Raw genomic sequence first — 230,686 nt, 5'->3', positions numbered from 1 at the left:
GCTTGTCGTGCCTCCTGGACCTCCTGTAGGAGTATTACCTGTAGTATTTGCAAAGCCTCCGGCGCCTCCGGCTGCGAGAATTGAGCTTTCAAAACCTAAAATAGTAGAACTTCCTCCCGTGTTTCCATTACCAAGGGTTCCAGAAGTAGTTCCTGCAACTGAGACCGATAAAGTGTTACCTGCAACAACTGTAATATTAGCCGCTGCATAAGCTCCACCTCCGCCACCTGCAGCACCCCTTCCCAAAAGTACTCCAGCGCCAGCAGCTCCACCTCCGGCTCCGCCACCTCCCCAAGCCTGAACTGCCATACTTGTAACTCCCGCAGGGACTACTAATGAGCCATTGGCTGTGAATGTGTGTGGAGGCTGAGCCCATAAAGAAGCATAGATAATAGAAAATAATAAAGATAGTTTTAGCTTCATAATAGTGGTGTTTAAGAGTTTAACAAATTATTTACCTGTACTATCTTTAAGAAAAAAGGACATTGATTTCAGTAAATGATTATATATACTTTTTTCTTAAAAACGCACAGTACCTAAGTTACTGAATTAAAGATATTTATGTTAATAAAAGTAATATTTACTTACAAGAATTACATATTTAGAAATTTTCTATCTTTGTTTTCTTAAAAAATTAAGTGTTTAGTTGTAAATTCTTACTTTTAACTAAAAATATTTAATATTTTCACACTATCAATTTTGCTGTAACCCTATGACAATCAAAGAAGCAATACAAAAATTAGAACACTTTTGTGCCTATCAGGAGCGTTGTCATGCTGAAGTAACTTCCAAACTATATGATTTGAAAATGACTACCGAAGAGATGGATCAAATTATTGTTCACTTAATTCAGGAAAATTTTTTAAATGAAACCCGTTTTGCATGCAGTTTTGCCCGAGGAAAGCATCGTATTAAACATTGGGGTAAAATCAGAATTACAAATGAGTTGAAATTCAGGCAAATTTCTAATGCTAATATAACTTTGGCGTTAAAGGAAATTTCTGCTGAAGAATACCAAAACACATTTGATGAACTTTCTGAAAGATGTTGGCATAGTATAAGTGAAAAAAATACTTTAAAAAAGCGAAAGAAATTTTGTGATTATTTATTAAGAAGAGGTTATGAAAGTAATTTGGTTTATGATAAACTGAAAGATTTTGAACAAAATTTGTAGTGATTTTTCACTTTAAAATGCTTGTGAGGAAAATCTCTTTTGCATTTCAAATAACAATCGTAAAAAACCTATAAATTGAATGATTTTAAGGAATGTCAGAAAATCATTATTTTGAGGATAATTCACCATATCTGACGTTTTTTTGATAATTACTCCAAAAAAATACACTCATTTCCGTTTATATTAGCGATTTTTCTTATTTTTAACTTGACTGTTTTATAGGAAATAACACAAATTGTCATTTTTTTTAATGTATTTCATCGGTTTTTTAGACATTTCATCGATTATATAGCGCTTCCCAAAACCCCTTTTCAAACAAACACGTAGATGTATCTATCTTTGCTCGGTCAATTTATTATGCCAGCATAACAACCTGATAGAAAACATTTAACATGAAGAAAACTTTACTTTTATTTTTATTTTTACCTTTTTTTGGATTTAGTCAGGTTGACTTAGTAAAATGGGATGCAGCATCAAATAGTAATCAATTTACATCTACAAATATTGCAAGTACTGTAACTGGCCAAAATGTAACATCAAACGGTGCAAGTTTATCTTATATTTATGAAAATGATGATAGTGTGTTTTTTCAAACAGGAAGCTGGCCAACTCCGGCAGATAAAGGTGGCGAGTATGATCCTGCCAAATATGTACAATTTGCAATAAAACCAAATACAAATTATAAAGCCGACTTAAGCACTTTTACTTTTGAATGCCGATCTGGATCTGGAAAATTTAGAATTAAGTACTCTAAAGACGCTACTTTTGCAACTGGAGTTAAGGATTTAGTTACCGAAACAGCATCTCCAAGTTCCTGGACGACTTATAGCCCAAATTTTTCTACAGAAATAAATCCGGTTCTAAGTACCGAAACTGTTTACATCAGAATTTATTCTTATAGTACTTACAATACTTTTGAAATAAAAACAGGTACTAAAAACACGAATATTGTACCTCTTTTAAGAGGAACAATAACAAACTTTGACTCAACTAAAATTTTGGCTATAAATGATTATGTAGATACAAAAAAAGAATTAGCAGTCAACATCAATCCGTTAAATAACGACGTAAAAAAAGAAAATGTTACTTCACTTGTAATTTCTACTCCGCCATCAGCGTCAACAGGAACTGCAATTATTAACCCGGATAAAACAATAACTTTCAATCCCGCAGTAGGTTTTACGGGTTCTGCCACTTTCAGCTATACAATATCAAATGGGACTGAAACTTCAACAGCTACTGTAAAAGTAACAATTGCAGATAATACAGATAATACATTGTCTCTTTGGAACGGAGCTTCAAATAGTTTTAATCCGGTTACAAATGCCTATGTTGATTCAAACTCACCAATAACAGCTACCGGCGCATCATTAAATTATCAGTATCAAAATACAACTACAGCTTTTTTCAAACCGGAAGCTGGCCAAATCCATCGGAAAATGGCGGTAGTTACGATGCCAACAAATACATTCAATTTAAAATAAATCCTGACTCCAATCATCAATTAACCTTAAAGCAATTTAACTTTATTTACAGAGGAGCAGACGGTCAGAAATTCCAGGTTAGATATTCGAAAGATGTCAATTTTGCAACAGGAGTTAAAGTCTTGATTCCTGAAACAAATAGTGCTACGGATTGGACTAGTTTAAGCGGTGCTTTTTCTTCAGATACAAATCCGGTACTTACTACAGAAACTGTCTATGTAAGGTTTTATGTTTATAGCACGTATAATACTTTCGAAATAAAAAATGGAAATGGTAATAGTGAAGGTCCATATATAACCGGTACAGTAAAAGATGTTAACACCCTAACGGCAAACGATGATTTTATATCAACTCCAATTAATGCAGCTGTTGTAATTCCAATTTTAGCAAATGATGTTGTTGGTGGTTCTGCTTTACAAGCAATTACTGTTACACAACCTTCAAACGGAACTGTAACTGTAAACGGTACTACTAACATCACTTTTACACCGGCAATTAATTTTACCGGAACAGCTACATTTACATACACATTACGTAATGCAAATTCAAATTATTCTTCTGCAACTGTTTATGTAAACGGAACAGCGCCATTATGTACAGCTACGCCAACTCCAGGAATGAACTACTGGAAAGGGTTTGTTTATACTTATACAGGTAATGCACCGGACGCAACAACGTATGTAGGATCTATAGCCGAAAAATCAATTTTTGACAGAAATGTTGGAGAAAGCACAATTACCGGAGATGCAACTGTAGAAGCAAACAACTTTTGCGGTACTGCACCAAGCGACAAATTCTTTGTTCGTTATTTAATGCAAACTGACGTAGCAACAACTGAAACTTACAGTTTTAATATTGGAGGAGATGACGGTGTTCGATTGTATATTGATGGAAATTTAGTTGCAATGAGCCCTACAAATTCATGGGGCGATCATAGTTATATCAGATACGCTGCACAATATACCTTAACAGCCGGAACGCATAATTTTGTATTAGAATATTATGAAAATGCACAAGCTGCTAGAGTTTCATTTTCGTACGGTGCTATAAAAGGCGATACTACTTTTCCGTTTGGAGATTATAAATGGAACGTTTATGGTTTTACACTTCCGGACATTTCATTAGTTGCAGCAAGTTATGCAGGTACTTACGTAGATTCTAATTTAAGTATCAACACGCAGACATTCTGGAACAAAACAAAATCGCCTTCTTATTACTCAGGCTGGCAAGGAGCTCCAATAGATGTAGATCAATTTGCAATTACATATAAACGCCAGGGATTTGCTTGTGGTCGTTACCAAATACAATTAGCAAACTGTGATGATGTTGCTGAAATTTATATAGATGGCACAAAAATCTTTACTCAAAATGGGTATACTACTGCATCAACATTAATTAATAATGGGCAAACGTATCCTTTAAACGCTAGCTCAAAAGTTGAAGTGCGTTTAAGAGAAGATGGTGGAGATGCAAATGTTGCCATTAATTTTATTGATGCCCCTTCTGTGTATGACGGATCGACGAATATAATTCCAACAGGTTCTTCAATAATTGTAAATAATGATTTAACCTTAACGGGAAATCTGGAAGTTTGTTCTTGTACAGTAGCTGCAGGTAAAACTTTTACAATACCTGCTGATTTAACATTAACGGTTAACGAAAACATTGTTGTAAATACAAATGCTAAACTTGTTATAAAAAACAGCGGATCATTAGTACAAACAAATAATACCGCTACATATACAGGAAGCGCTGATTCATTTCAAATGGAACGTATCTCGACTCCTATGAAAAACTTCGATTATACTTATTGGTCATCTCCTGTTATAGGACAAAAATTAAAAGTATTATCTCCTAATACATTAGGTGACAAGTATATGTCATATAATGGAACTTCATGGGCAATTGAAAATGGTAATAATGTAATGAAAGCAGGAAAAGGATACATCATTCGTGTTCCTAAACCAAATAGCATTTATTCAAATGGTAAAGATTATTGGACAGGAACTACTTATGCTCAGCCGGTAAATTTTATTGGAATCCCAAATAACGGAATTATAACTGGTGAAGCACTTAAGGCTGATAGTCCTCAATTAATTGGTAATCCATATCCATCAGCAATAGATGCAGACGCTTTTTTATCAAACGTAAATAATTCATTTTTAGAAGGAACTATATATTTCTGGACCCACAATACAAAAATTACGAAAAACAAATATACTTCGGATGATTATGCTGCTTATAACAGACTTGGAGGAATAGCAACAAAAGCAGAAAGCTCAAAAACAGGAGGAACTAACACTGATACTCCACTAGGAGAAATTGCAGCAGGGCAATCATTCTTTGCTGTTACAAAAACAGCTGGTAATGCATACTTTAACAATAGTATGCGTGCTATTGGAAATAACTCTCAGTTCTTTAAAGCTGCAAGTTTAGAAAAACATCGTGTATGGCTTAATTTAACTAATGATGAAGGTGCTTTTAAGCAAACTTTAATTGGATATGTTGACGGAGCAACAAACGATTTTGATAACGATTTTGACGGAGCAGTTTTCAATCAGAATGCCTATGTGAATTTCTACAGCATTTATAATGAATCAACATTATTATCCATTCAGGGACGTGCTTTGCCACTAGACAATAGCGATGTTGTGCCATTAGGATATTCATCTACAATTGCTGGGGATTTTACAATTGCAATTGATAACGCAGATGGTGATTTAGCAAGCAAAAGTATTTTCATTGAAGATAAAACATTAGGAATCATTACTAATTTATCTCAAACCGATTACAAATTTACTACAGCTATAGGTACTTTTAATGACCGTTTTGTTCTACGTTATACAAATAAAACATTAGGAACAGGAGATTTTGAAAGTACAGCAGAAACTGTTGTGGTTGGAGTTCAAAATAAAACGATAACGATAAATTCATCAAAAGAAAATATTGATACAGTTTATATCTATGATATTTCAGGTAAATTATTATACAAGAAAAAACAAGTTGATGATAAACAATTAACTATAGGCAATCTGGGTATTGGTCAACAAATAATTCTTGTAAAAGTGATATTAGAAAATGAACATATAAATACAGTAAAATCAATGTTTAGATAATATCTCAAATTTAGTACTAAATCCGACAGCGAAAGTTGTTGGATTTTTTGGATAATGACAATTGCAATAAATAATCAAAATGCAGGTAGTCATGTTTTAAAAATAAAATCAAAAAACTAATAATTATAATTATCCCCAAAGAAACTATAACCAAACTTAAATTGTATGTCCCCAAAAATACTTTTAACCATTCGTTCTTTATTTTTAAAAAATATAGGAATACTTTTTTTCTGGTTTCCTTTAATATGTTAAGCCAAAGTACCATTATTCCTGTCTCAAGAATCCATACCGACTGGAAAGGATATTGGACATCAAATGCTGTAACAGGATCAGGAAACAGACCTGACAGAGAGAATAATTTACTGGCATTTTCATGGAACGGTGTAACTTATTCTACCGGAGTTAATGATAATGTGCTTACTACAAATGGAGTAACTTTTAATGCTCAAAAATTTAGAGCATTAAAAATTCAAACTTTAGGGTTAAACACAAATATGTATTATCTGCAGGGTTCAATGATAGATGAATCAGCAGGTAGTGCTTTTTTACGCCCCGCATTAACCGGAACAACTTCTACAGGTGCAGAACTTGCTTCCAGACTTACGGATGGCACGAATGGTTTGAGTCTTGGAACAGGTATTGCAAACATAAAAGCAGGGGTAGCCGAATTTAAAATTGGAACCAATAATATAAATACGAACGGTTTAAATGATAATATTCCGGATATAATAGTAACTCAGGTAGCTGAACCAGGGAATCAATATGATACTTTTAAATTTATAGATGCGGCAGGAAACACAGTAGGAACTGTTTTATCTATAAAATTTGATACCGTTACAGCAATTGGGACTTATAGCCTTGATTTATTTAGGGCTGATAATGGTGCCGTCGCTTTTACTCCTGCTGCAACAAGAGACATTAGAATGTTGGGAATTGAAGCAAGTGCGTTTGGCATTAATGCTTCTAATGCAGCATCGGTAGATCGTTTTGTGGTTACTTTTTCGGGGAGTTCAGATTGTGCTTTTATTGCTTTTAATAGTAATTCATTAAAAATTGCAGAACTAAGTCTTGTTAAAAAAGCCTCCATGTCATCTTGTGGAAAATTAGGCGATAAAATCAATTATACTTTTGAAGTTACCAACACTAGAGATGTGCCAATTACTGATATCACGGTTACTGATCCACTGGTACCAACTATTACAGGCAATCCAATTGCTTTATTAGCTCCAGGAGATAAAGTTACATTAACAGGCACTTATACAATTACGGCTGCTGATGTGGCCGCTGGCCGGGTTGTTAATTCAGCAAAAGTAACAGGAAAAGATCCTTCACTAAATATAATTGAAGATATTTCGGGAGATACAAATAATGATAACATTGCAACAACAACTATTTTATTAACACCACCTACAACAGGAACTCCAACACCCGTAACCTGTACTGCCCAAGGAACAGTGACATTAACTGATATGCCTTCTGGTAACTGGACATTAGAAAGAAATCCAGGCGCTGTTACAACATCTGGTTCGGGAACCAGTTATACAGTTACAGGTCTTGCGGTCGGAACCTATACTTTTAGAGTAACAAATAGTGTTGGTTGTAAATCACCATCTACTGGAAACGTTGTTATTACCAATCAATCTTCTACGACCTGGAGCGGCACAGCGTGGTCAAATGGCACCCCTGATGCCAGCAAAGCGGCCATTATTGCAGGAGCTTTTACCATATCTTCTGATTTGACTGCCTGCTCCCTTACCATAAATCCGGCAATAGCCATAACAGTACCTTCAAACTATACCCTAACGGTTGTAAACGGACTTACGGTTTCACCAACAGCATCCCTGACATTTGAGAACCATTCTAGCCTGGTTCAGGTAAACGACAATGCCGTGAACTCAGGAAACATAAAATACAAACGTATTGCCCCAAAAATCAGGCGAGGTGATTTTGTATATTGGTCAACACCGGTAAGCCCGCAAAAACTTATTGATGTTTCTCCTTTGACTTTAGGGGATAAATATTTCGGATACAGTGGCGATAATTGGGTAATTACCAATAAAAACACGGTTATGAAAGTGGGTAAAGGATATATCATCCGTGGGCCGCAAACCTATTCGCTGACAGTAAAAGCAGATTATCCTGCTGAATTTAACGGCGTGCCCAACAATGGTGTAATTTTAGGCGAAACACTAACGGCAGGCAAACCTTATTTAATCGGTAATCCATATCCTTCTGCCCTGAGCGCCAAAAAATTCCTGGACCAAAACACAGCTCTTTTAGAAGGAACCCTGTATTTCTGGACCCATAATACACCGGTTACCTTAACAGGTGCCTACACTTATACTTCAGATGATTATGCCAGTTATAATTTAACGGGAAGCACAGTGGTAAAAGAACGTGCCATTACCGGAGGAACACCCGGAAATAACAACGAGGAACCATCGGGATTCATAGGCGCCGGACAATCCTTCTTTGCAACGTCCAAAGCTGGCGGAACAGTGACCTTTAACAATGATATGCGACTTGGAGCTGCCGATAACACGCAGTTTTTCAAATCCGCATCAAAAGAAACTACTGATGCACACCACGTATGGCTGAATATGACCAATACAAAGGGAGTCTTCAAGCAAATGCTGGTAGGTTATGTACAAGGGGCAACCAATGAATACGAAGACCGATACGACGGGGTGAGTTTTAATGCCAATCCGTATGTTGATTTCTATAGTGTTGACAACGGAAACAATTATGTTATTCAGGGACGTGCCCTGCCTTTTACAGATACAGATCAGGTTCCTTTGGGATACAATACAACGATAACCGGAGATTTTACGATTTCTATTGATAAGACCGATGGTGATTTGAGCAGCCATGCCATTTATCTGGAAGACAAGAAAACCGGGGTAATACACGATTTAACAACAAGCGATTATACCTTTACTACCGAGAAAGGAACTTTTACCGATCGTTTGGTATTGCGTTACACCAACAAAACACTTGGAACGGGAGATTTTGAAAATATTGAAAACGGACTTCTGGTTTCTGTAAAAGACAAAACCATCAAGGTAACTTCTTCAACAGAAAACATCAAAGAGGTAACGGTTTTCGATATCTCGGGAAAACTGCTTTACAACAAAAAGAAAGCAGGCACAACAGAGCTGCAAATACAAAACCTGCAATCATCCAATCAGGTATTGCTGGTAAAAGTTACTCTTGAGAATGACTTTACTGCAACTAAAAAGATTATTTTTAATTAAAATTGGACAATCTTAAATAAAAAATCCATTCCGCAAAACGGAATGGATTTTTTTATGGCTAAAATTCAATTCAAATACTATGCTTTTTCAATCAAAATGCTAACAGCATTTCCACCAAAACCAACAGCATTAATTAAAACCTTTTTTATTGTTTTCGTGTGATTCTGTTTTGCTGAAAAAGGTACTTCTATAAAAGTATTATTTTTCATCATTAAAAGAGCTAACTCTAAACTCAATATTCCCGAAGCACCAAAAGTGTGTCCTATTTTCCATTTATTAGTTGTTAATAAAGGCAAATTCTCTCCAAATACTTTTTCTATCGCACGCAACTCAGTTAAATCTCCTTTTATTGTTCCCGGTGCATGCATTACAATTGCATCAATATCTTCTAAACTTTCATCTTTTAAAGCCATTTTCATAGACTTTTGAAAACAATCTGCTTCTGCAGAAATTGAAATATTATGCTCTAAAATCTCAGTTGCATAACCAACTCCGGTAATATAAGCAATTGCGTTTTCCTTTTCTCCCGCTTCTAAACAACAAACTGCTGCGCCTTCACCCAAAATCATAGTGTTTTGTGTTTTCTCAAAATCAAAAGCCAGATTTGGCCAAGGTTCTTTTTCCTGATCAATACGCGAATATATTTTTAGAGCACGCATCTGAGCAATCGTAAAATCAGTCAGCGGAGCTTCACTTCCTCCTACCAAAAATTTATCGGCCATGCCGGATTTCAGCCATGCAACTCCATTCAATACTGCATGAAGCGCTGTAGAACACGTAATAGAGTGTGAAATTTCCGGACCTACACTTTGTAAATCGTGAGCAATCCAGGATGAAATATTTCCTAAAGTAGTTGTTGGCGACGCTAAAGTTTGTGCTTTTCCGCTATCTAGATATTCTTTATAATGTTTCTCGAATAGATCTGTCGCTCCACGTGAAGAACCAATATTAATTCCAAAAACATCATTAGAACTCCAGCCTGCCTGTTCAACAGCTTTTCGTGAAGCCGTTAAAGCAAACAATACAGAATCATCCAGAAATTTATATTTAATATCTGATTCGCGGACTTCAGCAACAATTTGCTTTGACTCCTGATCGAGAGCAGCAACAGAAGTTTCTTGTTGATCTAAAAATTGTTTCGAAAAACAGTGTTGATTATCAAGATATTTTTTCCAAACAGCATCAGTATTATTTCCTAACGGAGAAATAGAAGAAAAAGCTGTTATGGAGATTTTTTGTGTATTCAAAATATTTTATTTAGTAAAAAAATAGACCACGGATTAAACTGATTTACGCTGGTAATTATTAAAACCGGTGAAACCTATTTAATCCGTGCCGTCTTTGGGCAAAATTACACCATTTCAATGGCTTCCTCAATTGTTTTGTAAACTTTTTGAAGCTGTTCGTCTGTCATAATATATGGTGGAAGAATGTATACTATATTTCCAACCGGACGTAAAATAACTCCTTTTTCAATAAAGAAATTATACAGTTTGTTACGCATTGAGCCGTAATAACTTTCTTCTGAATCTGATTTAATTTCAACTGCAAAAATAACCCCCAAAGTTCTGGCAGTTACAACTTTTGCGTGATTTTCAATTTTCTTTTGAAATCTCAAATGACTCGCATTTATTCTCTCAATATTAGATTGCATTTCTGTAGTTTGCAATAAATCAATACTTGCCAAAGCTGCGGCACAACCCGTTGGATTTGCCGTAAAAGTATGTCCGTGAAATAATGCCTTATTAATATCATCATCATAAAAAGCATCAAAAACTTCTTGAGTAAAAGTTGTAATAGCCATCGGGATTGTTCCTCCTGTCAAAGCTTTCGACAAACAAATCATGTCCGGATTTTCATCAACATAATCCATCGCAAAAGTTTTTCCGGTTTTACCAAAGCCTGTCATTACTTCATCGGCAATAGTCAAAACATTATTCTCTTTACAAATCTGAATTAATTTTGCTAATGCTTCCGGCTCATACATTACCATTCCTGCTGCTCCCTGCACCAAAGGTTCGAAGATAAATCCGGCACAATTATGATTTTCAATTACATTTATTAAAGTATCAAAACTAGCTTGCTCCTGCCCTTTTACCGGAACCGGAATTCTCACAACATCAATAAACATTCCTTGAAATGCCTGCGTATAAAATGAAATGCCGCTTGCCGCCATTGCCGCAAAAGTATCACCGTGAAAGGCATTTTCAAAAGCAATTATTGTAGTTCGCTTTTCGCTTTTATTAAAAAAATACTGCAAAGCTACTTTAATCGCAACCTCAACAGCAGTTGAACCATTATCTGAAAAGAATACTTTCTGTTGATTTTTAGGCAAAATCTCCATTAGTTTTTCTGCCACTTTTATCGCCGGTTCATGTGTAAAACCGCCAAATAAAACATGTTCCAAAGTAGTCAATTGTTTATAGATCGCATCTGCAATAAATTTATTACTATGCCCAAAAGGATTTACCCACCACGAAGCGATCGCATCAATATATTCTTTATTGTTTTCATCCCAAAGCAATGCTCCTTCGCCTCTTGAAATTGCGATTGGAGTTTGTGCTGTTTTGTGTTGTGTATAAGGATGCCAAAGATATTGGCTGTCTTTTTCTGTTAAAGTCATGGTATTTAGAAAATAGAGTAGAGAGTATAGAGAAAAGACTAGACTTCTATAATTTTGACAAAGATAGGAAAGTCTATTTTCTTTATTCTATATTCTTTGTTCTATAAATTTAGAAGATTGTCACGGAATAAATCGGCGTATTCGCGAATTACATTTTGGTCGAAATACGGTTCTTCATCAATTCTACCAATAAATTTTATCTTGGTTTTATTCAGAATTAAACTTTCTGTTGATTTATTTTCGCTTCCGCTAAAGATAATTCCTGCGACTTCAAATCCTCGATTTCGAATGGCTTCAATAGTTAATAATGTATGATTGATGCTTCCCAGATAATGTCTCGAAACTACAATCACTTTATAATCGGGCTGAATTAAATCAATAATTGAATCTTCTTCATTTAACGGAACAAAAATTCCTCCTGCTCCTTCAATAACCAAATGATTGTCTGTTTTTGGTTCCTGAATTTTTTTAAATCAATTGTAATTCCATCAATTTCTGCAGCCAAATGCGGACTTGCGGGCGTATTTAATTGATAAGAATTGGGATAGAATTGGGACTTGGTACTTCGACTTCGCTCAGTAGGACAACTTAGTAAACTTTTTACTTTGTGACTATCCGAATTATCTAAATCTCCTGCCTGAACAGGTTTCCAATAATCTGCTTCGAGGGCTTCAACAACAATTGCCGAAGTTATGGTTTTGCCAACATCGGTAGAAATACCTGTAATAAATATTTTCATAATTAATAGACCGCGGATGACACAGATTGAGCCGATTATCGCGGATTTATTTTTTAATTTGTACAAACCCAACTAGATAATTTGTATAAATCAGTTCGATCTGTTTTGTACTTGAGTTATTCCACAAAAATACCAATAAACAATAAACCCATCATTACGATGGGTTCTATTTTTTCTATTCTTCTTTTAATTCGTCTCAAATCTTTTTGATTTCCTTTTGCATTTTCGTTATCACAATTATTAAACTAAAAACATCAACTTCCTAAATGTTCATTCCGAGAGATTCTTCAAATTATGCTTTCTGTTATTTGTATAAACTAAGCGTTTAAAATCTGGGATTTCTCCAAAATTAAGCACTAATCCAACTTCAATTTTTGTGGATTTTAAGTAATTCATTAATTGAGCTACATGTGCATTTACTAAACACTCACAAGACTTGAGTTCAAGAATTATTGCGTCTTCAACCAATAAATCAGCATAAAACTCGCCAACTAATTTATTTTTGAAATAAACTTTTATTTGCTTTTGAGCTTCAACTTTATAACCTTCTTCAATTAGTTCAAAATACATTGCATTTTGATAAACTTTCTCGAGAAAGCCATAACCAAGTTGATTATAAACGTCGTAAAATATTTTTAAAATAGGTTTAGAAATTTCTTTATATAGTAAATCAGTCATAATCATCCGTGCAAACCTGCTTAATCCGTTTAATCGGCGGGCTAAAATACGAAATTTCCTAACAATTCTAAGATCTGATTAATTTCTTCTTCTGAATTATAGCTGTGAATGCAAAAACGCAAACGTTCCTGACCTTCTGGAACAGTTGGAGACAATATTGGCTTTACATCAAAACCTTTATCCTGAAGCTGTTGAGCCAATTGTTTTACATTTTGGTTACCCGGAACTATGGCCGATTGAATAGCTGATTTGCTTCGAACAAACATTGGCTTTAATCCTAATAAATTTTTCTGTTGATTAAAAAACACAATGTTCTGGCGCAATTTTTCAATATTTGCTTTTTCGATTTCCAGATATTGATAAGCAGTGAGAATTGTAATTACGGAATGTGGGGATAATCCGGTTGTATAAATAAAACTTCGGGCAAAATTGACCAGATATTCTTTAAGATCAGAACTTCCCAAAACTGCTGCCCCGTGACAGCCTAATCCTTTTCCGAAAGTCATTATTCTGGCAAAGATGCGATTGTGCAGATTCAAATACTGCATTAAACCTTCACCTTTATCTCCAAAAACGCCCAACGTATGCGCTTCATCAACAATTAAATAACAATTGTATTTTTCTGAAAGTAAAACCAATTCTTCCAGATTCGGACTATCACCATCCATCGAAAAAACGGTTTCTGTAACAATATAAATATTAGTTTCGGGAAACTTTTGTATCAATCGTTCTAAATCTTCAAAATCATTGTGATTGAATTTATACGATTTGGCATTCGACATTGTAATTCCGTCCCTGATTGAAGCGTGACTTAATTCATCGTACAATATAACATCATTTCTTTGCGGTATAGCGCCAAAAAAGCCAACATTGGCATCGTAACCCGAATTGAAAATTAGAGCCGATTCTGCGTCATGAAATTGCGCTATAAAAATTTCTGTGTTTTGGTATGCATCATGATTTCCAGAAATCAATCGAGAACCTGTTGCGCCATTTTGCAATATTTCATTTTCAATCAAATAATGATGCGTTTGTTTGAAAATGCTTTCTGATTTTGAAAAACCAATATAATCATTAGAAGAAAAATCGACAAGATTATTAAAGCTTGGCAACTTTCTTAGTGAGTTATTCTCCTTTCGGATTTCTAATTTCTGTATAAGGTTTTGAGGTAATTTCATAAAAGCAAAGTTATGAAAATGATATTAAACAGCGGGTTTGATATCACCCGCTGTTTATTTTAAAGCCTATTAATTGGTTATAAATGGTGATTTTCTAATGAATTCATCATCTGTAATTTGGCCAACCATAAAACTTGCAATATCTCCAGCATTGATTTTATCACCGGGACAATCTTCCAAATCAACTATTATGGTTGAATTAACATCTGTAAATTCAATAAACGGAACGCGAACTAATGTCCAGTCTACATTGCTATTCACCAAAAGGTCATACGTTTTTTGACGATCTTCCTGAATTACCGGAAAATTGGTTTTCATCCATTCTGTAGCCAAAATAGTTTTGGTACTTTTATTATCAAAAGGTGTATCAATATTAAGTCCTGCCAATAAAATGTAGCGTTTTATTCCAAAATCATTCATCGATTTCAAAACATTTATTGTAGCAGAACTTGCTACCAAAGGTTCGCCCTGACGCTGACCGATTGTACTAATAACGGCATCACAATCTTCAAGTAATAACTGAATACTTTTAGAATTAATCGCGTCGCCTTTAATAATTTCGATATTTGGATTTTGAATTGTAAAATCTTCAGGATGTCGCAGCAAAAGTTTTATGCTAAATCCTTCTTTTAATAACTGGTTTACAAGATATTTTCCAGTTCTGCCACCGCCTCCAAGAACGGCAACTTTTTTTATATTTTTCATATAGTTTCTTTATAAAATTTGACATAAATAAATCACGCTTTATCAACGCGATAAAACGAAATAATAAAAGCTTACTGAACTTTTATAATGATCAATATTTTATAAAGAGATTTTAATACTTCAAAAGTAAAAAATAAAAGCGATTCGTAATTGTCTGGCTTTTATTTATTTTAGATTTTCTTTTTCTATCCAGACGAAGTTTCCTTTTTCGGTAGCGTCAAGTAGATCGATATTTAATTTATTGGAAATGTCAAGTGCAAATTGATAAGCTGCTTCTTTGTTGTCAAAATCATACATTTTATAATGTTTGTTTTTGACATACCAAAGATTAGTTCCATAACAATCCAACTTATTTTTAAAGAAAGAAACATATTCAAATTCTGTTATTTTTGAATTAACATCGTATGAAAATGGCCCAACAACATATCTGGAAACTATTATGCTTGTATCCAAATCTATTAGCATGTTTTTTGTCATGGAAAATTTTAAGCCATAAGCAATACAAAAGCCTCCTATTATAATTAAACCTCGTAAACGTTTGGTAATTATAACAACAGAAGTATCAAAACAACAACTATATATCACATATATCAGTAAATAAATAAAAATGCTGAATAACACAGCTGCCAAAGCCAATTCGTACCAACTTCTTTTCTTTTCAAAAATCGAAACTTCGAAATCTATTTTTTCTTCCATTTGCTAAAAATAAAAAAAGCCATTCACCGCGGCGAATGGCTTTTTCATTTATTTTGAAACTGTTTTAGTCTGCTAAAACAATTACTTTATTGTCTTTCATCTCGATTGTACCTGAATTGATCTCTAATGTATAGGTCTGTTCGTTTACTTTCGTGAATTTACTCGCTACCTCTTTAGAAAAATTAAACTTTGGAGCTGCAATTTTTACAGTTCCTTTTTCCAGAATAGAAACAATAGGAGCGTGATTATTCAATATTTGAAAGCTTCCATCAACTCCAGGCAATGTAACTGAAGTTACTTCTCCTGAAAATAATTTTGCTTCTGGTGATACTATTTCTAAAATCATCTTTTTTTAGTTATGAGTTATAAATTATGAGTTATAAGTGAGTTGAAACTCATAATTTATAACTCATAAATCATAATTATATTAAGCTTCAGCTAACATTTTTTCTCCAGCTTCGATAGCATCCTGAATAGAACCTTTCAAGTTGAAAGCTGCTTCAGGTAAATGATCTAACTCACCGTCGATAATCATGTTAAATCCTTTGATAGTATCTTTAATGTCAACCAATACTCCAGGAATACCTGTAAATTGTTCCGCTACGTGGAAAGGCTGAGATAAGAAACGTTGAACACGACGTGCTCTTGATACTGATAATTTATCTTCTTCTGATAATTCTTCCATACCTAAGATCGCAATAATATCTTGCAATTGTTTGTATTTTTGAAGAATTTCTTTTACTCTTTGTGCACAGTCGTAGTGCTCATTTCCTAAAATTTGAGGAGTTAAAATTCTTGAAGTAGAATCTAACGGGTCAACCGCTGGATAAATACCTAGCTCAGCAATTTTACGAGACAATACTGTTGTAGCATCTAAGTGAGCAAACGTTGTTGCTGGTGCCGGGTCAGTTAAGTCATCCGCAGGAACGTAAACCGCCTGTACAGATGTAATAGATCCTTTATTTGTAGATGTAATACGCTCTTGCATAGCTCCCATCTCTGTTGCCAAAGTTGGTTGATATCCTACTGCAGAAGGCATACGACCTAAAAGTGCTGATACTTCAGAACCTGCTTGTGTAAAACGGAAGATGTTATCAACGAAAAACAATACGTCTTTACCTTGATCAGTTCCTGCTCCATCACGGAAGTACTCTGCGATAGATAATCCTGAAAGTGCCACACGTGCACGAGCTCCAGGTGGCTCATTCATTTGTCCGAAAACGAAAGTAGCTTTAGACTCTCTCATTCCTGGCATATCTACTTTAGATAAATCCCATCCTCCATTTTCCATAGAGTGCATGAAATCATCACCGTATTTAATAATTCCTGACTCTAACATCTCACGAAGCAAGTCATTTCCTTCACGTGTTCTTTCTCCTACTCCTGCGAATACTGAAAGTCCACCGTGACCTTTTGCAATATTGTTGATCAACTCCTGAATCAATACTGTTTTACCAACACCTGCACCACCAAACAATCCAATTTTACCTCCTTTTGCATAAGGCTCAATTAAATCGATTACTTTAATACCTGTGAATAAAACTTCTGATGAAGTTGATAGATCTTCGAATTTAGGAGCTGATCTGTGGATAGACAAACCATTTTCTCCTGTTTTTGGCAAGTTTCCTAAACCATCAATTGCATCTCCAATTACATTAAATAATCTTCCATATACATCTGGACCGATTGGCATTTGGATTGGATTTCCTGTTCCAACTACTTCATATCCTCTTGACAAACCGTCTGTAGAGTCCATAGAAATGGTACGAACAGTGTTTTCTCCAATGTGAGATTGCACTTCTAGAACTAACAATGTTCCGTCTTTTTTAGTGATTTCTAGTGAATCATAAATTTTTGGAAGTTCAACATCCTTACCGTTGAAAACTACGTCAACTACTGGTCCAATGATTTGAGCAACTTTTCCTATTACTTTTGACATTACTTATGTATTTATTAAATAGCTATTTAGGTTTATCGAAAATACCTCTTTTTTCAGAGCGCAAAGATAATTTTTTAAAATATAAAATCAATTTTTTTTCATAAAAAATACCATGATTTTGTTTGATTCCTAAAAGTGAGGCCTGAAATATCTAAAATGGCAATTTTTTTCACAATTAAAAAAAGCCACTACATTTTAAAAACGAGTGGCTTTTTAGAAAAAAATGGTTTTTTATAATGATTTAGGATATTGACTTGGATATGCGCTCAAATCTACATGGCGTAAAGTTGAACCGTATTTTGCATTAATGGCATCTACAAAAATATTAGAAATTAATGCATAACCCCTTGCGCTTGGGTGAATTCCGTCTAATGAAAAAGCACCGCCGGTAACATAGGCTGACGTTAAACTGAAATTTCCAAATTTGATTCCTGTACTTGCCAATTGCGTTAAAACCGCTCTTGTATCAACAAATGCCAAACCTTTTTCGGTTGCAACTGCAGAAATTGTGGTATTGTAAGCATCTGTTGCTTTCTTAATTTCAGCACTTTCTGTTGGAATAAGAACGTGTTTATCCTGTAATGGAAATGTGATTCCGAATTTATCTAATGGGGCAGGCGGAATCATACCAATTCCCGAGTCAGCAGCACTAGGCACTGTACCAATCACAGTTCGTACTGGCAGCACTACAAGATCTGCAGCTGTAGCTTGTCTCGCCTGTCCAAAAACAGCACCATAAAAACCCGCAGTTTGCGCTCCTAAAGTTGGCGCAAATGCCTGAGCTAATTGAGTTGCTAAATTTGGTAAGCTTTCATCTTTTATCAATACCGGATTTGAAGCAGTTTCAGATAATAAATTAATTCTGTCTCCGGCTCCCAATGCAGTAAGCACTTGTTTTAACGGACCGTATAATTGTGTATTAAGTGCTTTTATGGTAGCTTTCCCTACTTCTTCATTATTAAGTCCAATTGATTTAGCCGTAAGCGGATTGTAAGGAACTGTTGTAAAATAAGGCAAAGCCGTGATATAAGGTAAATTTGCCACTACTCCTTTTGCTCCATTTGCAGTTAAAGCAGTTGCCATAGAAGAATATACATTTGCAAAAACAGTAGGATCTGTAATATCATTGCTACCGTAAGTTGCCGGATTTGGATTTCCTGTCTGATCTTTTCCAACTCCGCCAGAAGTTGCATAACTCAGGACATCATTTCCTCCAATAAACAAAGAGAAAAATGTAGGTGTCTGAATTAATGCATCTGCCAAAACTGAAGTTGAAGGTGAACTTGCAAATCGAACAAAATAAGGATTCGCTGCCCCAATTGCCAAACCTGCCGGATTACCATAACCGTTTGCTACTAAGTGAAAGCTTTTAGCACCAGGAACTCCTAAATTATTAAAAGTACCTGTAAGATGTGTCATAACTTCGGTCGTTGGCACGCCAGATACAGGAAGTGGTGCGGTTCCGTTAAAGTACAAACGTGGTCCGAAAGCCGGATTTACCTGACCTCCAAACAATAATCCTCCAATATTATCATTTGCATACGGTATCGTAAAAGTACCACCGCCTGCTGCTGCAAATTGCTGAGATAATATATTGGCATATCCATTTTCCTGTCCTTTCTTGAACAATGAATTATCACTATATCCTGCAGCAAAAGAATCTCCAAGCGCTACATATTTTGTAAAAACTGCCGAACCGGGAGTTACAGGAACTTCTTCGGGAGTATTGTTATCATCGTCATTATTACAAGCTGCCATAAAGGTCAAAGAAACCAATAATAGCCATTTTATATTTTTTTCATGTTATTAACTTTTAAATTATTAGCTCTTTCTTATTTAGTAAGCCGTAAAAAGAAAGAAAATCTTTTTTGATCAAATAATCATTTTCGTTTTAAGGATTGATTATCCATGAAGCAAACCACATCTGACCAACCATACCTGCACCAACTACCTGAAGGTAATCTTTCCCAAAAAGATTTGTTGCTCCAACTTTAATAACAGATTTTAATTTTGGAATACCATAATTAACCTGAGCATCAAGCACTGTATTTTCCGGAATCATTCCATCTCCAAAAGAAGATTGCCACAAATATTCTGTATTCCATCTTACATTAACATTAAAACCTAAGTTCTTAGTCACTTTAGCATTTCCAAAAGAACCTTTAATTCTGTGTTTCGGAGTATTAAATCCTGCAACAAAACTTGGATCTTCTGTTTGATCAAAATCAAATTGAGCATAATTATAATTAACTCCTAATTCAAAGTCTTTATATACTTTTTTAGACAATCCAACTCCAAAACCTAATGATGTAATTTGAGCAGTAGTATTGGTGTATACCTGATAAACTCTTCTGTCACCAAAAGCCAAAGCAGCATAACTTAACTGAACATTAGGATCTGTAGGATCTGATCCTGCTGTTCCATAATAAGGAGTAATTACTCTCGAGGTATTCATAAAATCGTTGTAAATATTGTAGTATCCATTGATATCAATAGACAAGTCGTTTTGAACCACTGTACGATACCCTACTTCAAAAGCCTGTACTTCTTCTGGTTTTACTAATCTAGGATTTGCTACTTTAAGATCAGCTGGATTTGCAGATGCCGCGAATGCCTGAACAGAAGCTAACGTATAAGAGTTTTCATAAGCACTGCGACCTGATAAATCAACTGTTGCTCCATTACCTGGTAAAGCCTGACCGGCAAGACTTACAGGCTGAGTTTCCTGAAAACGATCTAAATTATCAGCTGCAGAACCAATTAATGCAAAAGGTCCTAAATCTAAACCAATATATTGATCCTGAGTAGTTGGGTTACGGAAACCTGTTTGATAGGATACTCTGAAATTATGTCTTTTTGATTCACCTGCAGAATATACAAATGAAATTCTTGGTGAAACATTACCGTCAAAATTCTGGCTTTTATCGTAACGTACAGATCCTGTAAATTTCAATCTGTCGTCCATCCATTTTTTTTGCAATTGTGCATATGCACCATATTCTTTATAATCGATCGGACCATCGTAATCTGTAAAGATTGTTCCTTCTGAATCCATTATATATTTTCTCCAAGAACCACCAACCTGAATTTCTGCAAATTTGATAAGATCTCTGAAATTATAATTTATATCTGAATGATATAATTTTGAATGATCAATAAATTTTGCTCCCTGAGTTAAATCAGGATTAGAAGTTACAGTAGTAAGCGCATTATTAAATTGTGCAGAACCCGGCTCAAATCTTGCTGATCTCGGAGCACTTGGATTAAGAGGATCAATATTTGGAGTTAATCCTAAACCTGGCGCAACATTGTAATCAGCAAAATTTCTTGCATAATTAGCAGCGTCATTTGCATTAAAACCAAGTACTGCTGATGATAATTGAAATGCTGTTCCGTAATCTGTAAACCAGTTTTTATCAGATTTTGCTAATCTGTTTACATTCCATCCGGCAAATCTCATATCATAAGAATCTCCTGCATCTTCACTTGTAAAATAAACCCTTCCAAAAAGTTCTTTCCTTTTATTTCAAATTTACCCTGTTGCATTAAGAAATCTTTCAAAGCATATCTGTTTGCTCCCTGATAAATTGTACTCCCTGTACCAATTTTATATTGCAATATAATTTCAGTATCATCTGCAAAAGGCTTGATGTGAGCGCTAAAATCGGCCTTCATACTTTTAACTTTGTTATCAGTTAAGTCCTGCTCACGATATCCGGTTCTACTTACCTGGCCAACATTTGGAATAAACGTTGTAACTTCATCTCCATATATATTTAATCCATCGTAATTTTGATTCATTGCATGTCCAACAGAACCGCCGGTCATACTTCTCGTATCTGCTGCGATCCACTCGGAAGCCTCCATGTACGTGAAATTCGCTTTCAAAGCAAAATGTTTGGTAAATGCTTTTGCCGCTCTGATTCCAAAATCATTATAATCATTTGTTCCGGCAGCGTCCTGACTTGTTTGTCCGTATTTATAATAAACACTTATTCCTTCATTAGCAAAAGGACTTTTACTAGTCATAAACATAATACCGTTAAAAGCATTGGCGCCGTATAATGCAGAAGACGCTCCCGGCAAAAGTTCTACACTTGCCACATCAATATCAGAAACACCAATTAAGTTTCCTAATACAAAGTTTAAGGCTGGTGACGAATTATCCATTCCGTCGACTAATTGCATAAAACGAGTATTTGCCACTGTAGCAAAACCTCGGGTATTTATTGATTTAAAAGAAATACTGCTTGTATTAAAATTTACTTCTTTTAAATTCTCTAAACCGTCATAAAAAGTAGCTGCCGTGGTGTTTTTAATTTCCTGAATTCCCATTCTTTCAATTGTAACAGGAGATTCGATTACACGTTCAGGAGTTCTTGAAGCAGAAACTACAATTTCGTCTAATTTCGTTTCTTCATCTTTTAAAACTACACTGACATTTTGATTTAATGATGTAATATTGATTGTTTTTGTTTCAAATCCTACTGCCGAAACTTTAATTACAAAAGGTGGTTTAGCAGAAGTATTCAATTTAAAGGAACCATCAAAATCGGTTGAAGCTCCACTCGAACTTCCCACTACATTAATATTGGCACCAGGAATAGATTGTTTGTTACTGTCGGTTACAGAACCGGTAACTGTATTCTGCGCAAAGGAAATTCCGCAGAAAAACAACATAATTAGCAAATACACTCTCATTGGTTTAGGTTTTTTGTTAGTTTATGTTACCAAAATACAAATAATTTTGATATTAATAAAAAAACGTTAAAAAAAATTAATATTACACATGTTTTTTGCCTGTATTTTAACTTTTCTGTATTCTGTTTTGTTAAACTAACGACAAGAAGAGCGCTTTCGCAATCTTAATTACTATGCATACATATAAAAATTAAGAGAAAAAATGAGGATTTAATAAAAATACAACGTTGTAGAAAAATATTTGACAAATAAAAAAAGCGAGATATAAAATCTCGCTTTTTAACATTATGTAGTTTTTTTTATTATTTTACTGAAGTTGATTCAACTTTTTCTAATCGGTTTTTTAAATCGATGATTTGCTTATTTTGTTCGATCATGTAGAGTGTCATTTCTTCCATTTTCTTAAGCAGGCTTAAATTCATTTCTGCCAGCATTAATCCGTTTTTCTCTATTTCTGTAGCCGATGGAATTTCAGGTAAATGACTATTTTGTTTGATGTAATCTTCGACTTCCTGTAATGATTTTAATTTATAATCATTAGCAAAAACATAATCAGGAACTGATCCTGCGTTAATTGTTACTTTTACTTCCCGTGCATGAATGTTTCCGGCAACGGTAAGTTTTGAATCTGGGTTTGTTGCGCCAATACCTACATTACCATTTTCAATTAACCTTATAAAAGCATTATTTGCATATTTACCTACAACATCTATTTCAGTAAAATCTCCAATTCCTGAAATCCAACTTGTATAAAGGATATTTTTACTTGCCCATGTTGTCCCACCCACTGATAATTTTACCCCATGAAATTCCCCCACTGTCAATGGAGAAGTTAACACCGATGTAGATATACCTAGCGACCCTGCTATATTTTGATTTCCTCTAAAGTTATTGTCTCCTAATATTGTTGGAATTTCATTCCAGGGGTTCCAAACGTTATAATCACCATTTCTGGTTCTGAAAGAGATACGGTTTAAACCATAATCAGAACTTATTTGACAATCGTAGGTATTTCCACCTCCTCCAAAGCTTATTAATGCACCATTCCATGGTGTGCCTGCAGCCACATATGAAAAGGTATAACCTCCTTTAAAAGTATCTGCTTCACCAGGTGTCGCTATATTGTAAGTCGGGTTTAAAGTTTGAGCTACCATGTTTATTGCATTAAACAATACAATTGCCAGTACTATAATTATTTTACTATTCTCATTTTTTTTATGCATCTGTTATTTTAATTTTTGTTCAATTTTAGATAGTCTTTCGAAAACAATTTTAAAAGATTCGTTTTCTTTCTTTATCTGTTCAATTTTCTTATTCTGTTCAATCATATAGAGTGTCATTTCTTCCATTTTCTTAAGAAGGCTTAAATTCATTTCTGCCAGCATTAACCCGTTCTTTTCTATTTCCGTTGCCGATGGAATTTCCGGCAAGTGACTATTTTGTTTGATGTAATCTTCGACTTCATGTAATGATTTTAGTTTATAATCATTCGCAAAAACATAATCAGGAACTGATCCTGCATTAATGGTTACTTTTACTTCCTGTGCATGAATGTTTCCGGCAACTGTAAGTTTAGAATCTGGATTTGGTGTACCGATGCCGACGTTGCCGTTTCCTTGAATTCGCAATTTTTCAGTTTGACCAGTTTGATGAGATTGCTGAGTAAAAAACTGCAGAGCATAAATATTTGCATCAGCACTTTCGGTAAAAGTTCTAACAGAAGTTCCAAATGTATCGTAGTCACCAATACTAATAGAATGCGCAATCATAATTGCTGATTCATTAAGCCTATTTTCAAAGTTTCTCACAATTATATTCCCATTCCTTACTTCAAGTTTTGCCAAAGGATTAGTGGTACCTATACCAAAATTTCCAGAAGCAATAAAAGAATTTCCTCTATCTTTAAAATACACATCATTACCAATTCTCGTTCCTCCACTAAAATCATTTTCAAAATTTAGAGCCAAAACATTGTAGTCTGCATGAACAAAAGCCCTTCCCCCTGACCCTCTATCTGTAAACCTAAAGATCACATCAGCGAGACCATTGTAACTAAAAATATTACTTCCATTTGGGGAGTTAATTTGAGAGAATGCATTGAAGGATGCAATAATGAAGATAAAGGTGACAATATTTTTCATAATTATTTTTTATCGCTTTTTAAAAGTTCAATTTCCTTTTTCATTTCAATCATATAAAGCGTCAACTCTTCAATCTTCTTAAGCAACGTCAAATTCATTTCTGCCAGCATTAATCCATTTTTCTCTATTTCCGTTGCAGATGGGATTTCGGGTAAATGACTATTTTGCTTAATATATTCTTCAACTTCCTGTAATGATTTTAATTTATAATCATTTGCAAAAACATAATCAGGAACTAATCCTGCATTAACAGTTACTTTTACTTCCTGTGCATGAATATTTCCGGCCACAGTAAGTCTCGAATCCGGTTTTGTTGTGCCGATACCGACATTGCCATTTTGCAAAATACGAACAATTCCACTACTTGACCCATAACTTGCAACTTTAAGATCTGTAAAATCACCAGTCTGTTCAGTATACCCAGTTTCGATTATTAAAGGATTTGCCCACGCCAAATTTCCTATTGATAGTTTCACCCCATGATTATCTCCTATAGATAAAGGCGAGGTTGGTTGATAAGTTCCAATTCCTACTCTGCCGTTTCTTATATGCATGATATCATTATTTATACCATCTCCAAATCGTATACCTCCATACCAATGAATATCCAGACCGCTTGATCCCAAAACGGGAAAATGACCAATATAATAATTTGCTGCATCTCCATGACCAACTATTTTATTTACTAAAGCAATATCTTGTGAATAGAGATTTATTGAAAATAATGTTATAATAAACAATGCTAATATTTTCGCTTTTTTTAATTTCTTCATACTCTTCTTATTCTTTTGTTAGTTTCTAATTTTTAAATTGGTTTATCCTGATCAATAATATAAAGTGTCAATTCTTCAATTTTCTTAAGCAAATTCATCTCCTCCAACATTAAACCGATATTTTCAATTTCAAAAAGTGACGGTATTTCTGGCAAGCGATTATTTTCATTTATATAATTCTCAACTCCCAACAGCGATTTTAATTTATAATCATTTGCAAAAACATAATGAGCAACAACTCTGGCATCTATTTTTACTTTTACTTCTCATGCATGAATATTTCCGGCACCTGTAAGGGTTTGTCACGCCAATGCCTATGTTACCATTCTAATCAATACGTATACGTAAGACATTAGAAGTTCCAAAAACAATATTTCGATACATATCGGGAACTGTAAAACATCCTGATATATAAGTTTTAGCCTAAGGAGTCGTTTCTTCTCCAACAGCCAATCTTAAAAAAACATTATCCATATATTTCAGTGCATACTATCCTCTAATCTCTCATATTTTGAAGTTGCTTCTGAAATTGCAGTTTGGGACAAAATATTATATAAACCACTATATATTTGTTATACAACCTACACAGATAATTTACTTACCGAATTACCAATTCCTATATTAATTTCTCCGTTAGCGAAAGATTATTTTGACAAAAAAACAATATTACTAATTAATATTACAAGAATATATGGTTTTTTCATTTTATTTATTTTCAAGATTCTTTTTTCTAAATCAATTTGATTCTTTTAAATAAACCTGCTCCTGAAAGTCTATTGACTTTGCATTTATAACAACGAAAGACCCCATATGAGCATAGGTAACCTTGCACCAAACCAGGTACATCAATACAATATAAAAAACAGAAAAATTATGGAAGAATTATAATGTAAAAAGCCTTACTATTGTAAACCAATAGCAGGACTAAAATATGACTGTAAATCTATTTTAGGATTAAGTATAAATATGTAAACTTTTTCAGGACGAGACATCTTTACGTTCACGAGCAAGATACTCGCACCAGCATGAGCCAAACCAGCATATCCATTACTTCTCGTTCCGCCTTCATAAAATAATATTTGCGTTATATCATTAGTTTTATATCTTGAAATGTCTTTGCCATTTTTTTTAAGTATTTCATTACTACGTATTTCAAACACAAATCCGTTATTCATGTTTAAGTAATTGAAATGCAAAAACATAGTAGGCAAAAAAACATCAAAAAATAAGGAACAAGCAAAAAAACAATTAATTTGCAATCAAAAGTATTCCGACTAAAGTATAGAAATGAAAAATATAATATTGACGTAATAATCAAATCTTTAAGCATTTTTATTTGGTTCCAAAAATTTGTTTTAAGTATCATACAACTATTGTTTTACATTAAATTTATCTTCTAAACTGTGCATTATAGGATGCTGGGTACAAACCATTAACAAAGCTATTATAACTGGATTGTATTTGTGGCGCAACAATATTATAAGAATATTCAAGTCCTTGAAAACCACCGCCTATTAAAATCCCTGCCAAAACTCCGTAAGGTCCAGCATAAGCACCTCCAGCAGTCAACTCCATCGGGGGAATACATTACTCAATAATTTTTATAGGTATTCTATTTATTGACTCAATTATCCCATGATAAATCTTAACATTATTTGTTTCAATCGTTTTAAGGATATCTCCTGGCAATTCTTCTTTGTAAGCAGTTGAATCACTTGGTATATAAAAATTAGAATAATATTTTATATTTCTTTTTAAATGCGCATAATTAATTCTAGTATCTTCATACCTCATAGAGTCTGTTAAATTGATATACTGTTTAAAAAATAATTTTTCTTTTGGATGTATAAAAAAATAGTGTCTTTTATCCTTGGTATTATAGTAACCTCCTTTGATGGATTCTTTTAATCTTTCAGCGTCTTTAACTAATCTAATTGACTGTAAAAAATTACAATGCGAATCACAATTAGATTTATTTTGAGACTCAAAAGGTAATTCATCAGAATAAGCAACTTCTTTGTTAGCAGTATCATACAGGCTTACAAAAATTCCATTTTTATAAACCTTTTTTGATAATGAATCATTCCCCGAGCCTTGCTTAAAATAATAAATATGATTTGAGTTATTTTGAATTGAATAATTTAACACATTTATTGTGTCTTTTTTTATATCAAATGGAAAAGCGACCAAGGTATCATTCAAAATTTCCAATTCTAAATCATTTTTATTTTCTTTTTATTGACACAGCATACAAAAAGCAAAATAAAAAAAGATGATATTATTTTATTCATGTTGTTATTTTTTATAAGTTATATTCTTTGTTAAACTTCTATATTCTGCGTATCGACTATCTCCCGCTATGCGAAGTCTCCTGACTTTGCATTTTTAATTTACCAGTTCTCATAAAAACTTAAACCTCTATAAGTCTCCGACTTTTTACAAAATTGTCTTTAGAATAATAATAATAATCGCTTTCCATACACAACTCAATCATTTTGCTGGTGCGAAGTCAGAGACATTCGCACAGCTACTATAATGAAAACTTCGTAGAGCGCGGCATATTAATTCATGTAACCTAGCTTACAAAACTTAAAATAAGAAAAACAACCGCCATTAATATTATGACACCTCCTATAAACATTAATCCTAAACTATAATGATAAGCAAAAATTTTAGCTGCATCTGATAAATACCCTAATAAATTTTCTCTCTTAACTCCGTAAACTGGTTTAATATTCTTTTTTCTATATGAAAAATAAAAAAATAAGCCTAAAAAAAACATTCCCAAACCTATTGGTAAACCATAAATTACTCTTTCTAAATAAACTTCTGAACTCATATTTTTAAATTTTAGTTGGAATATTTACATATCTAGTTAAAATCCCCTTATTAACTGCTCAAAATTTTTAGCTTTTCTAATGTTTTCCATCCACTGAAATTTATATTCATTTACTTCAAGAGTATTTACTTTATTGAACATAAAATCTTTGAAATCATCTAAATTAATTGTTTCATCTAATAACTCAAATATCATTTCTTGTTTCGGTTTTACAAAAAAATTGATCCAACTTGTCCTTCTTTTTTGAAGTCTAACAATCTTAAAAATATTTCCCTTACTATCTATAACTTTGTGATTTAATCTTAATTCTTCAAATAATTCATAAGATTTATTGCGAAAATAAATATCATAAAATATTATTTCGCTTAAATTTTCCTTACCCCACTCATCTATCGAGATATCCAAAACTGGAAAATCGATTTTATTAATATAATCCTTCATACATTTTTATTGTTGTTTGTTGTCCAAAACTACTTTCATCAATCATGTCACCCAGTCCTTTAGCCTCACCATTAATTAAAAAATTTACTCCCATTGTTCCAAAATCAGCAACAAACCACGCTCCTGCAACTATTGATCCCACACCTGTTGTCGATGCTCCTAACATTATTCCATTTATTACATGAGATGGTTTTATATCACCTGAAAGCGCTATATCAGCTACTAACAAAGCCCCACCAACCTTTGTGAGCTTTGTAGAAAGATTTCTAGCCTTTTGAACTTTCGCAATTTGATTAGCTCTGTGATACATTGCCCCCGGATTTTTCCATCTAGCTTGCCAAAAAAACTCGTTCCAGCAGTTTTAGTTACGTGCCATACTTCATTCATTTTGTAAAACTGAGCACTCTCAACCATATAGGTGGAAATTCCTCCGATGGCAGAGTTAATTCCCCATAATCCTGTTGATATTGAACTTGCAACAAAATTATTATTACTGACTCCCAATTGTGTACTCAAATAATTACTGCTGTTCAAATTCGCATAACTACTCATATTAGGTGGTGGTCCAGAACTTCTATGTCCACCTCCAAAAAATGACCTGATATTTCTACCAATAAAATTTCCCACATCTCTGGCAGCTTTTCCTATCGCAGTACCAGCTTCATCAATATTTCTGGCACTGGCCCATCCGCCTACCCATCTATGAAGACCATCAGCAAGAGGTTTATTATCTTGCATCTTGTCAGGATTATAAACCGGATAATTTACACCGCAATTTACACAATCTTTACCATCGCTAAAAGCATTTCCACTAGGGTCAGTGTACAACAATGGGTTGTTTAATACATAACCATACTGGTTGTAATTTTGCGTATTAGTAGGATCTTGTATATAATTGTCTACCTGCAAAAATCTATGAAGCATTGGGTCGTATAACCTTGCATTCATGTTTATCAAACCTACACTTTGCAAATGTTCATGACCGGTATAACCCCTGTCTAAAAATGTTAATCCTGCAAGTGTATTACCGTTTTTATCTTCTACTTTTATTAAACTGCCCCAGGCGTCAAACAATCGTCTTTCCATAACAACTGCGCTGGCATCGGTTATAGCTAGAATTGTTCCTTGATAATCACGATGTAAATATGAAATATTTGGAGCTGTATATATACCGTCATTTTTAGCTATTATAGGAGCAGTATAACCGTCGCCTCCTACATAAATAACAAACTCAGTGCTTCCGGTTTTTATATTCTCTTTGATCTCCATAGTCCCATCTGCAGCATAATGTTTACGCAAAGGCCTTAGTACTTCATCCTCCAGACTTCCGTAATACATGGTACTACGCTGGTTGTTGTCGTTATACGAAAAACTTATTTTGTCTATCGTTGTTTCTGTAATTTGCAGCGGAGATTTAAAAGCGTTATAGGTAATATCTAATTTTCTTTCTGTTGTGCCTTGATTAAAAGCACCTTCTCTGTTAGCATAATATTCGTAGGCTTCCGGCGTCAGTGTAATAGACGTGTTTTGGTAGGGTTTGTCTTTACTGTAATTATAAGTTCCTAAATTATTGTTTTTTATTTTTCCGGATGCCTCATAGTTTTGAATCTCTACAATGCCATCTTTGTTGGTAAATTCATTAAGCCTGTCTAATTCATCATACTTAAAATTTTCGGTATAATTATTAAATGCACTATTTGTACGGTTTTCTAAATTATCTGTTTTAAAATCAAATTTTGTATTTAAGGTCAAAACATTTTCGGTTTGTCCATTTGTTTTATCATATTGTATTTTTGACAAATAGCCATTGGTATCATACTCATTGGTAGTTTTTATACCATTACCTACAATGCTTTCCTTTATTTGGCCTTTTGCGTTTAACTCGTTAATTTGCCATAATACTTTTTTAGCATTATTCTCAAGAATTTGATACAAATTACCATTTTTATATTTTCTTTGTGTAGTCAGACCAATCTTTCTTGAGCCTAATTCTGCCTGTTTGGTTTCTGTATCAATTCTTCCTAATCCATCATAAGTAAATGTGTTGATAAATTTAGCTCCCCCTGTTTTATCTTCAACTATTTTTAATAGTCTTTTAAAAGCATCATCATACGTATAGGTTGTAATAATTTGATTTTTTCCTGTTGGCTCTTTTCTATCATTAAAAATACTTTTAATAAGCTGCTGGGTTAATGTATCGTACTGATAAATAGTTTCAGTATCTGTTCCTGATCCTAACACTGTTTTTTTAATTGGTTTCCCTGTATTATCACGCGTAATTGTGGTTACAACTTCGCCGTTTTTACTGGTTTCAATTTCAAGCTCTCCTAAATCATTGTTTTTATAAGTAAAAGTACCAGCAGACGGATCTTTTAAAACCGTTTTTCGTCCCCAGCCGTCTTGCTCAATATCTATTTTAACACCGTTATAATCGGTTTGTTTTAGATTTCCGTTGGCAAAATAGTTGTACTTAATGGTACCACCGGTAGTTTCGGTAGAAGATATAATATTGCCAATAGCATTTTTTGTTATACTTTTTGTTTTCTGTCCATCAACAATAGTCGATGTTAACATATCATATCTGGCCGTTGTACTTCTGGTAGTAAACAATAGGCTTTCTGTAGGTCTGTGGTAAATATCAAATTTAGTTTCATTCCATTGCGATGGATCTGAGCCAAAATAAGGTTCGCTTGTTTTATAGTTTCGATCAAAAACGTCGTACATGAAAGATACGTATCTAAAGTTTCCATTTAAATCTTTTTGTCCTGATTTTATTTTTCTTCCAAGATCGTCAAATATTTCTTCGGTGGCACTTCCGTCTAATACATCAGTTGTTGTTGTTACAATTGTTTTTTCGGCATTTCTGGTATAGGCATAACTGATTGTTTTATTTAATTTCTCATCTTTTGCCGTTAACTTTTTAAACCAGGCATCATAAGTATATGATGTGGTAAGGTTATAAGGGTTTGTTTCTGATTTTAATGTACCGTTTGGATTATAAATAAACGATGTTGAAAGCTTTTCATGGTCTGTAACTTGTGTCAAAAATCTACCCGAAGAATCGTATTGATAACTTGTTTCTCTTGGTGTCAGTCCAACAGCTGTTATTTTTTTGTTTTTAATATTGCCGAAACCATCATAATCATTATCTTCTGTAATGTAATTAGTATTGGTTCCTTTTCTTCTAATTTGTTTAACAAGTCCGCTCGCATTATAATCATAATTTTCTTCAGAATTCATTGTACTACCAGTTATAGAAACGCTTTGGGAATTGCTCAATGGTCTTCCAATAATATAAGTTGATCCTAAAGCATCGTTATAATAGGCAACATCTGAAACGGTAGTTTGAACTGTTGAAAATCCTTCTTTTATAATAGTGGTAGATTTTACAGGATTGTCATAGGTATCATATTCTGTATACGCTTCATTATTGGTATTAGTTAGTGTGTTAAATTCCTTAGTAGCCGTGTTTTTTAGCCTGAAAACTTTATTTGACATAAGATTACTTTCATAAGTCGAAATAGCTTTTGTTATAAAATCAACAGGAGTATTAGGCGAATCATTCGCTCCTTCGTTTATTTTTGCCAAAAATGTACTTCCACTAGCGGGTTTAATCCAGGTACCGGGTTTTAGTGTAATACTTTCCGTAGCTACCAAATTTTCTGATTGCGTTACGGTATAGTCTACACTTCCCCCTTTAACAATTGCGCTTGGTGTTTTAGTATCAAGAGTTGAAACCAAAGGTTCTCTAAATCCACGAGCATAATAATTCTCAATATTGGCACCTCTTAAGTCAATATTATTTTTGGTGATATTCGAAAACATAGCTGTATTATCATTGTACCAGTCTGTTTGACTTACAGATCTAAAACCCAAAAATCCCAGACCATCTACATTTGAGACAGCTCCATAATAGGCAAATAATCTTTTTTTGTAATCGTCTTTGCTTTGTTTTTCTATTTTAGAAACCACGTATAAATTAGGGTCAATCGTAATATCAAAATCCGGATAACTCGCAATTCCGCTACTTGGCTTATAAATAGTAGTATTTTGATAAGTATTCGCAAACTGTGAGTCTAACGGGATATAAGTAATGGCTTCCTGTACACCGTTGCCAGTTGTTATGCTGGTTAATAAGTTATACTTTCTGTAATCACCTCCAGAGTTAAAAAAATGGATTCTATTTTGATTAAAAAAGGCAATTTCAAGTGTTGAATTTGCTTTATTAGGTGCGCTATTATAACTATTCAAAGATTGAGGCAAAAATACAGGAAGCGCATAAATATTAATGTCGGGTTTTAGTCCCGTAGCAGTTGTTTGTACGGGATTGATAAAATCACCATTTATACTCTCATAACACGAAAGAATAATATTACCATTATTATTTTCAACCTTATTACAAACTTTTATTAAATCTGTTTTGCCATCATTATTAAAGTCTGTGGCAATATAATTATAAGTGTTATACGAATCATTAGGGCTAAAAACCGCCGTATATGTTTTCTCTTCTTTTATTATGGTATTTCCCGTAGAAGTATATTTGTACCATTGTGATGAACCGTTTGCTTTTGGAATCATGATATCAGACTTTCCGTCTCCATTATAATCACCAATTAAAATTGGCATATCAGTTGTTCTGCTAATATTACCAATAGTGTTGTCTGAAGAGTTGTTTCTATACAACGCAATAAGTTTATTATCTTCGCTAAGTGAATAAATAGTCAAAAAACCAGTGTCAAAGATAAATAGATCAGATTTTCTGTCGCCATTAAAATCCGCCACCTCAAGCCTAGCTGTTCCTGATAAAAAAGTAGTTAGCTCTCCCGGCAATGTTAAAAAATTAATTGTGGTATCTCTTTTTAAGTCAATAAAGTAAACTTTTTTACCAAATGTCATTTGGCCACTAGTAGACTGGCCATCAATAATTAAAACATCTGTTAGGCCATCCCCATTAAAATCACCTGAAACCATTTTTTTTGGATAAATAGTTTTCGGAATAGTAACAACCCGATCATAATACTTCATTATATTAGTAGTACCTAGTATGGTTATCATTCCATAAACTGAAAAAGTATAATCTGAGTCTGTTTTTTTTGCAACCACCCAGCCTTGCGGTAAAATTTTATTATCAGAACTTAAAAACGTTGCCGGAAAAATAGCCTCAAAAGCACCTACTTTATGTTCTAAGCCCATATTGACATTATTTCCTGATTCAATATCAGCATATAACCAATACTTTGCTTTAGTATCATCACCAAGTATTGGATAAACCAAACAGTCCATTTTTCCATCTGCATCAAAATCTCCTGAAACAGCAGCGATATTTAAGGAAGTCATATTTCCTAAATTTAATTTAGTCTCTATATTTTGATATTTTTTTTGCTCGGAAGTCATTCCATAATCAAAAACCGTAGGATTATAACTTTTTGTGCCATCACCACTTGTTTCAGTTACATTTTTGATACGATCACTTTCCATATAAGAGAAACTATAATTCCTATAGCCAATACCACTTGTAGTGATTTTTATCGCTTTTATTCTTTTACTTCTTATAATATTTTGTCCTCCAACATAACTGTTTTCAGGGAAAATTCTCTCTTCATAACCAAATTTTATTTCGTTCATAGGAGCATTATCATATGAATTTCCGTATTTAATAGTGTCAATATATAACGTATTATTTATTGAAATATAATCGTAAGTAATTCTAACTCCCTGAGCATTTTGCCAATATAAAATGGACCATTCCATAATTGATCTGGAATTTGTTGAATTGCCATAATAAGCTTTTGATCCATCTGGATATTCAACTAAAAAGTAAGCCGGACCATAATTTGAGCCAAAAGGAGAAACTCCATAAGAAGTAATTTTAGTATTTGAAAAATATTCAGTTTCATAAACTGTTTTATCTGCCCCATAAACTCCTGTTGTTCCACTTTTTACTATTAGTCTTTGTCCGTCTAATGCAAATCTGTCTAATGCATTAAAATCTACGGGATCTATTACTCCATCATGAAATTTAGTAGCAGGAATTCTGGTTATGGAGGAAACTCCTGAAATATCCCAACCACGTGCAGCAGTACCACTTAGCCCGTTTTGGCTATTGTAAGTTATACTAATTTGAGGTTCAACATTATTTATACCTTTTGGTACCGCAATAGGAATTGTATAATTTGCATTTCCGTTTAACGAAACTGATAATTCACCTTCTGTAATACCTACTTCTGCAGAAGTGCCTGTTGGAGCATTTGTAGCGGCCATTACCCCAGATAAAAGTGTTTTATTGGTTGTAGTGTTGATTGGGTCATCACTAGGAATCCTTTTTATAATGGTTGTTTCACTAACGATTTCTCCTTCGGTAGTCTGCGCCGAAACCAAAAAACCAAAAACTAAAAAAATAAGAGTAAAGTAAAGTTTTTTCATGGCGTTTATTGTTTGATGATTTTAACCGATTTTTCTCCTCCGTCTTTGTATGACATCAATACAATATAAATTCCCGAAGGATACTGCTGAAAAGGTATCGTAAGATTATTTTCCTGAAGGTTTTGCTGATAAGTCCTTAAAACCTGACCTGTCACAGAATACAAGTTGATGGAGGTAGCGTAATTTTCTTTCGTTAACTGCCATTGCAGATACAACTCCTCTTTTACGGGATTGGGATAATAGGAGATAACATCTTTTTCTGAAAATTGTACTAAATCATCTTGCGTAATAGCTTCGATTTCTTTTACTTCTTTAACTGATTTTGAGACACAGTTAATACAAAGAATTCTGTTAATTTGATTTCCTGCCACATCATAACTAAAAGTTAGTTTGGGCTGCGCATTCATTACAGAAAAGAAAAGTAAAAAAACAATAGTGTAAAGTTTATTCATAAGGCGTGTATTTAGTACATTTCCTACAAATATATTGTTATAATTTAAATCCTACAAATTTATGTTAAATAAAAACTAAAAGCCATAAAAAAAGCGAGACCTAAGTCTCGCTTTTTATAGCATTATAAATATTTTATAAACTTTATTCTACAGTAACTGATTTTGCCAAATTTCGAGGCTGATCAACATTGCAGCCTCTCATTACAGCGATGTAATAAGAAAGTAATTGCAACGGAATCGTAGTAATAAGTGGTGATAACGCATCTGAAGTTTCAGGAATCTCGATTACATAATCGGCTAACTCACGAACTTGTGTGTCACCTTTTGTAACTACAGCAATAATTTTACCGCTTCTTGATTTTATTTCCTGAATATTACTTACAATTTTGTCATAATGACCTTGTTTCGGTGCAATTACAATAACCGGCATATGCTCATCAATTAATGCAATTGGACCATGTTTCATTTCTGCCGCAGGGTAACCTTCAGCATGAATGTAAGAGATCTCTTTTAATTTTAAAGCCCCTTCTAATGCAACCGGGAAGTTATAACCACGACCTAAATACAAACAGTTTGGAGCATCTTTAAAAGCTGCTGCAATTTCTTTTGCTCTGTCATTTGTTTCTAATGCTTCTGCTACTTTTTCAGGAATAATTTCAAGTTCCTGAAGATAAGTGTGGAAATCAGTGTTTGACAAAGTACCTTTAGCTTTACCTAATCGCAAAGCGATCATAGTTAAAACCGTAATTTGAGTTGTAAATGCCTTTGTTGAAGCTACTCCAATTTCAGGACCTGCGTGTGTATAAGCTCCAGCATGACTTTCTCTTGAAATAGAAGAACCAACAACATTACAAACACCAAATACGAAAGCACCATTTTCTTTTGCCAATTTAATAGCCGCCATTGTATCTGCAGTTTCTCCTGATTGAGAAATCGCGATAACAACGTCATCTTTATTAATAATTGGGTTACGGTATCTAAATTCAGAAGCATATTCAACTTCAACCGGAATACGCGTAAACTCTTCAAAAATATATTCTGCTACTAAACCTGCGTGCCATGAAGTACCACAAGCTACAATTAGAATACGTTTTGCGTTTAAGAATTTCTCTAAATTATCTTCAACACCTGCCATTTGAACAATTCCTTCATTGGCATGAAGTCTTCCTCTGTAAGTATCTTTGATAACGCTTGGCTGTTCGTATATTTCTTTTAACATGAAATGATCGTAGCCGCCTTTTTCAATTTGCTCCAAATTCATCTGAAGCTCCTGAATATAAGGATCAACTAAAGAGTCATCTTTAATTTTTCTAACTTTAAGAGGTTTATGCAATCTAATGTTTGCCATTTCTCCATCTTCCAGATAAATAGCATTAGAGGTATATTCAATGAAAGGCGAAGCATCTGAGGCAATGAAGAACTCTCCTTCTCCAACCCCAATCGCTAACGGACTTCCTAATCTTGCTGCCACGATTTCGTTTGGATTTTTTTATCAAAAACCGCAATCGCATAAGCACCTACAACTTGGTTTAAAGCAATTTGAACTGCTTTACCCAATTTTATATTTTCTTTTTCTGAACTTCTTCAATCAAATTCACCAATACTTCCGTATCTGTATCAGATTTAAAAGTATATCCTCTCTTTTTTAATTCTTCTTTAAGAGGCGCATAATTTTCAATAATTCCGTTGTGAATGATTACTAATTCACCAGAATTTGAAAGATGCGGATGTGAGTTTACGTCGTTTGGAACCCCGTGAGTAGCCCAACGAGTGTGTCCAATTCCTATAGTTCCGTTTGTAGTAAAATTATCTTTTGCTTTCTCTTCAAGATCTGAAACCTTACCTTTTGTTTTACAAAGTTTTATACCTGAGTTATCATATAACATAACCCCGGCACTGTCATATCCTCTGTACTCAAGACGCTTTAATCCTTTTATAATAATAGGATAAGCCTCTCTATGACCGATATATCCAACAATTCCACACATATATATTTATTAATTTGGTTTCGTGTAGTAAATCTCAAGTTGTAATTTTTTACCAGTTGGGATTGTTGAACTTGATGCACCTCCGTACAATACTGTTCCTACCGGCGTTATAACTGTCGATCGTGGCGCTTCTGAAATAACGCTGTTTTTTAATTTCAACTTATTCGAAGCTGTAATGCTAATATCATCAATAGCAACTAAACCTAACCTAACATTTTTAGCACTTGCATCTTTTATGATATTTCTAATATGATTAGTTAATCTTATTTTATAATATGACCCTCTTTTTGTAGTCGAATTTACATTGACTATACCACCGTAAATAACTTTTGTCATTCGAGGATCAGTTGTTATACTTGTACTACCATCTGTTGCATAATCTACAATTGGCAAATTATTATCCAGGTCATACAAGTAAACTCTTTTCGGCTCTTTAGCCATTTTTTTGATATCAGTACTACCATCAGCAGTTTTAGCCATTTGTAAAGTATCGATATAAAAAACCAAATTCGCTTCGTTAACCAGCCATTTATTGGCTCTAATTTCTTCTAGTTTTGAAGCAAGACCATTAAGTTCTAATACAGCAAGTGATCCCTGACCTCCTTTTAAGAAAAGTCTTTCATCTCCTGCCGGATTCGGATTTTGTATTGCAGTTGCATAGTCAGAACTTTTGGCATCCTTAAGTAAACTAGCTGTACTTCCTGTTAAATTAATAACCAATGTTCTGTCTTCTACAGTTTCCCCATCAGTCGTAATATCAGTTTTAGCCTTGTATTTAATAGTAATTTTACCTTTTGTAAAATCCATCAAAGCCATATTACTTGGATCACTCCCTGATCTTTCTACTTGAAAATATAATCCTCTGAAATATTCCTGAAAAACATCAGCAGTAGCAAGTTTTGCAGCCGGAGCACTCAATATTTTACTTTGAAAAAAGGCATTATCTAAATTCAAACGCATTTCGGGAGCAACTTTTGTGGTAACTTCTTTACCATCAGTAGTTGTTACATCAGTGATTTGTTTTGCGTCAAAAAAGAATTGATCATTTTCTAATACACCTCCTGTATTTAATCGACTACCAACTTTTTTTGTATCAAAATTTATATATTCTGGAACACCAGTATCGGTATCCATATCGGTATTATACAATTGTGCAAATTGATTACCATCATCAAAATAAGAAGCACGCATTTGAACACCAGACTCGTAAACACTTAATTTTAACTTTCCTTCCGGCGCTCCATAAATAGAGTCTAATGCATAAGTACTACTCCCATCAAGGTTAGTGGCTGTTATATGACTAAAATAAGGCACGCTAAGTACAACACTTTGTATTACCGGCGATTCTCCAATAGAAGGAGCATAAGCAGCAAGTGCAACCTGCGTGGTATAATTTGCTGTTGTTGTTCCTAAAACCGGATTATCATAAATACCTAAAGCATTTACTGTCAAAGAATTTGACTGAATTGGTGTTACTTCCTGATTGTAAGCCAAAACATCATATTTTTCAGATTCAAGACCAAAATGATCGTCTCCAATCAAATCATCTCCAATGGCATTAAAATCTTTGTCGCAAGAATATAAAAGAACTACAGTACTTATTAATAGAATTTTCTTAAAGAAAGAAGTATTATACATGTTTAAAAATAAAATTAAAATTTAAAGACCCATCGTTTTGTAGAAATTTGTATACGCTTCTGCGAATGCATCTTTCGTGGCGAAAGGTAAAAAAGGTTTTCCTGAAGATTCTATAAATTTTGTTAAACTTGGCGATACATTTTCAGATGCAATGATAACAGCATCAGAATGTAATATACTCGCCTTTAGAACATTCTCATAATTTGGAGTTTCCAAATCAGCAATTGCTTCGTGAGGAACACCGTCAAATTTCACCTTATTAATCATTTCTAAATCTAAATTTTCATCAAAAGATTGCCCGTAAACAGATGTTACGATTTTTGTTTCAGAAAATAAAGCTTCGTTTTTATAGTAATGTTTCATGTAAATTGGCAACATAGCAGCCAGCCAGCCATGAACGTGAATAATATCCGGAACCCAATTTAGTTTTTTTACTGTTTCAACAACTCCTTTTGCAAAAAATATTGCTCTTTCGTCATTATCAGGGTACAGTGCTCCCTCTTCGTCAGCAAAAGTTGCTTTACGTTTGAAATATTCATCATTATCAATAAAATAAACCTGAATTCTTTCTTTAGGAATTGAAGCTACCTTAATAATCAATGGCATATCTAAGTCGTTCACTACCAAATTCATTCCTGAAAGTCTAATAACTTCATGCAACTGGTGTCTTCTTTCGTTGATATTTCCATATCTTGGCATGAAAATTCTTATCTGACCTCCCTGATCATTAATCATTTTGGGAACGTCATAAGACATTAAAGAAACTTCATTTTCAGCCAAATAAGGCACGACTTCAGATGATACATATAATATCCTCTTATCTTTCATAATAGTATTTTACTTAATTTTTGGTAATAAAAACGTTGCAAAATTACAAAAATTTATGCAGTTTATAACTAATATATTATGTTTGCACTAAATTTTAATATTACCAACATGCATATTTTCTACGGTAAAGTAGCTTTGATAGCCTATTTAAAAACTATCAAAACGGCAAATTCGACCATCGGGTTTGTTCCTACAATGGGTGCTTTACACCAAGGGCATCTGGCTTTAATGCAAAGATCCCTTAAAGAAAACGACGATACTGTAGTAAGTATTTTCGTAAACCCAACTCAATTTAACAATCCCGAAGATCTGGAAAAATACCCCAGGACTTTAGAAGAAGATGTAAAAAAAATGCGTGGTTTGAGCGATAAAATGATTCTCTATGCTCCTTCTGTAGAAGACATATACGAAGGAAATACGGTTTCGCAGGATTTTGATTTTGACGGATTGGAAAATCAAATGGAAGGAAAATTCAGACCCGGACACTTTAATGGTGTTGGCACGATCGTAAAAAGACTATTTGAAATCGTAACTCCTACAAATGCTTATTTTGGCGAAAAAGATTTTCAGCAATTGCAGATCGTTAAAAAAATGGTCGAAAAAAATCATTTGCCGGTAAATGTTGTAGGCTGCCCTATTTTTAGAGAAGAAAACCAATTGGCAATGAGTTCCAGAAATGAACGCTTAACTCCCGAAGAAAGAAAAGAAGCTGCGATTATCTATAAAACTTTAACCGAAGCAAAAGAAATATTCAAAACAAAAAGTCCGGAAGAAACAATTGAATTTGTAGAAAATTCTTTCAAAGAAAATGAAAAGTTTGAATTGGAATATTTCGTAATTGCTGATGAATCTACATTATTACCTATCGATCTTAAAAGAGAAGGCAAAAATTACCGCGCATTTATAGCAGTATTTGTTAATTCTATTAGGTTGATTGACACCATTTCATTAAATTAATTTACCTTTGCAACATGCAAATTCAAGTTATAAAATCTAAAATTCATCGAGTAAAAGTAACCGGCGCCGATTTAAATTATATTGGCAGCATTACTATTGATGAAACTTTACTAGAAGCTTCAAACATAATTGAAGGCGAAAAAGTATCTATTGTAAATATCAATAATGGTGAACGTTTTGAAACTTACGCTATTAAAGGAGAAAAAAATTCAGGTGAAATTACACTGAATGGTCCTGCAGCCAGAAAAGTTCAAAAAGACGATATTATCATTATTATATCCTATGCAACCCTGGAATTTGAAGAAGCTAAAACCTTCAAACCATGGATCATTTTTCCAAATGAAAATGATAATTCGCTAACGTAAGCTTTCCTTTTACACCTAAATCTACTTTTAGTTTGTTCCAATTTTGATGGTACAAACAGTATTTTATTGGCTTAAATTCAAAATTGATTTTAAAGGATCGATTCAAAAGTTGCTGAGTGATAAAAAAATTAACCACAAAGCTCGCAAAATTTTTATTCAGTTTTTGTTGAGCAAACACAAAGTTCGCAAAGCTTTATCTTTAACTTTGCGTAAATCTTTGCGTTCTTTGGGGTTAAATGATTATACATTACAGACCAAAATCTTCTTTTCTGTTTTTAAAATTCCTACAATAATAAAAAAGCAAATAAAATGTTATATTGCTACACTATTTCAATACTTTTTAATCCACTGAAATACCCCAAATCATGAGAAAAGTTTACTTACTATTTGCTTTAATTTCCATCTCGGCTTTTGCCCAGAAGAAATTCGATAACATTAAATCTGAAAAACTTGGAGAAGAACGAAGAATTACAATCGGACTTCCGGAATCTTACGAAGCCAATCCTGAAAAAAATATCCTGTTTTATATTTATTAGACGGCGATTATTTATTTGATCCTTTTTCTGGCGCTGTAAGTTATGGTACTTATTGGGGTGATTTGCCCGAAATGATTATCATTGGTATTCATCAAAATAAAAACGACGAAAGAGAAGACGACACCACTATTGACCAAAATGAAGGACTTCCTTTTGAAAAAGGCGCAGAGTTTTTCGAATTTGTTGGTGCAGAATTAGTTCCCTATATCGAAAAAAATACCGCACTTCGCCTTTTAGAATTATTGCCGGTCATGATCTTACAGCAAGTTTTGTCAACTTTTATTTGTACAAAGAACAACCGTTGTTTAACGCTTATATTTGTTTTAGTCCAGAATTGGCTCCTAAAATGGAAGTTCGAATTCCGGAGAAATTTGCAAAAGTAACAGAACCTGTATTTTACTATTTATCTGCTGCAGATGGTGACAATAAAAAAATCAAAGAACCAATAGAAAAATTAGACAGCAATATTAAACTTGCCAATAATCCTCTGGTAAACTACAAATACGATTTATTTAAAGGCACTACACATTACACTCAGGTTTTACATGCAATTCCGAGTGCTTTGTACCAAATTTTTGAAGTATACAAACCTATTAATTCAGCAGAATACAATGATAAAATTGCTGTTCTTGAAACAGGATATGCTGATTATTTAGAAAATAAATACAACACGATGTCTAAAGTTTTAGGCGTTCAGATTCCGGTGAGAATGAGTGATTTCAAAATAATTGAAAACCTTATCCTTAAAAAAAATGCGTATGATGAATTAGGCAAAATGGCCGAAATTGGAAACGTAAATTATCCAAAAGCCATGTTGGGCGAATATGAATTAGGATTGATGTACGAAAAAATGGGAGATCCTAAAAGAGCTTCAAAAAAATATCAAAATGCATCGCAAATGGAACCAATTGGGGATTTGAATAAAGATGTGATGTACGAGAAAATCGACGAAATGAATACGCTTGCTAAAAAAACCAAATAATGTCTAAAGTTAAAACTTCCTTTTTTGCCAGAATTGCGGAACCCAATATGCCAAATGGCAAGGGCAATGCAATGCCTGCAAGGAATGGAATACTATTGCCGAAGAAATTATTCAGAAGCAGGAAAAAGTTGCCTGGAAAAGCGAACCAACTTCTACAAGTAAAGCACCGCGACCTTTAAAAATTAATGAAATTGATTCGGCTCAGGAAATTCGAATGGATACAACTGATGGCGAATTGAATCGTGTTTTAGGCGGCGGAATTGTTCCTGGCTCTCTGACACTTTTAGGAGGTGAACCGGGAATTGGAAAAAGTACGCTTTTGCTGCAAATTTCTTTAAAACTGCCTTATAAAACTTTATATGTTTCCGGAGAAGAAAGTCAGAAACAAATAAAAATGCGTGCCGAAAGAATAACGCCAAATAGCGACAACTGCTATATTTTGACGGAAACAAAAACGCAAAATATATTCAAACAAATTGAAGCCATCCAGCCAGAGATTGTAATTATAGATTCAATCCAGACTTTACATACAGATTATATTGAATCGACAGCCGGAAGTATTTCTCAAATTAGAGAAACAACTGCCGAACTGATCAAGTTTGCCAAAGAAACCAATATTCCAGTTATATTGATTGGACATATTACAAAAGACGGAAATATCGCAGGACCAAAAATCCTGGAACATATGGTTGATACGGTTTTGCAGTTTGAAGGCGACAGAAATCATGTTTACCGAATTCTGCGTTCGCTAAAAAACCGTTTTGGTTCTACTGCCGAACTGGGAATTTATGAAATGCTGGGAAGCGGTTTACGAGAAGTAAGCAATCCGTCAGAAATATTAATTTCGCACAAAGACGAAGAAATGTCGGGAACTGCGATTGCTACAACCATGGAAGGCATGCGCCCGTTAATGATCGAAATTCAATCTTTGGTAAGCACCGCAGTTTACGGAACGCCGCAGCGCAGTACTACTGGTTACAACGCCAAAAGGCTAAATATGATTTTGGCTGTTTTAGAAAAAAGAGCCGGATTTCGTTTAGGTGCAAAAGATGTTTTCCTGAATGTTACCGGAGGAATTTCTGTTGATGATCCGGCAATTGACTTAGCGGTTGTTGCGGCTATTTTATCATCAAATGAAGATATTCCGATTACGAAAGGCTTTTGTTTTGCCGGCGAAGTTGGTTTATCCGGAGAAATCCGACCTGTAAATCGCGTAGATCAACGTATTCAGGAAGCCGAAAAACTAGGATTCAATACTATCTTTGTTTCAAAATACAATAAAATTGCCTTAAAAAACACAGGAATCAAAATTGAACTTGTTGCCAAGATTGAAGATGTTGCCAGTTTTCTTTTTGGTTAAATTTTTGTTTGCCACGAATTTCACAAATTAAATTAGCGAAATTCGTAGCAAAAGCATTCCTTTAAATTTTTATAAACCTACTTTATGAAATTTCCAAAACAAAAAATATTAAAAGCACTTCTAATACTTGCCCTGGTATTGGTAGTGCTTTTTTTAGGTCTTTACTTTTTTCGCGATTCACTTTTAAAACAAGCCATTGCAAAAGTTACCTTGAAAATGAATACAGAATATGACAGTAAATTTTCTGTAAAATCAGCTTCATTTGAAGGATTATCCGGAATCAAATTAACTGATGTTATTTTAGTTCCTAATAATGCGGACACGCTTTGCCACATTCAAAAAATAGAAACTAGTATTAGTTTATCCAATTTATTAATTGGAGATGTTCAGGTTGGAACCTTAAAAATCAACGATGGTTATATTCAATTGGTTAAAAAAGGAAAGGTTCGCAATTTTGATGCTTTTCTAAAAAGAGATAAATCAGATTCTGATACAAACGAAAAACGCAAATACGCCACTTTTGCTTACCGAATCATTTCAAAGCTATTAAATTTAGTTCCAACAGACATGAAGCTGGAAAACCTGAATTTTAAAATTGATGATAATGGTAAAAAAGCCTCTATTGAGATCAATAAACTCGTTTTAGACAATAAACAGCTGGAAACGAATCTTCATGTTCAAAGCAAAAATTTTGATCAAAAATGGAATATTAAAGGATTTGCTGACCCAAGAAATAAAAAAGCAGACATCCGGTTTTTTAATCTTGATACCGGAGCCATTCGCGTTCCGTATCTTGACGAACGTTACAATTTCAAGGCAAGCTTTGATTCTATTCGATTAAACGTTGCCAATATTGATAAGGACGGAAGTGAATTGCATATTGATGGTTATACTTCTATTACCAATTTAAAAATCAATCATCCCAAAATAGCCAGTAAAGATGTTGTAATTAAAAATGCCCGTTTTGATTATCGTTTTTTACTTGGTGATGATTTTATTTCGATCGACAGCACTTCTACAATGCAATTGAACAAAATAAAAGTGAAACCTTACGTTTCGTATAATACGGAAAAAGACACGGTTTATACTTTACAAGTTGAGATTCCGAAGATGCAGGCACAGGATTTTATTGTTTCCTTGCCCGACGGATTGTTTACCCATTTTCAGGGAATGGAAGCTACCGGAAATTTCGATTATAAATTGGATTTCAAATTCAATAAAAACAAACCTAATACTTTAGTTTTTGACAGTAAACTAAACAAACAAGATCTAAGAATCACGAAATATGGTGAAGCCGATCTTAATAAATTAAACAGAGAATTTGTTTATCGCGCTATCATTCAGAATGTGTTGCAGCGTCCGGTTTTGGTTGGAAGTGCAAATCCCAATTATACACCTTTAGACCAAATTTCGCCTTATTTACGAAAATCAGTATTGACGACAGAAGATCCTTCTTTCTTTTCGCATCGCGGATTTATTAATGAAGCCTTCAAACAATCTATTCTGAAAAATATCAGAACGAAAAAATTCTCTCGCGGCGCCAGTACAATCAGTATGCAATTGATTAAAAACGTATTTCTAACCCGTGAAAAAACACTTTCGCGAAAGCTTGAAGAAATTCTCTTGGTTTATATCCTAGAAAATAATCGTGTTGTAAGCAAAGAAAGAATGCTTGAAGTTTATTTCAACATTATCGAATGGGGACCAAATGTATATGGAATTGGTGAAGCAAGTCAATTTTATTTCCAAAAAAGCCCTTCAGCTTTAAATGTAGACGAATGTTTATTTCTGGCTACTATTATTCCGAAGCCAAGAAAATTTATGTATCAGTTTAATGATGAAGGAAATCTAAAAGATTATGCCGTAAAAAATCAAAAATTCTTAAGAAACTTAATGTTTCGTCGAGGTCTTTTAGTTCCTGAAGATACGATTGGCCAGTTTCCCGTTTATATTTCCGGAAATGCGCGTTCATTAATACGAATCAAAGCTCCGGATTCAACTGCAATTAAAAATGATTCTTTGGCGATGGAGGAAGAATTTGATTTGTAAACGATTTGCCACAAAGGCACTAAGGCACAAAGTTTCAGGTTAAACTTTAGTTTATAGACAAAGTATTGTCAATTTCGACCGAAGGGAGAAATCACACTCGTGAATCTACAAAGAGAATCTACAAAGAGAATCTACAAAGAGAATCTACAATCTTTGTCGAGCTTCTAGTGTGATTTCTCCCTCCGGTCGAAATGACACAAAATGCGAATAAATAATAAATCTTTGTGTCTTAGCGCCTTCGTGGCAATAACTTATGGAGCAGGATCAGGAATAATAGCCTGAACTTTATCAATTTCGGCTAAAATTTGTTTTGAAAGTACAACATCAATCGTATCAATATTTTCTTTTAATTGTTCCAATGTTGTAGCTCCGATAATGGCACTGGTTAAAAATGGCTGATGCAACACAAAAGCCATTGATAATTGCGTTAACGTTAATCCGTGTTTATGGGCGATTTCCTGATATAATTTTGTTGCTTGTGTACATTGTTCGCTTCCGTAACGCGTATATTGCGGAAAAAGTTTAACCCTGGCTTTTGGATGTTCTTCTCCGGTTAAAAATTTGCCAGTCAATGTTCCAAATCCTAAAGGTGAATATCCTAACAAACCAACATTCTCATGGATTGCAACTTCTGCTGAACCTACTTCAAAAAGACGGTTCAATAAATTATACGGATTTTGAACGGTTTTGATTCTTGGCAAATTTTGATATTTGCTTTCTTCCAGAAAACGCATCATTCCCCAGGCATTTTCATTTGATACGCCGATGTGCTTTATTTTTCCTTCTTTAATTAAACCGTCAAAAGTTTCCAGAACTTCTCTGAAGTTATCTTCCCACGCATCATCCTGAACTTTAAAAGCACGCTGACCAAAAGTATTGGTTTTACGTTCTGGCCAATGCATTTGATACAAGTCTATATAATCTGTTTGCAGACGTTTTAAACTATTATCTAAAGCATATTTAATACTTGCAGGAGAAAAATCCAGTTTTTCGCGCATATAGCCAAAATTCGCATTTGGCCCTGCAATTTTTGAAGCCAAAACTACTTTCTCGCGATTTCCTGATTTTTTAAACCATGTGCCGATAATTTTTTCTGTACTTCCGTAAGTTGCTTCACTTGCCGGAACCGAATACATTTCGGCAGTATCAAAAAAGTTAATTCCGCGTTCAAGAGCATAATCCATTTGGGCATGACCTTCTGCTTCTGTATTTTGTTGCCCGAAAGTCATGGTTCCGAGACAGATTTTACTAACTTTTATATCGGTGTTGGGTAAAGTTGTGTATTTCATTTTTTTATTTTTAAGGTTCAAAGGAACAGAGGCTCAAAGGTACAAAGGGAGCATCCAATGGAAAATAACACAAAAGTTAAAAAAGGTACAAAATTATTTTTAATAGAATTGAGTTTGCAAAGCTCTGGATGAACTCAAAAAAACTAAAAAGGCTCAAAGTTTAAAACTCTGAGCCTTTGTTCCTTTGAACCTTTGTAACTAAAAAACTTAGTTTATACTATTAAGCATTTCCGCGATTTCATCTAATCTTGGTGTTAAGATGATTTCGATTCTGCGGTTTTTCGCTTTTCCTTCCGGAGTGGCGTTGCTTGCCAATGGAGAGAATTCGCTACGACCTGCTGCTGTTAGTTTTTGTTTGTTGATTTTAGTGTTTTCACTCAAAATATTTACAATTGCTGTTGCTCTTTTTGTAGACAAATCCCAGTTGTTTGCAATTGGTCCTGAACCTGCATACGGATCATCATCTGTATGTCCTTCAATAAGAACCGAAAGATCAGGATTATCTCCAAGAACTTTTCCTAACTCTACAACTGCTTTTCTACCTTCGGTACCAACAGCCCAGCTTCCTGAATTAAAAAGCAATTTGTTTTCCATAGAAACATAAACTTTTCCGTTTTTCTGTTCTACTGTCAAACCTTTTCCTTCAAAACCGTTTAAGGCTTTCGATAAAGTTTCTTTTAGTTTTTTCATTGCCGCTTCTTTGGCCGCAATCATAGCTTCAAGTTCGTTTAAACGATTTGCCGTTTTATCAAGGCGAGCTTGTTCTTCGGCCAGTTTTTTAGATTTTGCTTCTAATTGTGCCAGCAATTCACGGTTTTTAGCCATATTGCTTTCTAATGCATCATTGCTGTTTTTCTCCAATGCATTGTAGGAATCCTGCAGCACTTTATTTTTTTGTTCAGCGGCAAGATCTGCTTTTTGTTTTGCAAGATCGTCTTTTGTGCCTGCCAAATCTTTTGTTAATTTATCACGATCTAATTCTAATTGATTTTTAGCTTTTTGCAAATCTGCATTTTGATCAGCAATGGAGCGATTTTCTTTTTTCAGATCTGAATATTTAGATTCAAGATCATTGTAAATTTTCTTAGAAACACACGAAGTCATGGATAAAGCTACTACTAGCAATCCAATGGAGGCTTTTTTAATCATCTTATTTTTTTGGTTTTTATTTGGGGCTTATTAATAATTCAAAATTTCTTGTTTTACGGAGTGCTATTAAAATTCCAAAAAATAAATTCCAAATTCCAAAACTCACCTTAAAACTGCTATTCTTTTAACAATAACAATACCAAACTTATTCGATTTCAACTAAAACCGGACAATGATCTGAATGCACTGCATCTGGTAAAATTACAGCACGCTTTAATCTGTGTCCTAATGAATCGCTTACTAAATTATAATCGATACGCCAGCCTTTGTTGTTTCCACGGGCTCCGGCACGATAACTCCACCATGAATAATGATGCGGATCTTTGTTGAAATGACGGAAACTATCTATAAAACCTGATTTTATAAACCCGTCAAGCCAGGCGCGCTCTGCAGGCAAAAATCCTGAAACAGTTTTATTACGAACCGGATCATGAATATCGATCGCTTCGTGGCAAATATTGTAATCACCACAAATAATCAGGTTTGGAATCGTGATTTTAAGTTCGTTGATGTAGTTTTGAAAATCATCCATAAACATAAATTTATGATCAAGTCTTTCAATATTAGTTCCCGATGGAAGGTATAAACTCATTACCGAACAATCATCAAAATCAGCACGAAGGTTGCGACCTTCAAAATCCATATGCTGAATTCCGGTTCCGAAAACGACATTATTAGGTTTTATTTTAGATAAGATAGCCACGCCACTATATCCTTTTTTGGTAGCCGGATAATAATATTGATATGGGTAACCGGCATCGGTAATTGCTTCAACGGGAATTTGCTCTTGTGTCGCTTTTATCTCCTGAAGACAAATAACATCAGGATTGGCTTGTTGCAGCCATTCTATAAATCCTTTTGTAATTGCCGCTCTGATTCCGTTTACATTATAAGAAATAATTTTCATTCAAGTTTTTTTAGGAACCCAAATGTAATAAAAAAGTGGAAAGTTTGCATTTGTATCAACGAAAAGTAGAGTTTTTTGTTATCTTTGTTCGCTGCTCTAATAAATTAAAAATAGTACATGGGTTTAGTTACCGCGAAAGAAGTTGCAAAGGCAATAAATGTTGAGAAGTACGGGGTTCTTGGTACTTTTTCAGGCTGGATTCTTATGAAGGTTCTTAAGATCTCTACCCTTAATAAAATTTACGATCATAACAAACATTTAGAGGATGTCGCGTTTTTAAACGGAATTTTGGATGAAATGGAAATCAAATTTGAAATTCCTGAAGAAGATTTAAAACGTTTACCTAAAGATGGCGCTTATATTACCATATCAAATCATCCGCTTGGAGGAATTGACGGTATTTTATTATTGAAATTAATGCTTGAAAGAGAGCCTAATTTCAAGATTATAGCCAACTTTTTATTACATAGAATTGTTCCGCTTAAAAAATATATCATGCCGGTTAATCCCTTTGAAAATCATAAGGATGCAAAATCGAGTGTGGTGGGAATTAAAGAAACTTTACGCCATTTAAGTGACGGAAAACCGTTGGGGATTTTCCCTGCCGGGGAAGTTTCAACCTATAAAGATGGTAAATTAGTAGTAGATAAGCCTTGGGAAGAAGGTGCTTTGAAATTGATTAGAAAAGCAAAAGTTCCGGTTGTACCCATTTATTTTCACGCTAAAAATAGCAGATTATTCTATTGGCTTTCTAAAATTGACGATACTTTACGTACTGCAAAATTACCATCGGAATTATTGACGCAGAGAGATCGTGTTATTAAAGTTCGTATTGGTAAGCCGATTTCGGTAAACGAGCAAAACGAAATTGAATCGTTTGAAGAGTATTCAGAATTTTTAAGAAAGAAAACCTATATGCTTGCCAATCCTTTTGAAAAGGACAGCAAACTGATTGATACAGCAAGTTTAAAAATTCCGAAAGCACCAAAAAAAATCGTTACTCCGGCAAACGAATCAAAAATGATTGACGAGGTAAATGCGTTAAGAAACAGCGATTGCCGTTTACTGCAAAGTAAAAACTACGAAGTGTTTTTTGCAACAGCGAAATCTGTTCCTAACATTTTACATGAAATTGGACGTTTGCGCGAAATCACTTTCCGTGAAGTTGGTGAGGGAACAAACGAATCTATTGATTTAGACAAATTTGACCAATATTATCACCATATGTTTTTGTGGGATGATGAAACCAAACGAATTGCAGGTGCATATCGTATGGGATTGGGATCTGAAATTTATCCGAAATATGGTCTTGAAGGTTTTTATTTAAATGACCTTTTTAGATTTGAACCGGAATTGCACGATATGATGCATAAATCTATCGAAATGGGACGCGCTTTTATCGTTAAAGAATATCAGCAAAAACCAATGCCTTTGTTTTTATTATGGAAAGGTATTATTCATACAACATTACGTTATCCTGAACATAAGTATTTATTGGGTGGAGTAAGTATCAGTAATCAATTCTCTGATTTCTCGAAATCATTGATGATCGAGTTTATGAAATCGAATTATTACGATCCTTATATCGCACAGTACATTCATCCTAAAAAAGCATACAAAGTAAAACTAAAAGACGCTGACAAAGACTTTATTTTTGATGAAGCCGAATCGGATCTTAATAAGTTTGACAAAATTATTGACGAATTAGAACCAGGAAATTTACGTTTGCCGGTTTTAATTAAAAAATACATCAAACAAAATGCCCGTGTAGTTGCTTTTAACGTTGATCCGTTGTTTAATAATGCGATCGACGGTTTAATGTACATTCGCATTGCAGATATTCCGGAAAGCACAATGAAACCGGTTATCGAAGAATTTCAAATAGAACTGGAACGTAAACTATCTGAAAAAGAAGACTAATACACTATTTAAATTATACGCTGATTTTTACAGTACTACCTAAACGCACAATAAAAGCCTAAATTATCTTATCTATTACCCTAAAGGTTTCCCTAAAAACCTTTAGAAGGTAATGCTATATGAAGAACATACCATTTTTTCGCCTATTATCTATTTTTTGAATATTGAATTTTTGTTGCCTCATTGCAGTTTAAAAATAAATACAAATCATTAATACTGAATAATATGAAAAACAAAACACTTTCTTCGGTTTTTATTATATGTTGTTATTGTTGTGTACATTCACAAACAAACAATAAAGTAGGTTTTACTACCACAACACCTACCGAAATAATTGATGTAAACGGAACAGCTCGTGTAAGAGACATTCCGGCAAACGGAAACCCGAATGCTATTTATACAAAACCAGATGGTACAGTATCGACTGCAAAAGACCAGACATTTAACGCCGTTAAGACTTTAGTAGTCGATGCAAATGGAGTTGTTGGATCTATTGACGGAATAGCCATTACGACAGCGCCAACTATTAAGACAATACAATATGCCCGTGTCGCAACACCAATAAATGCATCGACACCTGTAAATTCTGTCACTACAATTGGTATTTTATCAATACGCTTTAACAGTACAACTACCGGCAGCGGTAACTGGATTGAATTTAATACCTCAGTAGCAAATCAGGTTACGGCATTTGCTGAAGTCTCCGGTGCTGGTGGAAATTACTTTGCTAACTGGAGAACCACTGCTGCTGCTGCAAATACATGGTACCAGGCAACTGCACAAGGCGTCACCGCCGCTAACCGGGATACGTATAACTTAATGATAACATTGCATAATTCACAAGAAATCTATCGTGTATCATTAATTTGCAATGGTTCTATAGCTGCGAGCGGTGGAGTGCCATCAGTGCCAGCTCAGGTTATTATTTTTATTGAGAAACTACAATAACAAAAGCATGCATGATCACTACTATTAATGGAAATCTCGAGAAAAACTTCCAATACAAAGTAAATTATCCAGAATTTTAAAAGCCCCATTTGTTGGGGCTTTTTTATTTATGTATTTTGAATATCTTATTATCTATATAATTCCGACAGATACTTACAGAAACGCTCAGCAGGCCTAATATAGTTCAGGCTTTTTCTATAGAACTAAATTCATATCCTTTTTCGTTTATAATTTCATATTAAGATCTCCATTACAACAACTTAGTTATTTGCCTTATAGTACAACTCTAAAAGCTTTTAGAGGTGATATCGCACTGAAAACATAAGCTAATTTTGCCGTCTCAACTTTGATTAAGTCTTAATACTTAAAACATTAGACTTTTTAGTGTGGTTGACAACCTAAAAATTTGAAAAAAATTATTAATCAGTAAATTAAATTAATATGAAAAACAAAGTACTTTCTTCACTTTTTATCTTATGTTGTGCTTTTGGGTACTCTCAAACAAACAACAAACTAGGTGTTAATGTAAAAGCACCAACCGAGTCGCTAGACGTAAACGGAACAACCCGTTTAAGAAGTCTTCCATTAAATGGAGCAACAAATGCAATTACTACAAAAACTGACGGTACTGCATCTACTGCAAAAGATCAAACTTACAGCGCAGTTAAAACTGTAGTTGTCGACGCAAATGGTGTTGTAGGAACTATAGATGGTGTTGCAATCACTACATCACCTGATATTAAGACAATACAATATGCTCGTACTTCAACACCAATTAATGCGCAGACATCTCTAAATTCTATCACTACTATTGGTAATCTATCAATTCGATTTAACAGCGGTAGCACAGGTTCTGCTAACTCGATTGAATTTCAAACAAAAGTCCCAAATCAGGTTACTGCCTTTGGTGAAGTATCAGGTGCCGGTGGAAATTATTTTGCTAACTGGAGAACCACCTCAGCAGGAGCAAATACATGGTACGTGGCAACTGGACAAGGTGTCACCCCCGCTAACCGTGATACGTATAACTTAATGATTACCTTGCATAATTCACAAGAAATTTACCGTGTATCACTAATTTGTAATGCGCAAATTAATGCTAATACTGGGCTAAATATACCAATAGTTCCTGCTCAGGTTATTATCTTTATTGAGAAACTACAATAAAAATACGTTACAATAAAAAAGCGAACAAATTTGGTTGTTGTTGTTGATAATACAATCTTAAGGTACTACACCTAGCTTTTATAAGGCCAATCAAAAAATAAAAGAGCCAGAGAACATACAGTTTTCTGGCTCTTTTTTTACACTCTCTATACAGGCAAAATAAAAAATCCCATTTACGTTAGCAAATGGGATTTTTTTAATTACAATTTTTATTTAAAACTAATTTATGATGAGCAATCAGTTTTATAGTTTTAGAAAGCTTTATACGACCTTTTAAATCTGAAACAAAACTAGAGGCCTCAAGCATTAATTTTGTACCTAATAAGCCATTATTGTATTAAAAAAAGGCATACCAGAAAAAGAAAACCTATTATTTAGAAACATAAAAAAATCCCATTCTTGACTGAATGGGATTTTTTTATTTTTAAAACCAAATCGACTGATGCATTATATCATCAATTGAATTGTTTTTTACAAAAAGAATCAATCGTATAAAATGATAAATAGCTAAAAAATAAGCCAATCTATAGGCTAGTTTTTTATTGTATAATAATCCTGTAAAATATTCTTTTTTAGTAATAATTTCTGTTACTAACACAATAATAGTTACCCAGCAAAAAGCAATTACAAAAGGCCCTAAAATGTGGTAACTAATAGATTTGTATAAATCTCCCTGATAAAAATAAACCAGTGATTTTGTAATACCACAACCAGGACAGGGAAATCCCGTAACCATTTTAAAAGGACAAAAAGACTGATCTGACTCTAAATGGTCGTTATGATTATTGAGCATTAAAAAAAACGGAACTATCAGTGTAATTGCTGCACCGATAATTCCGTAAATTTTACGTTTTATTCTACTATTATTTGTATAATCTGTTGATGTCACCTTGTACAATCATTGCTGCTGCAATAGGAAAAAAGAATCCTAAAACAATTAATAAAGTAGACTGATCTTTTTGAAGTTCACCTGTTTGCTCATACACTTTTGGCAAAGCTTCTTTTCCTGCTAAATAATAAAAATAAATATTTACCGGCATACAACATCCTGCAAAAATTGCAATTGGCTGCGAAATAACTTCTTTTTTGGCTACAGCATTAAAAACCTCTGCAACTTTAATGTTCCAATAAATTAAATACAATCCACATGATAAAAATCCAAAAAGTAAAACCATAATAGGGTCCACTTTAAATACTGGGATTGGCTCATTAAAATTGTTTGATGTTTCTTGTAATTCCATTTTCTATTATTTATATTTAGTTATTATTATTGTAATTCAACTTTTCCAATTTCATTAATTTCTTCGATATTGTTTTTAGGATCTTGTCCATAATCATTTGGACCTGAATCACCTTCTGTAAACAACAAAATAAGCAACCAGATACTTCCAACAAGCGGAACCAGGCAGATAAAATAAAACCAGCCGCTTTTTCCAACGTCGTGCAATCTTCTCACTACAGCAGCCAGAGTTGGTATAATCGTTGCAAGGGTATAAAGACCAAAAAAGCATATCCAATTATTCCTCCTGTAACCGCATCGCCAAAAATTGCTCCAATGATGGCTCCAATAACAATTAATAAAATAGAAATTAATCCATTTGCTAGTGCAAAATACCAATATTCGCTTCTTCTGGCGCGACCTTTAAAGTTTGCATAGTTTTCAAAAACCACTTTTTTGTACCATTCAATCATAATTAATAAAATTAGTTAGTTTAATGCCTCGTCTTTTGGATTTTCGGCTTCTCCTTTTTAAAAATTTTGTTAAAATTCGAAACAATATTAACAAAAAATTATCTTAAAAACTAATTATAGAAATTACTTTTAAAAAGAAAAGGATTGTTATTACAACTTCAATCGAAATAACTGTAAATAGTGACTTTTCTGCAGAAATATTAAAATTTTCAATTTACTTATTCAATTTACTTAGAATAAACTTTTTTAATCTTATCTACAATAACCTGTGCCAGCCTTTCATGACTTTCGAATGTCCACCCTGCAATATGCGGAGTCAATAAAACATTCTTGGCTTGTAATAAATACTGAAAAGCTTCCGGCGTATTTTTATCCTGAAAAAGGGTTTCAAAAGATAATTTCTCATACTCCAGAACATCCAATCCTGCTCCCAGAACTTTTTTAACCTTCATAGCTTCGACCAAATCTGCCGTAACAATGTTTTTGCCACGCGAAGTATTTATTATCCAAAAGGGCTTAGAAAATGCATTAATAAAATTAGCATCAACCATTTTGTCTGTTTCAGGAGTCCACGGAAGATGTAAACTCAAAACATCCGTTTTTTGCTGTAATTCTTGTAATGAAACTTGTTTTGCATTTTCGTCGCCTACATTATCCAAAATATCATAACATAAAACCTCTACCTCAAAACCGCGAAGTTTTTTAGCAAAAGCCTTACCCATGTTTCCATAACCAATAATTCCAACTGTTTTACCGTCTAGTTCGTGACCGCGATTACTTTCGCGATTCCAGTGTCCCGCTTTTATTTCGGCGTCGGCCTGATTTAAATTATTAAATAATGACAAAATTACACCAAGTGAATGTTCTGCAACAGCGTTGCGATTACCTTCCGGAGCCGCTATTAAGTGTATTCCTTTTGCTTCGGCATAGTCACAATCGATACTTTCTAAACCCGCGCCAACTCTGGCAATAAACTGTAAATTGGTTGCTTTATCCAGAAACGTTTTATCGATTTTAAAACGGCTGCGAATTACGATTCCGTTATAATCCTGAATTTTTGCTTCGACTTCTTCTTTTGATGATTTAAAATCAGCTTGATTTTCAAAACCGGCTTCTTCTAATTGCGCCCAAAGTATGGGATGGTTGCTGTCGATATGTAGAATTTTAGTACTCATAAATTAAAAACTTTATTAGGAAAACAAAGTAACAAAAAATAGCCTTTATTATTTTAACAAAATGAATTTGGGAAGAAATGCGTAAATTCGCATAAAAGGGATTTATGAAAACAATTGGCTTAATTGGCGGAATGTCCTGGGAAAGTTCTTCGTTATATTATCAAATAATAAATCGAACGACGCAGGAGAAACTAGGTGGTGTACATTCTGCAAAATGCATATTATATTCTGTAGATTTTAATGAAATTGCCTTACTGCAAAAAGAAGGAAACTGGAAAAAACTAGGCGAATTAATGGTTGAAGCCGCTCAAAATCTTGAAAAAGGCGGTGCCGATTTTATCATATTATGTACAAACACGATGCATAAATTATCTGACGAAATAGAAGCCAGTGTTTCGATTCCATTAATTCATATTGGTGATGCTGCCGCTCAAAAAATTAAAGAAAAGAATTTTAAAAAAGTGGGCTTATTAGGAACATCATTTACTATGGAACAGGATTTTTTTAAAGGCCGTTTATTAAACAGGCATCAAATAGAAACCATAATTCCAAATGAAACCCAAAGAGCAGCAATACATGGAATTATATACGATGAACTGGTAAAAGGAATTGTAAATAGTGAATCAAGAAATATTGTTTTAGAAATAATATCTGATTTAATTGATAGAGGTGCAGAAGGAATTATATTAGGCTGTACAGAAATTGAACTCTTAATTACCAATGAATTTACTACTGCCGAATTGTTTAACACTGCAGAAATTCACGCCAAAAAAGCTGTTGAATTTGCATTAAAATAAAATATGAAACTAACGAAAACTTTTAAAGCTTTTTTTGAAAACGAAAAATCAGGAGGTCTTTTACTGCTTTTTGTCACTATACTTTCGCTGGGTCTTGCCAACTCTTCTTTACAGACAGAATATATTGCTTTGTGGGAAACAGATTTAGGCGGGCATTCGATCACACATTGGATCAACGATGGTTTAATGACGATTTTCTTTTTATTGATTGGTTTAGAATTAGAACGCGAAATTTATCATGGGGAATTATCAAGTATAAAAAATGCATCTTTACCTATTATGGCGGCCTTTGGAGGCATGCTGGTTCCTGCAGCCATATTTCTGGCTTTAAATTACGGAACAAATACTCAAAACGGAGCCGGAATTCCTATGGCTACAGATATTGCATTTGCGATTGGAATTTTATCGCTTTTAGGCGATAAAGTTCCGCCATCATTGAAGGTGTTTTTAACAGCACTTGCCGTAATTGATGATTTGGGCGCTATCATTGTAATTGCTATTTTTTACACCACTTCTATCGCTTTTGTAAACCTTGCAATTGCCTTAGGAATTTGGGCATTCTTGTTTGTGTTGAACAGAATGAAAATTCACAACCTAATTCCGTATTTAATTGGCGGAGTTGCAATGTGGTATTTTATGCTGAATTCAGGAGTTCATGCCACTATCACCGGCGTTATATTGGCATTTGTGATTCCGTTTGGAGATGGCGGCGAAAAATCAGTTTCATACAAATTACAACACTTTTTACATAAACCGGTTGCCTTTATTATTTTGCCCTTGTTTGCTGTTGCGAATACCTGCATCGCCATTGGATCTGACTGGCATCAGGGATTAAATCATCCTAATACTTTGGGTATTATTTTAGGGCTTGTTATTGGCAAGCCACTTGGTATTTTACTTTTCTCTTTTATCGGAGTGAGCGCGGGATATTGCGTGCTGCCAAAAAAACTAAAATGGACGCATATTTTAGGCGCAGGAATGTTGGGCGGAATAGGCTTTACAATGTCTATTTTTATTACAATATTGGCATTTAAAGATCCGGAAGTTATTGTTTTCTCAAAAATCGCGATTCTGATTGCGTCTCTTCTTTCGGGAATTTTCGGATTTGTTTATCTCAAATATATCTTGTCTAAGAAAAAAGCTTAATTACGATGAAACCAGTATTTACAATCGTTTATATCATTCTTTCTGTTTTTTTAATTTCAGCTTGTACGAATAAAAAAGTTGAGAATGTCGTTGAAAAAGATATTACTAAAACCGAAATTTCTGCTGAAATAAATAAAAATGAAGAATCAATTGAAGGGATTTATAAAACCGCCGAATGTGATATTTCTGTAGAAATAACAAAAAACAAAGACGGTTATCAATACTTTTTAAAAACAAATCTTCGTAAAGTAAAAGGCAAAGCGACTTTTTCTACAAATGAATCAGGCGAAAAATATTTGGTTCTGGAAGGAATAAAATGGGATGAATACGAAGGAGATATTAGCAATGAGGAAGAAAATGATTCTCTTGCCGATTCAAAACCTGAACCCGAATTAGAAATCCCTGTTGGAATTGATGCGAGTTATGTAAAAGACACGCTTACGATTCAGAATTATGGCAATGCGATGAATTCTTATACTAAGATTTCTGAATGTGGTTTGAAGTATATTCAGCTAGTGAAAAAGTAAAATTCCAATCTTTTAAATTGCTTCGCCTGTTCGCTAGTGCTCGAGTCCAAATTCCAATTTTACTTTAAATGAAAAGAATCAATCAAATACTTTTTTCTTCTATAACATTGATCATTTTGCTTGTTGGGATAATATTATATCTAATAACAACATTTAAAGACCCGCAGCCTGATTTGAATTGTCAAATTCCAGTCCCTTTTTGTGGAACATCAAGTCCTAAACTAACAGAAAACCAATCTGAAGGAAAAGAAATATTTAATTCTGTTTGTGCAGCTTGCCACAAACTAGACGCAAAAAGTACCGGACCGGCACTTCGCAACTTAGATTCACTGGTATTTGTAAAATGGATGATTGAGAAAAACCACAAAATCGACAGTACTAAAATTGATGAATTAGGATTAGATTATCACAGAACGATGTTTAAAGATTATTTAAATGAAGAAAATCTTCCTTTATTAATAGATTATTGTTCAAGAATACGTTATTAAATTCCAAAAACAACAAATTCCAAACTCCAATTATAAGCAATATTGTCATTTCGACGTAAAGAGAAATCACACTCGCAATTCTACAAACAGAATCGACAATCTTTGTCGAGTTTCTAGTGTGATTTCTCCTTACGTCGAAATGACAAACTGTGCGTTAAACAAAAATTCCAAAACCCAATTAGAATTGGAATTTGGAATTTTTATATTGGAATTTCTTTAAAAACCTATCCTTTAATCTGTTTCAAAGAAGTCTTGATTCCTTTTATCAAAGATGAACTGAAACCATTATGCTCCATTTCGTTCAACCCTACGATTGTGCATCCCTGAGGAGTCGTTACACGATCGATTAATTGTTCCGGGTGTACTTTCTCCTCTAATAACATTTTTGCAGCTCCTTTAACGGTTTGTGCTGCAATTGCCAAAGCCGTTTGAGAATCAAATCCAATTTCGATTCCGGCCTGCATTGAAGCTCTAATATATCTTAAAGCATAAGCTGTTCCACAAGCGCCAAGAACTGTTGCTGCATCCATTAATTTTTCGTCGATAACAGGAGCAGTTCCTAAATCCTGGAACAAATCAACAATTGGCAAGGCTTTTTCCCTATCCTTTTCAGGGAAAGAAATACAAGTTGCTGATTCTCCAAATTGTGCTGCGATATTCGGCATGATTCTAACAACCGGATATTCATTATTTGTTTTTGTCTGAAGCGCTTCAAGAGACAAGCCGCTTACTGCCGAAGCAATTGTTTTACCAGCAGTTACCGGTAAAATTTCTGCCAAAACAGTATCAACCTGATAGGGTTTTATGGTCAAAACCACAACATCGGCTTCCTGAATATTATGTTTGTTATCGTTAGAAACCGTGATTCCAAATTCAGTTAAATACTGAATACTGGCAATGTTTCTTCTCGTTACTGTAACCTGATTATTTTTAGAAAATTTTGCAATTCCCAAGGCAATAGAAACCCCAAGGTTCCCTCCTCCTATTATGTGTACTTTCATTTCTTATTTATTGGCTGGTTAATAGCTATTTTTCAGCCACAAATTACGCAGATTTTACAGATCTTAAATCACTGTAATCTATTAATTTGTTGCAAAAAACTTAGAATCCAAGAATCAGTTTTGCCACTCCAAAGTAGAGCATAATTCCAAAAACGTCATTGGTTGTTGTGATAAACGGACCGGTTGCAATAGCAGGGTCGATTTTATTTTTATGAAGAAAAAGCGGCACTAAAGTTCCTAAAGTCGCAGCAAATAAAATAACGACAATCATCGAAATTGAAATGGCAAATCCTACTAAATATTGTTGGTACATAATCGAATGATAGCCTAACAAAAGCAAGGAAATAATACTTCCGGAAATCATCGAAACGGTAATTTCCTTCGTAAAATAACCACGGCTAAATTCCTTTAAAGTTCCGTTTGCCAAACCCTGTACTACGATCGCCGAAGCCTGAACCCCAATATTTCCGGCTGTTGCCGAAAGCAAAGGCACAAAAATAATTAAAGTAGAATGGAGTTTAAAGATTTCTTCATTTCCTTTCAAAACAAAAGAAGCTACAATCTCGATTACCATTCCGATTAAAAGCCACGGTAAACGCGCTTTTGTCAGTTCCAGAACACTGTCATTAGATTCAACGTCTTGTGTAATACCCGCCGCCAATTGGTAATCTTTATCGGCTTCGTCCTTGATTACGTCTACGATATCATCAATCGTGATTCTACCAACTAAACGGCCCAATTCATCTACGACCGGAATGGCTTCCAAATCGTATTTTTGCATGATACGCGCTACCTCAACATCTTCGGTATCTACGTTTACGAAATTTAATTTTCGAATATAAATATCCCCAATTTGAGTTTTAGTTGATGTTGTCAATAAATCTTTAAGTGATAATCTTCCTTTTAAGCGGTTTTCGTCATCAACAACATAAATAGAATGTACTCTTGACACGTTTTCGGCCTGAATACGCATTTCTTTCACGCAAGTTAATACATTCCAATTTTCATTGACTTTTACTAACTCTTTTCCCATCAAACCACCGGCAGAATTTTCGTCGTAACGCAACAAATCGACAATGTCTTTTGCGTGCTCGACGTCAAGCATTTCAGAGATTACTTCTGCTTTGATTTCCTGCGAAAGTTCACCGATAATATCCGCTGCGTCATTGGTTTCAAGCTCATCTAGCTCTTCTGCAATTTCTTTAGGCGAAAGTCGGCTTAAGATATTTTCACGCAAATCATCTTCAAGTTCCAGAAGAATTTCTGCTGTTTTATCACTATCTAAAACCCTGAAAATATAGGTTGCTTCGTCGAAATCCAGTTCATCCAGAATTTCGGCAATATCGGCATGGTGCAGATCGTTCAATAAAACTTCAAGTTCCTTGTCGTTTTTCTGAACAATATGCTCTTCTAATTGATGTATTAATTCTTTGCTAACTTTGAACTCCATCGGCTTCTATTTTTTGAGTCAGTTCAATAAATTCTTCTACACTAAGTTGCTCGGGACGTTTATCAAAGATAGTGTCTAATCGCAAATCATCAGTTAAATTTAATGTTTTCAAACTGTTACGTAATGTTTTTCGTCTTTGCTGAAAAGCAGTTTTCACCACAGTAAAGAACAACTTTTCGCCACACGGAAGACTATAATCTTCCTTTCGGGTCATTTTCATCACACCCGATTTCACCTTGGGCGGAGGAATAAAAACATTTTCGTCAACAGTAAACAAATACTCGGTAATATAGAAAGCCTGTGCTAAAACGGATAAGATTCCGTAAGCTTTAGATCCTTTTTTCTCGCAAATACGTTCTGCTACTTCTTTTTGAAACATTCCGGAAAACTCCGGAATCTGATCTCTGAACTCTAAAGTCCTAAAAACGATCTGAGTCGAAATATTGTATGGAAAGTTCCCAATTATAGCAAATTGTTTGTCTTTGTAAACCTCATTGATATTGTATTTCAGGAAATCCTGAGAGATAATCTTATCTTTTAATTTTGGATAATTTTCACCTAAATACACGACAGATTCTCCATCAATTTCAATTACGTGTGTATTTATTGGTTTATCAAGCAAATACTTAGTCAGCACACCCATCCCTGGTCCTATTTCTAAAACCTCATCGTATCCTTTTAAGCTCAAAGTATCTGCAATTGCTTTTGCGATGCTTTCGTCTTTCAGGAAGTGTTGTCCTAAATGTTTTTTGGCTTTTACTTTTTCCATTTTATCTTTTATTTGCCGCGAAGGACTATGTTTTTTTGCCACGAAGGCACTAAGACGCAAAGTTTATTTTTTATTTTTTGCCACAACCGGAGCGATAGCGAACAGGCGAAGCAATTACACAAATTTTAAAATCTAAAAATCAGCGGAAATCTGTTTAATCCGTCAAATCAGCGGGCAATTTCTGCTACTGAAACTCAAAAATTAATGCTCCGAAATAACTTCTAACTCCGTTCGGAAAGAAAGCATTTTATCTGCAAATAATTCCAAAGCTTCTCTATCAAATTTTGGTTGTTCTTCCAGATAATACTTCTCTAAGGTTTCTTTGCTGTCTGTTGTATATTGAACCGAATACGTAATTCCACCCATTTCTTCTTCAATTAAAACCCTAACAATTCTTGCTGAAGAAAATTTTTCTGTTGCCAGAATTTCCGGTATGTGTTTTTCCTGCATCCATTTTAACCATTGGTCGTGAACGCTTTCGTGTATATTGGTGGTAACGTTGTAAATTATCATTTTTTTCTTGTTTAATCGTTTATTCGGTTAAACGTTTAACCGAATAAACGGTTTAACCAAACTATAAATTTTTGTCTCCTCTTAACTCGCGGTATTTTTTTCTGGCATCAACAAAGTAAATACTATCCTGATGATTAAAAATCACCTTCTCATATAATGGCTTTGCCTTTTCTACATCTTTTAGTTCATCGTTGTAAATTTCTGCCGAAAAGAACAACGCTTCATCTACGTAAATTCCATCGCTATGATTGTCAATGATTTGCTGGTACTGGCTTAAAGCCGAATTATAATCTTTGAGACTTTCATAGATTTTACCTAAACGCAACATTGTTACAGCTTCGATTTCCTGTCCTTTAAACGACTTTAGAATGTTCTGAAACTGCGCAATTGCTTCCGGTTTTTTATTCTGATAAATCAAAAAGTCACCTTTTGCAAATTGCTTTAATGCTGTTTGTGTCGAATCAGCAACCGTATTATCGTTTATCAGTAAAAAATATTCAAGAGCGTCATTGGCAATCAATTGTGTGCTTGCCGATTTCAATTCTTTAAATTGTTTTAAAGCCCATTCAAAATCGGTTTTAAAATAACTTGTTTTTGCAGCTTTCAAACTCGCTTCGTGCGACATTACATCATTCTTTAAATCCAATTGAATTTGGGAATAATAAATCAGCGCCTGATTGAACTTTTTCTTCTAAAAGCAAAATATCCGCCAATTCCATTTTGGCATCTGCTTTTTGATAATCATTTAAATTGAGATCTAAAGCTCTTTTTAAAATCGTCTTGCCTTCTTCAGGTTTTTTCAAATTAAAAGCCAGGAAATGCGCCTGAATTATTTGCAAAGATAAGGTAAAAGGAGTTATATCATAAGTTGCGAGCAATTGTTGCAATTCGGTATTAATTAACGGATAATCTTTTTCCTGTGCATTATCAATTTTAATTTGCATCAAATAAGCATTCGTCTGAATCAATAAATCTACATCTTTGGTATTTTGCAGAATAAAATTCAGGATTTCAGTTGCTGTTTCGTCGTCATCTTCATTCATCGCAAACTGACTTAAATTAACGATACTCATCAAAGATTCCGGTTCGCGTTTGTAAATCGCTTTTTCCTGAATAAAGGCTTTACCAAATTCTTTCTGCTGAACATAAAACCAACTCAAATAGTGATTCCAAAACACATCCTGATCTTTTTGTGTTCTCAGGATTAATGCTTTTCGCATGGCATCCTTAAAAGCAGTATTGTCTGTTTCACCCTGCATAAAGCGGGATAATTGCGTTTGAATCAAATTTGAATTCTGCGGATTTTTATAGGATTCTGTCAATAAAAGCTCAATCATCGTATCGGTTTTTCCTAACTGACCGTACAACATTCCTATTTGAAAATTAAAATTGTAGTTGGGCTGAACCTGCATTGCTGTTTCATACGCTTTCAAAGCATATTCCAGTAATACTTTTTTCTCAAACGAACTTCCAATTCCGTAAACATCGTTCGGACTTGTTTTGATTTTCTCGATTGCCTGTTCGTAATAACTTTTGGCTTTCGAGTCGTTTTTTTGAAGCTGGTAATTATAACCCAATTCCACTAAAAAAACACCTTGTTTGTAGCGATTGTATCTTTCCTGAATTACTTTTTGAGCAACATCAAATTGCTGTAATTGCTGGTACGACTCAACCGTTCTTAAAAAATATTGGGTATTGGATGGCGAACTGTTTAAAAGCTGTTCGTAAGCTATTTTGGCTTTTTCAAAATCGCCTTTATCGTAGTAATATTGAGCCAATTGCTCATTTTGGGATATTGCAAAAGTCGACCACAACAAAACGATATAGATAAAGATGTTTTTCATATTTCAGTTTTTTTAGTCTCCGTTTTTTCAAGTGCAGTCGCAATACTGTCGTCTTTATTATAAACTTTGTAATTAAATTACAACAATCTTATGACATTTCAATTTTTTCCTTTGATTTCCAAATAATCAGAGTTAAACCCATTAAAATAAAAGGAATACTTAATATTTGTCCCATATTAATTAGCATATTATTCTCGAAACTTTCCTGATTTTCTTTAAAGAACTCGATTATAAATCTGGCAACGAACATTAACGTTAGAAAGCTTCCAAAAATTAAACCATCCGTTTTTCTGATAGTTTCTGTTTTGTAAAGGTAAAGTACAATTCCAAAAATCAATAAATAGGCAAATGCTTCGTACAATTGTGTTGGATGTCTGGGAATCATGTCGTCTCTTTGAAAAACGATGCCCCAATTTCCATTAGTTGGTTTTCCGTAAATTTCAGAATTCATAAAATTTCCAAGCCTGATAAAAGCTGCCGTAACAGGCACTCCAATTGCCATTTTATCTAAAAGCCATAAGAACTTGACTTTGTATTTTCGACAATATAAAATCATTGCTATCAAAACACCAATAGATCCTCCGTGACTTGCTAAACCCTTATATCCAACAAATTTATAAACTCCGGCAACTTGCTCTATTGGTAAAAGAATTTCGATTGGATGTTTTAGAAAATAAGAAGGTTCGTAAAAAAAGCAATGTCCTAAACGAGCGCCTAAAATTGTTCCAACTATAACATATACCAGTAAACTATCCAGATTATCTAATGGAAGATTTTCTTTTTTGTAAATATTTCTAACAATGTAATAACCCAATAAAAGTCCGCACGCAAAAAGAGCCCCATAATATTTCAAAGGAAAACTATCTGTTATCATAATAATAACCGGATCAACATTCCAATTTAAAATTCCGTTCTCCATAGTCGCAGTTTTCAGTCGCAGTCGCAGTTTTCAGTACTGAGACTGTAAACTGAGACTGTAAACTGTAAAGTAAATTAGTTTATAATATCAAATCCGCAGTAAGGGCGTAAAACTTCTGGAATTACAATTCCTTCCGGTGTTTGGTAATTTTCTAAAATTCCGGCCAAAACTCTTGGCAAAGCCAATGAACTTCCGTTAAGTGTGTGCGCCAGTTGGTTTTTTCCGTCTTTGTCTTTGAAACGTAATTTCAAGCGATTGGCCTGGAAAGTTTCGAAGTTAGAAACTGAACTAATTTCTAACCAGCGATCCTGCGCTGTAGAAAACACTTCAAAATCATAAGTCAAAGCCGATGTGAAACCCATATCACCACCACATAAACGTAAAACGCGGTAAGGCAATTTTAATTCTTTTAAAATATCTTTTACGTGCTCCACCATTCCGTCTAATGCCGCATAAGAATTATCCGGGTGTTCAACGCGTACAATTTCTACTTTGTCAAATTGATGCAAACGGTTTAATCCGCGAACGTGCGCTCCGTAAGAACCTGCTTCACGACGGAAACATGGTGTGTAAGCCGTATATAAAACCGGCAATTCAGTTTCGCTTAATAAAACATCTCTAAATAAATTCGTTACCGGAACTTCAGCAGTTGGAATCAAATATAAATCATCAATTGTTGAATGATACATTTGCCCTTCTTTATCCGGCAATTGTCCTGTTCCATAACCAGAAGCTTCGTTTACCAAATGCGGAACCTGAACTTCATTATATCCTGCAGCCGTATTTTTATCTAAAAAATAATTGATCAAGGCACGTTGCAAACGAGCTCCTTTTCCTTTGTAAACCGGAAATCCTGCACCTGTAATTTTTACACCTAATTCAAAATCGATGATATCGTATTTTTTTACCAATTCCCAGTGAGGCTGTGCACCTTCATGCAAAACCGGAATATCTCCTTCCTGAAAAACATTCAAATTGTCGTCCGGAGTTTTTCCTTCGGGAACAATATCTGCCGGAAGATTTGGTAACGTATATAATTTATTGGTTAATTCGACAGCCAAAGCTTCTGCTTTTTCGCCCAATTCTTTGCTTTTTTCTTTTAATGAAACGGTTTTTTCTTTTAAAATTGCGGCTTTAGATTTCTCACCCGCTTTCATTAATTCGCCTATATCTTTGGACAATTTATTAGATTCGGCTAAAGTATTGTCTAATTCTACTTGTGTTGCGCGACGGGTTTCGTCTAGTTGCACCACTTCTTCAACAACGCTTTTAGCATCGATATTTCGTTTTGCTAAAGCATTGATTACTTTCTCCTGATTCTCTCTAATAAATGCGATTTGTAACATAGCTTGATTTTTATAACTATTGTATTTTTTTATAATGGAAGCAAATTTAATGAAATGTTTGCTAAGAATACGACAAAGTTTAGGAGGAAAAAGTTATTTTAAGTGTTATTACGCAAAGATTTGCGAAGGTTTCACAGAGATACACAAAGTTTTTAAAAAAATCACTTCGTGAACCTCCGTAAAATTCTTTGTATATCTCTGTGAAATTTATTTAAAACAAAAAGAATTAAGTAAATTGCAATTAAAAAATTACAATGATCCATATCGACGATTTTATAGAAAATTTCTCCAGTACTTTCAAAGATCTTCCTCAATCAGAACCCTGGACTATTACAAGCAATCTCAAAAATATAATTGAAAAAATGATTCCTGATCTTGGTGACGATTTTATTATTGAAAATAATATAGCAATTCATAAAACTGCCACAATCGAAAACAATGTAACTATAAAATCGCCGGCTATTATTGCCAAAAACTGTTACATTGGGGCGAATGCTTATTTTAGAGAAGGTGTTTATCTGGATGAATCTGTAAAAATTGGTCCTGGCTGTGAAATCAAAAGCAGTGTTGTTTTTTCTGAAACTGCCGTTGCACATTTTAATTATATCGGAAATAGTATTATTGGCAGAAACATCAATTTTGAAGCCGGTTCGATTGCAGCCAATCATTATAATGAGAGAGCTGTAAAGAAAATTTCTGTGCTTTATAATTCGAAAATCATTGAAACCAACTCGGACAAATTTGGATCGTTAATTGGCGATAATTCCAGAATTGGCGCTAACGCCGTATTGTCGCCGGGAACAATTTTAACTAAAAACTCAATTGTAAAAAGACTTGAACTCGTTGAGCAAGTCGTTTAAATTATTAATACATCAAAATTCAAAAAATGAGTCAAAATACCGCTTTACTTGTAATGGATATGCAGCCCGCAATATTGTCAAATCTTCCTGATGCTACTCAAATTGTAGAAAATGTAGCAAAAGCAATTGCGATTGCCCGATCTAAAAACATTCCGATTATTTATGCTACACTTGGTTTTAAAAACGGAGCAGCTGAAATTAGTACCAACAACAAAACTTTTGCATCAACAAGAGAGCACATAAACCATATTAATTTTGAAGAATTTACCAAAGTTCACCCGGCTTTAGCTCCACAAGAAAATGATATACATGTAATTAAGCGCAGAATAAGTGCCTTTACAGGAAGTGTGTTAGAAGTTATTTTAAGATCGAAAGACATTCAACATCTTGTACTTACAGGTTACGCCACAAGCGGAATTGTTTTATCGACCACAACCGAAGCCGCCGATAAAGATTACAAAATCACCGTTTTGTCTGATGGTTGTGCCGATCGCGATGAAGAAGTACATCGCGTATTAACAACAAAAGTTTTTCTTCGTTCTGCCGATGTTCTAACAATCGAAGAGTGGAAGAATTCGTAAATTACAATTAAGAATTCTTCTGTCAAACTGCTACTAATTTACTGTAATACTTCTGGTTGGCGATGATGTACAAGTTGAATTTCCGTTTTGAATAGATACATCAACTTTTACTGTATAAGTGCCTGCCGCTGCATATATGTGTGAAATAGAAGTTGTAGTTCCGCTTCCTACTGTAACTGTTTGTGCAGGAGTTCCGTCACCAAAATTCCACTTTACAGATTTTAAAGTATAAGTTCCGGAATATTCAATAGAATAATCCATTTTTTTAATATTTGTCTCGTCTGTTTTGTTATGAAGTTTCACATAAATAGATTCTGCAACGCAATCCAATCCCTTTTCGATATCGTCTTTTCCGCAAGAAAAACTTAGTAGTGATGCCACTACGAAAACTATAATTGTAAATTTATTTTTCATAATTTATTTGTTTTTAAGTTATAATCAGATTGTTATTCTTACAAATATATAAAATCAAAAATTATTTTTTCAATTATAAAATCAAATAATCGGTTACTCTACATTAAATAATCGCAAAATATAAGAAAGCTCATAAACTATAAAAAGCGCTACCAAAACAGTATGAAAGGTTTTATTGTGAACCTTTATGGCGACCAAACAAAGCAAAACATGACTTATAATACGCACATAATATTCCTCTTGATTGTACAGAAAATAGTCGCCGCCTTTTATTGCCGTATCAATCATATCGGCAATAAAACTTATGGCTAATATCAAGAAAAACCAATTTTTCCGCGAATAGAAATAATCTTCATATCCGTTATAATCAACCAAATCATCGGGATATAAAATCGCACACAACAAGTAATAAATGAGAATGTAACAGATGATGAAAAAGTAATCGACAAAATACCATTCCTGAATCAGTTTAAGATTAAACTCCCACCACCAAAAATGTATAATCAGCAAAAAAACATAAAACACCCAAAGCGAGTGTACAAAATAAATTTTCTTTCGTCCCGGATGCTGAATAAAAATCACAGATCCTTTTATGAGATGTGTTAAGCTCAATCCCAGAATAATGCCTATAATAGATTTGATGTGTGTTAGTTCTTCCATAAAATGATATCGATTTTATAAAGAACTAAAATTAAATCAATTAATTGAAAAACAATTATTTATGAAGGATAATTTGCCACAAAGTCAAGGAGTCACAAAGTTTTAAATTTCTTTGCGTCTTCGCGACTTTGTGGCAATTGCAGCAAAAAAAACTAAGCACGCTTTATCTCATGCCCAACAAATTCCTCCAAAGCTGCAAACATATCATCAACAGAAAGCACTTCAAAATCTGGGTGATTTTTCAGGAAATTAGCATTGAGCGTAACCAGGTTTTCTTCTAATTCATAAAAAGTATCGTTGTTCAATGAATCCCGAATTGGGTTTACACCTTCTAATTTGCCTTTTAAAAATTTAGCCAGCTTTACGCTGCTCATCAATTTGACTTTCTTGCTTTGTTGCTGAAACAATTCTAAATGTTTTTCGGCGCCAATTAAAGCCAAACCTTCTTCAATCAATTCGTTTAGTTCTTTATTCCAACCTGATTTATAGACAAATTGAGCAAAGTTTCCTTCGGCATATTGCGACCAATAGTAATCGAGATAATAACTCATCAAAGCATCTTCGTGAATAAATTCGTCATCGACACCTTCTTCGCGCATTAAATTGATCACCGAAATATTTGAGTGAATCACATCCTGAAGATTTTCACTGTTCATTGCCGTTTCAGAAACTATTATTCTACCGAATTCCTCCATTATGTTTTGTTTTGATATTTTGAATTGCAAATTTCGATTAAATAAAAACAGAAAAGAAATACAATCTGATTTTATATAGCATCACCATCCGAATTCTTCTTTTCATTCATTTTTGCCACTAGAGCCTTTAATCGCAAGGCGCGTTCCTTCTTTTCCTCCTGAAGTTTAGCTTTTTTCCTGTTGAGCAATTTGGTATGCAAAGCCTTATTTTTCGTGTTTTTTTCGGGTCCTTTTGCCATGATTTCCATTCTTTACTTTGTTTTGCAAATTTCGGGGAAATAATGATATAAACGATAATATTTTTTTGGCGTTCCCTTCGGTCGGGCTATTCGCTACAAGTCCTCGCACTTCCTTCGTCAGGCTGTGGGCTATCCGCTATTATCCCTAACGCATTCAGGTTTTGTGAGAAGTTTTGGTTTTGTGAGATTCTTATGAGGTAAAAAGAGTATTTTAGCTTAACCCAACACATCTTACTTATGATTAAAAACTACTTTTCTATTCTTATTATAGCAGTTATCTTTTTAAGTTGTCAAAAAAGAGATTCAAACATACCTCAAAAAATAGATGAAATTGAATTTTCGTATGTAAGTAGCAGAAGAATTCCTTTTAGTGAAGTAAAAATCAAAATTGCAAAAATGCCAACTAATGATAGCGCAACTGTATTTGTACAAACCAGACCAGCATCAAATGACCCTAAATGGGAATACAGCAAAATTGAAAAATTCATGAAAATTGACCTTAAAAATTTTGAGAAATTTGCTAATGCAGTCTCTTCCTTAGATAAAATAGACATAGACAAAGCCTACGCAGAAGGAAATGATGGTAGTACTTGGCAAATACAATTTGGCTCAAAAGGAAAAAATAAAAATTACTCTTTTTGGTCTCCAAATTATAATACAAAAGAAAGAGAACTGACTACATTCGTAAATTTATCAGAAAAAATTATCGAAGTTTCTAAGTTAAAAAAAGAAGAAATACTTGAAAATTAAGCAAACAAAATATCATGAAAATATATTTAAAAATTTTAATCTTTTTATTTTTCACTAACCTAAATATTTCTGCTCAAAATTCTGACTTCGAAAAACAGGCAATAAATATTGCTTGGCAAACAACTGATAGTTGGCACAAGTCAGATACAATAATTTTAAAAAAACACATTAAAACCGGTATATATTTTGATGGCTTCAAAGTTGCGTTTTATGACGATGGAATATTAGTAACTTCATATATGGAACCATTTATGTTGGATGGCGGATTTTTTGAAAAAAGACAGGTAGGAAAATGGGAAAAAGAAAATGATCTATTGTCTACATCTATAAAAATTGTACGAAATCGAAGTAAGTTTAAGATTTTAAAAGTAACTAAAGAGAATTTAGTTTTACTTATGCTGTAACATTTATATTAAACGCTACTAACGCAACCTTTCAAAAAAACAAACATCTGTTTACAAGTAGATTACTACGAGTATGAAACCAATTCTCATCACTTAAAAACTAAAAACAATGAAACAGATTATTACCTTTAAAAGTGAATAAAGTTCAGTTTTCTGTATTATTGTTTATCTTATTTTTGTGGATTATAAGAGCGGTTTTACACTTATAATAAAAATCAAAAATAAAGTAAATAATGGAAATTCTATTTTTAGCTATAAATTTTATATTATTAATCATCCTGATTGTTTGCCCTGTATTTATAATCAATAAATTATATAAAAGAAACTCAAAAAATACCTTTATCCCTTATTTAATTTTAGCTATAATAACAACTTTTCCTGTAATTTTAGTTCTCGCCTGGTGGTCACATTTTTCATGCGAACTTTTACTGTCTCATTTTGGTTATAATTTTGAAGCCTGGAATGATCTTGAAAGATTTAAAAATGTTGCAATTGAAAATTTAGCCAAAGTAAAAGAAATAGATAAAAGCAGAAAGGGAATTGGCTGGCCATTAAAAGCCTTTATATTTTATCCTATTTATTCTGCATATCTTTTTATTCTATATTTTGTTTTCTACTTTTATAAAAAGAGTAAGTAAAAAAGTAAATAACGATCAGATAATTTTTTTAAAAATTTAAAATATTACTAATCAATACATAGCAAATATTTAACAGTATTAGTTGTAACTTTGATTGGCAAAAAAGTACTAACTTGTTTTTCTAGAGTAGAAAGATCCAATCAAAAAAAGATAAATAATGGAAAACAGAACCACCTTACAATACTACGTTTTAGATGTATTCTCTAATAAAAGTTACAAGGGAAATCCGTTGTCGGTTGTTTTTACAAATGGTGATTTAGACTTAGAAGTTTATCAAAATATCTCAAAAGAATTTGGTTATTCTGAAACTTCTTTTATTTATTATTCTACAAAGAAAAAAGCGTTAAAGGTTCGCTCCTTTACGCCTACCGGAATCGAAATCGACGGCGCAGGACACAACTTATTGGGTGCTGTTTGTGGTGCTTTGCTAAAAAAAATGCCCATTTTTGAAGAACAAAATGAAAGTGATCCGTTTGTGATCATGAAAAATTCGCCAATACCTTTAACGGTAAGTTTTGATCCCGTTACACAATATCCGGTGGTGCAAATGCATCAAAAATCGGCAGTGATCAAGCAAGAAATTCCAACTTATAGAATTGCCGTAGCACTTGGTTTAAAAATCGAAGATCTAGATGTAAATGCTTTTGTACCCACAATTGTCAAAACAGAAGTAGCACACACAATGGTGCCTATAAAAAACAGTCAAATACTCAATAGCTGTATTCCGGATAACCAACTTTTAATAGAGATTTCAAAAGAATATAAATTTGAAGGATTTTATTGTTTCACTCCTGCTGATGAAAATCAGGAACATATCGTCGAAACGAGATTTTTTAACCCTATAATAGGAATAAATGAAGATCCTGCAACAGGAACGGCAGCCGGTCCTTTAATTGGTTTTTTAACTCAAAAGAAATTCACTAAATCAGACAAAGAATATAAAATTCTGCAAGGTGTAAAATTAAAACAGCCTTCGTTGATTGAAGTTATGAATCGTGAAGAAGATATTCTGGTTGGCGGTTCTTCGATTATTACGATGAAAGGTGAACTTTATATATAAAAAAAGCTGCATTAAATCAATATAACCAATTATGAATTACAAAGTATTAATGATAATTTTACTAATCATTGTTATAGCTTTTTACTCCTATAAACAATTTCAAAAAAGTGAAACCATAAAAACAGTTAATATAAATACAATAAAGCAAGGACCAATTGTTCATAATGAATTATCAAATGATCAACTTGAAAAAATAAAAAAGATTCAGACAACCTTTTCTGATGTCTATAAAATTTCTCTTGAAGAAACTATTACAAACTTTAAACGGGATATAAATCCAGATAATGAAATTGAAATTTGGCTGCATATGGTTAATGCATATGAAAAATTCATTTCAAAAGATTCTGAAATTACCTTAAACAAGAAATCGGAAGTATTTAAATTGATTTTAATGCGTTCTATGATGGATGAAAAAGAAGCAATAAAAGAAACGGATCCCAAAATATTAAATGAGAAGGAAGTTGCCGAAATCTTTAATTATTATAATTTCAAATCAAGTCCAATATTAATTATATAACAATTCTAAACGGTACATAAAAAAAGCGGCATTAAATGCCGCTTTTTTTATATCCTAAATTTATTTCTTAATCTCTTGTTCCAATACTTTTTGCATTGGTTGTTGCTGAGGCGGAATCCTTTTCTTCAAGAACAAAATTTGCCCTAAATGACTTGACTGATGTTCCATAACGTGAAACCAGCAATACTGATTGCTTACGTCGTATTTCATTTGAACTTCTGCAAACCAGGCATCATCTCTTTTCTTTAATTCCGAAATGGTTTTTGCTCTTACTTCATTATAAATATCAAGATAATATTGAATATCATGCCCTTTAAATTCATCGCGCGCACCCTGATCGAGATTCAAAGCAGTTTCCCATTTTTTCTTCTCTTCTTCATTAAATTCTCTGTTTTCAAAAGTAAAAACCTGATAGTATTTTTCGGCTGCAGCCAAATGCATTACAAGCGCTCCAATTCGGTTGGCTTTTTCATCATGCAAATAATCAATTTCGTACTGATCCATATTCTTAACGGTTCCTTCAACACGATCTTTAAGATCTTCAAGCATCGAAATCATGTCGGCAATTTTTGGTGAAGCACCCGGAACGTTTCCTATTTTTCCGGTTTCTTTTATTACAATACCTTTTCCTTCAAGTAGTAATGAAAGCTTACCGTCTACGCTTGATTTATTTGAAGAAATGGCATATTCCTTAACCTTAGCATTTTTTTGTTTTACTGTACCCAAAATCCATTTCGGAATATCAGTATTGGTTGCAGGAGTTTCAAAACTTGAATTTAAAATGGTTACAGGTTCAAAGACACCTTTTGTATTTTCTATAAATAATTGAAATTTATCAAAATAAAACTTTCCGTTAAAGGAAGCAACTCCTCCAAAAACTAATGTCTGACTGTTTTCATCAATGGTTCCTTCAACAGTGTACGATTGCCATTCTTTAGATTTTATGGGTCTTTCTGACATATTATCAAAAAAGCCGTCTTCATCATTTTTATTATAGACTCTTACGTAAACTCCTGACCATGCTTTTGGCTCATCTGACTCCACTTTTGCCGAAGCAATGACTCTGAATTTTTTCTTAACCGGAGTCTGAATATCTATTGTTTGACGAAATGCCATCCAGTCATTGGTAATAACTCTTTGTTGTGTTTGAGCTTGTACCGAAACAAAACCTAAAAACAGAAGCAATATTGCGAATCTTTTCATTTTTTATATTTTAACATTTTTTTGTAAATATATACTGTTTTTTTAAGAGTATAAATAATTATTTAATCGAAAATTCTTTCAAATGATTTTCACAATACCGCATAAAAAAAGCTGCATTAAATGCAGCTTTAGTATAATAACATTGAAATCGGAATTTCTTAATTTGTTTTCATTGGCGGTAAATCGAATGCGATTGAATCGTGCTCGAAGTTGTTACGGTGTCCTCCATCGCAGAAAGGTTTGTTTGCAGATAATCCACAACGACAAAGCCCTAATGCCGATCTTCCTTGTAGTCCGTAAACTGTTCCTTCTGAATCCATGATTTCGAATTCGCCTTCTATTTTTATAGATCCGTTTTTATTGATGATTAATTTTGTCTTGCTCATAAAATTGTCTTTGTTTTTTCAGGGCAAAGGTTGCAAAATAAATCCTGAAGATTTTAATTGAGATGCTAGTTTAAACTGGTTCTATTTTATGGAGGTTTTATCGCGGAGATTTTTATGGATTGGGCTGAAATAATCGCGCAAAGACGCTAAGTCGCAAAGGTTTATTTTTGAATAGATTAAAATCCATCCCTACAATGCCCAGAGCCGAAGGCTCTCTCGAAAAAGTTCCGAAGGAACGATTTATTTTGTAGGGCTGGACTTCAGTCCAGTCTAAATAACGCAAGAAATTCCGCAAAGAATGTCGTCAATCTTTGTCGAGCTGCTCGCGAAGATTTCTCGTTCCTCGAAATGACAAACTGTACGATTAATCATTAGCTTCAAATTAAACTCTGCGACTTTGCGAGATTAAAAATTCTCCGCGAATCTCAGCGCAATAACAAAATCTCAATTCTATTGCTTATTTTTGCACTCAATAAAATTGAGTTATGATACAGAATCCAAAGAGATATACTATTACGGCGGCATTGCCTTACACCAACGGACCTATTCACATTGGGCATTTGGCGGGGGTTTACGTGCCTGCAGATATATATTCGAGATACTTGCGTTTGCAGGGAAAAGACGTTGCGTTTATTTGCGGAAGCGATGAACATGGGGTTGCAATTTCGATGAAAGCCAAAAAAGAAGGAGTTACGCCACAAGAAGTTATTGATAAATATGACGGAATTATCAGAAAATCATTTGCTGATTTCGGAATTTCGTTTGATAATTATTCTCGTACTTCGGCTAAAATTCATCATGATACGGCTCAGGAATTCTTTAAAAAACTATATGATAACGGTGATTTTATTGAAGAAGTAACCGAACAATTGTACGATGCCAAAGCAAATCAGTTTTTGGCAGATCGTTTTGTTGTGGGAACTTGCCCTAGATGTGGTAACGATGGAGCTTACGGAGATCAGTGCGAAAATTGCGGATCGACTTTGAATGCTACGGATTTGATTAATCCAAAATCGACAATTACGGGAGAAACGCCAATTTTGAAAGCAACAAAACACTGGTTTTTACCTTTGGACAGATATACTGATTTCCTTACTGAATGGATTTTGGTTGGACATAAAAACGACTGGAAACCGAATGTTTACGGACAAGTAAAATCATGGGTTGATGGCGGATTGGAACCTCGTGCGGTAACACGTGACCTTGATTGGGGAATTGATGTTCCGGTTGAAGGTGCCGAAGGAAAAAAATTATATGTTTGGTTTGATGCGCCTATCGGGTATATTTCGTCTACGAAAGAATGGGCAGCGCGCGAAGGAAAAGACTGGGAACCATATTGGAAAGATGAAGACACGAAACTGGTTCACTTTATTGGGAAAGACAATATTGTTTTTCACTGTATCATTTTCCCTGCGATGCTTAAAGCCGAAGGAAGCTATATTTTGCCGGACAATGTGCCTGCAAATGAATTTTTGAATTTGGAAGGGAACAAACTTTCGACTTCTAAAAACTGGGCAGTTTGGTTGCATGAATATTTAGAAGAATTTCCGGAGAAACAAGACGTTTTGCGTTATGCATTAACTTCAAACGCTCCAGAAACTAAGGATAATGATTTTACATGGAAAGATTTCCAGGCGAGAAATAACAATGAATTGGTTGCTATTTTCGGGAATTTCATTAATCGTGTGGTTGTTTTAACTAACAAATATTACGATGGTTTTATTCCGACACCAAATGAATTTACAGAAGTTGACGAAGCCGCTTTAGCAGAATTAAAAGCATATCCAGCTGTGATTTCTAGTTCGGTTGAGCGTTACAGATTCCGTGAAGCTTTGGGCGAATTAATGAATGTTGCCCGTTTGGGAAATAAGTATCTTGCTGATGAAGAGCCTTGGAAAGTAATGAAAGACAATCCGGAGCGTGTAAAAACTCAAATGTATGTGGCGTTGCAAATTGCTGCCGCTTTGAGCATTTTGGCTGAACCGTTTTTACCTTTTACTGCGGCTAAATTGTCAAGAATTCTTAAAAATGAAGGCAAATTAAAATGGAATGACGTTACTGAAAATTCAGAATTGATTCCGGAAGGGCACCAAATTGGTGAAGCTGAATTATTATTCGCAAAAATCGAAGACGAAGAAATACAAAAACAAATAGATAAATTGGAAGCTACAAAAACTGCAAATCTTGCCGAAAACAAACAAGCGGAACCTCAAAAAGAATTGATTCAATATGAGGATTTTGCCAAAATGGATTTACGCGTAGGAACCATCATTGAAGCAGAAAAAATGCCGAAAGCCAACAAACTTTTGGTTCTAAAAATTGATACTGGAATCGATGTTCGTACGATAGTTTCCGGAATTGCCGAAAGCTTTTCGCCAGAAGAAATTATTGGTAAACGTGTTACGGTTTTAGCCAACTTAGCGCCAAGAGCTTTACGCGGTGTTGAAAGTCAGGGAATGATCTTAATGACAACAAACGCCGAAGGAAAATTAGTATTTGTAAATCCAGATACTGATGCACCTAATGGAGAAACGATAAATTAATCCTTTCATTATTTCTTGTATTCGTTGTCCTGCAAGGTTTTTTTCAACCTTGTAGGTCTTTAAATATATTGTCATACCTACAAGGTTGAAAAAAACCTTGCAGGATAAAATAAGTGTATTTTTCTTACATATTTAGTTTTTAATTGTACATTTGTTTTGCAAACATTATTACCAAGGGGAAATCCTAAACTTATTAAGTTAACATAAGCGTATACCACGTCATGGTGAAGGGAACGGGAAACCGCCTAAAATTATTCCTTGGAATGTTTGCACACCTTAAGCGTGGTATTCGTGTATCTAATATTTTCTAATATGCAAACAGAAAATGAAAAAACATCAAAACCTGATGTAATGCGTGCAATGGCAAAATTTCTATCAGACCTTTGGTTTGAAGATGATTTTAGGGATCAACCGGAACATTTGTCCGAAATTTTCGAGACAATTCTACTAACAGAAATGGGCGATCAACAGGATCTTCGAATCAAAATGATAAGTTCCATCAGAACAAGTAAATTGCTGGCCGAAACAATTGGTTCTTTTTCTGATTTGGAAATTAAAAATGCCTGCACCAGAATCATGAATGCATAATACCACTCAAAAACAAGTTTGATCCTAAAAGTATAATTATTATTACCAATCAAGAATTGAAAATTTTCAATTTGTGCCGTTAGGCACTAAATATTGGTAGAAAATATCATTTGAAGAGACAAAGCGTGCCGTAGGTACGCCACATTTATATCTATTTCGTACCTACGGCACTCCAACGAACTTCGAAACTGATTTTTTCTACCAATATTTAGTGCCTAACGGCACATTTTAAATCTTGATTGGAAGTAATAATTAAACAGAATCAGTTTTCTTTTTTGTAAAAGAAAAAAATAAGATCTTCGCCAAAAATTTAAGTGCTTTAACAATGTTTAAAAAAATACTTTTTACCTCTCTGTTTTTAACCTATTTAACTTCTTTTTCTCAAGAAGTAGTTCACTCTACTCCTGTTTTATTAAAGAATAATCGTGATGTTTTTCAAACCGTTGACAATGACAAAAAAGAAGTTACTTTATTTATTAGTGACAAAATAAAAGTTAAGGCATTTCTGTTAAACGATTTATTACAAATCACAGACAGTATTTCTACAGAAAGACCAGATAGAAAGAAATTTTCAAATATCATTGGTTACAATACCAATAATTCTAATGTTAGATTATTTTGGTCATCGAAAGATCGAAACTTGGTTTTTACACAATTATTTGATTTTAAAACCCGAAAAGTAACGACTGAACAAACTACATTGTTTGCTAATAATGAAGAAGTATTACAAAATTTTAGTTCAAAAAATAGATTTTATATTTTAAGTCTTGTAAAACAAAGTAACATTCTTAAACTTCATGTTTTTGATCAGGATGGCGACCATGAAACAAGAATAATTGATTTCAAAAATTATCGATTCTACAAACGTGATAATACCAAAACAGATCTTTATGGTATTTTCGAAGAAAGTTTACTGCCTTTTGAAAATTCATTTTCACTTCAAAATATCACTACCGAAAATCCAACCTCTATAACAGACGGAGCCAAAAAAAGAAAGTGTTATTTTGATGAAAACCAATTAACTATAACATTGGATTCAAATATCGATTTTACCCAAATCTATACAATCGATCTCAAAACTTATGCTGTAACAGAAAAAGTGATTCAAAAACCTCTTATTATGGGCGGTGTTTTGCGTACCAGTATGAATTCTAATTCTTTTCTAATCGATAATAAGCTTTATCAGATAAAAACCGCTCCTGATCAGTTTTATTTTACCATAAAAGACCTTGCCGGAAATGTATTAAAAGAATTCAACGTTACAACGGATACGCCTATTGATTTTAAAAACTCAGAAATTAGTGTAGTAGGCAGTGATTTTGGAGGAACACGAGTTTTAGAAACCAGCTCTCAATTTATTAGAAAAATAAGCAAGTTAAGTCCCGGGATTTCGTGCTACCATATTGGAGAAAATACTTTGATCACTCTTGGAAGCACTTCTGAAGTTAAGCAAGCAGCGTCTCCAATGTATCTAGGCGGCGGACTCATTGGAGTAGGACTTAGCGTGGCAGCGGGCGGCATAATGGGTTATTATAATTCGACTCTGAGTAATTTTAACTCTTATTCTAATAGAAAAGTGGTAAAAATAGATTGTCTTTTTGACAAGGATAATAATCATGTAAAATCTGAACTGCAGCCTTTAGCATTCGACAAAATCAGAACTTTCTTTGATACGTATACAGATGTTTCATCTCAAACTTTATTTAAAATGCAGAACAACTATTATTTAGGTTATTATGATAATAAAATAAAGGAATATGTTATTAGACGATATGCTGATTAAGCTTTAGAATAATTCAGAGTTGAAAGTGCAATTTTTCGTAAGACACATTTATCTCTCTCGATTTATATTTCTTTTTCAAATAAAAAAAATCAGGATATTTGCTATAATATGAAAATCACCAAACCAAGATTAGCCTTAATAGGCGGAATACTTTGTATTTCAATCTTCCCAATATTAGTAAAACTGAAACTAGCGCCAGGATTAATATCGGCTTTTTACAGAATGTTTTTTGCTGTTACTTTGCTTTTGCCTTATGTACTTTTAACGAAGAACTTTAAAATTCCGAATACAAAATTCCTGCTTTTAGCAGCACTTTGCGGTATTTTATTTGCCTCAGATGTTGCCGTTTGGAATATCGCCATTCAGGAATCAAGCGCGACTCAGGCTTCGTTGCTGACGAATTTATCTCCGCTTTGGGTTGGAATTGGTTCTTTCTTCTTTTTGAAAATAAGACCTGCAACTAATTTCTGGATCGGAACCGTAGTTTCTTTATTTGGAATGATCACTTTGGTAGGTTTTAGCTTTTTTATGGAACTGAATTTTGATCAGGCGTTTTTGTTCGCAGTTTTATCCGGAATTTTATATTCGATTTATCTTTTGGTGAGCAAAAATGTACTTTCGCAAGTTGATGTTTTATCGTTTATGACGATTAGTTTATTGGCTTCAAGCCTTTATTTAGGAATATTATGTCTTGCTTTGAACGAACCTTTTACAGGATTTTCAAACACGGGCTGGTTTGTTTTGCTGTTGCAGGCTGTAATTTGTCAATTGTGCGCCTGGCTTTCTATAAGTTACGCGACACAACACATGCGCGCGACGAGAGTCTCGTTGAGTTTATTGAGTCAGGCTGTAATTACTTCAATATTAGCTTGGTTGTTTTTGGAAGAACAAATAACTTTACAAATGGTTTTTGGCGGGATAATTTTGCTTTTCGGAATTAGAATTACGTTTTACGATAAAACAATTTCATTGAAAAGACTGTTTTCTAAGAATTAGGAATGAGAAATAGCACGTGGATGACACGGGTTTAACGGATTTACGCAGATTGATTTTAAAATAATTCGTGAATTTGAAGCAAAAATAGTTTCACGCAGATTGAGCAGATTATTTTTAATCTTTAAATCATTTAATCTGTGCTAAAAATTTGAGAAAATTCGTGAATTCGTGGCGAAAAAACCTGAAACAAAGAAAACCTGAAACTAAAAAAACAAACATCTTTATGTTACATAAAAACAAAATACCAAACTTAAAAGTAATCGCATTTGATGCTGATGATACTTTATTTGTAAACGAACCTTATTTTCAGGAAACTGAACACAAATTTTGCGCTTTGATGGAAGATTATCTTTCTCATCAGGGAATTTCGCAGGAATTATTTAAAATTGAAATCGCCAATTTGCCTTTATACGGTTACGGAATCAAAGGTTATATTTTGTCGATGATTGAAGCGGCGATGAATATTTCGAATAATACAATTCCGGTGGAAGTCATTGCAAAAATCATTCAATACGGAAAAGAACTATTAGAAAAACCTATTGAACTTCTGGATGGTATTGAAGAAACTTTACAGTCTTTGCACGGAAAATACAAGTTGGTTGTAGCTACAAAAGGCGACTTAAAAGACCAACACAGTAAATTACACCGTTCTGGTTTAGGACATTATTTTCACCACATCGAGGTAATGTCAGACAAGCAAACTGTAGATTACGAAAAATTACTTGGACGTTTAGAAATTCAGTCGAATGAATTTTTAATGATCGGAAATTCATTAAAATCAGATGTATTGCCTGTTTTAGAAATTGGCGGTTATGCGGTTCACATTCCTTTTCATACGACTTGGGAACATGAAAAAATCAATCACAAAGTAGAGCACGAACATTTTAGTTCATTCGAGAAAATTTCTGAAGTGCTCCATAATTTATTATAATGAAAACACTTTTAGATTTAGAAAATTGGAATAGAAAAGAACATTTTGCCCATTTTAGTAAAATGGAAGAACCTTTTTTGGCGCCACTGTACAAATTGATTGTACAAAAGCCTATCAAATGGCAAAAAGCCTAAACAGTTCTTTTTTTATTTATTATTTGCATAAAACACTAGTTGCTGTAAATACAATCGAAAATTTTAGATACCGAATTTCCGATGACAAAATTTACATTAATGATCGTATCGATGCATCAGCGACTATTGGTCGTGAAGATGGTACTTTTGGATTTTCACTGATCGAATATAATCCGGATTTTGAGGTTTTCAAACAAAATGCTTTGGCAGAAATCGAGCGTATTCAAAACACAACAGGGCTTTTTACAAGATCGTTTGATGACGATAATGCCATACATTTCTCGGCAATTCCGTGGTTGAATTTTACTTCACTTTCTCACGCAAGAAGTTATACTTATCCGGATAGCTGCCCTAAAATTTCTTTTGGAAAAATGATTACTTCAGAAACCGGAAAAAGAACAATTGCTATGTCTGTTCATGTCCATCACGGTTTAATGGATGGTTTGCACGTTGGACAATTTGTAGATTTATTTCAGGATTTGATGAATAATTAAACAGAAATGCTTCTGTGCCCTATTGTAGTGTAAAAATGACCTCTTAAGGATAATTTTTCCTACAAATAATTGTTGGTTTGCGAAAATTTTTAAATCACAAACAACAATGAAAAAAATTGTAACTATTGTTGCATTAACAATAGGTTTAATAAACCTACATGCACAAACGGAAACAAAAAGCAATGAAACTAACTATAACAAATGGTCTATAGAGGTAGCTGGCGGTCTTAACAAACCACAGCGTCCGTTTTCAGCGAAACAGTATTATACTAATATTCCGAGTCCTTTTGTAGTTGATCTGGGAGCGAGGTATATGTTCAACAACAAATTTGGTTTAAAAGCTGATATCGGATACGATAGTTTTACAGATGGTAAAAATTCAGCAAGCTTCAAGTCAAATTATTATAGAGCCGATTTGCAAGCTGTAGCCAATTTAGGCCGAATCATGAATTTTGAAACCTGGACCAAAACAATTGGTCTGTTAGGTCATACTGGTTTTGGGATGAGTGTGTTAGAAAACAAAAACATGCCTTTTAATGATAAAATGGTCAACTTCATCGCAGGTGTTACAGCACAGGTTAGATTAACGGACAGATTAGCGTTAACAGGTGATTTTTCTACCATTTTGAATGCTAGCCAGGATGCAACATTTGATGGAGTTTATCGTAATAATGAGGAAAGAGGATTCTCTGGAATTATTTTTAACGGAACTGTAGGTTTAAATATTTACTTAGGAAAACAAAATCAGCATGCTGACTGGGTTGTGGTTTCTGATAATGCAGATCTTACAGCATTGGAAAACAAAATAGCTGATCTTGAAGCTTTGGTAAATAAAATCCCGGAGCAAAAACCACAAGTTATTGTAGAAAAACCAATAACTACGACAATTGTAAGCGACAAAGATCCTATGAAAGAAATGATCAATGACAAATATTACAGCGTTTACTTTGACTTTAATAAATCTACTCCAATAGAAAATTCAACTGCTGCAATTGATGTTGTTTTAACTTATTTGAGAAAAAATCCTTCTACATCACTTGATATTATTGGATATGCTGATCAGGTTGGCAGTGTAGAGTACAATGAAAAATTATCAAGCTTAAGAGCTAATAATGTAAAAACCATTTTTGAAAAAGCAGGCATTTCATCTTCAAGATTAAATGTTGTTTCGGCAGGAGCTGACACATCTATTCAAAAAGATTATGAAGAAGCAAATAGATTAGCAAGAAGAGTTACTTTCAAAGTGAAATAATTTTTTAATAAAAATATTTAAGCCCTAAAGAAATTTTCTTTAGGGCTTTTTTTATGTTTAAAATTACCACAATTGATCTATCTTTATATATCGTTTTAAAACTTTATAGAGAGAAAATCCCGAAGCAACCAATTAAAATTGGAATGATTTTTGTCTCACAAAAATTTATGAAAAAACTTTTACTTCTATCGCTACTAATCTCAAAATCAGTTCTGTTTGGTCAAACAGTATTGGCTTCTTTTCCTTTAGACTTAAAAAAAACAACTGAAGAAAGTCAGGTTCTCAATGTAGAGAATACGCAAACACATGATGTTTTTGTTTTTGCAGCAACAACAGAAAATGTTACCATTTTAAAATACAATAGTGCCTTATTTTTAAATGAACAATTTACTTTTCCAAAAACAAATCTGGAAAACAGATCGTTAGTTGGCTATAGTTTTGGAGAAGATGGAAATCCAAATTTATATTGGGCGTTAGAAGATTTTAAAACTATAATCATCGTAAAGTATTATTTAGAAACTAAAACGCAGAAAATGCTTCAGTTTAGTTTTCCGTTTTCAACACATGATATTTTAAACCTTTTTCAGGAAAACAATGCCTTTTATATTCTTTCAAAAGAAAGAAATGTACAGGCTTTAACTCTTTACACCTTTAAAAACGGAACAGCAGAAGAAAAAGTATTTGATTTTTCTACTTATAAGTTTCAGAATAAAAACACTCAATTTGTCACTTTTAATAGAATTGTTGATGAAGATCCTATCGAAAAAATTGACGTAAAAGAATTTGTGCCTTTGGATAAAAGTTCAAAAAAGAGCAAAGCCTATTTATTTGGTGATCATCTGATTTTAACTTTCGATTATAATCCAAAAAAACACAGGTTTTTGATTTGGATATTGAAAAACATACAATCAGCGAAAAATCTTTTATACAACCAGGTATTGATAATGCAAACAAAAGCAATTCATTTCTTAACGATAATAAACTATATCAAATAAGTTTGAACAAGTATGGATTTGCAATTGATGTAAAAGATTTTAACTCTGGAAGTACATTAAAAGAAATTAAAGTGTTGAAGAATGACACGATTAAATTTAAAAATTCCCCATTATTTGTACAAACAGATGGGCGAACACCTTCAGAATTAAGGAAAACAAGTCAGTTTTTAAACCAATTGTATTTCTTAAATGTTGGATTATCTGCTTTTAAAAACCAAAGAAACACACTGCTTACAATAGGCGGATCTCCAAAAGAAGAAGATTATTCCAGTTTTTATTATAATGGTGATTTTCCACAAATCGATCACGCCAGAACGGTTTATTTTGAAAGTATACTGAATAATAGTCTTGAATTTATACAAGAACCTCAGCTGCCTTTGGCAATTGATAACATTTACTACTTTTTGAGCACTCAGAAAAGAATCGCTTTTCAAAATATATTTAAATTTAAAGATTATTCTATTTTAGGATATTACGACAATGCAACAAAACAGTATGTGATGCGCAAGTTTACGGATGGATTTATGGAGCCGGAAATCACAAATCCGATTATCAATAAGGCCATTTTTTCCAGGGATTTTCCTTTAGAAAAACCTTAAACTTATTGAGAATTAATCCAAATGCCTTTGGTTTGGCACTTTCAAAAAATCGTTTTGGATTATTTTTTTAACTTTACCAAAAAGACACATATTATGCTATCAAAAAATATTGAAACGGCTTTAAACAAGCAAATTCGCATAGAGGCAGAATCTTCGCAAACTTACCTTTCTATGGCTTGTTGGGCTGAAGTACACGGATTAGAGGGAATTGCTCAATTTATGTACACACAATCAGACGAAGAACGCGCACACATGTTAAAACTGGTAAAGTATGTTAACGAACGTGGCGGACATGCACAGATTACAGACCTAAAAGCACCTAAAACTTCTTATTCTACTTTTAAGGAGATGTTTGAGGCACTTTATAACCATGAAATTTTTGTTTCAGAATCTATCAACGAATTGGTACACATCACTTTTGAAGAAAAAGATTATGCAACTCACAATTTCTTACAATGGTACGTAGCAGAACAAATTGAGGAAGAAGCCACAGCTAAATCTATTTTAGATAAAATCAACTTAATTGGTGATGATAAAGGCGGACTTTACTTATTTGATCGTGATATTCAGCAATTAACGGTTACAAGCTCAATCGCTATTAACCCAAAATAAAAAAGTTAAAGTTTATTTAGAATACTTAAAAATAACTTTTATTCTTTTATATTTGTCACTGTTTAATAATACAGAGACAAATTGAGCAAGAAAGAAAAAGATAAGGACAAGAAAAAGGATAAAAAGAAAAAGAAGAAAAAAGATATCCTTGAAAAACTTAAAAAGTTAGAAAACTGTAAGTCATCTTGTTGTGAGAAATACAAAAAGAGCGAGAACAAACGCTGCTCACGCTGTCCTATGTTTGATTTATTAAAAAAGACTGCTTAAACTATATCATAAAAAACCCACCAATTGGTGGGTTTTTAGTTTTAAATTGCAGTCATCTTAAAGTCTCAAATTTTAATTATGGAAAACCCGATTACTATACCAAAATCCAGTCTTGATTTTTTAACTCAACTTAAAGAAAACAATAATAAGCCCTGGTTTGAAGCAAATAAACCCAATTACTTAAACGAATTAAACCATATTGAGAATTTTGCCGGAGCTTTGCTTCAGGAACTTTCTAAAACTGATGTATTAGAAACTGCTTCGGGCAAAAAAAGTGTGTACCGAATTTATCGTGATATTCGATTTGCCAAAGATAAAACGCCTTTTAAAACTTTTTGGGGAGGCAGCTTTACCCGTGCAACAAATGCCAGACGTGGCGGCTATTATTTTCATCTGGAAAAAGGAAACAGTTTTTTTGCCGGCGGATTCTGGGGGCCAAATGCCACAGACTTAAAACGTATAAGAAGCGAATTTGCCCACGATCCCGAACCATTTCGAAAAATATTAAAATCAAAAGCCTTTGTCAGCACTTTTGGGACTTTACAGGGCGAACAGCTTAAAACTTCTCCAAAAGGTTTTGATGCCGATCATGAAGCAATTGATTTATTGCGTTACAAACAGTTTTTGATCATAAAACGTTTTACAGATGATGAAGTTTTGAGTCCAAAATTTTTAGAGCAAGCTTTAGAAACATGTCAAAACATGAGACCTTTTTTCGATTATATGAGCGAAGTACTTACTACGGATATAAACGGCGGTTCTATTTTATAGTTTACAAACGGCAAACCCGACATGTTTCAAAACTGTCGGGTTAAATATCAAATCTGCTAAACTTTATTTACTAAGCAACAAAATCTCACTTACAACAACTTCGGTTACATATCTTTTTTCTCCGTTTTTGTCATAACTTCTGTGGGTCAATTTTCCCTCAATCGCAACTTCTTTGCCTTTTACAACATACTTTTCAATAATCTCGGCCGTTTTTCCCCAGGCGGTTACACGGTGCCATTCGGTTTGTTCTACTTTTTCACCTTTATCATTTGTGTATTTGTCGTTTGTGGCAATAGTTACATGAGCTAATTTTCTACCGTTTTCTAATGTTTTAATCTCCGGATCGTTTCCTACGTTACCAATTAATTGTACTCTGTTTTTCATTGCATTCATGGCGTATAATTTTTAAATGTTCATATAAGGAATTCGTTTATCAAATTCAACGATGCAAAGATGTGACAGCATGCAAAATTTATTCGGTTACAAAGTATTTACTTTCGGTTGTAACTATTTGTAAGCGTTTGTAAGTGGAAATATTTTTTTGTATATTTCACAGAAATCTTACTATATGCAGGCGCAAATCAATAAAGTTGAGTTAAGAAATTTAGAATTAGACGATTATAAACAATTGAAAAATTCAATGGTAGAATCGTATCCGGAAATGGCCAATTCCTACTGGAGATCTGATGATATAAAAAAATTACTCTCAATATTTCCTGAAGGTCAATTAGTTATTTTAGTTGACGGCATAGTTGTAGGCTCTGCCCTATCTTTAATTGTCGATGAAAAACTAGTTGACAAAAGACACAATTACAAACAAATTATTGGCGACTATACTTTTTCTACCCATAATCCGGATGGGGAAATTTTGTACGGTATAGACGTTTTTATCCACCCACATTATCGCGGTTTGCGTTTGGGGCGTCGTTTATATGATGCAAGAAAGGAACTTTGCGAACAATTAAACTTAAAAGCGATTGTTTTTGCAGGAAGAATTCCTAACTACAGTCAACACGCTAAAAAATTTACTCCAAAAGTTTATATTGATAAAGTAAAACACAAAGAATTACACGATCCTGTACTTTCTTTTCAGCTGAGTAATGATTTTCACGTTTTGCGAATCATCAAAAATTATCTGGAAGGAGATGAAGAATCAAAGGAATTTGCGGTTCTTTTAGAATGGAATAATGTTTATTATGACGAAAGTCCAAAATTGATTAATCTTGAAAAAAGTGTTATTCGTTTAGGATTAATCCAATGGCAAATGCGTCAGCTTAACAATGTTGAAGAGTTTTTCGAGCAATCAGAATTTTTCATTGATGTTGTTTCTGGCTATGGTGCCGATTTTGCTTTATTTCCTGAGCTTTTCATTGCCCCTTTAATGGCAGATTACAATCATTTGTCTGAAGCAGAAGCTATTCGGGAACTTGCCCGTTATTCTGACCCAATAAGAAAGCGTTTTCAGGAATTTGCGATTTCATACAACATCAATATTATCACGGGAAGCATGCCTTACCTCGACAACGGTAATTTATACAACGTTGGTTTTTTATGCAAAAGAGACGGAACTTCAGAAATGTATACCAAAATTCACGTTACGCCAAACGAAGTGCAACATTGGGGAATGAAAGGCGGATCGCACTTTCAGACCTTTGATACTGATTGTGGCAAAATTGGAATTTTAATTTGTTATGATGTTGAGTTTCCGGAGCTTTCAAGAATTATGGCCAATGAAGGAATGAATATTTTGTTTGTCCCATTTTTAACAGATACTCAAAACGCCTACACGCGAGTAAAACATTGTTCGCAAGCGCGTGCCATAGAAAATGAATGTTATGTTGCCATTGCCGGCTGTGTTGGTAATTTGCCAAAAGTAAATAATATGGATATTCAATATGCGCAGGCCTCTGTTTTTACGCCTTCAGATTTTGCTTTTCCAAGTAACGGAATCAAAGCCGAAGCAACTCCAAATACTGAAATGACCCTAATTGTTGACGTTGATTTAAATTTACTAAAACAGCTTCACGAGCACGGCAGCGTTCGAATTTTGAAAGACAGAAGGCATGATTTATACGAAATTAAAAAAATCGATCAATGAAAACCTGTCTTGAATGTTCAGAAAAAATTGTAGGCCGCGAAGACAAGAAATTTTGTTCAGACAATTGCCGAAATGCCTATAATAATAAAATAAATAAGGATAGTAATAATTTCATGCGGAATGTAAACAATAAGTTACGCAAAAATTACCGTATTTTGTCCGAGCTAAACACAGAAGGGAAATCAAAAGCAACAAGAGATAAAATGATTAATAAGGGTTTTGATTTTGATTTCTTTACCAATATTTTGCAGACTAAAACCGGAAATACCTATTATTTCCTGTATGACCAGGGATATCGCTCTCTGGAAAATGATTATTTTATGCTCGTTAAAAAAGAAATTTAGTATATATTCAATATGAGAAAAAACCCGACTTCAATACTTGCTTTTGTATGCGTTTTAGCAATTTTAGGTATTATATACGCCACAATGATGCCTCAATGGGTTTCTAAAAACGAAGAAGCCCTTGCTGAATTTTCTACAGAAAGAGCTTTCAATCAGGTTAAAATTATTGCTCAAAAACCACATTATGTTGGTTCAACAAATCATGAACTTGTTGCTAATTACCTAAAACTCGAACTCAACCGAATTGGTTTAGAAACTTCAATTCAGGAAGGATTTACACTAAATGATAAAGGGCTTTTGGTAAAATCTAAAAATATTCTGGCCCGCATAAAAGGGACCAACAACTCAAAAGCACTTTTATTACTTTCTCATTATGACAGTGCTCCGCATTCTTTTTCAAAAGGAGCGAGCGATGACGCATCTGGAGTTGCGACAATTCTGGAAGGAATCCGTGCTTTTTTATATTCTAAAAATCCACAGAAAAACGACATAATTATTCTTTTTTCAGATGCTGAGGAATTAGGTTTAAACGGTGCAGCGCTTTTTGTCAATCAGCATCCGTGGGCAAAAGATGTTGGTCTGGTTCTAAATTTTGAAGCCCGGGGTTCTTCAGGACCAAGTTATATGCTGATGGAAACCAACAAAGGAAATCAGGCTCTTGTACAAGAATTTTCAAATGCAAAAGCAAAATATCCCGTTTCAAATTCGCTGATGTATAGCATTTATAAAATGCTGCCAAACGATACTGATCTGACTGTTTTTAGAGAACAGGGAAACATTCAGGGTTTTAATTTTGCTTTTATCGACGGCCATTATAATTATCATACACAACAAGATGATATCCAACATTTAAACAAAACAACTTTATCTCATCAGGGGACTTATTTAATGCCCTTATTAAAATACTTCTCAAATATTGATTTAAACTCTACTCAAACTACAGAAGACAACGTATATTTTAGTGTTCCTTTCGGATTCATAAATTATCCATTTGCATGGGTATTTCCAATGTCCTTAATTGCTTTAGGATTACTAATTCTTTTTATTTTTATAGGAAAAGCAAAACGCGTTATTACTTTCAGAGAAATTTTCAGGGGTTTTGTTCCTTTAATTGGTTCTATAGTTATTGCCGGTTTGGTAACTTTTCTGGGCTGGAAAATAATATTAGAGGCTTATCCGCAATATTCAGATTTGCTAAACGGTTTTACTTATAACGGCCATGCTTACATTGGAGCTTTTGTAACACTTACTATTGCCATTTGTTTTGCTTTCTATAACCGTTTTTCGGAAGCAAAAATTACAATGAACCATTTTGTAGCGCCTTTATTGCTTTGGATCATTATCAATCTTTTTTTAGCCAACAGTTTAACCGGGGCAGGTTTCCTTATTATTCCAGTTTATTTTGGAATCCTTTTATTCGGAATATTTGTAATCACACAACATTATAGCTTAGGTCTAAACTTATTATTTAGTATTCCCGCATTGGCAATTGTGGCGCCTTTTATCATCATGTTCCCAATTGGCTTAGGTCTAAAAATACTTTTTGGAAGTGCCATACTAACCGTTTTACTTTTCGGTTTATTACTTCCCATATTTGGTTCTTTTTTAGAAAAGGTGTCTGGGCGATATTATTTTTTATTACCTCGATCGCTTTCTTCGTTTATGCCGGTTATAACTCAGGATATGAGTACGGAAAAGCAAAATCTAACAGTTTATTATATGTTTACAACGCCAATACAGATTCGGCAGTCTGGACAACTTATGATGTAAATCTTGATGAATGGACTAAAACTTATTTAGGAGAAAAAAATCAAAAAGCGGTAGGTTTAAACGGTTTGCCATTAGCCAGCAAATACAATTCTACTTTTACTTATAGCGCCATTGCGCCAAATATTGCCATTTCAAAACCAACTATTGAGTTCTTAAAAGACAGCGTAGTGGGCAATAACAGGTATTTAAAAATAAAAATAACGCCAAACAGAAAAGTCAATCGTTACGATATTTACGCCAATCCAAAAATGACTTTTTATAATTTTAAGGCAAATGGCGTTTCAACTTCCGGTCAAAAAGGAAATCGTTTAGAACGAGATGACATGAAAATTCTATGCTATTATGTTGTTGGCAATGAGCCTTTGGTTATGGATTTCTACATCAATAAATCATCTCTGTTTGATATGGATTTAATTGAGAGTTCTTTTGATTTAATGACCAATCCGCTGTTGAATGTAAAACCAAGAAGTGACTGGATGATGCCAACACCTTTTGTATTGAACGATGCTATTTTAATTCAGCAAAAAATTGAAAGATATACAGCGCCTCTAAACGTTCCTATTGAAACCGCACCGGTAAAAGACAGCACAATAATTGCAAAAGATACGCTAAAACAGGTTGTTAAGTCTGAATAAAGCAAAGTATAAATAACAATAAAAAGGCAAACTTAAATTTAAGTTTGCCTTTTTATTTAACAAGCACATTCAATTTTTAAACCTGCTGTTTTACCATTTGTACCTTCTGTTGCATAACCGTCAACCTTCCACCACTCTATTCCGCCAATTAATTCTTTTACTTTAAAACCAAGTTTTGCCATATTCAATGCGCCTTTTGTTGATGCATTACAGCCAATTCCGTCACAATAGGTTACATACAAAACTTCTTTATCGAGATGTTTTGTACTTTCGATTGTCATTTCGCGATGCGGAATATTAATCGCTGTCGGAATATGTTCTGCCTGATATCCAAAAGGCTTTCTGGTATCAATAACGACTACTTTTTCTCCATTATTTAAAGCATCAAACAAATCCGAAGGATCCATTTCAAAGGCCAGTTTATTTTCATAATGTTTAATTTGTGTTTCCATTTTTTTAGTTTTAATGATTAGTTTTTTCAAAAGTAGTCCAACATTATATTCCATAAAAACGAAAAGAATTCATCCATTTCATTACTTTTTTTCATACAAAAGCCAGATTAAAATTTTGTTACTTTGTATACTAATTCTCTAAAAATGGAAATACGTCATTTACGATTGATAAAAGCGATTGTTGAAGAAGGAAGTATCACCAAAGCAATTGAAAAACTTCATTTAACGCAATCGGCATTAAGTCACCAACTTAAAGAAGCCGAATACCAATTGGGTACGCCTATTTTTTTAGAATGAATAGAAAACTGGTTTTAACCAAAGCCGGTGAAAAAATGTACGGGATTGCCAATGAAATTCTCGATAAACTTTCGCAAACCGAATCTCAAATCAAACAAATGGTTTTTGGAGAGCACGGCGAAATCAGGATTAGTACCGAATGTTTTTCAAGTTATCACTGGCTGCCTTCGGTTTTAAAGCAATTTCATTTGCTGTATCCAAATGTTGAATTGAAGATTGTTACCGAAGCCACCCATATTCCGCTGCAAAAATTACTGGATAACACCATTGATATCGCCATTATAAGCGACCAGATCAATGATAACAACATCAAATATCTGGAACTTTTTCAGGATGAAGTTGTTATGGCAGTTTCTGAAAACCATGCCTGGGCAAATAAAAAATACGTTGTTGCCGAAGATTTTATCGACGAACATTTACTGATTCATTCCCTTCCGATGGAAACGGTTACAATTCATCAGTTTGTTTTGGCTCCAGCCAAAGTAACTCCCAAAAAAATTACAGCAATTCCATTAACCGAAGCTTCACTCGAAATGGTAAAAGCCGATATGGGCGTTATGTCGATGGCAAAATGGGCACTTCTTCCACATTTAAAAAACAATCCCATAAAAGCCATTAAAATTGGCAAAAACGGCCTAAAAAGAAAACACTTTATAGCAATCAGGCAAAATCAGATTTATCCTGACTATTTTCATCATTTTATTACCTTTTTACAAACCGAAATTAATATTCAATGAAATATTCCATAAGAAATTGCGAGCTTTCAGATTTACCAAAACTTGTTATTTTATGCCAAAAACATGCTGAATACGAAAAAGCCGATTATTCTTCTGAAGGAAAAGAAGACGGTTTAAAAAAGATTTTATTTGCTTCAGAACCAAATCACTTTTGTTTAGTAGTTGCCACAGAAAATGACATTGTAGGTTATGCAACTTATAATTTTATGCATTCAACCTGGGATGCTGCAGCTATTATACACATGGATTGTTTATTTTTAGAAGAAGAAGCCAGAAACTACGGTATTGGAGAGGTATTAATCAACAAACTAAAAGAAATTGGGAAAGCAAAAAACTGCATTAACATGCAATGGCGAACACCTCAATTTAACGAAAGAGCTATAAAATTCTACAACCGAATTGGCGCAAAAGGAAAAGAAAAAATCTGTTTCTTTTTAGATTTGTAATAAAAGTGCGCAAATTTTAATCTCGCAAAGTTGCAAAGATAAAAACTAATCAATTTCAATTTTAAGTTTTCAACTTTGAACCTTTGTACCTTTGCAACTCTGAACCTCCAAAAAAATGACTCAAATAAGTATTTTAGGCTGTGGCTGGCTGGGATTGCCTTTGGCAAAAAGCTTAATCGCAAAAAGGCGTTCTGTAAACGGATCAACAACATCTGAAAATAAACTACAGATTTTGAAGAATGCGGGTATAAATCCATTTTTAGTTATGCTTGAAAGCGAAAGTATTTCAGAGACCGTAATTCCGTTTTTAGCCAAAAGCGAAATTTTAATTATTGATATTCCGCCAAAGTTACGCGTAACAAATTCTGATACTTCAGATTCTCAACGAAAGGTTTTTGTGGAAAAAATCAAAACTTTGATTCCGTTTATAGAGCAATCAAACGTAAAAAAGGTACTTTTTGTAAGTTCGACTTCTGTTTATGGAGATGAAAATGATTTAATCACAGAAGAAACAACTCCAAATCCGGAAACAGAAAGTGGCAAACAATTGCTTTTAGCAGAAACTCTTTTGCAAAAAAATAAAAACTTCGAAACAACCATTTTACGTTTCGGCGGATTAATTGGCGAAGATCGTCATCCGGTAAAATTTTTAGCAGGAAAGGAAAATCTCGAAAACCCTGATGCGCCAGTAAATTTAATTCACCAAAACGACTGCATTAACATCATTGAAGAAATCATTCATCAGTCAAAGTGGAATGAAGTTTTCAACGCCGTCGCTCCTTTTCATCCCACAAGGGAGGAATATTATACACAGAAGGCAAAAGAACAGGATTTGGTGTTGCCAAAATTTAGCGTTGAAAAATCGAATATTACAAAGATTGTTTCTAGTGAAAAGATTGAGAATGTTTTAGGTTATAATTTTAAATTAGAAAATTATTGAGTTCTCAATGTCAGGCTGAGCGGAGTCGAAGTCCACGTTCCAATTGGCGCACCCTTCTCCCGAAGCTTCGGGATCGCTCAGCCTGACAATCACAAAAGCAAGAAGCACACAAAACTTAAATTACTTACATAACCTAATGGTTTAAAAACAAAATTCTTATTTTCACTTCGCAAAATAACTTATTTCATGATAAAACATTTCAGGTTTATATTCACTCTCGGCTTTTTCTTATTATCACTCTCTCAATGTTTCAGTCAAACTGATTCAACATTTATACAAGAACAAGAACGTACCGAAAGAATAAAACAGTTTCATGCTGATATTTTAATTAAGGAAAACGGAAATATCATTGTTACCGAAACCATTAAAATTTATGCTGCAGAACAACAAATAGACCACGGTATTTTTCGTGAACTTCCGATGAAAAATTATTCATCAAAGGTTTCCAGAAATAATTTCTATACTATTTTAAATGTTATTAAAAACGAACAAAAAGAACCTTATCATACTGATGTAGATAGCGAAAAATTATCCATTTATATTGGTGATAAAGATTTGTCTTTAAGCGAAGGAACTTATACGTACAAATTGACTTATGAGGTTGAAGCACAAATACATTCTTATAATGACTTTGACGAACTATATTGGAATGTTACAGGAAATTATTGGCAGTTTGACATCGAAAATGTATCGGCCAGAGTAATTTTACCAAAAGGGGCATCAGCCTTGCAAACTCATTGCTATACCGGAATTTTAGGATCAAAAGCAAGCGAATGTATTTCAAAAACTATTGGTAATTCTGTTTATTTTACTTCAAAAAATTTAAAGAAGGAAGAAGGTTTTACTGTAGCAGTAGGATTTCCAAAAGGGATTGTTCATCAGCCTTATTTTTCTCCGCATTATAAAATAGAGGAATTTGTTTCTGTAGAAAAATTACTTTTAGGACTTCTGGCAATTTCTATTTGTTTTGTTTTTTATTATTTTTCATGGAAAACATATGGTAAAGATCCCTTAATTTCTAATGAAAGTAATTCATTATTAGATTTAAAAGAACGTTATTCTGCAACTTCATTGCAATATATAAAAGATAGATACCTTGGTCCAAAAACACTATTGGTTACCATAATAAGTCTCTCAATTAAAGGTGCATTAGAAATTACGGGTAATGGATTGCAAACATGGAAAGATGGCTTTGAGTATTATCTGGTAAAAGGAACAAAACCTGCCAATTTATCAAAGGAAGAAGATGCCGCTTTAGAAGCTTTATTTAAAGGGAATACTACTTTTGCTATCAATTCTAAATCCCATACTGTTTTTAGCGAAGCAGAAACAGCACTGGAAAAATCGCTTAAGGTTCAGTACAATTTAAAAGATTACTTTTTGCACAATGTTAAGCAAATTTTAATTGCATTGGCTATTACAGTTTCAATAATTGCTGGTTACAGTTACTTCACAGCAGGAATCCCTTTAATATTCGTTGTTATTGGTTGTACATGTCTTATGCTTACAGTATTATTGATCATAGCGATTATAAGCTTTTTAAAAAAAGGTGAATTTTCCTTTGCATTCCCCACCATAATCATAACATTTTTTCCGGCGGTTTTTACTTATGCTTCTTTTTTTGCTATCAATATCGACAAAAACTATTCGGCTCTAAATGCAGCGGTTATTTTTTTAATAACTATTGGTTTTACACTCTATCTAAGCCTTATTGGTACTTATACCAAATTGGGCATTGGTATAAAAACTCAAATTGAAAAATTCAAACAACAATTAATAAGTTTTTCGGTAGAACAAAACGCCGATACAATTAGAGTTTACGAAGAAAATCTTCCTTATGCATTTGCATTGGGAATTGACGAAGAATGGAATCTAAAATTTGCTGATGCATTAAAAAATCTAAATTACACAAGCAATTGGATAAAAACCAGCGACGGATCACCCGGTTTTTCTTATCAAACAATAGTTCATTTTAACCATACTTATAATTCGACATCGACAAGTTCGAGCAGTGGAAGTTCCGGAGGTGGAAGTTCTGGCGGAGGTGGCGGTGGCGGTGGAGGCGGCGGCTGGTAAGATAATTTAAAACTTAATTTACTCTCGTCATTTATGGTTTAAAACAAAAACTTTGCGAACTTTGTCTAAAACCTTCCTGCGCCTTGCAGTTAAAAAACATGGAAACAGTTTACATCAATTCACCTTTAGGAATCACCAAAATAGTTGGAGATGAAGACGGTATTGCTGTAATTTCAGTTTCAGATGTGGGAACAAATGAGGTTTCTGAAGTCATTCCTGAAGCTTTAAAAGAAGCTGTTTCTCAATTACAAGAATACTTTGATAAAAAAAGAACTGATTTCGATTTCAAACTAAATCCAAAAGGAACAGAATTTCAGCAAAAAGTGTGGAAAGCCCTATTAGAAATTCCATACGGAAAAACCATAAGTTATATGGATCAAACCAAAAAACTGGGAGATGTAAAAGCAATTCGGGCAGTTGCATCGGCAAATGGTAAAAATCCGCTTTGGATTGTTGTGCCTTGTCATCGCGTTATTGGCACAAATGGATCTTTAACGGGTTACGCCGGAGGTTTGTCTCGCAAAAAATGGCTTTTGGAACACGAAAACCCAACTACACAGCAAAGTTTGTTTTAAAAACACAAATTTCACAGATTTACACAAATTAAAAATATAGGTTTATATTTACAAATAATAAATTTCGTGCAGTAGCTTTAACTAAATTAATATGTGTTAATTAGTACAATCTCTGTTTAAATTAAAAACATGATCGAAAAAATAAACCTCAACAACATCTTATTTCTGGATATAGAAACAGTTCCTGAAGAAGAAAACTTTAATTTACTTGACGCAGAAATGCAATCGCTTTGGGATTTAAAAACTCAATATCAAAGAAAAGAAGATTTTACTCCAGAAGAATTCTACGATCGCGCCGGAATTTGGGCAGAATTCGGAAAGATCATTTGCATTTCTGTCGGTTATTTTACTATTAAAGGTGATATTCGAAATTTTCGCGTAACATCGTTTTTTGGCGATGAAGAGAAGATTTTAAAGGATTTTAATAATTTGCTGAATAATCATTTCAATCAACCTCAACATTTATTGTGCGGACATAATGCGAAGGAATTCGATATTCCGTTTCTGGCGCGCAGAATGATTATCAACCAAATTGCAATTCCGGATAAACTAAATTTGTTCGGTAAAAAACCTTGGGAGATTCCGCATTTAGATACTTTAGAGTTATGGAAGTTTGGCGATTACAAACACTTTACTTCTTTAAAATTACTTACCAAGATTCTCGGCGTACCATCGCCAAAAGGAGATATTGACGGAAGTCAGGTCGCGCATGTGTTTTATGTAGAAAAAGATATTGACAGAATTGTAACCTATTGCGAGAAGGATACAATTGCCGTAGCACAGATTTTCCTTCGTTTACGTCGCGAAGATTTATTGATTGACGAAGAAATTATTCATGTTTGATTTTTAAGGCGCAAAGGTTCAGAGCGACAGAGGTACAAAGTTTAAGTGCGCTTATATAACTTATAGGGTTTAAATATTTACAAAATGACACATCAGGAAATATCGCATCACAGACTTGTTTCTCAAAAACTTTCAGAACCGAATTTAAGTTCTCCTCCGGAAATTGTACATCACTTGGGAGCTATGCAAGCTCAGGATTATGCGATGGCAAAATGGGCGATTGGTTCGCGTTGTAATGCTACTGAAAAAGAGATTGAAGAAGCTATTAATTCTGCAAAAATCATTCGAACTCATATTTTACGACCAACATGGCATTTCGTTGCCGCCGAAGATATTCATTGGATGCTGGATGTTTCCGGACCGCAAGTGAAAAAGATTGTAGTTTCATCTGCCAAAAAATACGATTATGATCTTCAAAAGCTGGATAAGATTAATTCCTCAATCGAAAAAATATTATCGGGAAACAATCATTTAACCCGGGAAGAAATTATGCAGGAACTCAACATTAAAAAAAGTTCCTCACAAGATTTTTTATATGCAGCCATCATGATGAATGCAGAATTGGATGGTTTGGTTTGTAACGGAAAAATGAAAGGCAAACAAATGACTTATGCTTTACTCGAAGAACGTGTCATAAAACCCAAAACCAAATTAACCCAGGAAGAAGGTTTGGCGAAATTAGCCAAACGATATTTTGAAAGTCACGGTCCGGCAACATTGCTTGATTTCTCCTGGTGGTCCGGTTTTCCGCCTACTATTTGCAAGAATATCATTAATGCAATACAATTGCAATTGAATTCTATTGTTATTGACAACCAAACTTATTGGTTTGTAAATCAAAACAATACAACATTAAACTTGAAGGAAAGCATACATTTTCTTCCTGCTTTTGACGAAATTTTGATTTCATATAAAACCAGAGAAGCTTCTATCTTATCAGATCATCAATCAAAAGTTTTTACCAATAATGGTATCTTCAAACCTATAATTTTGGAAAATAGCAAGGTCATCGGAACCTGGAAGAGAACCATTAAGAAAGATCACACCAAAATAGAAACTGAGTTTTTTAATGAAACCGAAAGTCATAAAAAAGCAATTCTGTTTGAAGGGATTAAAGCGTTTGGAAAGTATTTGGATACTAAAATTGTTATTGAATAATTTTATTAGAATGTTTTATGTCGCTCCGATGGAGCTATCAGCATTTACATATTTTGTTTCTATAAATATCACGCTCCAATGGAGCTTAATCAACTCCGTTAGGAGTGCTATATTTATAGAAAAAACTATAAATATCACGCTCCAATGGAGCTTAATCAACTCCGTTAGGAGTGCTATATTTATAGAAAAAACAGCATTTAGTTTTTTAGCCCCATCGGGGCGACATATCCAAAAAACTGTTTCGGCACTAAAATCTTTGTGCAGATTATCTCGAAATAATTACATTTACAAAAAAAACAGCGTTATGGTATTAAGTAGATTTTGGTTAACCATTTTTATTTCGTCGATTATCTTCATTATAGTAAGTTTGTTTACGGCCAACACTTATACTATTGATTCTGTTTTAAACGGGAAAAAAGACGATCCAATTCTTGTTTCAGAAAAATATGCTGAACAACTTCCTGCCTTTATCAAAGACAGCATCAAAAAAGCGCCGGATCAAACGATGATTATCAATCGTGATACGCTTAATGCCGATACAACGTATGTTTATAAAAACAAAACCGTAAAAATTTACAGCGGAATCCAAAAATCCGATGGTTTATTACCAACCTGTAAAAGTACTTTGCTTGATTTAATTTTACCGCTAATTGCATATTTAGCCTTTTTCTGCGGATTAATGGAACTTTTAATTATTTCCGGAGCTTCTGGAAAATTAGCTAAAGGACTAAGTCCGGTTTTTGTAAAAGTATTTCCAAGTATTCCAAAAAACCATCCTTCGATCTCCTACATGACTTTAAACTTTGCTGCTAATTTCTTGGGATTAGATTCGGCCGCAACTCCGTTTGGTCTAAAAGCGATGGAGAGTTTACAAGAAATAAATCCCGATAAAGACAGAGCAAGTGATGCACAAATTATGTTTATGTGTCTGCATGCTTCTGGTTTAACGTTAATTGCAACTTCAATTATTGGTTATCGCGCAGCAGCAGGCGCAAGTAATCCTGCTGATGTTATGCTTCCGTGTATCATTACTTCGTTTATTGGTACAATTGCGGCTTTTTTAATTGTGGGAATCAAACAAAAAATTAATTTCAAAAGTGCTTCTCTTGTAATTGGTTTAATGGTATTAATTGCTGCCATTATTGGATTGTTGATGTACGTAAACCATTTAGATTTGATAGGGAAAAACTTTTTCACAACAAATCTATCGGCACTAATTTTACTTGTTATAATAGGTTTTACATTGATTTTTTCTTTCATCCATGAAAAGAAATTTAAAGAAGCAGAAACCACCGTTTTTGATGCATTCGTAGTAGGAGCAAATAATGGTGTTAAAACGGGAGTTACTATTTTTCCTTATGTTTTAGGAATGTTAGTTGCCATTTCGTTATTTAGAAACAGCGGTTTATTTGAAATTATCAGCGACTGGATTGCCTTCATTTTTTCGAACATGGGTGTAAATAAACAAATTACCGATGCTTTGCCGGTAGCTATGCTTAGACCTTTTAGCTCTGCAGGATCCAGAGGATTTTTAATCGATTCGATGAATACTTTTGGAGCAGATTCCTTAACCGGAAGATTGAGTAGTATTTTTCAATGCAGTGCAGAAAGTACTTTTTATGTAATTGCGGTTTATTTTGGTTCTGTTAATATAAAAAATACCCGTTACGCTTTAAGCACAATGCTTTTGGTGGATGTGATTTGTGTAATTACTGCAATTTTTGTGGCTAGCTGGTTTTTTTAATCAAACTGGAATTTGCCGTTTAATCCATTAAATTCAATATTTATATTATTTATAAAACAGAATAATATTCTTAATTATTTGTAAGATATTTCATATTATTGTAACAAATTTGAACGTTGCAAATAAATATAAAATGTCAAACACATATCATCAGGTTTATATTCAGGCAGTTTTTGCTGTGAAAAACAGAGAAGCAGTTATAGAAAAGGAATGGAAATCGGAATTACTTAGCGTTATCGGTAATTTAATAAATGAAACAGGCTGTAAAACTATAATTGTAAATGGAACAGAAGACCATGTTCATTGTTTTTTAGGTTTAAAACCAACTGTTTCTATTTCTGAATTAATGAAAATTGTAAAAGGGAGATCATCAAAATATATTAATGATCACAACTTAACAAAATCAAGATTTGAATGGCAGGAAGGCTACGGTGTTTTTTCTTATAGTCAGTCACATATTGATGCGGTTTATAAATATATAGAAAACCAAGAGAAACATCATAAAACACAAAACTTCAAAGACGAATATTTATCATTTTTAGATAAATTTAAAATTACGTTTGAAGAAAAATATGTATTTAAAAATCTAATTTAATCTATAAAACCTGATCAAAATCTGGATCTATAATATTGATTTTATAAAAAACCGAATTAAAATTCGGCCCTACAATATTGGTCTTATTATAAACTGGACTAAAGTCCAGCCCTACAATATCGGTCGAGGCCTACGGCTCTTTTCTTAGAGTTCCGGAGAAATGGTTTGTTTTGTCGAGTTGGACTTCAATTCTACAATATTCGTCAATGCCTACATCTCTTTTGTTAAAGATTCGGAGAATTGGTTTATTTTACAGAGCCAAATTTCAGCCGACGACTCTTTTTCACGAAGGTTGTAAAATTCCGTAGGAATGATTTATTTTGTAGAGCTGGACTTCAGTCCAGTTTAAACACGATAAAACATCGAAGTTAATTCGTTAAAAAATAATTGACCAATCAAAAATACCATGAAACCACAATACCTTTTCCTTTTATCACTAATAATAAGCTGTCAGAAACCAAAACCAGTTTCGCAAATTCAAACAAAAAACAGCATTTCAGAAAATAAACCAGAAATTGTAATTACTTCTGCAGAAAAATTCATAAAAACAGATACAATTCCAATTTCTAACGGAGAAGAAAATGCATCAGGAAATTATGTTCTCGCAAATTTATTAGATCAAAAAGTAGATAAAGACAGTATTGTTATCGTAAAATACCGATTGGATTTTTATGAAAACAAAGAGAAAAAAGCATCTTCAAAAGTAACAATCGAAGGTTATCAAAAAGGATCAGAATGGGGAGCTGATTATGGCTTGGCAACAGCTACAAACAAAAACACTTCATTTATTCAGGTTTCTTTTGGATATCCTGCCTGCGGATATTCGCAAAACAATTATCTCTATCATTTAAAAAACAATGATTTACAATTGGTTTATCAATGGGATTCTATGACGGACAGTGGCTGGGGAAGCTGGGTCGAATTTGCAACTCCAAACGAAAAAGATTCCGAATCTTTTTACTGCAAAAGAGTTTCGTTTGAACCTGACGATAATGACGAAGACATGGGAATGGTTTCTTATTCTGACTCGATTGTTTTTCGCTTAAGTGGAAATAAATGGAAAAGCCAGTTACTTTCTGCAAAAGACAAATCTTATTTTGAGAAAAAAATGCCTTTTAATGAATTTCACAACATAAAATAAACTCTCAAAACGGCTCTTATTCAAATTCTTTCTTAGATAAATAATTTTTAACTTTGTCAAAAACAAAGAAATGATTGATTTTATATACCAAGACCCTTATCCTATTTTAAAGGATGATACGCAATACCGCAAAATCACTTCAGATTTTGTGAAAGTTGAAAAATTTGGAGAACGTGAAGTTCTTACTGTTGATCCGAAAGGATTAGAGTTATTGGCTGAAGAAGCCTTAACAGATGTTTCGTTTATGTTGAGAACGACGCATTTGCAAAAATTAAGAAAAATTCTTGACGATCCTGAAGCAACAGACAATGATCGTTTTGTGGCTTACAATTTACTTCAAAATGCTTCTGTAGCTGCCGAAGGACAATTGCCAAGCTGCCAGGATACGGGAACTGCAATTGTAATGGCCAAAAAAGGCGAAAGCATTTTTACCGGCGTTGATGATGCAGAATGGTTGAGCAGAGGAATTTTCAATACATACCAAAAACGTAATCTAAGATATTCTCAAATTGTTCCAATTTCGATGTTTGAAGAAAAAAATTCAGGATCGAATCTTCCGGCGCAAATTGACATTTATGCTAAAAAAGGAAATTCATACGAGTTTTTATTTATGGCAAAAGGCGGTGGATCTGCCAATAAAACGTATTTATATCAGCAAACAAAATCTTTATTGAATGATAAATCTATGGATGCTTTCATCCGTACAAAAATTAAAGATTTAGGAACTTCAGCTTGTCCACCTTATCATTTGGCTTTAGTAATTGGGGGAACTTCTGCGGAAGCAAATCTAAGTGCTGTTAAAAAAGCATCTGCAGGATACTATGATCATTTGCCAACGACAGGAAACATGGCTGGTCAGGCTTTTCGCGATTTAGAATGGGAAAACCGCGTACAGCAAATTTGCCAGGAAAGTGCTATTGGCGCTCAATTTGGAGGAAAATATTTTACGCATGATGTTCGTGTAATCCGTTTGCCACGCCACGCAGCTTCTTGTCCAGTTGGATTAGGTGTTTCTTGTTCTGCTGATAGAAATATCAAAGGTAAAATTACGAAAGACGGAATTTATGTTGAACAGTTAGAAGTAAATCCAAAACAATTTTTACCGGAAACAGCTCCACATTTAGAAGCGCCCGTAGAAATCGACCTGGATATGCCAATGGCTGATATTTTGGCTAAATTGAGTCAATATCCTATCAAAACCCGTTTAAAATTAAACGGAACTGTAATTGTTGCACGTGATATCGCACATGCAAAAATTATGGAACTTTTAGAATCAGGTCAACCAATGCCGGAATATTTTAAAAATCACCCTGTTTATTACGCCGGACCAGCAAAAACACCCGAAGGAATGGCTTCCGGAAGTTTTGGACCAACAACAGCCGGACGTATGGATGTTTATGTAGATGAATTCCAAAAACATGGCGGAAGTATGATTATGCTGGCTAAAGGAAACCGTACCAAACAAGTTACAGATGCCTGCAACAAATATGGCGGATTCTATCTGGGTTCAATTGGAGGCCCGGCGGCAATTTTAGCACAAGATAATATTCTAAAAGTTGAAGTTGTTGATTTTGAAGAATTAGGAATGGAAGCGGTTCGTAAAATTACCGTTAAAGATTTCCCTGCATTTATCATTACAGATGATAAAGGAAATGACTTTTTTGAAAATCTGTAGATGTTTGCCACAAAGGCACTAAGACACAAAGTTTTTTTAATATAAAACCGCCTTTGGGCGGTTTTTTTGTGTCTTTCAAATCTATAATTTTCTTTGTGTCTTAGTGCCTTTGTGGCAAAACTTTACGTAGCGAAATATTAAGCACTTTTATCTTCACTTTCAAAAGCAATGAAATGCGATATTTCTCCTTTTAGGTTAAAAATAGGAACTCCATTTATTTTGCATTTGTAACTATGACCGTTTTTTTTATAATTTTCAACTATTTTTTCAAATGGCATCTGAAGTTTTATAGCTTCTCTAATTTCTTTTAAAACGACATTGCATGTTTTCGGGCCCTGAAACATTTTTGGTGTTTTTCCCAAAATCTCTTCTTCTGTATAACCGGTCATTCTTTTAATTCCGGTTGAGGCAAAAACAATCTTCAGATTTATATCTGTAACCACAATTATCTCCTCTTTAATTCTTTCCTTAATTTTCAGGTTCTTTTCATTCCAATGAAATTCACTTGAAATCTTACCGACTTTCTTTAAATCAGTAAAAATAGCTTTCAGTTCATTTATATATTCATAATGAAAATCCCATGCTAAGATAGGAACTGAATGGCGGCTTGAAATTTCATCAGAATTATCTCTTTTCATCTCAAATGATTTATTCGTAAAGTAACTTTTCTATAAAGGTAAAATGAAAATCTTGATTCTAAATATGGAAAACCTCATTTCCTTCAATTTATAACTATTAAAAAGAAAATTTAAGCTGAACAACAACTGCCTTTTTCTCCTCGGTATTCAAATTACTTAATGAAATTCCGAGTAATCGAACAGAATCTTTCATTCGTTCCTGATACAATAATTCTTCTACCGTTTCGAGAATCAAACTTTTATCTGAAATAAAATAAGGCAAAGTTTTGCTTCGGGTTTGTTGGGTAAAATCGCTGTATTTTATTTTAAGTGTCACGGTTTTACCGGAAATATTATGTCTTTTCAATCTTTTTTCTAATGATGTGGCGATTCTTTCGAGTTGTTCCAACATAAAAATCTCAGAAGATAAATTGACATCAAAAGTATGTTCTGCTGCGACAGATTTGGTAATTCGTGAAGGTTTGACTTCACTATTATGAATTCCGCGCACAACATTATAATAAAAACCACCTGATTTGCCGAAGTGTTTCTCCAGAAATTCTACCGGTTTTGTTTTTAAATCAGCTCCGGTAAAAATTCCCAACTGATACATTTTTTCGGTGGTTACTTTTCCGACACCATAAAACTTACGGATTGGCAATTCTTCCAAAAAAGGTATAATCTCATCCGGATTTACTGTTTTTTGCCCGTTTGGTTTATTAATGTCGCTGGCAATTTTGGCTACGAACTTATTGACCGAAATTCCTGCCGAAGCTGTAAGTCCAACTTCACTGAGGATTCTTGACCGGATTTCCTGAGCTAATAAACTCGCACTTGGATTTCCTTTTTTATTTTGAGTTACATCAAGATAAGCTTCGTCAAGCGAAAGCGGCTCAACTAAATCTGTGTATTCATGAAAAATTTTATGAATTTTACCGGATATTTCCTTGTATCTATCAAAACGCGGACGCACAAAAATGATTTCAGGACAATATTTTTTGGCCAGAACTCCACTAATGGCGCTTCTAACACCAAATTTTCGGGCTTCGTAACTTGCCGCTGCCACTACTCCTCTATTTTCTGAACCTCCAACAGCAATGGCTTTTCCGCGTAAAGCAGGATTGTCCATTTGCTCCACAGAAGCATAAAAAGCATCCATATCAATATGGATAATTTTTCGATATGTAGGCATTTCAGACATGCTACAAATTTAAAAAGGAAAAGCAATAAAAAAGTGCTCAAAACAGTTATAAATAATATCAATTTTTAAAGAATATAAATTCGATGAGTTCAAACCAATTATTCTTTATATTTTTGTTCTTCCAGATGAAAAATTAAACAATGCGAACATTTGTTATAGGCGACATACACGGCGGATTACTCGCTCTTGAACAAGTGCTGATAAAAGCTCAGGTAACTACACAAGATACTCTTATATTTTTAGGTGATTATGTTGATGGCTGGAGTCAGTCTGCAGAAGTAATCGAATATTTGATTGCTCTTAAAAGCAAACAAAACTGTATTTGCATTAGAGGAAATCATGATCAACTGGCCTTAGACTGGCTGGAAAATCGCAATGAAGAATTTGATGAAGAAATGTGGTACAAACATGGCGGAAGAGCTACTGTTGAAGGATATTCTAAACTTTCTGAAGAAAAAAGAAAACACATATTGCTTTTTTTGAAGCATTGCAGGATTATTATCTTGATGATCAAAACCGATTATTTGTTCATGCTGGCTTTACGAACTTAAATGGTGTAGTCTGGGAGTACTTTCCTAAATTATTTTATTGGGACAGAACACTTTGGGAATCAGCTCTTTCATTAGACCCCAATTTAAAACCCGACGATTTATTTTATCCAAAACGTTTTACGATATACAAAGAGATTTATATTGGTCATACGCCCGTAACCAGAATTGGTCAAACGGTTCCAATAAACAAAGCCTGCGTTTGGAATGTTGATACTGGTGCTGCTTTTAAAGGCCCTCTAACTATTATGAACGTGGATACCAAGGAGTTCTGGCAAAGTGATCCATTAAATGAATTGTATTTTAATGAAAAAGGTAGGAATTGAAGTGTAAAAAACTAAATTTGCAATCCAAATAATTAATATTTAAGTTTATGAAAAAATTTATTACACTTTTGTTTTTAGCGTCATTCGGATTCACTAATGCCCAACAGGCTTTCTCTGGAAAAGGTGACATGAAAGTTAACGTTGGTGCTAATTTACAAGATGGTGGATCAGGAATTCAGGGATCTATTGATTTCGGTTTAGGAGAAAATTTCTCTTTCGGATTTGTTACAACTTATTTACTAGGAGTTGATAATTTCTCAGGAGTTTATCACAATAACCCAACTCCATATTATGATTACAAACCAGAATTTCAAGATCGTTTTGATGCAAAAGCAAGAATTAATGCAAATTTAAGCAGCGTAATTGGTGTTGAACAATTAGATGTTTACCCAGGTTTAAGTTTAGGATTACACAATTTTGGAGGACACGTTGGTGGTCGTTACTTTTTTACTGACGGATTTGGTGTTTTCACAGAAATCGGATTCCCAATTGCAAAATACGGTAATGATAATGACGTATTCGATCATTTAAACAATCAGGCAACTTTTAGTTTAGGAGCTTCTTTTAATTTATAAGATTCTTCCAAAGCAAATTATATTAGAAAGCGTTCATCATGAACGCTTTTTTTATTTCCGGCAAATTATTTGATTTTGCTTTCAATACCTTTTGACAAAAAAAGCCCCATTACGGGGCTTTCCTTTTTTAAATTACAATTTTTTATTTTTTTGCGAATTTCTTCACGATTTTTTTACTACCGTTATTTAATTCAATTAAGTAAATTCCGGTAGCCAATTTACTTACATCAATTGGATTTCCATAAAGTTCTCCTGAACTTAGCTGTTGTCCCAGTGTGTTTGTAATTCTATAAGTGTATCCATTACTTTCTGAAATTGAAATATTTAATTCGCTTTCAACCGGATTTGGATATAAAGCAAAACGTGCAGTTTCAACAGTTTCCGCTATTCCGGTAATGCTTTCTTCAACAATTGCTCCAGAAGCTGTAATGTTTATAGAGTAGTCTTCAACTTGTCCGTAAGAGAAAGCCTCACAAGAAGTTGGAATTGCATTGTATTTCATAGAAACTCTCAATCTTGTTGTTCCAAGAGTTGCTGTTGCAGGAATTGTAATTGATCCTGTAACCGGAGTCGTTTTTGAAGCTGCTTTTGTCCAAACCGTTTCACCAGAATCTGAGAAATCCCCATCCTGATTGTAATCTATAAATACTGCATACCCTTCATTGTAAGTCGTAGACGTCCAAACCGGTGTAATTGTAATTGTATAAGCTGTTCCTCTTGCTGCATTTGTAGAAATTGCAGTATAGTTTTCGTAGCCTGTTGTTCCTGTCGAAGTATTATTGATCGTACCAAAAACAACTTTACTAATTCTTTCATCTGCAGTACTATTTCCTTGAGATGTACAATATGTTATACCTGCAGCGGTAGTAGTAACATTTACTGTACTGCTTGAAGCTGAAACATTTCCGGCAGCATCTTTCGCTTTTACACTAAAAGTATAAGCCGTTGAAGCTGTTAATCCTGTTACTGTGTAAGATGTTGTTGCAGATGATCCTTTAAGAGTTGTTCCCTGATAAATATCGTAACCTGTTACTGCAACATTGTCTGTAGAAGCTGTCCAGGTTAAATTGGTTGTTGTACCTGTTGTTCCAGAAGCTGCCAAAGAAGTTGGAGCCGAAGGAGCTACAGTATCTGTTGAGCCAGAATATGCCGCACCAACACCAACAGCGTAAAACGCGTTTGTTGTTGCAATAACTTCGGCAGAACCTGCACCATATAATTCAATAGCTGATTGTATTCCAAAAGTTCTTGCATTAGCATAAGTCGAATTGGCTCCTAAATATTCGCTTTCTAAACGAAAAGCAATTTTCTCAGCTTTATCAAGAGTAATTCCTGTTACGTTGTAAGCGTTTCCAAGATCATTCGTTCCTGTTTTACCAACAGATAAAATGTAAAACCAGTGATTTAAAACACCCGAATTTGTATGTACCCCACATTGGTCATTGTTGTTTGTTGGAGTACAATTTACGTTTATCCAATACGTTCCACCGTAAGTATCCGGTTGTCCCTCAGCATTTGGATCGCTCATAGAACGCAAAGCAACATGCCCGCTTCTTCTTTCGATATCTTCACCAACCAACCAGATTGATTTTGTAGGTGCTGAATGATATTCAATACAAGCTGCCCAAATATCAGAGAATGCTTCATTCATTGCTCCAGATTCTTTTTGGTAGGCTAAGTTTGCTGTGTAAGTACATACAGCGTGACCAATTTCGTGTCCGGCAACATCCAGAGAAGTTAAAATATCAAATCCTCCTGTTCCTGTTCCGTCTCCGTAAGTCATTACGCTTCCGTTCCAAAACGCATTATTGTTGCTTGAATATCCTGCAGCAACTAAGTTATAGTGTACATAACTTTTAATTTTAGCACCGGCATCATCAAAACTGTTTCTACTGTGTACTGTTGACCAGTAATCATATGTTTTTTCTGCACCCCAATGTGCATCAAGAGCACCATTGTCTTTATTGGTGTTGTTATATTCTGCTGCTGTCCAGTTATTATCGGCATCAGAAAAATTTGTTGTTGGGTAAGTAGCTGTTCTTGCAGAATTATAAGTTTGAACGCCTAAACCACGAGATGTATCTGATAAAATATAAGATGATCCGCTTAAAGTAGTTTGTATTGTTTGCGTTCCGCTGTAACGAGTCGCGGCATTGGCAGCAACAATTGCCATTTTTGAAGCCGATAGATTTTTATCTGCATTTGCCGAAGAAGATTTCTTTGCATGCACATTATCGTTTAAATGTTTTATAGTTGCATTATAAAACAATGCTTTTCCGGTTTCAGCATCAATATAAAGATCTCCGCGGCTTAAAGGTTTTGTAGCATAAATGTCAAACTTGTAAGCCAAACGAACTTTATCAGTTGTACGTTTTTCACCCTGTTCTTCCATTGCAGGCAACAAAACAAGCTCTCCTTTTGGTTTTTCATAATCCATTGCTATAGCATCTTGTGGTTTTTCCCAAAGATATTCTGTTGCATGTGTGTAGCTAAGTGCTCTGTTGAAAGCTTCCTGAGAAGAAAGTTTGGGTGTAGTTTTAACATTTTCGATATCGTAGAATTCACCATTCATCGATACTAATTTTCCATCTTTTGAATGCAGGGTATAATTGGCAAATTCAACTTTGATTCCCTGTTCATACAATTGAAATTTTTCATGAGTGTAACCTTGTTTGTCAGATTGGGTTTTGATTTTTGCAAAAGATTGAGAGTCTTTTAAACCAAGTTGCTCCTTAAAGACTTTTTGAGCATCTGAGCCTTTGTAAGTTGATTTCTCATTAAAGGTAATTAAACTTGGTTGTCCGTTTTCAGAAACATTTTTCTGACTTATTTGCTTATCTGTCTGAGCAAATGAAGAGATTGTAAAAGTAAAAACAACGGCGGTCGCCATGATTCCTGGTAATTTTTTTCTCATAATTTAAGGGGTTTTTAAAGTTTGGTTAAATGATTACAAATAAAACATTTATCGTAAGTAAATACTTTAATTTAGGATAAAAGTATTTTAATTTTGTTAGATAGTCGATGAAATTTGCCGTTAATCGATAAAATGCAACACTTTTTACTTTAAATTCACTTTTATTTAACAAACTGTAAGAATTTCTCAAAATAGAAAGCCTAAAATCGATAATTCGTTGGTATTTAAATTTTTATATAAAAAAAGTAGTACAGAAACATCATTATATAAGAAATAAAACCTGACATAGCTTTGATTTTATTCAACAAAAAAAGGGCTGGCATAAACGCCAGCCCTTAAAGGGATATGTTTTAAAGAAAAAATTAAATGTTCATTTCCGGAATTTCGCCTTCTATAATTAATTCTGCTTCGGTTGATGCAATGATACGCTCAACAGAAACACCTGGCGCTCGTTCTAAGAGCTTAAAACCGTTTTTAGTCACTTCGAGAACTGCGAGCTCTGTTACAACCTTTTTAACGCATCCTACGCCTGTTAATGGCAAAGTGCATTTTTTAAGAATTTTAGATTCTCCAGCTTTATTAACGTGCATCATTGCAACAATGATATTTTCGGCAGAAGCCACCAAATCCATTGCGCCTCCCATTCCTTTCACCATTTTACCCGGAATTTTCCAGTTGGCAATATCTCCGTTTTCAGAAACTTCCATTGCGCCAAGAATAGTTAAATCAACTTTTTGACTTCGAATCATTCCGAAACTAAAGGCCGAATCAAAGAAACTTGCTCCCGGAAGCGTAGTAATCGTTTGTTTTCCAGCATTGATAATATCAGCATCTTCTTCTCCTGCAAAAGGAAAAGGCCCCATGCCAAGAACACCGTTTTCACTCTGAAACTCAACTGCTATATCTTCTCTCACATAATTTGCAACCAAAGTGGGAATCCCAATACCCAGATTAACAAAATATCTGTCTTTTACTTCTTTAGCAATTCGTTTTGCTATATCTTCTTTTGTTAACATAAACTCAATGTGTCAATTTGGAAATTAGATAATTAGATAATGCCTAAACATTGAACAATCTAATTAATTCTAATTATCACATTTTCTAATTATCTAATATTTTACTTTATGTAATTTAAGGTAATTTTATAAAAATCAATAACATATCAATTATCAAATTTATTTAACGCAACAATTTTGCGTTATCTAATTCATTATCTAATTGACAAATTATCTAATTATCTAATTCCTCTGTCTTACAGTAAGTTGCTCAATTCTTTTCTCAAATTTTTCTCCCTGAAAAATGCGTTGTACCATAATTCCCGGAATGTGAATTTGATTTGGATCTAAAGTTCCAACAGGAACCAGTTCTTCAACTTCGGCAATGGTAATTTTTCCGGCTCCGGCCATACACGCATTAAAGTTTCGGGCAGTTCCTTTAAAAATAAGATTTCCAGCTTCGTCACCTTTCCATGCTTTTACAATGGCAAAATCAGCTTTGAAAGCTTCTTCCATAATATGCATTTTTCCATTGAACTCACGAACTTCTTTACCTTCTGCTACTTCGGTTCCGTAACCTGCCGGTGTAAAGAAAGCTGGAATTCCCGCTTGGGCCGCACGACAACGTTCTGCAAGGGTTCCTTGTGGCGTTAACTCCACTTCTAATTCACCGGAAAGCATCTGACGTTCGAATTCTGCATTTTCACCCACGTACGAGGAAATCATTTTTTTGATTTGTTTCTTCTGCAAAAGCAATCCTAAACCAAAATCATCAACTCCTGCATTATTCGAAATACAAGTTAAATCTGAAATTGATGTGTTTACTAAAGCAGCAATAGTATTTTCAGGAATTCCGCATAAACCAAAACCACCAAACATAATGGTCATTCCGCTTTCAATTCCTTTTATAGCATCCTGCACGCTATCCACTTTTTTTGTTATCATAACAAACTGACTTTATTACTGTATAATTTTGATAAAAATACCATTTTTAGATTAAATTATAACGATTTCGTAAAAATAAATCTATAGCTAGTTTAACCGCAAAGCTCACAAAGACAAAAACGCAAAGTTCGCAAAGCTTTATAAAACCTTAGCGAACTTTGCGATAAAAAAATTTTATACTTATTTCAAAAAAATCCTTTTGTTTTCGACTGATTTCAGAAGATCACAAAAGGATAACTTTATTTACAACCGAACTTTAAACTATAATTCGAATTCGTCTGTATTTTGTTCTGTTGTAGTTGTATCTTTTACTTTTGGTGCGCTGTAACAATCTACTTTGATAGAAAGGTTTGCCGGACGCTCAAATTCTGATTTAGAAATTTGTAAATTCTTATCGGCATAACACAATTTCATGAAGTAAGCCCAAACCGGTAAAGCTGCTGTTGCACCTTGTCCGTAAGTCAAACTTTTAAAACGTGCCGAACGATCTTCGCATCCAACCCAAACACCTGTTACTAAGTTTGGAACCATTCCCATAAACCAACCATCTGATTGATTTTGTGTTGTTCCTGTTTTACCCGCAATCGGATTTTTGAACATGTATGGATATCCTGTCCAACGATTATCTCCGCTTCCACCGCCTTGCGTACGTAAACGTGCACCAGAACCGGTTTCTGTAACTCCCTGCAATAATTTGATTACTGCAAAAGCGATGTCTTTATTTAAAACGTCGTGTGATTCCGGAATTGGCTCATAAATAACCTCACCGCTTTTATTCTCGATACGACTTAAAAATTGTGGTTTTACATACACTCCCTGATTTGCAAATGTGCTGTAAGCCGCAACCATATCTTCAACCGTAATATCTACAGCTCCTAAAGCAATAGAAGGCTGAGCGGGAATTTCGGTTTTAACACCTAATTTATGTGTTAATTCCACAACGGCTTCTGGACCAACACGATCTATTAATTTAGCAGAAACGGTATTGATCGAATTTGCTAAACCTTGTTTTAAAGTTACCATTCCGCGGTATCTGTTGTCAGAGTTTCTTGGCTCCCAATCTTCTGTAACATGGTGGCGTCCTTTATGAATCATAAAAGGCCCATCTAAAATGGAATCACAAGGAGACATATTTAATTCTTCAATAGCAGTTGCATAAACGAAAGGTTTAAATGTAGAACCTACTTGTCTTGCTCCCTGCCCAACGTGATCGTATTGGAAATATTTGTAGTTGATTCCACCAACCCACGCTTTGATATTTCCGGTTTGTGGCTCCATCGCCATTAAACCAGATTGTAAAAAGTGTTTGTAATAACGAATAGAATCCAGCGGCGTCATAATAGTATCGCGTTCTCCTTTCCAGGTAAAAATGCGCATTTGTGTTTTTACTTTGAATGAAGCAATAATATCGTCTTCGCTTTTGTCCAGATCTTTCATGATCGCCCAACGCGTTGAGTTTTTCATGGCCTGCATCATCAATTTCTCCGTTTCTGCCTGAGTGATATTTACGAAAGGTGCATTTTTATTGTTTTTTTGCTCGATGAAAAATTGCTGCTGCAAATTTTTCATGTGCGCCGAAACTGCTTCTTCAGCATATTGCTGCATTCTTGAATCGATAGTGGTATAAATTTTTAAACCATCTTTGTAGATATCATAATCAGAACCGTCTGGTTTTTTGTTCTCCGCCATCCATTTTTTCATGTAATCACGAAGATATTCTCTGAAATAAGTTGCTGTACCTTCACGGTGGCTTTCTAATTTGAATTTCAAGGCAATTGGTAAAGCTTGTAATCTTTCTTTTTCTGCTGTAGAAATCATCTTCGCTTTCTCCATCTGCGCAAGAACAACATTACGACGGTTTTTTACACCTTGCGGATTACGAACCGGATTGTACAATCCTGAATTTTTGAACATTCCGACTAAAATAGCCGATTCGTCCATTGTTAAATCCTTTGGATCTTTCGAAAAATAGGTTTGTGCTGCAGAACTTACTCCAACAGAATAATTTCCGAAGTCGTAAACATTGCAATACATGGCCAAAATTTCGTTTTTCGTGTATTGTCTTTCAAGACGAATGGCAATAATCCATTCTTTTATTTTTTGTACAATTCTAAATGGCAAAAACTTAGAACCTTCACCATGAAATAATTGCTTTGCTAATTGCTGTGTTAGAGTACTCGCTCCACCATTTGTTCCTAAAGTAAAAACGGCTCTTAAAGTTCCGCGTCCGTCAATTCCGGAATGTTCGTAAAAACGAGCATCTTCGGTGGCAACTAACGCTTCAACTAAGCTTTTTGGCAAATCCGAATATTTAAGCTGCGATCTGTTGGTTTTAAAATACTTTCCAATTACAACTCCATCAGAAGAAATAATTTCGGTCGCTAAGTTAGAATCCGGGTTTTCTAAATCTTCAAAAGAAGGCATCGATCCGAAAAGTCCCCACGAAGCGAATAAAAAGAAAGCCAGAATGCCTAATAAAAAGTAGACAAAAAATCTCCAGAATTTCTTTTTATAGTAGTTAATATCTTTAGTACTATTAGGTTGATTGTTTTTTTTGGTGGCCATAACTATTTATCTAATCTTTTTGTTCTATTCTAAAACCTACGTCTGTAATACCTTCTAAAGCTTCAACACCAGGAATTTTTCCCGATTCACGAACAGCTTGTTTGATGTGTACTTTGTATTTTCCTCTAAACTTAACATCCTCTTTGTAATACAGTTTACTTTCTTTTATATCAGTAAAACCATTTCCTAACAAGGTTCCATCCGGTTTAGCCATTTCGTATTCTAAAGTATCGACTTTGGTAAAACCATTTGGCGTTTCAATAGCAACAATTAAAAACAAATTTTTGAAGGGATAATTGTTGTTATCTCTCAAATTTACAAATAAATTGTATTTTTTGGTAGAATCTAAAACAGGCAGATCAAAGGTTACAATACTGTCTTTATGCCAGGCGCTTCCAACAGATTTGTACTCATCAAATACTCTTTTTTTATCACAAGAAAAAGAAGTATTGCTGCCAAAAGAAGAATTCCGCTATTTTTTATTCTCATTTTTAGTAATAATTATAGGTTTTCTCGGCTCAGCTGGTTTGTTATCATTCGATTTGGGCTTATTCGAATTATTTGGTTTATTGTTATTATTCTGTTTGTTTTTGTTCGGATTTCCTCCTCCCGCAGGCTTATTGCTGTTATTGTTACTTTGTTGCGGTTTGGCAGGAGTAGCCACTACAGCACCTTCAGCGTTAGGTTTTCGTTTGCGATTTGGTTTTTTCTTTCTTTTTGGCTGATCAAAACGAGTCAAACTTTCCTGACCCATTGCGTTATTAAAATCTTTTTCAGGTTCTGAAACTACTTCTATCGCAAAATCTTCAAGCGATGAAACTTTGTTTTTCAGTTTATTTTCAGCAATAATTTCTTTTACCTGATCAATTTTCAAAACATGCCAGTTTGCAAAATTATTGGTGTAAGCAAACCACATTAAGCCTTTAAAAATATCTTGTTTTTGGCAAATGGCATCTCCTTTTTCGGTAACTAATTTAGTATCGTAATCCGGAAAATCCTTCAACGCATCCATGTACGTATCTAGTTCGTAGTTTAAACAACACTTTAATTTTCCGCATTGTCCCGCTAATTTTTGGGGATTTAGCGAAAGCTGTTGGTAACGCGCCGCAGAAGTATTGACACTTCTAAAATCTGTTAACCAGGTTGAACAACAAAGTTCACGTCCGCAAGAACCAATTCCTCCCAAACGAGCTGCTTCCTGACGGAAACCTACTTGTTTCATTTCAACTCTTGTACTAAATTCTTTAGCAAAATCTTTAATCAAAAGTCTAAAATCGACTCTGTCATTTGCTGTGTAGTAAAAAGTAGCTTTTGACCCATCTCCCTGAAATTCGATATCAGAAATCTTCATTTCCAATTTATGCTGAATTGCCAATTCACGCGCACGAACTTTCATGGGTTCTTCGCGATCACGGGCTACAGACCAAATGTCGATGTCTTTTTGAGAAGCTTTTCGGTATATTTTAGGTACTTCGTTACTTTCGTGATTAACACCTTTTTTCTTCATTTGAATTTTTACCAATTCTCCTGTCAAAGTAACAATCCCAATATCATGTCCTGGCGATGCAACAGTAGCTACAATATCACCAATACTTAAAGTTAATTTCTCTGAATTTCTAAAGAATTCCTTGCGTCCGTTTTTAAAACGAACCTCAACACAATCAAAAATCGCCTCTCCATTAGACGGACTCATGTTCGCAAGCCAGTCAAAAACAGTCAATTTATTGCAGCTATCGGTGCCGCAAGTCCCATTATTTTTACAACCCTTTGGTGCGCCACCATCTGAGGTTGAACAACTTGTACATGCCATAATTATATATGTAGTGCTGCAAAAACGCAGCTTAAGTTCATAAACGTTTGATCGGTAAAGATAGTATTTTTTTTAGTTTGCTTTTTATGGATTACTTCTAAAGGGTTGTTAAATAAAAAACCTGCCTTTTTTTGGTATCAAAATCATTTTAATTCTCTTCTCTATCTCCTCAATTTTAAAAAATATTCTTCAAAAAAAGCTCACTCCGTCAATTTTATTATATAAAAAAATCCTTTTTAATTTTTATCCTGAAATATATTTATCAATTTTATGTTTTTATCTTACAACATAATTCGGGAACGCCTAAATTATCAATTCTGATTTAAAATCAAACTTAATTCTTCATTTTAAATACCACTACAAATGCAAAACCAGATTGAAAGTTTCCTTTTTCAGGGAAAATTTGACGAGGCCAGAGAATGCCTAAATAACGGAGAAAAATTTAACGAACAATATCTTAAAAACAATTTTTCTCAAATCGCAGCCAAAATTATTGAAGCCAAAGAGATTGATTTCATCGAAAAATTAATAAATGCCGGATTTATTGAAACCGATATTTACGAACTGGACAGTTTTGACAAATCAATTTTTGCTCCTTTGACCAGATATTTAAAAGATGATGACGAATCGCTTTCATTTTTCGAAGCATTGATGTCAAAAATGGACAATCTTAATGATGAAATCAGCGATCAGACTTTGCTAAGATATTTTCTGGAAAAAAGTGCTCCTCCAAAAATCATAAAAACCCTTATTGATAATTTTGGAGCAAATACGCAGTATAAAAACAATGCCGAAGAAAACCTCATCTACTCTGTTATAAATACTTATGGTTTGGAAACAGAGAAAACAAAAGAATACATTTCTATACTTACAGACAACGGTGTTGACATTAACGAAAAAAATATTGTTGGAACAACTCCGCTAATGTGCGCTGTTAAAAGGGCCAGAAAAGATATTTTACCGTTCTTGCTTGAAAATGGTGCTGATCCTAACGAAACCGACAACCTCAACAATACTGCTTTTTATTATGCTGTGGCAGAACAGTTTTCGTATGAGATGTACGATGCTTTAGCAGCTGTTTCTTCACCTGATTTTAATATTGTAAATAAAGACGGACGAACTTTATTGACTAATTTTATCAGTTCTGTTTCTGGTTCGCCAACCGATATTACATTTCTTGAAAGACTGTTATCTGATGGTGCCGATGTGAATTTCTGTGCTCAACATTACGGACAACCAAAATCCGGAATTGATTTTATTGTGGAAAAGAAATCGGATATTCTGAAATCGGTTTTGGAAAATGTTTCTCTCGATATCAATGAGCAAGACAATCAGGGAAACACCATTTTGCATAAAGTTTGTGCCTATAATGTTAATTATGATGCCGAAATGGCAAAGGAAACCTATAGAAAAGTAAAATTATTACTAGATCAGGGCGCTGATATTACGATCACCAATGATAAAGATGAAACGGCCTTAATGCTGGCTTCTGGTGATAATTTGAAAATTAAAACGGTTGAACTTTTAATGAAACAATAAATAATCATTTACTAAAAAACATATACATGTCAATGTCATTTATAATTGCCTGTGAAAACGGCAACAGAAAAATAGCCGAATTACTTCTTCAAAATAAAGAAGTTGATGTAAAGTATACAGACGAACGAGGAAGAACCGCATTACACTATGCCGCGCACAGAGGATATTTGGATATTGTAAAAATATTGACCGAAGATGGCGCCGATATTAATTATGAAGACCATCAGGGAGAAACACCGTTATACTTTGCCTGTCTGCAAAAACAGAAACAAACTGCTTTGTATCTTTTAGAAAATGGTGCGGAAATTACCAAAAACGATAAATACGGAAATAGTCTTTTGCATTTAGTTGTTCAGACTGCTCAAATTGAAATTGCAACAAAGTTGCTTCAAACGGGAATTGATGTTAATTTACTGAATAACAATGGTGAAACTCCGCTTTTATTGGCATCTGCAAAATTAAACCGAGAAATTATTCAATTGCTTTTAGATAAAGGCGCCGATATAAATGTAACCGACAAACAAGGAAATACGCCTTTGCTTTATGCTTGTTATACAAAATCGATCCCGATGGTGACACTGCTTCTTGATAACGGTGCAGCTATTAATCATGCAAATCATGCTGGAGAAAACGCACTTTTAATTGCCTGTTACGAAACCAACAGAATGCTTGCTAAACTATTAGTAGAAAGAGGAGCCGATGTTTTTGTATCCAATAATAATGGATATTCGCCTATTTGGTACGCTTGCGCAAATAATCAAAAGGAAATAGTCTCTTTGTTTTTAGAAAATGGAGTTGATGTAAACTACAGTAAACCTTTGGCCAGCGATACATCTTCAATGAATGATTATCTGGATTGGATTGTTAGTGCTACCAATATTTCTAACGAATCTAGCTTTACATTAAACACAACTTACAATTATGGCGGAGAAAGTCTTTTGCATGTGGCTACCAAAAAAGGTAATTTGAGCATGGTAAAATTACTAATTGAAGCTGGAGCAAACATCAATATTCAGGATGAATCCGGGAACACGCCTTTGCATTACAGTGCAGCAAACGGAAAGAAAGATGTGGTGAAATATTTACTTGATAACAAAGCCGATGCCTCAATTGTAAACGTAAAAGAACAAAAAGCGATTGATTATTCGAATGTGAAAGGTTTTAATGAAATTACCGAAATGATTCTGAAATATGCTCCTTCAGGAACTGTTGTTACACCAATTCACCAACAAGAACCTCAAAAAACTGATGTTTCTAACGCTATGGAAGGAAAGAAAAAAGCATTGTTAGATTTGAAAGAACTTTTAGATGCCGGAATATTAACTGCAGAAGAATTTGATATTGAGAAAAGTAAAATTTTAAAAGGATAATAATCAAATAAAGTTTTAATAAAAAAGTAAAACCCTATTCTGTGATAACACAAAATAGGGTTTTACTTTTTTATTCCAGAAGTACTAAAATTTGTTAAGTTTACAATAATTTATGATTTAGCATAAAACCAAAACCATCCCAAACCAAACCTTAACCTAATGAACAATAAAATTGTATTAAACGAAGAAACAAACTACTTTAACCATTTTAATTTTTCAAAGTTTAAAAATATTCTATACCCTCTTGCTATTGTTGCCATTCTTTTTATCATCAGGCAGTTTATTACAAATAATTTTTACATTTCAAGACCAGGAGGTTATGGAATGCTTGAATTACTTGACCCTCTTAATAGTGCTAAGGAATTACCGATATGGGCAGAAATCCTTAATGGATTTATCAGCATATTAATTACAATAATAATGCTTTGCTGGGAAGCAATCTATGAAAAAAATATGATAAAATAAAGTTTGTTCTTTTAATCTGCTTACCATCTGTAGCTTTGAATGTGATGTATCTTTATTCCAATTTTTATGGATCAGGAACGCCAAAATCATTGTCTACTATTTATTTCATCATGAGTTTTTTCCCAACATATGCTTTATATGGTGCATTGAGAGGAAAAATACTTTATGGAAAAAAATTAAGTCTAATAGGATATTTGATTGGAATTATTGCCATAGTAAGCATCAGTCCAATATATCAAAAACTTGGATCATTAATTCTGAATAACGATTTACTTACACCTATTTATTCTTATGGAAATGCGGTTTCAAATGTTTTTATCCCACTATCCTTTTTCTATTTTATATTTTTATCAGATGCTGGATTCTCTTTTAAGAATTTTATAAAAATGCCTTCTGCTTCATTTATAACAAACAAGAAGTTCACGGCGCACTTTATAATTCTATTTACTTCTTTATTTGCTCTTCATTTGAACTTCACAGAAAACTTCTCCCAACATTGGTTTGGTGATATGAGTTCTAGATTTCAAATTATTTTCTATAGTATATTTGAGTTTTTTCGCATTATTTTTCAAGTTGCATTTGTATACTTACTGTTTTCACAGCTATTGCTTTTACAATTAACTGCATTACGAAGAAGACCTTTATGGATCTATTTTTTTAGTTTTATCCCGGTAATTAATTTAATTCCATTATTTCTTTTTTTCGCAAAAGCATCCCTTTAAGTAATGTTGAATATCTTGAAATGGAAGATAAAGAACAGCAAAATCGATCTTTTCTTCAGTTGTTCATTTTATTTTTTGCAACTGTATATGGCATCTACAAGTTTATTGCAATCGGATTAAGCCGCGAAAACTTAATTTATCTGATCTTAGCCGTTATTTTACTGTATATTTTTATATTATATTTTAAAATTGGTATTTGGATTGCTTTTGGACTGTTGGGCATAATGGCGATATACTTTTTATACCAAGATATGCCGACCGGTTTGTACTATACTTGTGCATTAATTTATGGCGCTATCGGCCTATACAATCTTCACATTGCCTTATTTTGGACAGCCGAAGAATGGGATAAAATCGAGGAGAGTATTACAACAGAAAGTATTGAAGAAGTTTAAACATAAAAAGAGCCGCAAATTGCGGCTCTTTTCTTTTCTATATAATGTCTAAGTCTCCTTAACCGTAATAATCTTAACTGGGCAAGCTTTCGCTGCCAATTCAAAACTTTCAACGATGGCATGATTATTAGATTTTAAAGTAAAAAATCCTTTTGCATTTACAGAATGAATCAAAACTGATTTCCCATCTTTTTTGGACATTTGAAAATGAACCGGATCCATTTCGACGCAATAGTTACAGCCAATGCATTTGTCTCTTTGTAAAGTTACGATAACCATTATGCTTCAACAATTTTATATAATTTATCAGACATTCTGATTCGGAACGGAAGTTTTAAAGTACAATCATCTCCTTTTGTTGCTTTTTCAGCAGTAATATCTCCAACATACATTTCATCAATAATCATTTCCTGAGCACCTGTACTTGGTCCTGTTACCAGGATTTTGTCTCCAATTTTTATATCATAAGCTTCAATTTTAAATTGTCCAACTTCTGCTTTTGGGAAATAATGTGTTCCTTTTCCAACATAAACCTTCTTTTGCGTTGCCGCAGATCCCGGAATATCGCTCCACTCGCCTAGTTCCTGACCCAAATAATATCCTGACCAGAATCCGCGATTGTAAACCGTATTCAAAGCTTCCATCCAAACTTCGATTTTTTCTTTAGAAAATGATTTGTCATAATAAGAATCAATTGCTTCACGATAGGTTTTGATAACCGTTGCTACATATTCCGGCGCACGGCCACGACCTTCGATTTTCAGTACCTGAATTCCGGAATCAATTACCTGATCCAGAAAATCAATTGTGCATAAATCTTTAGGCGACATCATATATTCGTTATCCAATTCAATCTCAAAACCAGTTTCCTGATCGATAACGGTATATTTTTTACGGCAATTTTGCTTACATGCCCCGCGATTTGCTGATGAATTATGCGAATGCAGACTCAAATAGCATTTTCCCGAAACCGCCATACACAAAGCGCCATGTCCGAAAATCTCGATTTCTACCAAATTCCCATTCGGTCCTTTTATCTGCTCTTTTTCAATTTGGTCCGTAATTTTCTTTACCTGACGTAAACTCAATTCGCGACTTAAAACCATTGTATCTGCAAATAAACTGTAGAATTTTATGGTTTCAATATTGGTCACATTCAGTTGTGTAGAAATATGAACTTCCATCGAAATACTTCTTGCCATGGCAATAACCGCTTGGTCAGATGCAATAACCGCAGTAATATTGGCTTCTTTGGCTTTGTTCAAAAGTGTTTTTACCACAGATAAATCGTGATCGTAAATGATGGTGTTTAAAGTTAGATAACTTCGAACATTTTTAACCTCACAACGTTTAGCGATTTCCTGCAAATCATCCATAGTGAAATTCACTGTCGAACGCGCACGCATATTAAGTTGTTCTACACCAAAATAAATTGAATCTGCACCATTGTCTAGCGCAGCCTGAAGTGAGTCAAAGCTACCCGCAGGAGCCATAAGTTCGATTTTGTTGTTTGTTGTCATTTTTATTTAGATTATGTTCCAACGGTTGAACCGTTGGTTATACTATTTCTTTCGCAATGTTTTTAAATATAGCCCGTGGATTCAACCACGGCAGACGTATCGATGTCGATCAACTTTCCAGGGTGTAATATCGTTGTAGATATACATTGGTTATCATAATTTTAATATAACCCGTGGTTTCAACCACGGGAAACGTATCGATGTCGATCAACCTTCCAGATTTAGTATCGTTGCAGATATACTTTGTGTCCCTGCGGTTAAAACCGCAGGCTATATTTTCCCTTTTGCGTGTGGTATTTCAATATAACCCGTGGTTTCAACCACGGGAAACGTATCGATGTCGATCAACCTTTCGGGATAATAATATCGTTGCAGATATTCTTTGCGTCCTGCGGTTAAAACCGCAGACTATGTTTTGTCTTTTGTGTGTGGTATTTCAATATAAACCGTGGTTTTAAACACGGGAGACGGATTGTTAAACATTCATTTATTCCCCAATCCATGCAATTTTACAAATTCATCAAATTCATCCTGACCATTTTTCTTTAGATGATGTTTCTTTTGATTTTTTATGTAATGGTAAACGATATCTAACTGAGATTCACTGACTGAAAAAGCCGCATAGCCTGTTTGCCAGGCAAATTTTTCAAGGATAAATTCTCCTCTATTTATAAAATGAGAAGAACTTCCTTTTATTTGCTTTACAATATCTGAGATTGTTTTTTGTGGATTTTGTAAAAATAAAACATGCACATGATCTGGCATTCCATTTATGATTCTAACAGGGCAACCTAGATGAATTAACTCTTCATGAATGAAATCGTACAATTTTTTGTCAATTGAATAATCAATTAATTCCTGACGATTTTTTGTTGCCCAAATTACATGAATCCATAATTTGGTAAAAGACTGTGACATAAATAAATTAGCATAAAATTTTTGCTAATTTACAATTTTATACAATTTATCTGACAAACGAATGCGAAATGGTATCTCAAAAGTAACTTTATCTCCAATTTTAGCAGTCGTAGTTTCTGCGCCGTCAACGATCATTTTTTCTAAAACCAATTCCTGATTACCTGTAGTGGGTCCGGAAATTAAGATTTTATCACCAATGTTTAGTTCTTGATTTTCGATAGTAAATTGTGCAACTTGCGCTTTTACATAATAATGTTCGGCTTTGCCAAGAAGTACTTTTTTGATTTTGATTTTTTGACGAATATCAGCCGGCTTTTCGGATGAAGCCAAGGCAGTATTTGGTAACTCGCCTGAATGTTTGAATTTTAGGTTCTCAGATTTTCCTTTTCTAAAAACTTTGTTTCCAACCTGTTTTCCGGTTCTCAAACGAACCTGATCTACCAAATGCATATGAATAATGTCCAGACATTCTGTAGAACAGCAGTTTTCCATTGCCGTTTTACATTCATCACATTGAATGAACAATAAATGGCATCCGTCGTTTTCGCAATTGGTATGATTATCACAAGGTTTTCCGCATTGGTGGCATTGTGAGATAATATCATCGGTAATTCTTTCGCCCAGACGATTATCGAATACAAAGTTTTTTCCGATGAATTTGCTTTCTAAACCTTCGGCCTCAATTTGTTTGGCGTAATTGATAATTCCACCTTCTAATTGATACACATTTTTAAATCCCTGATGTTTAAAATATGCACTTGCTTTTTCACAGCGAATTCCGCCTGTACAATACATTACAAGGTTTTTATCTTCTTTATGATTTTGAAGTTGTTCGTTGATTATTGGTAAACTCTCTCTAAAAGTTTCAACATCGGGAGTAATCGCGCCTTTAAAATGCCCCACTTCACTTTCATAGTGATTTCTAAAATCTACTACAATTGTGTTTGGATCATCAAGGATATCGTTGAATTCTTTGGCTTTCAGGTGAACGCCAATATCTGTGACATCAAAAGTTTCATCGTTTAAACCGTCAGCAACGATTTTATCGCGAACTTTAATCGTAAGTTTTAAAAAGGAATGATCATCATGTTCTACGGCTTCATTTAATCGTATGCCTTTCATGAAATCATAAACTTCAAGAGTTGCTCTAAAAGCTTCTAAATTTTCTTCAGGAATACTCATTTGAGCATTTATTCCTTCATTGGCAACATAAATTCGGCCTAAAGCATCGAGCTTATTCCAGGCTAAAAATAAATCGTCGCGAAATTTTTTGGGATCTTGAATTTTGGCATACGCATAGAAAGACAACGTTAGTCGTTGTTTACCGGCATCATCAATCATGATGGCTCTTTCTTCTGCGCTCAAAGTGTTGTACAGTTGCATGCTATAAACAGTTTTAAGTTTAGAAATTATTTTTTGAGGTGCAAAAGTAGGGAAAAAGGTTCAAAGTTGCAAAGGCTTTATTAGTTACAAAGGTACAGAGTTACAAAGGCTCAAGGTTTTAAAAAAGTCAATAAAAAGAAAAAGCACTATATTTCTATAGTGCCTTTCAAAATCTTTGTACCTCTGTACCTTTGCTTCTTTGAACCTAATTAACAATACTCGTTAAACGCATCTTGCAAATTCTCAGCGATTAATTCTGCCGGGCGACCTTCGATGTGGTGACGCTCTAACATGTGAACCAATTCTCCGTTTTTGAACAAAGCCATAGATGGCGAAGATGGAGGAAAAGGAAACATATGTTGTCTTGCAGCATCAACAGCTTCTTTATCTACACCTGCAAATACAGTAATTAAGTGATCTGGTTTTTTAGCTCCTTCTAAACTCATTTTTGCTCCCGGACGTGCGTTTCTTGCAGCACAACCACAAACAGAGTTTACAACAACTAAAGTGGTACCTTCAGCTTTGATAGCATTATCTACAGCGTCAGCACTATGTAAATCTTGAAAACCTGCAGCAGTAAGTTCAGCTTGCATTGGTTTTACCATTTCTTCTGGATACATATTTTTATCTTTTAAATTTTACTTTTGATCTTGCAAAGTTACAAAGATTACTCGCAACTAGTAAATTTGAAGTATAAAGTTTTGTTATAGTTCGATATGAGATTTAAATCAAACAAAATGATATAAATACATGCAGTGTTTTTTCAATAATTCTACTAGTAAAATCTAAATTGCCTCTTTTATCTTTTTATGAGCAAATTGATAATTGTGTTCTTTCAAATGGCTGTTTCTGCTTATTCTGTGTCGTGTAGTTAAAACAGTTGCTTTATTTTGTTCTGCAATTTCAATAGTTGAAAGGTAACTGGTCAAATATTTTTTAAGTATTTCTATATTGTCAACGTCGATAGAATAGATTGTTTTCTTCCCTTCATTTTTTATGCTTACCAAATTTGCTTTTTTTAATTCCAGTAAATGCTTCGAAATTGTTGATTGTGCTAATGGAATCAGTTCAACAATTTCACCACAAGTTCTATTGTTTCTTTTCCACAAAAGGGTCATAATTTGAATTCGCGTTGGATGTCCAAGTGCTTTGCAAATTTTTCCTATTGCCTTTGTTTCTATATCAAAATTTAAGTGTTTTGTAATTCCCATAAATTTGCCAATTAAATTCATTATCGTAAATGAGCGATTAAGCCAGATTTACATTGTTTTCATCGGCAAAATTAGATGTTGAGTGAGTCTTTAGTCGCCTGTAGAAGTTCTTAAAATAAAAGAATAGGGCATTTTTACAGAGGCAAAGAAATTACACGCAGATTTGGAAGATTTAAGCAGATCCGCACAGATTTATTTAAAGTTATTCCATAAAAAATCAAAACAAATCTGCGTGAAAAAAATTCTAAGCAAATATTACCCGAAACAAAGCCTTAATAAATGGCATTTTAGGACATTTTAAAATCACTTTAAAATCTTCTATTAAGTTTGTTTCTTCATCCAGAAACTTAAAAATCAAAGACGGATTACCTTTTCTAAATAAAGAAGAAAAAATAGCACTTCCCAATTCGTTATGACGATACAAAATATCCAAAAGCAATAAATCATAGAACCAAAAACGGTTTTTTTTATGAAATTTTGTCATTCTGAGCGGAGTCGAAGAATCACTTTGAAGAAACGCTACTAATTGGGTTGATTTTTTATCGGAGTTTTTAAAAGTATAACCCGTACTTGCTTTTGTCCAGCCGCCGGCCGTTCCAATATTCAGAACGCGTTTGGTGTTTTTCTCCCAAAAAGGATAACATGTCATTGGAATACTTCCCTGCTCCTTTTCTGAAATTTCATATTGTTGAGCCCCAAGTTTTTGTAGATAAAGCTGAATTTCTTTTTCATATTCTTCTTTTGAAAGCAGATTCTCTGAAAACAAAGTATATTCAACCAAAGCTTCTGTTTTAGAAGTTGGCAAAACGTACATAAAACGGGTATTGTCTTTTTGCTCTACCGAAAAATCCATGAAAGTCGCTTGTTCCCGATTGAAGATTTCAGCTTCAATTTTCACAAACCAACCTACAAAATGCTGTTGCAAAACCGGGTATTTGCTTTGAGTTAAAGCAAAAGCTTTGGTATAAATGCTATTGAAGAGATAATTACAAGTGTATCGGTTTTCTTCTGTTCCGATAAAAACGTGCGTTTCAAGTTCGTTGATATCGGTTACTTTTTCTTGTACAAAAACAATATTAGATTGGTTCGAAATTTCATCAAAAACAAAATTATAAAAATCTAAACCTCGAATTTGATTGTATTGATAAGGCTTCAACGCCAAATCACGTTTAAAATTCTCATTGGCAAATAACGCCAAATCCCATTTTTTTGAGATGATAGAATTCCAGACAGATTCTTCTTTTTCCCAAAAACACCAGGTCCTGTCATTGGTTTTCTTTTGATTTTCATCTAAAAGTAAAATAGACTTATCTGCAAAATTTCCGGACAAAACCATTTTATAAACGGTCATCAAAGCTGCTAAACCTGTTCCGGTAAAGATGTAATCGAAGTGTTTGATTTGTGAAGAATCCATTTTCAAAAATAAGGATTTTTATTCTTTCAATTTTTCTAAAAGCAGTTTAAAACTGGTAGAATTGAGATAATTATTGTATTGCAGAATGATTTCGTTTTTCTCATTCAAAACACATAAAACCGGATATACAATTTGGCCGTTGATGGTTCCTAATTGCAAAGCAAGTTCATGAACACCAACATTATTTCCTGTTGGCTGATATTTAAAAAGCTGGTTATTAAACGTAACTTCCTTTTTTTCTTCTGCATTAAAATCGATAAAGTAAAAATCTGAATTCAGTTTATCAATAATTTCCTGATTTTTGAAAGTCGTATTTTTCATTCTTTGGCAAAACTGGCACCAATCAGTATGAATAAAAACGACAATTTTTCTCTTTTGAAGTTGTTGTAAACTATCAATCGCCTCAAAAGTTCTGCTTTTTAATTGGCAAAATCCATTTGAAGTTATTCCAAAAAAGAAGATAATTAATGCTAGTTTTTTCATTTTGTTTTGCTTTTTGCCACTCCCGATTGCTATCGGGAGTGGTAGATTAAAAGGATTTTGAAAGAAAGTTTGCCACGAATTTCACCAATTTTCACTAATTAAATTCGGGATAATTCGTGTAATTCGTGGCGAAAAAAAATCCTTTTAATCTGTGAAATCTGTAGCATATCATTTTACCTCAAAGTATATCGCAATCCAAAAAAACCACGAATTGTCTGGTTTTGACCATAAACATAAGTTGTGTCAAAAGTTAAACCGTACGGATTATCGGGTGTAACCAGAACTTTTCCTGCCGAATCATATTGTACGTTTTTATCAAAAGGATCATTGGTTCTTGAAATCAAAAACGGATTATTTTGTTTTGGGGTAAAATTCAAGAGATTCTTGATTCCGCCGTAAATCTCAAAATTCTTCCATCCGGAATACGTAAACTGAATATTCTGAATACTGTACCAGGGAGATTCTGGACTTCTCGGATCATATTCGCTCAATAAAGGCAATTTCATCGGACTGTAAACATTTCCTGTATAATCCAACAATAAATTTAAGGATTCTATTTTATATGAAATGCTCCAGGTTCCGGTAAATTTTTCCGTTAAAAATGGTCTTTCAGAAATTCCGTTTTTTACATTTTTATTATCCAGAACTGTTGCGCCTAAAATTAATTTTAATCCCGTTGGAAAATTCACATCAACATTCGTGCTGATTCCCTGGCTTATCGCATAACCGTTGATATTGTCATAAATGATTTTGTTGGGGTCAGTTTCATAATCTGATATGATTTTATTACTGAATCGGGTATAAAAAGCCGTGGTTTCAATTCCTATAAAAGTTCCGTTGGTAAAGTTTATCTTTTGAATATAATTCAAATTTGCATTGATGGATTGTTCCGGTTTCAAATCACTTTTTATCACAACATCTCTCGAACCCGTAAGTGCTGCATGATCTTCTGTAAATAAATTGACAACCCTAAATCCGGTTCCGGCGTTGAATCTAAAAATGGTATTCTCATTCTTTTTCCATCTGTAAGCAAATCTCGGTGTAAAAATAGAACCGTGAATAGAGTTGTAATCGTAACGCATTCCCAACAAAACCTGACTTTTTGGTGAAAGGGTAATTTCATCCTGAACAAAAATTCCGGGCAGCCATGTACTTTCTGCTTCCTTTGTTGCTGTAGTATTATCGTCATAATACGAATATCGATTGGCGATTCCGGCAAGAAAATCATTTCGACCTATTTTTTTATCCCAGGTCAATTGCAAAAAACCAATTTTTTGATTCGCGATATACGATGTTGTTCCGTAACGACTATCCTGATAATGGACATTTCCGGAGAACGAAAGCATCAGTTTTTCTTCAAAAGGCAATTGATAGCTTCCTATTAATTCTCCTCTTTTGGTATAAATGCTTTCGCCATAAATTTCATCTCCGCCTCGGTATTTCTTTTCCCAGCGAACATCTCCGCCCCAGCGATCTTCATACATTCCGCGTGCTGCAATCGTAAAAAGACGATTGTTATTTCTTCGAAAATTCCATTTATTAAAAACCGAAATTCGTTCAGAAAGCGTTACATCGGTAAAATTATCCTTGTCTTTATCGATCACCTGATCGTAATTGAAGTAATTGACGCCTATAAGAGAAGTTGCTTTTCCAACGTTAAACTTCGTTCCCAAATCAAGATTACTTTCAAAATAAGTGGTGGTAAAATAATCCGCAGAAAACACCGGAGCAGTTGTTGGGTTTTTAGTAATAATATTAATCAAACCGCCAACAGCCTCGCTTCCGTACAATGACGAAGCGGGACCTTTTACAATTTCAATTCTTTCCACCAAAGAATTCGGAATTCCGGATAAACCATAAACCGTCGAAAGACTGCTTACGATAGGCATTCCATCAATCAAAACCAATGTATACGGACCTTCCAATCCGTTAATGTGAATATCGCCTGTATTACAAACACCGCAATTAAGCTGTGGCCGAACGCCATTAATATTTTGAAGCGCTTCATAAATACTAGCTGTTGGGTTTTTCTTGAAGAAAACCGGTGAATAAACCTCAACCGGAACGGCACTTTCTAATCGTTTCACCGCTTTTAAGGTTCCTGAAACAACAACCTCGTTTAGCTGATTTTGATTATCTGTTAATTCAAAATTGAATGTATTAATAGAATCTTTTGTGACTTCTATTTTCTTTTTTAAAGTTTGAAAACCTAAATAAGAAATCTGAATAGTATGATTTCCTATAGCAACATTTTCTAACGAATAATATCCCAAACTATCCGTAACTGTTTTTTGGTTGGTTCCCTGTAAATATACACTTGCGGCTTGTATCTTTCTTCCTTCGCCAGATACAAAACCAGATACAGAAGTGGTTTCCTGAGCAAACGAGAATTGTAAAGTAAACAAAATCAATACTAATATTGAGTTTTTCATTATTATAAAATTAAATTTAGACAAAACTAAAAATTAAATTTGACAAATAACAATTCTCGAGCTAAAAACTTTTAAAAGTGTTTTGATTCAGCTATTTGGAAGTGTTTTTCGCCACGAATTGCACGAATTGACACAAATTAAATTCGAGAAAATTAGTGCAATTCGTGGCGAAAAAATCAAATAAATGATTCTTCAATAAGTTCTCTATTAATAGAAGCTCCGGCGAAAGACCCCGAAGAAACTGCCATTGCCACAGATCGAGCCTGAATCACACAATCCCCACTTGCATATATGCCAAGAATATTGGTTTTCTGCATCATATCAACCTTTATTAAACCTTGTTCTGTTAATTCGCATCCTAAAGTTTCCGGTAAAGAACAATGCTGTTCAAAAGGTGGTCTGTGATAAATGGCTTTTACCTCAATTTTTGTTTGATTTTTGAAGACGACACTTTGAATATTCCCATTTTCATGTTCCAATGAATCAACCTCGTCTTCAATAATTTCAATTTGATGTTTCTTAAGAATCTTAGTTTGTTCTGATGTTAAAGTTGATTGTCCGTTGGTTAATAATCTTAATTCTTTTGTCCAGTTTGAGATTAACTTCGCATATTCAAATCCCATTTCGCCATTGGCAATAATTGCGGTTCTCTCTTTTTTCACTTCGTAACCGTGACAATACGGACAATGCAAAACGGAAATTCCCCAGCAATCTGCAAACCCTTCTATTTCCGGAAGCAAATCTTTAACTCCGGTTGCAAATAGTATTTTTTTGAAGCAAATGTTTTTCCATTTACCATTTTAATTTCAAAACCCTTTTCGGTTTTAATTGCATCTACGACAGTTCCGCTATAAAACTGAACTGTATTATAAAAGTCAACTTGTATTTTGGCTTTCGCCGAAATAACAGCAGGCTTTTCACCGTCGTGCGTAATAAAATTATGAGAATGCGGGGTTTGTCTGTTGCAAGGCAAACCACTGTCTATAACCAACACTTGTCGCAAAGAACGACCTAAACTCATAGCTGCTGAAAGTCCACTGTAACTTCCACCAACAATAATTATTTCAAAATCTTTTTGCTGTATCATACTTTCTTAATTTAATGATTGCTAATTTTATGTGATCTATAATTTAAAAGATGCCCTAGTATCATTCCCGTACCTCCAATAAATATCAGGTCAAGATGAATGTCCAGAATTATTTCGCTCAAAACACTAACCCAGATTAATACCATTGAAATAATAAGGATAGTTGCCACCAACAGATTGGATTTTTTGATAATTTTGAAAACTGCAATCGAACCAATTACAGCAAAAAATAAATCAATAAAAGGATTGTGACTTAACCCCAATGGCAGAATGGTCAGGATTGGAAAAACCAGGCAATGAACCAAACAAACAGTCGCGCTGGAAATTCCTAAAATATCGTAAAAGGATGTGGATGTTTTCTTCATTTCTTGTACATTTGTTTAATGCAATTTTGTTGCAAATATACACATTAAAATCAACTGCAACAATGTTGCGTTAAATATTTATTAATTCATATCACAATGAAAACAACACGTAACACCGCAGCAAAGACAGCCGTTTTAGAGGTTTTTGAGAAATCTAAAACTGCACTTTCTCATACAGAAATTCAAAAACAATTGAACGATATTTGTGATCGTGTTACGATTTACAGAATTTTGGATCGCTTAATGAATGATGATATTATTCATAAAATTTCTAATCTTGACGGTACGGTTAAGTATGCAAAATGCAACCATTCTCATCAGCGTGTACACATACATAATCATGCACATTTTAGCTGTGAAAACTGCCACGAGATTACTTGCCTCGAAAATGTTAAGCCGAGTTATATTATGCCGCATAATTATAAAGTTAAGGAGATAAATTTCACCTTATCAGGATTATGTCCAAATTGTTTAAATTCTAACATTTAAGATTTAGACTTGCCTAAAAATATTGTTGTGCGAATATAATTTATCCCTATATTTGTTTAAACAACATTTTTTACAATGACCAAATCTTTAGAAGAAGTTCACCAATCAGTTGCTACAGAACATAAAAAAACAGGATTCAGAAAAATATTAGCATTTTTAGGCCCCGCCTATTTAGTAAGTGTGGGTTATATGGATCCCGGAAACTGGGCAACGGATATCGCTGGCGGAAGTCAGTTTGGATATTCTTTACTTTGGGTTTTGCTAATGAGTAACCTAATGGCTTTACTTTTGCAAAGTTTGAGTGCAAGACTGGGAATCGTAACACAACGTGATTTGGCACAGGCTTCGAGAGAAACCTATTCTAAATTCATCAATTATATTTTATACTTTCTTGCCGAAATTGCCATAGCCGCCTGCGACTTAGCTGAAGTTTTGGGAATGGCAATTGGAATCAATTTATTATTTGGCATTCCGCTTATTGAAGGTGTACTGATTACCGTTTTAGATACTTTCATTTTATTATTCTTAATCAATAAAGGAATTCGAAAAATGGAAGCGTTTATTATCGCTTTAGTGGCCATTATTGGATTCTCTTTTATTTTTGAAATGATTTTTGCAGAACCGGAACTTGATAAGGTAATTATCGGATTAATCCCTTCGATTCCTAGTTCAGCTGCTTTATATATCGCTATCGGAATTATTGGTGCGACGGTAATGCCGCATAACTTATACCTGCACTCTTCATTGGTGCAAACCAGAAAATTCGACCGAACTCCGGCCGGAATCAAACAGGCTTTGAAATACAATTTTATCGATTCTACGATTGCTTTAAATCTGGCCTTTTTCGTAAATGCAGCTATTTTAATTTTGGCAGCAGCCACATTTTATAAAAACGGAATGTTTGAAGTGGCCGAAATTCAGGATGCGCACGAATTTCTGGAACCGTTATTGGGAACAAAATGGGCTCCTATTTTATTTGCCGTTGCCTTAATTGCCGCCGGACAAAGTTCGACCATAACTGGTACTTTAGCCGGACAAATCGTAATGGAAGGTTATTTAAATTTAAGAATTCAGCCTTGGGTGCGCCGAATCATAACGCGTTTAATTGCGATTGTTCCTGCCGTAATCGTGATTTTAATTTATGGTGAAAGCGTAACCGGAAAACTTTTAATCCTGAGTCAGGTTATTTTGAGTTTACAATTAGGGTTTGCGATTATTCCGCTGATACATTTTGTGAGCGACAAAACCAAAATGAAAGGGTTTCATATTTCTAAAATAACCCAAATTGCAGCCTGGATTATTGCTTTGATTATCGTAACGTTAAACGCAAAGTTAGTTTATGATGAGATTTCTTCATGGCTTGAAAGTTCAAATCATCCCATATTTCTATGGTTTACGGTTGTTCCGCTTGCTTTTGGATTTTTGACTTTGTTGCTTTACATCGTATTCAAACCATTTATTGCCAGAATAAAATCGAATATCGAAAATCATTCGCCTCATCATTTAAAACTGGAATATACGCCAAGAACCGTTTACAGCAAGAAAAACATCGCCATTTCAGTCGATTTCTCGAAAGCCGATGAAGCTGCACTAAACAATGCGTTTGAACTGGGCGGAATCGAAGCACAATACACCTTAATTCACATTGTTGAAACTGTTGGTGCATTAATGTACGGAGGTCATGTCGACGATCACGAAACGACAGTTGATGAAAAGTTATTATTAGAATATAAAGATATGCTTTCGCAGAAAGGTTTCAGAATCGAAACTGAACTTGGCTTTGGAAAACCTAACACCGTGATCCCGAAGATTATCAATCAGGGAAATTTCGATATTCTGGTAATGGGAACCCACGGCCACACTGGCTTAAAAGATATTTTATTTGGCACAACGGTAGACAAATTGAGACATAAAATTTCTATACCTTTGTTGATTGTTAAAAAATAGGGACAAAGTACTAAAGTTGCAAAGGGACAAAGGTTTGAAAACTCTGAACCTTTGTCCCTTTGCAGCTTTGAACCTCAAAAATAAAAGAAATGACTTTTTCAGAAGAAAACTACCTTAAAGCAATATATCATCTTACAGCTTCACTAGAAACGGAAGTCAGCACAAATGCGATTGCCGAAATGATGGAAACGAAAGCTTCATCGGTTACGGATATGCTTAAAAAACTGTCTGAGAAAGATCTTGTGAATTATAAAAAATATCAGGGCGTTTCTTTGACGGAAAACGGAAAATTAGCCGCCAAAATGATTGTTAGAAAACATCGTTTATGGGAAGTGTTTTTAGTCGAAAAACTCAACTTTTCCTGGGATGAGGTTCATGATATTGCTGAACAATTGGAACACATCAAATCTGAGCAATTGATTAACCGTCTGGATGATTTTTTGGGTAATCCAACGGAAGATCCACATGGCGACCCGATTCCGGATGCAAATGGTAGAATTGTTAAGATTGAAAAACAGTTGCTTTCTGAATTAACCGAAAATCAGGTTGGTGTTTGCGTAGGCGTGAAAGATACTTCATCTGAATTCCTGAAATATCTGGACAAACAAGAAATTGCATTAGGATCTAAAATTGAATTTTTGTCCAAAGAATCTTTCGATTTATCGGTCAAAATAAAAGTTGACGGTAGGGAATTATCAATTTCGAACAAGATTGCTTCGAATTTGTTTGTAAAGCTGGTTTAGGCTTTTTCGGTTACAAGAAAATCCAAATTAACGAATTTGCTTTCTAAATTTTGCATCAAATTATCAACTTTGCTTAAACTTAATACATTGATTGCAATTCGTTTTTTAGCGTTCGAATTTGTTTCAATATAAAGCATAAAATTACTTATTCCAAAACCTTTTATCTCACTAAAAATCAATTTACGCGTTTCAAATATATCCTTTGAAATTATAGCATCATTAGTGAAAATAACTTTTTTTCTAAAAGCATTTATTATTAAAAGAACCGCAAAAATGATCATGATAAAACTCAATACAGGAGTCAAATAAAACAAATAACCTGTCGATAAACTTTTGCCATATACTTGAAATGCCAATGAATCTGAAGGTAATGAAAGGAAAGGAACCATTAACAAACTCACAAATATGAGTATTAGTAAAATGGAAAAAACTACAATAAAAACTTTCAGCCTGTGTGACATTGTATAAACATTCATCTGAAAATAATTTAGCTATTAATTTTTCGGCAAAATTAGGAAGTTGTTTTACAATAAAAGAACGATAAAATTTTAATTCTCCTAAAATAAGACATATTTGTTCATCAGTATTTTTTATCGGTTTGAGAAACCCATTTCCCTGCAACATCTTCATTTTGTCTCAACAACAAATTTAACTGACCTACGTGATGCTGAACATGTCTCATGTTGTATAAGATCATTTCAATTCTATTGTAGTTTTTCTTTTTGGTAATGAATCTTTCTTTTGAAGTTTCTTCATTTAGTCCATCAATTAAAAAGAAGACTTTTTTACGGGAATAGTCCAGATATTCTAACAATTCTTGTTTCAAATAAATTCTTTCAGGTAATATTCCATTTGGATCTAATTCAGATAAACAAAAGGGTTTGGGCGGAGAAAATGTATCAGGTTCTGTGGACGAATAATAATCAATCCAAAAAAGGGTATGATAAGCAGAATACCAAAAATCTTTTTTATCCCAAAAACTATCGGGACAAACCAAAATGGAACTTTCGAGCATATCTAATACGGCCCCAAATTGCTTCCATAACATTGTTTTCAGTTCGTCCATAATAAAGATTAGACAATTCCTTTTTCGATCATTTCAAGCATTACCGGCGAAGCATTCTTGAATGTTGGTTCCTGTTCGATGATACTTCCGGCGTTCTTTTTGTTAACTTTAAAAGTTATATCATTATCGGTTGTAAACAAAAGTGCTGTCAAAAACGGATTTTTGATGTAAGTCCCTAATACCATTAAAGCTTCATCTAAGGTATGAATACTTTCAATTTCTTCTGTTTTGTAACGAGTCGTCAATGAAATTGAATACGTATTATCTTCATTAAGAACTAATCTAAAATAGATGTTCTTAATTTCAGTATCGCCCATTGTTTTGGCTAAGGTTAATTTTGCAAAAGTGCCGCTTTGAATGCTTTCTTTCACACGCTCACAAAAAAGAGCAAATATTGGTTCGTACATTTTTTTAAGTTGCTAAGGTTCTGAGATGCTAAGTTTCTAAGTTTTAAATCTCTGTGCTATATTTAACCGCAAAGTTCGCCAGGATTTACGCAAAGTTTCGCAAAGCTTATAAATCTTTGGGAAACTTCGTGAAATCTTTGTGTATCTCTGTGGTATAAATCTATTTCCCGGTAAATTCTGCTTTGCGTTTTTCTAAAAATGCAGTTGTTCCTTCTTTAAAATCCTGAGTTCCGAAACATTTTCCGAATGATTTGATTTCGGTATCAAAACCATTTTTACCGTCTGTATAATTGGCATTTATTGCTTTTATTGCTCTACTGATAGCAAACGGAGCATTTTTAATGATTTTTTGGGCGATTACGTTTGTAAAAGTCAAAAGTTCTGCCTGAGGAACTACGTGATTTACCAAACCGTATTCTTTGGCTTCTTCTGCAGAAATCATTGCTGCGGTCATAATCATTTCCATTGCACGACCTTTACCTACTAATTGTGGTAAACGCTGTGTTCCTCCGTAACCCGGAATTAATCCTAAAGTTACCTCTGGTAATCCCATTTTTGCATTGTCTGAAGCAACTCTAAAATGACAAGCCATTGCCAACTCTAATCCGCCACCAAGTGCAAAACCATTTACGGCTGCAATTACAGGTTTCTTTAAACCTTCAATAAAATCAAATAAGGTTTCTTGTCCTTCTGCCGCAAGTTGTGCACCTTCGACAATAGTATAATTTGCAAATTCTGAAATATCAGCTCCGGCTACAAATGCCTTTTCTCCACTTCCGGTAAGTATAATAACACGAACATCATCATTTTTAGCCAATAATTTTACCGCTTTACTCAAATCACTAATTGTTGCTTTATTTAAGGCATTCAATTTTGTAGGTCGGTTAATGGTTACCGTTGCAATTCTTTCTTCAATAGAAATTAAAAGATTTTCGTAGTTCATGACAGTGGTTTTATGAGTTTGTGATAGGCAAGGAAACTCTAAAAGTGGTTCCTTTTCCGTAAGTTGATTCAAAGGTAATTGTTCCTTTGTAATTTTCGATGATGTTTTTGATAATTCCGAGTCCAAGTCCCATTCCGCTTGTTTTGGTGGTAAACTTTGGTTCGAAGATTCTACTGATATCTTGTTTCTGAATCCCAATTCCGTTATCTCTTACTGCGATTTCGACATTGTTGTTTCTTCTTTTCACGGTAACCAAAATTGATTTATGAAACTGACTTTCCGGAATGGCCTGCGTTGCATTTTTAACCAAATTGGTAATAACGCGAATCAATTGTGTACGGTCCATTTTAGAGATAATTTCTTCTTCTTCACTTTCAAAAACAATATAATCTTCGTTGAAAATATCCAGTGAAAGCTCAACAACCTCAACCACATTCAAAGTTTCATTTTGCTGAGCCGGCATCGAAGCAAAATTCGAAAATGCCGAAGCCACCGCTGTCATGGTATCAATTTGCTGAATTAAGGTTTCAGAATAATCGTTTAGTTTCTGTTTTACATCTGGTGCTGTTGGATCAAACTTGCGTTGAAAACTCTGCACCGTTAAACGCATTGGCGTAAGCGGATTCTTAATTTCGTGTGCTACCTGTTTTGCCATTTCGCGCCACGCTTCTTCACGTTCACTTTGAGCCAGTTTTATAGCACTGGTTTCGAGTTTGTCGACCATTCCGTTGTAAGCTTTTATCAGGAAGTTGACTTCTTTGCTATTCGCTTCCAGAACGATTTTCTCGTTTTTCTGATCCAGATTGGTTTCTTCTAATCTGTCTGAAATGGTTTTTAATGATTTTGTGATATAAGTTGAAAGGAAATAGGCCAAAGCAAAAGCCACAATCAACATAAAGGAATACACCTGACTTAAACGAATCAGGAAAGTATTTAATTCGTTGTCATAATAACCATCATCTTCTAAATACGGAAGGTTTAAAATTCCGAGAGGTTTAAATTTTTCGTCTTTAATTAAACTATATGAGGATCTGTTTTTGACTCCGTCAATGGTTTTAATGTCAACAAAACGTTTTTCGATAGAAGACCGAACCAGTTTCAATATATAGTCTGGAACCGGAGGCGCTACTTTATCAACCGCAAAAGATTCTTTTGAGGATTTCAGCAGTTTTCCGTCAAGACTGTAAATATTGATTTCGATTTTGTGAATTTGGGCCAGTTCATGAATTTTATCTTTAAAAATCAAATCTAGATTGGCCGTTTTTAAAGGATAAGTTGTGGTTGCCAGAACGTAATTGATATGTTCTTTTACCGCATTTTCTTTTCGTTCTAAACGTTCCTGATGATATTCTTTAGCTTCATTTTTAAATTGAATAATCGAAATGGAAGCCAATAAAAAAGATGCCACAACAATCAATACAATCATCGACAGGAAAATCCTTGTTCGTAATGAAAGCATTGACATTTTTAGGTTGTTCAGCATTTGTTTTTGTTTGTTTTGTTTCAGGTTTCAGGTTCTGTTGCGGTTGGCAACTTGAAACCTGAAACTAAAAAAACTATTTTCTCTCTCGAATTCTCTTGTAGAACCTAAAGCCCAACATGATTAAAACCGAGAATAAAATAATCCCGATTACACCGAAAATCCAGTTGATGGCACTTTTTAAAACTACTAAAAATACAACGGCAAATAGTATAATTGTAGCGCCTTCATTCCATAAACGCATGAAGTTGTTAGTATATTTTACCTCATCGTTTTGAAGCTGTTTGAAAATCTGGTGACATTTTCCGTGATATAAATATAAAAGAAAAACGAAACATAATTTTACATGCATCCACGGCATTTTCATCCATACATGACCTGCATCTGTAAAGAACAGCATCCAAAAAGCAAAAACACTTGCCAAAACTGCCGATGGCCAAGTAATAATATACCACAAACGATAGGTCATTATTTTGTACTGTGCTTGTAAAATTTCCTTTTCAGGAGATGGTTTTTCGTTGGCTTCTATTTGGTACACGAATAAACGTACAATATAAAACAAACCCGCAAACCAAGTTATTACAAATATAAGATGCAGTGATTTTAAGTAGTTATAATATTCCATGCTTTTTGTTTAAGGTTTCAAGTTTTTTTAAAGTTGATTATGCTCAACAATCTTTACTCTTTACTCTTTATTCTATTTAGCCCAATCATTAATCCAGTTACTCACAGTCTGGCACCATTCATCATCATCATTCAAACACGGAATTGCCAAGAATTCTTTTCCTCCGTTTGCTTCAAAATCTTCTTTGGCACGCATGGCGATTTCTTCCAGGGTTTCTAAACAATCAGAAACGAAAGCCGGGGTTACTACCGCTAAATTTTTGATTCCTTTTCCCGGCATTTTATCAATTTCAACATCAGTATAAGGTTCTAACCATTTGTCTCCTGCTAAACGAGATTGAAAAGTAAGACTGTATTTATCTGCCGGAAGTCCTAATAATTTCACGACTTGTCTTGTAGTTTCATAACATTGGTGGCGATAACAAAAATCATGCGCGGGTGAAGGTGTGTTGCAACATGAACCATCGATTTTACAATGTGATTTTGTTACATCTGTTTTGCGAATATGACGCTCCGGAATTCCGTGATACGAAAACAATAAATGATCATAATCAAAGCCAGCTAAATGTTTCTGAATAGAATCGGCTAAATTCTGGATGTAATCTGGTTTGTTATAAAATGCAGGAACATCGGTAAAAGTCATTTGTGGAAATTTCTTTTTACGAATTTCTTCGGCTTTAACCAAAATAGTCAAAGTTGATGCCATTGCGTATTGCGGATATAACGGAAAAAGCATTACTTCTGTCACGCCTTTGTCATGCAGTTCCTGAAGTCCTTTTTCGATCGTCATGCTTCCGTAGCGCATTGCCAATGCAACAGGAACATTTACTAAAGGCTGTACTTTCTTTTGCATTCTTTCAGACAGCACTACTAACGGAGAACCTTCTTCCCACCAGATTTTAGCATATGCATGTGCTGATTCTTCCGGTCTTTTTCTTAGGATAATACCACGAACTAAAAAGGCTCTTAACAAATACGGAACATCGATCACGTATTTATCCATTAAAAATTCGTCTAAGTACGGTTTTACATCTTTTGTAGTTGGACTTTCTGGAGATCCTAAGTTTACTAATAATACGCCTTTCATTTATTCTTTGCTTTAGGCTTTAAGCTCTAGGCTTTAAGCATTTTATTTATTTTTAAAAATTTCGTCAAAAGTATTGCTTGCTACTTTTTAGAAATATGATAATTATTACTTTTTATTTATTGTTCAATATCGAAAATTGATTTCTGGATATTGGCGCACTGATTTAACGGGTTTAACAGGTTTTCGCAGATTTAAAATTCGTGCTAATTTGTGAATCCCGATAGCTATCGAGAGTGGCGGACAAAAACCTAAACATTCGTATTAATCGACATCAAATATTTTTTTGGAGTTGTCGCAAACTTCTTTTTGAAAGCCGCTATAAAGTGACTTCCGGTACTGTAGCCAATTTTTAAACCTACTTCGTTTACATTATAAGATCCGCTGTCGAGAAGTTTTCGGGCAAAATCCATTTTATAGTCAAAAAGGAAACCATAAACCGTATCTCCGTAAATTTGTTTGAAACCCATTTTAAGTTTTTTCAAATTCAAACCAATTTCATCTGCGAGTTCTTGTAATCCGGGCGGTTCAGCCATATTGGCGATGATAATTTCTTTTGCTTTTCGAATCTTCAAAACGTTATCTTCATCAATCAAAAACGGACATTGTTCTGCGTTTGGATCTTCGGTTCTGTTAAAATACAAACTCAACAATTCGTATCCTTTTCCTTTATAATAAAGGTTTTTTATGGATGGATGAAGGTTGTAATGAAACAGCTGGCTTAGCACAATAGCCATAGAAGGACTAATATTTCCTTCGTTATAATATTTTTTGTCCTTATTATCAGGACTTAAAAAAGTAATATAATCTGCTTCTGCAGAAAACAACGCGTGAAATTTCTTGATCGATACAATTACAGAAATGACCCATGAATTTGGAGCCAACTCTAAATTCAGCGGTAATTCTTTTTGTGGATTGTATAAAAGCAGCGATTTTTCTTCCTTTAAATCTAAAGCGTAAGTGCCTTGATTAAACAAGAATTTAGCATTGCCTTTTATCCCGAAGTGAAACTGTATCAGACCACTACCAACTTCATGCTGTCCAAAAAATGGTTCTGAACTATCGTTTTGAAAACGAATAAGCGTAAAGTCGTCTTCAATTTTTATAATTTCCTGAGAACTCATAGCGATATTTTTTTAAAACTAAAATCATAATAAATTGGAAATGTTATTTAGAATCACTCTAAACAAATCATTTCTAACAACTTGATTTTGCTACAAAAATACTTCTTTTTGCATAAAAACAGACGTTTAGAAACAAAAAAACATGCAGCGATACAAAAAGTACTTTTAGCGTTACTTTTATAAACACTATAATGATAATTTTGTTGCACTTTTATGAAAGTAGATTTATGGAAAACAATAACGCACCGAAACACCTATATTTTTATTCAGTTGGTCTGAGTTATAAAAAAGCTGATGCTGAGGTTAGAGGTCAATTTAGTTTGGATGCAGTTGCAAAAACGCGTTTGCTGGAACAGGCTAAAACAGAAGGAATAGAAAGTTTAATTGTCACTTCGACTTGCAACAGAACCGAAATCTACGGTTTTGCCGAACACCCTTTTCAATTAATAAAACTTATTTGCGATAATAGTAACGGATCTGTAGATGCTTTCCAAAAAGTGGGATTCGTTTATAAGAATCAGGAAGCTATAAATCATTTGTTTCGCGTAGGAACTGGTTTAGACAGTCAGATTTTGGGAGATTTTGAAATTATATCTCAAATCAAAACCAGTTTTACACATTCTAAATCAATGGGTTTAGCCAATACTTTTATGGAAAGATTGGTAAATGCCGTGATTCAGGCGAGCAAAAAAATCAAGAACGAAACAGAAATTAGTTCTGGAGCGACTTCAGTTTCTTTTGCATCGGTTCAATACATTATTAAAAATGTGGAAGATATCGGTAATAAAAACATTTTACTTTTCGGAACAGGAAAAATTGGAAGAAATACTTGTGAGAATCTGGTAAAACATACCAAAAACGAACACATTACTTTAATCAACAGAACGAAAGACAAAGCTGAGAAATTGGCCGGAAAACTAAATTTGATTGTTAAAGATTATTCAGAACTGCATTTAGAACTTCAAAAAGCTGATGTTGTGGTTGTCGCAACTGGCGCACAAAACCCAACGGTTGATAAAGCGATTTTAAATCTTAAAAAACCTTTATTGATTCTGGATTTATCGATTCCGAAAAACGTTCATGAAAATGTAGAGGAATTAGAAGGTGTAACTTTGATTCATATGGATTATTTGTCTCAATTGACAGATGAAACTTTGGAAAACAGAAAACTACATATTCCTGCTGCCGAAGCAATTATTGAAGAAATTAAAGAGGAATTTGTAACCTGGACAAAAGGACGAAAATTTGCTCCTACTATAAATGCTTTAAAAGAAAAACTGAATGCTATTAAAGTTTCAGAATTAGATTTTCAAAGCAGAAAAATTGCAGATTTTAATGAAGCCCAGGCTGAAATTATCAGCAACAGAATTATTCAAAAAATCACTACACATTTTGCCAATCACTTAAAAGACGACGACACCATGGTCGATGAAAGCATCGAATGGATCGAAAAAGTCTTTAAAATAAAAGCATCTTAAAAACATAATTTTCCACCATATAAGTTATATAAGTTCATTTAACTATAGTTATTTACGCATTGCTTAAATTTACTTATATAACTTATATGGTGGAGAAAAAGTAAAACATGGCTGAAAAAACAATCAGAATTGGAACCCGCGATAGCGAATTGGCACTTTGGCAAGCACATACTGTCGAGAAAAAATTAAACGATTTAGGTTATAAAACCTCAATTGTTGCGGTTAAATCTCAAGGTGATATTATTCTGGATAAACCTTTGTACGAACTTGGGATTACCGGAATTTTTACTAAAACTCTTGACATTGCTATGATTAACGGCGATTGTGACATTGCAGTTCATTCGATGAAAGATGTTCCAACGGCTTTACCAAAAGGTATTGTTCAGGCTGCGGTTTTAGAAAGAGCCAATGTTTTGGATATTTTAGTTCATAAAGGAAATCCTGATTTCGCAAATCCAAGTACTATTGCAACCGGAAGTTTACGTCGTCAGGCACAATGGTTCAATAAATACCCAAATCATACGGTGGTTGATTTACGTGGAAACGTAAACACGCGTATGCAAAAACTACAAGACAATAATTGGGACGGAGCTGTTTTTGCTGCTGCAGGTTTGGAGCGCATTAACCTAAAACCAGGAAATTATATCGATCTTGATTGGATGATTCCGGCGCCGGCACAAGGCGCAATGCTGGTTGTGGCGATGGAAAATGACAATTATACACTTGATGCACTTTCGCAATTGAACCATATCGAAACTGAGATTTGTACCTATATCGAACGTCAGTTTTTAAGAACGCTGGAAGGCGGTTGTACCGCGCCAATTGGGGCTTTGGTTCGATATAATGAAGATGAGGACACTTTGCATTTTCAAGGCATTTTACTTTCTGTTGATGGAAAGCAAAAATTGGAAATCGAAAAAACCGTTGATATTTCAGAATGGAAAAAATTAGGTTTTCATTCAGCACAGGAAATTTTAAACAATGGCGGAGCCGAATTGATGGCATCTATTAAAGAATCTTTAAAAAAATAAATGAGTAAATCAATTCAAATATTATCTACAAAAAAGCTATCGTGCGAACAAAAACAAGCATTGATAAAAGCCAATCTTGAAGTTATTGATACTGATTTCATTCAGACTCAAAATAAATCTTTCGAGTTAAAAGACCTCAACGACAATTTGATTTTTACGAGTCAAAATGCGGTTCATAGTGTTTTATCTGATCCAAAATCAGAACAGCTCAAAAGTAAAAACGTTTTTTGCGTTGGTTTAAAAACAAAAATCCTTTTATCTGAAAGTGGCTTTAATGTTGTCGCTTACACAGGTTATGCTTCAGATTTAGCCGAAATTATCACTTTGATTTATGGACGTGAAAGCTATACTTTTTTCAGCGGAAACCTTCGCAGAGAAACATTGCCTCAGGCTTTAAAAGAAGCCGATGTAAAATTCAACGAGATTAAGGTTTATGATACTTCATTAACGCCCCAGAAAATAAAAAGTGCTGTTGATGCAATTTTGTTTTTAGTCCTTCTGGCGTTGAAAGTTATTTGAAAGAGAATACGATCAAAAAAGAAACCTGCTTTTGCATTGGAGAAACCACCGCAGAAGCTTTACATAAAATCACAAAAAACATCATCATTGCAGATCAGCCAACAGTTGAAGATGTAATTGAGGATGTAATTGAAGAATATAAATAAGATAACAAACAAACCCGACAGGTTTTAAAAACCTGTCGGGTTTAAAATATAGAAACTCATGTTAAAAAACGACCTATTTTTAAAAGCACTTAAAGGAGAAACTGTTCAACGTCCGCCAGTATGGATGATGCGTCAAGCCGGAAGATATTTACCTGAATTTATCGCTTTGCGTGATAAATATGATTTCTTTACCCGTTGTCAAACTCCTGAATTAGCAGCAGAAATCACAGTTCAGCCAATTCGCAGAATCGCCCCGGATGCTGCTATTTTATTCTCGGATATTTTGGTTGTTCCGCAAGCAATGGGAATTGAAGTGTTGATGAAAGAAAATTTTGGTCCGTTTTTGCCAAATCCTATTCGTTCGTTGGCAGATGTTCATAGAGTTTACGTTCCGGATATTCAGGAAAGTTTAGGCTATGTAATGGATGCCATTAAATTGACTAAAGAAATGCTGAACGATGAAGTGCCATTAATTGGTTTCGCTGGTTCGCCTTGGACAATTTTCTGCTATGCTGTTGAAGGAAAAGGCTCTAAAAGTTTTGATACTGCAAAAGGTTTCTGTTTTTCAAACCCGGCTGCAGCACATACTTTATTACAAAAAATTACAGATACAACCATTTTATATTTAAAAGAAAAAGTAAAAGCAGGAGTTGATGCCGTTCAGATTTTTGATTCTTGGGGAGGAATGCTTTCTCCGGTTGATTATCAGGAATTTTCATGGAAATACATCAACCAAATCGTTGAAGCTTTGGCTGATCACGCTCCGGTTATCGTTTTCGGAAAAGGGTGTTGGTTTGCTCTTGGCGAAATGGGTAAAAGTAGAGCTTCAGCACTTGGAGTAGACTGGACATGTTCGGCTAGAAATGCACGCTACTTGTCTGGTGGAAATATTACTTTACAAGGAAACTTCGATCCATCAAGATTACTTTCTCCAATTCCAACCATTAAGAAAATGGTTCACGAAATGATCGACGAATTCGGAAAAGATAAATATGTTGTAAATTTAGGTCACGGAATTTTGCCAAATATTCCTGTAGATCACGCAAAAGCTTTTATTGACGCTGTTAAGGAATACGGAAATTAATATTCAGTTTTTCGATAACGTTTTGCTTTCCTGCAAGGTTTCCAAAACCTTGTAGGTCTGTTTAGGTAAATTACGAAATTTATACTAATGGAAACAAACTATACCTACAAGGTTTTGGAAACCTTGCAGGAAATGTAACAAAGAAAAAATGCTCAACAAAGGCCTAAGAGATAACGAAAGCATCAGAATTGACAATATCCTGAAGACATTGCGCTCGCTCGACTTTGTACCTCAGCCATTGACCAATGATACAAAATCAGATATCGAAAATCAATTAAAAGAATTCGGTTTAAACATTCAAACATTAATTGATTATCAAAATGAAGAACTGATTACATTATTAGTTCGCTGTCATTTAGATTTCAATCAATTAGAACTATTTGCTGATTTTTTGATGGACTTTTCTAAAGTCGAAAACTACAATTTTGAACATAAAGCTTTGGCTATTTATCAATATATTCAGCAGGAAAGCAAGGTTTTTTCTTTTGGGATAAATGCTAAAATCGCTTCGGCAAAAAACAAATAAACATGAGTTTTACAGATTGGAAAATAGAAACGATTAACAACATTCTTCCGGAAGAGTTTTACAGCCTTATCGAAAAGAATAAAAAACACATCGCTAAAACATTTCCGGTTACTTTAGAACACGCTGCAGATTTAGAAAAAACCAAACAATTTATTGCTTTAAACCAGGATAAAGAAAACCATAAAGAAGGATACTTTTTTTACCCAAGGGATATAAATACCAATGCTTTGATTGGCTATTTATGCATAAAAAGCATTGATAACCAAAAAGCAAAATGCGAATTGGGTTATTTTGTTGATGAAGATTATCAGGGAAAAGGAATTATCTCCAAATTGGTTTCAGAAACATTAGCTTTCTGTTTCAATACTTTAAAAATGAACAAGGTTTTTATCTGCACTTCAAAAATCAATACTGCAAGTCAGCAAATTGCTTTGAAACATCATTTTAAACAAGAAGGAATATTACGAGAGGAATTTAAAAGCAGCGACGGAACATTAGAAGATGTCGTTTATTTTGGATTGTTAAAATCAGAATACAATACTCATGAAAGATAAATTTTACGCATATATACAAAATCTACAAGACCAAATCTGTGCCGGATTAGAAGCTGTTGACGGAACTGCAAAATTCCGTGAAGATCTTTGGAAACGCCCGGAAGGTGGCGGTGGAAGAACACGCGTTATTGAAAACGGAGCTGTTTTCGAAAAAGGCGGTGTAAACATTTCAGCCGTTCATGGAAAATTGCCTGAAGCAATGCAGAAAATGTTTAGCGTTGGCGAAGCAGATTTTTTTGCCTGCGGATTAAGTTTAGTTATCCATCCTAAAAACCCTATGGTTCCTACCGTGCACGCCAATTGGCGATATTTTGAAATGTATGATGAACATGGAAAAGTAATCGAACAATGGTTTGGCGGCGGACAGGATTTAACGCCTTATTATTTGTTTGAAGAAGATGCAACTCACTTTCATCAAACGTGTAAAACCGCTTGTGACAAACATAATACTGAGTTTTATCCAAAATATAAAAAACAATGTGATGCTTATTTTTGGAATGCTCACAGAAATGAAGCCCGCGGAATTGGCGGTTTGTTTTTTGATTATTGCAAAGCAAATGAATCAATGACAATGGAAAACTGGTTCAATTTTGTATCTGAAGTTGGGAATAGTTTCTTAGAGGCTTATGTTCCTATTGTTGAGAAAAGAAAAGCATTAGCCTATACTCCAGAAAACAGAAATTGGCAGGAAATTCGTCGTGGCCGTTATGTTGAGTTTAATTTGGTTCATGACAAAGGCACGTTATTCGGTTTAAAAACCAACGGAAGAATTGAAAGTATTTTGATGAGTTTGCCTCCACATGTGCAATGGGTTTACGATCATCATGCTGAAGCGGGAAGTGAAGAAGAAAGATTAGTAAATGTGTTGGAAAATCCGCGTGAATGGGTTCATAATTTAACTAATATCCATTAACACAGAAACATATATTTAAATTGTAATTTAGAGATTCTCTTTCAAACAAATTTTGAGGCAAGGGAAAGTAACATCAAATTAATCTAAAATTTAAAATATTATGACAAAAATAAACCAGACACAATTAGAACGCATGCATTCCGGTAAAGGATTTATCGCTGCATTAGATCAAAGTGGTGGAAGCACGCCAAAAGCATTATCGCAATATGGCGTTGAAGAAAGCAGTTATGCAAATGATGAAGAAATGTACACACTTGTGCATGAAATGAGAACCCGAATTATTAAAAGTCCTGCTTTTGATAGCGAATATATCCTTGGTGCTATTTTATTTGAAAATACAATGGACCGTAAAATTGACGGACAATGGACCGCCGATTATTTATGGGACAACAAAAACATAGTTCCGTTTTTAAAAGTCGATAAAGGACTTGCTGATCTTGCAAATGGCGTGCAATTGATGAAACCTATTTCAAATTTAGATGAATTATTAACTCGTGCTGTAGAAAGAAATGTTTTTGGCACTAAGATGCGGTCTCTTATAAAAGAAGCAAATGTCGTTGGAATTCGTGAAGTAGTCGAACAGCAATTTGCCGTTGGTAAACAAATCTTCGAAAAAGGACTTGTACCAATCATTGAACCTGAAGTTGATATTTATAGTGCTGATAAAGAAAAATCAGAAGAAATTCTAAAAGAAGAAATCAAAAAACAACTTGACTTATTAGATAAAGATGTAAAAGTAATGTTGAAATTGTCTATTCCAACTGTAGATGACTTTTATAGTGAATTGATGTCTGACCCGCATGTTGTGCGTGTTGTGGCTTTGTCTGGCGGGTATGCTCAGGAAGAAGCCAATCAAAAACTGGCGCAAAACCACGGATTGATTGCAAGTTTTTCCCGCGCATTGTCTGAAGGGCTTTCTGCTGGTCAGTCTGATAATGATTTCAATAATATGCTTGGTAAAACAATTAAAGAAATTTACGCTGCTTCTATTACATAAAAAGTTACAATATAAAATAGGCTTGTAGATTTAGAAGTAGTATCTCAATCTAAAATCTACAGTCTAAAATCTTAAATTAAAATATTATGTTCCCATTACAAAGAAACCGCCGTTTAAGAACAAATGAATCAATTCGTTCATTAGTTCGCGAAACTAGTTTAAGTCCGCAGGATTTTATGCTTCCGATGTTTGTTGCAGAAGGAAAAGATGTAAAAGTTGCTATTCCCTCAATGCCTGGCATTTATCGTCATTCATTGGATAATACGATTAAAGAAGTAAAGGAAGCTTGGGATTTAGGCATTAAAGCGGTTAATATTTACGTAAAAGTAAGCGACAATCTTAAAGATAATAAAGGTGTTGAAGCGTGGAATAAGGATGGTTTAATGCAACAAACCATTCGTGCTATAAAAGATGCCGTTCCGGAGATGATTGTTATGCCGGATGTGGCTCTTGATCCTTATTCAATTTATGGTCATGACGGAATTATAGAAAACGGTCAATTGGTAAACGATGCTACTGTTGATGCATTAACCCGAATGAGTTTAAGCCACGCTGAAGCCGGAGCCGATTTTGTAGCGCCAAGCGACATGATGGATGGACGCGTTTTGGCGATTAGAAAAGCATTGGAAGAAAACGGACATCACAATGTGGGAATCATGAGTTACAGTGCAAAATATGCTTCGGCATTTTATGGTCCTTTTCGTGATGCCCTGGATTCTGCTCCGGTAGATTCTCAAAATATTCCTAAGGATAAAAAAACATACCAAATGGATTATGCTAATCGAATTGAAGGAATTCGTGAAGCTTTATTGGATGTTGAAGAAGGTGCTGATATTGTAATGGTAAAACCCGGAATCGCTTATTTGGATATTGTTCGAGAGGTAAAAAATGCCGTTCATGTACCGGTTGCGGTTTACCAGGTATCTGGTGAGTACGCTATGGTAAAGGCCGCAGCAGAAAGAGGATGGTTGGATCATGACAAAATTATGCTAGAGCAACTTTATTGCATTAAGCGTGCAGGAGCAAGTATTATATCAACTTATTTTGCAAAAGAAGCTGCAGTAATTTTAAATAAATAATAATGAAGAAAGAAGTATTATTCTTATCTGCTGTATTAGTTTTAGCATCCTGTAAAAAAGAAGTAGCCGAAAATACCGATCAAAATTCAACAGAATCTTATTCTGAAGGAGAATCGGCGAAAGCCAAAACACCTGAAGCTTTAGGAAAAGAAATTTTTGAAGGAAAAGGAAATTGTACTGCCTGCCATCAGGTTGATCAAAAAATAATTGGTCCGAGTATTCAGGAAATTGCCAAAATGTACAAGGATAAAAATGCAGATATTATTACGTTCCTGAAAGGAAACGCAGAACCAATTGTAGATCCAAGTCAATTTGATGTTATGAAAACCAATTTTCCGGTTACAAAAGCAATGTCTGACGAAGAATTAAAAGCTATTGAAACTTATATTTACAGTAATCTTAAGTAAATCAAATTTATAAATACAAAAAGGGCGCTAAATTAGCGCCCTTTTCTATATTATCATTTTACCAGATTTTAACTCGTTTCTCTGGTTCAATATACATTTTATCTCCTTTTTTGATTCCGAATGCCTGATAAAAAACATCCACATTCTGAATAGGAACAATTGCTCTGTACATTCCCGGCGAATGCGGATCTGTTTTTACCTGATTCTTAATAGCTTCGTCTCTTGATTTTGTTCTCCAAACCGTAGCCCATGAAATAAAGAAACGCTGTTCCGGAGTAAATCCGTCAATTAAACCCGGATTTCCATTTTCTTTCAGGTACAATTGCAAACCATCATAAGCAGCATTCACTCCTCCCAAATCACCAATGTTTTCGCCTAACGTAAATTTACCATCAACATGAATTCCCGGTAACGGTTCCAAGGCACTGTATTGATTAGCAAGAGCCGTTCCTAATTCTGTAAATTGTTTTAAATCATCAGCCGTCCACCAGTCAACAAGATTTCCATCTGCGTTGTAACGTGCACCCGAATCATCAAAACCATGTGAGATTTCATGCCCGATAACAGCACCAATTCCTCCATAATTTACTGCCTCATCAGCCTGGTAATTATAGAATGGCGGTTGTAAAATAGCTGCAGGAAACACAATCTCGTTGTATGATGGATTGTAATACGCATTTACGGTTTGTGGCGACATTCCCCACTCCGTTTTATCAACCGGTTTTCCTAATTTGGCAACACTTTCCTGATAACTCCATTTTGATACATTTTTTATATTTTCAAAATAGGTTCCTCCTTCACTAACATTTTTTATTTCTAATGCTGAATAATCTTTCCATTTATCAGGATAACCAATCTTAATCGTAATTTTATTTAATTTTTGAATTGCTTTTTCTTTGGTTTCCTTAGACATCCATGGCAATGCGTTGATACGATTTTGATAAGCCAAAATCACATTCTGAATCATTTTTTGTGCTTTCTCTTTTGCTTCAGCAGGAAACAATTTCTCAACATACAGTTTTCCTAAAGCTTCACCGGTAGTCTGATTGATTACTTGTAGCGCTAATTCTTCTCTCGGACGTTGCTTTAAGGCTCCTGTTAATGTTTTTCCGTAGAAATCAAAATTTGCATTTTCAATTTCTGTCGTTAAAGTTGATGTAGATTTATTTAATGCACACCATTTTAGATATTCTTTCCAGTCTGCTACTTTTTTTCTGTGAAAGTTTTTTCCAAAGCTGCCATATAACGTGGCTGCTGCACATTTACTGTATCTAGTTTTGCCATTCCAATTCCGGCAAAATATTTATCCCATTGAATCGAAGGTGTAGTTTTCTTTAAATCAGCAATAGCAGTTGGGTTGTATTGTTTTCTGCGGTCTCTGCGCTCCACACGATCCAGTCTTGGAGCAGACATTTCAGTTTCAAGAGCCAAAATTTGTTTTGCACTTTCTTTGGCCTTTGCAGGAGATTCTCCAATAAACTGCATCATTCGTGCAATATGAAGTTCGTATTTTTCACGTTTTTCTTTAGAGTCTTTATCATCAGAATTGTAATAATCCTTATCTGATAATCCCAAACGTCCCGGACTAATATTTACAGCATAAACATTACTGTTTTTTGCATTTGCTCCAATGTAAATACTAAAGAAGCCAATTCCTCCCTGAGGTTCCATTTCAATTAAGAAATTTTGCAGATCCGCAACGTTTTTAATTGCATCTATTTTCTTTAAATAAGGCGCAAGCGGTGTAACTCCTCTTTTATTTCTGCCAACTGTATCAAGAATTGTATTATATAACGCAACCGCTTTTCCCTGATCTGTATTCGATTTGTATTTAGGATTTTTGGAAGCTTCTTTTAAAATAGCCAATGAATTATCATCTGTTCGTTGACGCAATTCATTAAAACTCCCCAGGAAGTTCGATCACTTGGAATCTCGGTTTTATCTAACCAGGTTCCGTTTACGTAACGAAAAAAGTCTTCTCCCGGACTAATTTTAGTATTCATGTATGAAACATTAATTCCAGGTTCGGTGGTATTTGCCTTTTGAGCCTTAACTGCTGTTAATGATAACATTGCCGAAAAAGCACAAAATAATGGTTTGCTAAGTTGCTTATTCATTTTTGTGTATGTTTTTAGTCTATCTACAAACATATTGCTATTATTTCAAACTTTATGTTAAAATTACGCGATAATCTATCGTAAGTTTTTTAATGCAAATAATTCATCTGTTTCAGCAAATAAATTCATGAATAAATCTTTTCATTTTGAAGTTTAATTGAATTTGTTTTTGGAATATTTGTCTGAAGAATTAATCAAAATGAAAGCAAAAATTCAAAATGCATTTTCGGGAAAAATTGAAGCCATCGGACTTCCGATTCTGGCTGTATGCTGGGTGAGTTTCTTTTGGGGAACAACTTGGCTTGCCTCAAAAGAAGGCGTAAAACACATGCCGGGTTTGCAACTTGCTACTATTCGTCAGTTTTTAGGCGGGATTTTATACATCGTTTATTTTATCCTGAAAAAAGAACCATGGCCAAAAGGCAAACAATGGCGCACAATTCTGGTTTTGGCAATTTTGAATTTTGCTTTAAGCAATGGATTAAGTACCTGGGGTGTAAAATATATAAGCAGTGGATTAGGCGCCATTATAAGCGCAATATTCCCAATTTGGATTATCGTGATTAACTTTTTTCATGGTGAAAGAATTGCAAAATTGGCCATAACGGGAATTTTAATATGCTTTGGCGGAATTTGTATTATTTTTATCGATCATCTGGGAGACTTCTTTAAGGCAGATTTTCAATTCGGGATTATCTTAACTATTGTTTCGACAATAACATGGGCTTTCGGGATTTTACATACTAAGAAAAAAGCGGCAAGTTTTAATCCGTATTTTAGTTTGGGGTTGCAAATGTTTATTTCGAGTATTATACTTTTAGTTATTACAGAAGCTTCGGGAACTAATATTCCTTTGAGTGAAATTCCATCAGAATCCTGGTTTTCTATTGGCTATCTGGTTATTATCGGTTCAGTTTTAACTTTTATTGCTTTTATATATTCGCTGCAGCATCTTCCAACAGAAATTAGCAGTATTTATGTTTACATTAATCCAATTGTGGCGATGGTTTTAGGCGCTATTATTTTCGGCGAAAGCCTAACTTCTGCCATTGCTGTAGGCGTTGTTGTTACTTTGATTGGATTATATCTTGTAAATAAATCTATCAGAAAAACTAAAGTAAGATGAATCGCCACGAATTCACGAATTAAATTTATAATCTAAAATAGTATTCGTGAATTCGTGGCCAACTACACAGTTGTTAAAAAGAGTTATAATTACAGCTTTTAAAAAGTGCTTTTTGTATTTTTGCGGCAAATTATTTTTATGAAATCGTTTCTTTATAAATACCGCAAATTCTTTATTGTTTTAATTCTTTTTTCGGTTGTCACTATATCCCTATTTTATTCGGCTTTAAAGCCACAAAAAACTTTACCAATTTACAATCCGGCCGATGTAAACCCAGAATTGGTTGATAGCACTGTTCAGTACAAAAGCAAATATCATACAATTGCTGATTTTTCTTTTGTGAATCAAAACGGCGATACGATTACTCAGAAAAATTATGAGGGAAAAATTTATGTTGCTGATTTCTTCTTTACAACCTGCGGATCTATTTGTCCAAAAATGACAACCAATCTTGAAGAAGTTCAAAAAGCGGTTTTGAATAATCCAAAAGTAATGTTATTGTCCCATACCGTTTTCCCGGAAGTTGACAGTATTCCGGTTTTAAAAGAATATGCTATAAAGCATCATGTTGTAGACAGTAAGTGGAATTTGGTTACCGGCGATAAAAAAGATATTTATACGATGGCACGAAAATCGTATTTGGCTGTAAAATTGGGCAGACCAGATCAGCTTTATGATATGGTGCATACAGAGAATTTTGTTCTGGTAGATCAAAAACGTCGTGTTCGCGGATTTTATGACGGAACAAACAAAGAAGAAATGAAACGTCTTTTGGAAGACATTGATTTCTTGTCTAAAGAGTAAAATCCCTTATTTTTAGAAAGATTTAGCATATTCAAAAGTGTTAAATACCTTGCAATAAAGAATTATTGCCTACTTTTGTAATCTAAATTCAATCTAAATAAGCTTGCAAAATACAATACATACTCTGAAAAAAGGCGAGAAAGCCATTATCAAAGATTTTGATATCGATCTTATTCCTCTAAAATTATTAGAAATGGGTTGTTTGCCGGGCAACTTAGTCGAATTACTTCAAATTGCTCCTTTTGGAGATCCTTTATATCTTGACATTAATGGCTCGCATGTTGCGATTCGTGTTGAAACTGCTCGTGAAATTGAAGTTGAACTTATCAAAACCAATTTATAATGAGCATTCAAAATATTAATGTTGCCCTTATCGGAAATCCCAACACGGGAAAAACTTCTGTTTTCAATCAGCTTACCGGTTTAAATCAACAAGTTGGAAATTATCCCGGAATTACGGTTGAGAAAAAAATTGGTTTCTGTAAATTACCTCACAACATAAAAGCTAACATTCTGGATTTGCCCGGAACGTATAGTTTGAATGCCAGTTCAATGGATGAAAGTGTTGTAATTGAACTTTTGCTAAACAAAAATGATAAATTATATCCGGATGTAGCGGTTGTGGTGACAGATGTTGAAAATCTGAAACGAAACTTACTGATTTACACCCAAATTAAAGACCTTGAGATTCCGACGATTTTAGTCATTAATATGTCTGATCGAATGGAAAGAAAAGGGATTACACTTGATATTCCTTATTTAGAAGAAAAACTAAAAACTAAAATTGCTCTTGTAAGTTCGCGCAAAGGTTTAGGAATTGACAATTTAAAAGAATTAATTGTTTCCTATAAAACCATTCCGCACGAAGCTTGTTTAAATGCATCGGTTATTGATCCTGAATATTTTGAAAAATTACAGCATGCTTTTCCCAATCAGCTTATTTACAAATTATGGCTGGTTATTACGCAAGATGTAAATTTTTCGAATTTAGACAGAAATGAAATTCGAAGCACTTTTACCAAATCTAATTCTGAATTAAAACGCTTACAGCAAAAGGAAACCATCAAAAGATATCAGTTTATAAATGATGTTTTAAAAGAAGGTTTAAAAGTGGATGCTTCGATGGCAAAAGACTTTAGAGCAAAACTGGATCGTGTTCTGACCCATAAGTTTTGGGGTTACTTTATTTTCCTTGCTATTTTGTTTATCATATTTCAATCTATTTTTAGCTGGTCAACAATTCCTATGGATTTCATCGACAGCACTTTTGCTTCATTAAGCAGTTGGGTTGCCGCAGAATTACCAAGTGGTATTCTAACCGATTTACTTTCGCAGGGAATTATTCCTGGAATTGGCGGTGTTATTATTTTCATTCCGCAAATTGCGTTTTTGTTTCTGTTTATTTCAATTTTGGAAGAAAGCGGATATATGAGCCGTGTGGTTTTCCTGATGGATAAGATCATGCGTAAATTTGGACTTTCGGGAAAAAGTGTTGTTCCGCTAATTTCAGGAACTGCATGTGCGATTCCGGCAATTATGGCTACCAGAAATATTGAAAACTGGAAAGAACGCCTTATTACGATCTTGGTAACGCCATTCACGACTTGTTCTGCCAGATTACCTGTTTACGCGATTATTATTTCACTTGTAATTCCGAATGAACGTGTTTTCGGAATTTTGAATATGCAAGGATTATCGTTGATGTTATTGTACTTACTTGGATTTGGAACAGCAATTCTATCAGCTTATATTTTAAATAAAGTTTTAAAACTCGATAATAAAACATATTTCGTTGTCGAAATGCCTAGTTATAAATTACCTCTTTTCAAGAACGTTGGAATTAATGTTGTCGAAAAAACCAAAGCTTTTATTGTTGGTGCGGGTAAAATCATTCTTGCGATATCTGTTATTTTATGGTTTTTGGCTTCATACGGTCCCGGAAAAGATTTTAACGAGGCTGAAACTATCGTAAAAGAAAGATTTGTAAATAAGCCTTTAAATGAAGTTGAATTCGAAAATGAAGTTGCTTCTCAAAAATTAGAGAATTCCTATATCGGAATTATGGGTAAAGCGATCGAACCGGCAATTTCTCCTTTGGGTTACGATTGGAAAATCGGAATTGCAATTATCAGTTCGTTTGCGGCACGTGAAGTATTTGTGGGAACATTGGCTACGATTTATAGTGTTGGAGACAGTGATAATGAAACTACTATAAAAAGCAAAATGCAAAAAGAAGTCAACCCTCAAACAGGAGAAAAGATTTTCAATTTTGCTTCCGGAATTTCATTATTGCTATTTTATGCTTTTGCTATGCAATGTGCCAGTACGCTTGCGGTGACAAAAAAAGAAACCAATTCATGGAAATGGCCTGCAATGCAGCTTGTTTTAATGAGTGGTCTGGCTTACTTTGTCGCACTTTTGGCGTATCAACTTTTAAAATAAACTGCCATGATACAGGAAATTATCGCTTTTGTAATATTATTTATTGCCGTTGCTTTTTTAGTCAAAAAGTTCTTTTGGAAATCTAAAAAGAAAAAAGACTGTGGTGACGGAAATTGTGGATGTTCTTAGAAAAGGTTCTAAGCTTTCTTCTTATTCTAAAATTGCAAAAATAACTTGCCTTTTTTTGATACAATAAAGTCCTTAACTCACTTTTTATCAACTCAATATCTTTTAAATTTGATCCATTAATTCAAATTTTAAAGAAATGACAGATTTTGATAAAAGTGAGATTATTAGAGACAATAGAGTTACACGATTATTGTGGTTTTCAATAGGGTTTATTTGTGCAGTTGCGGTTTCGTATTTTATTATGAAACATCAATAACAACAAAAACTAAAACTCAATACCGGGATTGAATACTAAAAATTACTTCACTCCTTCCCACTCCGCATAAAATTGTGCCAGGAAAGATTCCATAAAACGATGTCTTTCTGCGGCAATTTGTTTTCCGGTTTCGGTATTCATTTTACTGGATAACAATAAAAGCTTTTCGTAAAAATGATTTATAGTTGGAGCATTATTCTTTTTGTACTCTTCTTTGGTCATATTGGTTACTGGCGCAATTTCAGGATCATATAAAGTCCTGTTCTTAAATCCTCCGTAATTGAAAGCTCTTGCAACACCAATTGCTCCAATTGCATCTAAACGATCTGCATCCTGAACAATATCTAATTCTATCGAAGAAAATTTCTTTTCGAAATTTCCGCCTTTATACGAGATGTTTTCAATGATGTTTACCACATGCCGGATAATCTCTTCAGGTACATTTTCAGATTCAAGAAACAAACGGGCCGTTCTTGGACCGATGGTTTCATCTCCATTGTGAAATTTACTATCTGCAATATCATGAAGTAAAGCTCCTAATTGAACTACCACCAAATCACAACTTGTACCTTTTGCAATTAAAAGTGCATTTTTATAGACGCGTTCGATATGAAACCAGTCGTGTCCGCCTTCGGCATCATTTAGTTTTTCTTTTACGAATGCAATTGTTTTGTTTATTAGATCGGGGTTATTCATAGTTGTTTTTGTATTGTGGAATGGCGCGCGGATGACGCTGATTTAAGCGGATTATCGCTGATTTATTCTAATTATATTTTTTAAATAAAAAATGTTGATTGTCAAAGCTTTCACACTTCAACAATCAACAATATTTTTAATGTCAATATCAAAAATCAATTTCAATATCAATTTTAATCTGAAATCAACAATCTAAAATCTAAAATTATAATCTTGCCGGTTCAACCCATTTAAAGATGTGTGATTCCTGTGGAATTACTAATCTTTCTGAGATTCTTGCCATACGAGCCGGTAATTTCATTAAGTAATCACGTGCTTTTTCTGCTTCATCTGTTAAACCGGTCATTTTATCAATTTCCCACTTATCCATTAATTTCTGCATGATATCTACATAATCGCTTGCGGTATACACCCCAATACGTTGTGCAGAATCAGAGAACTGTTCAAAAGCTGAACTTATTTTTTGGCCAGATTCTCTTAAAAAGTGAGCTGGCATAACGATTTTTTGTTTCATCATATATTGAAACGCCAACATCATTTCGCTAGGATCTACTGCGAAAATACGAGTTACAAATTCGCTATATGCATGATGATGACGCATTTCGTCACCAGCAATCATTTTACACATTTTAGACAATTTATTATCACCAAATTTCTTCGCCATTTGAGCTACTCTATTGTGTGATACATAAGTTGCTAATTCCTGGAAACTAGTGTATACAAAGTTTTTGTATGGGTCAGATCCAGTTCCAATATCAAAACCGTCGTTGATTAAATGCTGCGTTGTCATTTCGATTTCACGCATATTTACACGACCGGACAAATACAAGTATTTATTTAATAAATCACCGTGGCGGTTTTCTTCTCCGGTCCATTGTCTAATCCATTTAGACCAGCCGTTTCCACCGTTTTCCACCTGATTTATTCCCTCTACATCCATCAACCAGGATTCGTATGTAGGTAAAGCTTCTTCGGTAATGGTATCACCCACAAGCGTAACCCAGAAATCATATGGCAATTCTTTGGCAATTTCACGTAATTCTCTAACCTCCTCAAAGAAATTATCTCCTTCAGAATTAGGCAGAAAATCTGACGGCTGCCAAATTTTTTCTACTGGAATTAAATACTGTTCAACGAAGCTATCCACGTTTTTTTCCAAAAACTGCATAACTTCTAATCTAATGTTTTTTATAGACATTACTAATTTAAGATTGGGATTTAAGTTTTAGTTTTTACTAAAAACGAAAATCTATTTATACTCATTTACTCCTTCTACTACTGCTTTTTCGGTCAAAGCCATTAACTCGGCAAAATCATAATCTTTTACAGCCAATGCTTTATGAACCGTAAAGGTAAGATGATTTCCTAAACCTACCGGAAAAAGACCATATTTTACCATTTTCCATGAATTATTAATACTAACCGGAACTATATATGCTGATGGTGCGTATTTACATAATATTTTTAAACCATTTTGGGCAAATTCTTTAGGTTTTCCGGTTTTACTTCGGGTACCTTCGGGAAATATTACTGCAGATCTTTTATGTTTTTCAATATATTCAGACAAGCCTTTGATTACAGGAATCGCTTGTTTAGGGTCTTTACGGTCAATTAGCACAGATCCACCGTGGCGTAAATTATACGATACACTCGGAATTCCTTTACCTAACTCCTTCTTACTTACAAATTTACAATGAAAACGTCTAAAATACCAAATCATTGTAATAATATCATACATACTTTGATGATTTGAAACAAAAATCAAAGGTACTCCGGTTGGAATTGTTTCTCTGTTTTCAATTTTATAAGTTGTTCCTACCAAATTGGTGCATCTTAAAAGCCAGAAATTTAAGTAATCAACGCTTTTTTTGTGCGCCTGATACCCAAAAACATTTAAGCAGAACCATTGTATTGGATGAAAGACCAATAAAACCGAACTGAATAACAAATAGTAAATTACGGATATGGGATACGAAATTATTTTTTGCATGCTTTAAAAATTAATGCCCAAAAGTAATAAATAAATTTTTAGCGGTATAAAAATTGAAAACAATAAACAACTCTAAGAAAATCAAATGCTGTAAAACATTAGCATAAAAAGAAAATAATGTAAATTTGACAGATAATTACTTATCCTTCTTGTTATGAAAAGTAAAATTGCGCGATATATTCTAAAACATCATAAAGAACAAAAAGATTTTAATGAAACAGAAATTTTAATTAAATCTGCTTCAAAGGGGTCAAGTTTTGCCATTAGGGAATCAAAAGCATTAGGGTTATCAATAAAATATATCTCTGGAAGAAAAATTATTGAAAAACTTCCCAATGGAGAAATCAAAGTTATTAGAGAAATTCAAGACAAACCTTTAATTGAAAAAGGATTAAAAAAAGGAATGGTTCTATGCAGAAAATAAAAAAGACTTCGCGTATTTGCCGGTCCTAACGGATCGGGAAAAAGCACTCTTTTTGAAGAGTTTTCAAGAAACTACAATGCCGGTCATTTTATTAACGCAGACTATCTTGAAAAAATCCTTGCAACAAAAGGATTAATAGACTTAGAATCTTTTAATATAAGAGCTACAAACGAAGAATTAAATCACTTTTACTCAAAAGATAGTTCAATTAGTCTTATTCAGAAATCTGAAGAAAAAGGTTTTAAAATAAATTTAGAGATAAAAGAGAACTTTATTGTTTCACATTCTAAAAACTCAAACAGTTACGAAGGATCTTTAATTTCTTCTTTCTTAAGAGATAAACTTATTGAAAACAATCAAAGTTTTTGTTTTGAAACAGTAATGAGTCATCCTTCAAAACTCAACGATATTAAAGACGCAAAAACTTTGGGCTATACCACATATCTTTACTTTGTGTGCATTGACGATCCGGAAGTAAATATTTCACGGGTTGAAAACAGAGTTAAAAAAGGCGGTCACGACGTTGATAAAGAAACGATTAAAAACAGATATTCCAGAACTCTTACAAATTTATTTCCTGCAATTGAAATCTCTGACAAAACCTATCTATTCGATAATTCAGGAGAAAAACTCACATTAATTGCTGAAATCTACAATGCTAAGTCGCTAAAACTTTATGTTGATGAGGTTGATTTTCCAAATTGGTTTAAAGAAAATGTATTAAATCATTTTGTTTAGTACTGACTATTGTACCTTTGCACAAAAAATTGCACTTCTTTTCTGAATTAAATGAACTTTACTTACCCAAAAAACGAACGTTTAAAAAGCAAAACAACTATTGGATTGCTGTTTTCTGAAGGAAAATCAGTTTCTAAATATCCTTTGCGTTTGGTTTACCGTCAAGCGGAAGCTGGTTCTGAAGAAAAAATTAAAATTGGAGTTTCGGTTTCTAAGAAATATTTTAAAAAAGCCGTTGATCGCAATTACTTCAAACGTGTTTTGAGAGAAACCTACCGACTGAACAAACATTTGCTTTGGGATAATCTGGAAGAGCCTTATTCTTTCATGTTTTTCTATCAGACAAAAGACCGTTTATCTTACGAAGAAATCAATACCAAAACGATTCAGTTGTTTGAGAAATTTCTCTTACAGATCAACAAAACTCCTGATTCTGAAAACAAAACTGAAATCTAGATCTCAAATAGCAACTTTATTTATCGATTTCGACTAAAAATTATAAAAAAATTGTAGTTTTAGCTCTTAATTGAAGATTTATGAGATATATTTTCTGTTTATCATTATTTGTTTTAAGTTTTACAAGTTGTAGTAAAAACGAAGAACCAATTGCAGAAATGGCAGTTAGTGCTATAAAACTTCCGTCTAAAAGCGAAGGAAAATATAAAACATCCGAAGCTGATGCAATACCAAAAATTTCACAAAAGATCATCAAACAAGCTTCACTTCGATTTGAAACTAACAATTTAGATGATACTTTTGCTCAAATTCAAAAAGCAATTACAGCAAATAAAGGAACTGTTCAAAATGATTCCGAAGGAAAGGATTATAACAATATTTATCGAAATCTAACCGTTAGAATTCCCAGTCAGAATTTTGATACCTTTATAAAGTCCATATCTGAAGGTGTTTCTTATTTTGAAAGAAAAGAAATCTCTGCAGAAGATGTTACAGAACAATATATTGATCTTGAATCAAGATTAAAAACAAAAAAGAAACTCGAAAACAGATATCTTGAAATTTTACAAAAAGCCACTAAAATAAGTGAGATTTTAGAAATTGAAAAACAAATTTCGATTATCAGAGAAGAAATTGAAGCCAAAGAAGGACAGCTTAAATATTTAGAAAGCCGGGTTTCTGAAAGCACTATCAATATTGAATTTTACAAAACCATAGCTGAAAAAGAAGCCATTAAAACTTCGTACGGATCAAAAATATGGACAGCAATTAAGTCCGGGTTTTTTGGTTTATCGAGTTTCTTAATTTCGATTATTAGCGTTTGGCCATTTATTATCCTATTCGTTGTTCTGGTTTATTTTATCAGAAAACGATTTAAAAGAAAAAAGCATAAATCATGTATCCTTATCTTAAAAAGAAGTTCGTTATACCAGCCGTTGCCGCAGGATTTTTATTTATTGGAACTAGTTTCAAAGACGATTTTTTTGAAATAGCCAAACAAATAGAAATTTTTACCACTTTATTTAAAGCCGTAAACACTAATTATGTAGACGAGACTAATCCGGGTGATTTGATGGACAAAGCCATTAAAAGCATGTTGGGAAGTTTAGATCCGTACACGGTTTATTTTAATGAACAGGATGTGGTCAATTTCAAAATCAACAATACGGGAGAATATACCGGAATTGGTGCTATGATCGCCAGAAAGAAAGATCGTTTGATTGTTCGCGAACCTTATAAAAATTATCCGGCAGACAAAGCAGGATTAAAAGCCGGTGATGAAATTATTCAGATTGGTGATGTTTTAATTGCTGATTTTAAGGATGATGCTTCGCAATTATTGAAAGGAACCAAAAACACAAAGATTACGATAAAATACCTTCGTCAGGGAAAAACATTTACAACAGAGTTGGTTTTGGATGAAGTTGATATTAAGTCTGTTCCGTTTTACGGAAAAATAGATGATAAAACAGGTTATATCGTTTTGGCACATTTTAGCAGAAAAGCTGCTGTCGAAGTAAAAGACGCTCTTGAAAAGCTAAAAGCTGACGGAGCAAAACAAATAGTATTAGATTTAAGAGGAAATCCGGGTGGTTTACTAAACGAGGCTATTGATATCTGTAATTTATTTGTTCCGAAGAATGAAGTAATCGTAACGACGAAATCAAGAATTGAAAAGCATAACAATACGTATAAAACTCAAAATCAACCAATAGACACCGAAATTCCTTTGGCAATTTTGGTAAACGGCAGAAGTGCATCGGCATCAGAAATTGTTTCGGGAGCTTTGCAGGATTTAGATCGTGCCGTAATTTTAGGAAGCCGTAGTTTTGGTAAAGGTTTGGTGCAGCGTTCTGTAGATTTAACGTACGGAACACAGCTTAAAGTAACTATCTCGCGTTATTATACACCATCGGGCAGATGTATTCAGGCTTTGGATTATGCGCATAAGGATAAAAATGGCGTTGCCTTAAAAACGGATGCGAAAAACTTCAATGCTTTTAAAACCCGAAAAGGAAGAACTGTTTATGATGGCGGCGGTGTTTTGCCTGATATCGAATTGGATGAGGCAAAAATGAGCCCTATTACGACCGCTTTATTGAAGAATGACGGAATCTTTGATTACGCTACCAGTTATTACTATAAAAATCCAAATTTGGGCGATAAAATCCCTGTTCTTACTGATGCGGATTACGCCAGCTTTAAACAATACCTAAAAACCAACAAGATTACTTTTGATACTGAAACAGAAGTAGCTTTGAAAAATACTTTGGCCGCAGCCAAAAACGAAAAAATAGACGAAACGATCGCACCGGAATATCAGCAGTTATTAAACGCCTTAGAGAAAAGTGAAACTACCTTATTGGATAAAAACCAAAAAGAGATTAAAAACCTGATTCAGGAAGAGCTTATTAAAAGATACCAATATCAGGAAGGTTTATATCAATTTTACATTAAAAACAATTCAGAAATTAAGAAAGCGGTGACCGTTTTAAATAATCAAACTGAGTATAAAACCATTTTAAAAATGTAAAAAAATGAAAATTTGTAAAGTCTTATTTATATTCTTTACGCTCAATTTATCGGCACAGCAAAAACCAATCGAAACCATATTTTTTGATTTTGATAAATTTGATCTTACTGAACAACAAACAGGTGTTGTTGCGAATTTTATTAAAAAAATAGATACTTCAAAAGTGGAATCTATACAAATCTATGGTTATTGTGATGATCGTGGGGATGATGACTATAACTTTAGATTGTCTAAGAATCGCGTTAGTACAATTCAAAACCTGCTCGTATTGAAGGGTTTTAATCAAAGCAAAATAGTTATTCTTGAAGGTAAAGGCCGGGTAATTTTAAAACCGGATACTGTAGACAACCTAAATGAAATACGTTCTAAAAATCGGCGGGTTGATTTAATCGTTGTAAATAAAAACAGTTTCGGAAAAGAAGTTTATAGTTCTTTTAAAAACAAACTAAAAGTTGGCGATAAAATTTATCTCGACAACATTCTTTTTGATATTGGAAGTTCAAAACTTACACACAATTCTAAAAAAGAATTAGATAAAATAGCAACTATTTTACAGCACCAGAAAAATATTCAGTTTGAAATACGAGGTCACGTTTGCTGTACTCCGGAAATTTATAGTGACGGAATTGACAAGGAAACCAAAGAAAGAAGACTTTCCTGGAATCGTGCCAAAACCGTTTTTAAATATCTTATGTCAAAAAAAGTATCTTCAAGCAGAATGACTTTTCTGGGATGTGGCAATAAATATCCTTTGAGAAAAGGTGATAATTATGACCGAAGGGTTGAATTTTGCATTACGCAAATCTAATTTTATTTTTTCAGGCAAACCCAAAAAGCTACATTTTGCCTTAAAGTTAAGCTTTAAACGAAATTGGTAATCATTTGTTTATTAATAGTTTATTTTTTAAAAAAGAGCGATTTTATATTTTGAAACAATGTTGCATTAGTAAAAAAATAAAAACTTTATTAAGCTCGAATCATTTCTATATGCGGAATATCATCTTCAAGGTACATTTCACTTGATTGAACAAATCCGTGGCTTTCGTAAAATTTCTTTAAGTACAATTGCGCACCAATTGTAATTGCATCTTTACCAAAATTGGATTTAATTCCTGCTATTGCTTCACGCATTAAATCATGCCCCCATTTTTTATCCCTGTAATTGGCATCAACTATTACTCTTCCAATCGATGCATTATCAAAACTAATTCCGGCATCAAACAAACGTGCATAGGCTACAATTTTTCCGTCGTATTCTCCAATAAGATGTAAAGCTTTCTTGTCTTTACCGTCTATGTCTAAATAAACACAATTTTGCTCGACTACAAAGATCTCACTTCGCACTTTAAGCAAATCATATAACTCATGAACACTTAATGCCTCAAAAGGCTTTATTTTCCATTTTAATTCCATTGTTGTTTTTCATTTTTTCAAACAACTAAATTACTTGAAAAATCTTTATTACTATTATTTTAAAAAAGAAATCCCGATTACAACTTGTAATCGGGATTTTCATATTAATTATATCTACTTATTTCTTCTTCATTATAATTTCCATGCTTTTATACTCTTCGCCGTTTTTTACATCAAACATTTCCATTTTACGGGTTGATGCATCAACAATTGTATATATTTCACGATAAGGTGTTTTTTTCCCATTTACAGGATTTACCATATCGCCTTTTAATTCCATACTTTTTGTTTTCTCATCAAATTTTCCTACGGCCACCATCATCCCTGTTCCCATATTATCAATAAAAGTGGTAGTGTATTCTTTGCTGGCATTATTATAGGCCAATGTGCTTTTACCCTGAAACGGCTGTCCCATCATTGTGCCGCTATAATTTGCTTCCTGATATCGACCGCCAAGAATCATTTTAATATTTGCTGTTGAACTTGCTTTCTCTGGTTTACCATTTGGTTCTGACCAAAAAGTCATATCACAATTCCATGTTCCGGTTTCATCAGCCATTAATTTATGTGCGTTACCAGGTGTTGCATATTCTGCCCAGGCTTTCATTTGTGCAGCAGAATCTAAAGGCTGCTCAATAGCTTGTTCTTTGGTTTTGATAGTATCAGTAACCTTTTCATTTTCAGACTCTGTTTTTATTTCCTTTTTACAAGAAGTAAAACATGCTGCTAATATCAATAATGTCAGATAGAGATTTTTCATAAATAATTGATTTATTGGTTATTAAATCAAATGTACGAAAAATATAACAAATTATCTTTTATCTATTTTGACTGATTTTATAATGGCTTCGAGTTCCAGCATTAGGTCTCTTTCCTGATTAGAAGGCGAATAACAAAATCCTTCAATAACCAAGATTCTCCTTGAAGCTTCGTCAATAATAGCGTAGTTTATAAAAGGCCCAGTCATGAAATCATTCTTTAACTCCCAGGTTCCTTTGGTTTCATATGTTTTTTTCTGTCTAATATTGTTGTCGAAAAGTATGGTGCATATGCTTCGCCGGTAATCATTGGCGTGTCTGGCTCTCGTCCTTTTATATATCGGCCTACTGAATCTCTCATACGAACAATATTGCCCACAATATCTGAACCTTTGGTAAGTCTGCGAATTGGAATCTGATAAATCAGCAAACTTGTATTCCCGCTGATGATTTCTTTTTTCAGCCACATAAAATTCTTTTTATGCAACATATATTCGTAACCGGAGGGAATTTGTAAATCGATGTGAAACTTGTTTTTTATTACCGCCGGATTCAACAATGATTTGCTGTTGTCCTGCTGAATTTTTTGAATTTCGGCATCGCGAATCATCTTGATAATTTGTGCCGAATTTAATTCGATACTGCAAATAATATCTTCAACAGATTTACCGTAAATACGGAATGTATTGTGTGGTAATGTTTCGCTGTGTTTAATTTCGAATTTATCTGTTACAGCTTTTTTTACTACAATGATACTTCGGCTATCGGTAACAAATCCTTCTAATAATTTGGCCGGATATTGATTGATGGTAAACAGTGGTTCTTCCTGGGTAAGTCCCAAAACGGGAGAAGCAAATTTATTTCGAATGGTATCGCCTACTTCACCGTACCACAACTGATCGTCGATGATAACTGATATTGTGTTTGTTTTACCGGAAACAGGCTGAGGCTGTTTCTCGTTTTTAAAACAAGAAACGAACAAACACGAAAGTAAAAGGCATAAAAAATGGGTTTTATTCATTTTCTTAGTTTAATGAAATAAAACCCAAATTTAGTTAAGATTTTTTTATTATCCGTTTATTTTAAGTTTCATTCCGGGTTTAATATCTCCATCTTTAATATTATTCCATTTTTTAATATCTGAAATTGTTACTCCAGGATATTTTTTAGAAATACTATACAATGAATCTCCTTTTTTAACGTAATAATCTTCTGTTATATTTTTAGCCGAAGCTGTTTTTTTCTGAATGAATCTATAGAGCTTGAAGCTACAGCAGTATTTGTTGCTGGTGTTTCATCTTCAATAACTATTTCTTTGCCAACGATTAATGATTTTCCTAATCCAATATTATTAGAAGTCAGGTTATTCAATTCTTTTAAATCTGCAATTGATGTATTGAATTTTTTAGCAATACTTCCTAAATTATCTCCGGCAGCAACTACGTATTCAAGGTTTTTACCGCCTTTATCGTTATTGTCTGCAGACGCAAGTGCTTCTTCAGATTTTTTATCAACTTCAGGAATTACTTTTAACTCTTTTGGATTTTTTACAATCGAATCGTTGTTTGATTTGATTTTTAAAGTTTTACCTAGAGTTAGTGCATTGCCTTTAAGATTGTTCCATTTTTTTAACTCTAAAATCGAAACATCATACTTATCTGCAATCGAACCAAGGTTGTCCCCTTTTCTAACTTTATAATATTTTGTTTCTGTTGTGGCAACTGCATTATCCAGTTTAGCTTTTCCTTTTGGTGAAACTTTTAAAGCTAATTGCTTTGGAAGTCCTTTATGTTGTGACTGATAAGCTACGTAATCATAAATCTTATCTTCGTTGTTTACAAAAGTTGCAATTTTATCTTTCGGCAAACGTAAAAAGTGTTGTTCGTTTTGATAAAATGGGACAACGTTTAATTTATATGAAGGATTTAAAAGTTGTATTTGTGATTGTGGCATGTCTAACAAATCGGCAATTTGTTTGAATGACATTTGATTTTTAATTTGAACGGTATCAGTTTCAAAGTTTTTAACTACAGCTCTTTCCGGGTTGATTCCGTGTTCTTTATGAAATTCAAAAAGATACATTGTTGCTAAGAAAGCCGGAACATAACCTTGAGTTTCTTTTGGAAGATGATTACGAATGTCCCAGTATTTTGTTTTTCCGCCAGAGCGACGAATGGCTTTTGTTACATTTCCTGGTCCTGAATTATACGATGCAAGAACTAACTCCCAATCACCAAAAATTTTGAACATTTTAGTCATATATTCTGAACATGCAGCAGTTGATTTTAAAGGATCGCTGCGTTCATCTATATACGAATCGATTTTAAGATCGTATTGTTTTCCGGTTCCGTACATAAACTGCCAGATTCCGGTGGCGCCCATTTTAGAAACTGCTTTAGGGTTTAAAGCAGATTCTACAACGGCTAAATATTTAATTTCTAAAGGAACGTTTTGTTTTGCAAAGGCATCTTCAAAAATTGGAAAATAATATTCTGATAAAGCCATTAATCGTGAAAATGATTTTTTACGATTTTTAAGAAATGACTTTATGATGTTTTCTAATCCCTGATTATATTCGATCTCAAAAGGCGATTTCTCATTCATCACCTGAAGTCGCTGTTTAAGCAATTCAGTTGGTAATTCTTCATCAACAGAAATATCTGTATTGATGGTTTGAATGTCTTTCGTTAAATCATCATAGATATCTAAACTCACTAATTCGTTCATCCAAAGACTGTCTACACGAGTACACATTAGATCTTTTTTGAAAGAGTTTTTAACTGAATCTAAATAAGAGACTTTAACATCCGGCTTAATTTCTAAATCTGCTTTTGCAACATCTTGTGCAAAAGAAGCTACAGAAAAGAAGACAGAAACCGCTAATGAAATTTTCCTTATAATCATATAACATTTATTTAAAATTCTATAATTCAAACAATTACAGAGTGATTACTTTTTGCAAAACTAAATAGTTTATCCATAAAAACTATCTAAAAAAATGTTAATTGTGAAATTTTAGTCTAAAATCGCAGCGATTCCAGGTAAGATTTTTCCTTCTAACATTTCTAGCATTGCCCCGCCACCAGTGGAAACGTAGCTCATTTTATCTTCAAAACCAAACTGTTTTACTGCAGCAACAGAATCTCCTCCTCCAACTAGTGAAAAAGCTCCTTTTTCTGTAGATTCTGCAATAAATTCACCTAAAGCGATAGTTCCTTTTGCGAAAGATTCCATTTCAAAAACGCCTAATGGACCATTCCATAAAATTGTTTTTGACTCTAAAATTACTTTTTTGAAATTCTCTAATGATTTAGGACCTGCGTCAAGACCTTGCCATCCGTCTGGAATTGCTGTTACATCTACAATTTGTGTATTTGCTGTGTTTGAAAAATCATCTGCAGCAATAACATCAACCGGAATATGAATCTGAACTCCTTTTTCTTTGGCCAATCTTAAAATTTCAAGTGCTAAATCTTGTTTGTCATCTTCACAAATAGAATCACCAATTTTTCCGCCTTGTGCTTTAACGAATGTAAAAGTCATTCCACCTCCAATAATCATGTGATCTACTTTGTCAAGGATATTTTCGATTACGGTGATTTTTGAGGAAACTTTAGATCCGCCAAGAACTGCTGTAACTGGTTTTTCGCTATTTTTAAGTACTTTGTTTAAGCTTTCTATTTCTTTTGCCAATAATGTTCCGAAGCATTTTTCTGTTGGAAAAAATTGTGCAATAATTGTAGTTGAGGCGTGCGCTCTGTGTGCAGTTCCGAAGGCATCGTTTACGTAGATGTCTCCAAGTGAAGCTAATTCTTTTGCAAAAGCAACATCTCCAGCTTCTTCTTCTGCATGAAAACGTAAATTTTCAAGTAATAAAACTTCTCCTGGTTTTAGGTTTTTAGCTGCAGTTTGTGCTGGTTCTCCAATAGAATCAGTTGCAAACTTAACTTCAACTCCTAAAATTTCTGAAGCTGTTTTTAAAATATGTTTTAATGAGTATTTTTCTTCTACACCTTTTGGTCTTCCTAAATGTGACATTAAAATTACACTTCCACCTTGCTTTAAGATTGCATCAATGGTAGGTTTTGCAGCTTCGATACGTGTTGCATCAGTTACATTAAAGTTTTCATCCAAAGGAACATTGAAGTCTACACGGATTATTGCTTTTTTATTTTTAAAGTCGAAATCGTTTAAAGTTTTCATTTGATAATTTTTAAATTTTTTGAAAGAATAACAAATATAGAACTTTTAGTGTAGTATTAAATTCGAAAAATATAAAAATAACCTACCAATAACAACGAAAACGTTGTAAATTAAGAAAACAAACAAATTTATTTTAAAAAATATAAAATTGTTTAGCAGAATATTTAACAATTAAAAGTTACTGTAAACCAAATAATGGCCTTTCATTTTATAGTAAAACGAAAAAATATAGGATTTAGTCTACAGTAAATCTTAAATGTAAAATTTATTAGTCGTGTACCGGACTTTGTGTACAAGGACAGTTACTGATTGATCCGAAGAAATCGAATCCGATAGTAATCGAGTGTGTTCCTGTGTTATAATTACCAAGATCGTTGAACATTACCTGATACGAATATCCGAAGTAAAATTTAGATTTCATGAAACCTAACATTGGTCCAACTGATAATGGTTTTGGAAACTGGTCGTTTAAGAAACGGTATGAAACTCCAATCCAATAGTAATCTTCGTAACGATTGTAACGTCTGTACTTGAAGTTAAAATCGGTAGTAGAACGTTTATCGCTGGCAAAATATTGGTAGTAAACAGACGGTTCGTATTCGATACGGCTATTTTCTCCATCTTTAAAAATCATACCAGTATATACCTGATAGTTTGAAAGTAAACTTGGTTCTAAACCACGGTATCTGTCGGTGTTTTTTTGCAAAACGTTATTTGCATTAAAACTTAAGTAAAAATTCTTATTACGGTATAAAGCACTAATGTCAAAGTTGTTATTTGATGTATAACGATTATCTGTAACGGAAGGGTCTAAAATTGGATGTTCAATTGTGTTATTGAATTCATCTATATCAATTTTAAACGTATTGAAGTTATACGAAATACCAAAAGACAGGTACTGTTTTGAATAATAATCTAAAATCAAGTGGTGCGCAAATGAAACTTTTGCACCGGTTTGACGTGTATAACCATTTTTATCATTATACAATGAGATACCAACTCCTGAACGATCTAAAACTCTAAAATCAGCATACAAAGATTGGTTTTGAGGCGCATCTTTTATTCCAACCCATTGTGTAAGTCCGTTAAGACGAATTCTAAGGTTATCACCAATACCTGCATAAGCGGGAGAAAGCACAAAAGGGTTATCAGCTAAATACTGAGTAAATACCGGTAGGTTTAGCTCTTGGCTGTAACTTGTTGTTACAGCCATGAGTACTAAGGATAAAAATAATTTTTTCATTGTAATAATTTTTTTAGATAACATAATTTGGGGCTCTAATTTGTTATCTGTATAAAGTGAAATGTCCAACAAACTCTCTATTGTCTTTCTCGTCATTTAGTTTAAGAACATACCAGTAATCACCAGAAGGTAATTCCTCTCCGTTATATCTACCATCCCATTTTTGACCGTAGTGGTATTTCGCAATTACACGACCGTATCTGTCGAAGATTGAGAATTCAAGGTTGTTGTAAATATTTGTACAACCAGGACCCCAATTGTCATAAACACCATCTCCGTTTGGAGTAAAGTAATTGTCAAGACAAACATCTACATAAATAGCAGGAACGATAAGCTCAAACGTACAACCGTTTTGATCTCTAACTATTACTTTATAATCTCCAGATTTGTAGATTTTGTATTTGTTAGATGATGTAAATGGCTCTCCATTGAAACTGTATTCGTAAGCCGGAGCTCCACCCGAAGCGGTAACAGAAATAATATTCATCTCTTGCTGACCTGTAGCTTTAACAGCGCCTAAGGCAGTGTAAGACTTAATAGTAAAGTTAGCCGTTGGCACTTCACAACCATTTGTATGTCTTGCAACTACATAGTGTGTACCCGGAGCAACATTTGTAAAGATGTTACTTGGCTGGTACGTTCCACTTCCGTCAAGGGAGTAGTCAACATCAGCAGGGTTTGTTATGCTTTCATCAACTGTAATTACTACCATGTTTGCTTGCGTATTGTTAACACAGTCATAAGTTACTTCAGCAGTTGGGTTAAGAACTACTGGTAGCGGCATGTTTTCAACAAACTCATTTATACAACCTCCGGCGTCTTTAACATAAACTGTATGAACACCTCCTGAAAGATTAGTAAAGTCAAATATGGTCTGACCTACTGCTCCTTGTGTAAATGGTCCGTTTTTAACATCAAGACTTACACTATATGGTCCTGTTCCGCCTTTAACTTCTATGCTAAATGCTCCATCTTTATCGTCTTTACAAACTTCAGGAATCATTGAGTTTGCAACTTCTGTTACAATAAGAGGGTTAGGCTGTGTAATTTCTACATCTTCTTTAACATAACAACCATTTCCGTCTTGTGCAATTATCGTATAAATACCTGGTGCAAGTTTTTCGAATGTGCTAATGAAATCAAACTGATTCAAATCAGGTGAAATAGCATATTTGATTGTTCCTGTACCACCTTTTGCATTAACAACAATTTTACCGTTATTTTCTCCAAAACAAGTAACATTAGTTGGTACAAATAGTGCCTCGATTGCTGTATCTGGTTGGGTAACTGTACCAATAGCAGATGTTTGTTTACAATCTCCACTATCGACATTTACTCTGTAAGTACCAACTACAAGGCCTTCAAATCTACCTGAGTCTTGTGGTCCCTGAATTACGGTTCCAGCTGTATTAACCAAAGTATAAATATAGTTTCCTAATCCACCTTTTGCCTCAGCAACAATAACACCTGTTGGGTCATCTTTACATTTGATAACTGAATTACTAACATCTAAATCTACAGTTAATGGAACAAGTGGGTCTATTTTAATTTCATTAGAAATTGTTGCCACACAACCATTAGCGTCTTTTACATAGTATTGGTACGTTCCTACCGGTACTGAGAAAGTAAATGGAGATGCAAATGTACTATAGTTACTACCATCGCTACTGTACCTATACGGACCTGAACCACCTGTCGCACTTAATGTAAGTGTTGACAATGTATTACATGTTTGTGATGAAGCCAATACTAAACTTGGTATAACTTCTGTAGGCTCTGTGATATCAATTTCAGTTGATGTTGCAGAACAATTGAATCCGTCAGAAACTGTTATGCTGTATTTTCCAGCTCCTAAATCTTCAAAGATTGGTGAAGACTGTGGACCAGAAACAATAACTGGTGTTGCAGACAGGTAATTTAAAGTATACATATAGTTACTTCCTTGTCCACCTGTTGGAGGGTTAACCGTGATTACAGCTGACTTATCACCAAAACATGATAATGTTGTAACACTTGGAACCGCACTAACAACAATTGGATCCGGAACTTTTAACGTTATTGGTACTAGCGTTTGAACAGTACAACCTTTACCATCTTTGGCATTAATTGTATATGCTCCTGCAGCTAATCCAGTAAAGTTTCCATCAGTGTTAGAAGCTATTACAACTCCGCCTAACACTAATTCATATGTATAATTATTATCCCAACCACCTGTTGCAAATGCGGAGATTTCTCCATCATTACCAGGAATACAAGTGATTTCTGACTTAGTTGTAGCCACCGTCAATTGTACAGAAGGTTGTGCAATACTAAACACAGTTGATACTGTACATTCCGGACTTGCTTTTAACTTAGCAGTAACACTATATGTACCGGCAATTAAATTTGAAACCAATACTGGACCTGCATCAGTTGTTGTACCTGAAATCGTGTTTGTGCCATCTGTAATTGTATAATCAAAAGGTCCAGCGTCATTTGTTGGATTAAGTTGATTATCAACGAATGTTAATTCAACGCTTCCATTATTATCCCCGAAACAAACTTCTTTTACAATTGGATTCGCTTTAATCTCAAATGTATTAGGTTCTGCAACATAATGCGCTTTTTGTATGCTACATCCCGTTGCAGGGTTTGTAACTGTTATAATATAGCTTCCTACAGTTAAACCTGTGAAGTTACCATTTGTTTTCGTTTGGTTGTAAGCATTGTCCGTACCAGTAACATTGTAATTTAATAGAACTGGTGTTCCTCCTGTAGATGTTACAGAAACTGTGATTTCTTCACTTGAAATACAAGTAATAGCCACATTAGAAACATTAACTACATCTAAACTAATAAATGGATTAACTCTCACTGTTCCTACGCTTGTGCCTGAACATCCTGCATCATCTGTAACTTTTACAGAATAGTTACCACCTAAGTAATCTGTTTCTGTAAATACTGACTGAGGACCATTTTGAACTGAAACTCCATCTCTGAAGAATTCATAATTATTATAGGTTTTAGATCCACCTGTTACAGTACCTACTGATACTGTAGCATAGTTAGAAGTATTTGTACCAGTTGCACAACCGTATTGAACAAGTACCGGAGCACCTACTGCAATTGGATCGAATTCTTCAATTGTAACATCTTCAGACTCCATACATCCTCTACCCGAAGTTACCGTAACGGTATAATCTCCAGCCTGTAGGTTTTCAAATATTGGACTTTCCTGGTTTGGTCTGCTAACCGCAACATTTAAATCAGTGGTTCCTGTTAATCTATAAACATAAACCGGGTTATTATTTTTAGTATCTGTACTCTCTTCTATACTAGCCGTGATAGAACCATTACTGCCTCCATTACAAGTCACATCAATTTTATCTAATTTAAATCCGGTAATTTCTGTAGAAGGAGCTACGAATACATTTACTATGAAATCACAACCAGTAACAACATCTCTAACTCTAACCACGTGGTTTCCTGGAGTAACATTACTAAATACTGCAGGAGTAGTTGTAAATGCAAATCCTCCGTCTAATGTATATCTGTAATTTGCAGTTCCTGAACCACCTGTTGCAGTAGCCGTAATAATACCACTGTTTGTAGTAATACAATCTGGCAATTGTGTAATAATAGCTTCTAATTGTAATGCTGGTAAAATAGTTACCGGAGCAGCTACTGTTACTTCACATTGATTAGCATCTCTAACCGTTACCGTATAATTTCCTGGTGCATTTACTGTAAAAGTATTGCTTGTTTGGAAACCATTTCCGATACTGTATTGATAAGGCGCAATACCATTACCTACAGTTACTGTGAATGTGTACTCACCTGTCGCTGATGGACATTGTTGAGTGGCAACATTTGTAGTAATATTATTTGGCAATGGATCTAGTACGATTGTAATTGGAATAGATGTTGTACAATTTTTAGAATCGATTACGTAAGCTACCCAGTTAAAGCCTTTTGCAGGATCTAGCACAGCATTATTGCTGTTAGAATAATCTGCAGCTGTAACTGTATCTGTATCTAAAATGAATGCATATTTATAATCTGGAGTTCCTCCGGCTGCTACAACAGTAACCTCGGCACCAGTTTTACAATTAGCACGCGTGTTTTTAGTTGCAGTTAATGATAATGCCACTGGTTGACCCACAGTCACTGAAGCAGAAGCTGTACAACCTGTAATATCATCTCTAACCTGAACTGTATATGTCCCTACAGGTAAGTTAGTTAAGGTAACCACTTTACCAACCTGAGTTAAAGTACCCGTTGTTGGACCAGCTGTTAACGTTGCTGTATAAGTACCTGCGAAATTATCTACATCAAATTTCACTGAACCATTTGCCTCTCCGTTACAAACTACATCGTTTATTAACTGACCTGCAGTTGTAATATTGATTAAGGCATCAATTGTATAAGTTGCCTCATCTTTACAACCATTTGCATCTGTAACTTCAAATAAGTAAGTACCATCTGCCAATCCTGTAAATACTCCACTTGTAGCTCCTGTAACATTTGTCGTTGCACTTGCTGGTGAAAGTATCGCATAATTTAATGTTCCAACACCATGACTAACTGTTACAGTAACTGTACTTGTTGTATTTGCCGTTGGTGTACACCAGATTGGTGTTCCGCTTACATTATCAATTGTTGGCGGATCAAGTGGCTGAACAGTTGCGTTTACCGGTACTGCTATTACACAGTTATTAGCATCTTTAACGGAAACGGTAACCGGACCTGATACACTTGTTGTGTATGTATTTGAATTACCATAACCACCACCATTAAAACTATATTGGTATGGTGCTGTTCCTGTTGTTGTATCAACAGTTACAGTAACTATTGCTGCTTGTGTCGAATTTCCAGTTCCACAACTTAATGGAGTGGTTACTGTAGCTGTTGCAGCTAAAGCAGTTGGCTGTGAAATAGTAACCGGCAATGTGATTGTGATACACTCTTTAGCGTCTTTAACAACGATATTGTGTGCACCAGCCGATAAACCTGTAAAAATATTTGATGTTTGGAATATTCCTCCATCTAATTGATACTGATATGGCGCTAATCCATTTGCAGCAGTAACGATAATACTACCGTCTGAACCTCCTGTACAACTAACATCATTTTTAGTAGCTGTTGCTGTTGGAGTTGTTCTTGCTGTAACTTCTACTGAAACTGAAGCTGCCTGACATCCCTGACTATCTGTAACTCTGAAAGTATAAGTTCCAGGAACATTAGTAGTGTAAGGCTGTACCGTTACAGCAGTGTATAAACCATTATTATAACTAACTTCAAATGTGTTATAAGTTAAAGTTCCCTGAGTAGCTAATAATGTTATACTAGCATCACCCGCACAAGTATAATCTTGTGTCAGCGTTGCTTTTAATAATAATTGTTGGTTTAGTGTGTAAGGTTTTGAAGTCACACAACCGTTACCATCTCTAATAGAGAATGTATAAGTTCCTGGTGCATTCAATACAAAATCAGGGCTAGATTGGTAGTTGTTACCAATACTGTACATTGGTGTACCAACATAAGTTCCTGTAATTGTAACTGGCACCGGACCTCCCATATAACAATATGGAGCGGTTGGGTCATTAATAATAGGCATTGCATCTGTACCAATTGTAAAACTGTAAACAGCAGGACAATTGTTAACATCTAACACATACGCATCCCAAGCTGTAGTTGCAGGGTTTAAAACAACACTTGCAAGAGTGTCATAATCAGCTGCAGTTGGAGTAACTCCGCTTGCAACAAAAGCATATCTGTATCCAGGTGTTCCGCCAGTAGCTAAAACTGTTACTCTTGCACCAAAGTTGCAATTAGCGTTTACATTGCTTACCATATTAAGAACAACCGGTGTTGGCTGTGTAACAGCAATAGATGCTGTTGCTTTACAACCTGTTATTGCATCTGTAATTTCAACTGTATAAGTTCCAGGTGCTAGACCTGTTACGTTTACAGTATTTCCTGTTTGAGTTAATGTACCCGTTCCTGCTGTTAAAACTGCAGTATAAGTTCCTGCATAGTTTGCTGCAGTAAATTTAACTGCTCCATTAGCAGATCCGTTACATGTAACATTGCTTACTAGTTCACCTGCAATTGTAATGTTCGTTACAGGTTTTACTATATAAGATTCCTGGTCTTTACAACCATTTGCATCTGTAACTTCAAATAAGTAAGTACCATCTGCCAATCCTGTAAATACTCCACTTGTAGCTCCTGTAACATTTGTCGTTGCACTTGCTGGTGAAAGTATCGCATAATTTAATGTTCCAACACCATGACTAACTGTTACAGTAACTGTACTTGTTGTATTTGCCGTTGGTGTACACCAGATTGGTGTTCCGCTTACATTATCAATTGTTGGCGGATCAAGTGGCTGAACAGTTGCGTTTACCGGTACTGCTATTACACAGTTATTAGCATCTTTAACGGAAACGGTAACCGGACCTGATACACTTGTTGTGTATGTATTTGAATTACCATAACCACCACCATTAAAACTATATTGGTATGGTGCTGTTCCTGTTGTTGTATCAACAGTTACAGTAACTATTGCTGCTTGTGTCGAATTTCCAGTTCCACAACTTAATGGAGTGGTTACTGTAGCTGTTGCAGCTAAAGCAGTTGGCTGTGAAATAGTAACCGGCAATGTGATTGTGATACACTCTTTAGCGTCTTTAACAACGATATTGTGTGCACCAGCCGATAAACCTGTAAAAATATTTGATGTTTGGAATATTCCTCCATCTAATTGATACTGATATGGCGCTAATCCATTTGCAGCAGTAACGATAATACTACCGTCTGAACCTCCTGTACAACTAACATCATTTTTAGTAGCTGTTGCTGTTGGAGTTGTTCTTGCTGTAACTTCTACTGAAACTGAAGCTGCCTGACATCCCTGACTATCTGTAACTCTGAAAGTATAAGTTCCAGGAACATTAGTAGTGTAAGGCTGTACCGTTACAGCAGTGTATAAACCATTATTATAACTAACTTCAAATGTGTTATAAGTTAAAGTTCCCTGAGTAGCTAATAATGTTATACTAGCATCACCCGCACAAGTATAATCTTGTGTCAGCGTTGCTTTTAATAATAATTGTTGGTTTAGTGTGTAAGGTTTTGAAGTCACACAACCGTTACCATCTCTAATAGAGAATGTATAAGTTCCTGGTGCATTCAATACAAAATCAGGGCTAGATTGGTAGTTGTTACCAATACTGTACATTGGTGTACCAACATAAGTTCCTGTAATTGTAACTGGCACCGGACCTCCCATATAACAATATGGAGCGGTTGGGTCATTAATAATAGGCATTGCATCTGTACCAATTGTAAAACTGTAAACAGCAGGACAATTGTTAACATCTAACACATACGCATCCCAAGCTGTAGTTGCAGGGTTTAAAACAACACTTGCAAGAGTGTCATAATCAGCTGCAGTTGGAGTAACTCCGCTTGCAACAAAAGCATATCTGTATCCAGGTGTTCCGCCAGTAGCTAAAACTGTTACTCTTGCACCAAAGTTGCAATTAGCGTTTACATTGCTTACCATATTAAGAACAACCGGTGTTGGCTGTGTAACAGCAATAGATGCCGTTGCTTTACAACCTGTTATTGCGTCTGTAATTTCAACTGTATAAGTTCCCGGTGCAAGACCCGTTACGTTTACAGTATTTCCTGTTTGAGTTAATGTACCCGTTCCTGCTGTTAAAACTGCAGTATAAGTTCCTGCATAGTTTGCTGCAGTGAATTTAACTGCTCCATTAGCAGATCCATTACATGTAACATTGCTTACTAGTTCACCTGCAATTGTAATGTTCGTTACAGGTTTTACTATATAAGATTCCTGGTCTTTACAACCATTTGCATCTGTAACTTCAAATAAGTAAGTACCATCTGCCAATCCTGTAAATACTCCACTTGTAGCTCCTGTAACATTTGTCGTTGCACTTGCTGGTGAAAGTATCGCATAATTTAATGTTCCAACACCATTAGTAGTGGTTATAGTAACCGTACTTGTTGTACTAGCAGCCGGAGCACAATAAATTGGCGTTCCAGTGATAGTTGTAATCGTTGGCGGATTCAAGGCAGGAATGTTAACCCCATTTGTTAATGTGAATAGACATCCTTTAGCATCTTTAACTAAAACATCAAAAGTTGTACCTGCAAATACTTCATAAGTATTTGTAGAAGTATAAGTTACTCCATTATCAAAACTATATAAATATGGAGCTGTACCATCAGTAGCTGTTACAGTAACAATTGCTTTTGTCGGAACATTTCCTGTAGCACAAGTTAAAGGAGCTGTTATTGCCGAAGTAGCTGTTAAAGCAACTGGCTGCGTAATAACTATTGGCGTACTTGGATAAAGACAAGATTTAGCATCTCTAACAGTAATAATATATGAATTTCCTGCTGCTACTCCTGTAAATACATTAGATGTCTGGAAAGTTCCACCATCTAATTGATATTGATAAGGACCAACACCTGAAGTAACATTTACTGTAATCGTTCCGTCTCCACCACCAAAACAGCTAACATGTGTTTGAACAGTAGCAAATAATGTAGGCTGAACAGGATCTAAAGTTAAAGTAGCAGTAGCCTGACATGCTGTTGGCAATTTAGCATCGTTTACTCTGAAAACATAATTTCCTAAAACGCTTGTTGAAAGAACATTAGAAGCCATAGTTGTATAACCACCTCCATTTACAGAATATTCGTAAGTGTAAGCTGTGTTATATCCACCTGTAGCAGTCAACGTAATTGTTGCATTTGGTGTAGCTGTACAATCTAATTCTTTAGTTAATGCAACACTTAATTGTAATTGCGGTTTAACTTCATAAGTAGTACTAGCCGTACAACCGTTACCGTCTTTAATTACTAAGTTATAAATACCCGAAGCATTAAATGTAAAGTTAGGGCTTGTTTGGAAAGTGCTTCCATTTACGCTATAAGTAGCATCACCAACAATTGCCGGATCAACAGTTCCAGAAATTGCAATTGTGAATGGAGTACCATTATAACAAATTGTAGCAGGTGCTGTAATTGTTGGGTCAGCATCTTTATTTAAAGTAACTGAAGCCTGTTTAATACAACCATAAGCATCTTTTACATAAGCAATATAATTTCCTGCATCTCTATTAAATGTGTTGGCACTTGCCCAACCTGCAGTCGCTGCTGTTGGAGCCGGAGCCGAAGCTAATAACAATTGATATGTGTATGGTGCTGTACCATCTTTAGCAATTGCAGTAATAACTCCTGAGTTAGCGTTACAATTTGCATTTTTAGAGACAGAAGCTGTAAGTGACAAGTCAATTGCAGACTGAGTAATATTAAATGGAACTGTAGCAACACTACATCCAGCGTGAGTTGCACCAGCTGTTTCTCTTACCAGAACAAAATAATTACCAAAAGGCAATGGTCCAAGGTTAGAAAGTGTCAAAATTCCACCAGCTGGAACAGAACCTGTTCCGGTAATTCCAGTTGACACTAGTGATTGAGAATTAAATATCTCATAACTTATTGGAGTAACCGATGCATAAGAACTTCCTATTGTAAAAGTTACTTTACCATCTGCACTTCCTCTACAAGTAATATTACTTGCTATTAGAGCATTTGTTGTTAAGGTTGAATTTGTAGGAATCGGAGTTGTAGCCGATTCGAAATAGTAACAACCTGTTACAGAATCATGAACTATGAAAGTATACTTAACACCAGGTATTAAGTTTGGTATTGTTGTTTTTTTACTTCCTACAGCATCTTCATTGTACCAAGGTAAAGCTGTTGGTGCTGTGTAGACCATTCCCGGACCAGTATAGATAGCAAAATGGAATGGACCAGGTCCTGTTATTGTACCTGTTGCAGTAGTATTAATAGCTACAACTGCAGAACCAGGTGAAGAACAATCTGCCGGTGGTGCCGTAACAATGATATCTAAATCGTCTGGTGGCGAAGCAACCAATACGTTTTGTTCAATATTAGTACAACCATTTGCATCTGTAATAATAATTTGATATAAACCGAAATCAACAACTTCAAACACAGCCGTAGCTCCAGTTTGATTTGTAATTTGTTTATTATAACCATTTACTCCTGTTACGTGATAGGTATAATTTGGTGTTCCACCAGTAACCGAATTAATTGTAATCGAACCTAAAGAAACACCTAAAGCACCACAAGTAATTGGAGTAACAGTACGACTAACTACAATTGGAGTTGGTTGTGCTATAGTAATATTGAAAGTATCAGTACATCCTTTTGCATCAGTAACAGTAACTACATAGTTACCTGCTGCTAAGCCAGATGTTTGTGTCCCATAATTAACTCCTGTAGTTGTATTTCTAACATTATATACAAATGGAGCTTGTCCTTTTGTATCATCAATTGTAATTGCAATTGCTGCTGTAGCATCTCCATTACAATTGATAAGTGCTGTTTGTACAACGTTTGTAATATCTGGATTAACAGGTGCTGTTATAATAATTGGAGTTGTAGTTTCGAATATACATCCTTTAGCATCAGTAACTCTGAAAGTATAACTTCCAGGAGCCATTGTGTTGAAAACGTTAGAAGCCATAGCAGTGTATGCTCCTGCAGCTTCTTTAGATTGGTATGTATAAGGAGTACTTCCTCCATTTGCAGTCAAAGTTACCTGAGCAGCTGTTGGTAATGAACATGTAATGTTTTTGTCTAATACAGCTGTTAAGCCTAATATATTATCAACTGTAACAACATTACTATTTGCTGTACATCCGTTACCGTCTTTAATTCTAACAGTATAAGTTCCTGGTGTCGTAATTACAAACGTATTACCTGTCTGGTAAGAAGCACCATTGTCAATACTATAAGTTAAAGGCGCTACTAAACCTGCTCCCGGAGTTGCAGTAATAGTGTAGCTTCCTACACCAAAACATTGTCCTGTTGCAGAAGCTGTAACAGTAGGAACGATATCTTTAGAAATCGTAATGTCTAATTTGAATGTACAATTGTTAGCATCAATTACATGAACGTCCCAGTTTAAACTAACTGCCGGATCAAGATTTGCTTTATTGTTGTTTGAATATGTTCCTACCGGAGCACCATCCTGAACGAACGAATATCTGTATATTGGTGTTCCTCCAGCTGCTGTAACAGTCACCGCTGAAGTACTAACAGAACAGTTTCCATTTACTGCTGCATAAGTTGCAGATAAAGGAGCTGCAGGTTGATCAATAGTAATCGAAGCAGGAGCTGTACAACCTGTTGCTTCATCAGTAACAACAATTGCATAATTTCCTGCAACTAAATTTGGTAAAGTAACCGTTGTGCTGCTAATTCCTGTTACGGCTGTTCCGCCATTAACAGTATAAGAATAAGTAGAAGCAAAACCACCCACAGTTAATCTTATAGATCCTGTGTTGCCACCATTACATAATACATCACTTAATTTACTAGCAACAGCCGTAATTGGAGTAACTGGATTAATTGTATGAGCTTCTGTATAGAAACATCCATTTGCATCAGTAACTTTAAACATGTATGTTCCCGGAGCAAGATTTGCGAAAGAATTAGATGTTTGTTTAGCAATAATTACAGGAGACGGTGCTATTGTTTCGTATTGTAAAGTTCCAACTCCATTTGTAGCTGTTAATGTAACAGTAGTAGTCGTAGCTGTACAAGTTACCGCTGCTGCTGCAAAAGTTAAATCTGTTGGTGGGTTTAATCTCAATAAAGTTCCTGAACCAGAAATTGTACATCCTTGTCCGTCTCTTACTGAGTAAGTATAAGGTTGATCTGCACCATTGTCATTTAATGTCAATGTATTTGAATTTCCAAATCCACCACCATTAAAACTGTATTGGTAAGGAGTAGTTCCTGTTCCTGCAGTAACATTTACTGTTATTGTTCCGGCAACTTTTCCATTTGAAGCATTACAAGAGAATGGAACTGCAGTAACCGTTGCTGCTAATTGTGCTGGAGCTGTCAAAGTAATACTAACGCTTCCTGTACAACCTTTACTGTCTTTTACATAGAATGTATAAGAACCTGCAGCCAATCCTGTAAATGTACCATTTGGAACATACGTTATATTATCTCTACTATACGTATATCCTCCTGATCCTCCAGCACCTGTTAATTCTACCGAACCATTATTTCCTCCATCACATGATGGATTGATATGTGTTTCTGTAACTGTTGGGTTTGCAATGGCAATAACTGCAGTAGTTGTAGAAGTCGAACATGTATTGGCATCCGTTACTACAAAAGTATAACTGTCTACATTGGCAGCCGTAACTGTATATGTAAACGTTGGTCCAGCTATTGGAGCGCTTGGAGCACTTGGTGTTCCGCTGCCTTTAGTAACTGTATATGTATATGGCCCTTTACCTCCTGAAAGTGCAACTGTTATAGTTGCTGCAGGTGTAGCCGTACAATCTAGTTCTTTAGTAACTGATGATGCAGCTACTAATTGTGGATAAATTATTAATGCAGATGTAGCTGTAGCTGTACATCCGTTAGCATCTTTTACCGTAACGGTATAAGTTCCGGCTGGAACATTAAATACATTACTGGTTTGGAATGATGTTCCATCAATACTATACGTTAATGGAGCTTTTCCTGTTCCTGTAGCAGTAATTACAAACGTATTTCCTGTACCTGTACATTGGTTATTGTTTGTTGCTGTAACAGTTGGTAAATTATCTCTGACAATTGTAATTGTTCTAGGAGTAATACATCCGTTAGCATCTTTTACATAAACATCCCAGCTTAAATTTGCACCAGAATTAGTATCTACTGAAAGTACATTTCCACTTGCGAAAACAGTTGGAGCTGTAGTTCCCGCTATTACAACTGCATAAGTATAATTTGGTGTACCGCCAGCTGCTGTAACTGTAATTTCAGAAAGACCATTATTACAGCTAATATTCGTTGATACCGCTGTTAGTGTTAATGCATTTGCTGGTTCATTAATTGTTACTGTTGCTGTATTAGTACATCCTGTAGCAGTATCTGTAACCTGTAAAGTATACGTTCCTGCTACAGCATTGGTTAATGTTAATGTGTTTCCAGATTTAGTAATAGTTCCTGTTCCTGCTGTCAAAGTATGAGTATAAGCTCCTGCTGTTGCAACGCCTGAAACTGTGAAAGTTACTTTACCTGTTGAACCGCCTTTACACAATACGTCGTTGTCTTTGTTAGCAGCAATTACTATTGGAGTAACCGGATTAATTGTATGAGCTTCTGTATAGAAACATCCATTTGCATCAGTAACTTTAAACATGTATGTTCCCGGAGCAAGATTTGCGAAAGAATTAGATGTTTGTTTAGCAATAATTACAGGAGACGGTGCTATTGTTTCGTATTGTAAAGTTCCAACTCCATTTGTAGCTGTTAATGTAACAGTAGTAGTCGTAGCTGTACAAGTTACCGCTGCTGCTGCAAAAGTTAAATCTGTTGGTGGGTTTAATCTCAATAAAGTTCCTGAACCAGAAATTGTACATCCTTGTCCGTCTCTTACTGAGTAAGTATAAGGTTGATCTGCACCATTGTCATTTAATGTCAATGTATTTGAATTTCCAAATCCACCACCATTAAAACTGTATTGGTAAGGAGTAGTTCCTGTTCCTGCAGTAACATTTACTGTTATTGTTCCGGCAACTTTTCCATTTGAAGCATTACAAGAGAATGGAACTGCAGTAACCGTTGCTGCTAATTGTGCTGGAGCTGTCAAAGTAATACTAACGCTTCCTGTACAACCTTTACTGTCTTTTACATAGAATGTATAAGAACCTGCAGCCAATCCTGTAAATGTACCATTTGGAACATACGTTATATTATCTCTACTATACGTATATCCTCCTGATCCTCCAGCACCTGTTAATTCTACCGAACCATTATTTCCTCCATCACATGATGGATTGATATGTGTTTCTGTAACTGTTGGGTTTGCAATGGCAATAACTGCAGTAGTTGTAGAAGTCGAACATGTATTGGCATCCGTTACTACAAAAGTATAACTGTCTACATTGGCAGCCGTAACTGTATATGTAAACGTTGGTCCAGCTATTGGAGCGCTTGGAGCACTTGGTGTTCCGCTGCCTTTAGTAACTGTATATGTATATGGCCCTTTACCTCCTGAAAGTGCAACTGTTATAGTTGCTGCAGGTGTAGCCGTACAATCTAGTTCTTTAGTAACTGATGATGCAGCTACTAATTGTGGATAAATTATTAATGCAGATGTAGCTGTAGCTGTACATCCGTTAGCATCTTTTACCGTAACGGTATAAGTTCCGGCTGGAACATTAAATACATTACTGGTTTGGAATGATGTTCCATCAATACTATACGTTAATGGAGCTTTTCCTGTTCCTGTAGCAGTAATTACAAACGTATTTCCTGTACCTGTACATTGGTTATTGTTTGTTGCTGTAACAGTTGGTAAATTATCTCTGACAATTGTAATTGTTCTAGGAGTAATACATCCGTTAGCATCTTTTACATAAACATCCCAGCTTAAATTTGCACCAGAATTAGTATCTACTGAAAGTACATTTCCACTTGCGAAAACAGTTGGAGCTGTAGTTCCCGCTATTACAACTGCATAAGTATAATTTGGTGTACCGCCAGCTGCTGTAACTGTAATTTCAGAAAGACCATTATTACAGCTAATATTCGTTGATACCGCTGTTAGTGTTAATGCATTTGCTGGTTCATTAATTGTTACTGTTGCTGTATTAGTACATCCTGTAGCAGTATCTGTAACCTGTAAAGTATACGTTCCTGCTACAGCATTGGTTAATGTTAATGTGTTTCCAGATTTAGTAATAGTTCCTGTTCCTGCTGTCAAAGTATGAGTATAAGCTCCTGCTGTTGCAACGCCTGAAACTGTGAAAGTTACTTTACCTGTTGAACCGCCTTTACACAATACGTCGTTGTCTTTGTTAGCAGCAATTACTATTGGAGTAACCGCATTGATAATAAATGATTTATTAAAATAACATCCATTAGCATCAGTTGCTCTAAAATTGTAAGTTCCCGCTGCAAGTCCTGCAAAAATACCTGTAGTATTTGAAGTTACAGAAGCCGCTGGTGATGTAATTGAGTATGTTATAGTTCCAACACCATTTGTAGCTGTTGCTGTAACAGTAGTTGTAGTTGCTGTACAAGTAACTGCTGCAGCACTAAACGTGATATTTGTTGGTGGATTTAGTCTATTAATCGTAATAGTCTGAACACCTGTTTTACAACCCTGAGCATCTTTAACTACATAAGAAATAGTTTGATTAGTTCCATTATCTGTAACAGATAATGTACGAGTACTTGTAAATGTTGTTCCTCCGTCAAAACTATATTCATAAGGAGCTGTTCCCGTTGTTGGAACGGCAATTGTAACAGTGGCCGCTTGTTTTACATTTGATGTGTTACATGTAAATGTAGTTGCACTTGCAGTAGCTGTTAAAGTAGTTGGTTGAGCAATTGTAATAGTTCCAACTGCAGATTTACAACCTTTACTATCCATTACCTGGTAAGAATAAGTTCCGGCAGCTAAACCTGTATAATTAGATTGTGCAATAAATGCGGTAGGAACAGGTGTTACTGTGTTATTGTAGAATAAATAAGTATATCCTCCTGAACCTCCTGCGCCAACTAATTGTACAGAACCCGTTGAAGCACCATTACAAGTAGCATCAACTTTTGTAGCAGTAACTGTTGGGTTTACGATTGGATTTATTATTGCGTTTACAGTAGTAATACATCCTTTAGAATCTGTAATTTCAAAAGTATAAGTATCTGCTGTACTTGCAGAATAAACAAAAGATGTTCCGGTTATGGCAATACTTGCTCCGTAAGCACCTGCTCCTTTTTTCACTTTGTATGTAAAGGCACTGTTTCCTCCGGTAATATCAACGGTGATAGTAGCATCTGGAGATGCACTTGTACAATCTAATGTTTTTGAAATTGTAGCACTACCTACTAATTGAGGTGCAATTACAATATTATTTATTAAAGAAGTACAACTGTTGCTGTCAGTTACTACGATATTATGAGTACCAGGTCCAACATTTGTAAATGTATTTGAAGTTTGAGCAGGCTGTCCATCTAAACTATAAGTTAAAGCTCCTGTTCCTCCAGTTACTGAAACAACAAGTGTTGATTGATTTACCGTGTCATAACATAAATCTGAAGTCGCCGCCAATGTTGCCGTTGGTGGAACTGATGATGTTACCGTAACTACAGTCGAAGCCGGAGAAGAACAAGAGTTTGCATCACGGGTTACTACGGTATAAGTACCAGCAGGAACATTTGTGAAAACGCCTGAACTCTGGAATGCAGTAACTACTGTAGAACCATTTGATTGTCTTAATTCATATTGGTACGCAGGTGTTCCTCCTGAAGCAACAGCAGTTATAGTTGCACCTGTAGTACATGTAGGCTGCTTAGTAACCGTAGCTGTAATTGTTACGGCTGTTGGTGCTTTTACTTGTTGTGTTAATGGTACAACACAACTTGTAGCAGAAGCATCAAAACGTACTTGTATATTATAAGTTTTACTAGTTAATCCAGTAGCTGTTACTGGAGAAATTTTAGAGTTAATCCACGTAGCTCCATTGTCTAACGAATAATCAAATCCGTAAGGAAGTTTAAAGTTTTGAGCAGAAATAGTGATTTCTCCATCATTTCCTCCGTTACATTTAATGTCTTTAAACCCTGTAACTGCTGCTGTAAACGCCTTATTACTATCAATAACAATAGGAAAATCTTTTGTAGCAATACATGATTTTGGTATTTGACGAACCCAGATATCATCTAAAAGAACATCATTACCATTAAATTGAATACTATACGAACGAATAACAAAACTTAAATTATTATAGGTTCCTGGGTTTAACGATAATTCCTTATACTCCCATTTTTCAGATTTTGGTACCCTCCATGGATTCGTTGTATCAGTTGTAGCAACAATTGTTTCAGGACCACCTACTCCATTTAAGTTATTAATTAATTGAATAGTTAACTCAGGATCAGCATGTGATGTAGATGTCTTAACAATAAGATTTTCCGCCCATAATGAAATAATTACGGGTTGATTTACAATTACATCCTTAATTGGTTTACTATATAATATACCTCCTACACCTGCAGAGCCTCCAACATTTACGCATAAAAATCTTCCCAAAGGATCAGCTGGAACTGTGTGATCTTTAGCAAAAATCCATGAATTACCAAAAGTAGTTTTAATAGAACTTGCAGCTGCGTACTTACCATCATTTATCTGATAATCATTAATGTCACCACATATAGCTGGCCAAGTTGTAGGGTGAGGTGTTGATTCGTCTTCATAACAATAAAGTGGACTAATTCCAGGAATTGTTGTATAACCACCTTTACCAAAATCTTCTTGTAATAAGTTACTATAAGTAGAAACAGTAGTTACATTATATTTAACAGAAACTGTATGAGATCCAGAAGGAACGTTTAAAAATACATTATTACTAATTGGTGTGTTAGGAACACCATTTAAATAATATTCATAAGAATAATTAGCAGATGTACCATTTGTAACTGTAACTGTACTTGTCGCACTACCATTACAATTAAATACAGGATCTTCTACTTTAATAGTTGGTTCCGACGGTTTTTGATCTAAAACAACATCATAAGGAATAGTGTATTCGCAACCTAAAGCATCTTTAATTTTTAAGATATAACTTCCTGGCAATACATCTTTTTCATTTGAAGCCTGCCATGTAGCACCACCATCAAAACTATATTGGTAAGGAGCAGTTCCTCCTTGTGCATTGTTGATTCTTAATTTACCACCTTGTTGAGAAAGTGTACAACCAGCCAATTCTGCAACACCACCTGAAGCAGTCACAGCAGAAGTTGGTCCTGCAATTATAACTTGTTTTGCAGGTTCTGTACAATATTTCATTTGAGGCTGAGACTGCCATTGTGGTATATATGAAATACCATATCTCACTATAACATTATATGTCCCTGGTTGTAAATTTGAGAAAACCGGATTAGTTTGATAAGTTCCTCCGTTATTAATGCTATAAGACATACTATATCCATTTGCATTACTAACGTTTACGGTTATTTGTGCATTATCATTATAACAATTACTGTTTGTATTAGTAATAGTATAAGTTGGTTTTGCATTACTTGCAACGGTAATAGATGTTGTTGTTTCACAATTTTTAGAATCAACCACCCTAATATCATATTTACCAGGAGCTGCAACTATAATTTCATTAGAAGTTTGAAAAGTAGCAGATCCATTTATAAAATAGTAGTATGGAGCAAAATTTCCTCCAGTTGCTGAAATAACAATTTTTCCATCGCTACATGCAGTCAATGGTTCTACTAAAGCAGCAGTTGCCACAATTTGACTTACTGGTTGCTGTATATAGATGTATTCAGAAACATCACAATTTTGTGTAGCATTAATAGGTCTGTTTGTAACTCTTACTCTATAAGTAATTCCTGGAGTCAAATTATCAAATGTATAATCTGAATCTGAAACAGGACCTACAGTATTAACCACAGTATTACCATTATAAATGGTGTAATAATATTGAGGATCAATATTAAGTGCTCCAACCTTAATTGTTCCTTTTTCACCAAAACATGATGGCTGAGTTACAAGCGTGCTAATTTGTAAATCTCTTTTTCTGATCAAAATTCCAGGAACTTTAAAAATACAAGGATTAGATGTAACACCAATTTGTCTAATATGAACAGTGTACGAATTTGGATTAGTAATAGTAAAAATATTACTTGTCTGATAAGCTCCTACAGCTCCGTTAGGATCAGTACTAAGAGCATATTCGTATCCTGCAGGAACACCATTAATGGTAATTTTTCCATTAAGTCCACAAATAATATCTTCATGTGTTTCTGTCGCATTTAATGAATTGGTAAAAACATTAAAGTAAAAACGGTTAAAACATCCACCGCTATAATTTAATGTTAAACGATATTGTCCTGCAATACTTGCTGTATAATTAGCACCACTACCAACAGAAGCCCATGTACATGAGGTGCTTTCGTTTGCACAATTCTGATTGGTTACGGCCGTACAACTTGCCTCGTTTAACTTTTCCCAAACAATACTCGTTGCATCCGAAATGTTGGTTGTGATTTGTCTTGATGCATTAGCTCCACACAAGAAAATGTTAGGTAGTTTTTTTCCATCATTACTACAGGTTACAACCTGATCTGCAAAAGGAATAACCGGATTTTCTGCAGTATTACCAAATCTTGTTACAACAAAAGATTGATAAATAGATCTACAAGGCGCAGCTGCTAAATTGTAAACATAATAAGTACCAGGATTTTTTACATTAAAAGTTTGTCCTGTTCCTATTTGGTTTGTACGGGCTTCATCACTATACCAGGTATAATTTGTATATCCGTTTGCTGCAACCAAGTTAATACTTTCTCCACATAAAGTAACATTTTCAGTAAACTTACAACCATCAACACCAACTAAAAAGTTAGTCGCTTTTGGAACAAGAATACATCCTGTGTTAGTGTTAACACTCGGATCATCAGAAATTGTAAAAGTCGTATTTTGTGTACCTTTATAAGTAGCATATGCTGAGTTATCAATACTGTTTGAACATGCCTCACTTAACATATGGCAATCCGGAACAACCTGAACCTTAAAACTGATAATTTTTTCAGGATCACCAACTTTAACAACGTTATTATTAACTGCAAAAACAATATTTCTTGTTGTTGGATTATAACTTTGAATCGTAACCCCTGATGGCAATGAAACAATATCCGTAGGGTAATTAAAAATAATATTTATTGGTAATTGATCCCTTATCGTAAAAGAGGTCGCATTATCATTACCTGTATTTTTGAATCCAATCTCGTAATTTAACTGTTGGCCCAAGGTTACATTTTGACCACCTATATTAACCCCTGCAGCATTTTTTACAATTTTTGTCAGAACAATTTTAGGCTCAATAATTTCAACATTAAAGGCATTAAAAAAGAGTCCATAACCATCTCCTCCAGTACTAAGCTTTAATTGTGCCGAAGTATCATTGTTTTTAATAATGGAATTCGAGGCATTATTCAGATTAATAATACCCGCCTCAAAACCAAGCGTATTCCCGCTATTTGGATTTCTGCCAGCTAAAGGTCCATTAACATCATTAATTGTACTATTAAAAAAGTTATCTATTGCACGTTCATTTGTAGATATATCTGTATTATTAATGGCATAACGATCACCTGTAAGGTTAACGTCACCCTCTAAAGCAGCAAATGCCAGCTTCGATTTAACAACTCCTGTTGGAATAGTTTTAAAACCCGAAATATCATATGTAACTGCACCACTATTAGCCTGAATCCAACGGAAACCATCAAAAGTTGTGATATATTTTGCAGATGACTTAGGATCTTCGTAAACAATAAATAAATTCCAGCCCGCAGAATATCCACCATTGATAGTACCTGTTGCAGCTATAATATTTGCTGCAGTATAAGTTCCCTCAGGATTTGCTAATGCTTGTACTAATGATGTCGCGTTATAGTAATACGCATAAGGCATCTGATCACCGTTCGAAGTTGCCGGATAGTAATCGTATATCAATGACCCCGTAATATTATTATAGGTAGTCTGACCAGGAAGTTTAAATTTAATCGAACCTAAATTAGCACGATTAACACTTCCATTATCAACAGCACCCTTACTATAAATACCAGCCCAATAAAGTCCTGCATAAACAATTTTATAACATTCTCTACTACCAGTCGGGATAACTAAATTAGCCGAACTAGAGCTAAAGGTACTATTGTCATTATCGACATCAACATACTGCATGTTGAGATCATTATTGTTTTTGTCAGTTGCATTAAAGGCGTCATTTGGCCGTTGACCATTCCTTACATCTCTATTCAAAATATTATTCCCTATCAAAAGCATATCACCCTTTAAACTCTGATCAAAGCGAGCGGTGAAATTTTTCTGAGAGAAGACAATAAAACTTTGTATAAAAAATAATACAACTAAAAGTGATTTTAATGTAGTAGGTTTTTTCATAGTATTATAGTTTCAGTTTAACTAATTGCCTGTTGAAGGGGCATTCAAAAAACAATTTTGTAATCTTATTTATTTTTAATTTTTATATGTCCTTCTAATAAAAGAAGTTGCCGTCCATATTATTATTTACAATTCTTAATTCTCCACTTTTACTATCGCCATTTTCCCGTTGTATGGCGCATTTCCTTTAGACTCCATTGCTTTTTGAGCTTCTTGTAATCCATCGACTTTTTCGTAATAGATGTAATATTTACTTGTTGTTACGTTGTAGAAGAAATTAACATCTGTACGTCCAGCGGCCACCGCTTTAGTTAAGAATTCATCTCTTTTTTCAACACTGCTGTGAACTGCAATAATTAAATAAAAACCGCTGTCAGCATTTTTAATATTTTTTATAATCTGCATGTTCGACTGGTCTTCACCAAAATCAAAATCACTTGCAGTTAACGGCGTACTACTTGGTTTTGTAGTTTCTTTTATACGTTTAAGAGCTGCTAAATCCTGTGCATATCTTCCCTGATCATTCTCATACGCTGCCTGCTTAATTCTACGTTTCTTCTCAATTTCAGTTTCAGCTTTAATGCGTTCTAAATTCGCAAGTAATGCTGCACTATCTACTTCCATTTTTAATTGTGCTGCTTTCAATTGGTTTATTTTTTCTAAATAAGCCCTGTTTGTAGCATCATTTTTATTAGGGAATTTTTTAAGTCTTTCGTTATATAAATTAGTTAGCCTTGCAATTTCATCTTTCTGAATTCTGTTTGCTTCAGCTATTTGTAATTTTAAAGCTTCTATCTGACTATTTTCAGCTGCAACACTTTTGAAAGGTTTCGGCTCTTTGTAAATTCCTTTATCACTTAAATCGTTTTCTTCTTTTAAGTCATCAAGATCTTTTTGTTTATTTGCCACAGTAGCATTAAACTGTGTTAATAAATCATCTTGAGTTTTAGCAGATTCATCTAATGAAAGTGCTAAATTATCAATTGCCTTTCCTGCCTCATCTGTAGCAGCTGCTCTTGCAAGTGCATCTGCATCAGCTTTCGCTTTAGCGTCTGCAAGCAACTTCGCTTGTTGTGCTTCTTCAGCAAGTCTTAATTGTCTTACTTCTTCTTCGGCTTTCAGTTTTTCATTTGCTTCTGCATCAGCTTTCGCTCTTTGATCAGCCAATAATCTAGCTTGTTCAGCGGCCATATCAGCTTTGGCTTTTGCATCTGCAGCCAATTTTGCTTGTTGTGCGTCTGCATCGGCTTTCGCTTTTGCTTCTGCAGCAAGTTTAGCTTGTTGTGCTTCTGCATCTGCTTTTGCTTTATTTTCAGCAGCTAATTTAGCTTGTTGCGCTTCTGCATCGGCTTTCGCTTTTGCTTCTGCAGCAAGTTTAGCTTGTTGTGCTTCCGCATCTGCTTTGGCTTTATTTTCAGCTGCAAGTTTTGCTTGTTGCGCTTCTGCATCGGCTTTGGCTTTATTTTCAGCAGCTAATTTTGCTTGTTGTGCTTCCGCATCTGCTTTGGCTTTTGCATCTGCAGCCAATTTTGCTTGTTGTGCTTCTGCATCTGCTTTCGCTTTTGCTTCTGCAGCTAGTTTAGCTTGTTGAGCTTCTGCGTCGGCTTTAGCTTTTGCTTCGGCCGCTAGTTTAGCTTGTTGCGCTTCTGCATCGGCTTTGGCTTTATTTTCAGCAGCTAATTTTGCTTGTTGTGCTTCCGCATCTGCTTTGGCTTTTGCATCTGCAGCCAATTTTGCTTGTTGTGCTTCTGCATCTGCTTTCGCTTTTGCTTCTGCAGCTAGTTTAGCTTGTTGAGCTTCTGCATCTGCTTTCGCTTTTGCTTCTGCAGCAAGTTTAGCTTGTTGTGCTTCGGCGTCGGCTTTTGCTTTTGCTTCTGCAGCTAATTTTGCCTGTTGTGCTTCTGCATCTGCTTTCGCTTTTGCTTCGGCCGCTAGTTTAGCTTGTTGTGCATCTGCGTCTGATTTCGCTTTTGCTTCAGCTGCAAGTTTAGCTTGTTGTGCTTCTGCGTCGGCTTTCGCTTTTGCTTCTGCGGCCAATTTTGCTTGTTGTGCTTCTGCAGCTTGTTGTACTTTTAATGCTTCAGCATCCGCTTTGGCTTTATCAGCAGCTAACTTAGCTTGACGTTCTTCTTCTTGTATTTGTAATTTTTTAGCTTCTTGTTCTGCTTTTAGTCTTTCAGTCGCTTCTGCATCGGCTTTTACTCTTGCATCTGCCAATAATTTCGCTTGTAAAGCTGCCATATCGGCTTTAGCTTTTGCATCAGCAGCCAATTTAGCTTGTTGGGCTTCAGCGTCAGCTTTTGCTTTATTTTCAGCAGCTAGTTTTGCTTCACGAGCTTCTGCTTCTTCTTTAGCTTTTGCCTCTTCAGCTAATTTTATTTTTAATGCTTCAGCATCCGCTTTTGCTTTTGCTTCGGCAGCTAATTTTGCTTGTTGTGCTTCGGCGTCTGCTTTCGCTTTTGCTTCAGAAGCTAATTTTGCCTGAGCTTCAGCATCTGCTTTGGCTTTTGCATCTGCAACAAGTTTTGCCTGAAGTGCTTCTGCATCAGCTTTCGCTTTTGCTTCTGCAGCCAATTTTGCCTGGGCTTCAGCATCTGCTTTCGCCTTTGCATCTGCAACAAGTTTTGCTTGAAGTGCCTCCGCATCAGCTTTCGCTTTTGCTTCTGCAGCTAATTTTGCCTGAGCTTCAGCATCTGCTTTTGCTTTTGCATCTGCAACAAGTTTTGCTTGTTGTGCTTCAGCGTCTGCTTTCGCTTTTGCTTCTGCAGCTAATTTTGCCTGAGCTTCAGCATCTGCTTTTGCTTTTGCATCTGCAGCTAATTTTATTTTTAATGCCTCAGCGTCTGCTTTCGCTTTTGCTTCAGAAGCAAGTCTTGCTTGTCTTGCCTCTTCATCAGCTTTCGCTTTTGCTTCTGTAGCGGCCTTTTCTTTTAATGCAGCTTCTTGTGCAGTTTTTTCTTTTGCAGCAGCGGCTAATTTAGCTTTGTTAGCTGCATCAATACTTACTTTAGTTTTTGCAGCAGCAGCCGCTTTTGCTTTTGCTTCAGCAGCTAACCTTGCCTGAAGTGCATCTGAATCAGCTTTTGCTTTCGCGTCAGCCGCTAATATAGATTGTAAATCTGCCGCTTCAGCTTTCGCTTTTGCATCAGCTTTACGTTTAGCTTCTGCAGCATCTGCTTTTGCCTGAGCATCAGCAGCTAATTTTATTTTTAATGCTTCTGCATCTGCTTTTGCTTTTTCTGCAGCTAATTCTGCAACTGTTTTTTGTGGCTCAACTACTGTTTCTATAACAGTTGGTGTTTCTGTAACGGCTGGTGTTTTAGCTACTCCTTCTGCATCAACTTTTCCTTTAGCAGCAGCTAATCTGGCTCTTTCTGCAATTTGAGCATCTACTCTGGCTTTATTTTCTGCAGCCAGTTTTGCTCTTTCTGCATCCTGTGCATCAGCTTTTGCCTTATTATATGCAGCAATTCTTGCTCTCTCTGCAGCTTGTGCATCAGCTTTTGCTTTATTGTCTGCTAGCAATCTTGCTCTTTGTGCAGCTTGTGCATCTGCTTTCGTTTTATTATCTGCCGCTAATTTTGCTATTTGCTCTGCTTGTGCATCAGCTTTCGTTTTATTATCTGCAGCTAATCTTGCTCTTTCTACTGCCTGTGCATCGGCATTCGTTTTATTTCCAGCAGTTAATCTGGCTCTTTCTGCAGCTTGTGCATCGGCTTTTGATTTATCAGCAGCCAATTGTGCAGCTGTTTTTTCTGTAGCTGTTGCTGGTTGGTTGGTTGCAGCAATTTGTGTTTTGGCTGTACCTTGTGCATCTGCTTTGGCTTTTGCATCGGCAGCTAATCTTGCTCTCTCTGCAGCTTGGGCATCGGCTTTCGTTTTTGCATCTGCAGCTAGTCTTGCTCTCTCTGCAGCTTGGGCATCGGCTTTCGTTTTTGCATCAGCGGCTAATCTTACTCTTTCCGCAGCTTGTGCATCAGCTTTTGCTTTATTATCTGCAGCTAGTCTTGCTTTTTCTGCTGCTTGTGCATCAGCTTTCGCTTTAGTATCAGCTGCTAATCTTGCTCTTTCTGCAGCCTGTGCATCGGCTTTGGTTTTATTATCTGCAGCTAATCTCGCTTTTTCAGCAGCTTGTGCATCTGCTTTTGCTTTTGCATCGGCAGCTAATCTTATTTTTAATGCTTCAGCGTCTGCTTTAGCTTTGTTGTCGGCTTCTAGTTTTGCTTTTGCAGCGGCTTCGGCATCAGCCTTGGCTTTTTCTGCAGCTGCAAGTCGTATTCTTTGCGCTTCTGCATCAGCTTGCGCTTTTGCATCAGCTGCTAGTTTTGCTTTTTCAGCCCCACTTGTTCTTGTAACCTGAGCTGTAGATGGATTTTTCTTAGCCAGTACCGGTTTAGATCTCGCTGGATCTATAAGAGCACCATCTTCATCATCTCCGTAATAGTAATTTCTGTTTTTAAATCTATATGCTATTGCAAATTCATGAGAACCACCTAAATTGGTAAAATTCCCCATTCCTCTTTCATAATTATATTCAATAGCAATACTTGGCGTAATATTAAATCCAAGTCCTGCTGAAACTCCGTATAAAGTATTGTATCCTGCCTGTGCCCAAACACCTTTTGGAATAGAAATCATGGCAAGTCCTGAAATAACTGCTTTATCTTGTTTAATTTCTGTTTTTACAATTCCTGAGAATTTACTTTGTTCAAAAAAACCATAGCTATCAATATATCCTGTATACATAGCATGTAATTCGATTGCTCTTTCGGGATCATCTTTTACAACTCCTGAACCAAAGTTGTAAAGAATTAAATTGTTTACAGATACTCCAAAATCAAGAAATGCTGTTCCGTAGTTAATACCAGGATTTACAGTAAGCATTGTATTTGATGGATAATCTCCATCTAAAGTTGTGTCATCTGAAATAATTTTCCCTTTGTTTAACCCGCTTTGGTAAGCACCAACGTTTAAACCAAAAGTTAAATTACTGTCCTGATCTAAAACGATGTTATGTGCAAAGTTCCCTACTCCGCCAAACACAGTCATTAAACCATAATTTTGTTGAAATAAACCAAAAGCAAAGGCTTCATTTTCTCTAAAACGCCCTGAGTAACCAAATAAATAAGTGTTTGGAGCATCTTCAAACTGCACCCATTGCCTTTTATTATAAAAACTTACATAAGCATTTTGTTCACGAACGAAACTAAATGCAGGGTTAATTAAATATCTATTAAACTTTAAAGAATTTCTAATTGGTAATGAAAACGAAACAACTCCATTCTCAGAAGTCTGGGAATAGAGTACATTTGAAAAACCGTAAAATAAAGTTATGAATAGTAAAATTTTCTTCATTATTTAATCACAGTTATTGATCCTTTTTTTCACCTGCATCGCCTTTAATGACATAGTAATAAACTGGATTGACATTTTTAAAATCTATTGCGGTCTGTGGCCAATCGCCCTGATAATCGACAACGTCCAAAACCATATCACCATTCGAACTTATAATCATTACTTTGGTGTTTGCATTTTTATATTCGCCAGGGATATCCCAATACGGTATATCTCCACTTAATTTTATAATATTAGGAACAACTGTTGCCGGGCCAGATTGACCTTTAATTCTAAAAGTAAATTCTTTTGTTGCAACACATCCTGAAACCTGAGAAATTACAACTCTGTAAAGACCTTTTACAGCTATCAGATAAGTATCTGTTGTGGCACCATTAATAATATTGCCATTTAAATACCATTCATATGTTGGTGTTGTAGCATCAGTTGTTATAGAAACACTCAAGGTTTCCCCTTCTGTAAGTTCATAATTATCTTGAACATCTATACTCGCATCAAAACCATTAGTGCTAAGGTTAATACTTCCGGTAGCTTTACAGCCTCCAAAATCAACTTCGACAGTATAAATTCCTGATTCGTTTGTAGTATAACTACGGTTAGTCGCGCCTGCTATTACAGCACCATCTTTTTTCCAGACATAGCTATTTCCAGAAGTTGCTGTAAGAACAGTTCCTGTTCCGTTAGAACAAAAAGGATTCCCTAAACTCGAACTTATCGTAACCGCAGAACCGCCACTTGAAGAAGTAACGTTTACACGATTTGAACTAAAATTCACATCTGTACATTGCCCATAATCAATTTCGGCGTAATACTTTCCGGTAGAATTTACTACTAACGTACTAGAACTTTGTCCTGCAATTGCAACATCATCTTTATACCATTTATATTTAATTTTTGAATAATTAACGGGAGATGAATTTGGAACTGTAGGTGTTTCGTTACTAATAGAAAGTGTAAGGTTTCCACCTGAACATATCATAGCGGCATCACTTTTATTATTGATAAAAAATGAAGCTTCGAAATCTTTGTAATAAGCTGGAAAAGAAGTATTTCCTAAGGAATTTTTAAAACGCTGACTCACAACTCCAGTAGAACTTTTTACTCTTAAACTATAAGTATCAGATCCCACTAAACTTGTTGGGACTGCATATTTAATAGTTTGCTGCGTAGCAGAAAGATCAATAGTTTGAAGTAATGTTGTGGCAATTGGGGTAGTAAAATCACCTGTAGCATCTGACAGTTCAACCACAAAAGTTGTTCCTGCAGGAAAATCTATATAGCTAAAGGTGGCATTAAATTCATTAAAAGATCCCCCGGCGCAAAGTTTCTCAAGACCATCAAAGGTTTGCGGCACAATTGTTTGTCCACTAACATTTGATTCGAAAGCAAAGAATGCGCCGAAGAAAATTAATAATTTAGTAAAAAATAGAGTAATTTTTCGAATCATATAGTGCGTTTTCTTGCTAAATCTATATCTTCAAAAAACAAAATATCAATGAATGTTTCAGAAAAATCATATTTGTAGTTCTCAATAATGTCTTTTGCAAGAACTGAATAAGAACCAGCAATTACTGAATTTTCGTCACATCCTGAAGTAGTTTGATTCTCTACATCAGCTGCCATAGCAAGGCTATCCTTGGGGATGGATAGCCCTACTATAAACTGATTAGAATTATCTAATTTGCTGATACGTTTATCAGCTATATCATTCTTTTGATTAAGTGTACACGGAGTCATCTTGCAATCAGAAACAACAGAAACTGTAGGTTTTTCTATTGTATTCTGTGCATACAGACATAAGGTTACAGGCGAAATCAAAAATATTATACAAGTAAAATATCTTTTTATCGGGGCCATTATATTTTGATCTTTATTTGGGTCCGTTGAGACGAATACACATAAATTGTGTCTGGGGACTTTATTAATAAAATTTACGCTCTGAAATAAAAATCTAAATCTATCTATCTGTTTCCGCTAGATGCTGTAATTTTTCCTAATTGTAATCTGAAATCTGGTTTCTTAGGGTTATAGATATCAATGAATGTCTCTTTGTTGTCACTTTGAGATTTAACATTAAAGAAAACAGTATTACCATACCAGCTCTCTAAATCTTCGTTGTTAGAATTGTATTCAGTAAAGATGTTTCCTTTACAAAGGTTGAAATACATTTCTTCAAATTTGATTTTTTTAAGGTTGGCATCGTTAATCTCAGTTTTGCTATCTAGTAAAACAGCAGGATTAAATCCAGAGATTACACTTCTTTTCATCTCAAGAGAAGCATTTTCAGCAACATAAATTGCTTCTTTTACTAAACCAGCCTGAATATCAGCATTGATGTTTTCGCTATCATTAAGCATTGTAATGTTTGTTGCAGCAACAAGAGTTTGTTTTTTAGTAAAATCAGTTTCGCTTTTCTTTTCGTATGATTTTACTTCCATGCAACGAGAACCATCTTTATTACTTGATAAATAAGAAGATCTTACCGCTAATGAATTGTATAAACGACATTGAATACCCTGAGTAAATTTATAATCGTCGTTGATTGATTTGTATGATACTAATTTACTAGCATTTACATCACCACCGTAAAAAGCAAATGAGTCACCACCAGAGTAGCTTACCATAACGTTTTCAAGAATAGTTTTGTTTCCAACACCTGCAATAGTTAAACCATTGAAAGTATCCATACCTTTAACTTTTTTACCTGCAAACTCGATTCTAACATATCTTAAAATACCTGAGTTACCAGCTACATTGTCACCACCGTAAGTAGTAAGTGTAGGATCAAGATCTAGATTGTAAGAACCAACATTTCCAAATTTGTTAATTGGCGCATCACCAAGAATTACAAGTCCACCCCAGTCACCAGCTTTTTTCTGGCTGCGGTTTGATGTAAATACAATTGGATCTGTTTCTAAACCATCTGCAACAAGTTGCGCACCTTTTGTAACTACCAATGTTCCTTTTGTTTCGAAATCACCAATAATTAAAGTTCCCGGTTCAATTGTTAAAACGGCATTGTTAGTAACATAAACGTTTCCTTGCAAAACATAAATGTTTCTTTTAAGCAATTTAGTATTAACAGAAATGTTTCCTGCTAAAATTTGGTTTGCTTCACCATAGTCAACTTTGTTAGGCTTAAATTCAGTCCAGTTGTTCAACCAGTTGTTGTAGCCCATAATTCCTTTTTCTTGTTGAGCACTCATACTCGTAACTGTCAAAAGAACGCAGATAATTTGAGTAATTTTTTTCATGATAAAAGGGTATTAGGTTAATAATAAATTTGGGTATGCGTAATATGATAAAAACTCATCTCGATTTTCCCGAAAGCTATCAGAACACATCGAGAACGAGTTAATATTTTTAAACTTCTTTTAAATGTTCGAGTTCATTTACGTAAACACTTCAAAGAAAGTTTTAAAAAATTTTATTTTTATTACATTTCGTTCAATTCATTGAACTCGTGTAATGATTTTAATGTGCTTTCGTAAAATAAAATAGCTGCAATTAAGTTTCCTTTATCAGAGTATGGCATCATTTTTCTTTGAAACTCTACAGTTACGTCTAAGAATGCTGATGTACCTACAGCCTGATTGTCTAAAACTTTTTTGTGCTCAGAATCGTCCGGAATACCTAAGTCTGCCATCGTCACACCTGGTTTTGTCACCAATGCAATGTAAGGGAGAGTCTTAACTAATACTTTAATTCGTTCAATGTACAACTCTAAAAGTTCTCCTTTTTGCATACCGCTCAATTCTTTTTGATCGTGGTATTTACGAATAAGAGCTGTTGTACTAATAATACTTCTGGGAGCGTTCTTAGCTTGAGCTGATGCTGCCGCAGTTGTCAAAATAAAAAATAAGCTTAAAAAAATAATTTTCCCTTTCATAAATTCTTATTAAAAATTGGTTGTTGATGAAAACAAAAATATATAAATTATGTTAAATCGCAACTTTAATGTTTTTTTTTTCGAAAATTCACCTTAAAATAACCTTAAAAAAGGGTCGTAGGTCGAGAAAATATGCGTTTTGCCGAAGATTTTGTTAATTTTGTTAAAATTTTTTCCTGTAAGAAATAGTTTAAGTAAATTAACTCTTTACGCATTATTGTACTCAAAAAAGACATCTGATTTAAACATTTTTGCAAAAACTATTAACAAAAAAATCTTAATATCTATTCAAATCATCTCAGTATTGATAAAACTTAAGAAGAAATAAATCAACAATTCAGTTAAAAAACATTTCATAAATACAAAAATGAACCTACAGAATTAAACTTTTTACTGAAAATTTTTGCCTACATCATTTTCTTATATCTTTGCTTCATGCAATTTTCACAAATTTTAGGTCAGGATTACATCAAAAGTCACTTGATAAAAAGTGCAGCTTCCGGGCGAATTCCACATGCACAATTATTCATTGGACCAGAAGGAAGTGGTACTTTATCAACAGCTATTGCCTATGCGCAATATATTTTATGCAATAACACAGGCGACGAAAATTCAAATGGAAACGATTCGTGCAATCTTAAATTCCAAAACCTTTCGCATCCTGATTTGCATTTTATTTATCCAACCGTAACTACAGAAGATGTAAAAACAAAACCTAAAAGTTTAGATTTCATTCAGGACTGGCGAAATTTCATTAACGAAATGCCCTACGGAGGTTTGTTTGACTGGTATAAAATTCTCGGCGTTCAAAACAAACAAGGAGAAATACGTGTCGAAGATGCTCAGGAAGTTTTAAAATCACTTGCGTTAAAATCATACGAAGGCGGTTATAAAATTATGATCATCTGGATGGCCGATAAAATGAATATCGCCGCATCAAATAAACTTTTGAAATTATTAGAAGAACCTTCAGATAAAACCATATTTATTCTGATTTCTGAAAACGAAGAAGATATTATTCAAACCATACGATCTCGTTGTCAGGTAATTCACTTTAACGGTTTACCCGAAAAAGTAATTGCAGAAGCCTTGGTTTCTCAAGAAAATATAGATTCCAACTTAGCCAAAAAAATTGCCCATCAGGCACAGGGAAATTTCAACAAAGCAGTTTCTTTACTAAAAGAAGATGATTCTGAATTTCCTTTTGAACAATGGTTTGTAAATTGGGTTCGCGCTGCCTTTAGAGCAAAAGGAAATGCCGCCGCCATTCAGGATTTAATTTCCTGGAGTGAAGAAATTGCCGGTTTGGGTCGTGAAAGCCAGAAAAAATTCATTCAGTTTTGTATCGAAATGTTTCGTCAGGCACTTTTACTTAATTATGAAGCGCCGTCTTTAGTCTATATAGAACCGAAAGTTGATAAATTCAAATTAGAAAATTTTGCACCATTTGTAAACGGAAACAACATTCATGACATTTTCAAAGAACTTTCAGATGCGATGTACCATATTGAAAGAAACGGAAATGCAAAAATAATTTTAACAGATTTATCTATAAAACTGACTCGTTTAATTCATAAAAAATAATTTTCAAATGAATAATGTTGCCTCTATTTTACTTTTGATTTTTTTGGCCTTAACATTTTTACAATCAGGCTACGAGAAAATTTTTTACTGGAAAGATAATGTTACCTGGCTAAAAGAACATTTTGCAAAAACCCCACTAAAAAACCAAGTGCCACTCGCGCTTCTTCACCTCTTAATTTTAGAATTAATTTCCGGAATTTTATGTGTCGTTGGTGCTATACAATTAGTAACAAAAAGTGGTCGTGAATTTGGTTTTTATGGTGCTGTTTTTTCATGTATCTCATTGTTAATGATGCTTTTTGGACAACGATTGGCCAAAGATTACGATGGAGCAAGAACCATTGTTATTTATTTTGTTCCAGCCATTATGGCTGTTTATTGGCTGAATTAAATAATATGCCACAGATTTCAAATTAAAATGATTAATAATCTGAAATCTGTGGCAAAAAATAAATTGTTCGCTTTAGCGGATAGCAAAAAATAATTTTACATTAAAAAAATGAATCCAAAACACCCTTCAGAATCTCTAACTATTTTAACCGATTTAGTTTTACCGAGCGAAACTAATCCTTTAAACAACCTTTTTGGCGGCGAATTATTAGCCAGAATGGACCGCGCTGCAAGTATTGCGGCACGCAGACATTCCCGCCGAATTGTAGTTACGGCATCTGTAAATCACGTTGCTTTTAACAGGGCCATTCCCCTTGGAGCCGTAGTGACAATAGAAGCAAAAGTTTCCAGATCATTTAAAAGTTCTATGGAAGTTTTTATCGATGTTTGGGTAGAAGACCGTGAGTCGGGAAGCAGAACCAAAGCCAACGAAGCTATTTATACTTTTGTCGCGGTGGATGATAGCGGAAGACCTGTTGAAGTGCCGGCAATTATACCGGAAACTGAACTTGAAATACAACGTTTTGACGCCGCACTTCGTCGTAAACAACTAAGTTTACTGCTTGCCGGAAAAATAAAACCGTCAGAAGCTACAGAATTAAAGGCTTTATTTTTATAGGACAATTTTTGTGAAAATTTGATACAATTTGGAACAATGAAACTTCAAAAAAAGAAGTAATTTTACAGAATTACATGCCCATGAAAAATCTAAATCAGGAAGCTATTTAAATTCCGGTTTATTTTGAGAATGAAAGAATTATAAAAATATAGATGAAAGAAAAAGTAAAAGAAGTAAAAGAAAAAGAAAAGATGAGTTCAGAAAAAGAAGCCAAATTAAAAGCGCTCCAACTTACGCTTGACAAACTAGATAAGACTTACGGTAAAGGAACTGTAATGAAAATGGGAGATAAAGCCATTGTAGAAGTTGAGACAATTTCTTCAGGTTCTCTTGGTGTAGATTTAGCACTTGGAGTAAACGGTTACCCAAAAGGAAGAATTATCGAAATATACGGACCGGAATCTTCTGGTAAAACAACATTAACTTTACACGCAATTGCCGAAGCTCAAAAAGCCGGAGGAATTGCTGCTTTTATAGATGCAGAGCACGCTTTTGATAGAAATTATGCTGAGAAATTAGGCGTAGATATCGAAAATCTAATCATCTCTCAGCCAGACAATGGAGAGCAGGCTTTAGAAATTGCCGAAAACTTAATTCGTTCAGGAGCAATTGATATAGTTGTTATTGACTCGGTTGCTGCGTTGACTCCAAAAAGTGAAATCGAAGGTGAAATGGGAGATTCAAAAATGGGTCTTCACGCACGTTTGATGTCTCAGGCTTTGAGAAAACTTACAGGAACTATCAGTAAAACAAATTGTACTGTTTTCTTCATCAACCAGTTGAGAGAGAAAATTGGTGTTATGTTTGGAAATCCTGAAACTACAACGGGTGGTAACGCCTTAAAATTCTATGCTTCAGTACGTTTAGATATTCGTCGTTCATCTCAAATTAAAGATGGTGAAAATGTTATCGGAAACAGAACTAAAGTAAAAGTGGTTAAAAACAAAGTAGCACCGCCTTTTAAAACTGCTGAATTCGACATTATGTACGGAGAAGGGGTTTCTAAAACAGGTGAAATTCTTGATTTAGCAGTTGAGTTTGACATTGTTAAAAAAGCAGGTTCATGGTTTAGCTACGGAGATACAAAATTAGGACAAGGTCGTGATGCTGTAAAAGCATTAATTAAAGATAATCCGGAATTAGCTGATGAATTAGAACTTAAAATAAAAGCGCACATCAAAGAATTGGCTAACGCATAAAATATTAAATATCTGCTAATTGCAGCGTTTATAATTCAAACCCGACAGTTTTAAAAAACTTGTCGGGTTTTTTTATTTCAAAAAAAACAAAAAACTGACGCAACCCTTTTAAAACAATTACATCTTATAAAGAGACTCAAGATTTTACACGGTATTTACTGCCATAAATACCTTAATCAAAAGTTTGTTTTTAGAATAAATTTGGTTGTTTATTGTTTATAAAGATCCGTTAGTTTTTTTGGTGCTAACGGGTTTTTATTCTTTTTTAAGAAATATTTTACGTTTAAACGCAACCTTTTTCATTTTTTAGAATCTATTAATTGTGACGTTAACTTGAGTTTTAATCAAACTCTTTATTACCAACCCTTAAGATTTGTAACCATGAAAGAGAAACTAGAAGTGTTGTTGAATAAAAACCGTAGAAAAACCAAATTAAAAATTAAGAAAGTATTACGTTTTATTTCTGAGAAAATAATACATCGATAAATTTTGAATATAAAAGGGGTTTTAATTCAAAATAAAACCCGGCAAGCTTTACAGTTTGCCGGGTTTATTATTTTAAGTGCTCTGGTTACTTTTTCTTTTTAAATTCAAGTAATCCTTTATAAATCACTTGTCTCACCTGATCTCTTAGATCTTTCCTGTTTTCACCTGTTAAGCCTTTGGTTTCAATAAATGGCAAAACCTTTATTCTCATTTTTCCCGGACTTCCACTCAAAAAAGTATACGAGAATCGTTCTTTATTGTCTGCAAAAACAATAGGTACAATCGGAATTTGATGATCTATTGCCAAGCGAAAAGCGCCGTCTTTAAATTCATCCAACAAAATAGTTTCATCGTCAGGAACCCCGCCTTCAGGAAAAATACAAATACTAAGTCCTTGACTAAGTCTGTCTTGTGCCCTTTTAAAAACTTCATTTTTGCTTCTCGATGAATTTCTGTCAACCAGAATACAAGTTCTTTTATAGAAAAATCCAAATAACGGAATTTTTGAAAGCTCTTTTTTCCAACAAATACAAACGGATTTCGAACTATAGCCAACATCAGCATAATATCTGTCATTGAAGTATGATTTGCGACGATCATGTAACTCTTTCCCTTCTCAAGTTTCTGCAAACGTTCGATCGTATAATAAAAACCCATCCCAAAAAGGATAAATTTAGCCCAAATGCGGGCCATTTTAAAAAAATAGGGGTATCCGCTTTCCGAAATAATAGAAACTAGCAAAAACGGCAGCATAATCAATATCGGAATGGCCATTAAAATGTAAAACCAAATGCGCCACAAAACCCAAAAAATAATTTTAAATCCTTTCATGGTTTCAAATGTAAGAAATCAGAAGTAAATTTTACAAAAAGAATTTTTGGTGTTGATAAAACTGGAATGTTTTTTACCACAGAGAACACAAAGTTTTTTCACAGAGAAAAGAAGTAGGATTGAAACTTGATTGCAAGTAATAAGATCACAGAGTTTTATAACTTTGACCCTATCTTCAAAAATTCTTTTGATTTTCAATTTATTAGCAAATACTTCGTCACTTTGCGAAAATTTTATGCTCCATGTGGAAAAAAAAACATTATTTTTATACGAAAATATGCGTTAAAAAATAGAATGTTATATGACAGAAAATGAAATATCAACTATCATAATTGGATTAGCAATTCAGGTCCATAAAGCTTTAGGACCTGGTTTGTTAGAAAATGCTTATCAAGAATGTCTCTACTACAAAATTAAACAGAGAGGACTTTTAGTAGAAAAGGAAAAGCTGATGCCAGTAATATTTGAAGAAGTAAAATTAGATTGTGGTTACCGTATCGATTTATTGGTTGAAAATAAATTTATAGTAGAAATTAAAAGCGTAGAATCTTTAACTACAATTCATTTAGCTCAAACGTTGACTTACTTAAAACTTGGTAATTATAAACTAGGATTACTTATAAATTTCAATGAAATTTTATTAAAAAATGGAGTCAGAAGAGTGATCAACGATTAATAATGCACTTAACTTTGTGCTCTCAATAAAATTTATTTTATCTGCAAACTTAAAAACTTCTTCCCTCTGTGAAAAACTTCGTGTTCTCCGTGGTAAAAAATTAAACATTCCCAGAAAAAACATTTACAATTAAAAAATTACACAGTTTGCCGTAAAAAAACGAACTTTGCGTTTAGTAATAAGAAAAAACGAGAATGGCAAAAATACTAACCGGTGTTCAGAGTACTGGAACGCCACACTTAGGCAATTTATTAGGAGCAATTATTCCTGCAATCGAATTATCAAACAATCCTGCAAATGAATCATATTTGTTTATTGCTGATTTACATTCGATTACGCAAATTAAAGATGGTAAAACATTAAGAGAAAACACGTATAGTACAGCTGCGGCATGGCTTGCGTGCGGACTAAATCCTGATAAGGTTACATTTTACAGACAATCTGATGTGACTCAAACTGCTGAATTAACCTGGTATTTAAGCTGTTTTTTCCTTTTCAACGTTTGACTTTGGCACATTCTTTCAAGGATAAAGCCGATCGTTTAGACGATGTAAATGCGGGACTTTTTACTTATCCGATGTTAATGGCAGCAGATATTTTGCTGTATGATGCAGAATTTGTTCCGGTTGGAAAAGACCAATTGCAGCATTTGGAAATTACACGTGATGTGGCATCTCGTTTCAACCATCAAATGGGGGAAACATTTGTAATTCCTGAAGCTAAAATTCAGGAAGACAGTATGTTGATTCCGGGAACAAACGGTGGAAAAATGAGTAAATCTGCCAATAATATTATCAATATTTTCTTGGATGATAAAACGCTTCGCAAGCAGGTTATGAGTATCGAAACCGATAGTACACCGCTTGAAGAACCGAAAAATCCGGATACCTGCAACGCTTTTGCGATTTATTCTTTACTGGCAAATGAAACTCAAATTGCTGAAATGAGAGCGAATTATCTAGGTGGAAATTACGGTTACGGTCACGCCAAACAAGCTTTGTTTGAATTGATTACAGAAAAATTTAAAACCGAAAGAGAAAAATACAATTACTATATCAACAACCTTGAAGAAGTTGATGCACTATTGAAAAAAGGAGCCTTAAAAGCTTCTGTTGTTGCGGATGGTGTTTTGGCAAAGGTTCGCGAAGTTCTTGGTTTCGGAAAATAAACCTTTTTCAAAAATAAATATAACCTCTTGTTTACGCAGGAGGTTTTTTTATTTTAGAATGTAGAAACTTTAATAAATAATTCGTAATTTCATCAAAATCAATACTTTCAAGTATAATCAAAACCAAATAAGATGAATAAGTTTGTAGAAGATTATGATGTTCCACCCTATTTATTTCAGATTCTGAATGTTGTATTTGCCATTATTTTAATTATTGTCCTCTATCAATTATACAGACATTTTAAAGGAAAAAATAATTTTAATTCAGTAATTACTCGTTAAATAGCTTCAAATAATTTGCCTGGCAATGGCCGAATTACGCCTTTAAGTTCCATATTTAGCAAGACTCCTGAAATTTTAAAAATCGGGAAATCGCACTGCAAGGCAATAATATCCAGTAATTCTTTACCATTTTTTATTAAAAAATCATACACTTTTTGTTCATCAGGTTCGAGATCAACAAACAATGATTTTTGAATTGATTTTACCTTTTTCTCGATGTCCCAATTGAGCATATAAATCAAATCTGCCGCGCTCGACAGAACATTTGCTTTTTGTGTTTTAATCAAATCATTGCAGCCCTGGCTGTACTTATCAGTAACTCGGCCCGGAACCGCAAAAACATCTCGATTATAATCATTGGCAAGATTTGCGGTAATCAATGATCCTCCTTTATCAGCAGATTCAATGACAATTGTAGCTTCCGTCATTCCGGCTACAATGCGATTTCGGCGTACAAAATTTTCTTTATCAGGATTTGATGAACTCCAGAATTCGGTAATAAAACCACCGTTCTGTTCCATTTTTGCAACATATTTTTTGTGCGTTTTTGGATAAATCTGATTGAGACCATGCGCCAGAACGCCAATAGTTTGCAAATTATGTTCCATCGCAATTTGGTGGGCTACGATATCAACTCCGTAAGCAAAACCACTCACAATTACGGGATCAAGAGGTGCCAAATCTTCAATTAGTTTTCTACAAAAATCCGTTCCGTACGAAGTGATCTGGCGCGTGCCGACAATACTGATTATTCTTTTGTTTTTTAAATTCATATTTCCTGCAGAAAAGATCAAAACAGGCGAATCAAAACAATGTTTCAGGCGTTCCGGATAATTTTCGTCCTGAAAGAAAGAAACTTTTACATCATTAGATTTAATAAAATCAAGTTCTTTACTCGCTTTTTCAAAGATGGATTTGTCTTTCAAATTTTTTAATAAAGCAGCACCAACTCCATCAATGGCTGCAATTTGATTTGTTTTTGTTGTAAAAACCGTTTCTGCCTTTCCAAAATGAGTTAGTAATTTTTTGGCCATAATATCACCAACACCTTCGACTTTTAATAAGGCCAACAAATAAAACAAATCTTGTTCTGACATAATAAAATTTAATTTTTAAGAAGTAGAAAAAATCTTTAAAACAATAACATCCCAACTACTTTTAAGAAGAACAAAGATATAAAACAGAAGTAATTTCCTGCTAAAATAAAATATTTAAACCTTATTATAATTATTATCAAAAAACTAATTATATTTAAATCGTTGAAAAAGAACAACATGTAGAACAATGCGGATTGTTAATAAAAATTGTGAATAAAATTTTGATAACTATATTGGATGCATAACTTTGTTACTATGAAAATCGAAACTTACATCGCGCAATTATTGTATCGTTATCAGTGTGTAACGGTTCCCGGATTTGGAGCATTTCTAACAGAAATTCAGCCGGCTCAGGTGAATGAGAGCACAAATTCGTTTTTTCCACCAAAAAAAACAATCTCATTCAATGGTCTATTGAAAAACAATGACGGACTATTGGCAAATCATATTGCTCAGGCAGAAAACACATCATACGGTTTTGCTGTTAGTGCCATTGCACACGAGGTTTTAAACTGGAAAAAAGTACTGGAAGAATATGGTTCTTTGCAATTAAAAAATATTGGTGATATTCGTTTGAATGCAGATCAAAATATGGTTTTCTCACCAAACGATCAACATAACTATCTAACAAGCTCTTTCGGACTAAGTCCGTTTGTTTCTCCTGTTGTAAAAAGAGAAATGTTTGAGAAAAAAGTGGCAGAACTTGAAGAAAGAGAAGCTATCGCCATAAACGAAGATGAAGATGAAATTAAATCCTCAAAATCATATTTAAGATATGCTGCAATATTCGTTTTAGGTCTTGGAATTACAGGAAGTATTGGATATCCTATTTATCAAAACCAAATTGCAACACAAACACTTATCGTTGAAAGCGCAGTTCAGAAAAAGGTAGAAAACAAAATACAAGAAGCAACATTTTTTATTCAAAATCCGTTGCCGGCAGTTACACTTTCTGTAGATTCTTCAAAAACAGAAACTGTAGAAACAAAAAAAATGCCTTATCACATTATGGCGGGAGCTTTTAGAAGTGAACAAAATGCCAAAAAAGCATACGATCAGTTGATTAAAGACGGTTACAGTGCGAGAATGCTTGGTGAAAACAAACATGGTTTATTTCCGGTTTTGTACGGAAGTTATGCAACAATGGCCGAAGCCGAAAAAGCACAAAAAGAAATTCAGAAAGGCGAAAATCCGGATGCCTGGATTTTAGTCGAATCCTTATAAAAATTAAAAAATCCAATTCTGCAGAATTGGATTTTTTTTGCCCTATTTTGTCCCTTAAAAATCTTCTGCAGCCGTCGTGCAGATAATTCACCGTTTATTTTTGCTGGTAAATTTTAAAAATAAACATTAATGAATACTACAATTAAATTTACTTTGGCGTTAATGCTAATGTTGAGTTCTCAGGCGTTTTTTGCACAGAAAATAGTGACTAGTGACAAACAGCAGCAAATCATCAACCAGAAGGCCGAAAAAGACGCTAAAAAAGCATCTGATGAATATCATGCAAAACTTAATGACGAACAGGCAAAATTAAAAAAGGAACAAAAGCGAGTAGAAAAAGAGAAAAAGCAAGTAGAGAAACATCAAAAAGATCTCAAAAATTCTGAAAAAGATTTAGCTAACAGTAAAAAGAAAGTTGCTAAATTAGAATCTGAGAATCAAAAAATAAATTCAAAACTAGGTTCACTTTCTGATGAAGAATCTCAAAAACAACAATTGAAAATAAAAAAGAATGAGCTTGAAATTCAAAAACTTAAAGTAAAGCAAATTGATCAGCAAAAGGCTTTAGATAAAGCGCAAGCGCAGATATAAAAATAAAAATCCTGTTTCATGTGGAACAGGATTTTTTTATCTCATAATTATCTTTGCTCTATGTCAGGTAAACAACTCCATTTTGCTGTACACGGCCATGCCCGATAAGACTATTCATAATTAAATCTCCATTGCCAATATATTGAATAAGGGCATAAAAACCATTTCCAAAAATATTATTTCCAAAAATTCTCTTGTGTACAGTATGGCCTGTTAGCCAATCCAAACCGGTAATTTCCCATCCTGTTCCTGCCGCTTTATAATATCCATTTACAAAAACGATATTAGATCCTGTACTAATTCCGGGAACCATACTTACATCTGAAACATCTCCGCGAGTCCAGACAGAACTCCATGAATGTGTAACGGGATTCCATTCAAACCTTTCTACTCCAAAGGGGGCGTCTAAAATTGGTCCCCGGGCAATTGCATCTACAAGAACTGCTCCGGTTAGCTGGTCATCTGTCAGACTAACATTATTTACAACAAAAGCGCCATATCCGCTTACTGCTACAGATTGATCTGTTTGTATAAATTCTGTTGTCAATGGTAAGCCGCAAGTTACTTGTATCTGTCCTGCAATTCTATCTGTAAAACCAACCGGAATTTCATTTCGCCAAAAGGCGATCAAGCCCATTCTTTTCAGCCCGTCTGTAATAACTACCAGTTTATCTGCATCATTTCCAAAACCCATTAAAGTTGGTGTTGCGCCAGAGCCGGAACCAAAAAGAGTCGGGAAAGTATCTCCTGTAGGATAAGCAGATTCCCAGGCACCATCTGCCGGATTAGAGGAAATTATGGTTCCTGTCCAAACCAATTTGTACATTTTTTCATCGGTAACAACATAAATTCCACCATCTTCATCTACTGCCACAGAATTAGATATTGTTTCTGTTGGGCTAAAAGTATATTGCGCTAAAGCAGGAGCTGTTAGATTTCTGTTTAATATTGTAATAGAACGTCCGCCAACAACAATCAAACGTCCGTCAAATGTCATCGATAATCCCGCAACCGATTCGCCACTCGGGAGAACTGTAGACGTCTGTATGCTTCTTTTAACTTCAATTCCCGGAAATAAAACTGATGATTTTAAATTTATTGCATTTATTGCTCCTAAATAATTCACATACACATCATTATTATTATCTACAACACTATAAACGCCTCCAAAAAGTCCAAAACCGCTTCCTCCGCCAAGCCCAAGTGCGCTCAATGCAGTTTGAATTGCAGTAATTGATGCAAACGGCTGATTTAAAACAGATGCTAAAAGTGATGTTACAATAGTTGGAGCGCCGGGAAGTGGTAATCTGTAAAGCGGCGTAAAATTATCATTTGAAACTCTGATATAGGAAACATCTGTAAGTGAAACTCCCCACATATAATCCGGATCTGTAGAGGCTAATGTCATGATGTTAATGGGTCCGCCTGCAACTTGTGGTAAAGGTGTAAGCAATGGCAAAACTGATGTTACATTTTTAATGTCTCGCGGAACTTCATTTGGAAAATTGTCGGTTTGAGCAGAATCAAAATGAGTAATTGCATACTTTGGAGCGGCCAAAAATGGATTGTTTGTCATAGTTAAATAGGTTTTAAGGTTAAAAAAATTAATAGTTAGAAAAGCTTATTTATAAGATTTTATGCATTTAAATGCTTTATAAAAATAACCTTAAATATTGAATACTAGACAATTAATTAATATTTTAACACTATTAAACCTATCAAAAATGTTTTTAAAGTAAATATTATTTTACAATAATAGCATCTTGCTCCAGAATCTTTTTATTGTTTTGATAAATGGTCAAAGTCGCAGGCGGTGAATCATTTGTCCCTAAAACGATGATGTAACATCGATACAGATAATCACCTTTTTTAAAATCGAAATAGCTATTTCCTCCACTTCCGTCGGGAATCCATTTTCCGTTAGTAATAACTAAATCAGGCTTTTCACTCATTTTTTGTTTGAGAGACCAAGAAGCATAACGGTAATTATTATTTCCTAAATCATCAATTCTAATTCTGAATTTTGACGATTCCAGAATATATTCCGGAGCTTTAAATTTTGCGATTGAAGGATGCAGTTTTGCTTTCTCGGCCGCAATCAATTTATTACTAAGATTTTTCTCAGCCTGAGATTGATAATTAATACTAATAATTTTTCCATCAGTATCAATCCATAAAGTGCCTTGATTCAGCATAATTCCTCGCCAGCCAACTTCCGACCAATCTTTTGCGGGATTTGATTTAATGATTTCATTTTTCAACGTCGCATCAAAAATCTGATCGTATCTTTTTACAAAATCAGCTTTGTTTTTAACGTTCGGAATTGGATAATCTCTTCCAAGCGGAAAAGAAATAAAAGCCGCAACTCCCTCTTTGTTATTGCTTTTTACATTAGCAATAAAGCTTTTGATAAACTTTTGATATTCTGGTTTTAAATCCTGGCTAAAAGTCAATTGACTGCAAAAAATAATGAGGTATATTATTCTAATTTTCATCTATAAATCATTTTATTAATTATAAATCTGATAACTATAAAGTTAGCAAATTAATGTTTTATTCGAACATTACAGCTTCTACATTATTCAAAATCAGAATTATATGTTTAACGTGGAACAATTAAAAAGTCTTAAAATAATTTCTAATTTTTCTATTTTACATAATGTTAATTAGCAAAATCTAAAAATCAATTAATACTGGCCTTGAACATTTTAAGTTCATCCCAGGTAAATTCATCCCCATATTTTTCTTTTAATGGATTCAAAGACTCTTCCTGATAGAACTCAAAAGCTTCGCGCAAAGCCAGAATTTTATCGTACGGCAGAACATCTGAAATATCAACTTTATTAGCCTGAATTAGTTTAACAAAATGCGTTTCAACAGTTTGCACGGTTAGCTTACGAATGCGCGCTATATCTGCAATTGAATTTTTCTCCAGCCACAAATCATGCGTTTCTTCTATAGTAGTTTTTTTAGCAGCTTTAGGTTCATTTTTATCTAATTTCCTTGCTGTATAACGAACAACAGGTTCTTCCGTTTTAAAGATATCGGTATTCGTCATGTTTAATTCCTCGCGAATCTTTGCAATCTTGTCTAATTTGTAATTTTTAATCGCTGAAGAGCTTAATTTTTCTTTGCAAATAGTCTCGCCTGCAACGACAATTTCAATTAATAATTTAGCTTTCATTAAGCGCAAAACGGCCTTTGTTTGCAAATCATCTAAAAATGCTAATTCTTCGTAAAACTCTTTTACTTTTTTAAATTTCTGAATTTCAGCCATTTTCTGCAAAAGATCTGTCACCAGTTTGTCCATCGGCTTGAAAAAATAATCATAAGCAGCCACTACCCTTTCCTGCACAAAGAACAGATCAACAGTTTCTTTATTGAAAATTTTATTGAGCTGATGGATGAATTTTTGAGATGGATCTAAAAGCAACTCAATAGTTTCGAGACGCTTTGCCGCCCAAACCGAATGCTTGGCTTTTTCAGAATTCACTGCATTTTCGTTATAACTAAAACGGTGATTGCGCCATTCCTGCGCTAAATCGGTCCAGTTAAAACTGTTAATCAAATAGTTATGAATAAAATTTTTGGTTTCAAAATGCAAAGAGTTCTTTAAAACTTCTTCTGTTGCTTTGTTTAAAGAATAATCCATTACGTCCTGATCGTTAGAAATTCCATTCATTTGTAACGGAGAAAGTAAAATAAGCCCGTTTAAGGAAGTTAAACGAGATAATGCTACATATGCTTGTCCCGGCAAAAAAACTTGCGATACATCGAGCGCAGCTTTCTCAAATGTCAAACCCTGACTTTTGTGTACCGTAATTGCCCACGCCAATTTAAGGGGATAATGTGCAAATGTGCCTAAAACCTCTTCTTCAACCTCTTTTGTGAGATCATTTACTTTATAGCGAATGTTTTTCCATTCGTATTTCTCAACTTCAATGGTTTTATTCTCTTTAGGAAAATGAACGAAGATTTCTTCAGGTGAAAGTGATTTTATAATGCCCATTTTTCCATTGAAATAGCGCTTTTCAAAAGAAATATCATTCTTCACAAACATAACCTGCGCACCTACTTTCAATTTCAGATTTTCTTCAACCGGAAATATTTTCTCGGGAAAATCTCCAACAATAAAAGGCTGAAAAGCAAATTCATTTCCAGCTAAATCATTAATAGCCTGTTCATTAATCGAATCTGCTTTTGCGTTATGAGTTGTCAGCGTAATGTAACCGGGATTGTTTTTTAAGTCGAAATCGGGTTTTACATATTCGTTTAAAACGGTAATATCCTGAGGTGTAATCTGATTATTTCGAAGATTGTTTAAAACAGAAATAAAAGTGTCGTCTGTCTGGCGATAAATCTTGGATAATTCGATATAAAGCGGTGGATTTTGCTGAATTACATGCGAATGAAAGAAGAATTTTCCTTTGTAATAATTGCGTAAAGTTCGCCATTCTTCATCCCTGATTACGGGCGGTAATTGCAACAAATCGCCAATAAAAAGCACCTGAACACCGCCAAAAGAGCGTGAATTTCTGCGAACGGTTTGCATCATAAAATCAATTGCATCCAGTAAATCAGCACGCAGCATACTTACTTCGTCAATGATTAGCAATTCCATATTACGAATCACATTTCGCTTTACATTGTTCATTTTAAAGTGTCTGCGAAGTGTTTCTTTATTCTCAAACTTCACCGTTTCAGTAAATTTTGATGCTTCATCGTACGATGGAATAAACGCCGAAAATGGCAATTGAAACATCGAATGAATGGTTACTCCGCCCGCGTTTAAGGCAGCAATTCCCGTGGGAGCTACCACAACAGTGTTTTTGTGCGTTGTAGCGATAATTTCGCGCAAAAGCGTAGTTTTTCCTGTACCAGCTTTACCGGTAAGAAATATAGATTTTTGCGTTTGATTGATGAATTGTAAAGTGTAAGCAGCAGCTTCTGAAACGTTTTGCATTGGGCAATAATTGAAGAACTAAAAGTATCTTATTTTTATAAAAGAAAAAACCTAAATCCGGTAGGGTAGATTTAGGTTTTTTAATTATTTCGTTGGTGTGGTATTATTTTTTAGCAGCTTCGCCTTCTTTTGCTGCAGGCTTAGCTTCTGCTTTTGGAGAATCTTTGTATTTATCATTCAAAGCTTTAATAATATCTTTTGTGATATCATACTTATCTTCAGCATATAATACTGTTGCAGCATCACCAGTACCGTAGATATAAGAGTAACCGTTCTTCTTACCGTATTCTTTAATGAATTTTTTAACTCCACTTACAAGAGAATCCATTTCAACACCACTTTCTTGTTGTAATTGTTGAGATAATGCTTGCTGAGCGTAACCCAATTGTTGCTCTCTCTTTTGCAACTCAGCACCTCTTTGTTGAGCCCAGGCTTGCCCATTTGCTTGTGCCTGACTTTGAAAATTAGCAGCGTCTTGTTTAAAACGAGTAATTTCCGCTTGTAGTTGTCTTCCCTTTTCTTCAGCTTGAGCTTTGTATTTTGCCTCAAGATCTTTCGCTTCAGTGTACTCTTTCATTAAAACCGAAGTATCAACGTAAGCTGTTTTTACTTCCTTAACTTCTGCTGTTTTATTACACGAAACAACCGAAATTGAAAGTGCGATAATTACTAATGCTTTTTTCATTTTCTAAATTTCTAATTTTTTTAATGTATTGAAGACAAAAATATAAAAAAATAAATAGCATCAACATAAAGTTTAAAAAATGCTCGAATTTTATGATATTAGTTTTACTTATAAAGAAAAACATTAGCATAAAAAATCATTATTAAAAATGACTTCCACAGCTTTTATTAGAGCCGTTTTCTCAAAAAAGATAACAAAACCCTCATTCTTCTTGAAAAAACACTGCAAATAGGCTTATTTAGCGTTTCAGCCGTTTTTTGAGCATAAAACGCTATCCGTTTATCATTTTTACTGCCTTGTATTTTTAAAATTGATCACAGTCCAAAAAATTATCAAAATTTCATTTTTTTTGTTCTGCAATTTTCAGAAATAGAAATTCGAATAAAAAGTATCATTTATGAAATTTTACTTTGAAAAACACAAAAATAAAACTTCGACATAAAAACAAAATTTCAGCAATTTTTACATCATTCTATTTTCAAATTTGAAATTTGAAAATTCAGCGTAAAATTTGAAAAAACACTCGTTTTTTATGGTATTGTTTTTATTTATAGAACCGTCTAAAAGCATAAAAAACCGCTATTAAAAGCGGCTTTTATAGCTGTTATTAGAGCCTGTTTCTCGAAAAAGAGGATATTTCTCCTCGCCCAGCCAGAAAAAGCGCTGGAAACGCGCTTATTTTGCGTTTTAGCTGTTTTTTAGGACGTAAATGTGAGATGAATACTCTTTTGTACTGCCCGCTTTCAAATTTGACTTTAAGCCAACAAAAAACGCGCTAATATAATTCATTTTTCCGGTTTTGTATTTTTCAGATAATAAGCTCACGTAAAAAGAATCAAATTTCATTGGAAGCACTTTTTCTAACTTCATATCTACTTTTTCAAAAAGCGACTGAATGGCTTTTTTTGAGAAATGCCAAAAATGAATTGGCACATCAAAAGCTGCCCAAAATTCTTTGTAATGTTTTGCATCGTATGATTTAAAATTTGGAACCGCAACAATTAATGTTCCAGTTGGTTTTAACAAACGCTTCAATTCCTGAATTTGAAGTTCTAAATTTGGAATGTGTTCTAAAACGTGCCACATTGTAATCACGTCAAAAGAATTATTTTCGAGAACGCTAATTTCGTCCACAAAAGAAATTCCTTTTTGCTTCGCAATATTTTTTGCTCTTTCGCTTGGTTCTACTCCAACAGTTTCCCAACCGTCATTTTTTGCCGTTAATAAAAAATCTCCGGTTCCGGCACCAATGTCTAAAATTTTTCCCTTTTGAGATTGTTCCGCATTAATCAAATTGAGTTTGTTTTTTAAAGCAATATTTTTCACAAAGTGATATGCTTTTTCAAACAACGAACGTTTGTTATCTGTGTGCGAAATATAATCTTCGCTTTCATAATATTTTCCAAGATTTTCCAAATCTGGTTGCGGAGATGTAATCAACATGTCTAAAGTTTCGTCGTGATACAATTCGAAAATTTCTTTAGATACAGAATGGTCTTTTACAGTAAGAAAATGTTTTTTGTTTAAAACGTCCATTTTTTAATTATAGGTATTTTGGTTTAATATTATAGCAAAACCCTAAAAGTAAAATTTCAACTTTTAGGGTTTATTATTTTAGTATTTATATTTTTCTTTTAGCTCTTCCAATTTATTTTTACAGCCGACATTTTTTCATTTTCAATTCTTGTTTCACTCAAAATTGTAAAACCATTTTTAATATAAAATGGCATTGGAGATTTATACAATTCGTTATTTTGTTTTACTTCATTTTCCTGATCAATTACCCAACCATTCAAACTCGTTTTATTCTTTTTAATTTCATTGATCAAAAGCGAACCATTTCCTTTTCCCTGGATTTTACTATTCAGAATTATCGCAAACCAATCTTCTCCTTCTCTTAAAAAAGTAAATGTCCATCCAATTATTTCATCTGAATCATCAAACAGTAAATAATGTTTTGTGTTCGAAAGTCCGTTCAAATACAATTCAAAATCTTCAATAGTTTTTAAATGTAATCTTGTCGGATATTCGTTATTCCAAAGTTCACGTAAAACTTCTTTTTCTTCTAATGATAAAACTTCTTTTTCAACGATCTTCATAAAACAAAAATTTAGATTTCATCTCTTTTGTCATTCCGAGGAAAGAGGACACGAGCGATAGCGAACTGGCGAAGCAATCTTCGCAAGAAACTCCACAATCAAAGAACCAGTCTTTGCCGATCTTGCTACGGAGATTCCTCTTTCCTCGGAATGACAAAGTATATCAAATTTAGTTTCACGTGGAACAAATGTCATTTTTAGATTTCAGAATTTAGATCAAAATTTTAAATACGTTTCACGTGGAACAATTTAATCATTATATCTTTATTCACATTTTTATCACAGAGCACAACCTGAAACCTGAAACAAAGAAAACCTGAAACAAAACTTATCTTCCCATATAAATCAAAAGCACAGAAATATCACTTGGTGACACTCCGCTTATTCTTGAAGCTTGAGAAATTGTAACAGGACGAATCTTGCTCAACTTTTGTTTTGCTTCAATAGACATTGATTTGATTTTATTGTAATCGAAATTCTCCGGAATTTTCACTTCTTCTAAACGAGTTAGTTTGTCTGCGTTGTTTCTTTCCTTTTCGATATAACCAGAATATTTGACCTGGATTTCGGCTTGCTCCAAAATTTCCTGATCAACATCATTTGCTTCTATGTATTCTTTTACTTTTTCAAATTTCATCATATCCTCCAAATCAATTTGCGGACGTGAAAAAACTTTAAACATTTTATCGCCTTGCGTAATTGGAGCTGTTTCTTTCTCTTCCAGAATTGGATTTGTCTCCGCAACCGAAACACTTGTCTCTTTAAAGAAAGCAACCATCTTTTCAGACTCATTTAATTTCTTTTCCATTCTACGCAAACGAGCTTCAGAAGCAAGACCAATTTCGTGTGACATTGGTGTTAATCTAAAATCGGCATTATCCTGGCGCAACAAAGTTCTATACTCTGCTCTTGATGTAAACATACGATATGGTTCTTCCGTTCCTTTCGTAATTAAGTCATCAATCAAAACTCCGATATACGCTTCATCACGTTTTAAAATTAATGGCGCTTTTTCATGCACTTTTAAATGCGCATTTATTCCGGCCATCAATCCTTGCGAAGCTGCTTCTTCATATCCTGTTGTTCCATTTATTTGTCCGGCAAAATATAAACCTTCAACAAGCTTTGTTTCCAAAGTATGTTTCAATTGCGTTGGCGGAAAATAATCGTATTCGATTGCGTAACCCGGACGAAAGAATTTCACTTTCTCAAAACCGGCAACAGAACTCAAAGCTTTAAATTGAATATCTTCGGGCAACGAAGTCGAAAATCCGTTTACGTAAACTTCACAAGTATTCCATCCTTCCGGCTCAACAAATAATTGGTGACGTTCTTTATCAGCAAAACGATTTATCTTATCTTCTATCGAAGGGCAATATCTTGGCCCTAGACTTTTGATTCTTCCGTTGAACATTGGAGAACGATCAAAACCTTCTCTCAAAATATCATGAACATCAAGCGACGTGTATGTCATGTGACAAGATCTTTGATGCGTTAACGGAACGGTTAAATCCGAATAAGAAAACTTATCTGGCTTTGCATCTCCTTTTTCTTCATTCATTTTCGAATAGTCCAAAGAACGACCATCAACTCGTGGTGGCGTTCCGGTTTTCATTCTTCCAGATTCAAAACCTGCTCGAACTAAATCTTCGGTAATTCCGGTGGCGGCACTTTCTCCTGCTCTTCCTCCTCCAAATTGTTTTTCTCCAATATGAATCAAACCATTCAAAAAAGTTCCGTTTGTCAACACAACAGATTTAGATCGAATCTCTACTCCCAACGAAGTTCTGATTCCTTTTATCTTTCCGTCTTCGATAATCAAACCTTTTACCATCTCCTGATAGAAATCCAAATTTGGAGTTCCCTCCAACATCATTCTCCATTCTTCGGCAAAACGCATTCGATCACTCTGAACTCTCGGCGACCACATTGCAGGTCCTTTTGATTTATTCAACATCTTGAATTGAATTGCAGTTCGGTCAGAAACAATTCCTGAGTATCCACCGAGCGCATCAATCTCACGCACAATTTGTCCTTTTGCAATTCCTCCCATCGCGGGATTGCAAGACATCTGTGCAATGTTTTGCAGACTCATCGTAACCAATAAAGTTTTCGATCCCAAATTTGCAGCTGCTGCCGCAGCTTCAGATCCGGCATGACCTGCACCAACTACTATAACATCGTATTCTTCTAAAAACATTTTGTTTTATTATTCTCTGCAAACCGTTTAAGGCAGTTCTCAGAATTAACTTCTTCACACTTTTTGTTCCACGTGGAACGGCGCTTACGCGCAATTATCAAATCAATCTTAAATAAGATTCAAGACCAGAAATCCCAAATTCCAACTACAATTCTGAAAAATCGTTCCACGTGAAACAATAGATATATTCAAGCTTCAAGTTTCAATCCGTAAATTCTAAATCCTATATACAGTCGTAAATCATGTTCCACGTGGAACAGATTTAAACTATTTAATTTAAAATCGTAAATCTCATGCTGTGTTACACGTGAAACATAATTAACTTTACTTTAAAAAAAGTTTAGAGTACGGCTTTGTTTTAAAAATTAAACCATAAACGTTCCACGTGAAACACTTTATAATTGTACTAATCAGAAAACTTTAAATTAAACTCTTCCACGTGAAACGTTTTATTAAACAGACTTAAGTGTCAGGTATGTTTCACGTGAAACAATTGGAATTTGGAATTTAAAATTTGATATTTAATCTACTGTTCCACGTGAAACATAGCAATCTTTTCATCTTCTTTCGAACGCATTAATTCAGCATCTTTATCACTTTTATCTTTATATCCACAGTAATGTAATATACCGTGAGCAAGAACACGTTTTAATTCATCTTCAAAAGAAACATTAAAATCCTTTGCATTGTCTTCTACTCTTTCTATAGAAACAAAAATATCTCCGTTTAATTCGTTTCCAACTGTATAATCAAAACTGATAATATCTGTTAGTGTGTCATGATTTAGATATTCTACATTTATCTTATGAAGATATTCATCGTCACAAAATATGTAATTTATCTCTCCTTCGTTTTTCTTTTCAGAAACTATTACAGCACTCAACCAATCAGAAAAGGCTTGTTCGTTGTCTAAATTAAATTCGGTTTCGTAATTAAAATTGATCATTTTGTATTGAAATATTCTTGAACCTTTTGATTAAAATTCGAGCGCAAAGGTAGCGATTGTCTATTTAAAATCTCTACACTGTTTAAATATTCTAAAAGTGAGCTTGGTAAAGCATTCGTTTTATTAGAGAATTCAGCCTTGTTTGTTTCAGATTGACGCTTCGTATCCTGACCTTGTTGTTGAACTGCATTGTTTAATTTTAATAATTCTTGCTGAATATTAAGGATGCGCTGCAAGTTTTCATTGTTGAAACCTTTATTTAAAAGTTGTTTTTCTGAAGCCTTCATCTGATCGATTACAGATTTACCCTGAGAATCTAATCCTTGTTTGGCTAATTCTTTTTGTAATGCTTCACGAAGTTTTACTTGCTCCTTATATATTTCCATGATCGCTTCCGCATCTCCTTCACCATCATCACCGTTCTCACCGTCTTTACCTTCACCTCCATTTTTGCTTCCTTGTCCATTTTTTCCTTCACCATTCTTTCCTTGGTTTCCTTTTCCTTGTCCTTCTTTAGCCTGTCCATCTTTACCTTCTTTTCCCTGACCTTGTTTTCCTTCTCCACTTTGGCCTTGTTTTCCATCACCAGGTTTTTGCCCCTGCTTCATTCCTTCTTTCATTTTATCACCCAAACCTTTTTGTTTTTGAATAATATCCGGCAATTGCATTCCTTGTCCATCTCCTTGTTTTGGTTTTCCTGCTCCGGGTTTTGACATAGACATCTGCATGTTGTTTAATAAATCACTTAAAAAGTCGGCTAACTTATTTGCAGATGAAGTAGCATACTGTTGGTGTGAAACTCCTTTTGGAACCTGAACATCGGTCAAGGTTTCAATTGCTTTGTCAATATTATATTGTACGTTTCCAATTTCCTTCGTTACATCTTCTGCTACTTTTGGATTACGTAATGATAATGCAAACAAACTATCGTCGACATGTTTGAACTGTTGTTTCAAATTCTGCTGAATCTTAATGTTCTTTGTGTAAGCAGAAGAACCTAATTTCATAGATTTAAATTGTTTCATTACATCTTCCTGAGATAATGAATAGGCTAAAAGATTATCCAGAATCTGACGAAGCATTGCAACATCTTCTTCTAATTGTTCCTGATCTCCGCCTTCCATACTTGACTGCATTTCCTGAGACATGCTTTTCATTTTCTTAGCAGCACTTTTTTGTTTTGGCTTAGCCGAAGAAGTATTCTTTTTACTCAATTCTTCAGAAGCTTTTTGCAAATCAGAATCTACATCTTTCTCTTTTGAAGCATCAGAAGGAATATCAATTGGAGATTTTAAAGACTTGTTTTCTTCTTTCAAATCTTTTAAATCTTCTTTGATTTTATCAAAGGCTTTATTAATATCGTCTTGTTTTTCTTTTGTGTTTTCTCCCTCTTTATTAGAAAGCTTTTCTTGTTCATCTGCAAGTTTATTTAATTTTTCTGCAACCTGCTCTGCTTTCTTTTCTACATAAAAACGCTTCGTTAATTCAACTAATTGTTCTAAATTACGAGATTGGTTTTTGCTGATTTGTTTGAATTTTTCCATCTTATCAAACAACTCTTCACTTTGTAATTTGTCGTTTAAGTTCTTTAATTCATCCATCAACTTTTGATTCTTCTCTAAATCTTTCTCGGCATTATCCAATCGCTTTTGCAAATCATCAGCTGTTTTGTCTTTCTTTTCAGATTGAAATTTATCTAAATTTTTATTCATTTTCTCAGCAAATTGTTTCATCATTTCGTCTTGTTGTTTCTGACGTTTGATAAAATCACTAACTTTTTGCTGATCTTTAAATTCTAAATTATCTTTTTCTTTTCCTGTTTTCTGAATCTTATCCATTTCAGAAAATTGCTTGTTCTGATTTTTTAAAGAATTTTCTAAACTATTGATATTATCATTTTGCTGTTGCAATTCCATATCCTGAATTTCATCTGTAGTAGAAACACGATCTGAAAACACAGAAGACTTTGTACTCTTGAAACCATGCGGTGCATCATTATCAAAAACTTCAAAATAGTATTCATAAGAGACTCCTTCTTCTACTGCCAAATTACTTGGAAAGTTAAAAACGAATTGATCAAAAACTGCTTGCTTTACTGGAATGGTTCCACGCTTTGCAGTTTGAGGTTTGTTACGTTCGTAGTAAACAACCTGTAATTTTGATAAACCATAATCATCGCCCAATCTTCCTAAAACATAATTTTTATCTAATTTTAAACTATCCGGAGCAGGCGAAACTGTGATTGTTGGATGCTGATCTTTGATAACAGATAGCTGATAATCCAGTTTTTCGTAATTTTTGACCTTATTATTAGAAGTAAGAATTTGATATTCTGTATTTTGACTGATATTTTTAGCCAATTTAAACTCGTTTTCTGCTTTATTAAACTTAAAAGTTGCCTTTTCATCTTTCCAAACAATCTCCTGAGTCGACTGTGTATTCATTTTCCAGGTTACCAAAGTTCCTTCTGGCACGATTGCATTTCCGGTTCCCTGAATCGTTTCTGATTTCTTTTTTAGGTAAGATGGAAAATTCAACACCATTTCGAAGTTAGCAATTGATGGAACTGTGATTACTTTTAATTCATACTCTTCTGATGAAACTGAATTTCCTTCGAAAGAAAACGAAACATTTTCAACTGGCTTTTCAATCTTGAATTCAAACTTTCCTGGCTGAGATGATTCCATAAAATAACTTTCATCACCAATATGAATCATCACATTTTCGGGAACTACATTTCCAATTGATTCCATTTTGATAACGAAATCTTTGTTTTGCTCTGTTTGCAAATTCTGATTTAGTACAACAAATTTGAAAGGAGCCGGAGGTAAAAATGTAGCATTAAAGTGCACTACTCTATTTAAACTTTGAGAAATTATATTGCTGTTTCCTGAAATATAAAACACAGCAAAAAGTAAAATTGGTATAATAGCCAATGGCAAATACTTTTTGTTTGTTTTAAAGTTGATAGCATTTCCAAATGGAATTGGCTGCAATGAATTTGCTTTTTGTTCTATCGAAGCCAGCATCAACTCTGAACTTTCTGCTGAATTTTCAGAAGCCGAAAGCTGTAAAAAGTTCGTTAGTTTATCACTTACTTCTGTAAAATGATTTCCAATAATAGCCGAAGCCTGATTATAATCGATTCCTTGTTGAAGTTTGAACAACTTAAAAATTGGGAACAGAATAAATCGGAACAAAAGAAAAACTTCTACTCCTATAAATATCCAAAATAAAAGTGTTCTTCCGAGAGGTTTTAACCAAAGGAAATACTCAATAAAAAGTGTAAACAGAAAGTACAATAATCCAAAACCAATAAAAAGAAGTCCTCCTTTTATCAATTCATTCATATAATATTTTTTAATAAACGCTTCTAATTTTTGATATATAGCAGATGTTGTTTTCAAAATAAAATCTCTTTTAATTATAACCCATAAAAGTAGTAATTTTAATTAGATAATTCTCAATGAGAAAATTAGTCAATTAAGCTACAAGCAAGGCATTATCTAATTAAAACTCATTTTCTAATTCTCTAATTAGAATTGTATCTTTACATCAAAATTTAAACAAATGTCAAAGCAAGTTCGTGTGCGTTTTGCACCAAGTCCGACTGGACCATTACATATTGGCGGAGTTCGTACTGCCCTATTTAATTATCTGTTTGCCAAAAAAAACAACGGTGTTTTTTATTTAAGAATTGAAGATACAGATCAGACCCGTTTTGTTCCAGGTGCCGAAGCTTATATTATGGAAGCATTGGAATGGTTGGGAATTGCTCCTGAGGAAACGGTTGGAAAGAATGAAAAATTTGGTCCGTACAGACAAAGCGATCGTAAGGAATTATACCAAACTTATGCAGATCAGCTGATCAATTCTGGTTGGGCATATTATGCTTTTGATACTCCCGAAGCACTTGATGCTTTAAGAAAAGAACAAGAAGCTGAAGGAAAAACATTTATTTATAATCATACAATCCGTGAAAAGTTGGATACTTCTTTAGTACTTTCTGCTGATGAAGTTTCTAAAAGAATTGCAAATGGAGAACATTATGTGATTCGTTTTAAAACTCCAGTTGATGAAACTTTACACTTAAAAGATATTATTCGTGGTGATGTAAAATTTGAAACAAGTTTACTTGACGATAAAGTTTTATTTAAAAGTGACGGAATGCCTACGTATCATTTAGCCAATATTGTTGATGATCATTTGATGGAAACTTCACATGTAATTCGTGGTGAAGAATGGTTACCATCTATGCCACTTCACGTTTTATTGTACAGAGCTTTTGGTTGGGATGCTCCGGAATTTGCACATTTACCTTTGATTTTAAAACCGGTTGGAAATGGAAAATTATCTAAAAGAGATGGTGATAAATTAGGTTTCCCAGTGTTCCCATTAGAATGGAAAACAGAAGAAGGTGTTTCATCTGGTTACAGAGAGAACGGATTTTTCCCTGAAGCGGTTATAAACTTCCTTGCTTTATTAGGTTGGAATGATGGAACGGATAAAGAATTATTTTCTTTAGAAGAACTTGTAGAATCTTTTGACTTAAACAGAGTTCATAAATCGGGAGCCAAATTTGATCCGGAGAAAAACAAATGGTTCAATCACCAATATCTAATCAAACAAAATGATGCTGATTTAGCGAAAAGCTTCTCTTCTATTTTGGTTGAAAAAGGTGTTGATATTTCGAAATATGACGTTACAAGAATTGTTTCTTTGATTAAAGAAAGAGCACATTTTGTTTCTGAATTTTGGGATTTGACTGATTTCTTTTTCCAGGCACCAACATCTTACGATGAAAAAGCAAGTAAAAACTGGAAAGAAGAAACCCCGGCTTTAATGCAGGAATTGATTTCGACTCTTGAATATATTGACGGTTTTGATTCGGCAAACATCGAAGCAATCGTAAAAGACTGGTTAACTAAAAACGAAATTGGAATGGGCAAAGTGATGCAGCCATTCCGTTTGAGTTTGGTTGGAGCTTTGAAAGGTCCTCACCTATTTGACATTGTTGAAATCATCGGAAAGGAAGAAACTATTTCGAGAATTCAAAAAGCGATTGCAACTTTATAAAAACAAAAAAGCTCCCAAATTGGGAGCTTTTTTTAGTCCTTAAACAAAAGGATTTTATAATTTTCTTTATTATCCGTTTGAACTAACCAAATTCCCTGATCAGAAATTACACTTTCATAATATAATTTCTTACCTTCTTTTGATACACTTTTCAAATAACTCATAACGTTTGGATTTAAAATCATAGCGACAAAAGTCATTTGAGAAAAAACCTTATTTTTAAATTCATCACTTACATAACTATTGTTTACAAAAGCTTTACTTTTCAAATTACTTGTATTGTTATTGTATTCTATAAAATTGATTTTTGAAATAGATCCGGTCGATTTATCAACAGTTGTAGAATATGAAAACTCAGTAAAATCATTAACTGAAACTGAAAAACTCAAATTTTTATTATACTCCAATAAATTCACCTGAAGTCTAGAGGTCGTATTTATTTTTTCAAAAAATTCTTTTCCGTCAATCTTATTAACAGATTCCCATAGTTTTGTTCCGTTTTTATCAAACTTAAACACATAAAATCCTCTAGGATAAACTCCACCATTAATTTCTTTTGGTGCTTTTTCACTATAAATTCCATAGACATAAATATCCTCAGTTGTTCTATCTATGAAATAATGATTTACAGACATTGTACCTAGAGTAACTCTAACTATAGCAAAAGGATAACTTGGGTTTGCTGGAGTAGTATTAAAATCTTTAGGTCCTCCATAATTGTCTGAAGTAACAAAAAATTTATCACTAAGCTTTAAAATAAGAGGTAATTCCTTTACCTTTTTTCCTTCAAAATCATAAGTCGTTTTATACAATATTGAAGTTTGAAAATCAGCTGAAACAGATTTTGTAATAATATCAAAATTTTCGTTTCCATTCAGTTTAGCACTAAAAGAAGTTTTAAGATCAGCTTTTGCATACGCATCACCTTTTAGTAAAGCTAAGTCAGGTTTATCAATCTTAATTCTCTTCCTCAATTTAGTTTTAATTTCTATTGTTTCAATATATATATCATCTTTCTCGAAGTCAATCTTTTCTTTTTGTTTCTGATTAGTAAATCCAAAATCATAAACATCATTAAATGAAGCATTAAAAAAATCATTTGGCCATCTATTAGTAACATTATTCAAAACATGGTAATAATCAAAACGCCCAAAGAAATTAGAATTTAAATCTTCAAGTACATCATGATTAACAGGGAAAACATTTTTATCCTGAAAAAATTTATAATTAGCCTGCATAAATTTTGTAGCATCATATGCTTTATAAGTGTTCTCAGTTACGGAAAATGTTGGGCTAACTAATTTTTCGTTTTCAAATAGAGTTGTTTTTTTCCATCTACATCAAAACTTAAAGCATTTGTAGTCATGTAAGAAAGTGTCATAGTAATTCCAAAACCTTTATACACAACAAATTTCTTTGAATTTGGAAGGTATTCAAAAGTAATAGGTTCATTTTTGTCTTCAAATTTTTCCTCAACTATAACAGTTTGAGCAGATAAATAAACAGAAGAAAA

Annotated in this window: 186 protein-coding genes and 15 pseudogenes (2 of these 201 only partly in view); 94 read left to right on the top strand and 107 right to left on the bottom strand. The window is 34.2% G+C overall.

The annotated features are described in order from the left end of the window. Positions 1 to 423 carry the 5' portion of a glycine-rich domain-containing protein gene (locus tag ACZZZT_RS03690; protein WP_463459446.1) on the bottom strand. It extends 4,197 nt beyond the left edge of the window, so 423 of the gene's 4,620 nt are visible here — the first part of the coding sequence; it begins with the start codon at positions 421 to 423; its stop codon lies off the left edge, out of view. A 289-nt stretch (positions 424 to 712) separates the two neighbouring features. On the opposite strand from ACZZZT_RS03690, the gene ACZZZT_RS03685 reads away from it, so the two are divergent. The 4 genes from ACZZZT_RS03685 (at position 713) to ACZZZT_RS03670 (ending at position 9,028) form a co-directional block, all read left to right on the top strand. Then, entirely contained in the window at positions 713 to 1,174 is a 462-nt protein-coding gene (locus tag ACZZZT_RS03685) for a regulatory protein RecX (RefSeq protein ID WP_042565262.1), read from the top strand. A gap of 392 nt (positions 1,175 to 1,566) precedes the next feature. After that, on the top strand, positions 1,567 to 2,658 hold the full coding sequence (locus ACZZZT_RS03680) for an Ig-like domain-containing protein (protein WP_463459445.1): 1,092 nt from the start codon (positions 1,567 to 1,569) through the stop codon (positions 2,656 to 2,658). 122 nt (positions 2,659 to 2,780) lie between these two features. Beyond that, the gene (locus ACZZZT_RS03675) at positions 2,781 to 5,774 is read left to right on the top strand and encodes an Ig-like domain-containing protein (protein ID WP_463459444.1); all 2,994 of its coding nucleotides are present in this window, start codon (positions 2,781 to 2,783) and stop codon (positions 5,772 to 5,774) included. Between the two features lie 245 nt (positions 5,775 to 6,019). After that, the gene (locus ACZZZT_RS03670) at positions 6,020 to 9,028 is read left to right on the top strand and encodes a DUF7507 domain-containing protein (protein ID WP_463459443.1); all 3,009 of its coding nucleotides are present in this window, start codon (positions 6,020 to 6,022) and stop codon (positions 9,026 to 9,028) included. A gap of 77 nt (positions 9,029 to 9,105) precedes the next feature. On the opposite strand, the gene ACZZZT_RS03665 is transcribed toward ACZZZT_RS03670, so the two are convergent. The 26 genes and pseudogenes from ACZZZT_RS03665 to ACZZZT_RS03540 form a co-directional block, all read right to left on the bottom strand. Beyond that, positions 9,106 to 10,275 (bottom strand): beta-ketoacyl synthase N-terminal-like domain-containing protein, encoded by a 1,170-nt coding sequence (locus tag ACZZZT_RS03665; RefSeq protein WP_463459442.1) that lies wholly within the window; start codon positions 10,273 to 10,275, stop codon positions 9,106 to 9,108. A 104-nt stretch (positions 10,276 to 10,379) separates the two neighbouring features. Continuing rightward, positions 10,380 to 11,651 (bottom strand): adenosylmethionine--8-amino-7-oxononanoate transaminase, encoded by a 1,272-nt coding sequence (gene bioA, locus ACZZZT_RS03660; RefSeq protein ID WP_463459441.1) that lies wholly within the window; start codon positions 11,649 to 11,651, stop codon positions 10,380 to 10,382. Positions 11,652 to 11,752: 101 nt separating this feature from the next. Beyond that, positions 11,753 to 12,390 (bottom strand): annotated as a pseudogene (gene bioD / locus ACZZZT_RS03655) (dethiobiotin synthase). A 270-nt stretch (positions 12,391 to 12,660) separates the two neighbouring features. Beyond that, positions 12,661 to 13,068 carry a GxxExxY protein gene (locus ACZZZT_RS03650; RefSeq protein ID WP_463459440.1) on the bottom strand — a complete coding sequence of 136 codons (408 nt, stop codon included), beginning with the start codon at positions 13,066 to 13,068 and terminating at the stop codon, positions 12,661 to 12,663. 41 nt (positions 13,069 to 13,109) lie between these two features. Further along, positions 13,110 to 14,246 (bottom strand): aminotransferase class I/II-fold pyridoxal phosphate-dependent enzyme, encoded by a 1,137-nt coding sequence (locus ACZZZT_RS03645; RefSeq protein ID WP_463459439.1) that lies wholly within the window; start codon positions 14,244 to 14,246, stop codon positions 13,110 to 13,112. Positions 14,247 to 14,315: 69 nt separating this feature from the next. Then, a complete protein-coding gene (locus tag ACZZZT_RS03640; RefSeq protein ID WP_463459438.1) occupies positions 14,316 to 14,951 on the bottom strand; it encodes an NAD(P)-dependent oxidoreductase in 636 nt (211 codons plus the stop codon). Between the two features lie 165 nt (positions 14,952 to 15,116). Further along, on the bottom strand, positions 15,117 to 15,647 hold the full coding sequence (locus ACZZZT_RS03635; RefSeq protein WP_463459437.1) for a hypothetical protein: 531 nt from the start codon (positions 15,645 to 15,647) through the stop codon (positions 15,117 to 15,119). 64 nt (positions 15,648 to 15,711) lie between these two features. After that, positions 15,712 to 15,993: a F0F1 ATP synthase subunit delta/epsilon gene (locus ACZZZT_RS03630; protein ID WP_042563498.1), complete on the bottom strand. Its 282-nt coding sequence runs from the start codon at positions 15,991 to 15,993 to the stop codon at positions 15,712 to 15,714. 81 nt (positions 15,994 to 16,074) lie between these two features. Continuing rightward, entirely contained in the window at positions 16,075 to 17,586 is a 1,512-nt protein-coding gene (atpD, locus tag ACZZZT_RS03625) for a F0F1 ATP synthase subunit beta (RefSeq protein WP_042563499.1), read from the bottom strand. Positions 17,587 to 17,817: 231 nt separating this feature from the next. Next, positions 17,818 to 19,344: a G-D-S-L family lipolytic protein gene (locus ACZZZT_RS03620; protein ID WP_463462375.1), complete on the bottom strand. Its 1,527-nt coding sequence runs from the start codon at positions 19,342 to 19,344 to the stop codon at positions 17,818 to 17,820. 133 nt (positions 19,345 to 19,477) lie between these two features. Further along, a pseudogene (locus ACZZZT_RS03615) lies at positions 19,478 to 22,287 on the bottom strand (carboxypeptidase-like regulatory domain-containing protein). A gap of 302 nt (positions 22,288 to 22,589) precedes the next feature. After that, positions 22,590 to 23,510 carry a hypothetical protein gene (locus tag ACZZZT_RS03610; RefSeq protein ID WP_463459436.1) on the bottom strand — a complete coding sequence of 307 codons (921 nt, stop codon included), beginning with the start codon at positions 23,508 to 23,510 and terminating at the stop codon, positions 22,590 to 22,592. A gap of 3 nt (positions 23,511 to 23,513) precedes the next feature. Continuing rightward, positions 23,514 to 24,428 (bottom strand): hypothetical protein, encoded by a 915-nt coding sequence (locus tag ACZZZT_RS03605; RefSeq protein WP_463459435.1) that lies wholly within the window; start codon positions 24,426 to 24,428, stop codon positions 23,514 to 23,516. A gap of 2 nt (positions 24,429 to 24,430) precedes the next feature. Continuing rightward, on the bottom strand, positions 24,431 to 25,201 hold the full coding sequence (locus ACZZZT_RS03600; protein ID WP_463459434.1) for a hypothetical protein: 771 nt from the start codon (positions 25,199 to 25,201) through the stop codon (positions 24,431 to 24,433). A gap of 32 nt (positions 25,202 to 25,233) precedes the next feature. Next, the gene (locus ACZZZT_RS03595; RefSeq protein WP_463459433.1) at positions 25,234 to 25,356 is read right to left on the bottom strand and encodes a hypothetical protein; all 123 of its coding nucleotides are present in this window, start codon (positions 25,354 to 25,356) and stop codon (positions 25,234 to 25,236) included. A 747-nt stretch (positions 25,357 to 26,103) separates the two neighbouring features. Further along, positions 26,104 to 26,376: a hypothetical protein gene (locus ACZZZT_RS03590; RefSeq protein ID WP_463459432.1), complete on the bottom strand. Its 273-nt coding sequence runs from the start codon at positions 26,374 to 26,376 to the stop codon at positions 26,104 to 26,106. Between the two features lie 214 nt (positions 26,377 to 26,590). Continuing rightward, positions 26,591 to 26,776 carry a hypothetical protein gene (locus ACZZZT_RS03585; RefSeq protein ID WP_463459431.1) on the bottom strand — a complete coding sequence of 62 codons (186 nt, stop codon included), beginning with the start codon at positions 26,774 to 26,776 and terminating at the stop codon, positions 26,591 to 26,593. A 12-nt stretch (positions 26,777 to 26,788) separates the two neighbouring features. Next, entirely contained in the window at positions 26,789 to 27,412 is a 624-nt protein-coding gene (locus ACZZZT_RS03580; protein ID WP_463459430.1) for a hypothetical protein, read from the bottom strand. Positions 27,413 to 27,776: 364 nt separating this feature from the next. Further along, positions 27,777 to 28,040 (bottom strand): hypothetical protein, encoded by a 264-nt coding sequence (locus tag ACZZZT_RS03575; protein WP_042563504.1) that lies wholly within the window; start codon positions 28,038 to 28,040, stop codon positions 27,777 to 27,779. Positions 28,041 to 28,076: 36 nt separating this feature from the next. Then, positions 28,077 to 28,481 carry a hypothetical protein gene (locus tag ACZZZT_RS03570; RefSeq protein WP_463459429.1) on the bottom strand — a complete coding sequence of 135 codons (405 nt, stop codon included), beginning with the start codon at positions 28,479 to 28,481 and terminating at the stop codon, positions 28,077 to 28,079. Next, positions 28,465 to 28,647: a hypothetical protein gene (locus ACZZZT_RS03565; protein ID WP_463459428.1), complete on the bottom strand. Its 183-nt coding sequence runs from the start codon at positions 28,645 to 28,647 to the stop codon at positions 28,465 to 28,467. The genes ACZZZT_RS03570 and ACZZZT_RS03565 overlap by 17 nt, the downstream gene beginning before the upstream one ends. Before the next feature lie 56 nt (positions 28,648 to 28,703). Then, entirely contained in the window at positions 28,704 to 34,904 is a 6,201-nt protein-coding gene (locus ACZZZT_RS03560) for an FG-GAP-like repeat-containing protein (protein WP_463459427.1), read from the bottom strand. A 5-nt stretch (positions 34,905 to 34,909) separates the two neighbouring features. Then, positions 34,910 to 35,356, bottom strand: a complete 447-nt coding sequence (locus ACZZZT_RS03555) for a T9SS type A sorting domain-containing protein (protein ID WP_463459426.1) — start codon at positions 35,354 to 35,356, stop codon at positions 34,910 to 34,912. Positions 35,357 to 35,498: 142 nt separating this feature from the next. Continuing rightward, positions 35,499 to 37,344, bottom strand: a pseudogene (gene glmS / locus ACZZZT_RS03550) (glutamine--fructose-6-phosphate transaminase (isomerizing)). A 9-nt stretch (positions 37,345 to 37,353) separates the two neighbouring features. Further along, positions 37,354 to 38,982, bottom strand: coding sequence for a DUF4270 domain-containing protein (locus ACZZZT_RS03545; RefSeq protein WP_463459425.1), 1,629 nt, complete (start codon positions 38,980 to 38,982; stop codon positions 37,354 to 37,356). Between the two features lie 21 nt (positions 38,983 to 39,003). Then, complete coding sequence (locus tag ACZZZT_RS03540; RefSeq protein ID WP_042563509.1) at positions 39,004 to 39,810, bottom strand: glycogen/starch synthase; 807 nt, start codon at positions 39,808 to 39,810, stop codon at positions 39,004 to 39,006. A 78-nt stretch (positions 39,811 to 39,888) separates the two neighbouring features. Between ACZZZT_RS03540 and panC the strand changes: the two genes are divergently transcribed. The 7 genes and pseudogenes from panC to ACZZZT_RS03505 all read left to right on the top strand — a co-directional run bounded on the left by panC (position 39,889) and on the right by ACZZZT_RS03505 (position 46,059). Further along, positions 39,889 to 40,767: a pantoate--beta-alanine ligase gene (panC, locus tag ACZZZT_RS03535; RefSeq protein WP_463459424.1), complete on the top strand. Its 879-nt coding sequence runs from the start codon at positions 39,889 to 39,891 to the stop codon at positions 40,765 to 40,767. A gap of 14 nt (positions 40,768 to 40,781) precedes the next feature. Then, on the top strand, positions 40,782 to 41,132 hold the full coding sequence (gene panD / locus ACZZZT_RS03530; RefSeq protein ID WP_026727479.1) for an aspartate 1-decarboxylase: 351 nt from the start codon (positions 40,782 to 40,784) through the stop codon (positions 41,130 to 41,132). Positions 41,133 to 41,497: 365 nt separating this feature from the next. Continuing rightward, positions 41,498 to 41,668, top strand: a complete 171-nt coding sequence (locus ACZZZT_RS03525; protein WP_463459423.1) for a hypothetical protein — start codon at positions 41,498 to 41,500, stop codon at positions 41,666 to 41,668. A 32-nt stretch (positions 41,669 to 41,700) separates the two neighbouring features. Next, positions 41,701 to 42,051: pseudogene (locus ACZZZT_RS03520) on the top strand (hypothetical protein); the annotation flags it as partial. Further along, positions 42,015 to 42,650, top strand: coding sequence for a hypothetical protein (locus ACZZZT_RS03515; RefSeq protein ID WP_463459422.1), 636 nt, complete (start codon positions 42,015 to 42,017; stop codon positions 42,648 to 42,650). The pseudogene ACZZZT_RS03520 and the gene ACZZZT_RS03515, both read left to right, overlap by 37 nt. After that, positions 42,650 to 44,010 (top strand): annotated as a pseudogene (gene radA, locus ACZZZT_RS03510) (DNA repair protein RadA). The gene ACZZZT_RS03515 and the pseudogene radA overlap by 1 nt, the downstream one beginning before the upstream one ends. A gap of 84 nt (positions 44,011 to 44,094) precedes the next feature. Further along, complete coding sequence (locus tag ACZZZT_RS03505) at positions 44,095 to 46,059, top strand: transglycosylase domain-containing protein (RefSeq protein WP_463459421.1); 1,965 nt, start codon at positions 44,095 to 44,097, stop codon at positions 46,057 to 46,059. Between the two features lie 251 nt (positions 46,060 to 46,310). Here ACZZZT_RS03505 and ACZZZT_RS03500 read toward each other — a convergent pair whose 3' ends face one another. From ACZZZT_RS03500 to ACZZZT_RS03490, 3 genes are all read right to left on the bottom strand, one after another. Beyond that, positions 46,311 to 47,348, bottom strand: a complete 1,038-nt coding sequence (locus ACZZZT_RS03500; RefSeq protein ID WP_463459420.1) for an aldo/keto reductase — start codon at positions 47,346 to 47,348, stop codon at positions 46,311 to 46,313. A 207-nt stretch (positions 47,349 to 47,555) separates the two neighbouring features. Beyond that, positions 47,556 to 48,497 carry an OmpA family protein gene (locus tag ACZZZT_RS03495; RefSeq protein WP_463459419.1) on the bottom strand — a complete coding sequence of 314 codons (942 nt, stop codon included), beginning with the start codon at positions 48,495 to 48,497 and terminating at the stop codon, positions 47,556 to 47,558. Positions 48,498 to 48,642: 145 nt separating this feature from the next. Next, positions 48,643 to 49,404 (bottom strand): exodeoxyribonuclease III, encoded by a 762-nt coding sequence (locus ACZZZT_RS03490; protein WP_302093975.1) that lies wholly within the window; start codon positions 49,402 to 49,404, stop codon positions 48,643 to 48,645. A 117-nt stretch (positions 49,405 to 49,521) separates the two neighbouring features. On the opposite strand from ACZZZT_RS03490, the gene ACZZZT_RS03485 reads away from it, so the two are divergent. From ACZZZT_RS03485 to ACZZZT_RS03475, 3 genes are all read left to right on the top strand, one after another. After that, positions 49,522 to 51,324, top strand: coding sequence for a GNAT family N-acyltransferase (locus tag ACZZZT_RS03485; RefSeq protein ID WP_073394322.1), 1,803 nt, complete (start codon positions 49,522 to 49,524; stop codon positions 51,322 to 51,324). 225 nt (positions 51,325 to 51,549) lie between these two features. Then, positions 51,550 to 52,272, top strand: coding sequence for a hypothetical protein (locus tag ACZZZT_RS03480; protein ID WP_463459418.1), 723 nt, complete (start codon positions 51,550 to 51,552; stop codon positions 52,270 to 52,272). A gap of 441 nt (positions 52,273 to 52,713) precedes the next feature. Beyond that, positions 52,714 to 53,439, top strand: coding sequence for a hypothetical protein (locus ACZZZT_RS03475; protein ID WP_463459417.1), 726 nt, complete (start codon positions 52,714 to 52,716; stop codon positions 53,437 to 53,439). Positions 53,440 to 53,863: 424 nt separating this feature from the next. Here ACZZZT_RS03475 and ACZZZT_RS03470 read toward each other — a convergent pair whose 3' ends face one another. The 5 genes from ACZZZT_RS03470 to ACZZZT_RS03450 form a co-directional block, all read right to left on the bottom strand. After that, complete coding sequence (locus tag ACZZZT_RS03470) at positions 53,864 to 54,328, bottom strand: DUF2752 domain-containing protein (RefSeq protein WP_042563520.1); 465 nt, start codon at positions 54,326 to 54,328, stop codon at positions 53,864 to 53,866. Next, positions 54,303 to 54,680, bottom strand: coding sequence for a DUF4234 domain-containing protein (locus ACZZZT_RS03465; protein ID WP_042563521.1), 378 nt, complete (start codon positions 54,678 to 54,680; stop codon positions 54,303 to 54,305). The genes ACZZZT_RS03470 and ACZZZT_RS03465 overlap by 26 nt, the downstream gene beginning before the upstream one ends. Positions 54,681 to 54,706: 26 nt before the next feature. Next, complete coding sequence (locus ACZZZT_RS03460; protein ID WP_463462374.1) at positions 54,707 to 54,916, bottom strand: DUF805 domain-containing protein; 210 nt, start codon at positions 54,914 to 54,916, stop codon at positions 54,707 to 54,709. Next, positions 54,895 to 55,131: a DUF805 domain-containing protein gene (locus ACZZZT_RS03455; protein ID WP_463459416.1), complete on the bottom strand. Its 237-nt coding sequence runs from the start codon at positions 55,129 to 55,131 to the stop codon at positions 54,895 to 54,897. Before ACZZZT_RS03455 ends, ACZZZT_RS03460 begins: the two co-directional genes overlap by 22 nt. Positions 55,132 to 55,358: 227 nt before the next feature. Next, positions 55,359 to 56,306: a 2-hydroxyacid dehydrogenase gene (locus tag ACZZZT_RS03450; protein ID WP_463459415.1), complete on the bottom strand. Its 948-nt coding sequence runs from the start codon at positions 56,304 to 56,306 to the stop codon at positions 55,359 to 55,361. Positions 56,307 to 56,410: 104 nt separating this feature from the next. Here ACZZZT_RS03450 and ACZZZT_RS03445 point away from each other — a divergent pair, with 104 nt between their 5' ends. The 4 genes from ACZZZT_RS03445 (at position 56,411) to ACZZZT_RS03430 (ending at position 59,264) form a co-directional block, all read left to right on the top strand. Beyond that, the gene (locus ACZZZT_RS03445) at positions 56,411 to 57,103 is read left to right on the top strand and encodes an aspartate/glutamate racemase family protein (protein WP_463459414.1); all 693 of its coding nucleotides are present in this window, start codon (positions 56,411 to 56,413) and stop codon (positions 57,101 to 57,103) included. Between the two features lie 3 nt (positions 57,104 to 57,106). Beyond that, positions 57,107 to 58,249: a Na+/H+ antiporter NhaA gene (gene nhaA, locus ACZZZT_RS03440; RefSeq protein ID WP_463459413.1), complete on the top strand. Its 1,143-nt coding sequence runs from the start codon at positions 57,107 to 57,109 to the stop codon at positions 58,247 to 58,249. Between the two features lie 5 nt (positions 58,250 to 58,254). Continuing rightward, complete coding sequence (locus ACZZZT_RS03435) at positions 58,255 to 58,776, top strand: hypothetical protein (protein ID WP_463459412.1); 522 nt, start codon at positions 58,255 to 58,257, stop codon at positions 58,774 to 58,776. Positions 58,777 to 58,844: 68 nt separating this feature from the next. Next, a complete protein-coding gene (locus tag ACZZZT_RS03430) occupies positions 58,845 to 59,264 on the top strand; it encodes a c-type cytochrome (protein ID WP_463459411.1) in 420 nt (139 codons plus the stop codon). 224 nt (positions 59,265 to 59,488) lie between these two features. Here ACZZZT_RS03430 and proC read toward each other — a convergent pair whose 3' ends face one another. The 7 genes and pseudogenes from proC to serS form a co-directional block, all read right to left on the bottom strand. Further along, complete coding sequence (gene proC, locus ACZZZT_RS03425; RefSeq protein ID WP_463459410.1) at positions 59,489 to 60,265, bottom strand: pyrroline-5-carboxylate reductase; 777 nt, start codon at positions 60,263 to 60,265, stop codon at positions 59,489 to 59,491. A gap of 100 nt (positions 60,266 to 60,365) precedes the next feature. Then, a complete protein-coding gene (gene mgtE, locus ACZZZT_RS03420; protein ID WP_042563528.1) occupies positions 60,366 to 61,715 on the bottom strand; it encodes a magnesium transporter in 1,350 nt (449 codons plus the stop codon). Next, positions 61,699 to 62,484: a 16S rRNA (adenine(1518)-N(6)/adenine(1519)-N(6))-dimethyltransferase RsmA gene (rsmA, locus tag ACZZZT_RS03415; protein ID WP_042563631.1), complete on the bottom strand. Its 786-nt coding sequence runs from the start codon at positions 62,482 to 62,484 to the stop codon at positions 61,699 to 61,701. Before rsmA ends, mgtE begins: the two co-directional genes overlap by 17 nt. A 201-nt stretch (positions 62,485 to 62,685) precedes the next feature. After that, the gene (locus tag ACZZZT_RS03410) at positions 62,686 to 62,997 is read right to left on the bottom strand and encodes a DUF4286 family protein (protein WP_042563531.1); all 312 of its coding nucleotides are present in this window, start codon (positions 62,995 to 62,997) and stop codon (positions 62,686 to 62,688) included. A 61-nt stretch (positions 62,998 to 63,058) separates the two neighbouring features. After that, positions 63,059 to 64,841 (bottom strand): annotated as a pseudogene (locus ACZZZT_RS03405) (tetratricopeptide repeat protein). A gap of 88 nt (positions 64,842 to 64,929) precedes the next feature. Further along, entirely contained in the window at positions 64,930 to 65,760 is an 831-nt protein-coding gene (gene lgt, locus ACZZZT_RS03400) for a prolipoprotein diacylglyceryl transferase (protein ID WP_302093985.1), read from the bottom strand. 74 nt (positions 65,761 to 65,834) lie between these two features. Next, positions 65,835 to 67,106 carry a serine--tRNA ligase gene (gene serS / locus ACZZZT_RS03395; RefSeq protein WP_463459409.1) on the bottom strand — a complete coding sequence of 424 codons (1,272 nt, stop codon included), beginning with the start codon at positions 67,104 to 67,106 and terminating at the stop codon, positions 65,835 to 65,837. Between the two features lie 254 nt (positions 67,107 to 67,360). On the opposite strand from serS, the gene ACZZZT_RS03390 reads away from it, so the two are divergent. Next, entirely contained in the window at positions 67,361 to 67,966 is a 606-nt protein-coding gene (locus tag ACZZZT_RS03390) for a DapH/DapD/GlmU-related protein (protein ID WP_463459408.1), read from the top strand. 26 nt (positions 67,967 to 67,992) lie between these two features. Continuing rightward, positions 67,993 to 68,547, top strand: a complete 555-nt coding sequence (locus ACZZZT_RS03385) for a cysteine hydrolase family protein (protein ID WP_463459407.1) — start codon at positions 67,993 to 67,995, stop codon at positions 68,545 to 68,547. A gap of 33 nt (positions 68,548 to 68,580) precedes the next feature. Here the strand turns inward: ACZZZT_RS03385 and ACZZZT_RS03380 are convergent, their stop codons facing one another. The 4 genes from ACZZZT_RS03380 to ACZZZT_RS03365 form a co-directional block, all read right to left on the bottom strand. Further along, positions 68,581 to 68,961, bottom strand: coding sequence for a PKD domain-containing protein (locus tag ACZZZT_RS03380; RefSeq protein WP_073394338.1), 381 nt, complete (start codon positions 68,959 to 68,961; stop codon positions 68,581 to 68,583). A gap of 93 nt (positions 68,962 to 69,054) precedes the next feature. Further along, complete coding sequence (locus ACZZZT_RS03375) at positions 69,055 to 69,621, bottom strand: hypothetical protein (protein WP_073394339.1); 567 nt, start codon at positions 69,619 to 69,621, stop codon at positions 69,055 to 69,057. 152 nt (positions 69,622 to 69,773) lie between these two features. Beyond that, on the bottom strand, positions 69,774 to 70,316 hold the full coding sequence (locus tag ACZZZT_RS03370) for a DMP19 family protein (RefSeq protein WP_463459406.1): 543 nt from the start codon (positions 70,314 to 70,316) through the stop codon (positions 69,774 to 69,776). A gap of 71 nt (positions 70,317 to 70,387) precedes the next feature. Then, positions 70,388 to 70,564, bottom strand: a complete 177-nt coding sequence (locus ACZZZT_RS03365; RefSeq protein WP_302097453.1) for a hypothetical protein — start codon at positions 70,562 to 70,564, stop codon at positions 70,388 to 70,390. A gap of 228 nt (positions 70,565 to 70,792) precedes the next feature. Between ACZZZT_RS03365 and ACZZZT_RS03360 the strand changes: the two genes are divergently transcribed. The 5 genes from ACZZZT_RS03360 to ACZZZT_RS03340 all read left to right on the top strand — a co-directional run bounded on the left by ACZZZT_RS03360 (position 70,793) and on the right by ACZZZT_RS03340 (position 73,924). Continuing rightward, positions 70,793 to 71,305, top strand: a complete 513-nt coding sequence (locus ACZZZT_RS03360) for a hypothetical protein (RefSeq protein ID WP_463459405.1) — start codon at positions 70,793 to 70,795, stop codon at positions 71,303 to 71,305. Between the two features lie 14 nt (positions 71,306 to 71,319). Next, on the top strand, positions 71,320 to 71,709 hold the full coding sequence (locus ACZZZT_RS03355; RefSeq protein ID WP_463459404.1) for a hypothetical protein: 390 nt from the start codon (positions 71,320 to 71,322) through the stop codon (positions 71,707 to 71,709). A gap of 233 nt (positions 71,710 to 71,942) precedes the next feature. Continuing rightward, positions 71,943 to 72,347, top strand: a complete 405-nt coding sequence (locus tag ACZZZT_RS03350; RefSeq protein WP_463459403.1) for a hypothetical protein — start codon at positions 71,943 to 71,945, stop codon at positions 72,345 to 72,347. Between the two features lie 157 nt (positions 72,348 to 72,504). Next, positions 72,505 to 73,407 carry a PhzF family phenazine biosynthesis protein gene (locus ACZZZT_RS03345; protein WP_042563541.1) on the top strand — a complete coding sequence of 301 codons (903 nt, stop codon included), beginning with the start codon at positions 72,505 to 72,507 and terminating at the stop codon, positions 73,405 to 73,407. Between the two features lie 31 nt (positions 73,408 to 73,438). After that, positions 73,439 to 73,924, top strand: a complete 486-nt coding sequence (locus ACZZZT_RS03340; protein ID WP_463459402.1) for a hypothetical protein — start codon at positions 73,439 to 73,441, stop codon at positions 73,922 to 73,924. 60 nt (positions 73,925 to 73,984) lie between these two features. Here the strand turns inward: ACZZZT_RS03340 and ACZZZT_RS03335 are convergent, their stop codons facing one another. Both ACZZZT_RS03335 and ACZZZT_RS03330 read right to left on the bottom strand, forming a co-directional pair. Further along, positions 73,985 to 75,127 carry a DinB family protein gene (locus ACZZZT_RS03335; protein ID WP_463459401.1) on the bottom strand — a complete coding sequence of 381 codons (1,143 nt, stop codon included), beginning with the start codon at positions 75,125 to 75,127 and terminating at the stop codon, positions 73,985 to 73,987. A gap of 158 nt (positions 75,128 to 75,285) precedes the next feature. After that, positions 75,286 to 75,513, bottom strand: a complete 228-nt coding sequence (locus ACZZZT_RS03330) for a CDGSH iron-sulfur domain-containing protein (RefSeq protein WP_059117016.1) — start codon at positions 75,511 to 75,513, stop codon at positions 75,286 to 75,288. A 485-nt stretch (positions 75,514 to 75,998) separates the two neighbouring features. Here ACZZZT_RS03330 and metG point away from each other — a divergent pair, with 485 nt between their 5' ends. The 12 genes and pseudogenes from metG (at position 75,999) to ACZZZT_RS03270 (ending at position 87,478) form a co-directional block, all read left to right on the top strand. Continuing rightward, a complete protein-coding gene (gene metG, locus ACZZZT_RS03325; protein WP_463459400.1) occupies positions 75,999 to 78,056 on the top strand; it encodes a methionine--tRNA ligase in 2,058 nt (685 codons plus the stop codon). Positions 78,057 to 78,368: 312 nt separating this feature from the next. After that, positions 78,369 to 78,644, top strand: a complete 276-nt coding sequence (locus ACZZZT_RS03320) for a hypothetical protein (RefSeq protein WP_073394347.1) — start codon at positions 78,369 to 78,371, stop codon at positions 78,642 to 78,644. A gap of 325 nt (positions 78,645 to 78,969) precedes the next feature. Next, entirely contained in the window at positions 78,970 to 80,427 is a 1,458-nt protein-coding gene (locus ACZZZT_RS03315; protein WP_463459399.1) for a hypothetical protein, read from the top strand. A 108-nt stretch (positions 80,428 to 80,535) separates the two neighbouring features. Next, complete coding sequence (locus ACZZZT_RS03310; protein WP_463459398.1) at positions 80,536 to 81,423, top strand: DMT family transporter; 888 nt, start codon at positions 80,536 to 80,538, stop codon at positions 81,421 to 81,423. Positions 81,424 to 81,646: 223 nt separating this feature from the next. Then, positions 81,647 to 82,354, top strand: coding sequence for an HAD family hydrolase (locus tag ACZZZT_RS03305; protein ID WP_302094001.1), 708 nt, complete (start codon positions 81,647 to 81,649; stop codon positions 82,352 to 82,354). Next, positions 82,354 to 82,982: pseudogene (locus tag ACZZZT_RS03300) on the top strand (CatA-like O-acetyltransferase). Before ACZZZT_RS03305 ends, ACZZZT_RS03300 begins: the two are co-directional and overlap by 1 nt. 106 nt (positions 82,983 to 83,088) lie before the next feature. Continuing rightward, positions 83,089 to 84,234, top strand: a complete 1,146-nt coding sequence (locus ACZZZT_RS03295; protein ID WP_463459397.1) for an OmpA family protein — start codon at positions 83,089 to 83,091, stop codon at positions 84,232 to 84,234. A gap of 167 nt (positions 84,235 to 84,401) precedes the next feature. After that, positions 84,402 to 85,229 (top strand): hypothetical protein, encoded by an 828-nt coding sequence (locus ACZZZT_RS03290; protein ID WP_463459396.1) that lies wholly within the window; start codon positions 84,402 to 84,404, stop codon positions 85,227 to 85,229. Between the two features lie 2 nt (positions 85,230 to 85,231). Next, entirely contained in the window at positions 85,232 to 85,828 is a 597-nt protein-coding gene (locus ACZZZT_RS03285; protein WP_463459395.1) for a hypothetical protein, read from the top strand. 93 nt (positions 85,829 to 85,921) lie between these two features. Continuing rightward, positions 85,922 to 86,440, top strand: a complete 519-nt coding sequence (locus tag ACZZZT_RS03280; RefSeq protein WP_042563550.1) for a ferritin — start codon at positions 85,922 to 85,924, stop codon at positions 86,438 to 86,440. 81 nt (positions 86,441 to 86,521) lie between these two features. Further along, entirely contained in the window at positions 86,522 to 86,707 is a 186-nt protein-coding gene (locus tag ACZZZT_RS03275) for a hypothetical protein (RefSeq protein ID WP_042563551.1), read from the top strand. A gap of 78 nt (positions 86,708 to 86,785) precedes the next feature. Then, on the top strand, positions 86,786 to 87,478 hold the full coding sequence (locus ACZZZT_RS03270; RefSeq protein ID WP_463459394.1) for a DUF2461 domain-containing protein: 693 nt from the start codon (positions 86,786 to 86,788) through the stop codon (positions 87,476 to 87,478). A gap of 63 nt (positions 87,479 to 87,541) precedes the next feature. On the opposite strand, the gene ACZZZT_RS03265 is transcribed toward ACZZZT_RS03270, so the two are convergent. Beyond that, a complete protein-coding gene (locus ACZZZT_RS03265) occupies positions 87,542 to 87,871 on the bottom strand; it encodes a single-stranded DNA-binding protein (protein WP_042563553.1) in 330 nt (109 codons plus the stop codon). A 175-nt stretch (positions 87,872 to 88,046) separates the two neighbouring features. Between ACZZZT_RS03265 and ACZZZT_RS03260 the strand changes: the two genes are divergently transcribed. From ACZZZT_RS03260 to ACZZZT_RS03245, 4 genes are all read left to right on the top strand, one after another. After that, positions 88,047 to 89,576 (top strand): bifunctional GNAT family N-acetyltransferase/carbon-nitrogen hydrolase family protein, encoded by a 1,530-nt coding sequence (locus ACZZZT_RS03260; RefSeq protein WP_042563554.1) that lies wholly within the window; start codon positions 88,047 to 88,049, stop codon positions 89,574 to 89,576. Beyond that, positions 89,573 to 89,920 carry a hypothetical protein gene (locus ACZZZT_RS03255; protein WP_042563555.1) on the top strand — a complete coding sequence of 116 codons (348 nt, stop codon included), beginning with the start codon at positions 89,573 to 89,575 and terminating at the stop codon, positions 89,918 to 89,920. Before ACZZZT_RS03260 ends, ACZZZT_RS03255 begins: the two co-directional genes overlap by 4 nt. Before the next feature lie 12 nt (positions 89,921 to 89,932). Further along, entirely contained in the window at positions 89,933 to 91,690 is a 1,758-nt protein-coding gene (locus ACZZZT_RS03250; RefSeq protein WP_463459393.1) for a M28 family peptidase, read from the top strand. A 65-nt stretch (positions 91,691 to 91,755) separates the two neighbouring features. Then, positions 91,756 to 92,325, top strand: coding sequence for a hypothetical protein (locus tag ACZZZT_RS03245; protein ID WP_463459392.1), 570 nt, complete (start codon positions 91,756 to 91,758; stop codon positions 92,323 to 92,325). A gap of 56 nt (positions 92,326 to 92,381) precedes the next feature. On the opposite strand, the gene ACZZZT_RS03240 is transcribed toward ACZZZT_RS03245, so the two are convergent. After that, the gene (locus ACZZZT_RS03240; protein ID WP_463459391.1) at positions 92,382 to 92,777 is read right to left on the bottom strand and encodes a rhodanese-like domain-containing protein; all 396 of its coding nucleotides are present in this window, start codon (positions 92,775 to 92,777) and stop codon (positions 92,382 to 92,384) included. Positions 92,778 to 92,921: 144 nt separating this feature from the next. Here ACZZZT_RS03240 and ACZZZT_RS03235 point away from each other — a divergent pair, with 144 nt between their 5' ends. The 12 genes from ACZZZT_RS03235 (at position 92,922) to ACZZZT_RS03180 (ending at position 105,004) form a co-directional block, all read left to right on the top strand. Beyond that, entirely contained in the window at positions 92,922 to 93,074 is a 153-nt protein-coding gene (locus ACZZZT_RS03235; protein ID WP_243396771.1) for a LysR family transcriptional regulator, read from the top strand. Beyond that, entirely contained in the window at positions 93,071 to 93,811 is a 741-nt protein-coding gene (locus ACZZZT_RS03230; RefSeq protein ID WP_463459390.1) for a LysR substrate-binding domain-containing protein, read from the top strand. The genes ACZZZT_RS03235 and ACZZZT_RS03230 overlap by 4 nt, the downstream gene beginning before the upstream one ends. Further along, positions 93,808 to 94,257, top strand: coding sequence for an N-acetyltransferase family protein (locus tag ACZZZT_RS03225; protein ID WP_463459389.1), 450 nt, complete (start codon positions 93,808 to 93,810; stop codon positions 94,255 to 94,257). The genes ACZZZT_RS03230 and ACZZZT_RS03225 overlap by 4 nt, the downstream gene beginning before the upstream one ends. A gap of 115 nt (positions 94,258 to 94,372) precedes the next feature. Beyond that, positions 94,373 to 95,197 carry an SDR family oxidoreductase gene (locus ACZZZT_RS03220; RefSeq protein WP_463459388.1) on the top strand — a complete coding sequence of 275 codons (825 nt, stop codon included), beginning with the start codon at positions 94,373 to 94,375 and terminating at the stop codon, positions 95,195 to 95,197. Positions 95,198 to 95,383: 186 nt separating this feature from the next. After that, positions 95,384 to 97,273: a DUF2207 domain-containing protein gene (locus tag ACZZZT_RS03215; RefSeq protein WP_463459387.1), complete on the top strand. Its 1,890-nt coding sequence runs from the start codon at positions 95,384 to 95,386 to the stop codon at positions 97,271 to 97,273. Positions 97,274 to 97,371: 98 nt separating this feature from the next. After that, positions 97,372 to 97,848, top strand: coding sequence for a methylated-DNA--[protein]-cysteine S-methyltransferase (locus ACZZZT_RS03210; protein WP_463459386.1), 477 nt, complete (start codon positions 97,372 to 97,374; stop codon positions 97,846 to 97,848). A 129-nt stretch (positions 97,849 to 97,977) separates the two neighbouring features. Next, on the top strand, positions 97,978 to 98,691 hold the full coding sequence (locus ACZZZT_RS03205) for a 3'-5' exonuclease (RefSeq protein ID WP_463459385.1): 714 nt from the start codon (positions 97,978 to 97,980) through the stop codon (positions 98,689 to 98,691). 84 nt (positions 98,692 to 98,775) lie between these two features. Continuing rightward, positions 98,776 to 99,849: a winged helix DNA-binding domain-containing protein gene (locus tag ACZZZT_RS03200; RefSeq protein ID WP_463459384.1), complete on the top strand. Its 1,074-nt coding sequence runs from the start codon at positions 98,776 to 98,778 to the stop codon at positions 99,847 to 99,849. Between the two features lie 304 nt (positions 99,850 to 100,153). Further along, positions 100,154 to 101,593: a nucleoside recognition domain-containing protein gene (locus ACZZZT_RS03195; RefSeq protein ID WP_463459383.1), complete on the top strand. Its 1,440-nt coding sequence runs from the start codon at positions 100,154 to 100,156 to the stop codon at positions 101,591 to 101,593. A 133-nt stretch (positions 101,594 to 101,726) separates the two neighbouring features. Further along, entirely contained in the window at positions 101,727 to 102,188 is a 462-nt protein-coding gene (gene tnpA / locus ACZZZT_RS03190; protein WP_463459382.1) for an IS200/IS605 family transposase, read from the top strand. Between the two features lie 406 nt (positions 102,189 to 102,594). Further along, positions 102,595 to 103,329 (top strand): hypothetical protein, encoded by a 735-nt coding sequence (locus ACZZZT_RS03185; protein WP_463459381.1) that lies wholly within the window; start codon positions 102,595 to 102,597, stop codon positions 103,327 to 103,329. A 70-nt stretch (positions 103,330 to 103,399) separates the two neighbouring features. After that, positions 103,400 to 105,004, top strand: a complete 1,605-nt coding sequence (locus ACZZZT_RS03180) for a fumarate hydratase (RefSeq protein ID WP_463459380.1) — start codon at positions 103,400 to 103,402, stop codon at positions 105,002 to 105,004. Between the two features lie 137 nt (positions 105,005 to 105,141). On the opposite strand, the gene ACZZZT_RS03175 is transcribed toward ACZZZT_RS03180, so the two are convergent. Both ACZZZT_RS03175 and dinB read right to left on the bottom strand, forming a co-directional pair. Further along, positions 105,142 to 105,642 (bottom strand): PAS domain-containing protein, encoded by a 501-nt coding sequence (locus tag ACZZZT_RS03175; protein ID WP_463459379.1) that lies wholly within the window; start codon positions 105,640 to 105,642, stop codon positions 105,142 to 105,144. A 97-nt stretch (positions 105,643 to 105,739) separates the two neighbouring features. Next, positions 105,740 to 106,822, bottom strand: coding sequence for a DNA polymerase IV (gene dinB, locus ACZZZT_RS03170; protein WP_073394364.1), 1,083 nt, complete (start codon positions 106,820 to 106,822; stop codon positions 105,740 to 105,742). Between the two features lie 140 nt (positions 106,823 to 106,962). Here dinB and ACZZZT_RS03165 point away from each other — a divergent pair. Further along, positions 106,963 to 107,696 (top strand): annotated as a pseudogene (locus tag ACZZZT_RS03165) (metallophosphoesterase family protein). Between the two features lie 47 nt (positions 107,697 to 107,743). Continuing rightward, on the top strand, positions 107,744 to 108,271 hold the full coding sequence (locus tag ACZZZT_RS03160; protein WP_042563571.1) for a DUF6646 family protein: 528 nt from the start codon (positions 107,744 to 107,746) through the stop codon (positions 108,269 to 108,271). Between the two features lie 142 nt (positions 108,272 to 108,413). Here ACZZZT_RS03160 and ACZZZT_RS03155 read toward each other — a convergent pair whose 3' ends face one another. From ACZZZT_RS03155 to ACZZZT_RS03130, 6 genes and pseudogenes are all read right to left on the bottom strand, one after another. Next, complete coding sequence (locus tag ACZZZT_RS03155) at positions 108,414 to 111,185, bottom strand: M4 family metallopeptidase (protein ID WP_463459378.1); 2,772 nt, start codon at positions 111,183 to 111,185, stop codon at positions 108,414 to 108,416. A gap of 362 nt (positions 111,186 to 111,547) precedes the next feature. Continuing rightward, positions 111,548 to 112,201, bottom strand: a complete 654-nt coding sequence (locus tag ACZZZT_RS03150) for a 3-oxoacid CoA-transferase subunit B (protein WP_073394368.1) — start codon at positions 112,199 to 112,201, stop codon at positions 111,548 to 111,550. A gap of 222 nt (positions 112,202 to 112,423) precedes the next feature. Next, positions 112,424 to 113,125, bottom strand: a complete 702-nt coding sequence (locus tag ACZZZT_RS03145) for a CoA transferase subunit A (protein WP_073394369.1) — start codon at positions 113,123 to 113,125, stop codon at positions 112,424 to 112,426. 261 nt (positions 113,126 to 113,386) lie between these two features. Beyond that, entirely contained in the window at positions 113,387 to 115,690 is a 2,304-nt protein-coding gene (locus tag ACZZZT_RS03140; protein ID WP_042563575.1) for a penicillin-binding protein 1A, read from the bottom strand. A gap of 10 nt (positions 115,691 to 115,700) precedes the next feature. Beyond that, positions 115,701 to 116,179, bottom strand: a pseudogene (locus tag ACZZZT_RS03135) (gliding motility lipoprotein GldH). Then, complete coding sequence (locus ACZZZT_RS03130; RefSeq protein WP_042563577.1) at positions 116,163 to 117,500, bottom strand: PSP1 domain-containing protein; 1,338 nt, start codon at positions 117,498 to 117,500, stop codon at positions 116,163 to 116,165. Before ACZZZT_RS03130 ends, ACZZZT_RS03135 begins: the two are co-directional and overlap by 17 nt. 363 nt (positions 117,501 to 117,863) lie before the next feature. On the opposite strand from ACZZZT_RS03130, the gene ACZZZT_RS03125 reads away from it, so the two are divergent. From ACZZZT_RS03125 to ACZZZT_RS03105, 5 genes are all read left to right on the top strand, one after another. Beyond that, the gene (locus ACZZZT_RS03125) at positions 117,864 to 119,039 is read left to right on the top strand and encodes an ankyrin repeat domain-containing protein (RefSeq protein WP_463459377.1); all 1,176 of its coding nucleotides are present in this window, start codon (positions 117,864 to 117,866) and stop codon (positions 119,037 to 119,039) included. A 26-nt stretch (positions 119,040 to 119,065) separates the two neighbouring features. After that, positions 119,066 to 120,409 carry an ankyrin repeat domain-containing protein gene (locus tag ACZZZT_RS03120; protein WP_463459376.1) on the top strand — a complete coding sequence of 448 codons (1,344 nt, stop codon included), beginning with the start codon at positions 119,066 to 119,068 and terminating at the stop codon, positions 120,407 to 120,409. 159 nt (positions 120,410 to 120,568) lie between these two features. Further along, positions 120,569 to 120,874, top strand: coding sequence for a hypothetical protein (locus tag ACZZZT_RS03115; RefSeq protein WP_463459375.1), 306 nt, complete (start codon positions 120,569 to 120,571; stop codon positions 120,872 to 120,874). 89 nt (positions 120,875 to 120,963) lie between these two features. Beyond that, positions 120,964 to 121,596, top strand: a complete 633-nt coding sequence (locus tag ACZZZT_RS03110; protein ID WP_463459374.1) for a hypothetical protein — start codon at positions 120,964 to 120,966, stop codon at positions 121,594 to 121,596. A gap of 20 nt (positions 121,597 to 121,616) precedes the next feature. After that, entirely contained in the window at positions 121,617 to 121,991 is a 375-nt protein-coding gene (locus ACZZZT_RS03105; RefSeq protein ID WP_463459373.1) for a hypothetical protein, read from the top strand. 48 nt (positions 121,992 to 122,039) lie between these two features. Here ACZZZT_RS03105 and ACZZZT_RS03100 read toward each other — a convergent pair whose 3' ends face one another. The 11 genes and pseudogenes from ACZZZT_RS03100 to ACZZZT_RS03050 form a co-directional block, all read right to left on the bottom strand. After that, positions 122,040 to 122,270 (bottom strand): ferredoxin, encoded by a 231-nt coding sequence (locus ACZZZT_RS03100; RefSeq protein WP_302094030.1) that lies wholly within the window; start codon positions 122,268 to 122,270, stop codon positions 122,040 to 122,042. Further along, entirely contained in the window at positions 122,270 to 123,511 is a 1,242-nt protein-coding gene (locus ACZZZT_RS03095) for a peptidase U32 family protein (protein WP_463459372.1), read from the bottom strand. Before ACZZZT_RS03095 ends, ACZZZT_RS03100 begins: the two co-directional genes overlap by 1 nt. Before the next feature lie 483 nt (positions 123,512 to 123,994). Further along, positions 123,995 to 124,429, bottom strand: coding sequence for an IS200/IS605 family transposase (gene tnpA / locus ACZZZT_RS03090; protein WP_463459371.1), 435 nt, complete (start codon positions 124,427 to 124,429; stop codon positions 123,995 to 123,997). A 24-nt stretch (positions 124,430 to 124,453) separates the two neighbouring features. Then, positions 124,454 to 125,812, bottom strand: coding sequence for an oxygen-dependent tRNA uridine(34) hydroxylase TrhO (gene trhO, locus ACZZZT_RS03085; protein ID WP_463459370.1), 1,359 nt, complete (start codon positions 125,810 to 125,812; stop codon positions 124,454 to 124,456). A 209-nt stretch (positions 125,813 to 126,021) separates the two neighbouring features. Continuing rightward, positions 126,022 to 126,432 carry a BrxA/BrxB family bacilliredoxin gene (locus ACZZZT_RS03080; protein WP_029271207.1) on the bottom strand — a complete coding sequence of 137 codons (411 nt, stop codon included), beginning with the start codon at positions 126,430 to 126,432 and terminating at the stop codon, positions 126,022 to 126,024. A 165-nt stretch (positions 126,433 to 126,597) separates the two neighbouring features. Then, a complete protein-coding gene (locus ACZZZT_RS03075; RefSeq protein WP_159438468.1) occupies positions 126,598 to 127,023 on the bottom strand; it encodes an ArsR/SmtB family transcription factor in 426 nt (141 codons plus the stop codon). 244 nt (positions 127,024 to 127,267) lie between these two features. Continuing rightward, on the bottom strand, positions 127,268 to 128,437 hold the full coding sequence (locus ACZZZT_RS03070) for a lycopene cyclase family protein (protein WP_463459369.1): 1,170 nt from the start codon (positions 128,435 to 128,437) through the stop codon (positions 127,268 to 127,270). 18 nt (positions 128,438 to 128,455) lie between these two features. Further along, positions 128,456 to 128,920, bottom strand: a complete 465-nt coding sequence (locus ACZZZT_RS03065) for a thioredoxin family protein (RefSeq protein ID WP_463459368.1) — start codon at positions 128,918 to 128,920, stop codon at positions 128,456 to 128,458. A gap of 173 nt (positions 128,921 to 129,093) precedes the next feature. Continuing rightward, positions 129,094 to 131,352: a TonB-dependent receptor gene (locus ACZZZT_RS03060; RefSeq protein WP_463459367.1), complete on the bottom strand. Its 2,259-nt coding sequence runs from the start codon at positions 131,350 to 131,352 to the stop codon at positions 129,094 to 129,096. Between the two features lie 176 nt (positions 131,353 to 131,528). After that, positions 131,529 to 132,439: pseudogene (locus ACZZZT_RS03055) on the bottom strand (NAD(P)/FAD-dependent oxidoreductase). An 11-nt stretch (positions 132,440 to 132,450) separates the two neighbouring features. After that, complete coding sequence (locus ACZZZT_RS03050) at positions 132,451 to 132,804, bottom strand: MerC domain-containing protein (protein ID WP_463459366.1); 354 nt, start codon at positions 132,802 to 132,804, stop codon at positions 132,451 to 132,453. Positions 132,805 to 132,900: 96 nt separating this feature from the next. Between ACZZZT_RS03050 and ACZZZT_RS03045 the strand changes: the two genes are divergently transcribed. The 3 genes from ACZZZT_RS03045 (at position 132,901) to ACZZZT_RS03035 (ending at position 135,983) form a co-directional block, all read left to right on the top strand. After that, positions 132,901 to 133,293: a Fur family transcriptional regulator gene (locus tag ACZZZT_RS03045; RefSeq protein WP_042563589.1), complete on the top strand. Its 393-nt coding sequence runs from the start codon at positions 132,901 to 132,903 to the stop codon at positions 133,291 to 133,293. Positions 133,294 to 133,368: 75 nt separating this feature from the next. Next, a complete protein-coding gene (locus ACZZZT_RS03040; RefSeq protein ID WP_463459365.1) occupies positions 133,369 to 135,240 on the top strand; it encodes an Nramp family divalent metal transporter in 1,872 nt (623 codons plus the stop codon). An 89-nt stretch (positions 135,241 to 135,329) separates the two neighbouring features. Continuing rightward, positions 135,330 to 135,983 carry a metal-dependent transcriptional regulator gene (locus tag ACZZZT_RS03035; RefSeq protein WP_073394382.1) on the top strand — a complete coding sequence of 218 codons (654 nt, stop codon included), beginning with the start codon at positions 135,330 to 135,332 and terminating at the stop codon, positions 135,981 to 135,983. Here ACZZZT_RS03035 and ACZZZT_RS03030 read toward each other — a convergent pair. The 8 genes from ACZZZT_RS03030 to ACZZZT_RS02995 form a co-directional block, all read right to left on the bottom strand. Further along, on the bottom strand, positions 135,980 to 136,459 hold the full coding sequence (locus tag ACZZZT_RS03030; RefSeq protein WP_463459364.1) for a hypothetical protein: 480 nt from the start codon (positions 136,457 to 136,459) through the stop codon (positions 135,980 to 135,982). The two genes, ACZZZT_RS03035 and ACZZZT_RS03030, sit on opposite strands and share 4 nt — an antisense overlap. A gap of 104 nt (positions 136,460 to 136,563) precedes the next feature. Then, complete coding sequence (locus ACZZZT_RS03025) at positions 136,564 to 137,049, bottom strand: DinB family protein (protein ID WP_463459363.1); 486 nt, start codon at positions 137,047 to 137,049, stop codon at positions 136,564 to 136,566. Positions 137,050 to 137,057: 8 nt separating this feature from the next. After that, the gene (locus tag ACZZZT_RS03020) at positions 137,058 to 137,456 is read right to left on the bottom strand and encodes a hypothetical protein (RefSeq protein WP_463459362.1); all 399 of its coding nucleotides are present in this window, start codon (positions 137,454 to 137,456) and stop codon (positions 137,058 to 137,060) included. A gap of 160 nt (positions 137,457 to 137,616) precedes the next feature. After that, a complete protein-coding gene (locus tag ACZZZT_RS03015) occupies positions 137,617 to 138,399 on the bottom strand; it encodes an enoyl-CoA hydratase/isomerase family protein (RefSeq protein ID WP_042563595.1) in 783 nt (260 codons plus the stop codon). Positions 138,400 to 138,409: 10 nt separating this feature from the next. After that, on the bottom strand, positions 138,410 to 139,825 hold the full coding sequence (locus ACZZZT_RS03010; RefSeq protein ID WP_082036914.1) for an ATP-binding protein: 1,416 nt from the start codon (positions 139,823 to 139,825) through the stop codon (positions 138,410 to 138,412). Between the two features lie 130 nt (positions 139,826 to 139,955). Beyond that, complete coding sequence (locus tag ACZZZT_RS03005) at positions 139,956 to 140,504, bottom strand: CopD family protein (protein ID WP_463459361.1); 549 nt, start codon at positions 140,502 to 140,504, stop codon at positions 139,956 to 139,958. A 72-nt stretch (positions 140,505 to 140,576) separates the two neighbouring features. Then, entirely contained in the window at positions 140,577 to 141,590 is a 1,014-nt protein-coding gene (gene hemH, locus ACZZZT_RS03000; protein ID WP_463459360.1) for a ferrochelatase, read from the bottom strand. A 248-nt stretch (positions 141,591 to 141,838) separates the two neighbouring features. Next, a complete protein-coding gene (locus ACZZZT_RS02995; RefSeq protein WP_042563598.1) occupies positions 141,839 to 142,711 on the bottom strand; it encodes a helix-turn-helix domain-containing protein in 873 nt (290 codons plus the stop codon). A gap of 227 nt (positions 142,712 to 142,938) precedes the next feature. Here ACZZZT_RS02995 and hemA point away from each other — a divergent pair, with 227 nt between their 5' ends. The 10 genes and pseudogenes from hemA (at position 142,939) to ACZZZT_RS02945 (ending at position 151,445) form a co-directional block, all read left to right on the top strand. After that, entirely contained in the window at positions 142,939 to 144,189 is a 1,251-nt protein-coding gene (gene hemA, locus ACZZZT_RS02990) for a glutamyl-tRNA reductase (RefSeq protein ID WP_042563599.1), read from the top strand. 107 nt (positions 144,190 to 144,296) lie between these two features. Further along, positions 144,297 to 145,220 carry a hydroxymethylbilane synthase gene (gene hemC, locus ACZZZT_RS02985; RefSeq protein ID WP_463459359.1) on the top strand — a complete coding sequence of 308 codons (924 nt, stop codon included), beginning with the start codon at positions 144,297 to 144,299 and terminating at the stop codon, positions 145,218 to 145,220. Then, positions 145,221 to 145,885, top strand: a pseudogene (locus tag ACZZZT_RS02980) (uroporphyrinogen-III synthase). It begins immediately after the preceding gene. Positions 145,886 to 145,943: 58 nt separating this feature from the next. Then, positions 145,944 to 146,969: a uroporphyrinogen decarboxylase gene (gene hemE, locus ACZZZT_RS02975; RefSeq protein ID WP_041520396.1), complete on the top strand. Its 1,026-nt coding sequence runs from the start codon at positions 145,944 to 145,946 to the stop codon at positions 146,967 to 146,969. A 148-nt stretch (positions 146,970 to 147,117) separates the two neighbouring features. Continuing rightward, complete coding sequence (locus ACZZZT_RS02970) at positions 147,118 to 147,495, top strand: hypothetical protein (RefSeq protein ID WP_463459358.1); 378 nt, start codon at positions 147,118 to 147,120, stop codon at positions 147,493 to 147,495. A 2-nt stretch (positions 147,496 to 147,497) separates the two neighbouring features. After that, positions 147,498 to 148,049 (top strand): GNAT family N-acetyltransferase, encoded by a 552-nt coding sequence (locus tag ACZZZT_RS02965; protein ID WP_463459357.1) that lies wholly within the window; start codon positions 147,498 to 147,500, stop codon positions 148,047 to 148,049. Next, complete coding sequence (hemF, locus tag ACZZZT_RS02960; protein ID WP_463459356.1) at positions 148,039 to 148,962, top strand: oxygen-dependent coproporphyrinogen oxidase; 924 nt, start codon at positions 148,039 to 148,041, stop codon at positions 148,960 to 148,962. Before ACZZZT_RS02965 ends, hemF begins: the two co-directional genes overlap by 11 nt. Positions 148,963 to 149,071: 109 nt before the next feature. Next, the gene (locus ACZZZT_RS02955) at positions 149,072 to 149,959 is read left to right on the top strand and encodes a fructose bisphosphate aldolase (protein ID WP_463462373.1); all 888 of its coding nucleotides are present in this window, start codon (positions 149,072 to 149,074) and stop codon (positions 149,957 to 149,959) included. An 86-nt stretch (positions 149,960 to 150,045) separates the two neighbouring features. Next, positions 150,046 to 151,038 (top strand): porphobilinogen synthase, encoded by a 993-nt coding sequence (gene hemB / locus ACZZZT_RS02950; protein WP_302094057.1) that lies wholly within the window; start codon positions 150,046 to 150,048, stop codon positions 151,036 to 151,038. A 2-nt stretch (positions 151,039 to 151,040) separates the two neighbouring features. Then, positions 151,041 to 151,445: a c-type cytochrome gene (locus tag ACZZZT_RS02945; protein WP_463459355.1), complete on the top strand. Its 405-nt coding sequence runs from the start codon at positions 151,041 to 151,043 to the stop codon at positions 151,443 to 151,445. A gap of 58 nt (positions 151,446 to 151,503) precedes the next feature. Here ACZZZT_RS02945 and ACZZZT_RS02940 read toward each other — a convergent pair. Beyond that, positions 151,504 to 153,562, bottom strand: a pseudogene (locus ACZZZT_RS02940) (M13 family metallopeptidase). 199 nt (positions 153,563 to 153,761) lie between these two features. Here ACZZZT_RS02940 and ACZZZT_RS02935 point away from each other — a divergent pair. The 5 genes from ACZZZT_RS02935 to ACZZZT_RS02915 all read left to right on the top strand — a co-directional run bounded on the left by ACZZZT_RS02935 (position 153,762) and on the right by ACZZZT_RS02915 (position 158,063). Further along, positions 153,762 to 154,688, top strand: coding sequence for a DMT family transporter (locus tag ACZZZT_RS02935; RefSeq protein ID WP_463459354.1), 927 nt, complete (start codon positions 153,762 to 153,764; stop codon positions 154,686 to 154,688). A 138-nt stretch (positions 154,689 to 154,826) separates the two neighbouring features. After that, entirely contained in the window at positions 154,827 to 155,492 is a 666-nt protein-coding gene (locus ACZZZT_RS02930) for an SCO family protein (protein WP_042563610.1), read from the top strand. A gap of 103 nt (positions 155,493 to 155,595) precedes the next feature. Beyond that, positions 155,596 to 155,835 (top strand): FeoA family protein, encoded by a 240-nt coding sequence (locus ACZZZT_RS02925; protein WP_017495803.1) that lies wholly within the window; start codon positions 155,596 to 155,598, stop codon positions 155,833 to 155,835. After that, positions 155,835 to 157,934 (top strand): ferrous iron transport protein B, encoded by a 2,100-nt coding sequence (gene feoB, locus ACZZZT_RS02920; protein WP_463459353.1) that lies wholly within the window; start codon positions 155,835 to 155,837, stop codon positions 157,932 to 157,934. The genes ACZZZT_RS02925 and feoB overlap by 1 nt, the downstream gene beginning before the upstream one ends. A gap of 6 nt (positions 157,935 to 157,940) precedes the next feature. Further along, positions 157,941 to 158,063 carry a FeoB-associated Cys-rich membrane protein gene (locus ACZZZT_RS02915; RefSeq protein WP_073394401.1) on the top strand — a complete coding sequence of 41 codons (123 nt, stop codon included), beginning with the start codon at positions 157,941 to 157,943 and terminating at the stop codon, positions 158,061 to 158,063. A gap of 298 nt (positions 158,064 to 158,361) precedes the next feature. Here the strand turns inward: ACZZZT_RS02915 and ACZZZT_RS02910 are convergent, their stop codons facing one another. The 3 genes from ACZZZT_RS02910 to ACZZZT_RS02900 form a co-directional block, all read right to left on the bottom strand. Next, positions 158,362 to 159,015, bottom strand: coding sequence for an HD domain-containing protein (locus ACZZZT_RS02910; RefSeq protein WP_463459352.1), 654 nt, complete (start codon positions 159,013 to 159,015; stop codon positions 158,362 to 158,364). Between the two features lie 205 nt (positions 159,016 to 159,220). Beyond that, a complete protein-coding gene (locus ACZZZT_RS02905; protein WP_042563613.1) occupies positions 159,221 to 160,213 on the bottom strand; it encodes an acyl-ACP desaturase in 993 nt (330 codons plus the stop codon). Positions 160,214 to 160,264: 51 nt separating this feature from the next. Next, complete coding sequence (locus ACZZZT_RS02900) at positions 160,265 to 161,005, bottom strand: lysophospholipid acyltransferase family protein (RefSeq protein WP_318804645.1); 741 nt, start codon at positions 161,003 to 161,005, stop codon at positions 160,265 to 160,267. 154 nt (positions 161,006 to 161,159) lie between these two features. Between ACZZZT_RS02900 and ACZZZT_RS02895 the strand changes: the two genes are divergently transcribed. The 6 genes from ACZZZT_RS02895 to ACZZZT_RS02870 all read left to right on the top strand — a co-directional run bounded on the left by ACZZZT_RS02895 (position 161,160) and on the right by ACZZZT_RS02870 (position 165,964). Further along, the gene (locus tag ACZZZT_RS02895; protein ID WP_042563615.1) at positions 161,160 to 161,429 is read left to right on the top strand and encodes a hypothetical protein; all 270 of its coding nucleotides are present in this window, start codon (positions 161,160 to 161,162) and stop codon (positions 161,427 to 161,429) included. Between the two features lie 90 nt (positions 161,430 to 161,519). Beyond that, positions 161,520 to 162,167: a zeta toxin family protein gene (locus tag ACZZZT_RS02890; RefSeq protein WP_463462372.1), complete on the top strand. Its 648-nt coding sequence runs from the start codon at positions 161,520 to 161,522 to the stop codon at positions 162,165 to 162,167. A gap of 51 nt (positions 162,168 to 162,218) precedes the next feature. Next, positions 162,219 to 162,623, top strand: coding sequence for a ribonuclease P protein component (gene rnpA, locus ACZZZT_RS02885; protein ID WP_463459351.1), 405 nt, complete (start codon positions 162,219 to 162,221; stop codon positions 162,621 to 162,623). Between the two features lie 80 nt (positions 162,624 to 162,703). Next, positions 162,704 to 163,615 carry a DUF4349 domain-containing protein gene (locus ACZZZT_RS02880; protein ID WP_463459350.1) on the top strand — a complete coding sequence of 304 codons (912 nt, stop codon included), beginning with the start codon at positions 162,704 to 162,706 and terminating at the stop codon, positions 163,613 to 163,615. Then, the gene (locus ACZZZT_RS02875) at positions 163,519 to 165,156 is read left to right on the top strand and encodes a S41 family peptidase (RefSeq protein WP_463459349.1); all 1,638 of its coding nucleotides are present in this window, start codon (positions 163,519 to 163,521) and stop codon (positions 165,154 to 165,156) included. Before ACZZZT_RS02880 ends, ACZZZT_RS02875 begins: the two co-directional genes overlap by 97 nt. Before the next feature lie 4 nt (positions 165,157 to 165,160). Further along, positions 165,161 to 165,964 carry an OmpA family protein gene (locus ACZZZT_RS02870; RefSeq protein WP_463459348.1) on the top strand — a complete coding sequence of 268 codons (804 nt, stop codon included), beginning with the start codon at positions 165,161 to 165,163 and terminating at the stop codon, positions 165,962 to 165,964. 158 nt (positions 165,965 to 166,122) lie between these two features. Here ACZZZT_RS02870 and ACZZZT_RS02865 read toward each other — a convergent pair whose 3' ends face one another. From ACZZZT_RS02865 to ACZZZT_RS02805, 13 genes and pseudogenes are all read right to left on the bottom strand, one after another. After that, a complete protein-coding gene (locus tag ACZZZT_RS02865; protein WP_463459347.1) occupies positions 166,123 to 166,569 on the bottom strand; it encodes a GNAT family N-acetyltransferase in 447 nt (148 codons plus the stop codon). Positions 166,570 to 166,687: 118 nt separating this feature from the next. Next, the gene (locus tag ACZZZT_RS02860) at positions 166,688 to 167,329 is read right to left on the bottom strand and encodes a DUF1579 domain-containing protein (protein ID WP_073394412.1); all 642 of its coding nucleotides are present in this window, start codon (positions 167,327 to 167,329) and stop codon (positions 166,688 to 166,690) included. A 51-nt stretch (positions 167,330 to 167,380) separates the two neighbouring features. Beyond that, positions 167,381 to 168,348 (bottom strand): annotated as a pseudogene (locus ACZZZT_RS02855) (DUF4837 family protein). Between the two features lie 48 nt (positions 168,349 to 168,396). Next, positions 168,397 to 168,510 (bottom strand): LysM peptidoglycan-binding domain-containing protein, encoded by a 114-nt coding sequence (locus ACZZZT_RS02850; RefSeq protein WP_463459346.1) that lies wholly within the window; start codon positions 168,508 to 168,510, stop codon positions 168,397 to 168,399. Between the two features lie 32 nt (positions 168,511 to 168,542). After that, positions 168,543 to 170,231, bottom strand: coding sequence for a lytic transglycosylase domain-containing protein (locus ACZZZT_RS02845; protein ID WP_463459345.1), 1,689 nt, complete (start codon positions 170,229 to 170,231; stop codon positions 168,543 to 168,545). A gap of 111 nt (positions 170,232 to 170,342) precedes the next feature. After that, positions 170,343 to 171,530 carry a phosphoglycerate kinase gene (locus ACZZZT_RS02840; RefSeq protein ID WP_463459344.1) on the bottom strand — a complete coding sequence of 396 codons (1,188 nt, stop codon included), beginning with the start codon at positions 171,528 to 171,530 and terminating at the stop codon, positions 170,343 to 170,345. A 268-nt stretch (positions 171,531 to 171,798) separates the two neighbouring features. Further along, positions 171,799 to 172,773 (bottom strand): PorP/SprF family type IX secretion system membrane protein, encoded by a 975-nt coding sequence (locus tag ACZZZT_RS02835; protein ID WP_042563640.1) that lies wholly within the window; start codon positions 172,771 to 172,773, stop codon positions 171,799 to 171,801. 43 nt (positions 172,774 to 172,816) lie between these two features. Then, the gene (locus ACZZZT_RS02830) at positions 172,817 to 193,813 is read right to left on the bottom strand and encodes a T9SS type B sorting domain-containing protein (RefSeq protein ID WP_463459343.1); all 20,997 of its coding nucleotides are present in this window, start codon (positions 193,811 to 193,813) and stop codon (positions 172,817 to 172,819) included. 135 nt (positions 193,814 to 193,948) lie between these two features. After that, a complete protein-coding gene (locus ACZZZT_RS02825; protein ID WP_463459342.1) occupies positions 193,949 to 199,168 on the bottom strand; it encodes a PorP/SprF family type IX secretion system membrane protein in 5,220 nt (1,739 codons plus the stop codon). Positions 199,169 to 199,181: 13 nt separating this feature from the next. Next, complete coding sequence (gene sprC, locus ACZZZT_RS02820; protein ID WP_463459341.1) at positions 199,182 to 200,615, bottom strand: gliding motility protein SprC; 1,434 nt, start codon at positions 200,613 to 200,615, stop codon at positions 199,182 to 199,184. Continuing rightward, positions 200,612 to 201,025, bottom strand: a complete 414-nt coding sequence (locus tag ACZZZT_RS02815; RefSeq protein WP_463459340.1) for a hypothetical protein — start codon at positions 201,023 to 201,025, stop codon at positions 200,612 to 200,614. The genes sprC and ACZZZT_RS02815 overlap by 4 nt, the downstream gene beginning before the upstream one ends. Positions 201,026 to 201,129: 104 nt before the next feature. Then, positions 201,130 to 202,422 carry a hypothetical protein gene (locus ACZZZT_RS02810; RefSeq protein ID WP_042564936.1) on the bottom strand — a complete coding sequence of 431 codons (1,293 nt, stop codon included), beginning with the start codon at positions 202,420 to 202,422 and terminating at the stop codon, positions 201,130 to 201,132. 182 nt (positions 202,423 to 202,604) lie between these two features. Then, positions 202,605 to 203,057 (bottom strand): hypothetical protein, encoded by a 453-nt coding sequence (locus tag ACZZZT_RS02805; protein WP_042564935.1) that lies wholly within the window; start codon positions 203,055 to 203,057, stop codon positions 202,605 to 202,607. Between the two features lie 435 nt (positions 203,058 to 203,492). On the opposite strand from ACZZZT_RS02805, the gene ACZZZT_RS02800 reads away from it, so the two are divergent. The 4 genes from ACZZZT_RS02800 (at position 203,493) to recA (ending at position 206,849) form a co-directional block, all read left to right on the top strand. Then, positions 203,493 to 204,641 carry a DNA polymerase III subunit gene (locus tag ACZZZT_RS02800; protein WP_463459339.1) on the top strand — a complete coding sequence of 383 codons (1,149 nt, stop codon included), beginning with the start codon at positions 203,493 to 203,495 and terminating at the stop codon, positions 204,639 to 204,641. A gap of 7 nt (positions 204,642 to 204,648) precedes the next feature. Next, complete coding sequence (locus tag ACZZZT_RS02795; RefSeq protein WP_463459338.1) at positions 204,649 to 205,032, top strand: DoxX family protein; 384 nt, start codon at positions 204,649 to 204,651, stop codon at positions 205,030 to 205,032. Positions 205,033 to 205,140: 108 nt separating this feature from the next. Further along, complete coding sequence (locus tag ACZZZT_RS02790; protein WP_042564932.1) at positions 205,141 to 205,650, top strand: acyl-CoA thioesterase; 510 nt, start codon at positions 205,141 to 205,143, stop codon at positions 205,648 to 205,650. A 191-nt stretch (positions 205,651 to 205,841) separates the two neighbouring features. Continuing rightward, the gene (gene recA / locus ACZZZT_RS02785) at positions 205,842 to 206,849 is read left to right on the top strand and encodes a recombinase RecA (RefSeq protein WP_042564963.1); all 1,008 of its coding nucleotides are present in this window, start codon (positions 205,842 to 205,844) and stop codon (positions 206,847 to 206,849) included. Positions 206,850 to 207,420: 571 nt separating this feature from the next. Here recA and ACZZZT_RS02780 read toward each other — a convergent pair. Continuing rightward, positions 207,421 to 208,166: pseudogene (locus ACZZZT_RS02780) on the bottom strand (lysophospholipid acyltransferase family protein). 301 nt (positions 208,167 to 208,467) lie between these two features. Between ACZZZT_RS02780 and ACZZZT_RS02775 the strand changes: the two are divergent. From ACZZZT_RS02775 to ACZZZT_RS02765, 3 genes and pseudogenes are all read left to right on the top strand, one after another. Then, the gene (locus ACZZZT_RS02775; protein ID WP_073395009.1) at positions 208,468 to 208,842 is read left to right on the top strand and encodes a GxxExxY protein; all 375 of its coding nucleotides are present in this window, start codon (positions 208,468 to 208,470) and stop codon (positions 208,840 to 208,842) included. 194 nt (positions 208,843 to 209,036) lie between these two features. Beyond that, a pseudogene (trpS, locus tag ACZZZT_RS02770) lies at positions 209,037 to 210,010 on the top strand (tryptophan--tRNA ligase). 132 nt (positions 210,011 to 210,142) lie between these two features. Continuing rightward, on the top strand, positions 210,143 to 210,292 hold the full coding sequence (locus tag ACZZZT_RS02765) for a hypothetical protein (protein WP_463459337.1): 150 nt from the start codon (positions 210,143 to 210,145) through the stop codon (positions 210,290 to 210,292). Here ACZZZT_RS02765 and dprA read toward each other — a convergent pair. Continuing rightward, entirely contained in the window at positions 210,289 to 211,389 is a 1,101-nt protein-coding gene (dprA, locus tag ACZZZT_RS02760) for a DNA-processing protein DprA (protein WP_463459336.1), read from the bottom strand. The genes ACZZZT_RS02765 and dprA overlap by 4 nt on opposite strands. A 255-nt stretch (positions 211,390 to 211,644) precedes the next feature. On the opposite strand from dprA, the gene ACZZZT_RS02755 reads away from it, so the two are divergent. Together ACZZZT_RS02755 and ACZZZT_RS02750 are read left to right on the top strand one after the other, a co-directional pair. Beyond that, complete coding sequence (locus ACZZZT_RS02755; protein ID WP_463459335.1) at positions 211,645 to 212,613, top strand: HU domain-containing protein; 969 nt, start codon at positions 211,645 to 211,647, stop codon at positions 212,611 to 212,613. 129 nt (positions 212,614 to 212,742) lie between these two features. Beyond that, positions 212,743 to 213,204: a hypothetical protein gene (locus ACZZZT_RS02750; RefSeq protein WP_463459334.1), complete on the top strand. Its 462-nt coding sequence runs from the start codon at positions 212,743 to 212,745 to the stop codon at positions 213,202 to 213,204. 58 nt (positions 213,205 to 213,262) lie between these two features. On the opposite strand, the gene ACZZZT_RS02745 is transcribed toward ACZZZT_RS02750, so the two are convergent. From ACZZZT_RS02745 to ACZZZT_RS02705, 9 genes are all read right to left on the bottom strand, one after another. Then, complete coding sequence (locus ACZZZT_RS02745; protein WP_463459333.1) at positions 213,263 to 214,780, bottom strand: hypothetical protein; 1,518 nt, start codon at positions 214,778 to 214,780, stop codon at positions 213,263 to 213,265. 166 nt (positions 214,781 to 214,946) lie between these two features. Beyond that, a complete protein-coding gene (locus ACZZZT_RS02740) occupies positions 214,947 to 215,699 on the bottom strand; it encodes a hypothetical protein (RefSeq protein WP_463459332.1) in 753 nt (250 codons plus the stop codon). 188 nt (positions 215,700 to 215,887) lie between these two features. Continuing rightward, on the bottom strand, positions 215,888 to 218,167 hold the full coding sequence (locus tag ACZZZT_RS02735) for a helix-turn-helix domain-containing protein (RefSeq protein WP_463459331.1): 2,280 nt from the start codon (positions 218,165 to 218,167) through the stop codon (positions 215,888 to 215,890). Between the two features lie 103 nt (positions 218,168 to 218,270). Next, positions 218,271 to 218,852: an OmpH/Skp family outer membrane protein gene (locus ACZZZT_RS02730; protein WP_042564922.1), complete on the bottom strand. Its 582-nt coding sequence runs from the start codon at positions 218,850 to 218,852 to the stop codon at positions 218,271 to 218,273. A gap of 687 nt (positions 218,853 to 219,539) precedes the next feature. Then, complete coding sequence (locus tag ACZZZT_RS02725; protein WP_463459330.1) at positions 219,540 to 220,388, bottom strand: class I SAM-dependent methyltransferase; 849 nt, start codon at positions 220,386 to 220,388, stop codon at positions 219,540 to 219,542. Between the two features lie 98 nt (positions 220,389 to 220,486). Beyond that, on the bottom strand, positions 220,487 to 220,951 hold the full coding sequence (locus tag ACZZZT_RS02720) for a GNAT family N-acetyltransferase (protein WP_463459329.1): 465 nt from the start codon (positions 220,949 to 220,951) through the stop codon (positions 220,487 to 220,489). Positions 220,952 to 221,279: 328 nt separating this feature from the next. Next, on the bottom strand, positions 221,280 to 223,151 hold the full coding sequence (gene mnmG, locus ACZZZT_RS02715; protein ID WP_463459328.1) for a tRNA uridine-5-carboxymethylaminomethyl(34) synthesis enzyme MnmG: 1,872 nt from the start codon (positions 223,149 to 223,151) through the stop codon (positions 221,280 to 221,282). A gap of 526 nt (positions 223,152 to 223,677) precedes the next feature. Continuing rightward, positions 223,678 to 224,097: an rRNA maturation RNase YbeY gene (ybeY, locus tag ACZZZT_RS02710; protein ID WP_463459327.1), complete on the bottom strand. Its 420-nt coding sequence runs from the start codon at positions 224,095 to 224,097 to the stop codon at positions 223,678 to 223,680. Next, entirely contained in the window at positions 224,094 to 227,504 is a 3,411-nt protein-coding gene (locus ACZZZT_RS02705; protein WP_463459326.1) for an O-antigen polymerase, read from the bottom strand. Before ACZZZT_RS02705 ends, ybeY begins: the two co-directional genes overlap by 4 nt. 163 nt (positions 227,505 to 227,667) lie before the next feature. Between ACZZZT_RS02705 and gltX the strand changes: the two genes are divergently transcribed. Further along, entirely contained in the window at positions 227,668 to 229,173 is a 1,506-nt protein-coding gene (gene gltX, locus ACZZZT_RS02700) for a glutamate--tRNA ligase (protein ID WP_463459325.1), read from the top strand. Between the two features lie 32 nt (positions 229,174 to 229,205). Here gltX and ACZZZT_RS02695 read toward each other — a convergent pair whose 3' ends face one another. Further along, positions 229,206 to 230,411, bottom strand: a complete 1,206-nt coding sequence (locus ACZZZT_RS02695) for a hypothetical protein (protein WP_463459324.1) — start codon at positions 230,409 to 230,411, stop codon at positions 229,206 to 229,208. A 59-nt stretch (positions 230,412 to 230,470) separates the two neighbouring features. Continuing rightward, positions 230,471 to 230,686, bottom strand: partial view of a hypothetical protein gene (locus ACZZZT_RS02690; protein ID WP_463459323.1) — the 3' portion only. The gene runs 30 nt beyond the window's last position; the window shows 216 of its 246 coding nt (coding positions 31-246); the start codon falls outside the window, past its right edge — the gene reads right to left on this strand; its stop codon occupies positions 230,471 to 230,473.

This window comes from Flavobacterium sp. AC274, from assembly GCF_979258275.1.
Note: the sequence above shows the minus strand (reverse complement) of the source record. Positions and strands in the feature narration are given on the sequence as shown.

Excerpts from the sequence above, each read along its gene's own strand:
- ybeY (WP_463459327.1), bottom strand. The coding sequence starts at position 224,097 with ATGATCAATTTTAATTACGAAACCGAATTTAATTTAGACAACGAACAA.
- ACZZZT_RS02845 (WP_463459345.1), bottom strand. The coding sequence starts at position 170,231 with ATGATTATAAGGAAAATTTCATTAGCGGTTTCTGTCTTCTTTTCTGTA.
- ACZZZT_RS02805 (WP_042564935.1), bottom strand. The coding sequence starts at position 203,057 with ATGAAAGGGAAAATTATTTTTTTAAGCTTATTTTTTATTTTGACAACT.
- ACZZZT_RS03195 (WP_463459383.1), top strand. The coding sequence starts at position 100,154 with ATGGTATTAAGTAGATTTTGGTTAACCATTTTTATTTCGTCGATTATC.
- ACZZZT_RS03175 (WP_463459379.1), bottom strand. The coding sequence starts at position 105,642 with ATGAAAAGAGATAATTCTGATGAAATTTCAAGCCGCCATTCAGTTCCT.
- mnmG (WP_463459328.1), bottom strand. The coding sequence starts at position 223,151 with ATGTTTTTAGAAGAATACGATGTTATAGTAGTTGGTGCAGGTCATGCC.
- ACZZZT_RS03620 (WP_463462375.1), bottom strand. The coding sequence starts at position 19,344 with ATGGCAGCTTGTAATAATGACGATGATAACAATACTCCCGAAGAAGTT.
- ACZZZT_RS02745 (WP_463459333.1), bottom strand. The coding sequence starts at position 214,780 with ATGACAAACAATCCATTTTTGGCCGCTCCAAAGTATGCAATTACTCAT.
- ACZZZT_RS03505 (WP_463459421.1), top strand. The coding sequence starts at position 44,095 with ATGAAATTTCCAAAACAAAAAATATTAAAAGCACTTCTAATACTTGCC.
- ACZZZT_RS03330 (WP_059117016.1), bottom strand. The coding sequence starts at position 75,513 with ATGAGCAAGACAAAATTAATCATCAATAAAAACGGATCTATAAAAATA.
- hemC (WP_463459359.1), top strand. The coding sequence starts at position 144,297 with ATGGCTGAAAAAACAATCAGAATTGGAACCCGCGATAGCGAATTGGCA.
- ACZZZT_RS03455 (WP_463459416.1), bottom strand. The coding sequence starts at position 55,131 with ATGATTGAATGGTACAAAAAAGTGGTTTTTGAAAACTATGCAAACTTT.
- ACZZZT_RS03575 (WP_042563504.1), bottom strand. The coding sequence starts at position 28,040 with ATGAGTTCAGAAGTTTATTTAGAAAGAGTAATTTATGGTTTACCAATA.
- ACZZZT_RS03280 (WP_042563550.1), top strand. The coding sequence starts at position 85,922 with ATGCTATCAAAAAATATTGAAACGGCTTTAAACAAGCAAATTCGCATA.
- ACZZZT_RS02930 (WP_042563610.1), top strand. The coding sequence starts at position 154,827 with ATGAAATCGTTTCTTTATAAATACCGCAAATTCTTTATTGTTTTAATT.
- ACZZZT_RS03140 (WP_042563575.1), bottom strand. The coding sequence starts at position 115,690 with ATGGCCACCAAAAAAAACAATCAACCTAATAGTACTAAAGATATTAAC.
- ACZZZT_RS02810 (WP_042564936.1), bottom strand. The coding sequence starts at position 202,422 with ATGAAAAAAATTACTCAAATTATCTGCGTTCTTTTGACAGTTACGAGT.
- ACZZZT_RS03500 (WP_463459420.1), bottom strand. The coding sequence starts at position 47,348 with ATGAAATACACAACTTTACCCAACACCGATATAAAAGTTAGTAAAATC.
- ACZZZT_RS02935 (WP_463459354.1), top strand. The coding sequence starts at position 153,762 with ATGAAAGCAAAAATTCAAAATGCATTTTCGGGAAAAATTGAAGCCATC.
- ACZZZT_RS03540 (WP_042563509.1), bottom strand. The coding sequence starts at position 39,810 with ATGAAAGATAAGAGGATATTATATGTATCATCTGAAGTCGTGCCTTAT.
- ACZZZT_RS02730 (WP_042564922.1), bottom strand. The coding sequence starts at position 218,852 with ATGAAAAAAGCATTAGTAATTATCGCACTTTCAATTTCGGTTGTTTCG.
- ACZZZT_RS03250 (WP_463459393.1), top strand. The coding sequence starts at position 89,933 with ATGAGAAAAAACCCGACTTCAATACTTGCTTTTGTATGCGTTTTAGCA.
- ACZZZT_RS02860 (WP_073394412.1), bottom strand. The coding sequence starts at position 167,329 with ATGAAAAATCTCTATCTGACATTATTGATATTAGCAGCATGTTTTACT.
- lgt (WP_302093985.1), bottom strand. The coding sequence starts at position 65,760 with ATGGAGAACGGAATTTTAAATTGGAATGTTGATCCGGTTATTATTATG.
- trhO (WP_463459370.1), bottom strand. The coding sequence starts at position 125,812 with ATGCAACTGTACAACACTTTGAGCGCAGAAGAAAGAGCCATCATGATT.
- ACZZZT_RS03645 (WP_463459439.1), bottom strand. The coding sequence starts at position 14,246 with ATGAAATTACCTCAAAACCTTATACAGAAATTAGAAATCCGAAAGGAG.
- ACZZZT_RS03585 (WP_463459431.1), bottom strand. The coding sequence starts at position 26,776 with ATGGAGTTGACTGCTGGAGGTGCTTATGCTGGACCTTACGGAGTTTTG.
- ACZZZT_RS03035 (WP_073394382.1), top strand. The coding sequence starts at position 135,330 with ATGACTTTTTCAGAAGAAAACTACCTTAAAGCAATATATCATCTTACA.
- ACZZZT_RS03185 (WP_463459381.1), top strand. The coding sequence starts at position 102,595 with ATGAAACCACAATACCTTTTCCTTTTATCACTAATAATAAGCTGTCAG.
- ACZZZT_RS02880 (WP_463459350.1), top strand. The coding sequence starts at position 162,704 with ATGAGATATATTTTCTGTTTATCATTATTTGTTTTAAGTTTTACAAGT.
- ACZZZT_RS03105 (WP_463459373.1), top strand. The coding sequence starts at position 121,617 with ATGGAAGATAAAGAACAGCAAAATCGATCTTTTCTTCAGTTGTTCATT.
- hemE (WP_041520396.1), top strand. The coding sequence starts at position 145,944 with ATGTTAAAAAACGACCTATTTTTAAAAGCACTTAAAGGAGAAACTGTT.
- nhaA (WP_463459413.1), top strand. The coding sequence starts at position 57,107 with ATGAAACTAACGAAAACTTTTAAAGCTTTTTTTGAAAACGAAAAATCA.
- gltX (WP_463459325.1), top strand. The coding sequence starts at position 227,668 with ATGTCAAAGCAAGTTCGTGTGCGTTTTGCACCAAGTCCGACTGGACCA.
- ACZZZT_RS02725 (WP_463459330.1), bottom strand. The coding sequence starts at position 220,388 with ATGGACGTTTTAAACAAAAAACATTTTCTTACTGTAAAAGACCATTCT.
- ACZZZT_RS02755 (WP_463459335.1), top strand. The coding sequence starts at position 211,645 with ATGAAAATCGAAACTTACATCGCGCAATTATTGTATCGTTATCAGTGT.
- ACZZZT_RS03570 (WP_463459429.1), bottom strand. The coding sequence starts at position 28,481 with ATGAAGGATTATATTAATAAAATCGATTTTCCAGTTTTGGATATCTCG.
- ACZZZT_RS03680 (WP_463459445.1), top strand. The coding sequence starts at position 1,567 with ATGAAGAAAACTTTACTTTTATTTTTATTTTTACCTTTTTTTGGATTT.
- ACZZZT_RS03390 (WP_463459408.1), top strand. The coding sequence starts at position 67,361 with ATGATCCATATCGACGATTTTATAGAAAATTTCTCCAGTACTTTCAAA.
- ACZZZT_RS02915 (WP_073394401.1), top strand. The coding sequence starts at position 157,941 with ATGATACAGGAAATTATCGCTTTTGTAATATTATTTATTGCCGTTGCT.
- ACZZZT_RS02835 (WP_042563640.1), bottom strand. The coding sequence starts at position 172,773 with ATGAAAAAATTATTTTTATCCTTAGTACTCATGGCTGTAACAACAAGT.
- ACZZZT_RS03155 (WP_463459378.1), bottom strand. The coding sequence starts at position 111,185 with ATGAGAAAAAAATTACCAGGAATCATGGCGACCGCCGTTGTTTTTACT.
- rsmA (WP_042563631.1), bottom strand. The coding sequence starts at position 62,484 with ATGGAAAAAGTAAAAGCCAAAAAACATTTAGGACAACACTTCCTGAAA.
- metG (WP_463459400.1), top strand. The coding sequence starts at position 75,999 with ATGATACAGAATCCAAAGAGATATACTATTACGGCGGCATTGCCTTAC.
- ACZZZT_RS03450 (WP_463459415.1), bottom strand. The coding sequence starts at position 56,306 with ATGAGTACTAAAATTCTACATATCGACAGCAACCATCCCATACTTTGG.
- ACZZZT_RS02825 (WP_463459342.1), bottom strand. The coding sequence starts at position 199,168 with ATGAAGAAAATTTTACTATTCATAACTTTATTTTACGGTTTTTCAAAT.
- ACZZZT_RS03465 (WP_042563521.1), bottom strand. The coding sequence starts at position 54,680 with ATGGAATTACAAGAAACATCAAACAATTTTAATGAGCCAATCCCAGTA.
- feoB (WP_463459353.1), top strand. The coding sequence starts at position 155,835 with ATGAGCATTCAAAATATTAATGTTGCCCTTATCGGAAATCCCAACACG.
- ACZZZT_RS02800 (WP_463459339.1), top strand. The coding sequence starts at position 203,493 with ATGCAATTTTCACAAATTTTAGGTCAGGATTACATCAAAAGTCACTTG.
- hemH (WP_463459360.1), bottom strand. The coding sequence starts at position 141,590 with ATGAAAGGCGTATTATTAGTAAACTTAGGATCTCCAGAAAGTCCAACT.
- ACZZZT_RS03310 (WP_463459398.1), top strand. The coding sequence starts at position 80,536 with ATGAAAATCACCAAACCAAGATTAGCCTTAATAGGCGGAATACTTTGT.
- ACZZZT_RS03045 (WP_042563589.1), top strand. The coding sequence starts at position 132,901 with ATGAAAACAACACGTAACACCGCAGCAAAGACAGCCGTTTTAGAGGTT.
- ACZZZT_RS03305 (WP_302094001.1), top strand. The coding sequence starts at position 81,647 with ATGTTACATAAAAACAAAATACCAAACTTAAAAGTAATCGCATTTGAT.
- ACZZZT_RS03230 (WP_463459390.1), top strand. The coding sequence starts at position 93,071 with ATGAATAGAAAACTGGTTTTAACCAAAGCCGGTGAAAAAATGTACGGG.
- ACZZZT_RS03430 (WP_463459411.1), top strand. The coding sequence starts at position 58,845 with ATGAAAAGAATCAATCAAATACTTTTTTCTTCTATAACATTGATCATT.
- ACZZZT_RS03030 (WP_463459364.1), bottom strand. The coding sequence starts at position 136,459 with ATGAATGTTTATACAATGTCACACAGGCTGAAAGTTTTTATTGTAGTT.
- ACZZZT_RS03005 (WP_463459361.1), bottom strand. The coding sequence starts at position 140,504 with ATGGAATATTATAACTACTTAAAATCACTGCATCTTATATTTGTAATA.
- ACZZZT_RS03485 (WP_073394322.1), top strand. The coding sequence starts at position 49,522 with ATGGGTTTAGTTACCGCGAAAGAAGTTGCAAAGGCAATAAATGTTGAG.
- ACZZZT_RS03560 (WP_463459427.1), bottom strand. The coding sequence starts at position 34,904 with ATGAAAAAACTTTACTTTACTCTTATTTTTTTAGTTTTTGGTTTTTTG.
- ACZZZT_RS02765 (WP_463459337.1), top strand. The coding sequence starts at position 210,143 with ATGAATAAGTTTGTAGAAGATTATGATGTTCCACCCTATTTATTTCAG.
- ACZZZT_RS03255 (WP_042563555.1), top strand. The coding sequence starts at position 89,573 with ATGAAAACCTGTCTTGAATGTTCAGAAAAAATTGTAGGCCGCGAAGAC.
- ACZZZT_RS02735 (WP_463459331.1), bottom strand. The coding sequence starts at position 218,167 with ATGCAAAACGTTTCAGAAGCTGCTGCTTACACTTTACAATTCATCAAT.
- ACZZZT_RS03525 (WP_463459423.1), top strand. The coding sequence starts at position 41,498 with ATGAGAAAAGTTTACTTACTATTTGCTTTAATTTCCATCTCGGCTTTT.
- ACZZZT_RS03220 (WP_463459388.1), top strand. The coding sequence starts at position 94,373 with ATGACTCAAATAAGTATTTTAGGCTGTGGCTGGCTGGGATTGCCTTTG.
- ACZZZT_RS02795 (WP_463459338.1), top strand. The coding sequence starts at position 204,649 with ATGAATAATGTTGCCTCTATTTTACTTTTGATTTTTTTGGCCTTAACA.
- ACZZZT_RS02790 (WP_042564932.1), top strand. The coding sequence starts at position 205,141 with ATGAATCCAAAACACCCTTCAGAATCTCTAACTATTTTAACCGATTTA.
- panD (WP_026727479.1), top strand. The coding sequence starts at position 40,782 with ATGCAAATTCAAGTTATAAAATCTAAAATTCATCGAGTAAAAGTAACC.
- ACZZZT_RS03360 (WP_463459405.1), top strand. The coding sequence starts at position 70,793 with ATGATTAAAAACTACTTTTCTATTCTTATTATAGCAGTTATCTTTTTA.
- ACZZZT_RS03435 (WP_463459412.1), top strand. The coding sequence starts at position 58,255 with ATGAAACCAGTATTTACAATCGTTTATATCATTCTTTCTGTTTTTTTA.
- ACZZZT_RS02995 (WP_042563598.1), bottom strand. The coding sequence starts at position 142,711 with ATGAGTTCTCAGGAAATTATAAAAATTGAAGACGACTTTACGCTTATT.
- ACZZZT_RS03015 (WP_042563595.1), bottom strand. The coding sequence starts at position 138,399 with ATGAACTACGAAAATCTTTTAATTTCTATTGAAGAAAGAATTGCAACG.
- ACZZZT_RS03670 (WP_463459443.1), top strand. The coding sequence starts at position 6,020 with ATGTTAAGCCAAAGTACCATTATTCCTGTCTCAAGAATCCATACCGAC.
- hemA (WP_042563599.1), top strand. The coding sequence starts at position 142,939 with ATGGAAAACAATAACGCACCGAAACACCTATATTTTTATTCAGTTGGT.
- tnpA (WP_463459382.1), top strand. The coding sequence starts at position 101,727 with ATGTCAAACACATATCATCAGGTTTATATTCAGGCAGTTTTTGCTGTG.
- atpD (WP_042563499.1), bottom strand. The coding sequence starts at position 17,586 with ATGTCAAAAGTAATAGGAAAAGTTGCTCAAATCATTGGACCAGTAGTT.
- ACZZZT_RS03370 (WP_463459406.1), bottom strand. The coding sequence starts at position 70,316 with ATGGAGGAATTCGGTAGAATAATAGTTTCTGAAACGGCAATGAACAGT.
- ACZZZT_RS03475 (WP_463459417.1), top strand. The coding sequence starts at position 52,714 with ATGAAAAACAAAGTACTTTCTTCACTTTTTATCTTATGTTGTGCTTTT.
- ACZZZT_RS03125 (WP_463459377.1), top strand. The coding sequence starts at position 117,864 with ATGCAAAACCAGATTGAAAGTTTCCTTTTTCAGGGAAAATTTGACGAG.
- ACZZZT_RS03235 (WP_243396771.1), top strand. The coding sequence starts at position 92,922 with ATGGAAATACGTCATTTACGATTGATAAAAGCGATTGTTGAAGAAGGA.
- ACZZZT_RS02815 (WP_463459340.1), bottom strand. The coding sequence starts at position 201,025 with ATGGCCCCGATAAAAAGATATTTTACTTGTATAATATTTTTGATTTCG.
- ACZZZT_RS02830 (WP_463459343.1), bottom strand. The coding sequence starts at position 193,813 with ATGAAAAAACCTACTACATTAAAATCACTTTTAGTTGTATTATTTTTT.
- serS (WP_463459409.1), bottom strand. The coding sequence starts at position 67,106 with ATGTTACAAATCGCATTTATTAGAGAGAATCAGGAGAAAGTAATCAAT.
- ACZZZT_RS03120 (WP_463459376.1), top strand. The coding sequence starts at position 119,066 with ATGTCAATGTCATTTATAATTGCCTGTGAAAACGGCAACAGAAAAATA.
- ACZZZT_RS03640 (WP_463459438.1), bottom strand. The coding sequence starts at position 14,951 with ATGAAAAATATAAAAAAAGTTGCCGTTCTTGGAGGCGGTGGCAGAACT.
- proC (WP_463459410.1), bottom strand. The coding sequence starts at position 60,265 with ATGAAAGTACACATAATAGGAGGAGGGAACCTTGGGGTTTCTATTGCC.
- ACZZZT_RS03295 (WP_463459397.1), top strand. The coding sequence starts at position 83,089 with ATGAAAAAAATTGTAACTATTGTTGCATTAACAATAGGTTTAATAAAC.
- ACZZZT_RS03685 (WP_042565262.1), top strand. The coding sequence starts at position 713 with ATGACAATCAAAGAAGCAATACAAAAATTAGAACACTTTTGTGCCTAT.
- ACZZZT_RS03350 (WP_463459403.1), top strand. The coding sequence starts at position 71,943 with ATGGAAATTCTATTTTTAGCTATAAATTTTATATTATTAATCATCCTG.
- ACZZZT_RS03200 (WP_463459384.1), top strand. The coding sequence starts at position 98,776 with ATGACACATCAGGAAATATCGCATCACAGACTTGTTTCTCAAAAACTT.
- rnpA (WP_463459351.1), top strand. The coding sequence starts at position 162,219 with ATGAACTTTACTTACCCAAAAAACGAACGTTTAAAAAGCAAAACAACT.
- ACZZZT_RS03320 (WP_073394347.1), top strand. The coding sequence starts at position 78,369 with ATGCAAACAGAAAATGAAAAAACATCAAAACCTGATGTAATGCGTGCA.
- ACZZZT_RS03445 (WP_463459414.1), top strand. The coding sequence starts at position 56,411 with ATGAAAACAATTGGCTTAATTGGCGGAATGTCCTGGGAAAGTTCTTCG.
- ACZZZT_RS03340 (WP_463459402.1), top strand. The coding sequence starts at position 73,439 with ATGAATTACAAAGTATTAATGATAATTTTACTAATCATTGTTATAGCT.
- bioA (WP_463459441.1), bottom strand. The coding sequence starts at position 11,651 with ATGACTTTAACAGAAAAAGACAGCCAATATCTTTGGCATCCTTATACA.
- ACZZZT_RS03040 (WP_463459365.1), top strand. The coding sequence starts at position 133,369 with ATGACCAAATCTTTAGAAGAAGTTCACCAATCAGTTGCTACAGAACAT.
- ACZZZT_RS02910 (WP_463459352.1), bottom strand. The coding sequence starts at position 159,015 with ATGAATAACCCCGATCTAATAAACAAAACAATTGCATTCGTAAAAGAA.
- ACZZZT_RS03075 (WP_159438468.1), bottom strand. The coding sequence starts at position 127,023 with ATGGGAATTACAAAACACTTAAATTTTGATATAGAAACAAAGGCAATA.
- ACZZZT_RS03495 (WP_463459419.1), bottom strand. The coding sequence starts at position 48,497 with ATGATTAAAAAAGCCTCCATTGGATTGCTAGTAGTAGCTTTATCCATG.
- ACZZZT_RS03160 (WP_042563571.1), top strand. The coding sequence starts at position 107,744 with ATGAAAAAATTTATTACACTTTTGTTTTTAGCGTCATTCGGATTCACT.
- ACZZZT_RS03345 (WP_042563541.1), top strand. The coding sequence starts at position 72,505 with ATGGAAAACAGAACCACCTTACAATACTACGTTTTAGATGTATTCTCT.
- ACZZZT_RS03335 (WP_463459401.1), bottom strand. The coding sequence starts at position 75,127 with ATGAAAAGATTCGCAATATTGCTTCTGTTTTTAGGTTTTGTTTCGGTA.
- dinB (WP_073394364.1), bottom strand. The coding sequence starts at position 106,822 with ATGTCTGAAATGCCTACATATCGAAAAATTATCCATATTGATATGGAT.
- ACZZZT_RS02720 (WP_463459329.1), bottom strand. The coding sequence starts at position 220,951 with ATGAAGATCGTTGAAAAAGAAGTTTTATCATTAGAAGAAAAAGAAGTT.
- ACZZZT_RS03630 (WP_042563498.1), bottom strand. The coding sequence starts at position 15,993 with ATGATTTTAGAAATAGTATCACCAGAAGCAAAATTATTTTCAGGAGAA.
- ACZZZT_RS02840 (WP_463459344.1), bottom strand. The coding sequence starts at position 171,530 with ATGAAAACTTTAAACGATTTCGACTTTAAAAATAAAAAAGCAATAATC.
- ACZZZT_RS03635 (WP_463459437.1), bottom strand. The coding sequence starts at position 15,647 with ATGGAAGAAAAAATAGATTTCGAAGTTTCGATTTTTGAAAAGAAAAGA.
- ACZZZT_RS02945 (WP_463459355.1), top strand. The coding sequence starts at position 151,041 with ATGAAGAAAGAAGTATTATTCTTATCTGCTGTATTAGTTTTAGCATCC.
- mgtE (WP_042563528.1), bottom strand. The coding sequence starts at position 61,715 with ATGGAGTTCAAAGTTAGCAAAGAATTAATACATCAATTAGAAGAGCAT.
- ACZZZT_RS03590 (WP_463459432.1), bottom strand. The coding sequence starts at position 26,376 with ATGAATAACGGATTTGTGTTTGAAATACGTAGTAATGAAATACTTAAA.
- ACZZZT_RS03355 (WP_463459404.1), top strand. The coding sequence starts at position 71,320 with ATGAAAATATATTTAAAAATTTTAATCTTTTTATTTTTCACTAACCTA.
- ACZZZT_RS02875 (WP_463459349.1), top strand. The coding sequence starts at position 163,519 with ATGTATCCTTATCTTAAAAAGAAGTTCGTTATACCAGCCGTTGCCGCA.
- ACZZZT_RS03205 (WP_463459385.1), top strand. The coding sequence starts at position 97,978 with ATGATCGAAAAAATAAACCTCAACAACATCTTATTTCTGGATATAGAA.
- ACZZZT_RS03290 (WP_463459396.1), top strand. The coding sequence starts at position 84,402 with ATGAAAAAACTTTTACTTCTATCGCTACTAATCTCAAAATCAGTTCTG.
- ACZZZT_RS03210 (WP_463459386.1), top strand. The coding sequence starts at position 97,372 with ATGGAAACAGTTTACATCAATTCACCTTTAGGAATCACCAAAATAGTT.
- ACZZZT_RS03095 (WP_463459372.1), bottom strand. The coding sequence starts at position 123,511 with ATGACAACAAACAACAAAATCGAACTTATGGCTCCTGCGGGTAGCTTT.
- ACZZZT_RS03380 (WP_073394338.1), bottom strand. The coding sequence starts at position 68,961 with ATGAAAAATAAATTTACAATTATAGTTTTCGTAGTGGCATCACTACTA.
- ACZZZT_RS03410 (WP_042563531.1), bottom strand. The coding sequence starts at position 62,997 with ATGATAATTTACAACGTTACCACCAATATACACGAAAGCGTTCACGAC.
- ACZZZT_RS03100 (WP_302094030.1), bottom strand. The coding sequence starts at position 122,270 with ATGGTTATCGTAACTTTACAAAGAGACAAATGCATTGGCTGTAACTAT.
- ACZZZT_RS03225 (WP_463459389.1), top strand. The coding sequence starts at position 93,808 with ATGAAATATTCCATAAGAAATTGCGAGCTTTCAGATTTACCAAAACTT.
- ACZZZT_RS03180 (WP_463459380.1), top strand. The coding sequence starts at position 103,400 with ATGATTGATTTTATATACCAAGACCCTTATCCTATTTTAAAGGATGAT.
- ACZZZT_RS03050 (WP_463459366.1), bottom strand. The coding sequence starts at position 132,804 with ATGAAGAAAACATCCACATCCTTTTACGATATTTTAGGAATTTCCAGC.
- ACZZZT_RS03605 (WP_463459435.1), bottom strand. The coding sequence starts at position 24,428 with ATGAAAAATATTGTCACCTTTATCTTCATTATTGCATCCTTCAATGCA.
- ACZZZT_RS03010 (WP_082036914.1), bottom strand. The coding sequence starts at position 139,825 with ATGATTGTATTGATTGTTGTGGCATCTTTTTTATTGGCTTCCATTTCG.
- ACZZZT_RS03600 (WP_463459434.1), bottom strand. The coding sequence starts at position 25,201 with ATGAAGAAATTAAAAAAAGCGAAAATATTAGCATTGTTTATTATAACA.
- sprC (WP_463459341.1), bottom strand. The coding sequence starts at position 200,615 with ATGATTCGAAAAATTACTCTATTTTTTACTAAATTATTAATTTTCTTC.
- ACZZZT_RS03145 (WP_073394369.1), bottom strand. The coding sequence starts at position 113,125 with ATGATAACAAAAAAAGTGGATAGCGTGCAGGATGCTATAAAAGGAATT.
- ACZZZT_RS03025 (WP_463459363.1), bottom strand. The coding sequence starts at position 137,049 with ATGGACGAACTGAAAACAATGTTATGGAAGCAATTTGGGGCCGTATTA.
- ACZZZT_RS02695 (WP_463459324.1), bottom strand. The coding sequence starts at position 230,411 with ATGCAGGCTAATTATAAATTTTTTCAGGATAAAAATGTTTTCCCTGTT.
- hemB (WP_302094057.1), top strand. The coding sequence starts at position 150,046 with ATGTTCCCATTACAAAGAAACCGCCGTTTAAGAACAAATGAATCAATT.
- ACZZZT_RS03650 (WP_463459440.1), bottom strand. The coding sequence starts at position 13,068 with ATGACTGATTTACTATATAAAGAAATTTCTAAACCTATTTTAAAAATA.
- ACZZZT_RS03555 (WP_463459426.1), bottom strand. The coding sequence starts at position 35,356 with ATGAATAAACTTTACACTATTGTTTTTTTACTTTTCTTTTCTGTAATG.
- hemF (WP_463459356.1), top strand. The coding sequence starts at position 148,039 with ATGAAAGATAAATTTTACGCATATATACAAAATCTACAAGACCAAATC.
- ACZZZT_RS03260 (WP_042563554.1), top strand. The coding sequence starts at position 88,047 with ATGCAGGCGCAAATCAATAAAGTTGAGTTAAGAAATTTAGAATTAGAC.
- ACZZZT_RS02895 (WP_042563615.1), top strand. The coding sequence starts at position 161,160 with ATGAAAAGTAAAATTGCGCGATATATTCTAAAACATCATAAAGAACAA.
- ACZZZT_RS03215 (WP_463459387.1), top strand. The coding sequence starts at position 95,384 with ATGATAAAACATTTCAGGTTTATATTCACTCTCGGCTTTTTCTTATTA.
- recA (WP_042564963.1), top strand. The coding sequence starts at position 205,842 with ATGAGTTCAGAAAAAGAAGCCAAATTAAAAGCGCTCCAACTTACGCTT.
- ACZZZT_RS03545 (WP_463459425.1), bottom strand. The coding sequence starts at position 38,982 with ATGTATAATACTTCTTTCTTTAAGAAAATTCTATTAATAAGTACTGTA.
- ACZZZT_RS02870 (WP_463459348.1), top strand. The coding sequence starts at position 165,161 with ATGAAAATTTGTAAAGTCTTATTTATATTCTTTACGCTCAATTTATCG.
- ACZZZT_RS03060 (WP_463459367.1), bottom strand. The coding sequence starts at position 131,352 with ATGAAAAACTCAATATTAGTATTGATTTTGTTTACTTTACAATTCTCG.
- ACZZZT_RS03490 (WP_302093975.1), bottom strand. The coding sequence starts at position 49,404 with ATGAAAATTATTTCTTATAATGTAAACGGAATCAGAGCGGCAATTACA.
- ACZZZT_RS02900 (WP_318804645.1), bottom strand. The coding sequence starts at position 161,005 with ATGCAAAAAATAATTTCGTATCCCATATCCGTAATTTACTATTTGTTA.
- ACZZZT_RS03315 (WP_463459399.1), top strand. The coding sequence starts at position 78,970 with ATGTTTAAAAAAATACTTTTTACCTCTCTGTTTTTAACCTATTTAACT.
- ACZZZT_RS02775 (WP_073395009.1), top strand. The coding sequence starts at position 208,468 with ATGACAGAAAATGAAATATCAACTATCATAATTGGATTAGCAATTCAG.
- ACZZZT_RS03150 (WP_073394368.1), bottom strand. The coding sequence starts at position 112,201 with ATGTTAACAAAAGAAGATATAGCAAAACGAATTGCTAAAGAAGTAAAA.
- ACZZZT_RS02750 (WP_463459334.1), top strand. The coding sequence starts at position 212,743 with ATGAATACTACAATTAAATTTACTTTGGCGTTAATGCTAATGTTGAGT.
- ACZZZT_RS03610 (WP_463459436.1), bottom strand. The coding sequence starts at position 23,510 with ATGCATAAAAAAAATGAGAATAGTAAAATAATTATAGTACTGGCAATT.
- ACZZZT_RS03065 (WP_463459368.1), bottom strand. The coding sequence starts at position 128,920 with ATGAAAAAACTAGCATTAATTATCTTCTTTTTTGGAATAACTTCAAAT.
- ACZZZT_RS03515 (WP_463459422.1), top strand. The coding sequence starts at position 42,015 with ATGGAAGTTCGAATTCCGGAGAAATTTGCAAAAGTAACAGAACCTGTA.
- ACZZZT_RS03240 (WP_463459391.1), bottom strand. The coding sequence starts at position 92,777 with ATGGAAACACAAATTAAACATTATGAAAATAAACTGGCCTTTGAAATG.
- ACZZZT_RS03020 (WP_463459362.1), bottom strand. The coding sequence starts at position 137,456 with ATGTACGAACCAATATTTGCTCTTTTTTGTGAGCGTGTGAAAGAAAGC.
- ACZZZT_RS03480 (WP_463459418.1), top strand. The coding sequence starts at position 51,550 with ATGAAAAACAAAACACTTTCTTCGGTTTTTATTATATGTTGTTATTGT.
- tnpA (WP_463459371.1), bottom strand. The coding sequence starts at position 124,429 with ATGTCACAGTCTTTTACCAAATTATGGATTCATGTAATTTGGGCAACA.
- panC (WP_463459424.1), top strand. The coding sequence starts at position 39,889 with ATGTTTGCACTAAATTTTAATATTACCAACATGCATATTTTCTACGGT.
- dprA (WP_463459336.1), bottom strand. The coding sequence starts at position 211,389 with ATGTCAGAACAAGATTTGTTTTATTTGTTGGCCTTATTAAAAGTCGAA.
- ACZZZT_RS03365 (WP_302097453.1), bottom strand. The coding sequence starts at position 70,564 with ATGGAAATCATGGCAAAAGGACCCGAAAAAAACACGAAAAATAAGGCT.
- ACZZZT_RS03070 (WP_463459369.1), bottom strand. The coding sequence starts at position 128,437 with ATGGATTCTTCACAAATCAAACACTTCGATTACATCTTTACCGGAACA.
- ACZZZT_RS03385 (WP_463459407.1), top strand. The coding sequence starts at position 67,993 with ATGAGTCAAAATACCGCTTTACTTGTAATGGATATGCAGCCCGCAATA.
- ACZZZT_RS03080 (WP_029271207.1), bottom strand. The coding sequence starts at position 126,432 with ATGTATCCAGAAGAAATGGTAAAACCAATGCAAGCTGAACTTACTGCT.
- ACZZZT_RS02740 (WP_463459332.1), bottom strand. The coding sequence starts at position 215,699 with ATGAAAATTAGAATAATATACCTCATTATTTTTTGCAGTCAATTGACT.
- ACZZZT_RS03115 (WP_463459375.1), top strand. The coding sequence starts at position 120,569 with ATGAACAATAAAATTGTATTAAACGAAGAAACAAACTACTTTAACCAT.
- ACZZZT_RS03130 (WP_042563577.1), bottom strand. The coding sequence starts at position 117,500 with ATGGCATGTACAAGTTGTTCAACCTCAGATGGTGGCGCACCAAAGGGT.
- ACZZZT_RS02970 (WP_463459358.1), top strand. The coding sequence starts at position 147,118 with ATGCTCAACAAAGGCCTAAGAGATAACGAAAGCATCAGAATTGACAAT.
- ACZZZT_RS02905 (WP_042563613.1), bottom strand. The coding sequence starts at position 160,213 with ATGTCTATAAAAAACATTAGATTAGAAGTTATGCAGTTTTTGGAAAAA.
- ACZZZT_RS03375 (WP_073394339.1), bottom strand. The coding sequence starts at position 69,621 with ATGGAAGAACTAACACACATCAAATCTATTATAGGCATTATTCTGGGA.
- ACZZZT_RS03270 (WP_463459394.1), top strand. The coding sequence starts at position 86,786 with ATGGAAAACCCGATTACTATACCAAAATCCAGTCTTGATTTTTTAACT.
- ACZZZT_RS02965 (WP_463459357.1), top strand. The coding sequence starts at position 147,498 with ATGAGTTTTACAGATTGGAAAATAGAAACGATTAACAACATTCTTCCG.
- ACZZZT_RS02865 (WP_463459347.1), bottom strand. The coding sequence starts at position 166,569 with ATGGAATTAAAATGGAAAATAAAGCCTTTTGAGGCATTAAGTGTTCAT.
- ACZZZT_RS03565 (WP_463459428.1), bottom strand. The coding sequence starts at position 28,647 with ATGTTAGGAGCATCGACAACAGGTGTGGGATCAATAGTTGCAGGAGCG.
- ACZZZT_RS03265 (WP_042563553.1), bottom strand. The coding sequence starts at position 87,871 with ATGAATGCAATGAAAAACAGAGTACAATTAATTGGTAACGTAGGAAAC.